The 200,823-nt window shown below is 67.6% G+C and carries 181 protein-coding genes, 1 tRNA gene and 2 pseudogenes; 83 read left to right on the forward strand and 101 right to left on the reverse strand.

Annotated elements, in window-relative coordinates; all coding sequences use genetic code 11:
- Nucleotides 1-96: 96 nt before the first annotated feature.
- A complete protein-coding gene (locus EP28_RS12665; protein ID WP_049984362.1) occupies nt 97-360 on the reverse strand; it encodes a MarR family transcriptional regulator in 264 nt (87 codons plus the stop codon).
- Between the two features lie 138 nt (nt 361-498).
- Here EP28_RS12665 and EP28_RS12670 point away from each other — a divergent pair, with 138 nt between their 5' ends.
- The gene (locus tag EP28_RS12670) at nt 499-1,713 is read left to right on the forward strand and encodes a proteasome-activating nucleotidase Pan1 (protein ID WP_049984363.1); all 1,215 of its coding nucleotides are present in this window, start codon (nt 499-501) and stop codon (nt 1,711-1,713) included.
- Nucleotides 1,714-1,760: 47 nt separating this feature from the next.
- Here EP28_RS12670 and EP28_RS14480 read toward each other — a convergent pair whose 3' ends face one another.
- From EP28_RS14480 to EP28_RS12725, 12 genes are all read right to left on the reverse strand, one after another.
- A complete protein-coding gene (locus tag EP28_RS14480) occupies nt 1,761-1,898 on the reverse strand; it encodes a hypothetical protein (protein ID WP_196219648.1) in 138 nt (45 codons plus the stop codon).
- Nucleotides 1,895-3,070, reverse strand: a complete 1,176-nt coding sequence (locus EP28_RS12675) for a DHH family phosphoesterase (RefSeq protein ID WP_049984364.1) — start codon at nt 3,068-3,070, stop codon at nt 1,895-1,897. The genes EP28_RS14480 and EP28_RS12675 overlap by 4 nt, the downstream gene beginning before the upstream one ends.
- Before the next feature lie 87 nt (nt 3,071-3,157).
- A complete protein-coding gene (locus EP28_RS12680; protein ID WP_049984365.1) occupies nt 3,158-4,081 on the reverse strand; it encodes an SDR family oxidoreductase in 924 nt (307 codons plus the stop codon).
- Complete coding sequence (locus EP28_RS12685) at nt 4,078-4,545, reverse strand: DUF5791 family protein (RefSeq protein ID WP_049984366.1); 468 nt, start codon at nt 4,543-4,545, stop codon at nt 4,078-4,080. Before EP28_RS12685 ends, EP28_RS12680 begins: the two co-directional genes overlap by 4 nt.
- A 93-nt stretch (nt 4,546-4,638) precedes the next feature.
- Nucleotides 4,639-7,875: a DUF7286 family protein gene (locus EP28_RS12690; RefSeq protein ID WP_394297607.1), complete on the reverse strand. Its 3,237-nt coding sequence runs from the start codon at nt 7,873-7,875 to the stop codon at nt 4,639-4,641.
- Nucleotides 7,876-7,877: 2 nt separating this feature from the next.
- Entirely contained in the window at nt 7,878-8,510 is a 633-nt protein-coding gene (locus EP28_RS12695) for a DUF7284 family protein (protein WP_049984367.1), read from the reverse strand.
- Nucleotides 8,507-8,992, reverse strand: a complete 486-nt coding sequence (locus EP28_RS12700; protein WP_230455364.1) for a DUF7285 family protein — start codon at nt 8,990-8,992, stop codon at nt 8,507-8,509. Before EP28_RS12700 ends, EP28_RS12695 begins: the two co-directional genes overlap by 4 nt.
- Nucleotides 8,973-9,470, reverse strand: a complete 498-nt coding sequence (locus EP28_RS12705) for a DUF7283 family protein (RefSeq protein WP_049984368.1) — start codon at nt 9,468-9,470, stop codon at nt 8,973-8,975. Before EP28_RS12705 ends, EP28_RS12700 begins: the two co-directional genes overlap by 20 nt.
- Nucleotides 9,471-9,571: 101 nt before the next feature.
- The gene (locus tag EP28_RS12710; RefSeq protein WP_049984369.1) at nt 9,572-11,374 is read right to left on the reverse strand and encodes a hypothetical protein; all 1,803 of its coding nucleotides are present in this window, start codon (nt 11,372-11,374) and stop codon (nt 9,572-9,574) included.
- Nucleotides 11,371-13,338 carry an ATPase, T2SS/T4P/T4SS family gene (locus EP28_RS12715; protein WP_049984370.1) on the reverse strand — a complete coding sequence of 656 codons (1,968 nt, stop codon included), beginning with the start codon at nt 13,336-13,338 and terminating at the stop codon, nt 11,371-11,373. The genes EP28_RS12710 and EP28_RS12715 overlap by 4 nt, the downstream gene beginning before the upstream one ends.
- A gap of 33 nt (nt 13,339-13,371) precedes the next feature.
- Nucleotides 13,372-13,842: a DUF7311 family protein gene (locus EP28_RS12720; RefSeq protein WP_049984537.1), complete on the reverse strand. Its 471-nt coding sequence runs from the start codon at nt 13,840-13,842 to the stop codon at nt 13,372-13,374.
- Nucleotides 13,843-13,941: 99 nt separating this feature from the next.
- The gene (locus EP28_RS12725) at nt 13,942-14,511 is read right to left on the reverse strand and encodes a DUF7310 family coiled-coil domain-containing protein (RefSeq protein ID WP_155118491.1); all 570 of its coding nucleotides are present in this window, start codon (nt 14,509-14,511) and stop codon (nt 13,942-13,944) included.
- Between the two features lie 121 nt (nt 14,512-14,632).
- On the opposite strand from EP28_RS12725, the gene EP28_RS12730 reads away from it, so the two are divergent.
- Nucleotides 14,633-15,331, forward strand: a complete 699-nt coding sequence (locus EP28_RS12730; RefSeq protein ID WP_049984371.1) for a phosphoglycerol geranylgeranyltransferase — start codon at nt 14,633-14,635, stop codon at nt 15,329-15,331.
- 67 nt (nt 15,332-15,398) lie between these two features.
- On the opposite strand, the gene EP28_RS12735 is transcribed toward EP28_RS12730, so the two are convergent.
- A complete protein-coding gene (locus tag EP28_RS12735) occupies nt 15,399-16,016 on the reverse strand; it encodes a riboflavin synthase (protein ID WP_049984372.1) in 618 nt (205 codons plus the stop codon).
- A 132-nt stretch (nt 16,017-16,148) separates the two neighbouring features.
- Here EP28_RS12735 and EP28_RS12740 point away from each other — a divergent pair, with 132 nt between their 5' ends.
- A complete protein-coding gene (locus tag EP28_RS12740; RefSeq protein WP_049984373.1) occupies nt 16,149-16,454 on the forward strand; it encodes a DUF7533 family protein in 306 nt (101 codons plus the stop codon).
- A gap of 23 nt (nt 16,455-16,477) precedes the next feature.
- On the opposite strand, the gene EP28_RS12745 is transcribed toward EP28_RS12740, so the two are convergent.
- From EP28_RS12745 to EP28_RS12775, 8 genes and pseudogenes are all read right to left on the reverse strand, one after another.
- The gene (locus EP28_RS12745) at nt 16,478-17,749 is read right to left on the reverse strand and encodes a M24 family metallopeptidase (protein WP_049984374.1); all 1,272 of its coding nucleotides are present in this window, start codon (nt 17,747-17,749) and stop codon (nt 16,478-16,480) included.
- Nucleotides 17,746-19,590: a UvrD-helicase domain-containing protein gene (locus EP28_RS12750; RefSeq protein ID WP_049984375.1), complete on the reverse strand. Its 1,845-nt coding sequence runs from the start codon at nt 19,588-19,590 to the stop codon at nt 17,746-17,748. Before EP28_RS12750 ends, EP28_RS12745 begins: the two co-directional genes overlap by 4 nt.
- A gap of 105 nt (nt 19,591-19,695) precedes the next feature.
- Entirely contained in the window at nt 19,696-19,854 is a 159-nt protein-coding gene (locus EP28_RS14485) for a DUF7563 family protein (protein ID WP_196219649.1), read from the reverse strand.
- A gap of 88 nt (nt 19,855-19,942) precedes the next feature.
- Nucleotides 19,943-20,125 (reverse strand): HVO_0416 family zinc finger protein, encoded by a 183-nt coding sequence (locus EP28_RS12755; protein ID WP_049984376.1) that lies wholly within the window; start codon nt 20,123-20,125, stop codon nt 19,943-19,945.
- 169 nt (nt 20,126-20,294) lie between these two features.
- Nucleotides 20,295-20,954: an imidazole glycerol phosphate synthase subunit HisH gene (hisH, locus tag EP28_RS12760; RefSeq protein ID WP_049984377.1), complete on the reverse strand. Its 660-nt coding sequence runs from the start codon at nt 20,952-20,954 to the stop codon at nt 20,295-20,297.
- Nucleotides 20,955-21,079: 125 nt separating this feature from the next.
- A complete protein-coding gene (locus EP28_RS12765; protein ID WP_049984378.1) occupies nt 21,080-21,691 on the reverse strand; it encodes a uracil-DNA glycosylase in 612 nt (203 codons plus the stop codon).
- A gap of 173 nt (nt 21,692-21,864) precedes the next feature.
- Nucleotides 21,865-22,443 (reverse strand): annotated as a pseudogene (locus tag EP28_RS12770) (DUF99 family protein); the annotation flags it as partial.
- Between the two features lie 5 nt (nt 22,444-22,448).
- Complete coding sequence (locus EP28_RS12775) at nt 22,449-22,631, reverse strand: DUF5786 family protein (RefSeq protein WP_049984379.1); 183 nt, start codon at nt 22,629-22,631, stop codon at nt 22,449-22,451.
- Nucleotides 22,632-22,771: 140 nt separating this feature from the next.
- Between EP28_RS12775 and EP28_RS12780 the strand changes: the two genes are divergently transcribed.
- The gene (locus EP28_RS12780; RefSeq protein ID WP_049984380.1) at nt 22,772-23,413 is read left to right on the forward strand and encodes an MBL fold metallo-hydrolase; all 642 of its coding nucleotides are present in this window, start codon (nt 22,772-22,774) and stop codon (nt 23,411-23,413) included.
- A 76-nt stretch (nt 23,414-23,489) separates the two neighbouring features.
- On the opposite strand, the gene EP28_RS12785 is transcribed toward EP28_RS12780, so the two are convergent.
- The 3 genes from EP28_RS12785 to EP28_RS14490 all read right to left on the reverse strand — a co-directional run bounded on the left by EP28_RS12785 (nt 23,490) and on the right by EP28_RS14490 (nt 24,656).
- A complete protein-coding gene (locus EP28_RS12785) occupies nt 23,490-23,915 on the reverse strand; it encodes a DUF7346 family protein (RefSeq protein WP_049984381.1) in 426 nt (141 codons plus the stop codon).
- Nucleotides 23,916-23,942: 27 nt separating this feature from the next.
- Nucleotides 23,943-24,407 (reverse strand): DUF7322 domain-containing protein, encoded by a 465-nt coding sequence (locus EP28_RS12790; protein WP_049984382.1) that lies wholly within the window; start codon nt 24,405-24,407, stop codon nt 23,943-23,945.
- Nucleotides 24,408-24,482: 75 nt separating this feature from the next.
- On the reverse strand, nt 24,483-24,656 hold the full coding sequence (locus EP28_RS14490; RefSeq protein WP_196219650.1) for a DUF7331 family protein: 174 nt from the start codon (nt 24,654-24,656) through the stop codon (nt 24,483-24,485).
- A gap of 101 nt (nt 24,657-24,757) precedes the next feature.
- On the opposite strand from EP28_RS14490, the gene EP28_RS12795 reads away from it, so the two are divergent.
- The 6 genes from EP28_RS12795 (at nt 24,758) to EP28_RS12820 (ending at nt 33,795) form a co-directional block, all read left to right on the forward strand.
- Nucleotides 24,758-28,867 carry a DNA polymerase domain-containing protein gene (locus EP28_RS12795; RefSeq protein WP_049984383.1) on the forward strand — a complete coding sequence of 1,370 codons (4,110 nt, stop codon included), beginning with the start codon at nt 24,758-24,760 and terminating at the stop codon, nt 28,865-28,867.
- Between the two features lie 137 nt (nt 28,868-29,004).
- Nucleotides 29,005-29,925, forward strand: a complete 921-nt coding sequence (locus EP28_RS12800) for an ABC transporter ATP-binding protein (RefSeq protein WP_049984384.1) — start codon at nt 29,005-29,007, stop codon at nt 29,923-29,925.
- Nucleotides 29,926-29,977: 52 nt separating this feature from the next.
- A complete protein-coding gene (gene sufB / locus EP28_RS12805) occupies nt 29,978-31,405 on the forward strand; it encodes a Fe-S cluster assembly protein SufB (RefSeq protein WP_049984385.1) in 1,428 nt (475 codons plus the stop codon).
- Between the two features lies 1 nt (nt 31,406).
- On the forward strand, nt 31,407-32,633 hold the full coding sequence (gene sufD / locus EP28_RS12810; protein ID WP_049984386.1) for a Fe-S cluster assembly protein SufD: 1,227 nt from the start codon (nt 31,407-31,409) through the stop codon (nt 32,631-32,633).
- A gap of 162 nt (nt 32,634-32,795) precedes the next feature.
- Nucleotides 32,796-33,281, forward strand: a complete 486-nt coding sequence (locus EP28_RS12815; RefSeq protein ID WP_049984539.1) for a rubrerythrin — start codon at nt 32,796-32,798, stop codon at nt 33,279-33,281.
- A 73-nt stretch (nt 33,282-33,354) separates the two neighbouring features.
- Nucleotides 33,355-33,795 (forward strand): metal-dependent transcriptional regulator, encoded by a 441-nt coding sequence (locus EP28_RS12820; protein ID WP_049984387.1) that lies wholly within the window; start codon nt 33,355-33,357, stop codon nt 33,793-33,795.
- 15 nt (nt 33,796-33,810) lie between these two features.
- Here EP28_RS12820 and prf1 read toward each other — a convergent pair whose 3' ends face one another.
- The gene (gene prf1 / locus EP28_RS12825) at nt 33,811-35,061 is read right to left on the reverse strand and encodes a peptide chain release factor aRF-1 (protein WP_049984388.1); all 1,251 of its coding nucleotides are present in this window, start codon (nt 35,059-35,061) and stop codon (nt 33,811-33,813) included.
- A gap of 99 nt (nt 35,062-35,160) precedes the next feature.
- Nucleotides 35,161-36,942 (reverse strand): arginine--tRNA ligase, encoded by a 1,782-nt coding sequence (gene argS, locus EP28_RS12830; RefSeq protein WP_049984389.1) that lies wholly within the window; start codon nt 36,940-36,942, stop codon nt 35,161-35,163.
- 152 nt (nt 36,943-37,094) lie between these two features.
- Here argS and EP28_RS12835 point away from each other — a divergent pair, with 152 nt between their 5' ends.
- From EP28_RS12835 to EP28_RS12855, 5 genes are all read left to right on the forward strand, one after another.
- Nucleotides 37,095-37,937: a polyprenyl synthetase family protein gene (locus EP28_RS12835; protein WP_049984390.1), complete on the forward strand. Its 843-nt coding sequence runs from the start codon at nt 37,095-37,097 to the stop codon at nt 37,935-37,937.
- Nucleotides 37,938-38,059: 122 nt separating this feature from the next.
- Entirely contained in the window at nt 38,060-38,773 is a 714-nt protein-coding gene (locus EP28_RS12840; protein WP_049984391.1) for a phosphoribosyltransferase family protein, read from the forward strand.
- A 134-nt stretch (nt 38,774-38,907) separates the two neighbouring features.
- On the forward strand, nt 38,908-40,308 hold the full coding sequence (locus EP28_RS12845) for an NCS2 family permease (RefSeq protein ID WP_049984392.1): 1,401 nt from the start codon (nt 38,908-38,910) through the stop codon (nt 40,306-40,308).
- Nucleotides 40,309-40,437: 129 nt separating this feature from the next.
- Nucleotides 40,438-40,692: a glutathione S-transferase N-terminal domain-containing protein gene (locus EP28_RS12850; RefSeq protein ID WP_049984393.1), complete on the forward strand. Its 255-nt coding sequence runs from the start codon at nt 40,438-40,440 to the stop codon at nt 40,690-40,692.
- Between the two features lie 83 nt (nt 40,693-40,775).
- Nucleotides 40,776-41,174, forward strand: a complete 399-nt coding sequence (locus EP28_RS12855) for a DUF192 domain-containing protein (RefSeq protein ID WP_049984394.1) — start codon at nt 40,776-40,778, stop codon at nt 41,172-41,174.
- Nucleotides 41,175-41,247: 73 nt separating this feature from the next.
- Here EP28_RS12855 and EP28_RS12860 read toward each other — a convergent pair whose 3' ends face one another.
- The 4 genes from EP28_RS12860 to EP28_RS12875 all read right to left on the reverse strand — a co-directional run bounded on the left by EP28_RS12860 (nt 41,248) and on the right by EP28_RS12875 (nt 47,613).
- A complete protein-coding gene (locus EP28_RS12860; RefSeq protein ID WP_049984395.1) occupies nt 41,248-42,741 on the reverse strand; it encodes a sensor histidine kinase in 1,494 nt (497 codons plus the stop codon).
- Between the two features lie 84 nt (nt 42,742-42,825).
- The gene (locus tag EP28_RS12865; protein WP_049984396.1) at nt 42,826-45,420 is read right to left on the reverse strand and encodes a DNA topoisomerase I; all 2,595 of its coding nucleotides are present in this window, start codon (nt 45,418-45,420) and stop codon (nt 42,826-42,828) included.
- A 70-nt stretch (nt 45,421-45,490) separates the two neighbouring features.
- Nucleotides 45,491-46,741 (reverse strand): DR2241 family protein, encoded by a 1,251-nt coding sequence (locus EP28_RS12870; protein WP_049984397.1) that lies wholly within the window; start codon nt 46,739-46,741, stop codon nt 45,491-45,493.
- Nucleotides 46,742-46,743: 2 nt separating this feature from the next.
- Nucleotides 46,744-47,613: a CbiX/SirB N-terminal domain-containing protein gene (locus EP28_RS12875; protein ID WP_049984398.1), complete on the reverse strand. Its 870-nt coding sequence runs from the start codon at nt 47,611-47,613 to the stop codon at nt 46,744-46,746.
- A gap of 139 nt (nt 47,614-47,752) precedes the next feature.
- Here EP28_RS12875 and EP28_RS12880 point away from each other — a divergent pair, with 139 nt between their 5' ends.
- From EP28_RS12880 to EP28_RS12900, 5 genes are all read left to right on the forward strand, one after another.
- Nucleotides 47,753-48,271, forward strand: coding sequence for a DUF7523 family protein (locus tag EP28_RS12880; RefSeq protein WP_049984399.1), 519 nt, complete (start codon nt 47,753-47,755; stop codon nt 48,269-48,271).
- Nucleotides 48,272-48,433: 162 nt separating this feature from the next.
- A complete protein-coding gene (locus tag EP28_RS12885; protein WP_049984400.1) occupies nt 48,434-49,252 on the forward strand; it encodes a hypothetical protein in 819 nt (272 codons plus the stop codon).
- 110 nt (nt 49,253-49,362) lie between these two features.
- Nucleotides 49,363-50,169 (forward strand): prephenate dehydratase, encoded by an 807-nt coding sequence (gene pheA, locus EP28_RS12890; protein WP_049984401.1) that lies wholly within the window; start codon nt 49,363-49,365, stop codon nt 50,167-50,169.
- A 97-nt stretch (nt 50,170-50,266) separates the two neighbouring features.
- Entirely contained in the window at nt 50,267-50,647 is a 381-nt protein-coding gene (locus EP28_RS12895; RefSeq protein ID WP_049984402.1) for a DUF7562 family protein, read from the forward strand.
- 81 nt (nt 50,648-50,728) lie between these two features.
- Nucleotides 50,729-52,030: a ribonuclease catalytic domain-containing protein gene (locus EP28_RS12900; protein ID WP_049984403.1), complete on the forward strand. Its 1,302-nt coding sequence runs from the start codon at nt 50,729-50,731 to the stop codon at nt 52,028-52,030.
- A 27-nt stretch (nt 52,031-52,057) separates the two neighbouring features.
- On the opposite strand, the gene EP28_RS12905 is transcribed toward EP28_RS12900, so the two are convergent.
- From EP28_RS12905 to EP28_RS12920, 5 genes are all read right to left on the reverse strand, one after another.
- Nucleotides 52,058-52,687, reverse strand: a complete 630-nt coding sequence (locus EP28_RS12905) for a MaoC family dehydratase (RefSeq protein WP_049984404.1) — start codon at nt 52,685-52,687, stop codon at nt 52,058-52,060.
- Nucleotides 52,688-52,852: 165 nt separating this feature from the next.
- Complete coding sequence (locus EP28_RS12910; protein ID WP_049984405.1) at nt 52,853-54,100, reverse strand: MFS transporter; 1,248 nt, start codon at nt 54,098-54,100, stop codon at nt 52,853-52,855.
- Nucleotides 54,101-54,190: 90 nt separating this feature from the next.
- Nucleotides 54,191-54,325, reverse strand: a complete 135-nt coding sequence (locus EP28_RS14685) for a hypothetical protein (RefSeq protein WP_255358279.1) — start codon at nt 54,323-54,325, stop codon at nt 54,191-54,193.
- A gap of 108 nt (nt 54,326-54,433) precedes the next feature.
- Nucleotides 54,434-55,237 carry a thermonuclease family protein gene (locus EP28_RS12915; RefSeq protein ID WP_230455365.1) on the reverse strand — a complete coding sequence of 268 codons (804 nt, stop codon included), beginning with the start codon at nt 55,235-55,237 and terminating at the stop codon, nt 54,434-54,436.
- Between the two features lie 538 nt (nt 55,238-55,775).
- A tRNA-Ala gene (locus tag EP28_RS12920) sits at nt 55,776-55,847 on the reverse strand.
- A 287-nt stretch (nt 55,848-56,134) separates the two neighbouring features.
- On the opposite strand from EP28_RS12920, the gene EP28_RS12925 reads away from it, so the two are divergent.
- From EP28_RS12925 to EP28_RS12935, 3 genes are all read left to right on the forward strand, one after another.
- Nucleotides 56,135-56,884, forward strand: a complete 750-nt coding sequence (locus tag EP28_RS12925; protein WP_049984406.1) for a DUF120 domain-containing protein — start codon at nt 56,135-56,137, stop codon at nt 56,882-56,884.
- Nucleotides 56,884-57,603, forward strand: a complete 720-nt coding sequence (gene ribB / locus EP28_RS12930; protein ID WP_049984407.1) for a 3,4-dihydroxy-2-butanone-4-phosphate synthase — start codon at nt 56,884-56,886, stop codon at nt 57,601-57,603. The genes EP28_RS12925 and ribB overlap by 1 nt, the downstream gene beginning before the upstream one ends.
- Before the next feature lie 140 nt (nt 57,604-57,743).
- Nucleotides 57,744-58,673, forward strand: a complete 930-nt coding sequence (locus EP28_RS12935; RefSeq protein ID WP_049984408.1) for a branched-chain amino acid transaminase — start codon at nt 57,744-57,746, stop codon at nt 58,671-58,673.
- A 78-nt stretch (nt 58,674-58,751) separates the two neighbouring features.
- Here EP28_RS12935 and EP28_RS12940 read toward each other — a convergent pair whose 3' ends face one another.
- Both EP28_RS12940 and EP28_RS14715 read right to left on the reverse strand, forming a co-directional pair.
- Nucleotides 58,752-59,546 (reverse strand): DUF502 domain-containing protein, encoded by a 795-nt coding sequence (locus EP28_RS12940; RefSeq protein ID WP_049984409.1) that lies wholly within the window; start codon nt 59,544-59,546, stop codon nt 58,752-58,754.
- A gap of 121 nt (nt 59,547-59,667) precedes the next feature.
- Nucleotides 59,668-59,856 (reverse strand): annotated as a pseudogene (locus EP28_RS14715) (proline dehydrogenase); the annotation flags it as partial.
- A gap of 208 nt (nt 59,857-60,064) precedes the next feature.
- Between EP28_RS14715 and EP28_RS12950 the strand changes: the two are divergent.
- Nucleotides 60,065-60,607, forward strand: coding sequence for a CDP-2,3-bis-(O-geranylgeranyl)-sn-glycerol synthase (locus EP28_RS12950; protein ID WP_049984411.1), 543 nt, complete (start codon nt 60,065-60,067; stop codon nt 60,605-60,607).
- Nucleotides 60,608-60,696: 89 nt separating this feature from the next.
- Here EP28_RS12950 and EP28_RS14305 read toward each other — a convergent pair whose 3' ends face one another.
- From EP28_RS14305 to EP28_RS12960, 3 genes are all read right to left on the reverse strand, one after another.
- Nucleotides 60,697-60,834 carry a DUF7560 family zinc ribbon protein gene (locus EP28_RS14305; RefSeq protein ID WP_155118497.1) on the reverse strand — a complete coding sequence of 46 codons (138 nt, stop codon included), beginning with the start codon at nt 60,832-60,834 and terminating at the stop codon, nt 60,697-60,699.
- A 75-nt stretch (nt 60,835-60,909) separates the two neighbouring features.
- Nucleotides 60,910-61,665: an ABC transporter permease gene (locus EP28_RS12955; RefSeq protein ID WP_049984412.1), complete on the reverse strand. Its 756-nt coding sequence runs from the start codon at nt 61,663-61,665 to the stop codon at nt 60,910-60,912.
- The gene (locus tag EP28_RS12960; RefSeq protein WP_049984413.1) at nt 61,662-62,753 is read right to left on the reverse strand and encodes an ABC transporter ATP-binding protein; all 1,092 of its coding nucleotides are present in this window, start codon (nt 62,751-62,753) and stop codon (nt 61,662-61,664) included. Before EP28_RS12960 ends, EP28_RS12955 begins: the two co-directional genes overlap by 4 nt.
- Nucleotides 62,754-62,864: 111 nt before the next feature.
- Here EP28_RS12960 and folP point away from each other — a divergent pair, with 111 nt between their 5' ends.
- The 3 genes from folP (at nt 62,865) to EP28_RS12975 (ending at nt 68,295) form a co-directional block, all read left to right on the forward strand.
- Nucleotides 62,865-65,573 carry a dihydropteroate synthase gene (gene folP / locus EP28_RS12965; RefSeq protein WP_049984414.1) on the forward strand — a complete coding sequence of 903 codons (2,709 nt, stop codon included), beginning with the start codon at nt 62,865-62,867 and terminating at the stop codon, nt 65,571-65,573.
- Nucleotides 65,574-65,609: 36 nt separating this feature from the next.
- On the forward strand, nt 65,610-67,046 hold the full coding sequence (locus EP28_RS12970) for a DHH family phosphoesterase (RefSeq protein WP_049984415.1): 1,437 nt from the start codon (nt 65,610-65,612) through the stop codon (nt 67,044-67,046).
- 178 nt (nt 67,047-67,224) lie between these two features.
- Nucleotides 67,225-68,295 (forward strand): NAD(P)/FAD-dependent oxidoreductase, encoded by a 1,071-nt coding sequence (locus tag EP28_RS12975; protein WP_049984416.1) that lies wholly within the window; start codon nt 67,225-67,227, stop codon nt 68,293-68,295.
- An 82-nt stretch (nt 68,296-68,377) separates the two neighbouring features.
- Here the strand turns inward: EP28_RS12975 and EP28_RS12980 are convergent, their stop codons facing one another.
- The 3 genes from EP28_RS12980 to EP28_RS12990 form a co-directional block, all read right to left on the reverse strand.
- Nucleotides 68,378-68,830, reverse strand: a complete 453-nt coding sequence (locus EP28_RS12980) for a DUF302 domain-containing protein (RefSeq protein WP_049984417.1) — start codon at nt 68,828-68,830, stop codon at nt 68,378-68,380.
- A 107-nt stretch (nt 68,831-68,937) separates the two neighbouring features.
- Entirely contained in the window at nt 68,938-69,234 is a 297-nt protein-coding gene (locus EP28_RS12985) for a DUF5789 family protein (RefSeq protein ID WP_049984418.1), read from the reverse strand.
- A gap of 71 nt (nt 69,235-69,305) precedes the next feature.
- The gene (locus EP28_RS12990) at nt 69,306-70,505 is read right to left on the reverse strand and encodes an aminopeptidase P family protein (protein WP_080506155.1); all 1,200 of its coding nucleotides are present in this window, start codon (nt 70,503-70,505) and stop codon (nt 69,306-69,308) included.
- A 207-nt stretch (nt 70,506-70,712) separates the two neighbouring features.
- Between EP28_RS12990 and EP28_RS12995 the strand changes: the two genes are divergently transcribed.
- Both EP28_RS12995 and EP28_RS13000 read left to right on the forward strand, forming a co-directional pair.
- Nucleotides 70,713-70,901, forward strand: coding sequence for a hypothetical protein (locus EP28_RS12995; RefSeq protein ID WP_049984419.1), 189 nt, complete (start codon nt 70,713-70,715; stop codon nt 70,899-70,901).
- Nucleotides 70,902-70,924: 23 nt separating this feature from the next.
- Nucleotides 70,925-71,152 carry a DUF7543 family protein gene (locus EP28_RS13000; protein ID WP_049984420.1) on the forward strand — a complete coding sequence of 76 codons (228 nt, stop codon included), beginning with the start codon at nt 70,925-70,927 and terminating at the stop codon, nt 71,150-71,152.
- 31 nt (nt 71,153-71,183) lie between these two features.
- Here the strand turns inward: EP28_RS13000 and EP28_RS13005 are convergent, their stop codons facing one another.
- Complete coding sequence (locus tag EP28_RS13005; RefSeq protein WP_049984421.1) at nt 71,184-72,578, reverse strand: tRNA(Ile)(2)-agmatinylcytidine synthase; 1,395 nt, start codon at nt 72,576-72,578, stop codon at nt 71,184-71,186.
- A gap of 201 nt (nt 72,579-72,779) precedes the next feature.
- On the opposite strand from EP28_RS13005, the gene EP28_RS13010 reads away from it, so the two are divergent.
- Nucleotides 72,780-73,751: a transcriptional regulator gene (locus tag EP28_RS13010; RefSeq protein ID WP_049984422.1), complete on the forward strand. Its 972-nt coding sequence runs from the start codon at nt 72,780-72,782 to the stop codon at nt 73,749-73,751.
- A gap of 52 nt (nt 73,752-73,803) precedes the next feature.
- Here EP28_RS13010 and EP28_RS13015 read toward each other — a convergent pair whose 3' ends face one another.
- On the reverse strand, nt 73,804-75,240 hold the full coding sequence (locus EP28_RS13015) for a nucleotide-binding protein (RefSeq protein ID WP_049984423.1): 1,437 nt from the start codon (nt 75,238-75,240) through the stop codon (nt 73,804-73,806).
- 224 nt (nt 75,241-75,464) lie between these two features.
- Here EP28_RS13015 and ahaH point away from each other — a divergent pair, with 224 nt between their 5' ends.
- From ahaH to EP28_RS13075, 12 genes are all read left to right on the forward strand, one after another.
- Nucleotides 75,465-75,821 carry an ATP synthase archaeal subunit H gene (gene ahaH / locus EP28_RS13020; protein ID WP_049984424.1) on the forward strand — a complete coding sequence of 119 codons (357 nt, stop codon included), beginning with the start codon at nt 75,465-75,467 and terminating at the stop codon, nt 75,819-75,821.
- A 4-nt stretch (nt 75,822-75,825) separates the two neighbouring features.
- On the forward strand, nt 75,826-78,027 hold the full coding sequence (locus tag EP28_RS13025; protein ID WP_049984425.1) for a V-type ATP synthase subunit I: 2,202 nt from the start codon (nt 75,826-75,828) through the stop codon (nt 78,025-78,027).
- A 171-nt stretch (nt 78,028-78,198) separates the two neighbouring features.
- Nucleotides 78,199-78,450: a hypothetical protein gene (locus EP28_RS13030; RefSeq protein ID WP_012659523.1), complete on the forward strand. Its 252-nt coding sequence runs from the start codon at nt 78,199-78,201 to the stop codon at nt 78,448-78,450.
- A gap of 22 nt (nt 78,451-78,472) precedes the next feature.
- Nucleotides 78,473-79,051: a V-type ATP synthase subunit E gene (locus tag EP28_RS13035; protein WP_049984426.1), complete on the forward strand. Its 579-nt coding sequence runs from the start codon at nt 78,473-78,475 to the stop codon at nt 79,049-79,051.
- On the forward strand, nt 79,048-80,094 hold the full coding sequence (locus EP28_RS13040) for a V-type ATP synthase subunit C (protein WP_049984427.1): 1,047 nt from the start codon (nt 79,048-79,050) through the stop codon (nt 80,092-80,094). The genes EP28_RS13035 and EP28_RS13040 overlap by 4 nt, the downstream gene beginning before the upstream one ends.
- Nucleotides 80,091-80,420: a V-type ATP synthase subunit F gene (locus tag EP28_RS13045; protein WP_049984428.1), complete on the forward strand. Its 330-nt coding sequence runs from the start codon at nt 80,091-80,093 to the stop codon at nt 80,418-80,420. Before EP28_RS13040 ends, EP28_RS13045 begins: the two co-directional genes overlap by 4 nt.
- Before the next feature lies 1 nt (nt 80,421).
- Nucleotides 80,422-82,200 carry an ATP synthase subunit A gene (locus EP28_RS13050; RefSeq protein ID WP_049984429.1) on the forward strand — a complete coding sequence of 593 codons (1,779 nt, stop codon included), beginning with the start codon at nt 80,422-80,424 and terminating at the stop codon, nt 82,198-82,200.
- A 2-nt stretch (nt 82,201-82,202) separates the two neighbouring features.
- On the forward strand, nt 82,203-83,624 hold the full coding sequence (locus EP28_RS13055; RefSeq protein WP_049984430.1) for a V-type ATP synthase subunit B: 1,422 nt from the start codon (nt 82,203-82,205) through the stop codon (nt 83,622-83,624).
- Nucleotides 83,625-83,734: 110 nt separating this feature from the next.
- Complete coding sequence (locus EP28_RS13060) at nt 83,735-85,402, forward strand: PAS domain-containing protein (RefSeq protein WP_049984431.1); 1,668 nt, start codon at nt 83,735-83,737, stop codon at nt 85,400-85,402.
- Between the two features lie 121 nt (nt 85,403-85,523).
- The gene (locus EP28_RS13065) at nt 85,524-86,273 is read left to right on the forward strand and encodes a bacteriorhodopsin (RefSeq protein ID WP_196219651.1); all 750 of its coding nucleotides are present in this window, start codon (nt 85,524-85,526) and stop codon (nt 86,271-86,273) included.
- A 54-nt stretch (nt 86,274-86,327) separates the two neighbouring features.
- Nucleotides 86,328-87,221, forward strand: coding sequence for a lycopene cyclase domain-containing protein (locus EP28_RS13070; protein ID WP_230455366.1), 894 nt, complete (start codon nt 86,328-86,330; stop codon nt 87,219-87,221).
- Between the two features lie 142 nt (nt 87,222-87,363).
- Nucleotides 87,364-88,059, forward strand: coding sequence for a V-type ATP synthase subunit D (locus tag EP28_RS13075; RefSeq protein ID WP_049984433.1), 696 nt, complete (start codon nt 87,364-87,366; stop codon nt 88,057-88,059).
- 138 nt (nt 88,060-88,197) lie between these two features.
- Here the strand turns inward: EP28_RS13075 and EP28_RS13080 are convergent, their stop codons facing one another.
- Together EP28_RS13080 and EP28_RS13085 are read right to left on the reverse strand one after the other, a co-directional pair.
- Complete coding sequence (locus tag EP28_RS13080; protein ID WP_049984434.1) at nt 88,198-88,926, reverse strand: LysE family translocator; 729 nt, start codon at nt 88,924-88,926, stop codon at nt 88,198-88,200.
- Nucleotides 88,927-89,113: 187 nt separating this feature from the next.
- Entirely contained in the window at nt 89,114-89,893 is a 780-nt protein-coding gene (locus EP28_RS13085) for a DUF2103 domain-containing protein (protein ID WP_049984435.1), read from the reverse strand.
- 168 nt (nt 89,894-90,061) lie between these two features.
- Here EP28_RS13085 and EP28_RS13090 point away from each other — a divergent pair, with 168 nt between their 5' ends.
- Both EP28_RS13090 and EP28_RS13095 read left to right on the forward strand, forming a co-directional pair.
- Nucleotides 90,062-90,730, forward strand: a complete 669-nt coding sequence (locus EP28_RS13090) for a hypothetical protein (protein ID WP_049984436.1) — start codon at nt 90,062-90,064, stop codon at nt 90,728-90,730.
- Nucleotides 90,727-91,362, forward strand: a complete 636-nt coding sequence (locus tag EP28_RS13095; protein ID WP_049984437.1) for a DUF2238 domain-containing protein — start codon at nt 90,727-90,729, stop codon at nt 91,360-91,362. Before EP28_RS13090 ends, EP28_RS13095 begins: the two co-directional genes overlap by 4 nt.
- A 37-nt stretch (nt 91,363-91,399) precedes the next feature.
- Here EP28_RS13095 and EP28_RS13100 read toward each other — a convergent pair whose 3' ends face one another.
- The 3 genes from EP28_RS13100 to aroA all read right to left on the reverse strand — a co-directional run bounded on the left by EP28_RS13100 (nt 91,400) and on the right by aroA (nt 94,551).
- Entirely contained in the window at nt 91,400-92,614 is a 1,215-nt protein-coding gene (locus EP28_RS13100) for an ArsA family ATPase (RefSeq protein WP_049984438.1), read from the reverse strand.
- An 84-nt stretch (nt 92,615-92,698) separates the two neighbouring features.
- Nucleotides 92,699-92,956: a hypothetical protein gene (locus EP28_RS13105; RefSeq protein WP_049984439.1), complete on the reverse strand. Its 258-nt coding sequence runs from the start codon at nt 92,954-92,956 to the stop codon at nt 92,699-92,701.
- A 155-nt stretch (nt 92,957-93,111) separates the two neighbouring features.
- Complete coding sequence (gene aroA / locus EP28_RS13110) at nt 93,112-94,551, reverse strand: 3-phosphoshikimate 1-carboxyvinyltransferase (RefSeq protein WP_049984440.1); 1,440 nt, start codon at nt 94,549-94,551, stop codon at nt 93,112-93,114.
- Between the two features lie 129 nt (nt 94,552-94,680).
- Between aroA and EP28_RS13115 the strand changes: the two genes are divergently transcribed.
- From EP28_RS13115 to EP28_RS13125, 3 genes are all read left to right on the forward strand, one after another.
- Nucleotides 94,681-95,070, forward strand: coding sequence for a cupin domain-containing protein (locus tag EP28_RS13115; protein WP_049984441.1), 390 nt, complete (start codon nt 94,681-94,683; stop codon nt 95,068-95,070).
- A 63-nt stretch (nt 95,071-95,133) separates the two neighbouring features.
- The gene (locus EP28_RS13120) at nt 95,134-97,770 is read left to right on the forward strand and encodes a PAS domain-containing protein (RefSeq protein WP_080506157.1); all 2,637 of its coding nucleotides are present in this window, start codon (nt 95,134-95,136) and stop codon (nt 97,768-97,770) included.
- Nucleotides 97,771-97,843: 73 nt separating this feature from the next.
- Nucleotides 97,844-100,879, forward strand: coding sequence for a DEAD/DEAH box helicase (locus EP28_RS13125; RefSeq protein ID WP_196219652.1), 3,036 nt, complete (start codon nt 97,844-97,846; stop codon nt 100,877-100,879).
- 39 nt (nt 100,880-100,918) lie between these two features.
- Here the strand turns inward: EP28_RS13125 and EP28_RS13130 are convergent, their stop codons facing one another.
- From EP28_RS13130 to EP28_RS13140, 3 genes are read right to left on the reverse strand one after another with little or no spacing between them, the layout of a single operon-like run.
- The gene (locus tag EP28_RS13130) at nt 100,919-101,536 is read right to left on the reverse strand and encodes a hypothetical protein (RefSeq protein ID WP_049984442.1); all 618 of its coding nucleotides are present in this window, start codon (nt 101,534-101,536) and stop codon (nt 100,919-100,921) included.
- Nucleotides 101,537-101,540: 4 nt separating this feature from the next.
- The gene (glyS, locus tag EP28_RS13135; RefSeq protein WP_049984443.1) at nt 101,541-103,343 is read right to left on the reverse strand and encodes a glycine--tRNA ligase; all 1,803 of its coding nucleotides are present in this window, start codon (nt 103,341-103,343) and stop codon (nt 101,541-101,543) included.
- Nucleotides 103,344-104,192, reverse strand: coding sequence for a CBS domain-containing protein (locus EP28_RS13140; protein WP_049984444.1), 849 nt, complete (start codon nt 104,190-104,192; stop codon nt 103,344-103,346).
- 239 nt (nt 104,193-104,431) lie between these two features.
- Between EP28_RS13140 and EP28_RS13145 the strand changes: the two genes are divergently transcribed.
- A complete protein-coding gene (locus EP28_RS13145) occupies nt 104,432-104,656 on the forward strand; it encodes a DUF7556 family protein (RefSeq protein ID WP_049984445.1) in 225 nt (74 codons plus the stop codon).
- A 45-nt stretch (nt 104,657-104,701) separates the two neighbouring features.
- Here EP28_RS13145 and EP28_RS13150 read toward each other — a convergent pair whose 3' ends face one another.
- From EP28_RS13150 to EP28_RS13160, 3 genes are all read right to left on the reverse strand, one after another.
- Nucleotides 104,702-105,607 carry a ketopantoate reductase family protein gene (locus EP28_RS13150; RefSeq protein ID WP_049984446.1) on the reverse strand — a complete coding sequence of 302 codons (906 nt, stop codon included), beginning with the start codon at nt 105,605-105,607 and terminating at the stop codon, nt 104,702-104,704.
- A 74-nt stretch (nt 105,608-105,681) separates the two neighbouring features.
- Nucleotides 105,682-106,905, reverse strand: a complete 1,224-nt coding sequence (locus EP28_RS13155; RefSeq protein ID WP_049984447.1) for a pyridoxal-phosphate dependent enzyme — start codon at nt 106,903-106,905, stop codon at nt 105,682-105,684.
- Nucleotides 106,905-107,861 carry a succinylglutamate desuccinylase/aspartoacylase family protein gene (locus tag EP28_RS13160; protein ID WP_049984448.1) on the reverse strand — a complete coding sequence of 319 codons (957 nt, stop codon included), beginning with the start codon at nt 107,859-107,861 and terminating at the stop codon, nt 106,905-106,907. The genes EP28_RS13155 and EP28_RS13160 overlap by 1 nt, the downstream gene beginning before the upstream one ends.
- A 191-nt stretch (nt 107,862-108,052) precedes the next feature.
- Here EP28_RS13160 and EP28_RS13165 point away from each other — a divergent pair, with 191 nt between their 5' ends.
- Together EP28_RS13165 and EP28_RS13170 are read left to right on the forward strand one after the other, a co-directional pair.
- Complete coding sequence (locus EP28_RS13165) at nt 108,053-108,301, forward strand: hypothetical protein (RefSeq protein WP_049984449.1); 249 nt, start codon at nt 108,053-108,055, stop codon at nt 108,299-108,301.
- A gap of 82 nt (nt 108,302-108,383) precedes the next feature.
- Nucleotides 108,384-109,181 carry a helix-turn-helix transcriptional regulator gene (locus tag EP28_RS13170; RefSeq protein ID WP_049984450.1) on the forward strand — a complete coding sequence of 266 codons (798 nt, stop codon included), beginning with the start codon at nt 108,384-108,386 and terminating at the stop codon, nt 109,179-109,181.
- A gap of 289 nt (nt 109,182-109,470) precedes the next feature.
- Here EP28_RS13170 and EP28_RS13175 read toward each other — a convergent pair whose 3' ends face one another.
- Nucleotides 109,471-110,004 (reverse strand): inorganic diphosphatase, encoded by a 534-nt coding sequence (locus EP28_RS13175; protein ID WP_049984451.1) that lies wholly within the window; start codon nt 110,002-110,004, stop codon nt 109,471-109,473.
- Nucleotides 110,005-110,333: 329 nt separating this feature from the next.
- Between EP28_RS13175 and EP28_RS13180 the strand changes: the two genes are divergently transcribed.
- Nucleotides 110,334-110,693, forward strand: coding sequence for a PadR family transcriptional regulator (locus EP28_RS13180; RefSeq protein ID WP_049984452.1), 360 nt, complete (start codon nt 110,334-110,336; stop codon nt 110,691-110,693).
- Nucleotides 110,694-110,853: 160 nt separating this feature from the next.
- Here EP28_RS13180 and EP28_RS13185 read toward each other — a convergent pair whose 3' ends face one another.
- The 8 genes from EP28_RS13185 to EP28_RS13220 form a co-directional block, all read right to left on the reverse strand.
- Entirely contained in the window at nt 110,854-111,570 is a 717-nt protein-coding gene (locus EP28_RS13185; protein WP_049984453.1) for a DUF7108 domain-containing protein, read from the reverse strand.
- Nucleotides 111,557-112,153, reverse strand: a complete 597-nt coding sequence (gene rnhA, locus EP28_RS13190) for a ribonuclease HI (protein ID WP_049984454.1) — start codon at nt 112,151-112,153, stop codon at nt 111,557-111,559. The genes EP28_RS13185 and rnhA overlap by 14 nt, the downstream gene beginning before the upstream one ends.
- Nucleotides 112,154-112,214: 61 nt before the next feature.
- Complete coding sequence (locus tag EP28_RS13195; RefSeq protein WP_049984455.1) at nt 112,215-116,303, reverse strand: DNA-directed DNA polymerase II large subunit; 4,089 nt, start codon at nt 116,301-116,303, stop codon at nt 112,215-112,217.
- A gap of 16 nt (nt 116,304-116,319) precedes the next feature.
- Nucleotides 116,320-116,739 (reverse strand): PPC domain-containing DNA-binding protein, encoded by a 420-nt coding sequence (locus EP28_RS13200; RefSeq protein ID WP_049984456.1) that lies wholly within the window; start codon nt 116,737-116,739, stop codon nt 116,320-116,322.
- Between the two features lie 190 nt (nt 116,740-116,929).
- Nucleotides 116,930-117,304, reverse strand: coding sequence for a NifU family protein (locus EP28_RS13205; protein ID WP_049984457.1), 375 nt, complete (start codon nt 117,302-117,304; stop codon nt 116,930-116,932).
- 97 nt (nt 117,305-117,401) lie between these two features.
- Nucleotides 117,402-117,731: a DUF5783 family protein gene (locus tag EP28_RS13210; RefSeq protein ID WP_049984458.1), complete on the reverse strand. Its 330-nt coding sequence runs from the start codon at nt 117,729-117,731 to the stop codon at nt 117,402-117,404.
- Nucleotides 117,732-117,870: 139 nt separating this feature from the next.
- Nucleotides 117,871-120,627 (reverse strand): heavy metal translocating P-type ATPase, encoded by a 2,757-nt coding sequence (locus EP28_RS13215; RefSeq protein WP_049984459.1) that lies wholly within the window; start codon nt 120,625-120,627, stop codon nt 117,871-117,873.
- 138 nt (nt 120,628-120,765) lie between these two features.
- Nucleotides 120,766-122,094: an amidohydrolase gene (locus EP28_RS13220; protein ID WP_049984460.1), complete on the reverse strand. Its 1,329-nt coding sequence runs from the start codon at nt 122,092-122,094 to the stop codon at nt 120,766-120,768.
- Between the two features lie 164 nt (nt 122,095-122,258).
- Here EP28_RS13220 and EP28_RS13225 point away from each other — a divergent pair, with 164 nt between their 5' ends.
- A complete protein-coding gene (locus tag EP28_RS13225; RefSeq protein ID WP_049984461.1) occupies nt 122,259-122,606 on the forward strand; it encodes a dihydroneopterin aldolase family protein in 348 nt (115 codons plus the stop codon).
- Nucleotides 122,607-122,618: 12 nt separating this feature from the next.
- Here the strand turns inward: EP28_RS13225 and EP28_RS13230 are convergent, their stop codons facing one another.
- From EP28_RS13230 to EP28_RS13245, 4 genes are all read right to left on the reverse strand, one after another.
- The gene (locus EP28_RS13230; protein ID WP_049984462.1) at nt 122,619-124,241 is read right to left on the reverse strand and encodes a GTPBP1 family GTP-binding protein; all 1,623 of its coding nucleotides are present in this window, start codon (nt 124,239-124,241) and stop codon (nt 122,619-122,621) included.
- 131 nt (nt 124,242-124,372) lie between these two features.
- Nucleotides 124,373-125,365 carry an acetamidase/formamidase family protein gene (locus EP28_RS13235; protein WP_230455367.1) on the reverse strand — a complete coding sequence of 331 codons (993 nt, stop codon included), beginning with the start codon at nt 125,363-125,365 and terminating at the stop codon, nt 124,373-124,375.
- Nucleotides 125,366-125,445: 80 nt separating this feature from the next.
- Complete coding sequence (locus tag EP28_RS13240; protein WP_049984465.1) at nt 125,446-125,637, reverse strand: hypothetical protein; 192 nt, start codon at nt 125,635-125,637, stop codon at nt 125,446-125,448.
- A 209-nt stretch (nt 125,638-125,846) separates the two neighbouring features.
- A complete protein-coding gene (locus EP28_RS13245) occupies nt 125,847-126,776 on the reverse strand; it encodes a transcription initiation factor IIB (RefSeq protein ID WP_049984466.1) in 930 nt (309 codons plus the stop codon).
- 163 nt (nt 126,777-126,939) lie between these two features.
- Between EP28_RS13245 and EP28_RS13250 the strand changes: the two genes are divergently transcribed.
- Complete coding sequence (locus EP28_RS13250; protein ID WP_049984467.1) at nt 126,940-127,431, forward strand: DUF7858 family protein; 492 nt, start codon at nt 126,940-126,942, stop codon at nt 127,429-127,431.
- Nucleotides 127,432-127,467: 36 nt separating this feature from the next.
- On the opposite strand, the gene EP28_RS13255 is transcribed toward EP28_RS13250, so the two are convergent.
- Nucleotides 127,468-128,268 carry a P-loop NTPase family protein gene (locus tag EP28_RS13255; protein WP_049984468.1) on the reverse strand — a complete coding sequence of 267 codons (801 nt, stop codon included), beginning with the start codon at nt 128,266-128,268 and terminating at the stop codon, nt 127,468-127,470.
- 121 nt (nt 128,269-128,389) lie between these two features.
- On the opposite strand from EP28_RS13255, the gene EP28_RS13260 reads away from it, so the two are divergent.
- Nucleotides 128,390-129,607 (forward strand): MFS transporter, encoded by a 1,218-nt coding sequence (locus tag EP28_RS13260; protein ID WP_049984469.1) that lies wholly within the window; start codon nt 128,390-128,392, stop codon nt 129,605-129,607.
- Between the two features lie 79 nt (nt 129,608-129,686).
- Here EP28_RS13260 and EP28_RS13265 read toward each other — a convergent pair whose 3' ends face one another.
- Both EP28_RS13265 and rnz read right to left on the reverse strand, forming a co-directional pair.
- The gene (locus EP28_RS13265) at nt 129,687-130,118 is read right to left on the reverse strand and encodes an HIT family protein (protein WP_049984470.1); all 432 of its coding nucleotides are present in this window, start codon (nt 130,116-130,118) and stop codon (nt 129,687-129,689) included.
- Nucleotides 130,119-130,213: 95 nt separating this feature from the next.
- Nucleotides 130,214-131,146, reverse strand: a complete 933-nt coding sequence (gene rnz / locus EP28_RS13270) for a ribonuclease Z (protein WP_049984471.1) — start codon at nt 131,144-131,146, stop codon at nt 130,214-130,216.
- A gap of 119 nt (nt 131,147-131,265) precedes the next feature.
- On the opposite strand from rnz, the gene EP28_RS13275 reads away from it, so the two are divergent.
- From EP28_RS13275 to EP28_RS13285, 3 genes are all read left to right on the forward strand, one after another.
- Nucleotides 131,266-131,541, forward strand: coding sequence for a DUF7538 family protein (locus tag EP28_RS13275; RefSeq protein ID WP_049984472.1), 276 nt, complete (start codon nt 131,266-131,268; stop codon nt 131,539-131,541).
- 66 nt (nt 131,542-131,607) lie between these two features.
- On the forward strand, nt 131,608-133,554 hold the full coding sequence (locus EP28_RS13280) for an ABC transporter ATP-binding protein (RefSeq protein ID WP_049984473.1): 1,947 nt from the start codon (nt 131,608-131,610) through the stop codon (nt 133,552-133,554).
- Between the two features lie 181 nt (nt 133,555-133,735).
- Nucleotides 133,736-134,485 carry a creatininase family protein gene (locus EP28_RS13285; RefSeq protein WP_049984474.1) on the forward strand — a complete coding sequence of 250 codons (750 nt, stop codon included), beginning with the start codon at nt 133,736-133,738 and terminating at the stop codon, nt 134,483-134,485.
- Nucleotides 134,486-134,487: 2 nt separating this feature from the next.
- Here EP28_RS13285 and EP28_RS13290 read toward each other — a convergent pair whose 3' ends face one another.
- Complete coding sequence (locus EP28_RS13290; protein WP_049984475.1) at nt 134,488-134,898, reverse strand: DUF5790 family protein; 411 nt, start codon at nt 134,896-134,898, stop codon at nt 134,488-134,490.
- 334 nt (nt 134,899-135,232) lie between these two features.
- Between EP28_RS13290 and EP28_RS13295 the strand changes: the two genes are divergently transcribed.
- Entirely contained in the window at nt 135,233-136,936 is a 1,704-nt protein-coding gene (locus EP28_RS13295) for a methyl-accepting chemotaxis protein (protein ID WP_049984476.1), read from the forward strand.
- On the forward strand, nt 136,933-137,700 hold the full coding sequence (locus EP28_RS13300) for a bacteriorhodopsin (protein WP_049984477.1): 768 nt from the start codon (nt 136,933-136,935) through the stop codon (nt 137,698-137,700). Before EP28_RS13295 ends, EP28_RS13300 begins: the two co-directional genes overlap by 4 nt.
- Before the next feature lie 36 nt (nt 137,701-137,736).
- On the opposite strand, the gene EP28_RS13305 is transcribed toward EP28_RS13300, so the two are convergent.
- Both EP28_RS13305 and EP28_RS14495 read right to left on the reverse strand, forming a co-directional pair.
- Nucleotides 137,737-138,828: a siroheme decarboxylase subunit beta gene (locus tag EP28_RS13305; protein ID WP_049984478.1), complete on the reverse strand. Its 1,092-nt coding sequence runs from the start codon at nt 138,826-138,828 to the stop codon at nt 137,737-137,739.
- A gap of 86 nt (nt 138,829-138,914) precedes the next feature.
- Complete coding sequence (locus EP28_RS14495) at nt 138,915-139,073, reverse strand: DUF7317 family protein (protein ID WP_196219653.1); 159 nt, start codon at nt 139,071-139,073, stop codon at nt 138,915-138,917.
- 268 nt (nt 139,074-139,341) lie between these two features.
- Here EP28_RS14495 and EP28_RS13310 point away from each other — a divergent pair, with 268 nt between their 5' ends.
- Nucleotides 139,342-140,457, forward strand: coding sequence for an anthranilate phosphoribosyltransferase (locus tag EP28_RS13310; protein WP_049984479.1), 1,116 nt, complete (start codon nt 139,342-139,344; stop codon nt 140,455-140,457).
- Nucleotides 140,458-140,660: 203 nt separating this feature from the next.
- The gene (locus EP28_RS14500) at nt 140,661-140,810 is read left to right on the forward strand and encodes a DUF7563 family protein (protein ID WP_196219654.1); all 150 of its coding nucleotides are present in this window, start codon (nt 140,661-140,663) and stop codon (nt 140,808-140,810) included.
- Nucleotides 140,811-140,836: 26 nt separating this feature from the next.
- Here EP28_RS14500 and EP28_RS13315 read toward each other — a convergent pair whose 3' ends face one another.
- Entirely contained in the window at nt 140,837-141,670 is an 834-nt protein-coding gene (locus EP28_RS13315) for an NAD+ synthase (RefSeq protein ID WP_049984480.1), read from the reverse strand.
- Nucleotides 141,671-141,837: 167 nt separating this feature from the next.
- On the opposite strand from EP28_RS13315, the gene EP28_RS13320 reads away from it, so the two are divergent.
- The 4 genes from EP28_RS13320 (at nt 141,838) to EP28_RS13335 (ending at nt 146,176) form a co-directional block, all read left to right on the forward strand.
- Nucleotides 141,838-142,140, forward strand: a complete 303-nt coding sequence (locus EP28_RS13320; protein ID WP_049984481.1) for a DUF7091 family protein — start codon at nt 141,838-141,840, stop codon at nt 142,138-142,140.
- A 78-nt stretch (nt 142,141-142,218) separates the two neighbouring features.
- Nucleotides 142,219-143,418, forward strand: coding sequence for a hypothetical protein (locus tag EP28_RS13325; protein ID WP_049984482.1), 1,200 nt, complete (start codon nt 142,219-142,221; stop codon nt 143,416-143,418).
- A gap of 122 nt (nt 143,419-143,540) precedes the next feature.
- Complete coding sequence (locus tag EP28_RS13330) at nt 143,541-145,379, forward strand: ABC transporter substrate-binding protein (protein WP_049984483.1); 1,839 nt, start codon at nt 143,541-143,543, stop codon at nt 145,377-145,379.
- Nucleotides 145,376-146,176, forward strand: a complete 801-nt coding sequence (locus EP28_RS13335; RefSeq protein WP_049984484.1) for a phosphatase PAP2 family protein — start codon at nt 145,376-145,378, stop codon at nt 146,174-146,176. Before EP28_RS13330 ends, EP28_RS13335 begins: the two co-directional genes overlap by 4 nt.
- A gap of 71 nt (nt 146,177-146,247) precedes the next feature.
- On the opposite strand, the gene EP28_RS13340 is transcribed toward EP28_RS13335, so the two are convergent.
- Complete coding sequence (locus EP28_RS13340) at nt 146,248-146,952, reverse strand: DsbA family oxidoreductase (protein ID WP_080506158.1); 705 nt, start codon at nt 146,950-146,952, stop codon at nt 146,248-146,250.
- Nucleotides 146,953-147,037: 85 nt separating this feature from the next.
- Here EP28_RS13340 and thiD point away from each other — a divergent pair, with 85 nt between their 5' ends.
- Nucleotides 147,038-147,949: a bifunctional hydroxymethylpyrimidine kinase/phosphomethylpyrimidine kinase gene (gene thiD, locus EP28_RS13345; RefSeq protein WP_049984485.1), complete on the forward strand. Its 912-nt coding sequence runs from the start codon at nt 147,038-147,040 to the stop codon at nt 147,947-147,949.
- Nucleotides 147,950-147,964: 15 nt separating this feature from the next.
- Here the strand turns inward: thiD and EP28_RS13350 are convergent, their stop codons facing one another.
- From EP28_RS13350 to EP28_RS13385, 8 genes are all read right to left on the reverse strand, one after another.
- Nucleotides 147,965-148,762: a ZIP family metal transporter gene (locus EP28_RS13350; protein ID WP_049984486.1), complete on the reverse strand. Its 798-nt coding sequence runs from the start codon at nt 148,760-148,762 to the stop codon at nt 147,965-147,967.
- A 133-nt stretch (nt 148,763-148,895) separates the two neighbouring features.
- A complete protein-coding gene (locus EP28_RS13355; protein ID WP_049984487.1) occupies nt 148,896-149,615 on the reverse strand; it encodes a hypothetical protein in 720 nt (239 codons plus the stop codon).
- On the reverse strand, nt 149,615-150,613 hold the full coding sequence (locus EP28_RS13360) for a signal peptidase I (RefSeq protein WP_049984488.1): 999 nt from the start codon (nt 150,611-150,613) through the stop codon (nt 149,615-149,617). Before EP28_RS13360 ends, EP28_RS13355 begins: the two co-directional genes overlap by 1 nt.
- Nucleotides 150,613-151,740 (reverse strand): DUF7467 domain-containing protein, encoded by a 1,128-nt coding sequence (locus EP28_RS13365; RefSeq protein WP_049984489.1) that lies wholly within the window; start codon nt 151,738-151,740, stop codon nt 150,613-150,615. The genes EP28_RS13360 and EP28_RS13365 overlap by 1 nt, the downstream gene beginning before the upstream one ends.
- Nucleotides 151,737-152,513, reverse strand: coding sequence for a hypothetical protein (locus EP28_RS13370; protein WP_049984490.1), 777 nt, complete (start codon nt 152,511-152,513; stop codon nt 151,737-151,739). The genes EP28_RS13365 and EP28_RS13370 overlap by 4 nt, the downstream gene beginning before the upstream one ends.
- A 234-nt stretch (nt 152,514-152,747) precedes the next feature.
- Entirely contained in the window at nt 152,748-154,457 is a 1,710-nt protein-coding gene (locus EP28_RS13375) for a vWA domain-containing protein (RefSeq protein ID WP_049984491.1), read from the reverse strand.
- Nucleotides 154,458-154,589: 132 nt separating this feature from the next.
- Nucleotides 154,590-155,921, reverse strand: a complete 1,332-nt coding sequence (locus EP28_RS13380; RefSeq protein ID WP_049984492.1) for a SipW-dependent-type signal peptide-containing protein — start codon at nt 155,919-155,921, stop codon at nt 154,590-154,592.
- A 125-nt stretch (nt 155,922-156,046) separates the two neighbouring features.
- Nucleotides 156,047-157,555, reverse strand: a complete 1,509-nt coding sequence (locus tag EP28_RS13385; RefSeq protein ID WP_049984493.1) for a vWA domain-containing protein — start codon at nt 157,553-157,555, stop codon at nt 156,047-156,049.
- Nucleotides 157,556-158,121: 566 nt separating this feature from the next.
- On the opposite strand from EP28_RS13385, the gene EP28_RS13390 reads away from it, so the two are divergent.
- A complete protein-coding gene (locus tag EP28_RS13390) occupies nt 158,122-158,649 on the forward strand; it encodes a DUF7344 domain-containing protein (RefSeq protein WP_049984494.1) in 528 nt (175 codons plus the stop codon).
- Nucleotides 158,650-158,724: 75 nt separating this feature from the next.
- Here EP28_RS13390 and EP28_RS13395 read toward each other — a convergent pair whose 3' ends face one another.
- Nucleotides 158,725-159,582, reverse strand: coding sequence for a DUF8054 domain-containing protein (locus EP28_RS13395; RefSeq protein ID WP_049984495.1), 858 nt, complete (start codon nt 159,580-159,582; stop codon nt 158,725-158,727).
- A gap of 256 nt (nt 159,583-159,838) precedes the next feature.
- Here EP28_RS13395 and EP28_RS13400 point away from each other — a divergent pair, with 256 nt between their 5' ends.
- The 4 genes from EP28_RS13400 to azf all read left to right on the forward strand — a co-directional run bounded on the left by EP28_RS13400 (nt 159,839) and on the right by azf (nt 164,696).
- On the forward strand, nt 159,839-160,393 hold the full coding sequence (locus EP28_RS13400; protein WP_049984496.1) for a DUF7344 domain-containing protein: 555 nt from the start codon (nt 159,839-159,841) through the stop codon (nt 160,391-160,393).
- Nucleotides 160,394-160,566: 173 nt separating this feature from the next.
- The gene (gene mutS, locus EP28_RS13405; protein WP_049984497.1) at nt 160,567-163,350 is read left to right on the forward strand and encodes a DNA mismatch repair protein MutS; all 2,784 of its coding nucleotides are present in this window, start codon (nt 160,567-160,569) and stop codon (nt 163,348-163,350) included.
- A 49-nt stretch (nt 163,351-163,399) separates the two neighbouring features.
- Nucleotides 163,400-163,750 (forward strand): cell division protein SepF, encoded by a 351-nt coding sequence (sepF, locus tag EP28_RS13410; RefSeq protein ID WP_049984498.1) that lies wholly within the window; start codon nt 163,400-163,402, stop codon nt 163,748-163,750.
- A 76-nt stretch (nt 163,751-163,826) separates the two neighbouring features.
- Nucleotides 163,827-164,696 carry an NAD-dependent glucose-6-phosphate dehydrogenase Azf gene (gene azf / locus EP28_RS13415; protein ID WP_049984499.1) on the forward strand — a complete coding sequence of 290 codons (870 nt, stop codon included), beginning with the start codon at nt 163,827-163,829 and terminating at the stop codon, nt 164,694-164,696.
- A 16-nt stretch (nt 164,697-164,712) separates the two neighbouring features.
- Here azf and EP28_RS13420 read toward each other — a convergent pair whose 3' ends face one another.
- The 4 genes from EP28_RS13420 to EP28_RS14690 form a co-directional block, all read right to left on the reverse strand.
- Nucleotides 164,713-165,465, reverse strand: a complete 753-nt coding sequence (locus tag EP28_RS13420; protein WP_049984500.1) for a DUF309 domain-containing protein — start codon at nt 165,463-165,465, stop codon at nt 164,713-164,715.
- A gap of 387 nt (nt 165,466-165,852) precedes the next feature.
- Entirely contained in the window at nt 165,853-167,883 is a 2,031-nt protein-coding gene (locus EP28_RS13425) for a type II secretion system F family protein (RefSeq protein ID WP_080506159.1), read from the reverse strand.
- Complete coding sequence (locus EP28_RS13430) at nt 167,880-170,225, reverse strand: type II/IV secretion system ATPase subunit (protein ID WP_049984502.1); 2,346 nt, start codon at nt 170,223-170,225, stop codon at nt 167,880-167,882. Before EP28_RS13430 ends, EP28_RS13425 begins: the two co-directional genes overlap by 4 nt.
- On the reverse strand, nt 170,222-170,347 hold the full coding sequence (locus tag EP28_RS14690; RefSeq protein WP_255358280.1) for a hypothetical protein: 126 nt from the start codon (nt 170,345-170,347) through the stop codon (nt 170,222-170,224). The genes EP28_RS13430 and EP28_RS14690 overlap by 4 nt, the downstream gene beginning before the upstream one ends.
- A 160-nt stretch (nt 170,348-170,507) precedes the next feature.
- On the opposite strand from EP28_RS14690, the gene EP28_RS13435 reads away from it, so the two are divergent.
- From EP28_RS13435 to EP28_RS13460, 6 genes are all read left to right on the forward strand, one after another.
- Complete coding sequence (locus EP28_RS13435) at nt 170,508-171,512, forward strand: alcohol dehydrogenase (protein WP_049984544.1); 1,005 nt, start codon at nt 170,508-170,510, stop codon at nt 171,510-171,512.
- Nucleotides 171,513-171,683: 171 nt separating this feature from the next.
- Nucleotides 171,684-172,595, forward strand: a complete 912-nt coding sequence (locus tag EP28_RS13440; RefSeq protein ID WP_049984503.1) for an HpcH/HpaI aldolase/citrate lyase family protein — start codon at nt 171,684-171,686, stop codon at nt 172,593-172,595.
- Nucleotides 172,596-172,774: 179 nt separating this feature from the next.
- Nucleotides 172,775-176,536, forward strand: a complete 3,762-nt coding sequence (locus EP28_RS13445; RefSeq protein WP_049984504.1) for a PAS domain S-box protein — start codon at nt 172,775-172,777, stop codon at nt 176,534-176,536.
- A gap of 92 nt (nt 176,537-176,628) precedes the next feature.
- Nucleotides 176,629-178,119, forward strand: a complete 1,491-nt coding sequence (locus EP28_RS13450; RefSeq protein WP_049984505.1) for a globin-coupled sensor protein — start codon at nt 176,629-176,631, stop codon at nt 178,117-178,119.
- 120 nt (nt 178,120-178,239) lie between these two features.
- Nucleotides 178,240-180,387 (forward strand): hybrid sensor histidine kinase/response regulator, encoded by a 2,148-nt coding sequence (locus EP28_RS13455; protein ID WP_049984506.1) that lies wholly within the window; start codon nt 178,240-178,242, stop codon nt 180,385-180,387.
- Between the two features lie 178 nt (nt 180,388-180,565).
- Complete coding sequence (locus tag EP28_RS13460; RefSeq protein ID WP_080506161.1) at nt 180,566-183,871, forward strand: PAS domain S-box protein; 3,306 nt, start codon at nt 180,566-180,568, stop codon at nt 183,869-183,871.
- A gap of 121 nt (nt 183,872-183,992) precedes the next feature.
- Here the strand turns inward: EP28_RS13460 and EP28_RS13465 are convergent, their stop codons facing one another.
- From EP28_RS13465 to EP28_RS13485, 5 genes are all read right to left on the reverse strand, one after another.
- Nucleotides 183,993-185,738 carry an L-lactate permease gene (locus EP28_RS13465; RefSeq protein ID WP_049984508.1) on the reverse strand — a complete coding sequence of 582 codons (1,746 nt, stop codon included), beginning with the start codon at nt 185,736-185,738 and terminating at the stop codon, nt 183,993-183,995.
- 178 nt (nt 185,739-185,916) lie between these two features.
- Nucleotides 185,917-186,366, reverse strand: coding sequence for an acyl-CoA thioesterase (locus EP28_RS13470; RefSeq protein ID WP_049984509.1), 450 nt, complete (start codon nt 186,364-186,366; stop codon nt 185,917-185,919).
- A gap of 107 nt (nt 186,367-186,473) precedes the next feature.
- Nucleotides 186,474-186,929: a pyridoxamine 5'-phosphate oxidase family protein gene (locus tag EP28_RS13475; RefSeq protein WP_049984510.1), complete on the reverse strand. Its 456-nt coding sequence runs from the start codon at nt 186,927-186,929 to the stop codon at nt 186,474-186,476.
- Nucleotides 186,930-187,044: 115 nt separating this feature from the next.
- Complete coding sequence (locus EP28_RS13480) at nt 187,045-187,227, reverse strand: DUF7560 family zinc ribbon protein (protein ID WP_049984511.1); 183 nt, start codon at nt 187,225-187,227, stop codon at nt 187,045-187,047.
- A 117-nt stretch (nt 187,228-187,344) separates the two neighbouring features.
- Nucleotides 187,345-187,986 (reverse strand): helix-turn-helix domain-containing protein, encoded by a 642-nt coding sequence (locus EP28_RS13485; protein ID WP_049984512.1) that lies wholly within the window; start codon nt 187,984-187,986, stop codon nt 187,345-187,347.
- 169 nt (nt 187,987-188,155) lie between these two features.
- On the opposite strand from EP28_RS13485, the gene EP28_RS13490 reads away from it, so the two are divergent.
- From EP28_RS13490 to EP28_RS13510, 5 genes are all read left to right on the forward strand, one after another.
- On the forward strand, nt 188,156-188,545 hold the full coding sequence (locus EP28_RS13490) for a winged helix-turn-helix domain-containing protein (RefSeq protein WP_049984513.1): 390 nt from the start codon (nt 188,156-188,158) through the stop codon (nt 188,543-188,545).
- 117 nt (nt 188,546-188,662) lie between these two features.
- Complete coding sequence (locus tag EP28_RS13495; RefSeq protein ID WP_049984514.1) at nt 188,663-190,390, forward strand: PAS domain-containing protein; 1,728 nt, start codon at nt 188,663-188,665, stop codon at nt 190,388-190,390.
- Nucleotides 190,391-190,628: 238 nt separating this feature from the next.
- Nucleotides 190,629-192,758, forward strand: coding sequence for an acetate--CoA ligase family protein (locus EP28_RS13500; protein ID WP_049984515.1), 2,130 nt, complete (start codon nt 190,629-190,631; stop codon nt 192,756-192,758).
- The gene (locus EP28_RS13505) at nt 192,755-193,816 is read left to right on the forward strand and encodes a phosphotransacetylase family protein (protein ID WP_049984516.1); all 1,062 of its coding nucleotides are present in this window, start codon (nt 192,755-192,757) and stop codon (nt 193,814-193,816) included. The genes EP28_RS13500 and EP28_RS13505 overlap by 4 nt, the downstream gene beginning before the upstream one ends.
- 129 nt (nt 193,817-193,945) lie before the next feature.
- Nucleotides 193,946-194,995, forward strand: coding sequence for a cell division protein CdpA domain-containing protein (locus EP28_RS13510; protein WP_049984517.1), 1,050 nt, complete (start codon nt 193,946-193,948; stop codon nt 194,993-194,995).
- 42 nt (nt 194,996-195,037) lie between these two features.
- On the opposite strand, the gene EP28_RS13515 is transcribed toward EP28_RS13510, so the two are convergent.
- Nucleotides 195,038-196,147, reverse strand: a complete 1,110-nt coding sequence (locus EP28_RS13515) for a DUF373 family protein (protein WP_049984518.1) — start codon at nt 196,145-196,147, stop codon at nt 195,038-195,040.
- Between the two features lie 111 nt (nt 196,148-196,258).
- Nucleotides 196,259-197,002, reverse strand: a complete 744-nt coding sequence (locus EP28_RS13520; protein WP_080506162.1) for a DUF6517 family protein — start codon at nt 197,000-197,002, stop codon at nt 196,259-196,261.
- Between the two features lie 126 nt (nt 197,003-197,128).
- On the opposite strand from EP28_RS13520, the gene EP28_RS13525 reads away from it, so the two are divergent.
- Nucleotides 197,129-198,127: a radical SAM protein gene (locus EP28_RS13525; RefSeq protein WP_049984519.1), complete on the forward strand. Its 999-nt coding sequence runs from the start codon at nt 197,129-197,131 to the stop codon at nt 198,125-198,127.
- Between the two features lie 215 nt (nt 198,128-198,342).
- On the opposite strand, the gene EP28_RS13530 is transcribed toward EP28_RS13525, so the two are convergent.
- From EP28_RS13530 to EP28_RS13540, 3 genes are all read right to left on the reverse strand, one after another.
- Nucleotides 198,343-198,588, reverse strand: a complete 246-nt coding sequence (locus tag EP28_RS13530; protein WP_049984520.1) for a preprotein translocase subunit TatA — start codon at nt 198,586-198,588, stop codon at nt 198,343-198,345.
- Nucleotides 198,589-198,656: 68 nt separating this feature from the next.
- Nucleotides 198,657-199,985 carry an Nre family DNA repair protein gene (locus tag EP28_RS13535; RefSeq protein ID WP_049984521.1) on the reverse strand — a complete coding sequence of 443 codons (1,329 nt, stop codon included), beginning with the start codon at nt 199,983-199,985 and terminating at the stop codon, nt 198,657-198,659.
- A gap of 120 nt (nt 199,986-200,105) precedes the next feature.
- Nucleotides 200,106-200,823, reverse strand: a 718-nt coding sequence (locus tag EP28_RS13540; protein WP_049984546.1) for a transcription initiation factor IIB, incomplete at its 5' end; no start/stop codon positions are given.

Below are 200,823 nucleotides of genomic sequence, written 5' to 3' on the forward strand. Positions count from 1 at the left end.
GTATGTCTCACGCAGGTATGTCTCACGCAGGTATGTCTCACGCAGGTATGTCTCACGCAGGTATGTCTCACAAGAGTGTGGCACCGAGAGTGCGGCTCATACCGCGAGCGTGTACAGGCGCTTTCGCGCGTCGGTGAACGAGAACCGCGCGTCCACAACGCCCTCGTCCTCCAGCCGCGAGAGGGCGTACCTGACCGTCCGCGCCGGAAGCAGCGTTTCCTCGGCGAGTTCGCTCTGCGTCAGGGTGTCGTTGTAGTCGAGCACCTTCGCGACGAGCTTCGCGCTCGGCGGAAGGTCTCGCACGTCGCTCCAGCGGTCCGTACTGCTCTCTTCGGCGACGGCGGCATCGGTGGTGCTCATGTATACCGCTCCGTTGTGAATGCTGTATAATAATATTTACTATCCACTTTAATTACTGTAGAGAATATTTCAGAGAGTCTCTCGACAGATCGTCTCCCACCCGAAACCTCTTACGCGCGAGACGCTTTATTACGCCCAATGACAGACACCGTCGACGACGTCGAGATGCCCTACGAGGGGTCGGCGTCGAGACAGGAGAAGATCGAGTCGCTCCAAGAGGAGCTCGACGTCTTAGAGTCGCAAAACGAGGAGATGCGCGACAAGCTCCTCGACGCGAACGCCGAGAACAACAAGTACCAGCAGAAGCTCGAACGGCTCACCCACGAGAACAAGAAGCTGAAACAGTCCCCGCTGTTCGTGGCGACGGTCCAGGAGATCACGCCGGACGGAGCGGTGATCAAACAGCACGGCAACAACCAGGAGGCGCTCACCGAGATCACCGAGGAGATGCGAGAGAAGCTCGATCCCGACGACCGCGTCGCCGTCAACAACTCGCTGTCGGTCGTGAAGAAACTGGAGAAAGAGACCGACGTCCGAGCGCGCGTGATGCAGGTCGAACACTCTCCGGACGTCACCTACGCCGACATCGGCGGGCTCGACGACCAGATGCAGGAGGTCCGCGAGACCGTCGAGATGCCCCTCGAACATCCCGACATGTTCGAGGACGTGGGAATCACACCGCCGAGCGGCGTGCTGCTGTACGGCCCGCCCGGTACGGGAAAGACGATGCTCGCGAAGGCCGTCGCCAACGAGACGGACGCGACGTTCATCAAGATGGCCGGCTCCGAACTCGTCCACAAGTTCATCGGCGAGGGCGCGAAGCTCGTCCGTGACCTGTTCGAGGTCGCCCGCGAGAACCAGCCCGCGGTCCTCTTCATCGACGAGATCGACGCGATCGCCTCGAAGCGAACCGACTCGAAGACGAGCGGCGACGCCGAGGTCCAGCGGACGATGATGCAGTTGCTCTCCGAGATGGACGGCTTCGACGAGCGCGGGGAGGTCCGGATCATCGCCGCGACCAACCGCTTCGACATGCTCGATCCCGCCATCCTCCGGCCAGGCCGATTCGACCGGCTCATCGAGGTCCCCAAGCCGGAGACCGAGGGCCGCGAGATCATCTTCCAGATCCACACCAGAAAGATGAACCTCGCGAGCGATATCGACTTCACGGAGCTCGCCGAGTTGACGCCCGACGCGTCGGGAGCCGACATCAAGGCGATCTGTACCGAAGCCGGGATGTTCGCGATCCGCGACGACCGCACGGAAGTCACCCTCAACGACTTCCTCGACGCACACGAGAAGCTCCGGCAAGACGACGAGAGCGGGGCGGACGACTCGCTGGCGTTCGCCTGACTGCCGCGTTTCGACGGCCTTTTTCCTTTTTGCTTTTTTTCGGTCGTTCACGCTCCGACGACGACCAGAAACGGACCGAGGAACACGAGCGCGAACACCAGCCCGACCGCGGCCGCGTACCCGAGTCCGACCGCCGCGAGCGCGCCCCACTGTTCGTCGGTCGGCCGATCGGGATCCGCGCTCACACGTCTCCCGCCATCGCACGGAACAGCGCGTCGGTCAGCTCGTCGCGATCCACCGTCGTCTCTCCGTCGTCGCCGGTCGGATCGACCGTCGGAGTGATCGTTCCGCCGCCCATCCGCGAGTGTCCTCCGCCGTCACCGTTGTCGACGTCCGAGAGCACCGAGTCGATGGCGTTACCCATGTGGACGCGGTCGTCCCGCGATCGTCCCGAGAGATGAACCGTTCCGTCGCGCTCGCCGATTATGACGACGGCGCTCACGCCCTCCAGCTGGATCAGTTCGTCTGCGGCCTGCGGGATCGCGTCGACGTTGTTCACGCCGCCGACGTCCGCGACGGCGAACGAGCCCTCGATCCGGCGGCCCGCGATCGCCCGCGCTTTCACTTCCAGCACCTCGGCGTCGACGGCCGGGTTGGCGATCCGGTCGAGCCGATCTTGGTCGACGCCCGGGTACAGGTAGGCGGCGGCCGCGAAGTCGGGTTCGCTCGCACCGACCGTGAGGTGTTTCGTGTCGGCTAAGATCCCGTACAGCAGTCCGGTCGCCGTGTCGGTGGGGAGCGTGAGGTCGCTTTTCGTCTCGCTCGCGTGCTTGTCCGGGGGAACGGGTGTCGCGCCGTTCTCTTCGAAGTACTCCGCGATGACGGACGCGGTCGCGCCGTAGTCGGTTCGCACGTCCGTGAACCGCTCCCCGGATCCGTCACCCGGGTGGTGATCGACGACGGCCGTCGGAAGCACGCCGTCCGCTCCGCCGAACCCCCGTGGCTCGTTGTGGTCGACCAACACAACCGACTCGGCGGCGAGGTCGCTCACATGTTCGATGGGGTCTAAATCGAGGTCGAGTACCGTCCGAAACGCCCGGTTCTCTTGGTGTCGGATCTGTCCGGGGTACTGAACCGTCGCGTCGACGCCGACCTGATTCGCGAGAGAGGCGACGCCGAGCGCGGCGGACATCGCGTCTGGATCGGGGTTCGGGTGCATCAACACCGCGATTTCGTCCTGTTCGGCCAGCAGCCGACGGAACGTGACGCCGGCAGGGCGGCGGGCACGGAACAGCGCGTATGCGACGACGGCCCCGACACCGACCGCGAGGAGCGCTGCTGCGACCAGTTCCGGATTTTCACGCGCGAGCGTGACGGCCCGTGAGACCTGCCCGTCGGTCACGCTCTGTTCCCACATGTCTGTCCGCGACTCGCTCCCCGTACATGAAGGTTGGTTACGGTTCTAGTTCGACGCGATCGGACCGACCGAAGCCACACGCGAACCTCACCCGCGCCGGGTCCGAACGGCCCGTATCGCGTCACGGTACCCCTCGCGGAAGGTCGGGTACGTAAACGCGTAGCCGAGTTCGCGAAGCCGCGCGTTCGAGCAGCGCTTGCTCGTGCGGATCCGCCGTTCGGCGGCTTCCGAGAGGTCGCCGTCGGCGATCCGCGCTGCCTTCGATCGCTTGGCCGGCCGGGAGACGCCGCACGCGTCCGCGAGCCAGTCGGCGAACGCGTGTTTGTCCACCGGCTCGTCGTCGACGACCAGCACGGGCTCGCCGCGGGCCACCCCAGCGTCGAGGACGAACCGGACCGCGCCGGCGGCATCGTCGCGATGAACCATGTTCAGATAGCCCGCGGTGACCGGCCCGTCGAGGTAGCGGTCGATCCGATATCGGTTCGGGCCGTACAACCCCGCGAACCGCGCGACCGTCCCGTCGATCCCGACCTCGTCGGCCGCCTCAAGCGCGACTCGCTCCGCCTCCGCGAGGACGCGAGTCTTCTCAGTCGTGGGATCGATCGGCGTCTCCTCGTCGACCCACGCGCCGCCGTGGTCGCCGTACACGCCGGTCGAGGATGTGTAGACGAGCCGGTCCGGCGTCGTTACCCGCGATCCGTACTCGTTGACGACGTTCCGGAGCCCGTCGACGTACACGGACCTGGCGGCCTCGGCCCCACGGCCGCCGGAACTCGCCGCGAAGACGACCGCGTCGGCGTCGGGGAGCGCTTCGAGCGACGCGGGGTCGGTCGCGTCCGCGCGGACGGCCGAAACGCCCCCGTCTGCGTCGTCGACACGCTCGTCGAGTTCCCGGATCGCGTCGAGCCCGTCAGCGGACCGCCGCACGCCCGAGACGTCGTGTCCGCGCTCGGCGAGCTGACGCGCAAGCTCCGTGCCGACGTACCCACAGCCGACGATCGTAACTCTCATCGTTTCCGGCGCTCGATGAGTGCCGCTATCTCCGCGAGTTCTCCGACCGTCATCGCGGCGCGTCCCTCAAGCGCCTGCTGGACCTCCTGTCCGGTCAGGTCCGCGTCGATCCCGGCGGCGATCGTGTCGACGTCGAGCACGGCCGTCGTCATGCCCATCAACAGGTGGTCTCTGAGTTCGGCCAGGATGACGTCGGCGTCGCGGTCGTCGGACAGCGAGAGCACCGCAGCACCGTCGGCGACGGTCATGTCGTCGACGTCGCCGTCGAGCGCCGCGTCGGCGCTCGCGGCGTCCAATCCGAGACCTTCTGTAAGCTTCGTCCGGCCGGCGTCGGCGGCCGCCTCGCGCAGCGCCGCGGCGAAGGCCGATCGAAGCTCAGACGCAGTCACGTCTGTCGAACCCCCGCTCGCCGCCGTCGATTCCTCTCGTTCGTCCGTCGCGTCGCCGACGACCTCGTGAAACATGGGCTCTCTCGGCGGGCGGATCGCAAAACGTCTGCGGTCGCACGGATCGACGCCGGGAGCGGCGGGCTCCCAGACGAGATAGCTGACTCGTGCTCACGACACCGCACAGCCATCGTCTGCGGCTGGTGTGGCGTCTATCGCGCCCGGACACGGCCACCCGCTCGACGTCTCGTCGCGGACCCCGTCGACGTCGCCGACGCCCGGTGGACCGGCCGGTACGGCGACCACGACGACGGTTCCCGTCTCGAAGCGCACCGGCTCCGTCTCGCCGAGCGGAATCGCGGTCCCGCCGACGTCGACCGTGACGGTTCCCGCCTCGCGAACGTACTCGAAGCGGCTGTCCGGGGTTCCGACGTCGGCCCGCACCGCGAACCGCGGGTACTCGCCGCGCACCTGCACCCGCCACGCGTTCACCGTCGCCACCCAGTATCCGGGGACGGGAGCGACCGGTAGTCCCGCGCCGACCCGCCTGACCGGCTTCGGCTCCCACTTCTCGACCGCCTCCTCGCCGTACTCCTCGACGGCCTTCTCTCTCACCGCCTCCGCGGCGCGGTCGCCGGCCGCCGCCATCTCGGCCTCGATTGACTTCTCCATCCGGTCACGAAGCAGCAGCCGCGCGCCGTTCGTCGGTCCCTCGACGAACCGCGCGGGGATCCGGACCGCGTCGCGGCCGGCGGCGGTTCGCGTCTGGACTCGAAGTCGCGCGGTGAGGCCCGTTTCAGCCGCATCAGACAGCGATCCGGTCGCCGCGGCCTCGGCTGCGACCCGCTCCGGGTACGTCCCGTCCCCGACCGCGACGGCCCGATCGCCGACCGATCCGTACCGGGTCGCCACGCGATCTATCACGTCGCGGCGCTGGGTCGCCGAAAGCGACGTCTGCGTGCGAAGCGCGCCCGCGAGTTCCCGATCGACGGCCCGAAGCGATCGGGAGAGCCGTCCGGCGAGAGCGTCTCTGTCCGCACTGAGATCCGGATCGTCTCCGTCGGCGAGCACGTCGTCGGCCAGACGCAGCGCGCGCCCGGCAGTCCCCACCCGAACCGTGTCGCCGGTTCCGAGCAGTCGGTCGACGATGCCGCTCGACACGTCGCCGTACGGAACGGTAACGTAGTTGACGTTTCGAACGGCGAGCGGCCGCGTCGTCGTGCCGTTCAGCCCCGCGACGTTTGCCCCGTCGACCGCGGTTCGGGGGAGGTACCCCGGACCGCCAGCCGGGGCGAACGTTACCGCCCCGCCCGGCCCGCTCTCGGCGACGGTGTACGTCCCCGGATCCCGTGTAGCCTCGCGGCTCGCGATCACGTCGCCGACCGCCGGCCCGTCGAACGCGCCGTTCACGCGGTCGAGAAACGCCGTCGTCGCCGCCTCCCGATCGCTCGCCGCCGACTCAAGTTCCTCGACGACGGCGTCGACGAACGCGACGCGCGCGGCAGTCCGGGCGCGGTCGGCGGCACCGTCGTACGCTCTTGGCGCGTCGATCAGGTCGGCGCGGCGGTCGCGGACCGCCTCGGCGAGGTCGGTGTACGGCTCGGCCTCGCCGACCGCAGCGGCCTCCATCGAGGCCGACGTCTCGACGTCTCGTACCTCCGCTGACAGCGCGGAGACGTCGTCTGCGATCAGCGCGCGATCGGCGTCTGACCGCCCGCCGTAGACGGTCACCGATCGCCTGACTGGCCCACGTTCGATCGCGTCGCGCGCGATACGGTCGACGCCGGCATCCGTGTCGACGCCGAGTTCGGCCCGGGCTGCTCCCGGCGTGTCGCGCAGGTCGGGACCGTCAGTCCGACCGCCCGCTCCGAACGTAGCCGCGGACCGGTCGGGTGCATCGCCGGTCGGCGCGTGCCGTCCCGTGACGTCGACGCGGACCCGGTACTGGTCTATCGCACGGTCGTACGTCGTCGTTTTTCGGGTGCTGACACCCGTGATCGTCCCGTCTGCCCCCTCGTGGATGACCGTTCGCTCCCACCGGGCCCTCGCGGTCCGTTCGACCGACACGGACCGCGCCGCGTCCCCGAACGAGCGCCGCTCTCCCGGCTCTGTGGTCCCGCTCGGCGTCCCGCGCGGGACGCCGCTCCCGTAGACGACCGGCGTCCGCTCGTCTCGCTCGACGTCGTCGAGGACCCAGTCTTCGTCGAGGTCCGGGCGGGGCGGATCGAGACGTCCGCCGTCGACCGTCTGCGTCGTCGAGGTGCGAAGCGCCGCGGTCACGCGGTACGCGCGGTCGGCGATCGCCGCGGCGTCGTCGTGGACTGCGACCGCTGCGACGTCGGCGGCGTGGCCGACCGACACTGACGTCCGTTCGGCCTCGCGGTCGCGGGCCGGGTCGTACACCGCTCGCTCGCCGTCGGACGCGCCCTCGGTCGCCGGCGTGGGTGCCGAGAGCACGGCGTTCGTCCACGCCGACTCGCGGACGCCGGTCGGTTCGAGCAGATCAACGAGTCCCGTTCGAGCGGTCGCGCGAGCGACGCCGCCGCGTGCCGCCGGATCGCTCGCGCCGAAGACGTCTCGCTGTATCCGAACGATCCCCGCGTTCGTCGACAGCTCGACGTGTCTGTTCGCGAGGACGTTCTCTATCGGCGCGCCGGCGTACTGTCCGTATCCGCGGGCCCACGTGGTCGCGTAGAGGCTCGCCGTGATCTGCCGTCCGAGGCCTGGCCCCTCGACCGGCCCCCGATCGAGTCGCGCTTCGAACGCCTCCGTCCGCTCGTGCGCCGAGAGGGTCGGCACCGCCACGACGACGGTCCGGTCCGCGGTTTCCTCCGCGACGGTTCGGCCGTTCCGCGTCGCGGTCGTGGTCACCGCTTCGAACGTCACGCGCACCGCAGTTCCGTTCGCGGCCGGAGCGATTCGCACGCGCTCGCGTGCGTCAACGAGGTCGCTTACCCCGTCGACTGGCGGGAGCGACGCGTCCGCGGTGACTGGACCGACGTCGGCAGCGACCGCTGAGAGCGCGGTGCTCCCAGCGATCGCGAGTCGAATTCGGAACGCGTCCTCGAACGCCGACCCCTCGCGTACCGCCGTTTCAGTGCCACCGGCGGCGTCAGCCGGGGCGGTCACGGGCGCTGCGGCCACGGCGTGTGCGGTCTCGCGCGCGGCCGCCCGGAGCGCCGCCGTCGCGTCGGCGTCCACCCGCTCGACTGCCCGTTCCACGCTTCGGTCCTCGGCGATCAGTCCCTGATCTGCGACGCCCGCGGCGTACGCAGAACTCGACACCAGAAGCAGGACGCCGATCAGCGCGAACGGCACGCGAGCCCGCTCGTCGGCGACGAACACCCGACGCCGCCGGTCGATCGGAGGTCGTCGCCCGGAGCCGTCCCGGTTGTCTCGGTTTCGCACGGTCACCACCGCCTGACCACGATTCGGACGTGATCGTCCGACGCAGCGGCGACGTCCGGAGAGGCGATGTCCGGAACGGGATGGGTGATCACGGCGACCGTGGTGTCGGCGCTCCGCGGCGGTGTCCTGCCGACGGTGACGGCGGTGGAGAATCCGTCCGCCTCCGCCGGTAGAGAGCCGGCGGTTCCACCCGGCTCGACGGACCGATCGACCGATTCCACCGCTCGCACTCGGGCGTCGATCCGCGTTCGGTCGTCGAGTCCCGACTCGACCGCGGCCAGCGCCCGTTTCTCGAACGAGTCTACGGGGCGCCTCTGGTCGGTGAGCGCGTCGGCGTCTGTGGACACGTCGTCCGTGGACGCACCGTCAGTCGCGGACGCGCCGTCCGTGGACGCCGCGTGGCCGGCGGCGAGAAGCGCCAGAAACTCCGCGCGTGTCGCGTGAGCGGTTCGGGTCCCACCCGGAGCGTCCGGGGCCGCGTAGGTCACCGTCACCGTCTCCGTTGCGAGGCGGTCCGCACTCTCGCTCGCGGTCGGCATTCCCGCTCCGTTCGGGAGCCCGCCGGACGAGAGCGCGACGACGCTCGCCGAGACGCAAAGGAGCATCACGGTCACGTCGAGCACGGTGCTCGTCATCGCCGCACCGCCGCGCGCAGCGTGCCGCGGACGTTCCGTCCCGGCGCAGTCCGCACGGTCACGGTCCGCCGAGCGGTGTCGATCCGATCGGACGCGGACGGATCGTCCAACGCCGGTGCGCCCGGTCCGGAACCGATGCGCCACGTCTCTCCGCCGGCGCGAATCTCGACCGTGGCCGCGTACCGAAGGCGCGGCACCCCGCCCAGTCGGGTCGGGACCACGACGCCGCCGGCGGTGACCGCCGGCTCGATCCGATCGAGCGTCGTCTCGGCGACCGCTCGCTCGTGTTCCGGCGTCGCGTCGTCGATGGCGGTGACGTACAGTCCGAGCGCCGCAGCGACGGCCACCACCGCGACGAGCGCGGCTACCGGCTCGACCGCGGCGCGGGCCGTGGACCCGCCGCCCGTACCGGCGGGGTCCGTCTCCGTTCGTCCCGTCGAACCGCCGCGGCCGAACAGCCGGTCACCCGACGAGCGTGACATGGACACCGCCGTAGTGGACCTGCCGCACGGTGAGCCGCCCCGGTGCCGGTCGCCACGCTCCGTCGACATCGCGCGCGTGCGACGCCGCGGCCGCGAAGGCGTCCGGATCGTCGAACGCGGACGACGGCGGGACGCCGTCGAGCACCCGTCGGAGTTCGCCGATCCCGTCGGTCCGGTTCCGCTTCCCGTGTCCCGCCGGGACGGGCGTTATCTTCGGCCCGCGTAGCGACGCGAATCCGACACCGCCGTCGCCCCGCAGTCCGATCGACCGCTCCGTGAGCCGGATCTGGCTCGCCGCGAGGCCGTGTTCGGCTCGTGCCGGGTACGGGCCGTCGGCGACCGAATCGATCGTGTGCGCCACACCGCTCGCGTCCGGCGGCGGAGACGCCGGAAGCGTCGCCGCGACCCCCGCCGTCGCGACGCTCACCAGGGCGAGTCCGAGCCACGCGTACGTGGCGTCGACGTTCGTCTCGAACATGGGTCGGCTGGCCGCGGCTCGGTATATAAGACATCGGGCAATGTCGGAGACCGACGGGGCGCACCGTGACGGTCGAACAGTCACGGTGTCCGGCCACCGCGTTACAACAGGAGTCCAGCTCCGAGGAAGGAGACGAGGTACGTCGCCGTCGCGGTCGGCAGCGCGATCCCGACCCGATACGCGACGAGCGTCCGGTCGAATCCCCGTTCGAGCCCCGTCGCCAGCGCGGTGAGGAGTCCCGCGAGTATCAAGACGTACGCACCGACGATCCGTCCGAGCACCGGTACCGCGAGAGTCGCCGTCGCGCCCGGTGTCTCCCCGCCTCCCGGGTCCGCGCCGCCAGCGTCGATCCCGCCCGCCCCGAACGCGTCCGCTCCAGCAGCGGCCCCGGCTCCGACCGTCGTGACGTCGACCGTGTCGATCCCGGTCGCGAGCGCGATCGTCGCCCCGCCGACGAGCGGAGCGAACACTGCCGCGGTGTTCGTCAGCGTCCCCGTTACTGTCGCAAGCTGTCGGCGCGCGTCGCCTTCGAGCGCGCGGAGCTCTTCTAACTGGTCTGCCAATTCGAGCAGAACGTCGCCGGCGGGACGGCCCTCCCTCGCGGCGACGGCGAGCAGCGCGATCGCCCCGTTGACTCGCGGGGACGGGACCGCAACGGCGGGCCCGCCGCGGCCGAGAAACGCCTCTCGTACGCCGACGCGGAGCGCGTCGCTACGGCGGCCGGCGCGCTCGAACAGCTCGCCGGTTGCGTCGTCGATCCGCTTGCCCGCGTTCGCGACAGCAGCCTCGACAGAGACGCCCTCGGCGACGTCGCCGCCGATGACGGTCATCGCGTCCGGGAGGCTCCGCTCGACCGCCCGCACGTCCGCGAGTACCGAGCGGCGGGCGCGGACGGCGACAAGCAGTGCGACGCCGACACCGACGCCGATACCCGCCACGGGTGCCGCCCACCGAGCGACCCCCCACGCGGCCGTCGCGGCCGCTGTGACGCCGGACCCGAGGCCGAGAGCGATCGCGTGTGGGCCGCGCCTCGGAACGTCCCGGTGAGCGCTCCCTATCGCCGGCGGGGCGAACGCGACCGGACGGCGCGAGAGGAGCCATCCGGACGCGGCGAGCAAGCCGGCAGGGAGCGCGACGAGATACAGTCCCGTGACGACGCCCGGGCCGATCGGCACGCCGGACGCCGCGGCCGCGGGCAACAGCGCTATCATCGCCAGCGGGAGGAGGACGCCGAACGCGTACAGCGCGGAGACCGGGCCGCGGACCTCGCCCACGAAGGCCGCGAGTCGGTCCGTGGTTCCCGCGATCGTCGTGTCGAGGGCGCGGTCGAGACACCGTCCTCGTCGCTCCGCGGGTGCCGACGCCGCGGTCCGGACGAGCGCTGCGGCGCGATCAATGGCCGGAAACCACGGCTGCCACTCGCGGGCGAACGCCCGGAGGCCGCTCGTCGGGACGTCGGCGCTCCCACGCTCGTGGCGGGCCAACGCGTCCGCCAACGGTCCGTTCCCCGTTCGGGCGGCGAACTGGACCGCACGCTCCGTCGAGGGGTCGAGCCGCATCCGCAACACGAGTCGCCCGACGAGTCCGGGCGCGGCACCGAGCGCGCGAGTCCGGCGGAGCGAGGCGATCCACACCGGTCCCCGATGGACGGCGTGAGTCGCACCGAGCCCGGCGACGAGGCCGGCGAGTCCGCTCGCGGCCGGCCCGAAGGCGAGCACAGCGATGAGACCGACGGCGAGGCCGACGACGACGCCGGATCGGTTTCCGGTCGCGATCACGGCTTCCGGGGAGCGGTTCCACCCGAGAAACGAGAGCGACCGACGGAGCTCCGGCGATCCCGTCTCATCGTCGCGTTCCGCGGACACCCGTGTCGAAGTGCCCGCCGATCCGTTGGGATCGGTCATCGAGGTGTACCGCCGTTCGGAGCGTCGGTGTCTCGGCTGGATGCGCCGATACCGCGGTTGGCGGCGTCGACGCCGACGTATCGACTCGGTGCCAGCCGTCGCCGCCGAACCGCCGTTGCGACGCGCTCCGCTCGCCGGGCGATCGCCGCTCTGACCTCGGCGTACGACTCGTCCGGCCCGGCGAGCGAACCGACCAGTCGGCTCTCGCCGCGGTCGATCCGGCCGGTCGCCGCGAGTCCCGCCCCGGTCCGCTCGTACAGCGGCTCGAACTGGGCGTCGCCGTTGCGGTCGACGACTTCGGCTATCACGTCGACCTCGTGGTCGTCGAGAAGCACGACGAGGTCGGTCGCGGCGAACGACGACGCCGGAACCTTGAGGTCGGTGACGACGCGCTCCTTGACGGCGGCCGGGTCCTCTCCGTGGATCGTTCCGAGCACCGTCTCTCCGGTCGCGCCGACGCGCATCGCCTCGTACAGCGCTCGCGCCTCCTCGCCGCGAACCTCGCCGACCACTATCGAACCGCCGCCGAGTCGCAGCGCGGTCCGGACCGCCTCCCTCGGTGAGGGTTCGGCACCGTCGCCGACGCGGAGCCGCTGGGCGTCGCGGCCGGCGTCGGCCAGCGCGGCCGCCGGTAGCTCCGGCGTGTCCTCGATGAGGACCGACCGCGTCGCGGGCGGAAGCTCCCAGAGGAGCGAGCCGAGCGCGGTCGTCTTCCCGGCACCGCGACCGCCCGCGACGAGGCCGGTCACGCCCCGCTCGACGGCGACAGAGACGAGCCCCGCGGCGTCGGCCGTGATCGTCTCGACGTCGACGAGGCGTGCGAGCGTCCACGCGTCTGGGTCACCCCGGCGGAACGCGAACGAGAGTCCGTCGCTCGCCGGGGGCGTCGTCGCGGCGACTCGGACCCGTCCCGCGTCCGTTTCAAGCGTCGCGTCGAGCGTCGGGCTGGCGCGGGAGAACCCCCGGCCGCTCGTCCGCCGGAGCCGAGAGGCCAGCGTGGCGGCACCCTCCGGGGGGAGCCGAACGTTCGTTCTGCAGCGCTCTCCGTCGACGACCACGCGGAGCGGGTTCTCGGTGACCGGAGCGGTCAGCGTGGCGTCGCTCACGCGGTCGTCTGCGAAAACGTGCTCGAACACCCCGTATCCTCGGGTGTGCCGCCGAAGCACGTCGACGAGCGTGGGAATCGGGTCCCCCTCGACCGCGATCGCCCGGACGGCCCGTCCCGGTGCCCTGTCGCCGCCGACCGGATCGTCGAGGAGCCGGTCTTTGGCCGCCGCGAGCCGCGCGATCGCCTCGTCATCGAGGTCGGCCGAAGGTGGCGTGAGGTGATACGTCCGCAGGGTCCGGTCGCCTTCGTACAGTCGTACCGTCGCGCCGGTAGTGAGATCCCACCGATCGACGAGAGCGGCCCGTGGCGGCGGCTCGGACGCCACGCGCGCGGCTGCGAGCCGGGGGGCGGCGTGCGCGCGGAGGACGTCGGCGGTCTCGTCAGCGCCCGCAACCACCTCGGACAGACCAGATTCGGCGGCGATCCGCCTCGGCGCGCCAGCGCGACCGTCGGCCTCGCTGGCGGCCCCGACCGGATCTCGGCATACCCGGTCCGCGAGCCGCGTCTCGTGGAACGCGACCTGTTCGCGGAACCGACCGGCGGCGAGCAGACACGCGGCGGCACGGCCAGCGTAGGTCCGTTCTCGCCCGCCGTGATGGGTCCGGATCACGTCCGCGTCGCGGTCCGTCAGCGCCGTGACCACGGTCGAGAGGCAGTCGGGACTGGCAGCGAGGTCGCCGCGACCCGGACACTCGTCCGCGTCGACCGCGAGCACGACGCGGTCGTCGACGCCCGTTCCGACGGGCTCTCTGAACGTCGGGTCACACCGACAGTCGGGCGCGTCCCCGTCGGTCCACGGAAGCGAGCGAAGCGACTCCTCGCCGAGACGCGAGAACGCGGTACGGTCGAGTGTCATGGCGGCCGTGGCCGCGGCATCGCGTATAAGGACTCACCCGACGCGAGTGATTCGAACCGTCGGTCCGCCGTCGTCGACGTATCGGAGTTCGAGCCGGCTCTCGCCGCCCGGGCGGAGGTCGATTACCCCGGTGGCGAGGTCGATCCTCGCGGGGACGGCGTCGGTACGGAGGGGAAGGTACCGATCGCGTCCGCCGGTGGGTCGGTAGCGCAACGCGACGGGGGTGTCGGGTCTCGGGCCGGCGACCTCGACGAGGGCGATCCGGTCGATCGAAGCCGCCGTGACGCCACTCGGTGCGCGGACGGTCACGCTCGCGCGGGCGGCGAGCGACGGCTCCGTGACCGCGACCGATCCGGAGACGACGCGCGCCGTGGCCCGCTCGATCCGGTCTACCTCGGAGTCGAGTCGCTCGGTCGTCGTGGTTACGCGGGCCGTTTCCAAGGCGGGCATCGAGGCGGCGAGGAGCGCGACGGCGACGGCAACGGTCAACACGACCCGGATCACGACGGTCCCACCGGTCGGAGCAGGCGTCCCGACCGCCCCGACCGATTCGTCCGCATCGGCCACGCAGATCGCGACGCGTCGCGGCGGACCGTCGAGTCGCTACAGCGTCTCACGGAGGCGGTCCAGCGCGTCGCGGCTCCACGGCTTCTCGTCGCTCTCGTCATCGTCGCCGGCCGGACCGGATCCGTCCACCGCATCCGACCCGTCCGCGCGACCGTGAGACCGAGGCCCGTCGAACCGGGCGGCGCTCCCCTCGCTTCCGGGGTCGGCAGGCACGGCGGCGTCGAGCGCCGACGGTGTCGGTACCTCCGCTCTCGGCTCCGAGCCCGCCGCCGGCGCTCCCTGCGCGTCGTCGGAGCGCTGACCGCGGCTCGATCGGGCGAGCGCGAGATCCGCCCGTCGCTCGACTTCGGCGTTCACCGCACGAACCGCGCCGGCGTACCCCCGGAGCGCCTGCGTCGCCGCCTCCAGCTCCTCGACGCGCGCTTCGAGGTCGGACAGACGCGAGCCGATCGCCCGCCGCTCGGCGGCCGCCTCCGCGCCGTCGGTCACGTCCGACACTGCGGCGTCGGACCCGGTGAGCGCCCGTTCGACGGCGCTGAGCCGCTCGTCCATCGCGAGCGTCTCGCTGCCGATCGCTCGATCGTCGGATCGGGTTGTCTCTGTCACATGGGAGCTGGCCGCGGCTCGGTACATAAACGGTCGCAGGGGGTCGCTGGCGATCCCGGAACGCTCCCGCCGCGAGGACGGTTCCGCACCTTTTTGGTTCCGCCCGGAGGATTCGTGTCCGATGAGCAATCCGTGGGACGACTGGGATCATGTGCTGAAAGTCGATCCCGATAAAGAGCTTCGGGACGGGGAGACCTTCGAGGACGTCTGCCGGACCGGAACCGACGCGATCGAGATCGGCGGGACCCTCGACGTCACCGCGGAGAAGATGACGCGGGTCGTCGACGCCGCGGCCGAGTACGACGTGCCGCTGTACCAAGAGCCGTCGAACCCGGGCGTCGTCATCGACTCGCCGGCCCTCGACGGGTATCTGATCCCGACGGTGTTCAACGCCGGCGGGCCGTTCTGGATCACCGGTGCGCACAAAGAGTGGGTCCGCATCGACGACCTCGACTGGAGCCGCACGCACACCGAGGCGTACATCGTGTTGAATCCGGAGGCCTCGGTCGCACAGTTGACGGAGGCGAACTGCGACCTCGCGGCCGACGACGTCGCCGCCTACGCGAAGATCGCAGAGCGAATGTTCGGCCAAGAGATCGTCTACGTGGAGTACTCTGGAACCTTCGGAGACACCGAAAAGGTCGCTGCCGCCCACGACGCGCTCGACGACGCCACCCTGTTTTACGGCGGTGGTATTCACGACTACGAGTCGGCGAACGAGATGGCCGCACACAGCGACGTGATCGTCGTCGGTGACCTGCTCCACGACGACGGCGTCGACGCGGTCCGCGAAACGGTTCGAGGCGCGAAGGACGCGTAGACAGCGAGGCGTGAGAGACGCGTAGACGGCGAGGCGTGAGAGACGCGTAGACGGCGAGGCGGGGCGATCAGTACCCGTCGAGCATGTTCTCGACGTACTTCGCGATCACGTCGACCTCCAGGTGGACCGGGTCGCCGACCGACTTCTCCGAGAGCGTTGTGAGGTCGTAGGTCGTCGGAATGATCGCGACGTCGAACTCGCCGTCTCGCTTCTCCGCGACGGTCAGCGAGATACCGTCGAGTGTCACGGACCCCTTGTCGACGAGGTGTCTATCGTAGCCCTCCGGGATCGCGAAGGTGAACCGCCAGTCCTCGCCGACGCGCTCTGTCCCCGTCACCTCGGTCACCGTGTCGACGTGCCCCTGTACCACATGGCCGTCGAACCGGCCGTCGGCGGGCATCGCGCGCTCGACGTTGACCGCGTCGCCCTCGCGGAGTTCGCCGAGGTACGTCTTCGCGACCGTCTCGCTCGCGAGGAACACCTCGAACCAGTCGGTTCCATCGGCGGTCGAGCCCTCCCCGTCAGTGCCGTACTCCTCGACCGTGAGACAGACCCCGCTGACGCTTATCGACTGGCCGTGATGGAGGTCGTCGAACCCGTCGACGCCGATCCGCAGCCGAAGCCCGTCTGCGGTTTCGATCCGCTCGCGGACGGTCCCGCTGTCCTCGACGATGCCGGTGAACATATCGGACGTGGACGCGCGCGACACATATCGGTTCGGCCTTCGTCCGGCGGCGACGCTCGGTTCGGTCTTCGACCGACGATGTTCGGCCCCGCGACGAGCCCCTTTTGTCCGTCGGGAGGCAATCGAGCCGCGATGAGACTCGGCGTGATGGATATGATTGGACTGGCGGCGTCGCTCGTCTTCGCCCTCCCGCTCGCGAACTACGCCGTCGTCCGGCTGCTCGCCGGCGAGTTCGTACTCGGCGTCGGCCTCCTCGCCGTCGCCGCTGCGATGGTCGTCCTTCCGCAGTACTTCCTCGATCCGGGCCGGCTCGTCCGCGGACTCCTTTCTGGCCTCCTTCCCCGCCAGCTCCGACGCGCGTCGTCCGACGACGGCCCCGAGCCGCCCGGAGACGAGGCGACGGCCGAGGATCAGACGAGACGCGCGCGCGACGAGTAACGCCCGCCGGCGTGCTCGGCAGTCTACCGCGGCTCGGGCGCGATCCCGAGCGGATGCTCGGCGAGCAGTTCGTATCCGTCGTCGGTGACGACGACGAGGTCGCCAAGGCGCACGCGGCCGGCCGTCGGGTCGCGGACGCCCGCCTCGACGGCGACCACATGGTCCGGCCGCAGATTCGTCCCGTTCGACGGGGCCTCGTGCCGGCGTAGCCCGACGCCGCGGACCGTCTCGCGGGTCGCCCCGGACTCGTCGGGTCCGGGATTCGGATCGAACCCGTACGCCGCGAGTTCCGCGGCCGCTTCGCCGTCGACGGTCGCGACCGGCACGCCCGCCTCGATCGCTGCCAGCGCGGCCTCGCGCGCGGCCTCGACTGCGACGGACGCCCGCCGCTCCCAGCCGCCGTCGCCGTCGACGACGAACGTGCGGGTCACGTCGCCGCGGTACCCGTCCGGTCCGCGCGGTGAGAGGCTGACGACGACGGTTTCGCCCGGTCGGATCTGATCGGTCCGAGAGTGACTGCGGCCGTTCGCCGATCCACCGACGGCGACCGCCGTGTCGCCGGCGTCACCGACGCCCTCGGCCGCGAGCGTGACGTTCACCGCCCGCCGCAGGCGCTCCGCGGTCAGAGGGGATCCGTCCCAGCGGAGGGCCGGGCGTCGGTTCGGGCGTTCGCGGGCGGCGGCGTCCGCGTCGTCGGCCGTGCTTTCGGCCAGCACCGTCTCGGCGCGTGCGACGCCCGCGACGGCCGCGCGCTGGACCCGGCGAAGGCGGTCGATCTCGGCGTCCGTCTTGAGCGATCTGGCCGTCGCGACCGCGTCGGTCGACGCGAGTTCGTTGCCGGCGCGTTCGAGGTACACGGCCGCGTCGTGCGGGATCGACGCGGGAACGAGGAGGCTCCGCTCCTCGTCCGCGTCGCCGAGCAGGTCGCGGACCGCCGCGGCCGCACGCTCCCCCATGTGGCTGCCGTCGCGCTCGGCTCGTACCTCGCGGGAGACGGAGTCGTGGAATCCGGTGTCATCTCCGGCGCGCGCGGCCGCAATGAACTGCCGATCGGCCTGCTCGCGGAGCGCGGACGGAACACAGTAGACCGCGCGTCCCCCAGCGTTCTCCGACGGCGCGACGACCACAGCAGACGCCCGGTCCGAGCCGGGGACGCGCGTGAGATATCGGCGGTCGGCGTCGAACCCGTCGCCGACCGCGACGAAGGCGTCTGCGTCCGCGGCCGCGACTGCCTCAGTGATCCGTGTGAGATCGGTTCGGAGCGGTCGACACAGCGAGTCGCTCCCGTCGCTCACGGCTCGGGTTCGGGGACCGCGAGCTCCGCCTGTACCTCTTCAACGAGTTCCTGTGCCGGCTCCTCGCGAAGCTCGTTGAACAGCAGAACGCTGATCGGCAGGGTCGGCGCACCGCTTATCAGACTCTCCATGATGACGAGCCGCTCGCGGGCGCGGGACATCCCGACGTAGAAGACGCGCCGCTCGTTGTCGGTGAGAAGCGGAACGGGGCTCGTCGTCTTGGTGAACTCCTCGACGCCGTCGACGTCGGTCGGGTCGTCGATGGAAGCGGCCATCTGCTCGACCACCTTCTCCGTGAGGTCGGTCGCGACGAACACGTGATCCGCCTCGCGCCCCTTCGCCGAGTGGATGGTGCCGACCCGGACGCGCGTCGGGTCCATTCCCTCGTAGTCGCCGCCGAAGTACGCGCCCATCGACTTCCGCTGGAAGCTCGTCACCTTCCGAACCATGTCGTCGGCGCTCTCCGCGTCCGGCATGAAGGGGATGAAGTCGTCGAGTTCATCCGTCGTCACCTCGATCTGCGCGACATCGTCCGCGTCGGCCGCCTCCTCGCGGTCGTCGAGGAAGTCGTAGAACTCATCGCGGTCGTGCGTGCCGAACGCCGAGTCCTGTAACATGTCGGCGAGCCGGCGGGCCTCTAACCCGTTCACGGGATCGCCCGCGTCCGTCTTCTCGATGGCGCTCACGTAGTCCTGGATGCGGTCTGTCCACATTCGTCCGTCCGTCAGCATCGTGAAGGGGATCCCGTGGTCGATGAACTCGTCGATGAAATCGAACATCTGGTAGCGCGCGCGGAACAGACACATCACACTCCCCTCGTCGTCGTCGATCGTGTACCGGACGTTCCGGACGAGTTCGAGCATCGACGGCGATTCGATCGCCTCGACGGCCCCGCCCTCCTTGCGCGGGTGCAGATCCTTCTCCTGTCGCTTGTCGATGTGGCGGATCTCCGCGTTGACGACGTTGAGAATCTCGGAGGGAAGCCGGTAGGAGTTCGGGAGGACGACATCCTCGTCCACGTCGGTGTCCAAGAGGAGGTCGGGGTCCGCACCCTGCCACGCGTAGACGACCTGGTCGTCGTCGCCGGCGATGAGCACTTTCCGCATGTGCGGTCGCCACTCCTCAAAGACGTTGTACTGTAGCGTCGTGATGTCCTGAAACTCGTCGATGATCAGGTAATCGACGTTCGGCACGAGCGACCGCTGCGCGACGCGTTCGAGCATGTCGGCGAAGCCGACGAGGTCGTTATCGCCCTTGTACGCACGCCACGCGCGGATCGTCTCCGGGATGTCGATCCGGTCGTCGTCGGAGGGCCACGTCGGCGTGTACTTGTTCCCCTGCTGGGCGTTCGGGTCCTCTTCTGGCGGTAGTCGGACCTCTTCGACGTTCCACTGGAAGGGGACGTCGTACCAGTCCGCAACGTCGCGCTCGGTGCGCTGGAGCCACTGCGAGGTGGCGATGATCTTGTTCCCGATGGTCGTCGACCGTGCGGTCCGGCGGCCGGCTCCACCGTGTTGGTCCTCGAACTCGATGCCGTACTCCTCGCAGAACGCCTCCTTGTCGTCTTCGCCGACCACGTCACCGCGAGAGAGGTCGAGCAGCTCGTACGCCTTCGCGTGCATCGTGCTCACGTTCCCCTGGAGGCTCCGCGGCGAGATGTCGAGTCGCTCCGCGAGCCGCTCGCGGATCTCGGCCGCGGCCGCGCGCGTGTACGAGACGACGAGCACGTCGCGAACGTCCGCGCCCTCGTCGTCGAGGATCCCCTCGACGCGGTCCAGAAGCGCCGTGGTCTTCCCGCTGCCCGGACCGCCGAAGAGTCGCGTCACCGTGGGATCGGTCATTATCTACCCCAGATTCCGGTTCTTCTTAAACGCCGTGGCTCGGGGAGACGGCGGGAATGTCGCTCGGCCGGGGTGTGCTCGGTGACGCATCGTCGGAGGCGCGTTTCAGTTGCCCCGGGTCGCGCGGGCCTCGCGGACGTCTCCCCCGTCGCGCACGAGATTTTCGCAGGCCGGACAGACGCGCGGCCGGTCGACCTCGTTCGGGGTGAACACCCGAACGTAGTCGGCCGTGACGAACGATCCACAGTTCTGGCAGGTCGGCATGGTCGTGACTCACGATTGATACTATATAACGCTACCGCCGATCGCGTTCGAAAGAAAGCCGCTCACCGGTCGACTGGCGGGTAAACGCTCAGGTCGGCCGCCAGTCGCAGACGCCACACCGGGCCGTCCCCTCGGGGTGTAGTGCACCACACTCCGGGCACTGAAGCTTGTTATAGGATCGCTCCCAGCGTACGATCTCTGTCTCGTGGCCGCGATCGGACAGGAACTCGTCGAACACGTCGTCGTCCGAGCTGGGTGCACTACTAGACATGCATGCTAGTTAATGCCATGCGCGTATATATATCTTGTCGTGGTTCTCACGGAACCGCATTGCCGAGGAGTCGCACACGCATCGCAAATACACGGAATACTCCGAGAATTGTGGGGTTGAAGCGCCGCGGCCGCGGCAATCGTAGTCGCGACGATCGATGTCTCCGGGCCTAGCGGTCCGCGCAGTACTCGACGAAGTTTCGCAGGATCTGCAGCCCCGTCTCACCACTCTTTTCGGGGTGGAACTGGGTCCCGAACACGTTGCCCGCGTCGTTGGCCACGACGGCCGGGAAGTCGACCCCGTAGTCGGCGGTGGCGACCACGGCATCGGGGTCGTCCGGTTCGGCGTAATAGGAGTGGACGAAGTAGGCGTACCGGCCGTCGACCCCGTCGACGATGGGATGGTCGCGCTCCACCGACAGCTCGTTCCACCCCATGTGCGGCACCTTTCGGTCCACGTCGAACCGGACGTTGGTGCCGGGGACGAGATCGAGCCCGGTCACCTCGCCTTCCCCCTCGTGGTCGGCCTCCTCGCTCGACGTGAGAAGCATCTGCATGCCGAGACAGATCCCGAAGAGCGGGCGACCGGCGTCGGCGTGGTCCGTCAGCGCCTCGCGCAGCGGGCCGGCGTTCTCCATTCCCTCGCGGAACGCGCCGACGCCGGGGAGGACGACGCCGTCGGCCTCGGCGAACGCCTCGGGGTCGTCGGAGATCGCAACCGACGCGCCCGCGCGTTCGAGGCCGCGGGTGGCGGACCGGAGGTTCCCGAGGCCGTAGTCGACCAACACGACGTCCGCAAGCGTCTCCGCCGGCGGCTCGAAGGTGCTCATACGCCCACTCAGAGGGGCACGGAAAAGTCGGTTTCCCTTGCGACAGTCGCCCGAGTGACGCGACGACCCCGGGTGCGTCTCAGGAGACGGGGCGACGAGGCCCTTGCGTTCGGCCGACCGCGACCTCAAAACTCGCCGAGGCGCGACTGGCCGTCGCCGCCCGAGTCGGTCGCGCCGCCGACACCGGCGACCTCCGCGGCCAGCGCGATCCCCTCGAAGAACCCCTCGCGCTGACTCCGGTCGTACAGCGTCGCCGCCGGATGAACGGAGAGGAGCACCCGACGCGATGCGCCCGCGATCCGAGCGTCGACGACCTCGCCCGCTTCCGACGTGATCGCGACCGACCGGTCGAGCAGGTGCTCGCTCGGGACCTTCCCGAGGGTCACGATCAGGTCGGGCGCGAGCCGGTCGATCTCGGCGTCGAGGTAGCCGCGGCAGTTGGCCAGTTCCTCGCCCGTCGGGTCGCGGTTGTCCGGCGGCCGACACCGGACGCAGTTCGTTATCCGCACGTCCGCCCGCGCGAGCCCAGCGTCCCGGAGCGCCTCGTCGAGCACGTCGCCAGACCGCCCGACGAAGGGCTCGCCCAGCTCGTCTTCGTTCGCTCCCGGACCCTCGCCCACGAACAGCAGATCGGCGTCCGTCGGGCCGACGCCGTCGACGATCCGAGTCCGGGACTCGGCGAGCACCGGACAGCGCTCGCAGGCGGACACGCGGAGGTCGTCGTCGAGTTCGGTCATGCGGCCGTATCGGCACGGCCGCGACATAAGTGGCTCCCGTTCACCGCGTCGCCTCACTCCGGGTCGCCGGCGTCGGTCGACTCGTCGGCGTCGGTCGATCCATCGACGTCGGTCGATCCATCGACGTCGGCCGCCTCGGTGGCTTCAGCTGGCTCGTCGGCGTCAGCCGGCTCGTCCGCCGCGATCGCCTCGCGGTGGGCGCTCGCTGCGATACCGGCCACCCGGAGCGGTTCCGGCCGCCGAAATCCCTCGCAGACGAGCCCGCGGGCCGCGGCCGCCGCGGCGTCGCTGTCGAGCCCGACCGCGCGGACGAACAGCGGGTTCGACCCGTCTGCCCCGCCCGAGTCCGGCGTCTCGACCCGAACCCGGGGCGGAAGCGATCGATACGTCGCGAGGCGGCTCGCGAGCGCGTCCCCGTCGAACGCCTCGCGAAGCGTCGGTTCGAGCCCGGGGCTCGGCTCGTAGCTCACCGAGTACACCGGCACGTCGAGGGCCTCGTGGAGCCGGTGGAGATCGAGGACGTTGAACCACGCGGGGGCGATCCCGTCGCAGGCGACGTGGCGAACGTCCTCGCGACCGAGCGCGCGGACGAGGTCGGCCACGGCATCGGTCGCGTCGGTACCGCCGACCGTACACCGGCCGAAACCGAGACCGTCGAGGGTGGCGTCGGCCCTGACGACGGCACCGGCTACGCGACTGGTTCGGTCGCCGTCGGAAAATGCGATCCCGAGCGTCCGGCTCGGCGGTCTCACCCGATTCAGGTCTCCTCGGATTTGATGTCCTGGAGACGGTCGAGGAGCTCGTCGTTCGACGCGCCGGGCTCGTAGTCGACCGACCCCTCGTGGGCCGATTCGGCCGCGCGGACTCCGTTATCGTCGTCGAAATCCGCGTCCAGGTCTTGGTTCTCCTGTTCGGATTCGTCGTAGCTTCCGAAGCCCATGTGTGTCAAGGAATAGCGGCCGACGACAGATAAAACCCCTGTCGGTAGCGGGGGTCAGTGCCGGAATCCGCCGTCTGCCGAGCTGCGAGTTTCGTCCGCCGAACTGCACGTTTTTATTCGCCGCGCGACGTCGCGTGTGTATGGAACCGATCACGGTCACCGCAGACGCGGAAGAGTTCACCTGCAACGCGTACCTGGTCCCCGGCGAGGCGACGACACTCGTCGACGCCGGCACGATGCCCGGCGTCGGGGACGTGATCGCAGACGCACTCGCCGACGCCGGCGTCGACGGTCTCGATCGCGTCATCGTGACTCACCAACACCACGACCACGTTGGAGAGTTGGACGCGGTACTCGACCGCTTCGACGCGACGCTGTACGCGAACGGCTCTCACCCGCGGCGGGACGTGGCGATCGGCGACGGCGACGAGATTCTCGTCGGCGACGAGGCGTGCGAGGTCGTGTTCACGCCCGGGCACGCTGACGACCACGTCTCTCTCGTCGGCGACACGCGGCTCTACTCCGGCGACGTGTTCGTGTACAACGACGGGGCGTTCGACGACGGCTCGTTCGGTCGAACCGACATGGCTGGGCAGTCTCGCGAGCGCCTGATCGAGAGCCTCCACACGCTCCTCGACCGGCTTCCGGACACGGTCGACGCGATGTACCCCGGCCACGGCGACGTCTACCGCGCGAGCGACGGCCCCGACACCGTCCGCGAAGTCCTCGAACGCGCGACCGAACGCGCCGAGCGCCGCGAGCCGAAGTACCCCGACAACTGACGCCCACAGACCGCCGCCGTGGGACGGCGGACGGCACGACGCGTCGACGAACCGCCTTCGTGCCCGTCGAACGCAGTCACTCGTCCCGGAGCAGCGCCAGTCCCTCGACGGCGACGGCGGTCGCCTCGTAGCCGCGCCGACCGGCGACCTCGGTTTCGTCGATCAGTCCGGCCGCGCGGAGTTCGGCGACCGTCCCGTGAAGGTCGGACTCGCACATGTCGGCGGTATCGAGCAGGTCGAGCACGGCGATCGGCCCGTCGTCGACGACGACGGCGAGCAGGCCGAGCGAGCGGTCGTCGTGTACCGCTCGCAGGACCCGCCGAACCGCCGCCGGAACGCCGCTTGCCGCGGTCGCGAGGGGAGATTCGCCCGCCACGACCGACAGTTCCTCGTTGTCGACGTACCGCTCCTCGCCGGTGGCCGGGTCGCGGACTCGGCTCGACTCCGCGGAGCGTTTCACGAGGAGGTACGTCTCGCCGTCGGCGTCACGGACCGTTTGCATCGACATGACAGAGCGGCTTCCCGGCTATTACGCTTCCGGGGATCCGTCGTCCCCGTCGGCGTCGTCGGGGTGGTTCGCGTCAGCGGCGGAACCGGGGTCGGGATCGATCGAATCGGGGCCGGCCGAGTCGGCCGCGTCCGCAGACCCCGCCGCGTCGCGGTCTCGCTGCCACGCGCGGTACGTCTGGTACGTTCGGATCCCGGAGAGGAGCCCGGCGACGGACAGCCCCGCGCCGATCCGCGTCCATCCCTCGAAGTACCACACCATCGGCCCGAGCGCGACGAAAAGCACCGCCGCGTTGGCGTAGATCACCGCGGCGACGAACGCCCGGAGCGTTCCCGGGTCCACGTCGCTCGCGCCCTCGAAGTCCCCGTCGTCGTCGAACGATCGCACCGAGGGGGCTGTCGGAATATCCGGCGTCATCTCGCGCTCGGCGTCGGACTGCTCGCCGAAGGAGACCTCACCCTCGTCGTCCTCGTCGAAGGGGAACACGGCCACCGGTAGGTCAGGGTGGGCCAAAGGGGTTCCGTCCGCACTGCTCGGCTCGCACCGAACTGTTCGCGTCGCTCAGAGCGCGTCCGCGAGCCTGACCGTTCGGTTCGCTTCGACCCACGCGAGGGGGTTGGCGGCGTCGAAAAGCACCACGTTTCCGTCGTCCTCGTACACCTCCACCTCGGCGTCGTCCGCGTCGCGCTCGACCGCACGAGACCGCCCGAAGTCCGAACGTGGGTCCGAAGACATGGACATTGGTATGATGTGGCATGATATATGCCTTTCCGTGGCGGGAGTCCTCGCCGCACCCGAAAGACGGGCTTTTTAGCCGGGTGCGACGAAAGGCGCGTATGACTCAGTCGGGGCTGTCGGACTTCTCGTCGTCCGATGTGACGGACGACGGCTCGGGAGGGGGCGCGGCCGACCGCGACGACCTCGCCGCCGAGGAGGCGGCGGTCGTCGCCGGCGGCGGACGCGGCCGCGTCAGCGACGTGGTCGACGTCGACGAGGCGAAGTTCCCGGACTCGACCGGGACCGTCGAGCTGATGATCACCCAGATCGACTACGCGGTCGAGGGGTACGGGAGCGACGAGTACCCCGTCGTCCACGTCTTCGGGCGGCGTCCGGCGGAGCACGTCGACGCCGAGAACGACGTCGTCGAACACGTTCGCGTGCTTGGCGTCGAGCCGTATTTTTACGTTCCCACGGCCGACCTCGACCGCGACCCGGTCGAGGAGTACGACGTGGTGATCGGAACGCGCGAGGAGAACGCCGACGGTGAGCCGTACGAGAGTATCCGCGGCGAGCCGCTCACCCGGATCGTCACCCGTACCCCCCGCGACGTGGGGAACATCCGCGACGACTTCGCGACGACGTTCGAGGCGGACATCCTCTTCCCGAACCGCTTTCTGATAGACAACGGTCTCAACGGCGGCATCCGGGTCGAGGAGCGGCGGCTCGACGACGAGGAGGGAACGATTCAGGTCCACGAGGGCATGCTCGAACCCGCGGCGGTCGACGCCGACCTCCGGGTGAACACCTTCGACATCGAGGTCGACGACCGCCGCGGGTTCCCCGAAGACGGCGAGGAGCCGATCATCTGTCTCACGAGCCACGACTCCTACGACGACGAGTACGTCGTCTGGCTGTACGACGCGCCCGAAGCCGAGATCCCGCCCCCGGAGAACCTCCCCGACTACGAGGGGATCGTCGGCGACGACGGAGAGATCGACTTCGAGGTCCGCACCTTCGAGGAGGAGGCCGCGATGCTGGACGCGTTCGTCGCGTACATCGACGACACCGACCCGGACCTGTTGACTGGGTGGAACTTCGAGGACTTCGACGCGCCGTACGTCCTCGACCGGTTGGAGATGCTCGACGACGGGAGCCAGTACGACCTCTCCGTCGACCGGCTCTCCCGGATCGGCGAGGTGTGGCGCTCGGGCTGGGGCGGCCCGGACATCAAGGGGCGAGTCGTCTTCGATCTCCTGTACGCCTACAAGCGCACCATGTTCACGGAGCTTGAGTCGTACCGGCTCGACGCCGTCGGCGAGCGCGAGCTGGGGGTGGGAAAGGAGCGGTACACCGGCGACATCGGCGACCTCTGGGAGCAGGACCCCGAGCGACTGCTGGAGTACAGCATCCGCGACGTGGAACTGTGCGTCGAGATCGATCGCACGCAGGACGTGATCGCCTTCTGGGACGACGCCCGCAAGATCGTCGGGTGTAAACTGGAAGACGCGACGACGCCGGGCGACGCGGTCGACATGTACGTGCTCCACATGGCGTACGGAAACTTCGCGCTCCCCTCCAAGGGCCAACAGGAGGCCGAGGAGTTCGAGGGCGGCGCGGTGTTCGACCCGATCTCGGGGGTCCGCGAGATGGTGAGCGTCCTCGACCTGAAGTCGTTGTATCCCATGTCGATGGTGACGATCAACGCGTCTCCAGAGACGAAAGTTGACCCCGACGAGTACGACGGCGACACCTATCAGACCCCGACGGGCGTCCACTTCCGGAAGGAGCCGGACGGCATCATCCGGGAGATGGTGACCGAACTGCTCGACGAGCGCGAGGAGAAGAAAGCGCTCCGAAACGAACACGATCCCGGTACCGAGGCGTACGAACAGTACGATCGCCAGCAGGGAGCCGTCAAGGTTTTGATGAACAGTCTGTACGGCGTCTTCGGGTGGGATCGGTTCCGCCTGTACGACCGCGAGATGAGCGCTGGCGTCACCTCCACCAACCGTGAGGTGATCGACTTCACCGCCGACGTGACCGAAGAACTCGACAGGGAAGTAACGTACGGGGACAGCGTTACCGGTGACCGACCAGTCGTCGTCCGGGATCCAGAGGGGATCGTTCGAATCCTTCCCATCGAGGATCTCTTCGATCGAGCCGACCGAGACGCGACCGCAGAGGTCCTTGTCACGGCCGATGGAGGGCCGGTCGCGTCGAGCGTCTTCGGAAAAGACAGGAGACGGCTTCCAGGCTGGGAAGCCCTATCCCTCTCCTCCGATGGAAAGCCGGAGTGGAAACCGATCGAACAGGCGATCCGGCACGAGACGGACAGACCCGTAGTCAGCCTTCAGCACAAGTTCGGCGAATCGGCGACGACGCGAGATCACTCCTACATTGTTGATGATGGTGACGAGTTCGTCGAGACGGCTCCCGAAGACGTCAAGGAGCCGGTTCGGATTCCAGGGTTTCCCAACGTGGACACCATCGACACAATTGACGTGTACGAGGTGTTAAACGGCTACGCTCGGGAGTATGAGGACGGACGTAGCGTCGGCAGCGAAAACGCCAGGTCGAAAACCAAACGGATCCACGCAGACGACCAGTGGGTCTGGTTCGGGCATGAGCACCACGACGCTATTGAGAAGGCAATCAAGGTGCGTCGATACATCGACCTTCGTTCCGAAGAGGGCCGATCGCTCGTCCGACTGCTCGCGGCGTACGTGACCGAGGGAAGCGCCTCTACCATCGAGACTACTGATTCAAAATTCGGTGCGAGTATCGCCGAGTCGCGTGAAGAGTGGCTAGAGGGCCTTCGCGAGGACTACCATCGGCTATTCGAGGGAGCGACAGCTAGTGTCATTGCATCCGACACAGCGGCGGAGCGCAGGGTGGCGTACGAAACCGGCGACGGCGAGCAGTCCGTCACGTACGACGACACCACCTGCAAGCTCCAGATGATGAACGAGCTGTCGGCGGTCTTCTTCCGCGAGTTCGCCGGACAGACGTCACGCGGGAAGCGAGTTCCCGGGTTCGTATTCAGTCTCCCAGACGAATTACAGCAGCTCTTCGTCGACGTGCTCGTCGAGGGCGACGGGTCGCGTGAATTCCCGCGGTATTCTAAGGAGTACGCGGAGCGGAATTTCGACTTCGAGACGACGAGCCGGGAACTCGCTGCTGGGCTGTCCATGCTACTCACCCAGCGCGAGAGGAAACACTCGCTCAAGTACCGAGACGCGAAGGACAGCTACACGATTCGAACGTGCGACTTCTATCGCCGAGGTCGTGATCCGGTCGTGAAAGAGGTGGATCACGACGGATACGTGTACGACCTCAGCGTCGCCGACAACGAGAATTTCGTCGATGGCGTCGGTGGCGTGGTGCTTCACAACACCGACTCCGTTATGCTTTCACTTGGTGATTTATCGAAAGAAAAGGCGATCGAGACTTCCTTCGAGATTGAGGACCACATCAACGAGCGCTACGACGACTTCGCGCGCGAGGAGTTAAACGCCGACTCTCACCGCTTCGAGATCGAGTTCGAGAAGCTCTACCGGCGGTTCTTCCAGGCGGGCAAAAAGAAGCGGTACGCCGGTCACATCATCTGGAAGGAAGGCAAAGACGTCGACGACATCGACATCACCGGCTTCGAGTACAAGCGCTCGGACATCGCCGGCATCACGAAGGAGGTCCAACAGAATGTCATCGAGACGATCGTGACGGGCGACGACATCGACGAGGACATGGAAGCGGTGAAAGCATATCTCGTGGACGTCATCGCGCGCGTGCTCGACGGCGACGTCGATTTAGAGGAGATCGGCATTCCCGGGGGGATCGGCAAGAAGCTCGACGCCTACGAGACGCCGACCGCGCAGGTCCGGGGAGCGAAGTACGCCAACCTGATGCTCGGGACCAACTTCGGGAGCGGGTCGAAGCCGAAGCGGCTGTACGTCGAGAAGGTCCATCCGGACTTCTGGGCGCGGATGGAAGACGAGAGGGGACTCGACCCGCAGCGCGACCCGCTGTACGGGGAGTTCAAACGCGACCCGGACGTGATCTGTTTCGAGTACGCCGATCAGGTCCCTGAAGAGTTCGATGTCGACTGGGAGAAGATGCTCGATAAGACGCTGAAAGGGCCGATAGAGCGCGTCATCGAGGCCCTCGGGATGTCGTGGGAGGAAGTCAAAACGGGCCAAGAGCAAACCGGACTGGGCTCGTTCATGTGAACGCGATCGCGAATATCTGAAAGCAGTTTTTGATCAGTAGAAAATTTCTTACTTAATTCGAGAGTTTTGACGGGGAGATGCGTAACCATTAACCTCCTAAGTCACCAGTGTCCACGTACGAGGTACCGAGACGACATATGGCAACTCTCGAAATCAACAATCTACACGCACGAGTGGCTGAAGAGGGCGGCGAACGGATTCTCCGCGGTGTCGATCTCACGGTTAACTCCGGCGAGATCCACGCGCTGATGGGGCCGAACGGCTCCGGGAAATCGACGACTGCGAAGGTCATCGCCGGACACCCCGCCTACGAGGTAACAGAGGGCGAGATCCTCCTCCACCTCGACGACGAGGATGTCGCCGACGTCGACGCCGATCTCGACGACGAGGATTATCACTGGGAGCTTCTGGAACTCGAACCCAACGAGCGCGCCGCACTCGGCATCTTCCTCGGCTTCCAGTACCCCGCGGAGATCGAGGGCGTCACCATGACGAACTTCCTCCGACAGGCGCTCAACGCCAAGGCGGACGAGCGCGAGGAGCTGTTCGAAGACGAAGCGGACGAAGAAAACGAGACCGACGCTGACGACGAGGGCTACGACACCTCTCCGATGGAGGGTCCCGCGGACGACGGCGAGATCGGCGTCGCCGAGTTCCAGGAGATCCTCTCCGAGAAGATGGAGCTTCTCGACATGGACGAGAAGTTCATGCAGCGATACCTCAACGCCGGCTTCTCCGGCGGTGAGAAGAAACAGAACGAGGTGTTACAGGCCGCGATGTTAGAGCCCGCCGTCGCCGTGCTCGACGAGATCGACTCCGGACTCGACATCGACCGTCTCCAGGACGTCTCGAAGGGAATCAACGCGCTGCGCGACGAGCAGGGAACGGGTATCCTCCAGATCACCCACTACCAGCGCATCCTCGACTACGTTGAGCCGGACCACGTCCACGTAATGTTGGACGGCGAGGTCGCCAAGAGCGGGGGCGCGGAGCTCGCGGAGCAGCTCGAAGACGAGGGCTACGACTGGGTCCGCGAGGAAGCACTCGCCGACGCGTAATTACTCGTGATTACGCAACAACACTATACAACCAGAACTGTAACCAATTGATATGAGTTCACAAGATCACCTAAAAGAGACGAACACGGAGGAGCGCTTCGAGTTCAAGAAGGAGGAAAAATCCGCCTTCAAGAGCGACAAGGGGCTCACAGAGGAGACGGTCCGCATCATCTCGGAGGACAAAGACGAGCCGGAGTGGATGTTAGAGCGTCGCCTTCGCGCGCTCAAGCAGTTCCAGGAGATGCCGATGCCGACCGACTGGCCCGGACAGCCGGACCTCTCTGAGGTCGACATCGACGAGATCGTTCCCTACATCCGTCCGGACATCGAGGCTCGCGGCGGTGCCGACAGCTGGGAGGACCTCCCCGAGGAGATCCAAGACACGTTCGACAAGCTGGGCATCCCGGAGGCCGAGAAGAACGCGCTCTCGGGCGTCGGCGCGCAGTACGAGTCCGAGATCGTCTACCAGAACATGCAGGAGCGGTGGGAGGACAAGGGCGTCATCTTCTGTGACATGGACAAGGCGGTCCAAGAGCACGAAGAGATCGTCAAAGAGCACTTCATGACGAAGTGTGTCCCCCCGAGCGACAACAAGTTCGCCGCGCTCCACGGCGCGATCTGGTCCGGCGGCTCGTTCGTGTACGTCCCGGAGAACACCACCGTCGACATGCCGGTGCAGGCGTACTTCCGGATGAACTCCGAGGGGATGGGCCAGTTCGAACACACGCTCATCATCGCCGAGGAGGGCTCCGAGGTCCACTACATCGAGGGCTGTTCCGCGCCGAAGTACTCGGCGTTCAACCTCCACTCCGGCGGCGTCGAGGTGTTCGTCGGCGAGGACGCGCACGTCCAGTACTCGACGGTGCAGAACTGGTCGAAGAACACGTACAACCTGAACACGAAACGCGCCATCGCCGAAAAGGGCGGACGCATGGAGTGGATCTCCGGGTCGATGGGGTCGAAGGCGACGATGCTGTACCCCTCGACGATCCTGAAGGGCCGCGGCGCGTCCGACAACCACATCACCATCGCCATGGCCGGCGAGGGACAGGACATCGACACCGGTGCGAAGGTGTATCACAACGCACCGGACACGAAATCCACCGTGGAGTCGAAGTCGATAGCGAAGGACGGCGGCCGCACGAACTACCGCGGGCTCGTCCACATCGCCGACGGCGCGGAGAACTCCTCGACCGCCGTGGAGTGTGACGCGCTGATGTTCGACAACGAGTCGACCTCCGACACGATGCCGTACATGGAGATCAACGAGTCGAAGGTCGACGTCGCCCACGAGGCCACCGTCGGAAAGATCGGCGACGAGGACATCTTCTACCTGCAGTCGCGCGGCCTCGACGACGACGACGCGAAACAGATGATCGTCTCGGGCTTCATCGAGCCGATCACGGAAGAGCTGCCCATCGAGTACGCCGTCGAGCTGAACCGGCTCGTCGAGCTGGAGATGGAAGGTTCGCTCGGATAACATGAGCACGAAAGCAATCGAGAGCCTCTCAGAGGACACGGTACGACGCATCGCCGACGAACGCGACGAGCCCGAGTGGCTCTTGGAAACCCGACTCGACGCCCTGGCGGCGTTGGAGACCGCGGAGCTTCCAGACGTGATCCAGACGCCGGGCCGCCTGTGGACCGATCTGGAGTCGCTCGACTTCGAGGCGCTCGTCGATCCGCTGAACCAGTCGGACGCGACGGAGCGCGGCGGCGGCGACGACGATGTCGTCGTCCTCCCGTTCACGGAGGCGTTCGACGAGTACGGCGACGTCATCGAGGCGAACTTCGGTTCCGTGCTCGATCCCGAGCACAACTACCTCACGGCGCTGTCTGTCGCGCTCTTCACGACGGGGACGTTCGTGTACGTCCCCGAGGGCGTCGACGTCGAGGACGTCACCGCCCGCGCGGAGATGAACTCCCGCTCGCTTTTCAGCCAGACGCTCGTCGTCGCCGAGGAGTCGTCGTCGGTGACGATCCTCGAAGCGATCGAGTCGGGTGACGGCGAGGCCACCTCGGACGCCGAGGGTGACCGGTACTTCTCGAACCTCGTCGAGATCGTCGCCGGCGAGAACTCGAACGTCCAGTTCGGCTCGCTCCAGAACCTCGATACGGACACGTACACCTACTCGCTGAAGCGTGCCGTGACGGACACGTACGCGACGGTCGACTGGATCGAGAGCAACTTCGGCTCGAAGCTCACCCGGTCTGACGTCGAAACCGAGCTGAACGGCGACGGCTCCGAGAGCCAGATCGTCGGGACGTTCTTCGGGACCGACGACCAGCACTTCGACATCAACGCCCGCGTGTGGCACCAGGCCGAGCAGACGACGGCCGACCTCGTCACGCGCGGCGTGCTCGACGACGTCGCCCGCTCCGTCTACGAGGGCGTACAGGACGTCGGCGAGGACGCGTGGAACACCTCCAGCTACCAGCGCGAGAACACGCTGATGCTCTCGGACGACGCCGAGGCCGACGCGTCGCCGAAGCTGATCATCCACAACCACGACACCGAGGCGTCCCACTCCGCCACGGTCGGGCAGGTCGACGCCGAGGACCTGTTCTACTTGGAGAGTCGTTCGATCGACTCGCGCACGGCGCGGAACATGCTCGTCGAGGGCTTCTTCGTGCCCGTGTTAGAGGAGATCGCGGTCGACGAGTTCCGCGACGACGTCCAGGAACTCGTCTTGCGGCGGCTGCAGTAGCCGCGCTCCGTTCGTCTCGTTTTTTCTCCCCCACGCACACGATCAGCGTCGCGAGCAGGCCGTCGATACCGAGCCGTCCCACGAGGGGAACCGCTTAAGTCGGACTACGGCCGAGGTGACGTGTATGCGAACGGGCGTATCGACCGGGACCGGGTGGTCGCCGTGAGCGTGAGCCAGCGGATCGCGTCCGACGACCAGCTCGCCCGGCTGTTACAGATCGGGATCGTGTTAGAAGAGGTCGTGGAGGCGCGGGCGCACCACCACTACCAGAGCCTCGACGCCGAGCTCGACGAAGAGGTCGAAACGCTGCTCGCGGACGCCGCCGAGGAGTCCGCCGACCACCGCGAGCGCCTAGAGACGCTCATCGAGGGGCTCGGAGTCGACAGCGTCCCGTTCGACGAGATCGAATCGCTCGTCGACGCCCGATACGGTCGGACGCAGCCCGACGACTTCGACGGCGTGTTGTACGACCAGCTGTGTAACGAAGAAACCGCCTACAAGTTCTACGACGACCTCATCGAGGCGATCGAGGCCTCGGACGCCGAGTTTTCGATCGACCGCGCGGAACTCATGGGGACGCTTCGGACTATCCGCGCGGACGAGGCGGAGGGCGTGAGCGAGGTGACGGAGGTCATGGAGCGACGATGATCCGAGCGACGAGCGTGAGGATGAGCCGAGAGACCGGACCAGCGCGAACGACGACCGCCGACGGAGGGATGCCGTGAACACCGCAGACCAGTACCTCAAGACGATATACGTCGTACAGAAGCAGGAAGACGGTCCCGCCTCGACCGGCTCGATCGCCGACGCGCTCGGCGTGAGTCCGGCGAGCGCAAACGAGATGATCGGCAAGCTCGAATCGCGCGGGTTCGCCGAACACGAGAAGTACAAGGGCGTCCGGCTGACCGACGACGGTATCGTGCAGGCCCGAGACGCCCTGCAGACGTACTGTATCATCGAGCGGTTTCTCGCGAACGTGCTCGCCGTCGACGAGTTCCGCGCGGAGGCGCGCGAGCTGGAAGCCGTGATCGACGACACCGTCGCCGACCGGCTGGACACGATAATCGACCGCGAGCCGGAGTGTCCGGACTGTTTCGACCCTGAGACGGACGCCTGTGCGTGTCTGGAGGTCGCGGCGGTGCCGGCGGAGCCGGAACAGTAGCTCTCGTCGGCGGTTTTAGACCCCGGTCGAGTACCGGAGAATACCCGCGATTCCGCCGAACGCGTCGAGCAGCTGTTCACCCTTCTCGAAGTCGGTGGAGATGAACTTCGTCTCCGTCCCGCGCTGCTCGGCGATGGTCATCAGGTGTTCGATGACGTCCTCGCGCTCCTCGACGTCGGCGTCCTCGCCGCACTCCGAACACTCGTGTGTCGGCGTCGAGTGTCGCGCGTCGACGACTTCGTACTCCTCGTGGCCGTTCGGACACTCGTAGACGACGACGTCGGAGCGGAGGTCCTCGGAGATGAGAAGGCGGTCGACCGAGCCCATGATCAGGTTCCGGCGGGTCTGCTCGAAGCCGTAGGTTGCCTCCTCGCCGGTGTGGAGCTTCTCGAAGAACTCCTCCATGTTGCGTTTGTCCTCGACTATCTCCTGGTCGGCGAGTGCCTCGCTGGCGTTGTCGACGAGGTCTTTGAGCCCGGACTCGTCGGTGTAGGCCACGTCGAACTTGCCGAGAACCTTGTCCTGTAGCTCGTGGTGGAGGTAGTCGCCGTCGAGGAACTCGTCTTTCGTCGGCGAGGGACCGCCGACTAATATCCCGTCGAGCTCGTGTCGCTTGTCGACGAAGAGATCGTTGGCCATTCCCGCGACCTCCTGATAGAAGTTGTCGATGGCCTCCAAGCGGAGCCGGGCGAACCGCTGGGCGGACTGTCCACCCTTCCGCTGTTTGCCGGGCACGAGCGAGGAGGCGGACTTGACGGGTTCGATCCGCTTGCCCTTCAGCCACCCGACGTTGGCCTCGCGGCGGTCCAAGACGATGAGCCCGAACAGCCCGGAGTCCTCCAGCATGTGTTCGAGCGGCTCGGTGAGGAACTCGGAGTCGCAGTGATACCGGAACGACTCGACGGGTTGGGGCGGCGATTCGAGCGTTCGGGTGACCATGTCAGTTTGGCCGCCGCCGGCGTCGATCGCGCCGGAGAAGATCACGATGCCGTTGTCGGGCGGAAAGGTGTCGTAATAGCGGAGCCGGTCTTTGATCGACGTCAGCGCGTCCTGAACGTTCGTCCGCGTCTGCTTCGACTTGATGTTCGACGCTTCGCTGTGCTCTTGGGTGACGTGTGCCACCACGTCGGATATCTGCTTGTCTTCGGGGATGTAGATGGTGACGAGTTGCGTGCCGGAGCCCTCGTACTCTTTGAGCTCCTCTATGACCTTCCGGAACTCGTACTTCCGGCGGTCCTCGTTCGCCTCCTGTGCGTCGCTACTCATTGTCTCAGATACGGTCGCGTGCGTGTAAGTAAGCTTTGACCTGTCGATTCGACCGCGATCGGATGACTCGGGGCCGGAGAGAACGGATCCGCGAGCGACCTACATGGACTCCGGCGCTTCGACCCCGAGCACGTCGAGCGCGTTCGCCATCGTGTGTCTCGCGGCGGCGACGAGCGCGACGCGGGCGGCCCGGAGGTCGTCGCTCTCGGCGGTGACGACCGGACACTCGCGGTAGAAGGCGTTGTACGCGTCGGCGAACTCGCGGGTGAACGTCGCGATCGTGTGGGGCTCTAAGTCCTCGGCTGCGGACTCGATCGCGGCCGGGAACCGCGCGACCTCGCGCAGCAGATCCCGCGCCTCCTCGGTTTCGAGGACGCTCGCGTCGACGTCGAGCGGTTCGCCCGGTTCGGGGACGGCCACGCCCTCGGATTCGGCCTCGTCCAAGATTCCGCAACAGCGCGCGTGGACGTACTGGACGAACGGGGCGGACTGCCCCTCGAAGTCGAGCGCGTCGTCCCACTCGAAGGTGATCGCCTTCGCGGGCTGTTTCGAGACGATGTCGTACCGGACCGCGCCGATCCCGACCTGGTGGGCGATCCGGTCGACGTCGGCGTCGGTCAGGTCGTCGTCGCGGATGCGGTCGTCCATCCGGGACTCGACCGCCTCGCGGGCGCGGTCGATGGCCTCGTCGAGCAGGTCGTCGAGCATCACGCCGGTGCCCCGCCGGGTCGACATCTTCCCCTCCGGGAGGTTAACGTACGAGTAGATGACGTGTCCGAGCCGGTCGACGTCGTTGCCGAGGAGTTCGAGCGTCGCATCGAGCTGGTCGGCCTGCAGCTTGTGGTCCTCGCCGAGCACGGTCACGGCGCGGTCGTAGTTCGCGAACTTCCACTCGTGGTGGGCCAGATCGCGGGTGGTGTAGAGACTCGTGTCGTCAGAGCGCAAGAAGACGAGATTCTTGTCTATCCCCCAGTCGTCGAGTTCGAGCTGCCACGCGTCCTCCTCGTAGACGGCGTGGTCTGTCTCCTTGAGTCGCGTCGCGATCTCGTCTGTCGACCCGTCGCGCATGAATCGGGTCTCCTTGACGAACTCGTCGAACTCTGCCGGCAGGCGCGCGAGGCAGTCTTTCATCCCACCGAGCACGGTGTCGACGACCTCCCCGACGCGCTCGTACGTCTCCTCGTCGCCGGCTTCGAGTCCCTGAAGGATCGCCGATATCTCCGCTTCCGCGGCCTCGACGTCGGCGGAGTCCGCGTTTTCGAGGTAGGCGTTCCCCTTCCGGTAGTAGCGAACGAGGTCGTACTCGGCCCGGTCGCGAGCGGGCTCGGCGTCGAGGTCGGATTCGTCGAACCGCTCGTACGCCCATGTGAACACCGCCATCTGTCGGCCGGCGTCGTTGACGTAGTAGTGGCGGTCGACGTCGTAGCCGGCGTACGCTAACAGGTTCGCCACCGCGTCGCCGACGATGGGGTTTCGCGCGCGTCCAACGTGGACCGGTCCCGTGGGGTTCGCGCTCGTGTGCTCGACGACGACGGAGGTGTCTCGGTCGGAGAGCGCGCCGTAGTCGGCGTCGGTCGCGGCCGCGTCGAGGGTGTCCGCGAGGTACTGGTCGTTCGCGTGGAAGTTCACGTACGGCCCCGCGGTGTCGACGCTCGCGAGGTAGGTGGCGTCGTCGACGGCGACCGCCTCGGCGACCCGCGTCGCGACGTTCGGCGGAGCGTCGCCGACCTCGCCCGCGAGCCGGAAGGCGACGCTTGAGGCGAGCGTCGCGTCCATGTCGTCGGGCGGCCGTTCGATGCCGAGGTCGTCGGTCGGGAGGTCCAAGGCGGCGAGCGCGTCCGCGAGCGCGGCCTCGACCTCCGACCGGAACTGCCTGAACATACCGTCCGTTCGACCGGCGGGTTAAAAGGGCCTTCCGAAGCGGCTCGGCCGCGAACGCGGCACTCCGCGGAGACGTACGGCGCACGGTGGGAGAGGCGGGCTCCGTCGTCCTTCCGTTAGGCCTTTGCGCGGCGGTCCCGTTCGTATACTAGATGGAGTACCTGCAGCGCCGGGTCGCGCTCGTCGAAGAGCGGCTCGAAGCCGTGATCGGCGAGGTGGAGCCGGACGAGCTGTCCGCTGAGGTCGGTCACGTCGTCCTCGCCGGCGGCAAGCGAGTCAGGCCCGCGGTGACGATCCTCGCGTGTGAGGCGTTCGACGGCGACCCCGACGACGCCGTCGACTTCGCCGCCGGGATCGAGTTCGTCCACAACGCGTCGCTCGTGATCGACGACATCATCGACCGCTCCGAGGTCAGGCGGGGCACCCCCTCCGCGTGGGCGGAGTTCGGCTACGGTCCGGCGATCGTCGCCAGCGACGGGCTGTTAGGCGAGGCGTTCGCGCTTTTTTCCGGCGAGCCGCGCGCGATGCGGACCGTCGCCGAAGCGATGGTCGAACTCGGCGAGGGCGAGGCGACGGAACTCGCCGCCCGTCCGACCAACGAGGAGGAGTACATGGAGCTGGCCCGCCGGAAGACCGGCGCGCTGTTCCGGGCCGCCGCCGAGCTCGGTGCGGTCGCGGGCGACGCCGACCCCGACGCGATCGATTCGTTCGGCGAGTACGCAGAGCGCGTCGGCGTCGCCTTCCAGATGCGCGACGACGTGTTAGACGCCACCGCCGACGCCGACGCGCTCGGCAAGCCGACCGGACAGGACGCGGAGATGGACCGCCCCTCGGTGGTGCAAGTCACGTCGCTCACACCGGACGAAATCGACGAGCGCGCTCGCGAGCAGTCCGAACTCGCGCTGGCCGCGCTCGACCGCGCCGACCCACCCGAGACGGAAGCGATCGAGTACCTCCGCGATCTGGCCGAGTTCGTCGTCGTCAGAGAGCGGTAAGGGATCACCGAGCCGATCGGCCGGCGACTTGTCCGAGATGTCCACACCCGTGGATTTGATCGGGCGTTCTCACGCGAACGACACTTCGACGTATTCATACTTGTGCGATCACGATCATCGACATGAATCGAGCAGAGAAGGCGGCCCTCCAGCTGCAGGCGGTCGCCGTGCTACGCATGCTCAAGGAGACGCGAACGTACGAGGAGCTGTCGGCGGTGACGGGGCTCCCAGCCGGCGACCTGAATCGCTACGTGAACGGCCACGTGCTGCCCGGTGCAGATCGGGCGAGCGAGGTCGTCGAAGCGGTGGGTCGCGACGCGCTCGCGGACGAGCTGATCGCCCGCGTTTCGTTCGACGACGAGGGGTACGTCGACAACAGCGGTGTCGTCTTCGACCAGTCGTTTCTAGATCTGGTCGCGCCGGTCGCCGCCGAGACGTTCTCCTTCGAGTCGCCGGACGTGATCCTCACCGCGGCGACCGACGGCATCACGCTCGGTGCGGCCATGGCCTCCTTTTTCGACGCGCGGCTCGCGTACGCCAAGAAGTCGAAAGAGACCGCGGTCGAGGAGTTCATCGAGTCGCGCCAGCGGCTCGCCTCCGGGATCGAACTCACCTACTACCTGCCCGCGCGCGCCATCGACGCCGGCGACACGGTGCTCGTCGTCGACGACCTGATACGATCGGGTGAGACACAGGAGCTGCTCCTCGATATCGCCCTGCAGGCCGACGCCGACGTCACCGGCGTGTTCACGCTCATCGCCGTCGGCGACGAGGGGATGGAGCGCGCGCGAGCGATCACGGACGCCCCCGTCGGCGCGCTGACGACGTTCGAGTAGGCGAGTAGGCACGTTCACGCATTTTTGGTGACTGATCGGCCGCTCGCTCGACGAATTTGACCACATTCTTGGGTATCGGTGCACTCCGTTCAGCAACACTTATCACCCGATCCGGCGGTATCCACATCCGTTCAATGGGGCTTTCAGACACGCTGTCAGCGCGCTTCGACGTAGAGGAGCGCGGTTCCGACGTCGGGACCGAACTTCTCGCCGGACTGACGACGTTCCTCACGATGTCGTACATCATCGTAGTCAATCCGGTGATCCTCTCGAACGCTATCGACGCCGGAGAGAACACGTTCCAGCTGTTGGCTGTGGTGACGATTATCGCGTCGGTCGCGGCAATGCTGGTGATGGGACTGTACGCTGATCTTCCCTTCGGGCTCGCGCCCGGAATGGGGCTCAACGCCTTCTTCGTTGTCGTCGTCATGGAACTCAACGTGCCGTGGGAGACGGCACTCGCGGCCGTGTTCTTGGAGGGAGTCCTGTTCATCATGCTGACCGCGGCCGGCGCGCGTGAGTACGTCATCAGGCTGTTTCCGGAACCGGTCAAGCTGTCCGTCGGTGCCGGGATCGGTCTCTTTCTCGCGTTGCTCGGACTCGAACAGATGCGGATCATCACCGGCTCCGTGAGTCTCAACCCCGTCATCGCCCTCGACCCGATCGCGATCCTCGCGGCGGCCGGAATTCTGCTCACGTTCGCGCTGTGGGCCCGAGGCATCCGCGGCGCTATCGTCGTCGGCATCCTACTCACGAGCGTCTTCGCGTATCTCGTCTCCGCACTTGGGGTCGAGCCTCGTCCGGGCGGTGCAGACCAGGGACTCGTCGATACGGCGACGCTCGCGCCGGGCATCTCCGGTATCACGTACGACCTCGCCGCCTACGACATCTCTCCGCTCGCGTTCGCGTTCGTCGAGGGGTTCCAGAACGTCGAGGCGCTCACATTCGCGCTCGTCGTGTTCACGTTCTTCTTCGTCGACTTCTTCGACACCGCCGGGACGCTCACCGGCCTCGGACAGGCGGCCGGAATGACAGACGAATCCGGTGACCTGCCGGACATCGACAAACCGCTGATGGCCGACGCGGTCGGTACCACGGTGGGCGGACTGCTGGGGACGTCGACGGTGACGACGTACATCGAATCGTCCGCCGGAATCGGCGAGGGCGGTCGGACGGGACTGACCGCGCTCGTCGTCGCAGCCCTGTTCCTTCTCTCGCTGCCGTTCGTACCGCTTCTGTCTGCGATTCCGTCGTTCGCGCCGTACGTCGCACTCGTCGTCGTCGCGGTTATGATGCTTCAGAACGTCACGGAGATCGACTGGAACGACCTCGTGCACGCTATCCCCGCAGGACTGACGATCATCATCATGCCGCTGACGTCGAGTATCGCGTACGGGATCGCCGCCGGCCTGCTGAGCTTTCCCGTGGTCGCGGTGGCCGCCGGCCGCAGCGAGGAGACCCGTCTCGGACACTGGCTGATGGCGCTCGCGTGCATCGGGTACTTCGCGATCCGATTCGGCGCGTTGGCGAGCTAACTCGGCACGCGCCGACAGATCGCGCGCACTACCCTCTCGGCTCAACCGCCTTCTCTGATGCACCGCCCGTGCGCGCGACGCGCACCGACCGCAGTACTTCTTTACGCGTCTGTCCCGTACGTGACGGCGATGGCTGACCTGACGCTGTACGAACTGGATGGGTGCCCGTACTGTGCGAAAGTGAAGACCAAACTCGCCGACCTCGGCGTGGAGTACGACTCCGTCACGGTCCCGCGCTCGCACGGCGAGCGAACCGAAGTCGAGGAGATAAGCGGCCAGACCGGCGTCCCCGTGCTCGTCGACGAGGCCAACGGCATCGAAGGGATGGCGGAGAGCGACGACATCGTCGAGTACCTCGACGAGACGTACGGCGACGCGAGCTGACGGCGAGAACGGACGCCGCACCGATCCCGCCGGACTGTGACGCCCGCAGTCGACCACGAGGCTATTTATTCGACCGCATCAACGTGGTGAGCGTGCGCCTCGTCCACCGCCGTGACACGTCCGACGAGCAGACGGCGGCCGGAGCCGAGAGCGAGGGCGAGATCGAGACCGTCCTCGCCGGCGACGTCGACGTCGCCCGATCGACGCTCGAACAGGCTCGCGGCCTGATGTTTCGGCGCTCCGTCTCCGACGGCTACGCGCTCGTGTTCCCGTTCGGGGACGCGGACACCCAGTGGCTCCACATGCTCTTTGTCCCCTTCGCTATCGACGCGCTGTGGCTCGTCGACGGCGCGGTGACAAAACGGAAACGGCTCGCCCCGTTCGTCGGACTCGGCCGGGGACGCGCCGACACGGTCGTCGAGCTGCCGGCCGGCGCGGCCGACGAGGTCGCGGTCGGCGACGAGGTTCAGCTCGTCGAGTGAGCGCGGCGGCGCGATCGCGACAGCGAGCGACCCCGGTCGCATCGCACCGCTCAGCCGGTCCGGGTCGCACCGCTCAGCCGGTCTCGGCCGTCTTGAGTTCGATCTCGATCCGGCTCCCACCGTCCCTGCTCTCGGTGATGTCTAAGGCTCCGCCGCTCGCCCCGACGATCCAGTTGACGTACCAGAGCCCGAGGCCGCTCGCGTGATCGAGCGGCGTCTCCTCGCCGGTGAGCACCGCCTGTTCGGTTGGAGGAATACCGGGGCCGTCGTCGTCGACGACCAGCGACGTCCACGACTCGCTCGGCAGCTCCACGGCCGAGATCTCGACGCGCGGATTCGCAGTGTCGTTGTGTCGGATCGCGTTGTCGACGAGCTCCGCGAGCGCCTCGGCCAGGTAGCCGATCGCGGTGACGGTGACTCCCTCGGGCACGTCGACGTCGATCGCGGCGCGCTCGCGGAGGTCTCTCGGCAGCGACGCGACCGCCTCGGCGACTGTCTCACGGAGGTCGAGCGGCTGCGGGTCCGGCCGGTCGGCGAGCAGTCGCTCGACCTTCCGTGCCGTCTCGCCGAGCCGTAGCAGCCGCTCCGCGGTGTCGACGACGCGGTCGAGCTCCGCGGCGCGTTGCGGATCGTCGGTGGCCTCGATCGCCCGTTCGGTGAACCCCGTCACCACGTTGAGGTCGTTGCGGAAGTTGTGTCGTAACACCCGCGTCAACACGGCGAGTCGCTCCTCTCGGAGCGAGGTCGCAGTCACGTCCTCGCCGATCCCGACCGCGCCGACCACCTCGTCGCCGTCGGTGATCGGTCCGAGCGTGAGCCGGTAGGCGACGCGCTCGCCGGAGCGGGTGAGAAGCGTCACCTCCCGGTCGACGCGCTCGCCGTCGCGGTACACCCGGCGGAGCATCTCGGTGACGCTCGCTCCGCCCGCGCCGCCTCCGCGGTCGGGACCAGAGTCAACGAACAGCGAGGTGAGTTCGGTCGACGACAGCTCGCGTCCCTCGTAGCCGGTGTCCGCGGCGAACCGGTCGTTCCACCGGTGGAGGGTGCCGTTCGCGGTGCACTCGAACAACGCGCCCGGAAGCGTCGACGCGATCGCCTCCGTGACGCGCAGCTGCGACCGCAGTTGGCTCTCGGCTCGAAGGCGGTCCGTGACGTCGGTGACCCCGACGATCAGCCACTCGTCTCCGTCGACCGTCGACAGCCGCGGCGTGAGTTCGAGCCGTTGTCGACTCTCATCTCCGTCGACCGGTTCCGTCTCCACCGCGACCGTGCCGGCGTCACCGTCGGCGGTTCGGGCGCGGTCGATCGCCGTGTCGACCGAATCGCCGTCGACTGTGGTCCCGGCGGCAGTGAGGGTGGACAGATCGAGCACCCGCAGCGCCGCGGGCTCCCGATCGAGGAGGGAGACGGCGGGTGAGTTCGCCGCCCGGATCGCGTGCGTCTCCGGATCGCACGCGAGCGCCGGCGTCGGCATCGCGGACAGCACCGACCGGAGGGCGGGCGACACGGGATCGTCTCCGGACGGGAGATCTCCGCTCGACCCGCCGTCGCCCTCGCGGCGTTCCATCGCTACCTCTGTCGACGCGGTCGCGACTTATTGGTTTGGGGGTGGGATCGACGGAATCGCCGACGGAGCCGTTCGATCGCCGCGTCAGTCGGCGTTCGCCTGCCAGTCGCGGACCGTGTCGGGGCCGACGCCGTCGACGTCGGCCGCGAGTTCGTCCGGATCAACCGACTTGAGGTCGTCGACGCCGGCGACCCCAGCCGCCTGCAGCTTCGCGGCCGTCTTCTCGCCTATCCCCTCGACGGCCTGTAGCTCGGACCCCTCCTGTCGGGCCGTGAACTCCCGGTAGTTGCAGATCGGACAGCCCAGCTCCCACGGCTCGTCGCCCGAGTGGACGCGGAGGTGCGGGAGGTCGTGTTCCTCGCAGGTCTCGTCCGTGACTTCGATCTCGCCGCGGCGGGGAAGCGGCAGCGAGTAGTCACAGTCGGGGTAACGCGTACAGCCCACAAGCCGGGAGCCGGAGCGAAGCCGCTTGATCGCCAGCTTCCCCCCGTGCTCGTCGCCGCAGTCGGGACACGTGCCAATCACCTCGTCCTCCTGTTCGTCCGCCTCGTCGGCCTTGCACTGCGGACAGCCGTGGACGAACGTCTTCCGCCCGGCGAGCATCTTCACGTGCCTGAGGTCGTGCTCCTCGCAGGTCTCGTCGAGGATGAGCGGTTTGCCCGTCGAGGGGAGCGGCAGGGTGTACTCGCAGTCGGGATAGCCGTCACAGCCCACGAAGTACGACCCCTGCCTGGACTTCCGAACGAGCAGGTCCGAGCCACACTCGGGGCAGGGGCCGAGCGTCTTGTCAGCCTTCAGCGACTTCTGGAGGTGCTCGCCGACCGCCTCCCGCGACTCGGTGAGATCGTCGAACACGCGTTCGAGCAGCTCTCGCGACTCCGCAGTCACTTCCTCGTACTCCTTCTCGCCGGCCGCGATCGCCTGCATGTCCTGTTCCAGTTGGGCGGTCATCTCCTCGCTCACGACGTGTTCGGCGAACTCCTCAGCGGCCTCGACGACCGCCTCCGCGAGCCGGGTCGGGCGCGGCGGGTCGCTCTCGATGTAGTTGCGGTCGTAGAGCTTCTCTAAGGTGCGGTGCCGGGTCGCCTTGGTGCCGACGCCGCGCTTTTCCATCTCCTCGATGAGCCGCGACTGGCCGTAGCGGCGCGGCGGCTGGGTCTCTTTGGCCTCGGTGTGCCGCTCGTCGAGCGCGAGCGTCTCGCCGACCGCCACGTCGGGGACGATCCGCTCGTCGCTGGAGCGGTACGGGTAGACCTCGTGGTAGCCGGCAGAGAGCAGGCGCTTCCCGTTCGCCTTCAGCCGGAGGCCACCGTCGGCGACGAGGTCGGCCGGCCCGTCTGCGTCCGCGGGATTCCGGAGCGCGGCGATCCCGTCCGCGCGCTCGGCGATCGGCGTCGCCTCCCCGTTCGCAAGCGCGACGACGCGCAGCCGCTCCCACGTCGCGGGCTCGGCGCAGGTCGCGAGGAACCGCCGCACGACGAGCTCGTACACCTCCCACTCGTCCTCTGAGAGGTCCGACGCTGAAGGGATCTCGCCGGTGGGGTGGATAGGGGGGTGGTCCGTCGTCTCCTCGTCGCCCTCAGTTGGTTCTATCTCATCTAGTTCCAGCAGGCTCGCCGCATCCTCGCCGAACGTCGAGGCGGCAGCGAGGTCGTCGAGGAGTTCTCGGGGCTCCAAGTCCTCGGGGTACACCGTGTTGTCCGTCCGCGGGTACGTGAGGTAGCCGTCGGTGTACAGGTCCTCCGCGAGCGACATCGCGCGCTGGGCGGAGTAGCCGAGCGAGCCCGCAGCGCGGATGAACGCCGTGGTGTTGAACGGTGTCGGCGGATCGTCAGTCTGGGTCCGGCGGGTCACGTCGTCGACGACGGCCGCCTGGGCCGCGTCAAGCGCCTCCGTCAGGATCTCGGCCGCGTCCCCGTCCCAGACCCGCTCGGCCTCGTTGCCCTCGTCGTTCAGGTAGAAGTAGCGCGCCTCGAAGGGGTCGCCGCCGGACTTGGTCAGGTTCCCGTACAGCTCCCAGTAGGACTCGGGGTCGAACGCCTGTATCTCGCGTTCGCGGTCGACGATCAGCTTGAGCGTCGGTCCCTGCACCCGGCCGACGGAGATGAAGTCGTCGCCGAGCTGGCGGGCGGAAAGCGAGAGGAATCGGGTGAGCGCCGCGCCCCACGTGAGGTCGATCACCTGTCGGGCCTCCCCGGCGGCGGCGAGATCGAAGTCCAGGTCGTCGGGGTTCGCGAACGCCTCCCGCACCTCGTTTTCCGTGATCGACGAGAACCGGACGCGGTCGATCGGCGCGTCCTCGTTGACCTCGCGGACCAGCTCGTACGCCTCCTTGCCGATGAGTTCGCCCTCGCGGTCGTAGTCGGTCGCGATCGTCACCCGAGAGGCGTTGCGCGCGAGCGTGCGGAGAGCCGCGACGATCCCCTCTTGGGTGGGTTGCTTCGTCGTCGGGGCGTCGATCAGCTCGACCGGCTCCACGTCGCGCCAGTCGTTGTACTCCGGCGGGAAGTCGACGCCGACGACGTGCCCGGAGAGGCCGATACAGCGCTTGCCGCCCCACTTATAGACGTTCACGTCGTTCTGCCGCTCCGTCGTCGCGGACTCGCCGCTCAGAATGTCGGCGATGCGCCGGGCGGCGTTGTCTTTCTCCGTGATTATCAGTTCGGGGCCGCGACTCATTGCGCCGAGATACGCCGGTCCTGCGTCTAAAGGTTTCGTGACACAGCGTAAGATCGCGCGTGCGAGGATTCTACTCCTCTGCGTCCTCGTCGGTCGGCACGCCGCCGAGGTTCCCCTCGTCGTCGAACCGCTTGGCGCGGAGGAACCGCGCCCGGTACCGGTTCGCGCCCTCCTTCGTGTCGGCCTCGCGGATCTCGTCTATCCGGCCGTCGGCGACCGCGTCGATGATCGCTTCGACCTGCTCTTTCTCGCTCGGCGTCAGATCGAACTCGTAGGTCCGGGGCTGCTCGCTCTCCAGTCTGGTCCACTTGCGCGCGGCGCTCACGACGACCGAGCAGGGCTCGCGGCAGGGGAAGACGCCGTCGCCGCCGTCCACGTCGAGGTCGGCGTCGTCGTCGTACTCCCACTCGCGCCGCTTGAGACACTGCGAGTCGTCACAGCACGCCTCCGCGACCCAGTTGACGTGCTCGTGGCCCTCGCCGCGGTCCCACGTCTTGACCACGCCGTAGATGCCCGACTGCCGCTCCATCGTCTCGCGCCAGTGAGTCACGTCGAGGTCGCCCTCGCGCTCGCGATGCCAGTTGGCGACCGTCGCGGGATAGACCGTCTCGACGACCTCGTAGGCGTCTCTCGGCCCCAGATCGGCGAACACCCACCCGCCCCGCAGCGTGGGAGCGGTCTTGAGCGGGCGGTAGCGTCCCCTCTCGTCCAGTTTCACGATCTCGCGGGCGTCGAGCGGGTCGTCGTGGGCGTCCAGCTCCTCGACCGGAACGCCGACGTCGTCGGCGTGCCGCACGTCGTACCGGCGCTCGCCGCGATCGGTGACCCGAGCCGTGATCACCAGTTCCCCCCACGCGCGCTCGACTCCCTCCGCGAGCGCGGCGTACCGAGCCGCGACGGTCGCGCCGTCGGCGTCCTCGATCCAGCGGAGAAACGCGCGCCGGGGACCGAACTCGCCGACGACGTGCTCGAAGACGTACCAGTCCGTGACCGCGGGGGCGCGCTCGGCGAGCGCCGCGTGAAGCTCGCGCTCGGAGAGGCCCGTTCGGGCGTCGTCGCCCGCGGGGTCGACGACGTAGCGGGCGTCGGCGTCGCCGGGGGCGACGACGCCCGAGACCGCGACGGCGAATCCCTCGAACCGGACCGGTTCGGGCGCTCCCTCGTCGGAGTCGGTGCGCTCTTCGAGCGCGTCGAGGACGGCGTCGAAGGCGTCGCTCGGGAGGTCGATATCGGGGACGGCGGTCTCAGAGCCGACCAGTGACGCCTCGGCCGCCGCCGGGTCGTCCGTCTCGCGGGCCGCGTCGGGAGAGTGGTCCGCCACGGTCAGTCACCCGTGGCGACGCGGGTCGTCTCGCGCACGTCGTCGAGCGCGGTGCCGAGGTCGGCCCCGGCGTCGGCGGCGCGCTCCAGTATCACGTCGGCCATGAGCGGCTCCGTGCCCACCGCGCCAGCGTACCAGATCCGCGTGTCCTCGACCGCGGTCGGCACGTCGTACCCCTCCGTGTGGTCCTCACAGAGTCCGACGTCCTCGGGGATGTCCTCTTGGGTGTGGTAGCCGTCGGCGATGAAAAGCGGGACCAAGACGACGTCGTCGCTCTCGAAGAAGTCAGGGAGGTCGTCGACCTCAGGGTCCTCGTCCATGTACAGCGCCTTCACCTCGTCGAAGCGGTCGCGCTCGCGGATTCGGTCGGCGTGGTACTCGATCGCCTTCGCCGAGTTCTCGTTTCGCTCGGTGCCGTGGCCGACCACCGCCAGTCCGAATCCGTCGCTCACGTCGGGGTCGTCGGTGACCGACTCCGCGCGCCGGACGATCACGTCCGTCATCGCGCGGTGTGTCCCCACCGGACCGCAGTAGTGGACCGCGCGGTCGATGTCCTCGGCGACGAGCGTGGCCTGATCGGCGGAGAGGCCGTCGGAGCCCCACGCCGAGACGTCCCACCCGTCGAGCCGAAGCTCGCGAGGGATCACCTGCTCCGTGAAGTACCCCTCGGAGACGAAAAGCGGGACGACGTACACCTCGTCGCCCTCGACGGTCCGGAGCACCTCCCGGAAGTGCGGCTCCTCCTTCCAGAACCCGGTCTTCACCTCGTCGAACGCGCCGGTCGCGCGGATCGTGTCCGCGTGGTCGTACGTCGGCGCGCTCGACTCCGGATTCAAGTGCGAGCCGTGTGCGACGATGACGAGCGACTGCATACCCGTGCTGGGGGCGCGCCGCTCTTAGGGACTTCGGAGCGTGCGAAGGCGCGGGAATCCGCTTCGCCGCGCATTCGGCGGGTCCGCCACCCCCCTCCGTGACCGAAACGGCCATGTCCGTCGGCGCGGAGCGACCACCATGTCGCTCGCAGCAGACGCGCGCGAGGCGGTTCGAGAACGGCCGTTCCTCCGCGACGCGCTCCGTGCCGGCGTGGTGAACCACAGCGCCGCCGCCGCGTGGCTCGCGGCCGACGCCGACCTCGACGGCGACGCCGACGCCGTCGCAACCGCGATCCGCCGGTTCCGAACGGAGCTTCCCGCCTACGAGACCGCGGCGCGCGACGTCACCGTCTCGATGCAGAGCGGAGTGACGGTAGTCCACGATTACGACGGCGAGGAGCGGCCGACGGACGCACTCCTCCGCCTCGGCGACGTTGCTCTCGCGGACGGCGGCTCGCAGACCGCGATCCTCGCGACGGGCGATGTCGACGCGGCGGCGCTCGCGACGGCTCTCCGCCGCCTCGCCGCCGCGGACGTTCGGCCCGCTGCCGCCGCCGTCGTCGGTGACTCACTCGTTGTCGCCGTGGAGCGTCGCGACGGCCCGACGGCGGTGCGGATCGTCGAGAGCGCCCTGGCGGCCGTCCCGAGCGAGGGGTGAATCGAACTCCCGACGACGGGCGAGGCGGCCGACTCGACCCCGGACGTCTGATCGACCCGTCGGCGGGCAAGCGCGGACCCGAACGCGGCCCGCGATCGCGACACATCATGGCACGACGCACGACTACTCAATTTATTAATGTGTATCATATAACGGGTACTGATGGACACACGTCGGCGTCGTTGGGAAGATGGCGCAACTATCCTCTACGACCGGGCGGTCCGGATCCCACTCCCAAACGTCGACGCCGAACGAACGCTTCGCGACCACATCATGAGTTTTGCAGACGCCAGCGTTCGCCGGAGCGAACTGCTCGCCGACCCGGACCTCCCGCTCACCGAGGCCTATGGCGTCGAACTCGACGAGATGCACCGCGCGTTCGAGCACCGCCTTCGACAGCTCACCGGCGAGGACTACCGCGAGGTCGCGGACGCGTACCTCCGCGGCGAGCGCGACGACTGGGTCGGTGCCCTCGCGGTGTACTACCTGGAGTGTTACTATCGGCTACAAGAGCGGCTGACGCTCGACGACGAGATGTTTCTCTTGGGAATTCTCCGGTATCCGGACTGTTTCACCGTGACGCTTAGCTTCGCCGTCGGGGAAGTCGGCGGCGACGTCGTGCACTACGAGTCGCCCCGGCACGCCGACACGAACCTCACTACGGACCACCACGAGCGGTACTTCGCGGAGTGCCAGTACTCGCAACGGCAGGCGGCCGAGTACATCCGCGATCGGATTCATCACGTCCGCGACACCGTCCCGGACCCGGACACGACGCCCTTCGAGGAGCGAAAACACGGCGGATTCATGTACGTCACCGGTCGACGGGGATCGGTGTTCTCCGAGTACCTCGGCCCGCTTGTCCCCGACCCGAACCGCTTCGACGACGACGACACCACGGTGCCGGGACTGGTTCCGGAAGGACCGGAGATCAAACGCGCGAAACGAGAGCTTCTCGACGACGCGGAGTTCGTCGCCTGATGCGGAAGTTCGTCGCCTGATGCGGAGGTTCGTCGCCTGACGCGACACTCACGGCCTGTCGTTTTCGCGCACCCGCACGCTTTTCAGCGGTGACCGTCTTGGTGCGGTCGATGAACGCCGTCACGCTCGGTCCCGCCGGGACGTACTCACACCGCGCGGCGCGAGCCGTCGCCACCGAGGTGTCGTTCCGCGAATCCGTCACCGCCATCGTCGACGCGGTCGCGTCCGGCGAGTTCGAACGCGGTGTCGTCCCGATCGAGAACAGCATCGAAGGGTCCGTCACCGAGAGCCTCGACGCCTTAGCCGACCACGACGTCGCGGTCACCCGCGAGGTCGTCACGCCGATCCGCCACGCCCTTCTCGCGCAGGGACCGGAGTTCGATGTCGTCGCCAGCCACTCGCAGGCGCTCGCGCAGTGCCGCAACTGGCTGGAAGCGGAACACCCGGACGCCGGCCTCGAAGCGGTCGCCTCGACCGCCCGCGGCGTCGAGCGAGCGCGTGAGGACGCCCGCGTCGCCGGGATCGGTCACCCCGACAACGCCGGCGACGACCTCGAGATCCTCGCCGAGGACATCCAGGACCGCACCTCGAACGCGACGCGGTTCCTCGTGGTCGCGCCTGCGTCCGCCCGGTCCGACGCCGGCGGCAAGACCACCCTGATCGTCTACCCGAACGCGAACTACCCCGGGCTCCTCTTAGAACTCTTGGAGGCGTTCGCCGACCGCAACCTCAACCTCTCGCGGATCGAGTCGCGGCCGAGCGGCGAGCGCCTCGGCGACTACCTGTTCCACTTCGACGTCGACGCCGGGCTCTACGAGGAACACATGCGTCAGGCCGTCGACGACGTCGAGGCGATCGCCGACAACGGGTGGGTTCGCGTGCTCGGGTCGTACGATACCGAACACGTCTTGGAGTAGCCTGAGCGCAAGCCGGCCGCGGGGTCGCCCGCCGGACCGTCGGACGGACGTCAGCCGCGCACCAAATGCTAAGTACGGCGGGACCGAGGCTATCCGTATGTGGCGAGCCCGGAGAAACCGGGACCGGCGGACGGTGATCTGCATCGCGTGTGGGGACTCGGTGCTACGCGAGGACGCGCGCGAGTACGACAAGGAGGGCGACCGCTGGAGCCGGCGCGACAAGGAGTTCGAGTACCTCTGTACCGACTGCGACGACGACATCTGTCACCAGCCGCGCGACGGGCTCGAATCGCTGATCCTCTCCATCGAGTCCGACGGCCTCTCGCGCGAGGAGTTCCTCGGCCGGTACGCCGACGCCGTCGAGGCGGACGCGCCGGACGCGGGCGGCTCGACGACCGACACGCTCGGCGAGCCGGACGCGTACGGCGACGCCGACTCATCGGACGATACCTCAGAGCGTACCGACCGAGACCGCTAGGCCGGAGCTGGTGACCGTGATCGACGACGCCGTCGTCGGTCCCCCGACAGGCCTTTCTAACGCACGCGCGTTAGTCGCCGTATGACTGCAGACGAGCCGAAACCCGGGTCCGCCGAGGACCAAGGCCCCGTGACGATCACGCCGGCGCTCGCCGATCAACTCGCCGAGAAACGCGAGGAGCTGTTCGAGGAGTTCGAGATCCGTGACGCGTTCCCGAACGAGGTGCTCCGCGAGGCGGAGGCTCGGACCGAAGACGTGTACGAGGAGATCGAAGCTGAGATCGACGAACGGGAGGACCTCCGTGACCTCACAACGTGGACGACGGACCCGGTCGACGCCCAGGACTTCGACGACGCCATCTCCATCGAGCGGGAGGACGACGCCTACCGGCTGTGGGTCCACATCGCCGACGTCACCCACTACGTCACGCCCGACACCGCGATGTGGGAGGAGGCGGTCGAGCGCGCGAACACGGTGTACCTCCCCGATTACACGATCCACATGCTTCCGCCCGTGCTCGCGGAGACCGTGTGTTCTCTCGTCCCGAACGAGGACCGGCTCGCGCACACGGTGGAGATGGAGATCGACGAGGAGACGCTGTCGTTCGAGGACATCGAGATCTACAAGTCGGTGATCAACTCCGACGAGCGACTCACCTACAACGAGTGCGAGGAGCGGCTCGAAGACCCCTCGCTCCCGCTCGGCGAGGAGAACGCACTCGCGTACGAACTGGCGGACCAGATGCACGAACAGCGCAAGGCTGACGGCTCGCTCGTGTTGAACCCGAGCCGCGACCGCGCGCACACCATCATCGAAGAGTCGATGCTGAAGGCGAACAAGGCGGTGACACACACCCTGATGTGGGACCGCGGCGTCGAGGCGATGTACCGCGTCCACCCGCAGCCGACGCCCGACCAGTGGAACGAGGCGCTAAAAGAGATCCAAGAACTCGACGGCGTCTCGATCCCCGGCGACGCGTGGGGCGACGACCCGCGGAAGGCGGTCAACGCCGCGTTGGAAACCTCTCCCGGCCGCCAACTCAACAAGATCCAGCGAGCGGTGCTGAAGGTGATGCCCCGCGCGAAGTACATGAACGACCCGTTCGGCGGCCACCACGCGCTCAACTTCGACATCTACGGCCACTTCACCTCGCCCATCCGTCGCCTGTCGGACACGATCAACCACTGGATCGTCCACGAGAACGACGTGCCGGAGAACCTCCTCGAACTCTGTGACCACGCCAGCGACAAACAGAAAGACGGCGAGACCGCAGAGCGGCTCTACAAGCAGTTCCTCCAAGAGGAGGGGCTCGACCCGCATGCGGTGAACAACCGCGGCGTTGAGGTCGTCGAGGACCCCGAAGAGGCGAAACACACGGCCTGAGTCGGCTCGCGCTACGGCCCGACCCGTTCAGCTCAGGTCCTCCGGCTGCGTGCCGATGCCCTCCGGCCATCCGGTCGGCTGCGCCGCGCTCGGCTCCGCGTGCGACCGTTTCAGAACCATCACCGTGCGCTCTACGGAGAGCACGAGGTCGCCGTCCTGGTTGTACGCGCGCAGCCCGGTGGTGACGATGCCGACGTGGTCGCGCGAGGACGACTCCCGCTTTTCGAGCACCTCCGACTCCGCGAAGATTGTGTCGCCGTGGAAGACGGGCTCATGGTGGCGGATGTCGTCGTAACCGAGGTTCGCCGTCGCGTTCGCACTCACGTCGATGACGCTCATGCCGACCGCGAGCGCGATGACGAAGGTGCCGTCGACGAGGCGCTCGCCGAACTCCGTCTCCGCGGCGTACGCCTCGTTGAAGTGCATCGGATTGAGGTTCATCGACAGGTTCGTGAACCAGACGTTGTCCGTCTCGGTCACGGTCCGCCCGTAGGGGTGTTTGTAGACGTCGCCGACCGTGAAATCCTCGTAGTACCGGCCCTCCCATCCGGCGACGAGCCGGCGCTCCGTGCCGCCGTCCGTCACTGGTGTCCCCGCGTCCGGTGTCGCTGTCCCGTTCGACCCGCTCCGATCGTGCGTCTCGGTCTCTCGTCCCATACGCTCGCGACGGCGAAGCGTCAAAAGAGGGTTGCGTTCGCACGCCCGAGCCGTCGGTTCGTCCGCGATCACAGACTCGTCGACGCGGCCGGGCTGTCAGTTCCGGAGGCGCAGTCCAGTTCCGGAGGCGCAGTCCAGTTCCGGAGGCGCAGTCCAGTGTCGGGATCAGTCCCGTCGTGTCGCGAACCGCACGATCGCGGTCGCACAGAGCGCGCCGACAGTCGCGATCCCGGCCAGCACGACGAACAACTCGTCCGAGCCGGCTCTGGTCAGGACCGTCCCGGCGAGCGCCGCGCCGAGCGACCCGACCCCGAAGATGGCGAGGTAGGTGAAGCCGAAGGAGAGCCCGCGGGCGTCGGGCGGCGAGTAGGCGGCGACGGTCGCCTGCGAGAGCGGTTGGACGGTGAACAGCGCGACGCCGAGGAGCAGCGAGACCGCGAGGAACATCGCAGTGGTCTCACTCGCGGGAGCGAAAAGCAGCGCGAGCACGGCCAGCACGGACATGAGACCGATCAGCCCGCGTTCGGGGCGGACCCGGTCGGCGATGCGCCCGCCGAGGTACTGGCCGAACACCCCGACGGTGAGGACGGCGACGTACAGGTACCGCGCGAGGTCGAACTCCTCGGCGTAGGGGCTCTCGGGGTCGATAAGCTGTACGTCGACGAGCCCCGAGAGCACGTCTCCGAGCAGATCCGGGAGGAAGGTGAGGAACGTCCGATAGTAGAGGCCGCTCGACACGGCGAACGCCAGCACGAGCACGAACCCACCGGCCATGAGCGCCCGCGTGTCGCCGACGACGCTGCCGAGCGTCATCGCCGTCGTGTCGGCGTGCGCGTCGTCGCCGCGACCGCTCGCCGCCGACTCCCCGCCGACGTCGAGGGTCGCGCCGTAGCCCGCGACGAGGAGCGCCGGGACGGCGAGCAGTGCGGCGACGACCTCCCAGTCGAAGGCCAAGAGGAGGAGCGCGGTCGCGAGCGGACCGAGGGCGATCCCGAGGTTCCCGCCGATACCGTGATACCCGAGCGCGGTGCCGCGCTGGTCGACCGACGTCGATATCAGCGCGAGTCCCGCCGGGTGGTAGACGCTCGCGGTGACGCCCCACAAGGCGATCGCGAGCGTGAGGACCGCGAGGGTCGGAGCGAGGCTCACGAGGAGAAACGATCCCGCCATCCCGCTCAGACACGCGAGGATGAGCGGCTTCGAGCCGATCCGGTCGACGAGGATCCCGCCGGGGAGCGCCCCGATCCCGAACAGTCCGTAGCCGACCGTGACGACTCCGCCGAGCGCCGCCGCCGTGGTGGAGAACTCCGCTATCCACACCGTAAGCAAGATTGGTATCGAGAGTTCGTAGGTGTGAACCAGCGCGTGTGCACCCGCGGTGAAGCCGACGATCCGGCGCTCGGCTGTGTCCATCGAATCGACGTTTACCGTCGGCGCTGATAGGTGCCGGGGTTCCCGTCGGGGTTGCCGCGAGGCGGACGAGGCCACCGTGGGACGGCCGAGCTACACGTAGTTGATGTACGTGTACACCAGCAGGCCGACGGAGACCACGCTTACGAGTGCCAGCCACCCGATCATTATCGCGCCCATCTGGCGATGCGTAAGGTTCTGTCCCTCGAGTATCTCTGAGACGCCCATAGCGGCACCAATTCACTGAGAGTATATAATGGGTCTGTCTCGCGCAGTGTTCGTCGGCGCGTCGAGTCCCCCAGCCAGGGCGAGGGGACCCGTCCCGAGCCGATCTGCTCACACATCAGATGAGTCGGGCCACGCGAAAACCGCGCGATTGCCTCGGAGGTAGCACAACCCCAAACCCCCCAGTGAGGTGGGCGAGCCGTGGGGATCAACGTGGAGGTGACGCGGAAGTGACGCAGAGGTGACGCGAAGGTGACGCGAAGGTGACACGAAGGCGACACCGCTAAGACCGGCTATAGATGCCGGCGCGGAACCGCTCGACGCCTCGAATCCCCACAGTCCGACGGCTCCGTCGCGTGCGTCCCGTTCCGCGTCACGGAACGTGTCGCGCATGGTGAACTGGCTGTCATACAGCCGCGCGTAGCCGTTCGCGAGAAGCCGCTCGTTGACGTTCTCGCCGTCGAGGTACACGTACGCGAGTAGCCGGCCGAACCCGCCGCGGCGGTCGGCGCGCTCGTCCGTCTCGATCCGGACCGTCTCGCCCGCGAGCGTCTCAGTCGCGTACTGAGCCGCGTTTTGTCCCCACGTATAGAGGTGATCGCGTCCGGCGGCCGTGTCCGGAATCCCCTCGAACTCATCCGGAGTGACGGATCCGTGAGACGTCTCTGGGGTGTCGACGCCCAGCAGCCGGACGGTGTCCGTCTCGCCGTTCGGAAAGACGACCTCGATCGTGTCGCCGTCAATCACCCGCGTGACGGTCACGATCCACGCGGTGCCTGTCTCCGGTCCGCCGGAATCCGTCGGCTCGGCCACATCGGTCGACGGCGACGGCTGATCGCCGGGTCCTGCGAACCCGCCACAGCCGGCGAGGACGACGAGCAACGTCATCCCGAGCACCGCAAGCGTCTCGGTCACGCGTCTCCGGTTCAGTTGCACCCACAAGAATCGTTTGACCCGTGTTCACCCGCCGTTCGTCCTGCGACGAAAAGACACCCGTCGGGTCTACCACACAGGCGATGTGTCGGCAGATCACAGACTCGTTCGACGCGCTCCGACCGCCTGTCGTGGGCGGTGCGGATGTGTTCCGCTGACTGAATCAGGTGCGCGAGCGCAGCGTCGATCACGAACTCATCAGTGGGTCGTCGTCGGGACCGTTCGCCACGATCTCGGTCGCTCTTTCGAGTTGCCGCTCGCGGTCGTCCGTGAGCTTGGATCACCGAATCACCCCCGTTTTACTACGGATCGATCCCGACGGCGTCGGGGTGCGCCGGGATTCTCGGTGAATTCTCTCAGCGCCGACGGTAGTAGCCATATACATGTCGAAGCTAAACGTCCGTGAGAGAACGCGATACTCGACTGTGTGGTCCTGCGGAGTCGAGTATCATCAGATTGACTCGCGGGGGTCCCGTGAGCGTCAGCGAACGGGACCACGCGAGGGAACGAACGAAGTGAGTGGACTCGCGGGGATTTGAACCCCGGGCCTCTTCCTTGCGAAGGAAGCGATCTGCCGCTGATCTACGAGCCCTCATCGTCGAACAATCGCCGTTCGTATTTGTACCTTACCTTTCTTCGACCGGCACGCGAGTCGTTCGCAGTCGCCAGCGCCACGTCGCCGAGACCGACGGGATTAGGTGGCTGCCGTACCGAACACTATGTGTCCAGCGTCGGCGGTGTGTCCGCGTCATCCCGCACCGTCGCGCACCCGCGCCGTCTCCGGGGTGGCTCCGGCGGCGCGGTCGACTACATCGTCACGATTTTGAGATGTTCCCCATATTCGTTACACTTTTGCGTTCGCGGGCCCCAGATCGGGATATGGCAGAAGCGACGGCGGCGGCGGACCTCGACCCGGCCGCGATAGCGGCCCTGAAACACGTCGGGCTCGTCGGCGGCTTAACTGAGACGAAGGTGTCGTGTGCGGCGCTCGGCGACCGCCTCGACGCCTCGACGCAGACCGCCTCCCGGCGGCTTCAGAGCCTCGAATCCGCGGGGTACATCGAGCGCGACGTGGTCGGCGACGGCCAGTGGGTCAGAGTCACCGAGGCGGGCGAGGCGGCGCTGCGCGCGGAGTACGCCGACTACCGCCGGCTTTTCGAGACCGACGTCGACCTCGTCCTCCGCGGCGTGGTCACGAGCGGGATGGGGGAGGGTCGACACTACATCACCCTCTCAGGCTACGCCGAGCAGTTCCGATCGCGGCTCGGCTACGAGCCGTTCCCCGGCACGCTCAACGTCGACCTGAGCGAGGAGAGCGTCCGCCGCCGCGGCGAACTGACCGGGATCGACGCGGTGCCGATAGACGCGTGGGAGGACGACGACCGGACCTACGGCGCGGCGTCGTGTTACGGTGTCACGCTCGTCGCGGGCGACGAGCGCTACGAGGAGGTTCACGCGATAGTTCCCGACCGCACGCACCACGACGACGACCAACTGGAGCTTATCGCGCCGGAACGCCTCCGCGACGCCCTCGCGCTCGACGACGGGACCGAAATCGAGATCCGCGTGGCTGCGGCCGAGCGGGCGGACGACACGGCGACAACTGCCGTCGAGACGGAGGTGGCCTGATGCGCGTCGACGCCGACGCCGACGGTCCGAGCACTGGTCGTCCGGCCGCCGACGGCTCGGCGGTCGGCCGCGCGCTCGACGCCTTCCGCGTCGGCGAGCCGGTCTGCGTCCACGACTTCGCGGACCGCGAAGGGGAGACAGACATCGTCTACCCCGCGGGTGCGGTCGACGAGGCCGCGGTGGCGCACATGCGAAACGACGCCGGCGGGCTGATCTGCGTCGCCGTCGACGATCCCGTCGCCGACGCGTTCGGTCTGCCGTTCCTCGCCGACGCCCTCGATCACCCCGCCGTCGACGACGATCCCGCCTACGACGACCGGTCCTCGTTCTCGCTGCCGGTCAACCACCGCGAGACGTTCACGGGGATCACGGACGAGGACCGCGCTCGGACAATAATCGAGATCGCGAACGCCGCGGCGGCGGCGGGCGACGACCCCGCTGAGTACGGCCCCGACGACTTCGCGGCCGAGTTCCGCGCCCCGGGCCACGTCCACGTCCTCCGCGGGGCTCGCGACGGGCTCGCCGGGCGGACCGGCCACACCGAACTCGGGCTCGCAATGGCCGAGGCAGTCGACGCCGCGCCGGCCGCCGTGGTCTGTGAAATGCTCGACGACGAGACAGGCGCAGCGCTGTCGCCCGCTGACGCCGCCGCCTACGCCGAGCGGCGCGGGATTCCCTACGTCGAGGGCGCGGACCTCGTCGACGCGCTCGGGAACTGATTCGTGATCACGACCGTCGAGCAGCCTGCGCCGGCCCGTGAGAGGGGTGCGGACGCGCCGCAGGCGGCCCAATCTGTCGACCCGGAAACCGAGCGCCCGTTTCTCATAGATTTAAGCCCGGAGGTCACGACCGCTCGTACATGGGATTTGACGAGATGGATGTCGACACGATCTGGAAGAACGGCGAGTTCCTCGACTGGGAGGACGCGACCACGCACGTTCTTACGCACGCGCTGCACTACGGAACGGGCGTGTTCGAGGGTGTCCGCTGTTATGACACCGAAGAGGGGACGGCGATCTTCCGGTGGGACGAGCACCTCGACCGCCTGTTCGACTCCGCGAAGCTGTACGATCTGGACATCGATCACTCCCGCGAGGAACTCACCGAGGCGACGCTCGAACTCCTCGACCGACAGGAGTTAGAGTCCGGCTACATCCGACCGATCGCCTACTACGGGTACGACTCGCTCGGCGTCTCGCCCGCCGACTGTCCGACCGATGTCGTGCTCGCGGCGTGGCCGTGGGGGACGTACCTCGGCGAGGAGGCGCTCAACGACGGTGTCGACGTGATGGTCTCCTCGTGGCGGAAACACGCCTCCTCGCAGGTCCCCACGAACGTGAAGACCACCGGCCTCTACGTTAACTCCATGCTCGCGGGCGAGGAGGCCCGCCGGAACGGCTACGTCGAGGCGGTCGTGTTGAACAAGGAGGGGAATGTCGCCGAGGGGCCGGGCGAGAACATCTTCATGATCAACGACGGCGAGATCTACACGACCGGGCCCGCCCAGTCGATCTTGGAGGGGATCACCCGCGACACCATCATCACGCTCGCCGAGGAGCTGGGCTACGCGGTCCACGACGAGGCCGTCATCTCCCGCGGACAGCTGTACACAGCAGACGAGTTGTTCTTCACCGGCTCCGCGGCCGAGGTGACGCCGATCCGCTCCGTCGACGACACCGAGATCGGCTCGGGAACCCGTGGACCGATCACAGAGGAGCTACAGGACGCCTTCTTCGATCTGGTCGAACGGCGCACCGACGACCACGACGACTGGTTCACGTACCTGTAGGCGGTCGACCACGACAGCGGCGATTCCCACCGCTCGCGGCACCGTCGTACTGTCTTGCTGTCGTACTGTCTTGCTGTCTCACTCTGCTCCCGTGCCGGTCCCCCTCGCTCCGTCCCCCTCACTGCCCTCTCCGGACGCTCTGCTCCCGCCGACCGCGTCGCTCTCGCCGGATGTCCCCTGATCACGTCCGTCGGGGCGGTTGCGGTCTCCCGGAGTTCCGGCGGTGGAGACGTCGCCGAGGCCGCCCGGACGACCGACGGTTCCGTCGGGTGCCGCCGCCTCCTCGACCGGAACCTGGTGGGCCGACTCCGCGAAGCCGGCGGAGAGGACGCGAGTCATCCCCTCTTCTACGGTCTCGCCAGTCTCTTCTATCTTCTCGGGTTCGACTTCGATGACGAATCCCGTCGTGATGTTCGGCGCGGTCGGCATGAACAAGACGATCTTACCGTCTCGCGTCTTCTTGCCGGTTCGGAACGCCGTCATCCGAATGCCGGGCCACGTCTCCAGGTACACCGGACTCTGGAGTTCGTCCGTGCCGGAGACGGCCGTCTCGATCGCGAGCTTCGAGGCGTTGTACACCACCCGCAGCGCGGGGATGCGGTTTATCGCGCCGTCGACCGCCGACTCAGCGAGTCGGCCGAGCGTCGTCCGCATGAAATACCCGACCGCGAGCACGACCGTCGCGAACACGGCGAGCGCGATGATGACCCGGGAGACGGGTTCGAGCGGCCCGGGGATGATCGCCGGCTGGAGGTCGTCGATGAGCGGGATCGAAGCGATGTAGCGGTAGATCCACTGGAGGACGACGAGAAGCACCAACAGGGGTGCCAGCACGATGAGACCGCTGGCGAAGTCGCGTTTCCACGTGGACATCTATCGAATCGGTATGCGGCGGCGAGGGTTAAGAGGGCTTCTACGACGAGTCGCGTCGCCGGCCGACTGCAGACCGGATCGGGCGCGGACCGAACTGCAACGTCACCGGCCGAGGACCCTCCGCGGCGAACGCCAGATTCGCACGCCGCTCGCGGACGCGGCGGGCGAAGTACGAGAGGCACGTCGCCGTACGGCACGTACTGGGCCACGTCGATCCCCTCGCAGCGCGGTCGCGTTGAGCCCCCTCGCGCACGCCCATCAGCATCAGTACCTCGTAGTCGGTCCCGAACTCCCGGGAGAGCCGGTCGGCGTAGTGCTCGCCGAGCAGGTTCAGGATGACCCCCATGCCGTTCTTCGTTACACGCCCGCGCGTGATCGGGGAGCCTCCGGGACGGTCTCGCCGGCGGCGGAGCGACGGGCGACGGGCGGGATCATACTCGCACGTTCGCTCGGTGGCGATCTAACCGTTCCGCGCGTCGATCCGGGGTATATATACTCCCGCCGAGTGACGCACGGATATGATCGGTTCGCTCGTCGCGACGGCCTTCTGGGCGATGGTCCCCGCGTACGTCCCGAACAACGCCGCGGTGCTCGCGGGTGGCGGTCATCCCATCGACGGCGGCCGCGAGTGGCGCGGGGCGCGGCTGCTCGGCGACGGGAAAACGTGGCGCGGCACTGCCGTCGGCACGGTCGTCGGCGTCGTTATCGCGCTCGTACTCAACGCCGTCAACGACCCCGCGAGCACCGCGGTCGGCGTTGCTCTCCCGCGCTTCGAGTTCCCCGCCGCGGTCGCGCTGGCGTTCGGCGCGATGTGCGGCGACATCGGTGCCTCCTTTCTCAAGCGACGGTCCGGGCGCGAACGCGGCGCGGCGTTCCCCGGTCTCGACCAGCTCGACTTCGTCGTCGGCGCGCTCGCGCTTGTCTTCCTCGTCGATCCCGCGTGGGCGACGAACGTGTTCACGCTCCCCGTGATCGCGGCCGTCGTCGTGATGACGCCCGTGCTCCACGTCGCGACGAACGTCGGCGCGTACGCGCTCGGAGTGAAAAACGAGCCGTGGTGACAGAAAACGAGCCGTGGTGACAGAAAACGAGCCGTGGTGACCGGGTCGGAATGATTCGACGACGCAGACGCGCCTATCGGGGGAGGCGGCTACTCCGCGACGAAGTCGTCCCCGCTGGCGGGCGACGTACACACCGGACAGCCGGTCTCAAGGATCGTCTCCCGCATCTCCGTGTTCACCTCGATGGACTGGCCGCAGTCAGCGCAGGTGAATTCGACAGTGGTCAGCACGGGGTCTCTCGTCTCTCCGAGACGACGGCAGACGATATAAATGGCCGGCTTTCGGGCGACCGGAGGCGAGTCTCAGTCGGTCCGCGGGACCGCGTACGCGCCGACCGCGAGGAACCCGACCGCAAGCGCTGCGAGCACCGCCAGATCTCCCGCCCACGCGCCGCCGTCGAAGGTGATCGCCCGCGTGCCGCGGGCGAAGTACGTCAGCGGCGAGGCGGCGACGGCGGGGAGGAACCAGTCCGGCAACAGCGCGGGCGGGACGAACGTCTCGGAGAGGAAAAGCAGGGGGAGCGCGACGGTGTTGCTCGCGGCTATCACGCCGTCCTGTGAGTCCGAGAGCGCGCCGAGGATCGCACCGAGTCCGCAGAACAGCGCGACCGCGACGGCGACGAACGCGGGGAGCGCAGCCAGCGCCGGCGTGACCGCGAGCGTCGCGTCGGTGACCGCGAGCACGAGTCCCAAGATCAGGAGGCTCGCCGCGCCGATGATCCCGATGTTGACGATCGTGTGCGCGAGCAGCCACTCGCCCCGCGAGAGCGGCGTCGTCGCCAGCTTCTCGAACCGGCCGCCGTCGCGGTGGCGAGCGATCTCGGAGCCGACCCGCGAGAGCGGCGTGAAGAGAACGACCACGGCGAGATACCCCGGGATGTAGTACCCGGCGGGTTCCGCGAACAGGCCGCCGCCGGTCGGCTGCGTCCGAACCAACGCCCCGAAGATGACCACTAATATCACGGGGAAAAAGAACGTGAAGAACACGGCCGTCCGTCGTCGGAGGAACGACCGCGCCGCCGCGGTCGCCTCGGTGCCGATCCGCGCTATCCGGCTCATCCGTCGACCCCCGCGGCAGATCCGTCGACTCCAGCGTCCTCGCTCCCGTCCGGCGTCACCGCCTCCGCACGCGGCGAGTACTCCTCGCCGGTGAGCCGCAGGTACACGTCTTCGAGCGAGGGTTCGGACCACGCGAGCGACGCGAAGGCGACCCCCGCCGCGTCGAGGGCGTCCACCGCGTCACCGATCGCTTCGGGCCGGATCCCGACGATTCGGAGACCGTCGTCGGTCGGTTCCACCGCCGCGTCTCCCGGAACCGAAGCGGCGACCGATCCGTCGAGCGCGGCGGTGACAGCCTCGGCAGCCGCGTCACCCGAGTCTCCGTCTATCGTCACGTCCAGCCGCGGCTCGCCGCCGTGTGCCGCGATCAGCTCGTCCGGCGGTCCGACGGCGACCACCTCCCCGTCGCGGAGGAGCGCGACGCGGTCCGCGAGCCGCTCGATCTCGTCCATCGCGTGGCTCGTGAGGAAGACGGTCGTCCCGTCGTCGGCCAGCCGCTCTATCAGCCGGTGGATCGACCGCCGCCCGGCCGGGTCGATCCCGGTCGTGGGCTCGTCTAAAAAGAGGAGGTCGGGGTCGTTGACGATGGCGGTCGCGACGCAGGTTCGACGCTTCTGGCCGCCCGAGAGCGTCTCGTACCACGCGTCCGCGTCGTCCGCCATGCCCACGTCACGGAGCACGGCGTCGGACTCGCGCGCGGCGTCGTAGAGCCCGCCGTAGTAGTTGACGAGCTCGCTCGCCGTCAGCCGCTCCGGAGGGTCGAACGACTGCGGGAGCAGCCCGATCCGCTGGGGGTCCACCTCGCGCGGCGGCACGCCGAACGTCTCCAGCGTGCCCGCCGCCGCCGTCGTCCCCGTCAGCGCGCGGACGAGCGTCGTCTTCCCCGCGCCGTTGGGGCCGATGAGGCCGAACACCTCACCCGCCTCGACGCGGAGGTCCACGCCGTCGAGCGCGACGACGTCGCCGTACGACTTCCGGACACCCTCGGCGACGACGACCGGATCGGCGCTCGTCGACGCCCGCTCGCCGTCCGCGGCGTCGGTCGGGGTTCCCGCCGCGACCTCCGTCGCGGCCACCGTCTCGTTCATGCGAGAGATGTCAATCGCCCGCGCGCGTAAGGATTGCTCTTCGGGCGCGGGACCGGTCTCCAACCGCCCCGGTCCGTTACGCCTAAGCGACGCCGAGTCGACCCACGGTGTATGCACTACCACGAGGCGGCGGCGTTCCTCTTCGACCTCCGCCGCTTCTCGGTCAAGCCGGGGACGGAGCGCGTCTCGGCGCTGCTCGATCGGCTCGGAAACCCCGAGGACGCGGTGTCGTTCGTGCAGGTCGCGGGCTCGAACGGGAAGGGAAGCACGGCCCGGATGACCGAGTCGATCCTACGCGAGGCCGGGTTCTCGGTCGGACTCTACACCTCACCGCACCTCTCCGCGCTCACGGAACGGGTCCGCGTCGACGGGCTGGAGATGACGGAAGACGCCGTCACGGAGTTCGTCGCGGAGGCGAAACCGTGGCTCGTCGAGCGCGCGGCCGCCGGCGAACCGCTCACCTTCTTCGAGGTTGTCACCGTGATGGCGGTCCGGGAGTTCGCGCGCCGCGACGTCGACGTCGCGGTGCTCGAAGTCGGGCTCGGCGGCGAGTACGACGCGACAAGCGCGGTCGACCCGGTCGCGACCACGGTCACCAACGTCTCGCTCGAACACACCGACGTGCTCGGCGACACGGTCGCGGAGATCGCCCGCACGAAAGCCCGTATCGCCGGCGAGGGGACACCGCTCGTGACCGCCTGCGAGGGCGAGGCGCTCGACGTGGTCCGCGAGGTCGCCGCCGAGGCCGGCGCGCCGGTCGCGACGGTCGCGGGCGCTGGCGGCGGCGCGGCCGCCCCCGACGGCCCCGACCTCTCCGTCGCCTACGGCGGCCGCGTGAGCCCGAGCGACGCCGCGGTGACGCTCGACGGCGAGCGCACCGGCACGTATCGGATCCCGCTCGTGGGCGCGCATCAGGCGACGAACGCCGGGATAGCCGCGGCGCTCGCCGAGCGGACGGCGCGCGCGGTCGGCGACGGCGACGGTATCCCCGACGCCGCTCTCCGCGACGGGCTGGCGCGGGCGACGTGGCCGGGGCGGTTCGAGGTCGTCGACACCGCGCCGCTGACGGTGCTCGACGGGGCGCACAACCCCGCCGCCTGCGACACGCTCGCGGGGACGCTCGCGGAGTACGACTACGACGACCTCCACCTCGTGTACGGCGCGATGTGCGACAAAGACCACGTCGCCGCCGTCGGCGCGCTCCCTCCCGCCGCCTCCGCGGTCACCTGCCGGCCCGACCTCGACCGCGCCGAGGACCCGGACGTGCTCGCGGCCGCCCTCCGGACCGCGGGCGTCGACCGGGTGACGAGCGGCGACGACGTGGCGGCCGCGCTTGACGCCGCCGTCGCCCGCGCCGACTCCGACGACTGCGTGCTTCTCGTCGGGTCGCTGTTCGCGGTCGCGGAGGCCCGCGCCGCCCGCTTCCGTACCGTGACGCCCCGGCGAGCCGCCGGCGAGCGCGACGCCGCCCGCGCGCTCGACGCGACGGGCGTCCCTCCGGCCGTCACCGAGGAGCGCGTCGCGGGTATCGACCACCGCGTCCTCGCGCTCCGGCTGCGCGGCGACCGGGCAGCCCGGATCGCGGCCGCGATCCGGGCCGTGGGGGGCGACGCAGTCATCGGCGGCCTCGGTGCCGGCGAGGGGCGCGTCCCGAGCGGCGAGCGCGTGCCCGTCACGCTGGCCGGGACGGTCGCGGAGTTCCGAGACCTACTCGACCGAATCGGGGGTGACGGCGGCTCCGCTACCCGCGACGGCGGCTCCGCCGCTCTAGGTCACGACGGCGAGTTCGACGGCATCGCGGCCGACATCGCCGACCGGCTCGAGATTCGATACGAAACGACCCGACCGACGGACTACACAGCCGACACCGCGACCGACGACGCCGACACCGCGACCGCCACCGCGGCAGACTACCCGTGGATCGACGGCACCGCAGTGATGGGCGTTCTCAACGTCACGCCGGACTCGTTCCACGACGGCGGTCGGCACGCGAGTCGCGAGGACGCGGTCGCCGGCGTGGAGCGCATGGTCGCCGCGGGCGTCGACATCGTCGACGTCGGCGGCGAGTCGACGCGTCCCGGCGCGGAGCCGGTGCCGGTCGAAGAGGAGATAGACCGGGTGGTCCCGATCGTCGAGGCGATACAGTCGGTGCCGGCCGTCGCCGACGGCGACGTGCTCGTCTCTATCGACACGCGGAAACCGGCCGTGGCGGCGGCCGCGCTCGACGCCGGCGCGGACCTGATAAACGACGTGACCGGACTTTCGGACCCCGAGATGCGCGAGGTCGTCGCCGACGCCGGCTGTCCGGTCGTGGTGATGCACAGCCTCGACGCGCCGGTCGATCCGACGAACGATCCCGAGTACGACGACGCGGTCGACGACGTGATCGCCGCGCTCAGAGAGCGGCTCGCGCTGGCGGAGACGGCCGGAATCGACCGCGACAAGGTGATCGTCGACCCCGGACTGGGCTTCGATACGTCGTCCGCCGAGGCGTTCGAACTGATCGACCGCGTCGGCGAGTTCGCCGCGCTCGACTGCCCCGTCCTGATCGGCCACTCGCACAAGTCGATGTACGGCGCGATAGGCCGCGGTCCGGACGACCGCGAGCACGCGACCGTCGCCGCGACCGCGCTCGCGGCGGACCGCGGGGCCGACATCGTTCGGGTTCACGACGTGGGCGAGAACCGCGCCGCCGTCGACGTCGCCGCGGCGGTCGGCGGAGCGCTGCGGGACGGTCCGGTCGACGCGCCCAGTTCGGACGGGCGTACCGACGCCGACGGTTCGGTCGACGACCCAACCGGCAGCGACCCCGACGAATGACGGCAGCGTTTTTATTCCCGACTCCCTCGCGAGTGTATGACCCGGCGTCTGCTGCTCGGCTGTAGCGCGGTCGGGAACAAGTTCGTCGAACGGACGCGCGACGACCGCGACGAACTCGTCGCGGTCACCGACGACAGCGGATGGGCGTCGACGCTCCGCGACCGGAACGTCGCCGTCGTCGAGGCGGATCCGACGGACCGGTCCGCGTATCCCGCCGACGCCGCGGTCGTCTTCGTCGCCGGAGACGATCCCGCGCGCAACGTCGCTGCCGCGCGCGCCGCGAGCAGCCGGTACCCCGACGCGACGATCGTCGCGTACGTCGGAGACGACCCCACGTCCGACCAGCGGGCAACCCTCGACGCGGTCGCCGACCGCGTCGTCGACCCCGTGGAGGCCATCGCCGCACGCGTCGTGGAGGCGACGGGCGCTGACGCCACGGAGGAGCCGGTCCGGTTGCTGTCCACGCTCCGCGGCCTCTCCGGCCCGCTGCTCGTGGTCGCACACGACAACCCCGACCCCGACGCCATCGCGAGCGCGCTCGGGCTGGCGCGGATAGCCGAGTCGGCCGGCGTCTCGGCCGACTCCTGTTACGGCGGCGAGATCGCCCATCAGGAGAACCGCGCGATGGTGAACTTACTCGATCTGTCGTTACGGACCGTCGACGAGATCGACCTCGACGACTACGGCGGCGTGGCCCTCGTCGACCACTCGCGCGCCGGCATCAACGACAGCCTCCCCGACGGTCACCCCGTCGACATCGTCGTCGACCACCACCCCCCGCGCGGCCCCGTCGCCGGGGAGTTCGTCGATATCCGACCCGACGTCGGCGCGACGAGCACGCTGATCGAGTCGTACCTCTCGCGGATCGGGATCACGCCCGACCGGGCGCTCGCGACCGCGCTGTTGTACGGGATCCGGATCGACACGAAAGATTTCACGCGGTCGACGTCGATCCCCGACTTCGAGGCCGCGGCGTCGCTGTCGTCGCAGGCGGATGAGGCGACGCTCGAACGCGTCGAGAGTCCGAGCGTGAGCCCGGAGACGCTCCGCGTGATCGCGCGCGCCATCGAGCGACGCGACGTTCGGGGATCGACGGTCGCCTCCTGTGTCGGCGAGATAGCCGACCGCGACACGCTCGCGCAGGCCGCGGAACGCCTCCTCGATCTCGACGGGATCGCGGTGACGTTCGTGTTCGGCTACATGGACGGCGTGATCTACGGCTCGGCGCGGGCCCGCGGCGCGGACCTCGACGTCGGCGAACTGCTCCGCGACGCGCTTGACCCCGTCGGGTCCGCCGGCGGCCACGCGAGCATGGCCGGCGCGCAGGTCCCGCTCGGCATCTTAGAGGAGGTGTCGGACACGGAGTCGTTGACCGACGTCGTCGAGGCGTTCGTCGCCGGGCGGTTCTTCGAGGCGCTCGACGATGCGCCGTCGCCACCCAGCGGACCGGTGCCGGGATTCCCGACCGACTGACTGCGCGGCGACCGGGCGATTACGACGCGGTAACCGTGCGATTACGACGCGGTAACCGTGCGATTACGACGCGGTAACCGTGCGATTACGACGCGGCGACGCCCGCAGAAACCCGGCTATCCCGGGTGGCGCGCCCGAGGGCGCAACCTACATACTTCGTGACGGCGAATGTCGACGTATGACCGACGACCCCGTCGAACACCGCCGACTGATCATCGCCGGCACAGGCATCTCCGGGCTCACCGCCGGGATCTACGCCGCGCGGTCGAACAACGACCCCTTGCTCGTAGAGGGCGACGAGCCGGGCGGCCAGCTCACGCTCACCACCGACGTGGAGAACTATCCCGGCTTCCCCGAAGGGATCTCCGGCCCAGACCTCATCAACAACATGAAAGAGCAGGCGAAGAAGTTCGGCGCGGACACCCGAAACGGGATCATCGAGGACGTCTCGAAGGCACCCGCGGGTCACTTCCGAGTCGAACTCTCCGACGGCGACGTCTACACCGCGGACGCCGTGATCGCCGCCTCCGGTGCCAGCGCGCGAACGCTCGGCGTGCCGGGCGAAGACGAGCTGATGGGGTACGGCCTCTCGACGTGTGCGACGTGTGACGGCGCGTTCTTCCGCGGCGAGGACATGCTCGTCGTCGGCGGCGGCGACGCGGCCATGGAGGAGGCGAACTTCCTCACGAAGTTCGCGGACACGGTCTACATCGCGCACCGTCGCGAGGAGTTCCGCGCCGAGGACGTCTGGATCGACCGGACGATGGAGAAGGTCGACGACGGCGAAATCGAGCTTCTGTTGAACACCGAACTCACCGAGATCCACGGTACGCCGGAAGAGGGCGTCGACCACGTCACCTTGGTCGAGCACCCGGGCGGCCACCCCAAAGAGAAACTGGAGGACGACGCGACCGCAGACGAGGTCGATGAGTACGACTTTGACGTGGGCGCGGTGTTCTTCGCGATCGGCCACACACCGAACACCGACTTCTTGGAGGGAATCGGGGTCGAGACCGACGACGACGGCTACCTGATCACCGAGGGCGGCCGCGGCGGTGACCAGACCGACACGGGCGTCGACGGCCTGTTCGGCGCGGGCGACGTGGTCGACTTCCACTACCAGCAGGCGGTTACCGCCGCCGGGATGGGGTGTCAAGCCGCGCTCGACGCCGACGAGTACCTCACCGAGCGGGAGCGCGCCGGCGAGTTATACGAGCCCGAGGTCGACGCGGCGACCGCGGACGACTAGGTCGTCTTCGTCGTCAGTCCATCGCGTATACGCACACGCACGACTGGACGCATCGCCACACCGCTTTGCGAAAATCTCGTTCTCACTCGTCGGCGTCCAGTTCCGCAAACACGGCCGCGACCATCTCGCCGGTGTCATCGATGATCCCGTCCATCGCCTCGTCGTCGACGGGCAGTCCGAGCAGACGAGCGACCTTCATGATGGAGACGTGGTACACCTCCTGTTCGCCCGGTTCGACCTCACGGATCACCATGTTACAGGGAAAGAGTCCGCCGATCCGGCCGTCGGTCGCGTCGAGCGCGCGGTCCGCAACCGCCGGGTTGCACGCGCCGAGCACGTAGTACGGGTCGCGGTCGGCATCGACCTTCTCGTTCAGCAGTTCGGACGGAGAGAACTCGACGGGGACGCCGAACCCGGCGTCGACGCACACCTCGCGCACGCGCTCGATCGCCGACTCGTGGTCGGTCGACAGCGTCGCCGTCGTCTCGCCGTACGCTTCGGGGTCGATTTCGTGCGGATCGAAGGGGATCGCCATGAGTAGAGTCGGCATCGGCCGAATAAAAAGCCCGCGGCGGGGCGGCCGAGACCCGGGCTCGGCGGTCATCGGTCGGCGATCGGCGACGACCGCGGCTCGCAGTCCAACTACTCCGTCGCGACCGGGCCGCGACCCACCAGCTCTTCGACCGTCGCGACGAACTCGCTCCGGCTCTCGAACAGCGGGACCTCGGCGTCCGCGAGCACGTCGTCGAGGTCGCGCGGACCGTCCGGAGTCCGGATCGCGGCGTCGCCCTCCTGGTTCGCCACGTCGCTTCGCGTGGCGGGCCACGTGAGCCGGGACGCGACGCGCGCGATCGGCTCGCCGGCCACGTCCACTCGATCGCCGAGTTCGACGGCCGGTTCGACATCTTCGGCCTCCTCGGCCTCGTCGGTGTCGCTCATACCCGCCGGTTCCGTTCCGGCAACACTAATGGTTTCGATGCTGTTCCGGGCGGGTTCGCCCGTCTCGTCGGTCAGCGCCAGCCGCGGTCGGTGTCGTTCAGTCGCTCGCAACCCCCCTCTGTGACGACGACGAGGTCCTCGATCCGGCAGCCGAACCGCCCGTCGAGGTAGATCCCGGGCTCGACGGAGAACACCATCCCCGGCTCCAGCCGCCGGTCGTTGCCCGCGACGAGGTACGGCTCCTCGTGGACGTCGAGCCCCACGCCGTGACCGGTCCGGTGGACGAACGCGTCGCCGTAGCCCGCGTCCTCGATGACCGTTCTGGCCGCCCGGTCGACGGCCTCGGCGGGGACGCCCGGCTCGACGGCGTCGACCGCGGCGGCCTGCGCCTCGCGGACGACCTCGTGGACCTCCGCGTACGCCGCGGGCGGGTCGCCGCCGAAGACGAGCGTCCGCGTCTGGTCGGACGGGTAGCCGTCGACTCGCGTGCCGAAGTCGCACACGACGGGCTCGCCAGCCTTAATCTCGCGATCGCCGTGGCCGTGATGCGGGTTCGCGCCGTTCGGCCCGGATCCGACGATGGGACCGAAGGCGGTCCCGCGACCGCCGTGTGCCTCCATGCGGTCGACGATCCAGTCGGCGAGTTCGGCCTCCGTCATCCCCACCGCGTCCGCGCCGAGGTCGCGGAGGTCGCCGACGGTCGCGTCCGCGGCCGCGGCCGCCGCCCGTATCGCCGCCAGTTCGGTCTCGTCTTTGCGCACGCGGAGGGGCGCGAGCGCCTCGCTCGCGAGCCCCCACGCCGCGTCCGGCGCGACCGCGCGGAGGTCCTGCGTGAACGTCGCCCACATGGTGTCGTCGACGAGGAGCCGACCCTCGCGGAGGCCGCACTCGGCGAGCAGGTCGCGGACGGCGGTCGCCGGGTCGTCGCCGTCCGCCCACGTCCGCACGTCCGCGACCGTCGTCTCCGATCGGACGTCGCTCTCGTACAGGGCCGGAACGAAAAACACCGGTCCGTCACAGGAGTGATCGGCCGCCGGTACGACGAGAAAGAAGTGTCTCTCGTCGGGTTCCGCCGTGAACCCGGTGAGGTACCGGAGGTTGCGGCTCGGGAAACAGATCAGACCCTCGGCGTCGGCCTCGCGGAGCCGGTCGGCCGCGCGATCACGTCGCGTCGCATGGATGTCTGCCGCCGTTTTCGTCTCGGCTCCGCCATCCGCTCCCGCCTCGCCGCCCGTACCCGTCTCGCCGCCCGCACCCTTCTCCCCGGTCATACTGGCCCTCCGCTCGGCGTTCGGATATACGCCCCGGTCGCCGGTCTGTCGGCTTCCCCGCCGTCTCGGTCGCCGGGAGAGGGCGGCAACGAGTGACCCCAAGACACGAATGCGCACTCGCCTCCCGGCCTGAGAGTGGCGATTCCCACACACAGAGATAGTTTCAAAGAACACATACTTATGTCGGTGTTCGTGGTACACTGGGGCATGGGAGCGACAGACGAATCAGAGGCGACCGACGCGGGGCTGTTCGACTGCCCCGAGTGCGACGTGACGGCTCCGTCGGCGTCGGTGCCGTACGACGCGCTCGGATACGCCGTCTGTCCGAGGTGTGCGTACTCGGCCGCGCCGGGGTCGGCCACGCTGGGACCCGACCGCCGAACCGCGCCGCTTTAGCCGCCGGAACCACCGGTTCCGGTATGGGCTGGACGCTCGGCCGAGAAGACGACGTGGTCACCGAATGGGAGCGGTCGGACGGGTACGCGACGGTGCGGGTCCGCGAGCGCGGCGACGGCGAGTTCGTCGTCCGGCTGGACGTCATGGAGCAGGCGGCGGACGAGTCGACCTACGAGCGGGAGCGGATCGGCTCGCGCGAGGCGGCCCTCGACCGGGCCGCCGAGTGGCGGGCGGCGTTCGACCTCGACTGACGGCAGCGACCCGCGTCGGCAACCCGTTCCGCTACCGCTCGGGGTGCGTCGGCGCGTCGAACCCCCCGCGGACGAGCGGTTTCGCGACGTGCCGCCGAGCGCTCGGCGGAACCTCGTACCAACCGACTTCGAGCGCGCGGTCGACTTCGCGGTCGACTTTCCCGGACGCGGTGGTCCCGCAGTCGCGGCAGCGGTAGCCCTGGTTCCGTCCCGCGGACGACATCGACCGCCCGCAGTCGGGACACACTGGAACCGCTTTCTCGGTGCGGACGAGGTCGCGGACCGCGAACTTCTCCAGTTTCAGCGTCCCCGCTTCGTCCGCTCGATCGGGCAGCGCCCGGCGTTCGTGTTCGCCGCAGAGCGTCACGCGGTCGCCCGGTCGGAGCGCGCGGACCCGATCGCGGAACCGACCGGTCGGCTTGAAGGCGACACAGCGGAGGTGATCGTCGCCGTCGGCATCGCCGCGGTCCGCGAGGTCGGTGCCGTCGATACCGCCGCCAGCGCCGCCACCGCCGTCTGTGATGTCGACGTGGACGTGTCCGCCGCGTTTCGTCTCCGGGTCGGTGACGACGACGCCGTCGACGCGGTAGCCCGCGCCGTCTCGGAGGGTCCCGAGCGTCCCCGACGCGAGGTGTGCGTCGGTGCCCTGATTCGTCAGGAACGTCTCGGTGCGTGCGACCGGTTCGCTCTCGATCGACGCGGCAACCTCCCGACAGGCCGCGGCGTCGTCCCCGCGGATCCCGTAGAGGATCGGTCCCGGCGCGTTGGGGACGCACACGACCTCGCCCGTGCCGCGATCGACGGTGTCCCAGACGGTCGGGTACGCGGCGTCCGCGGCGGCGAAGACGCTCTCTGCGTCGACCGTGCGGGGCGTTCCACAGCGGTCCAGTTCCCGGTACGCGATGTGCTCGACCGTCCGGTCGTCGAACGCCGCCTGCGCGCCGACCGCGGCGAGCGCGCCGATGCGACCGCGCCCGGCCACCTCGTCGCCGTCACCCGCGCCGCCCGTCCCGAAGGCGGCGTGACGGTAGCCGTGGGAGTCCGCGAGCGACAGGGCCTCGGCAAGGCCGATCCGGTGTCGCAGCGCCCGCCGCGAGAACGCCGCGACGTCGGACGGGATCGCCGCGGGATCGACGTCGGCGACGACGAGGCCGGGCGAGGTCCGGGGATCCGCCGGCACCGCGAACTCGCGGACGATCGCCGCGGCGACCTCGAACACCTCGTCGGCGTCGATCTCGGTGACGTGCAGTGCGACGGCGGCGTTCCCGCGGGTCTTGTGTTTCACGGCCGGGTTGAGCCGAACGAGGAGCCGCCGCTCGACCCGACCGCCCGCGGCCGCGAGGCGCTCGGCGAGGCGCGCGCCGACGTACGTCGTACACATGCCGCGCTCGCGGGAATCGGTGTCGTCGACGGCGACGATGGCCATACCCGTGATTTTTCCCTCGCAGACAAACCGGTTTCGGGGCGGGCCGTCGGCGACGCGAGTCGCTGGCGCGCCGGCGCGTGCGGCGCGGGTCGAATATATAATGCTACCGGGGGCGACCGAAGCAAAATCGCAAGCGAGCGGCGCGTTCGAGCGGGCGCGACTGACACAACGCATATATACGCCGAACCGCTTGTCTCGACTATGTCCCGGACTGCGCTGATCGGGAACGTCACCGCGATGCTGGAGGACGCGGGGTTCCGCGTGAGCGACCGGTGTGCGGTCCGGCCGAAGAGCTTCGACGTGGCGGCGCGCCGCGACGAGGACCTGCTGTTACTGAAGATTCTCGGCAACGTCGACGCCCTCGACGCGGCGACCGGCGCGGAGATGCGGCGGCTCGGCGAGTATCTGCAGGCGACGCCGATGGTGATCGGCATCCGAACGCGCGACGAGGACCTGAAGCCGGGCGTCGTCTACTTCCGACACGGCGTCCCAGTGATCAACCCGGACACCGCCTACGAGCTGTTCGTGGAGGGCATGCCACCGCTCATCTACGCGGCCCCCGGCGGGCTGTACGTCAGCCTCGACGGCGACTTGCTGGCCGACGAGCGCGAGGAGCGCGGGTGGTCGCTCGGTCGGCTCGCGACCGAACTCGGCGTCTCCCGTCGAACCGTCTCGAAGTACGAGGACGGGATGAACGCCTCCATCGAAGTGGCGATCCAGCTCGAAGAGCTGTTCGACGAGCCGTTCTCAAGCCCCGTCGACGTCCTCGACGGGGCCGAGGAGGTCCGCGACTCGGACCCGACGCCCGCGGCACCCGACACCGATCCCGACGACGAACACATCGTCCATGTGCTCACCAAGGCGGGATTCACGGTCCACCCGACGGCGCGGGCCCCGTTCAAGGCCGTCTCCGAGGACGAGGGCAGCGCCGTGACGCGCGTTCTCACCGGCCACTCGACGTTCACGCCGGCCGCGGAGAAGCGCGCCCGGATCATGTCGTCGATCGGCGAGGTAGCGCGCACGCGGTCCGTCTATTTCACGGAGGGAGACGAGCGGCGGGAATCGGTCGACGGCACCGCGCTCGTCTCCTGTGAGGAACTCGCCGGCATCTCCGACCCGGAGGAGATCCGCGAACTCATCCGCGACCGCGCGGCGGCCCCCTCAGAGGCCTGAAAACAGTCGGCTGCGAGACCGAATCGCCGTCTCCCCGTACGCAGACGTAGCCTTATCGCCCGAACAGACGACTGAAGAACCCGTCACCGTCCGTATCGTCGTCGCTCTCGTCCCGCTCGGTGTCGCCGGGCTCGTCGTCGCCGTTCGTCGAGTCTCTGTCGTCGTCGGCCCCGCTCCGCTCCGAGAGGACGGTGTTCATCGTGCCGGTGTCGTCGTCCCGGAACGGGACGCTTCCCGCGAGTTCGTCGTCGATGTCGCGGCTCGGCTCCTCCTCTTCGGACGCCTCCCCCGGCGCGTCGCGGGCCTCCGGTTCGTCGAGGAGCGCGCCCTCGTCGGCAGACGCCGAGCCCTCCGACTCGAACGCCGCCTCCCCGGCCTCGTCCTCGATCATCGCTTCGAGGTCGTCGCCGTCGACGTGGTCATCGCCGACGGTTCGCGTGTCGCCGTCGAAGTCGTCGGCCGTGTCGCCGTCCTCGGGACCGGCGTGCGCCGGTTCGCCGGAGTCCGAGTCGGTGCCGCTCTCGTCGCTCGGCACGGGCGATTCGTCCGCGACGATGATGTCGCGCTCGTCGGCTGGCTCGCCGAGCCCGCCCGAGTCGGCGTCGGCGACGATGATGTCCTCGCCGTCGGCGTCGGCCGCCCCAGCGTCGTCGGTTTCGCCGCTCTCACCGGCCGCGTCCGGTGGCTCTGGGTCGGCCGCGTCCGGTGGCTCTGGGTCGGCCGCGTCCGGTGGCTCTGGGTCGGCCGCGTCCGCAGGCGTCTGACCCGATGCGGGCGGAGCCGGGTCGGGGATCTCCGCGCCGGTCAGCGTTCGAGCGAGTTCGCGGTACGCGCGGGTCGCGGGTGCGTCAGGCGCGAACGTCACGAGCGGCTCGTTCGCCGTCGCCGCCCGAAAGACGGCGGGGTCCTCCGGGATCCGACCGAGGACCGGCGCGTCGAGGCGGGTGAGGTCGTCGCCCGTCGCGCCGTCGCCGCCGACGCGCGTGATCGCCGCGCCGGCGACCGTGCCGCCGAGGCGCTCTGTCAGCTGGCGGGTCTTTTCGGTGTCGCCGAGGGCGTTGCGCTCGGCCGTCGAGACGAGAAGGGTCTCGTCCGCGAGTCCGAGCGGCAGGGTCGAGTCGTGCGAGAGTCCCGCGCCCGCGTCGAGAAACACGTAGTCCGCGTCGTCGAAGGCCGCGACGACCTCGCGAAGCCCGGACGGGTCGGCCGTCGCGTACGCGTCGAGGTCGGCCGCCCCCGGGAGGACGCGCAGGCCCGCCGGCCCGGACAGAACCGCGTCGAGCGGGTTGCCCCGGCCGGAGAGCACGTCGTGGAGGGTCGTCTCTCCCGGCTCGACGCCGACCGCCTCCGCGAGGTTCGCCATGCCGATGTCGGCGTCGATCGCGACGACATCGGCACCGGCGTCGGCCAGGATCGTCGCTATCGCCGCGGTCGTGGTGGTCTTTCCGACCCCACCCTTCGCTGAGGCGACCGCATACACCGTTGCCATACGGAGACGGTCCGGCGACTGGTACTTAAATGTAGGCGGCCGCGCGGGTACACACGGACGACGAGCGCGTCGGCTCGCCCAGCTCGACGGTCGGCCCGTGCAGCTCGACGCGCCGGCTCATCCAGGTCGGCGCGTCGGCTCGTTCCGTTCGGAGCCGCGCGATCCACCGCTCACTTTCGCAAACACCTTATACATCGCTTCTAGACTTTCAGGCGATTAGTAGTATGGCGAGACCAGAGGTGCTCGACCGGATCAAGCAGGCTGAAACAGAGGCGGACGAGATCATCGCGGAGGCGGAATCGGACGCCGACGAGCGCCTCGCCGAGGCTCGACGGCGCGCGGAGGAGATCCGCGACGACGCCGAGGAGGAGGCGGCCTCCGAGGCCGAAGAGCGGATCGAAGCGGCCCGCGAGGAGATCGAGGAGCGGCGCGAGGAGATCCTCGAATCGGGTCGTGCCGACCGCGACGAGCTCGAACGCGAGGCCCGCGACCGAGTGGACACAGCCGTCGACTACGCGGTCGAACGGTTCGAAGAAGCGGTCACCAGTCAGGCCGAGGAGGCGGTGGATGCTCAGGCCTGAGCGGATGAGCAAGGTGTCGGTGACGGGCTCGAAGCGCGTCATCGACGACGTGATCGAGGCGGCGTACGACCACCACTCGCTGCACGTCACCGACTACGACGAGCGCTACGAGGGCTTCGAGCCCGGCGTGTCGCTCGACGGAGCCGAAGACGTCAGCGAGCGGCTCGTCACCGTTCGCTCGCTCGAAAGCATCCTCGACATCGACGACGCGGACGTCGACGCGGCCCGCGCGCTCGACGACGAGGAACTCGAGGCGGAGCTGTCCGACGTGCGCGAGCGCGTCAACGAACTCAACGACCAGCGCGACGAGCTGCAGGCGCAGATCCGAGACAGGCAAGAAGAGATAGACCGGATGGAGCCGTTCGCGGACCTCGGTATCGCCCTCGACTTACTCGGCGGCTACGACTCGCTCGAAGTGGTCGTCGGCGAGGCGAAACCCGACGCCGTCGAAGACGCGCTCACAGACGCGGACGGGGTCGACGCGCACGAGGTGTTCGCGGGCGGCGACGTCGTCGCCGCCTTCGCGAAGCCCGCCTCGGGAGTCGAGGAGGGCGTCCTTCAGGACTCGCTCGTGGGCGTCGACATCGCCCTGCTCGACGTGCCGGACGCCGACGCGAGCCCCGCGGAGTACGTCGCCGAGCTCGAATCCGAGCAGGCCGACCTCCGAGAGGAGCTCGCGGCGGTCGAATCCCGGATCGCTGACGTGAAAGAAGAGGCTGCAGGCTTCCTGTTGCGCGCAGAAGAGCAGCTCACAATCGAGGCCGAAAAGAAGCAGGCCCCGCTCTCCTTCGCGACGACCGAGAACGCGTTCGTCGCCGAGGGATGGGTGCCGACCGAGACGTTCGGCGAGTTCGAGGCGGCGATCACCGAGGCCGTCGGCGACCACGCCGACGTCGAAGAACTTGAACGCGCGTCGTTCACTCCCGACGGCGACCACCACACCGAAGCCGTCGCAGACGGCGGCTCCGCGGGCGGTGCGACCGCGACAGCCGACGACGAACGCGAGGCGGCCACGGACGGCGGCCACGCGACCCACGGGAGCGACGACCCGCCGGTCGTTCAAGACAACGGGAGCGCGGCCGGTCCCTTCGAACTGCTCGTGCAGGGGTTCGGTCGTCCGAAGTACTCCGAATTCGACCCGACTCTTCTGGTCTTCCTCACCTTCCCGCTCATGTTCGGCTTCATGATCGGCGACGTGGGGTACGGCGTGTTGTACGCCGCCATCGGCGCGTTCCTGTACAGCCGGTACGACGGGACGTTCCGCGAACTCGGCGCCGTCGCGCTGTGGGCCGGGGGATTCACGATCCTGTTCGGGATCTACTTCGGGATCGACGTGTTCGGCTACCACGCGTACCAGCTCTTGCCGGGGGAGATCCACTGGCCGGTCGACGGCAAGGGACTCTCGCCGGCCGACATCGACTGGGCGCTGTCGTTCCTCGTCGCCAGCGTGCTGTTCGGACTCGCTCACCTGAACGTGGGACACGTCCTCTCGTTCGTGAGCAACTACCAGCAACACGACCTGAAGCACGCGCTCTATGAGGGCGGCTCGTGGCTCCTGATCCTCAACGGCGCGTGGATCTGGATCTTCAGCCAGCACCTTCCCGGCCCGAAGCCGGACTTCCTCTTCGAGTCGTTCTCGACTCTCACCTTCGGGGCGGTCTCGTTCAGCGGCTTCCCCGTCGCGGTCGGGTACGCCGCCATCGGGGCCATCGCGCTCGGGGTCGTCCTGCTCGCGATCGGTGAGCCGCCGGAACTCGCCGAGGTGCTCTCGCCGATCGTCAACGTCATCTCGTACGCCCGTATCATGGCGGTGCTGCTCGCGAAGGGCGGGATGGCGCTCGCCGTGAACCTGCTCGCGTTCGGCGCGTACATCGACGAAAGCGGCGAGGGGAGCTTCCACTTCATCTTCAGCGCCGACTACCTTGAGTACGTGCAGAGCCATCCCGGCGACTACGAACTCGTCTTCGCGGGGATGACGACCGCGTTCGATCCGGCGTCTGCCGGGGCTGTCGGCGTCCTCGCCCTGGTAGGCGGCATCCTCGTGGCGGTCGTCGGTCACATCGTCGTGCTCGCGCTCGGGGTTACGTCCGCCGGCATTCAGGCGGTGCGTCTCGAGTACGTGGAGTTCTTCGGGAACTTCTACGAGGGCGGCGGGAACGCGTACCTGCCGTTCGGCTACGACCGCGAGTACACCACAGACGAGTAGCCGTCACGCTCCCTCTCAGCCGATCCGGCGAATTTTTCGCGGTCGATACCCCCGCGAGCCCTGCCTCTGCCCGGCGTCACGGCGGTTCCGTTCGGTCGTTTTGGGAAGCTTTATGACTCCAGTAGGGGCAACTAGCAACTGTTCGGAGACGAGCAACCGCAACTACTACCAATGCTTGAAGCTACCAACGAACTCGGGAATGTCGCACTGCAGGCCGGAGGAACGCTCACTGACCCCAGCGCCGCGGCGGCGCTCGCCGTCGGACTGGCGGCGCTCGGTGCGGGCTACGCGGAGCGTGGAATCGGTTCGGCCGCCGTCGGCGCGATGGCCGAGGACGACGATCTGTTCGTCAACGGGCTCATTCTGACGGTCCTCCCCGAGACGATTGTCATTCTCGCACTCGTCGTCGTCTTCATCGTCTAAGCGGTTCCCCCTTTCCACACCAATGAGTTTGGATACTGTCGTTGAGGACGTTCGAGACGAAGCCCGCGCGCGTGCAGAGGAAATCCGTGAGGCGGCGGAGTCCGAGGCGGACGAGATCGTCGCCGAGGCGGAGACCGACGCCGAGCGCATCCGCGAAGAGCGGCTCGCCGAGGCCGATCGCCAGATCGAACAGGAGCGCGAGCAGACGCTCTCGTCGGCCAAACTCGAGGCCAAACAGGAGCGGCTCGGCGCCCGTCGTGACGTCCTCGAAGACGTCTACGACGACGTCGAGGCCACCATCGAGTCGCTCGACGGCGACCGTCGCCGCGAGCTGACCGAGACGCTTCTCGACGCGACGCTCGCGGAGTTCGACGACGACGATGACGTCGCCGTCTACACCCGCGCCGAGGACGTCGATCTCCTCGAAGACCTCGTCGCGGACCGCAACGCGGCGGTCGACGGCGAGGTCGACTGTCTCGGCGGTGTCGTCGCGGAGAGCGACACCTCGCGCGTCCGGGTGAACAACACGTTCGACTCGGTCCTGGACTCCGTCTGGGACGACGAGTTGAAACACATCTCGGAGCGACTGTTCGACCAATGAGCGCCGTCGGCAGCTCGAACCCAGAGTACGTCGTCGCGCGGGTTCGTGCCCGCCGCGGCAGCCTCTACGGGGACGAGGAGTACCGTAAGCTCACCCGCATGGGTCCGGCGGAGATCGCCCGGTTCATGGAGGAGTCGAGCTACGCGGACGAGATCAACGCCCTGGGGAGCAGACACGGCGGCGTCGACCTGATCGAGTACGCGCTGAACCGGAACCTCGCGTCGCAGTTCGACGCGATCTTGGACTGGAGCGAGGGGTCGCTGTACGGCCTCATCGCCCGGTACCTCCGGAAATTCGACGCGTGGAACGTGAAGACGGTCATCCGCGGCGTCTACACCGACGCGGACCAGTCGGCGGTCGAGTCGGACCTGATCCGCGCCGGCGAGTTCGACGACCGACGGATCCGCCGGCTCCTCGAGGCAGACGCGATCGACGCGGTCGTCGAGGTGCTCGAAGATACCATCTACGGCGATCCGCTCCAGGCGGCGTACGCCGAGTACGAGGAGACGGACGTGCTTGTGCCCCTCGAGAACGCCGTCGACCGCGCGTTCTACGAACGGCTCCTGTCCGGACTCGGCGGCGGCGAACCGACCCGTCAGTACGAGGCGTTCCTCAAAGCCGAGGTCGACTTCCGGAACGCGACGAACGCCCTCCGGCTCGCCCGGTCGGGCGCGGACATCGACCCCGCGGCGTACTTCATCGAGGGCGGCGAGCTGTTCACCCGGGGGTCGCTCGCGCGGCTCGCCCGGAACCTCGACGAGCTCGTGGAGTACATCGCGGACAGCCAGTACGGCGACGAGCTGGGTCCGGCGCTGCGCGAGTTAGAGGAGGCGGACAGCCTCATCGCGTTCGAGCACGCGACGGACGCCGCGCTGTTGGCGTACGGCGACCGCCTCGGCACGATCCACCCGGTGTCTATCACCCCGATAATCTCCTACATCCTCGCGAAGGAGCGCGAGGTGGAGAACATTCGGGCCATCGCCCGCGGGAAGGAGGCCGGCCTGTCGGCCGACGAGATCGAATCGGAGCTGGTGATAACATGAGCCAGGAGATAGCCGTCGTCGGCAGCCCGGAGTTCACGACCGGATTCCGGCTCGCGGGCGTGCGGAAGTTCGAGAACGTACCGGACGACGAGAAGGACGAGCGGCTCGACGACGCCGTCGAACGGACCCTCGACGACGAGGGAACCGGCATCATCGTGATGCACGACGACGACCTCGACCACCTCTCGCGGGGGACCCGCGAGTCGGTCGAGGGAAGCATCGAGCCGGTGCTCGTGACGCTCGGCGGGTCCGGCGCAGGCAGCGGCGGGCTGCGCGACCAGATCAAACGAGCCATCGGGATCGACCTGATGGAGGAGGACGACTAACATGAGTAAAGCAGAATCCACGGAGACCACCACAACCGAAACCGGTGTTATCCAGAGCGTGAGCGGTCCGGTCGTGAGCGCCCGCGATCTCGACGCCCGCATGAACGACGTCGTCTACGTCGGCGACGAAGGCCTCATGGGGGAAGTGATCGAGATCGAAGGCGACATCACGACCGTTCAGGTGTACGAGGAGACCTCCGGGGTCGCCCCCGGCGAGCCCGTCGAGAACACGGGCGAGCCGCTGTCGGTCGACCTTGGTCCGGGAATGCTAGACGCCATCTACGACGGCGTCCAGCGTCCCTTGGACGTGCTGGAGGGCAAGATGGGCAGTCCGTACCTCGACCGCGGGGTCGACGCGCCCGGCATCGACCTCGAAGAGCAGTGGGAGTTCGAGCCCACCGTCGAGGTCGGCGACGAGGTCGGCCGCGGCGACGTCGTCGGCGTCGTCGAGGAGACGGTCACCATCGACCACAAGGTGATGGTGCCGCCGGACGCCCTCGACGAGGGCGAGACGGCGGAGGTCACCGCCGTCGAGTCGGGCTCGTTCGACGTCACTGAGACGGTCGCGGAACTGTCCAACGGGACTGACGTCTCGATGCATCAGGAGTGGCCCGTCCGCGAGGCGCGCCCCTCCGCGAACAAGAAGACGCCCCGGACGCCGCTCGTGTCCGGTCAGCGCATTCTCGACGGCCTCTTCCCCATCGCGAAGGGCGGGACGGCCGCGATTCCGGGGCCGTTCGGTTCCGGGAAGACGGTCACCCAGCACCAGCTCGCGAAGTACGCAGACGCCGACATCATCGTGTACGTCGGCTGCGGCGAGCGCGGCAACGAGATGACCGAGGTCATCGAGGACTTCCCCGAGCTTGAGGACCCGGCCAACGGCAACCCGCTCATGGCCCGGACCTCGCTCATCGCGAACACGTCGAACATGCCCGTCGCGGCGCGTGAGTCCTGTATTTACACCGGGATCACGATCGCCGAGTACTACCGCGACATGGGGTACGACGTGGCGCTCATGGCCGACTCCACCTCGCGGTGGGCGGAGGCGATGCGCGAGATCTCCTCCCGGCTGGAGGAGATGCCCGGCGAGGAGGGGTACCCCGCGTACCTCGCTGCCCGGCTCGCGCAGTTCTACGAGCGCGCCGGCTACTTCGAGAACGTCAACGGGACGGAAGGGTCCGTCTCCGCGATCGGCGCGGTGAGCCCGCCCGGTGGCGACTTCTCCGAGCCGGTCACCCAGAACACGCTGCGTATCGTGAAGACGTTCTGGGCGCTCGACGCGGACTTAGCGGAGCGCCGCCACTTCCCGTCGATCAACTGGAACGAGTCGTACTCGCTGTACAAGGATCAGCTCGACCCGTGGTTCGAAGACGAGGTCGCCGACGACTGGGCGGAGAAGCGCCAGTGGGCGGTCGACGTGCTCGACGAGGAGACGGAACTCCAAGAGATCGTCCAGCTCGTCGGGAAGGACGCTCTGCCGGACGACCAGCAGCTCACGCTTGAGGTCGCCCGCTACCTGCGCGAGGCGTACCTCCAGCAGAACGCGTTCCACCCGGTCGACACCTACTGTCCGCCGGAGAAGACGTACCTCATGTTGACGACGATCGAGACGTTCAACGACGAGGCGTTCGACGCCCTCGAAGCGGGCGTGCCGGTCGAAGAGATCATCGACACCGACTCCGCACCCCGGATCAACCGGATCGGCGTCCAAGAGGATTACGAGGAGTACGTCGAAGACCTCAAAGCGGAGATCAAAGAGGAGCTCCGGAGCCTCTACTGACAATGAAAGAGTACCAAACAATCACCGAGATCAGCGGCCCGCTGGTGTACGCCGAGGTCGACGAGGCCATCGGCTACGACGAGATCGTCGAGATCGAGACGGCACAGGGGGAGACGCTGCGCGGACAGGTGCTCGAATCCTCGGATGGCGTCGTCGCCATTCAGGTGTTCGAGGGCACCTCCGGTATCGACCAGAACGCGTCCGTCCGCTTCCTGGGCGAGACGATGAAGATGCCCGTCACCGAGGACCTACTCGGACGGGTCCTCGACGGGTCGGGCCGTCCGATCGACGACGGTCCGGAGATCGTTCCCGAGGAGCGTCAGGACATCGTCGGCGCGGCGATCAACCCGTACTCCCGAGAGTACCCCGAGGAGTTCATCGAGACGGGCGTCTCCGCCATCGACGGGATGAACACGCTCGTTCGCGGCCAGAAGCTCCCGATCTTCTCCAGCTCCGGCCAGCCACACAGCGAACTGGCGATGCAGATCGCCCGACAGGCCAGCGTGCCCGAAGAAGAGGAGGGCGACGACGAGGAGAGCTCCGAGTTCGCCGTCATCTTCGGTGCGATGGGGATCACCCAGGAGGAGGCCAACGAGTTCATGGAGGACTTCGAGCGCACCGGCGCGCTGGAACGCTCCGTCGTCTTCATGAACCTCGCGGACGACCCCGCAGTCGAGCGGACGGTCACGCCGCGGATGGTCCTGACGACGGCCGAGTACCTCGCCTTCGAGAAGGACTACCACGTCCTCGTCATCCTGACGGACATGACCAACTACTGCGAGGCGCTCCGCGAGATCGGGGCGGCCCGCGAGGAGGTTCCCGGTCGCCGTGGCTACCCCGGGTACATGTACACCGACCTGGCGCAGCTGTACGAGCGCGCCGGACGGATTCAGGGACGTGATGGCTCCGTGACCCAGATCCCGATCCTCACGATGCCGGGCGACGACGACACCCACCCGATCCCGGACCTGACCGGGTACATCACGGAGGGACAGATCTACGTCGACCCAGACCTGAACAGTCAGGGCCTGCAGCCGCCGATCAACGTCCTTCCCAGCCTGTCGCGGCTGATGGACGACGGGATCGGCGAGGGGCTCACCCGCGAGGACCACGCCGACGTGAAAGACCAGATGTTCGCGGCGTACGCGGAGGGCGAAGACCTCCGTGACCTCGTGAACATCGTCGGCCGCGAGGCGCTCTCCGAGCTCGACAACAAGTATCTCGACTTCGCGGACGCCTTCGAATCGGAGTTCGTCGACCAGGGCTTCGAGACGAACCGCACTATCGAGGAGACGCTCTCTATCGGCTGGGACCTGCTCTCGATGCTCCCGAAGGACGCCCTCAACCGAATCGACGAGGAGTTCATCGAGGAGCACTACCGGGAGGACGACTCCGAGCGTAAAATCGTCGAAGTAGCGGACTGACGCGGCTTTCCTTTCCTTTCGTTTTCGACCGCTCGCGAGCGGCGGCACCGCGCGTGAGTCCGAGTGAGTCCGACCCCGTACGTTTTGGTCGTCCGACGCCATGTTCGTACATGACGCGGCCGGGAAACCCGAACGCCGACTCGGGACCAACACGGTCAGCACACGCGTCCGAGTCGACGCGGTCGGCGAGCACCGACGCCGTCGATGAGGCGTTGAAGACCCGGACGATGGACGAGGCACCGGTCGGGATCACGATCGCGGACGCGACCCAGTCGGACATGCCGCTCATCTACGTGAACGCGGCGTTCGAGCGGATGACCGGCTACTCGCCGTCGTACGCGGTCGGCCGGAACTGCCGGTTTCTTCAGGGGGAGGGGACCCGGGAGAAGCCGGTGCGGCAGATGCGTGCCGCGATCGAGAACGAAGAGCCCGTAACGGTCGAACTCCGCAACTATCGTCGGAGCGGTGAGCTGTTCTGGAACGAGGTGACGATCGCACCACTTCGGGACGAGTCGGGAGCAGTCGCGTACTACGTCGGTTTCCAACAGGACGTCACCCGGCGCAAACGGGCCGAACAGGCGGCGTCGGACCGGGCGACGCGGATAGAACACGAGCGGACCGCACAGGCGCGTCTCTTGGAACGGCTGGACGGCATCGTCGCCGAGGTCACGGAAGCGGTGGCGCTGGCGTCGTCACGGGAAGAGTTGCGTCAGGCGGTCGTCCGGAGCATCGCGGCCACGTACTCCAGCGCGTGGATCGGGACGTACGACCCGGCGACCGAAACGGTCGAACCGCACGCGTCGGAGGGCGACGTTGGAGCGGCGATCGAGTCGGTCTCGGTCGCGGCCGGCGACGACGGGGAGAGGTCGGTTGAAACCGCCGTCGCGGCGGCGATGACCGATCGTCGCGTGCGACTCGAACCGATCGGCCCGGAGGAGCCGGCCGAGGCGGCCGCGGTCGCGGCCGTGCCGCTCCACTTCGGCGAGGCGGTCTACGGCGTCCTCGTCGTCTACGCGCAGACCGAGGAGTTCCGCCGCCACGAGCGGGACGTGCTGACTGCGCTCGGACGGACCGTCGCGATCGGCATCAACGCACTGGAGAGCCAGCGGACGCTCCGCGGGGACAGCGTCGTCCGGTTCCAACTGGCGCTCGCTTCTCATCCGCTCGGTTCGTTCAGCGAGGCGTTGTCGTGTTCGCTCCGCCACACCGGCACCGTCGGTGATCGCGGCGAGCGGTCGTTACTGTTCAAACTGGACGGCGCGGCGGAGGTGGACGCCGAGACGATTCACGATGCAGCCGAGGCGGCGGACGTCTCCGTGCATTCGATCCTCGCCGCGGAGACGGACACACCGGTGGTCGAACTGTCGTTCGATGAGACTCCGCTGGCGGAGTTAATACGAGAGTACAGCGGCGAGCTGTGCGGTTGGGAGGTGTCCGAGGGCGTCGCGGTCGCGACGATCGAGGTCGGCCGAGAGGCGTTGGCGCGCTCGCTCGCGGCCGATGCCCTCGACTGCCTTTCCGGCGCGGATCTTCGCAGCTACCGACGGCGGGAACAGGCACACGAGACCCGCCGGGAATTCGTCGCCGAGGTCGAGTCGCGACTGACGCCACGACAACGGGCCGCGCTGGTGCGTGCGCACACGAGCGGGTACTTCGCGTGGCCACACGAGACGAACGGCGACGAGATCGCTGACTCGATGGGCGTTACCCGATCGACGTTCCACCAACACCTGCGCGCGGCACAGCGCAAGATAGCGGCGGCGATCTTCGAACGATAATCTCAATCTTACGCGGAGCGCGTGGAACGAACGCGCACGCCGAGTCTGCCGACGTTCGGGGCGTACCACACTAGTTGTGTACGCCGCTTAGTAGAACTCGCGACGTACTGATATATGCGCCATGATGGCACAACCCGGTAGCGAAGGGATCTGGCTTTGGATCGGGACACTAGGCATGTTCCTAGGGATGCTGTACTTCATCGCTAGGGGCTGGGGAGAGACCGATAGACGGCGACAGGAGTTCTACATCGTCACGATATTCATCACCGCCATCGCGTTCGTCAACTACCTCGCGATGGCGCTTGGATTCGGACTGACGACGGTGACGCTCGGCGGCGAGGAGCTGCCCATCTACTGGGCGCGGTACACCGACTGGCTGTTCACGACGCCGCTGCTCCTCATCGACCTCGGACTTCTCGCCGGGGCGACGCGGAACCAGCTCGCCTCGCTCGTCGGTCTCGACGTGCTGATGATCGGTACCGGTGCGATCGCGACGCTGTCGACGAGCGCGGCCGTGCTCTCGGCGGGCGGGACGCGGCTCGTCTGGTGGGGCGTCTCCACCGGCTTCCTGCTCGTACTCCTGTACATGCTGTACGGCTCGCTCGATGAGAAGGCCTCCCGGTTGTCCGGACAGGCCGCATCGACGTTCAGCACGCTCCGAACGCTGATCGTCGTCGTCTGGCTCGTGTACCCGGTGTGGTGGCTCCTCGGAACCGAAGGGCTCCAGATCGTCTCGCTCACCATCGAGACGGCCGGATTCATGGTGCTCGATCTGGTCGCGAAGGTCGGCTTCGGCTTCATCCTGCTGTCGAGCCGCGAGGTGCTCGACGCCGCCGGGTCGGCGACTTCCGAGCCGAGCGCGGCCGACTGATCGGAACGGGCGTGCGCGGCTCGGTCCGCGCTCACGCTCGGCGGAGCATCGCTGATGCGGCGCGTCGCCTCCGCCCGACGTGCCCCGCGAACCGGTCCGGGCGGCCACCCGAACCTACCGATGATCGTCCCGTTCACCTACATCCAGTTTCACCTCGCGTTCCTCGTGCCAGCCGTGCTGTTCCTCATCGCGACCGGCTTCGTGAGCCGGTCTGTGGATGCGAGGAGCGACGCCCGCCGGCTCCGCGGCTGGCGACACTACTGGGCCGGCGTGGTTATCATCACCGCCGTCGCACTGGCGTACACGACGCCGTGGGACAACTATCTCATCGCCAGAGGCGTGTGGTGGTACGGTGATGGCCGGACCCTATTTCGGCTCTGGCACGCGCCGCTCGAAGAGTACCTGTTCATCGTCGTGCAGCCGTGGATGACGGCGCTGTGGCTCGCGCATTTCGAGACGGACGCGACGTGGGACCGGAGCGGCAGTCCCGTCGCGTGGCGGGTCGGCGGGCTCGCGGCTGCGATCGGACTCGGCGTCGTCGGGTGGCGGCTCCTCGGTACCGACGGGGCGTTCTACCTCGGTGCGGTCCTCGCGTGGGCGGCACCGGTGGTAGCACTGCAGTGGCTCGTCGGTGCCCCACAGCTCTGGGCGCGGCGTCGGACCGTCGCGATCGGGACGCTCGTTCCGACGCTGTACCTCTGTCTCGCAGACCGGATCGCCATCGAGTTCGGCATCTGGGTGCTCTCAGCGCAGTACACCACAGGGCTCACGATCGGGGGGCTCCCGATCGAAGAGGCGACGTTCTTCCTCGTGACCAACCTGTTCGTCGTACAGGGGCTGATCCTCTACCGGCTGGTGACGGTTCGATGGGCAACGGAGACGGCGGCCGGCGACCGACGACCGGCCGGCGATCCGGATCGGACGCCCGCCGAACTCGGGGGCGACTGACGCGGCGGTCGGGTCTGGACCCGTACGGCGGGAGCGGTCGGGTCTGGACCCGTACGGCGGGAGCGGTCGGGTCCGGTCCTCCGTGGTCCGTCGGCAAACAATAAAAGGTTAACAGGCTCGGTTCGTTATCTCTCCTCAATAGATGGCCAAGGACGTCAAACCGACACGCAAGAATCTGATGGCGATCGAGGACCGCATCGAACTCTCCGAGCGCGGTCACGACACCCTCGAACAGAAGCGTGACGGCCTCATCATGGAGTTCATGGACATTCTCGACCAGGCACAGGATGTCCGATCGGACGTCTCCGAGAACTACGAGACGGCCCAGCGGAAAATCGACATGGCCCGAGCGATGGAGGGCGACGTCGCCGTTCGGGGCGCGGCCGCGGCGCTGAAAGAGCACCCGGAGATCACGACGCAGTCGAAGAACATCATGGGGGTCGTCGTTCCCCAGATCGAGTCCTCGAAGGTGAAAAAGAGCCTCGACGAGCGGGGCTACGGGCTGCTCGGCTCCTCCGCCCGCATCGACGAGGCGGCAGACGCCTACGAGGAACTGCTCGAATCCATCATTCTCGCCGCCGAGGTCGAGACGGCGATGAAAAAGATGCTCACGGAGATCGAGACCACGAAGCGCCGCGTGAACGCGTTGGAGTTCACGCTCTTGCCCCGCCTATACGAGAATCAAGAATACATAGAACAGAAGCTCGAAGAGCAGGAGCGCGAAGAGATCTTCCGGCTGAAGAAGATCAAAGCGAAAAAAGAAGAAGAGGAGAAGGCCGAGGCCGCCGAGGCGGCCGCCGAGAGTCAGGCGGTCGAAGAGCCCGAAGCGGCCGACTGACACCCGTACGCGCGGTGGCGACCGATTCGTCGACTGCCCCCCTCAACTGCCTCGATCCGAGCGTTTCTAGCCGCCGTCCGCAGTCACGTCACTCGTCGAATCCGCCGTTTCTCGCCGCCTTTCGTTCTGTGCTGACGGCTACCCAGTCACAAGCGTGCCGACGGTGTCGACTATCGATGTGGCCCCGAGCGTCGTCGCGGCGTCGTACAGAAAGTAGACGCCGAATCCGGCGAGCACGAGCGCGGAGCCGACGGCGACGACGGGGGCGAACGTCTCGATCCGCCGTTCGGCCGCGACGAGACCGGTCGGGAATCCCACGATCCACGTCAACACGCCGAGGAAGAACCCGCCGATTAGCGCCGGCGACCCGGTGGCGACGACGAGGGTTCCGGCCAAGTCCGAACCGACCACGGGGAGTCGCGCCAGCACGTCGAGTTCGCCGGGACGGAGCAGTCCGACGCCGACCGTCAGCCAGAACAGCACCTGATAGGGGTTCGTCAGCGCGAGCACCAGCGCCTTGCGGAACCCCTTCCCGGCCGCGATCGACGGCTCGTCGCCCGACGTGGGTCGGAACGACGCCCGTGCGCCGCGCGCCGCGTCGACGGCGAAGTACAGCATCAAGACGCCGCCGACCGCGATCATGACGGCCCGCAACAGGGGGAGCGACTCGACGACCGCGACGACGCCGACGTACGCGAGCAGGAAGAACACGGCGTCGGCGGTGGCGGCACCGAGACCGGCACGAACTCCCGCTACGCGACCGCGGAGGACAGATTCCTCGGCGATCACGGCGTTCATCGGGCCGGGCGGCGCGGCGAGCGCCAGACCGAAGACGACGCCGGCACCGAGCGTGACGAGGAGGTTCACGCCCCGGAACACGTCGGGTTTCGTGAAAAATCCCGCGAAGCGGAACGGAGCTGTACACCCGCATCACTGCCGTTACAGGACACGTACGGGCATTCACAACAAGGGTTGGTCATCGATGGCCGGATCCGTACACGGTCGTGAGTCGCCGACCGCTTCGCTGTCGGCTCCTCGCGACCGCCGTGTGGCGTCACTCGTCTTGTAGCCCCGCGTCTCGCAGGGCCTCGTTGAGGTCGGCTCGCACGCGCTCGCCGGTCTCGCGGTCCATCGCGGTGGTGACGATCCGGTTCTCCTGCACGCTGGAGCCGTCGCGAAGGAGGAGTCGGACGTTTCCGTTGGTGCCGGCGCGGGTCGCCTTCGCGCGGAGGCCCGTCCGCGATCCCGTGCCGCCGGCGTCGATCGGTCCCGGGACGATCTTCTTGACGTGGGGGTGGTCGGCGACCGTGCCGACGGCCTTTCGCCCCTTGCGGTCGCCGATGAGCGTCGAGTGCGAGCCGCCGATCTTCTCGCGCGGCGGCGTCTCGACCACGTCCAACGCGCGGTCGCCGCGGCGGTCGAGCACCCACTCGACGATGGGGGTCACGTCGCGGTCGTCGGGGGCGCTCGCGCCGCTGCCCTCGCTGTCCCGCCTCGCGTCCGGCACGCGGTAGAACTCGTGGTGAAGTTGCGCGCGAGTCTCACGCAGGGGCTCGCGCGCGCCGGCGGCGTAGACGGTGTCGGGGCGCTTCCGTCGGATCTCGTCGGCGACGCGGCCGGCGAAGTTTCGGAGCTGGACCTCGCTCAGCCGTTCCGCGCTCTCGGGGCGGGTCGTCACCGTCGTCTCGCCGACGACCGCGTCTTCGTCTAACACCGTGAGCCGCGCGCGGTCCGGTTCGAACTCCGCGACGACGGCGTCGGCGTTGGCGGTGTTGCAGGTGAGACAGAAGTCCCCGGGCTTTCGGAGCGGGGTCCCACACCGCCGACAGTTCATACCGACGAAAGGCGCGTGGCGAATAAAAGCGCGTCCGTTCGTGTGGGCGTCAATTCTTTCGAGCGCGCCGTTCGTTCGGCGCGTCCGTTCGTTCGATGCGTCCGCCGGCGCGGTCGACCCGTCCGGCGGAGCAACCCCTATATCCCTCGCCGGCCTCCGATACTCCGTATGAGCGAACGCCGCGGCGTCGACGAGGATGTCGAGGAGGAGCCCGCGAGCGACCCACCCCCCGAGCCGGAGACGGTCGAGGACCGACTCGCCCGGCTCGTCCGCGACGGACGATACAACGCGCTCGTCGCGTGGGCGATGGTCGCCGTCCTCCTCGGCGTCCTCGTCGAGAGCGCGCTCGACGTCGACCTGTTGGCGGCGTCGATCGTCGTCGGGCTCGGCGCAGTCGTGCTCGCGCCCACCGTCGCGGCGCGCGACTGGCGGGTTACGCTGCCGGCGGAGCTCGTCGGACTCGCGCTGTTGCCGGTCCTCGTGCGTGCGCTGCTCGGCGGCGAGTTAGGGACGTTCGCGACGTACGTCGCGATCGCGGCGCTGGCGCTCGTGATCACCGTCGACCTCCACATGTTCACCTCGCTGCGGGTCACCCACTGGTTCGCCGTCGTCTTCGTGGTGATGGCGACGCTGGCGACGGCCGCGGTGTGGACCGTGCTCCGCTGGAACCTCGATCGAACCGTCGGGACGACGTACCTGACCACGAACGACGCGCTGATGATCGAGTGGGTCTACGTCACGCTGGCCGGGGTCGCGGCCGGACTCCTCTTCGACGGCTACTTCAGACGCCGCGGCCGGCGCCTCCGTCGCGCCATCCGCCGGGTGGTGCGGCGATGAGCCTGCTTCCCCGTCCCTCGCTCCGGTCGCAGCGTCGTCTCACGGGCGCGATGCAGGTCTTCCTCGTCGCCATCGTGGCGTACGGCTTCGTCGCCGGCGAACAGAAGGCGATAAGCAACGGGAGCATCTCGCTTCTCGTCACGCTGATCCCGGCGGCGCTCGAACGGCGCTATGACCTCCCGCTCGACCCGTGGCTCGCGCTGTGGATCACGATGGCCGTCTTCCTTCACACGGTCGGGTCGGCCGGGTTCTATGCTCGGGTCGAGTGGTGGGACCACGTCACACACTCGCTCTCGGCCTCGCTCGTCGCGGCCGCCGGGTACACCACGCTTCGAGCGATCGACCTCCACAGCGACGCGATCCGTATCCCGCCGCGATTCTCGTTCGCCTTCATCGTCGTCGTCGTGCTGTCGTTCGGCGTGCTCTGGGAGCTGTTCGAGTTCGGGCTCGATATCATCGCGGCGGAGACCGGCATCGACATGCCGCTCGCCCAACACGGGCTCGAAGACACCGTCTCCGATCTCACCTACAACACCATCGGCGCGGTGCTCGTGGGACTGTTCGGGCAGGCGCACCTGTCGGGGGTCGCGGAGACGGTTCGCGACCGGCTGCTGGCGCGCGCACAGGGCTGAACGGACACCCCTGCCCGTCGCTCCCTCCGCCGGCCGGTCACCCCAGACACGCCGCGACGACCCGGAGCGCGGCCTCGCCGCGGACCTCGCGGGCGAGCAGCGGGACGCGTTTCACGTCACGGCCGCGGAACAGGTCCGTGGCCTTTCGCAGCGCGCCCTGCTGGACGTCCCACCGACGGGCACAGAACTCGCAGGTGTCGGGGTTCGGCTCCACGACCCACTCCGGATCGATCGCGGTCGCGTCCGCACCTCCCGCACCGTCGCCGGCCACGTCGCCGATCCCCTCCATCACGCGGTTGACGACGAGGGTGTTCACCGGAATCTCGAACTCGTCGAGACGGGCGACGAGCCGCTCGGACTCGACGACGCTCATCTCCTCGGGGATCATCACGACGCGGAAGTCGGTCTGTGCCGGGTCCCGGAGGACGGCTCGCAGGCGCTCGATCCGGTCGCGAAGCTCGTCGAGGTCGGCCGACGGGTCGGGGTCGTCGTCACCGCCGCCGAACATCCCCTTGATCCCGTCCATCATGCCCGAGAAGCGCTGACGGAGCGTCATCACGCGCCCGAGCATCGAGTCCATGATCTCGGGGAGCTGGAGGAGGCGGAGCGTGTGACCCGTCGGCGCGGTGTCGACTATCACCCGATCGAACCGCGGGTCGTCGAGGTATTCGAGGAGCTGGCGCATCGCGGCCGCCTCGTCGGCACCGGGCATCGTTCCGCCGAGTAGACCGCCGAGCCCCTCGTCGCCCTCACCGCCTGCGCCGTCGGGACCCTCAGCACCGCCCATTCCGCCCATCGGACCGTCGCCGCCCATCCCACCCATCATCTCGCCCATCTCGCCGAGCCCGCCGAGCGGGTCGGCATCCGCGCCGAACATCCCCTCCTCCATCGCGGCGTCGGGATCGATCTCGGCCGCGAAAAGCGGAATGTCCTCGCGGATGCGCGCGGGTTCCGCCGGAATATCGACCTCGAAGGTGTCCGACAGCGAGTGGGCGGGGTCGGTCGAGACGACGAGCGTCCGGACGCCGCCCGCGGCCGAGGCGAGTCCCGTGGCAGCCGCCATCGTAGTCTTTCCGACGCCGCCTTTCCCGCCGTAGAGGACGTACTCCGGGGCGTCGACGCCCGCGGGGAGATCCGTCCTCTCGTCCTCGTCGACCGCGAGACCGGATCCGGCGTCTTCGGCGTCGGGTCCGGTCTCGACGCCTCGATCGTCTTCGACGCGATCCACGGGTTCGACGTCGATGTCGTCCATGCACGAGGGTGGGCGGGGTGGCTTGTGTACCCGTCGGTCTCGACGGATCGACAGCGCGCGGGTTCCTCTCGCCGGGAGCGCCGTTCAGCTCAGCCGCTTCATCGAGATCAGTGCGGTTGGAATCATAATTGGTATTGTGAGTATTGCACCAGTAATGACGATAAACGGCGCGACCCCCGAGACGGGATACGCGAGCACCTCGACGGCCAGCAGGTTCACCGCACTCACCGTCACCGTGTACGCGACCACGGTAAGCGACACGATCGTGGCAAACACTATCCCGACGACCGTGACGGGGTTGGGGCCACGGGCCGCGTCGTCCGACGCCGGCTCACCGCTCATCCGCTATCTCTCCCCATGTACTATTGTATATAATATACACAAGCATAATGGTTGTCTTCCCCGGTGATTCACGCGGCTCCGAACGCAGAGGCCGGTCGCGCTGCGAGTACCCGACCGGATGTGTCGAACCGGCCGAGGGCACGAGACGCGCGAATCTACTCGCCCGCGCTCCCGCGTTCCACGTCCATGCCCAACTCTGCCATCGTCTCGAAGAAGGCCGGGAACGAGACGTCGACGTGTTCTGCGCCGCGGATCGTCGTGGTCCCGTCGGCGGCCAGCGCAGCGACCGCGAGCGCCATCACGATCCGGTGGTCCGCTCGGCCGTCGACGGTCGCGCCGCGGAGGTCGCTCTCGTCGCCGTGGACGGTGAGCACGTCCGGCTCCTCCGTGGTCGCTGCACCCATCTTCTCCAGCTCCTCGGCCATCGCTGACACCCGGTCGGTCTCCTTGTAGCGGACGTGCTCGCAGTTTTCGATCCGCGTGTCGCCGTCGGCGGCGGCCCCGAGCGCGGCGATCGTGGGGAGCAGATCGGGCGTGTCGCCCACGTCAACGGTGACCCCGGAGAGCGGCGCGCGCTCGACCGCGATCTCGCCGGCGTCGCGGTCCCAGTCGACCGCGGCTCCCATGCGTTCCGCGATGTCGACTATCGCGGCGTCGCCCTGCGCGCTCGGTCGCGCTCCCTCGATCCGGACGGTCTCTCCGTCGTCGCCGGCGACCGCGCCCGCGGCGAGGAGGTACGAGATAGACGAGAAGTCGCCGGGCACCGCGTAGCTCCCGCCGACAGGGTCGTACGACTGACCGCCGGGGACGGAGAACCCCGCTGCGCCCGCCGCGCCGTCTATCGGGTCGCCGCCGTCGTCGACGGGCGTCGCCTCGACCCCGAACTCGGCAAGCAGTTCGAGCGTGATGTCGACGTAGGGTGCCGACTTGAGCGGCGTCGTGAGGTCGACCTCGACCCCCTCGTCCGTGACCGCGCCGGCCATCAGTAGCGCCGTGACGTACTGCGAGGAGACGTCGCCGGGGATGGCCACCTCGCCGCCCGCGAGCGGACCGGTGACGACGAGCGGAGCCAGCCCGTTGTTTCGCGTCGACTCCGCGCGCACGCCGAGGTCGGCGAGCGCGTCGAGGAGCGGCCCCTGCGGACGCGACCGGAGCGATCCGTCGCCCGTGAGTACCGTCGTCCCGTCCGCGAGCGCGGCCGCGGCGGTGACGAGCCGCATCGTCGTCCCGGAGTTCGCACAGTCGATCACGTCGTCCGGGACGGCGGGACGGCCTCCGAATCCGTCGACCGCGACCGCCTCTGCTCCGTCGGGGACGATCGGCGCGGCGGAGTCGCCGTGGGTGTCGCCGTCGGCGCTGTCGGCGGAGCCATCGGTGTTAGCGGCGGCAGAATCATTGGTGTCGGCGACGCTCACCCGGCCGCCGAACGCCCGCACGGCGCGCGCGGTCGCTCTCGTGTCCGCAGAAACCAGCGGCGAGCGGACGACCGCGCGGTCGCTGTACCCCGCTGCGAGCAGCGCGCGGTGCGTGTAGCTCTTCGATGGCGGCGCGCGAGTCGTCCCCCGCACTGTCGAGGTGGTGACGTGAACGTCCATACGTCACGTGCCGGCCCCGGCGACAAGTCGGTACCGGACGCGGCACGATTCTGATCGGGAGTGCGGCCGTCTCTCGTCACCGTCGACCGCATCCCCCACGTTTACCACGCCGTCGGTACTCGACAGCGTATGGTTCGTTCCTACGATCCGTCCGAGATTCCGTCCGTGTACAACCTCAAAGACGCGCCGCTCGCGAAGGAGGGCACGGGGTTCGAGCAGGTCGTCTTCCGCGGCGTCGACCAGATGATCGGCATGACGACGATCGGGCCGGACCGGGAGGACAAGCCGCCGCACTCGCACCCGTGGGAGCAGATGAACCTCGTGGTCGAGGGTGAAGTGGACTTCATCGTCGACGGCGAGCGCGTCTCGCTGTCGACGTACGACGCCGTCGAGATCCCGCCTGACGTGCCGCACGCCTCCCGCGCCGTCTCCGACGAGCCGGCCACGCTGCTCGCCTTCTGGCCGCTCCGAGAGGACCGCGTCGACGCGACGGACTACCAGACCGAGTTCGAAGTGTGACTCGAACGAACACCATCCGCAGTATTATCTGTCGGTGCGTCGTATTGATGTGTAAGATCGATTATGGACGAGAGTGAATCGCGTTCAGACGCAGAGCCTTCCATTGATTTCGGTGGTGAAGGAGCTACTGTGTACGAAGCGATATTTCGAGAGATCGAAGACGCCGTCTTTCTGATCGACGTTGAGCGAGCGGGCGGAGACTACACGTTTACTTTTCTTCGAAACAACGACACACATCAGCGGCAGACGGGACTCTCAGAGGATTCGATGCGCGGACAGACGCCAAGGGAATTCCTCGGGGAAGAGCAAGGCGCGACCGTCGCGTCCAACTACCGTCGCTGCGTCGAGCAACAGACCACCGTCGAATACGAAGAGAAGCTCGATCTCCCCGGTGGAACGGGCTACTGGAAGACCAAACTGACGCCGATTACGGAAGGCGGGGACGTAGCGTACATCGTCGGCGTCGCTCGCGATATCACAGAAGAGAAACAGCAAGAGCGGACCCACGACCAGACGTATCGTCGGTTCGAGACCGTCTTAGAAACGATGTCGGCGGCAGTGTTTCTGAAAGACACCGACGGGAGATACCTCCTGATGAACCAAGCGTGTCGCGATCTACTGGATATTCACGGCGACCCCGAAGGGATGACCGACGAGGATCTCTTCCCACCGGCGGCTGTAGAACGGGCCCGGTCGGACGACAGACGGGTTCTCCAGGACGGAGAACCGATCGAAATCGAGGAGACGGTCCCGACGCCGACGGGCGAGAGCGTCCGTCTGACTCGAAAATCACCCGTATACGACGAAGAAGGGACGATCGTGGCTATCTGTGGCGTCTCGACGGACATCAGCGAACAGAAAGAGCGGGAACGCACGCTCCAGAGGCTCAAAGACCGTCTCGAACTCGCCGTCGAAGGCGGACAGATCGGCGTCTGGGACTGGGATATGATCTCCGACGAGGTCGAGTTCAACGACCAGTGGGCGGAGATGCTCGGACATACGCCGGACGAGATCGAGCCGCACCTCGACGCATGGGAGCGGCGCGTCCATCCCGACGATCTCGAAGCGGTCGAAGACGCGCTGTCAGACCACATTACGGGCGAGACTGGGTACTACGAGGCGGAGCACCGAATGCGAACCGCGGCGGGCGAGTGGAAGTGGATCCGCGACATCGGGAAAATCGTCGAGCGAGACGAAGACGGAGATCCGGTTCGGGCAGTCGGTATCCACCTCGACATCGACGACCGAAAGCGTCGAGAGGCGGAGCTGGAACGCACGCGATCGCTCATCGAACGCACTCAAGAGAGCGCGTCGATCGGCTGGTGGGAAGTCGATTTAGTCGACGAGTCGCTCATGTGGAGCGACGAGGTGTACCGCATCCACGGAGTGCCGGCAAACGAGTCAGTCGAGTTAGCGGACGGCTTCGAGTTCTACCACCCGGACGACCGCGACGCCATCGAGACCGCGTTTGACCGCCTGACGGAGGAGGCAGAGCCGTACGACCTCGAGTTACGGATCGTCACGGAGTCCGGACAAACCCGGTGGGTCAGATCGATCGGCGACCCGCAGTTCGACGACGGCGGAGAAGTCGTGGGCGCGCTCGGACTGTTCCAAGACATCACCGAGCGGAAGGAGTACGAGTTCGCGCTCGAATCTACTCGCGAGGAACTTCGGCAGATCATTGACCTCGTGCCGGACCTCGTGTTCGTGAAGAATCGAGAGGGGGAGTACCTCTTGGCCAACGAGGCGACCGCGACCGCGTACGGGAAGACGCCCGAGGAGGTCGAAGGCAAGTCCGAAGCAGACATCATCCCCAGCGTCGAGGATTCAGAGGCGTTCCGACAAGACGACCTCGACGTGATCGAGTCTGGCAAGCCGAGGAGGGTCGGCGAGGAGACACTGACCACGGCAGACGGGGAAACGCGAATCCTACAGACGACGAAGATTCCCTATCAAGTGGCAGAAACGGGTGAAGACGCCGTCTTGGGATATGCTCGCGACGTGACTGAACTCAAAGAATACGAGCGAACCCTCGAAGAGCAGCGGGACAACCTGAAGCTCTTGAACCAAGTGGTTCGCCACGACATCCGGAACCAACTGATGGTCGTCGAATCGTACACCGAGTTACTCGAAGACTCGTTGGCGGACGATCAGAGTCGGACGTACGCGCAAACGGTTATCGCGGCGGCAAGGCAGGCGGCCGACATCACGGAAACAGCCAGAGACGTCACCGACGTGTTACTACAGGCCGGTTCCGACCGAACGCCGATAAGCCTGCGCACCGAACTCGGCGAGCAGATCGAACGGACCCGGTCGGATAGAGACCGTGCGACGGTCTCCGTCGACGGATCGATCCCTGACGTGACGGTGTTGGCGGACGACCTGCTGGAGGCGGTGTTCCGAAACCTCCTAACGAACGCGGTCGTCCACAACGACAAGGAGGTGGCCGAGGTCACGGTGTCGACTCGTGTGTTTGACGAGTCCGTGCGCGTGTCGATCGCGGACAACGGCCCCGGGATCGCGGACGACCACAAAGAACAGATCTTCCAAGAGGGTCAGAAGGGGCTTGAGAGCGGTGGCACAGGGGTCGGGCTGTATCTCGTCAAAACGCTCGTCGATACGTACGACGGCGACGTGTGGGTCGAAGACAACGAGCCGACCGGCAGCGTGTTCGCCGTCGAACTGTCGCTCGCCGACTGACCTGACACAGACTCACGGGATTCGGAGGCCACTCGGCGACGGGCTTAATCGGTCGAGCGCCCAACTCGGAGTGATGTCCGAACAGGCGGGGATGGACGCGTTCGCACACCTCGGAAGCGAACTGCGCGACGCGCTTTCAGAGCAGGGCTTCTCGACGCCGACGGAGCCGCAACGCGAAGCGATCCCGCCGCTCGCGGCCGGAAAGAACGCGCTCGTTCTCGCCCCGACGGGGACGGGGAAGACCGAGACCGCGATGTTGCCCGTCTTCGACGCGATCGTCGCGGCCCGCGACGCGCCGGGCGACCAGCCGCGAGAGGGGATCTCGGCGCTCTACATCACTCCGCTGCGCGCGCTCAACCGCGACATGATGGACAGACTGGAGTGGTGGGGCGACCGGCTCGGCGTGGAGGTCGCGGTCCGCCACGGCGACACGACCCGGTACGAGCGCAGCAAGCAGGCCGACGACCCGCCGGACGTGTTGATCACGACGCCAGAGAGCCTCCAAGCGATCCTGACCGGCTCGAAGATGCGGGCGGCGCTCGAATCCGTCGCCCACGTCGTGGTCGACGAGGTCCACGAGCTGGCGGCCGCGAAACGCGGTGCACAGCTCACGGTGGGGCTCGAACGGCTCCGTCGGGTGTCGGGGCCGTTCCAGCGGATCGGGCTGTCGGCGACGGTCGGCGAGCCCGCAGAAGTCGGGCGCTTTCTCGTCGGGGCGGGCAGACGCGACCCCGACCGGGAGGGCGATCGCGCGTTCGAGACCGTCGAGGTCGCGACCGGGAGCCGGACCGACGTGCAGGTGCTCGATCCGGCGATCACGGATCGGGACGCGACGCTTGCCGGCGAGTTGGCGACCGACGAGACGACCGCGAGCCACGTCCGGACGATCCGCGAGATCGTCGCGGCGCACGACTCGACGCTGATCTTCGTCAACACGCGACAGACCGCAGAGGCGCTCGGCTCGCGGTTCAAGGCGCTCGCGGAGCGAGAACGGGAGAATGCCGATAACACTGGAGGCGAGTTGGGCGACACCGGAGGTGGGTCGGGCGACACCGGAGGCGAGTTGGGCGACACCGGAGGCGGCTCGGGTGACGGAGAGACGACCGGCGACGCGACAGACGATGCCGACGGAGTCACCGAGATCGAGGTTCACCACGGCTCGCTCTCCAAGGACGTGCGGATCGACGTGGAAGATCGGTTCAAGGCAGGTGAGATCGACGGATTGGTCTGCACCTCCTCGATGGAACTGGGGATCGACGTGGGGCGCGTCGACCATGTGGTCCAGTACGGGAGTCCGCGCGAGGTCGCCCGCCTGCTCCAGCGCGTCGGGCGGGCGGGTCACCGCCGCGATCTGGTCTCTGCGGGGACCGTTGTGACGCAGGGCGGCGACGACACGCTCGAAGCACTGGCTATCGCCCGGCGAGCCGACGCCGAACTCGTCGAGCCGGCCGGGATCCACCACGGAAGCTTAGACACGGTCGCAAACCAGATCGTCGGGCTGGTGATGGACGACGGCGAGATCCACGCCCGCGAGGCATACGAGACCGTCACCAACGCCTACCCCTTCCGTGACCTCTCGGAGCCGCAGTTCCAGGAGATAGTCCGCGAACTCGACGGCAACCGGCTGCTGTGGCTCGACGAGGAGTCGGACACCTTAGAGAAGTCCGGCGGCACGTGGCAGTACTTCTACGCGAACCTCTCTATGATCCCGGACGAGTCGACCTACGAGGTGTACGATATGTCCTCGCGGCGGCAGATCGGCACCCTAGACGAGCGGTTCGTCGTCAACTTCGCCGGGCCGGGCGAGACGTTCGTCCAGCGCGGCGAGATGTGGCGGATCACCGAGGTCGACGAGGAGGAAGAGCGCGTGAACGTGACGCCGATTCCCGACCCCGCGGGCGAAGTGCCGTCGTGGGTCGGCCAAGAGATTCCGGTCCCGAAGCCCGTCGCGGCGGAGGTGGGGGAGATTCGGGGAGAAGTCGCGAGTGCGCTCGCGGCGGGATCCACGCCGGCGGCCGTCGCGGGTGACCTGACAAAGCGGTATCCGGCGGACCAAGAGACGATCACGGCCGCTCTCGACCCGATCGTAGACCACGTCGAGGCGGGGCACCCCGTCCCGACGGACGAGCGGATCGTGATCGAGGGGTACGGCCGGACGGTCGCGGTCAACGCCGCGTTCGGTCACGAGGTGAACGAGACGCTCGCGCGGCTGCTCGCGGCGCTCGTGGGCCAGCGCGCGGGGTCGTCGGTCGGGATGGACGTGGACCCGTACCGGATCGAGTTCGAAGTTCCGGGCGGCGTCGACGCCTCCGACTTCCGCGAGGTGTTGGAGACGACGAACCCCGAGAAGCTTCGGGCGTACCTCGAACTCGCCTTGAAGAACTCCGACGCGCTCAAATTCACGCTCGCGCAGGTCGCGGCGAAGTTCGGTTCGGTGAAACGCTACAAGGAGGGGCGGGGGAAGTTCGGCGGCGACCGGCTGCTCGCAGCCTTGGAGGGGACGCCCGTCTACGAGGAGGCGCTGCGGGAGGTGTTCCACGTCGACCTCGCGGTCGACGAGACCGCCGAGTTGCTCGCGGCGGTGCAGTCGGGGGACCTCGAAGTCGAGACCGCCCGCGAGCGGACGCCGCTCGGTACCGCCGGCCGATCCTCGGGAACGGAATTCCTCGTGCCCGAGAACGCCGACGCCGACGTGATAGAGACGGTACGCGAGCGCATTCGCAACGACCGCGTAATCGTATTTTGCCTCCACTGTGCCGACTGGAAACAGACGACGAAGGTGCGGCGCGTCCGTGATCAGCCCGAGTGTCCGGAGTGCGGGTCGACCCGGATCGCGGCGCTGAACCCGTGGGACGAGGAGACGATCACCGCGGTGCGGGCGGCGGAGAAAGACGACGATCAGGAGCGCCGGACCGAGCGCGCCCACCGCGCCGCGAGTCTCGTGCAGACCCACGGGAAGCGCGCGGTGATCGCGCTCGCGGCGCGAGGCGTCGGCCCGCACAACGCCGCGCGGATCATCAACAAACTGCGCGAGGACGAAGACGAGTTCTACCGCGACGTGCTCCGGCAGGAGCGCGAGTACGCGCGGACGCAGTCGTTCTGGGACTGAGCCGCGGTCGGTGTGTACAAACCACCGATCGCCTCCGCGCTACCCGACAACCGCGACCGCGAGGAGCATTCCGCCGGCCGCGGCTGGCGGGATGGTGAGGTTGTCGTCGACCGGAACCCCTCGGATGACCGGCGGAATACCGTCTGCGACCGCTGCGGGGGCCGCGCCCGCCATCGCGACCGTGACGCCGGCGTTCGACCCGAACGCGGGGACAGTGAACGGGACCGCGAGCCCGAAACAGACGAGGAACATCGCGATCCACGCGGCGGGGCGCTTGGCCTCTGTCGCGTCGTTGTCCGCGAGCGCGCCGCTGACGGGGTCACCCACCGAGAGCATCCACATCGCGGGGATCGCGAGCGTTGGTGATAAAAGGAGAACCGCGCCGGTCATGCTCACCTGATACAGCGCGTAGCCAGCCAGCGCGTCCGCCTCGTACTCGCGGGTCAGCGTCCGGTAGACGGCGTGGTCGAGTCCGACGACGAGTCGGAGGAACTCCAGCGCGAAGACGACCGCGAGCGCGACGCCGAGGAAGACGCGCGTCTCGCCCCACGAGAGCCAGCCGAGCAGGTACGGGACCGGGTACAGCGTCCCGCCGGCGTGGACCAGCCGCCGCTCGAACTCCACGCGCTCGCGCCACGCCGCCGCGGGGAGAGACACGGGCTTACTGGTCTGCTGTCGTCTCGACGTCGGTCTCGACGACGTCGTACCGGTCCACCAGCGAGTCGAACTCGCCGCCCGCCCGAAGTGCGGCCAGTTCCGCGGCCAGCTCGTCTGCGGGAACGCGGACCTGCGCGGCGGAGTCGCGCTCGCGGACGGTGACGGTGTCGGGACCGTCGCCTTCGACGCCGTCGCGGTCGACGGTGACGCAGAAGGGGGTCCCGACCTCGTCCTGTCGGCGGTAGCGCCGGCCGATCGAGCCGGAGTCGTCGTACGCCACCGCGAGCCCGGCCGCGCGGAGGTCGGCCGCGATCTCGTCGGCGAGCGCCGTCAGCCGCTCGTCGTTGGTGACGAGCGGGAACACGGCGGCGTCCTGCGGCGCGATCTCGGGTTCCAACGAGAGGAACGTCCGCTGCTCGCCGTCGACTGCGTCCGTCTCGTAGGCGTGTGCGAGAAGCGTCTGGACCGTCCGTCCGACGCCGAACGACGGTTCGACGACGTGCGGCGTGATGTGCTCGCCGCTCTCCGTCACCTCCTCGACAGAGAAGTTCGCCACGTCGGCGTCGACCTCGTGCGTCTCCGCGTCGTCGCCCTCGCCGACTGTCACCTCGACCGTCTCGCCGTCGAACGCGTCGGGGTCGCGTTCGGCGAGCGTTTCGAGCGCATCCGCGACCGCGGCGGCGTCACCGCCGAACTCGGGACCGAGGACGGACATGTCGGGGTCGACGGTCGCGCGCTCGACCGTCTTCGGCTCGTCGTAGCGCTTGAAGACCGTAAAGGAGTCGTCGCCGTGTGCGTCGTGTTTCGAGAGGTCGTAGTCGCCGCGATACGCGAAGCCGGCGATCTCGATCCAGTCGCCGTCGACCTCGCTCTCCGCGTCCCAGCAGTCGGCCGCGTAGTGGGCGCGCTCGCCCGCGAGGTGCTGGCGGAAGCGGAATCTGTCCGCGTCGACGCCGACCCGGTCGTACCACTCCTGAGCGACGCCGAGGTAGTAGCCGACCCACGGGGAGCCGATCACGCCGTCGTCGACCGCCTCGCCGATCGTGGTGTCGAGGTAGTCGCCGTCGTCGGCCTCCTGTTCGGTCGCGGGATACAGCCGAACCGCGACGTCGCGCACGCGCTCTAGGGGGGGTTCGTCTTCCTCGGGGTCGATGAACTGCTCCAGTTCGGCCTGCGTGAACTCCCGGAGGCGAAGGAGCCCGCCGCGCGGCGATATCTCATTGCGGTAGGCGGGGCCGATCTGGGTGATTCCAAAGGGGAGGTTGCCGCGGGCGTACTCTTTCAGCCGCGGGAACTCGACGAAGATCCCCTGTGCGGTCTCGGGCCGAAGGTAGCCGGGCTGGGCGTCGCCCGGCCCGATGTCGGTCGCGAACATGAGGTTGAACGCCTCGACGGGCTCGCCGGCCAGCGGGGTTCCACAGGAGGGACACGCGATCTCGTTGTCGGCGATGAGCGCTTCGACCTCCTCGCCCGGGAGCGCCTCGGCGTCCTCGATGTCGGTGACGGCCTCGACGAGGTGGTCAGCCCGGTGGGACTCGCCGCACTCGGGACACTCGACGAGCATGTCGTCGAACCCCTCCAAGTGGCCGGACGCCTCGAAGACGGCTTCGGGCATGATCGTCGGCGCTTCGATCTCGCGGTTCCCCTCGCGGATGGTGAAGCGGTCGCGCCACGCGTCCTCGACGTTTCTCTTGAGGGCCGCACCCTGCGGACCGAAGGTGTAGAAGCCGGCCGTCCCGCCGTACGCACCGTTGGAGCCGAAGAAGAACCCGCGCCGCTTCGCCAGTTCGGTGAGCCCGTCGGCCATCTACAGCCCCTCCAGCAGGTCGACGTCTCGGACGATCCCGTCGAGGTCGGTCCCGTTGACGAGAGGCACCTGCTCGATGTCGTTGCTGATGAGCTCCTGTGCGACCTCCTTCGCCGTCCGCGTTCCCGAGACGGTGACGAGGTCCGCGGTCATGAAGTGACGCGTCGCGCCGACGGGCAGTTCCACGTTCCGAGTCGGCAGGTAGCGCGCGCCGGTCGCTTTGATCCCCTCCCAGGACCACTCGGAGTCCTGCTCGGCAATGGAGTCGCCCGTGCTCGCCTCGCCCTCGACGACGCGGGCGACCTCCAGGACGTCGACTTCGGTGAGCATCCCCGCGATCGCGGCGTCGTCGTCGAGGACGACCGCGTACGGGACGTTCGCGAGGCCGATCTCGCGTTCCGCGACCGGCAGCGGCGTCTCCGTGTGGGTGGCGTTGACCGCGCGCGTCGCGAGGTCCCCGACCGGGGTGTCGCCGTCGATTTCCCCGCGAGCGATGGCCCGCACCACGTCGGTGACGGTGCAGATGCCGACGAGCGCGTCGCCATCGACGACCGGGAGCCGCCGGGAGGACTCTGTCACCATCGTCTCTGCGGCGTCGACGATGTCGGCGTCGGCCCCGATCGTCGGCACGTCGCGCATCAACAGCGCGAGCTGGTCTTCGTCCGGCTGGTCGATGAGATCGTCACGGGAGACGAGCCCGCGGTACACCTCGTCGCCGTCGACGTCTTTCACGACGGGGACCGACGAGAAGCCGTGCTCCTGGATGTACTCCAACACGTCGTTCCGGCTTCCGGGAATCTCGACGACGACGAGATCCGCTCGCGGCGTCATGGCGTCAGATACGTTCATGCACCGTTGTTCAGCGTCACACCTCTTGTATACTGCGAAGGTGGCCCGCCCGGACCGCGAGCCGGTCGGCGGACCCGACACGCGCGATCCGTGAGATCGACGGCCAAACCCGGTGACTGACGGCTCATCGTCGTCGGTCGGGGGTTACGACCGAGGATCCGCAGCGAACCGAGCGGATCCGCCGACGACGACGGGTCTCGGTTCGGAACGCTTATACGTACTGTGAACTATTCACAACCATGTCACGGAGTTCCACTCCATGGGACGACCCGGACCCCGATCACCGGCGGACGGCGCTGCCGACGGATCCCGTCCTCGACGCCGGAGACTCGACGGACATCATGGCCTCCGTCGATGACTCGTCGGCGTCGCAGCCGGAGTTCGTGATCGCGGACGTTTCACGAGAGAACGCGTGGGTCTCGGTCGACGAGACGGACGCAACGATCCTCGAAGAGTGGTGTTAAGACGCAGCGCCTGAGACGGCGCAAGCGCTTTCGCCGCCGAACCCGCTATGTCTCGCCGCGGAGTCCCCGCCCGCGTTCCCACGCCCGGAGCAGCGCCGAGAGCGTCCGGCAGGTCGGCGCGGCCACCCCGTGTCGCGCGGCCCGCTCGGTCACCGCACCGTAGATGGCGTCGACCTCGGTCCGCCGGTCGGCGACGACGTCTTGATGCATCGACGAGCGGTTCGCGGCGGTGTCCGTCGCGACCCGTTCGAGGGCGTCGACCGCCGCCTCGTCAGCGAGGTCGACGCCGTCGGCGCGAGCCACGCGCGCCGTCTCGCGGGCGGTCGCGCGGGCGACCGCGGCCGCCGGGCCGTCGAGCGTCGCCCCGTTTGCGAGCCGAGCGAGCGCGGACGGCCCATTGATGCCCGCGTTGACCGCGAGCTTCTCGTACCGGCGGCGCGGCATGTCCGCGGCGATGGTCGCCTCGATTCCCGTCGCGTCGAACGCTGTCCCGACCCGGTCCGCGAACGGGTCTGGACCGCCGGAGAGCGCGCCGACGACGATCTCGCCGACACCGGTGCAGGTCACACGCCCGGGCTCGGCGATGCGCGCGCCGTAGCTCGCGGTGCCCGCGAGAACCGTCGCGTCGAGCGCGGCGACGAGCCGCTCCTCCGTGAGCCCGTTCTGGAGCGAGCACACCGCGTCGTACTCGCCCGTCGCGAGCGCCCGCGCGGCCGCGTCCGTATCATACGCCTTCGTCGTGACGAAGGCGAGGTCCGCGGCGCGGTGGGTCCCGTCGGTGAGCGCACGCGGACGGACGCGGGCGTCGACCGCGCCGTCGATCCGGAGGCCGTCCTCGCGGATCCGGCGCATGTGGGGGTCCCGTCCGACGAGCGTCACGTCGTGTGTTCGCGCCAGAAGCCCTCCCACGAGGCTGCCAAGCGCGCCCGCGCCGTAGACGAGGATCTCCATGCGCGACCCCACGATCCGCGATGAGAAATGGGTGGCGGTGGTCTCCGACCGCCGGGCTCCGGGGCGACCGAGATCTACCCCTTCAAGCCGCTGCCCGTGAGCGGGACGACCACGTCTTCGTCCGCCGCGATCTCGCCGCGTGCGCGGAGCGTGCGGAGCGCCGCGGGCGCGACCGCGCAGGTCGGCTCCGTGTAGAAGCCGGCGGCGTGGAGCCGGTCGAGCTCGCGTGCCGTGTCGGCCTCGGTGACGGCGACCGCGTCGCCGCCCGTCTCGTCGAGTGCGGCGTGGATCTCCGCCGCCCGCACCGGCTCCGCGATCTGGATCCCGTCGGCCGCCGCGTTGACGCGCCCCTCGGGGTCGGCGGCGTCCGGCCCGTGGCGCTCGCGGACGATCGGCGCGACGCCGGCCGCCTGCGCCCCGTAGAGCCGCGGGGCCTCGTCGATCCACCCCGCGCGTTCGAGTCGGCGGAACCCCCGATACGCGCCGAGGAACAGGGTGCCGTGGCCGAGTGGCGTCACGACCGCGTCCGGCGCGTCCCAGCCGCGCTGGGCGGCGATCTCGTAGGCGACCGTGGCAGTTCCCTCGAAGAAGGCCGGGTTCCAAGCGTGGCTGGCGTACCAGGCGTCCCCGCCGGCGTCGTCGCTCCCGAGCGCGGCGAGACACGCCTCGGTCACGTCCGCGCGGCTCCCCTCGACGCGGACCGGCTCGGCCCCCGCCCGCCGGATCGCGCGGAGCTTCGCGTCCTTGACGTCCGCGGGGACGTATATTTCGGCCGCGACCCCGGCCCGCGCGGCGTACGTCGCGATCGCCGCCCCGGCGTTCCCGGAGGAGTCCTCGACGACGCGGTCGACGCCGAGTTCCCGCGCGCGGGTGAGCGTCGCGGTCGCGCCCCGGTCTTTGAACGACCCCGTCGGGAAGACGTACTCCAACTTGAACGCGGCGTTCCAGGGTCGCGGGTCGGTGGCGGACGGCGCTGTGCCGTCACGGTCGGAGGCGGCAGCGACGGTCGCGTCGCCGCCCTCGCCGGTGACTGCCGGCCCGTCGGCGTCGACGAGCGGCGTCATCCCCTCGCCGAGCGTCACGCGGTCGGCGGGGTCGTCGCCGACCGCCATGAGGTCGGCGAACGCCCACAGCCCGCCGCGGGCGTCGAGCCCCGAGGTCGCGAGTTCGACCGGTTCCGGGGCGGTCCCGGTCGGGGCGGGTGGGTCGGCGAACGACAGCGGCGCGCCGCACCGACAGCGCCATCTGTCGCGGTACGTCGCCCCGCACTCGGGGCAGGCGAGTCGTCGCGCCGCCATCAGTATCGGTCGACGTTGGTGCCGACGGAACAGACGTACTCGCCCGCGGCGACCTGCGGAAGCCGCCGCGTGCGCCAGAAGACTCCGTCGTCGTCGGCGGTCACGCGGGCTTCCAGTTCGCCGAACACGTCGGTTACCTCGAAGAGGACGTCACCGGACGAGACGCGCTCGCCGAGGTCGCGCTCGAACTGAACGAGTCCGCCCGAAGGCGAGCCGTACTGGTCGAATCCGCGCGCGCGAACCTGCCGGTCGAGGTCGACGTCGCCGTCGAGGAAGCCGTAGTGGCGGAGCACGTTGAACACGCCCTCGACGCCGTACTGGATCGACTCCTCGTCCCAGCCGACACAGCCGCCGAGTTCGGGGTCGATCGTCGGGATCCCGTGTTCGGGGCCGGCCCGAGCGAGCTGACCGTCCGGACCCTTGATATCGAGGACGTGTCCGCAACCGAACACCTTCGCGAGTTCCAAACAGTCGCCGTGGAGGTGGTGACGGACGCCGCAGCGGACCCGCGTCTCGTTTATCATCCGGCTCGTCGACCCCTGATGGAGGTCCAAGATGAGGTCGGCGCGCGTCGCGGCCTGAAACGTCGCGTGGGCGATCCGCTCGCTCGTCGTCCCGCTCTCGTCGCCCGGATACCCGCGATTCATCTTCCGGTCGTCTATCGGGTTCCGGTGTTCGGCCACCTGGAACGCGAAGTAGTTGACGACGCCGACGACGAGGACGCAGCCCGACAGCTCCGTCGGATCGATCCGGGGAACGACGCGGTTGACGACGCCGAGTCCGTTGAGCTCGTCGCCGTCGCTGACCGCCTGGAGGTACAGCGTCTGTCCGTCGTCGGCACCGTTTATCACCGCGACCGGCAGACGGACCGGGCTCCCGTCGCGCGTCTCGCCCACCTCGAGACGGCCCGTGTCCGTCTCGCCCGGCGGAGCGCGGGCCGTTCCGAGTGAGATCATTACCAGACCGTGGGTCGGCGGCCCCTTTATCCGTTCGGTCCGCGGCGATCCGCCGTCGCCGACGCCCCGTCTGCGGCCTCGCTCGGCCGCCGGTCGAGCCGGGAACCGGCGGCGTGCCCCGACCTCGAAACCGTCCCGGAGCCGTGCCGGTGTCCCGCTGTTTTTTCACCTCACACGGCCAACGTGATCGCATGGCTGACCCTCGCGATGCGATCCGCGACGCGTTCGAGCACACCGAGTACGACCTCGGCGACGTCGCCGTCAACCGGAGGCAGGTGCGAGTACCAGTAGTACAGAAGGGGGCGGACCCCGACGCGCTCCGGGCCGTGATCGAGGAGGCGCTCGGTGCTGACGCGGTGGCCGCCGTAACGGTGACCACGGAGGCGATCGACGGCGAGGACACCATCGGGACCGTCGTGTCGTTCCGTCACCGCCCGTGACCGGGGGCGGGTGTGTCGAGTCGGGCGGTCAGTGCGACGCGATAGCATTAACCCCCGGGTGGGCGTACCTCCGGATCCCACGATGACGGGCGACGACGGACATGACGGCGCGGCGTATCTCTCCGGATCGCCGGTTCGAGTCGAGATCCTCCGGGCGCTCCGCCGCGAACCGCGGCGGCCCGCGGACCTGACCGCGGCGGTCGACGCGACGCGCACGACGGTCCAGCGGATCCTCGCCGGCTTCCGCGAGCGAGACTGGGTCGTCAAACGCGGAGCCGCGTACCATGTGACACCGACCGGAACAAGAGTTCACGAGGCGTACGAGGGGCTGCTCGACGAGGTCGAGCGCGCCGATCGGTTCGGCCAGTTCGCGGCCGAACTCGAACGAGTCGGTGCGGACATTCCACCGGCGGCACTCAATGCCGGCGACCTGACGGTCGCACCGGATCGGAATCCGCTGGCGGCGGTCGACCGAATCACCGAACTGCTTCGGAAGGGAAGCGGGACGGAGATCCGGGCGGTCTCGCCGGTCGTCATCCAGCAGTTCAACGACGCGGCGACGGAGGCCCTCGACGCCGGTGCCGAGATAACGCTCGTGATCGACCGGGACGTGGCCGAGACGTCGGTCGACTCGTTCGAATCGGCGACGGACCGCGCGCTCAACAACGAGGACGCCACGGTGTACGTCTCCTCGGAGCAGATCGAGTACGGGCTGTTTCGATACGAGGATCTCGCCTGCGTGACCGCGTACGACCAGCGGAACAACCCCCGATGCGTGCTCGAATCACGAGACCGGGCAGTCACAGAGTGGGCAGACGAGCGGTTCGCGTCGTTCCTGAACGACGCACGGCCGCTGTCCGACGTTCTCGAAGACGCCTAGCGTCGCCCGGTACACGGGCGTCTCTGGCCGATCGCAGTCAACGTTGGGCGCGACCGCAATCAGTCGCGGTGGGCCGCGTCGCCGTCGCCGTCGTCCGACCGGTCTTCGGGATCGAAGTTCGCGGGGACGACCGTGGGATGGTCGATGCCGACGGATTTGGGGTTCGCGCTCATGGCTCTACGTGCGTCTACGCCCTCGCCCGTCTAAAAATTACCCATAGGCATAACGCATCGGAGCGGTGCGGCCGATGCGCTGTAGTTATCGATTCGGCACCCGAACGGCTAGGCCGTTACTGGAACTCCTCGGCGTACAGGTCCTGTGCGTGTTCGATCGCGTCTTTGGCGGCCGCCTTGTCCTCCCAGCCGAGCGTCTCGACTTCCTTTCCGGCTTCGAGGTTCTTGTACGTCGAGAAGAACTCGTCAATCTCGTCGCGGATCTGTTGGGGAATGTCTTCGAGGTCCTCGATGTGGTCGAAGCGGGGGTCCTCGGTGGGGACCGCGATGACCTTGTCGTCCTGTTCGCCGTCGTCGTCCATCTTCATCAGCGCGACCGGACGGGCCTCGACGACGCAGCCGGGGAACGTCTGATCTTCCACGAGCACCATCACGTCGAAGGGGTCCTCGTCGTCGTAGTATGACTGCGGGATGAACCCGTAGTCGTAGGGGTAGTGGACGTTCGAGTGGAGCACGCGGTCGAGCACGACGCCGGGAATGTCCTTGTCGTACTCGTACTTGTTCCGCTCGCCTTTGAGACACTCAACGACGGCGTAGATCTCGTCCGGCGCGTTCGGTCCCGTCTCGAGATCTTCCCAGAGGTTGACCATGTGGACGGTACTGCGTCCAAAGCCCGCAAAGTCCTTTCGGGTTTCGACGACGCCCGACGATACTGCCGCTGGAGCGTCCTCGATACCGGTGATTTCGTCCGGAAGTTTCGGTGAGACATTCGATCCGAACAGCCCGGTATGTTCGACGGATTTTCGCGATTTGACCCGATAGATGGTCGATCGGTCACCTGAGTTCTGTCGGCTAAACCATCACATGCCAGCCACCAGACCGGCGTTTACCGACGATACGCGCACCCGCGACGGGTGATGTATTCAAAGATTCGTGAACCTTGAGAAAGATTATAAGTTCGGCTTCCCTTCAGATATCTATGTCAGAGGCACAATCAGTCACTGATGAAGATGCACCGCCCTCGGCGTCGGACCTCACCGCGTTCCAACAGAACATCCTCACGATTCTCGCCGAAGAACCCATGTACGGACTTGCGATCAAACGCGAGCTCGAATCGTACTACGGCTCGGAGGTCAATCACGGGCGGCTCTACCCGAACCTGGACGATCTCGTCGACGACGGGCTCGTAGAGAAGAGCGAACTCGACAAGCGGACGAACCAGTACGAGCTGACCGAGGCCGGACACGACGTCGTCCTCGGACAGATCGAGTGGGTGCTCGACCGCTTCGTCACCGACGAGACGCGCGGAAACGAAGTCCGCACGCTCCTCGGAGAGTGATCACCGGCGGCGACGCGTGAGGTGCTGTCGGCGGTCGACAGAGTGGAACCGGAGACGACTGCTCTCGATTCCTCGTTTTGGCACACGAGCGCGGTGAAAACCGCGTCATCACACCGGAAGCGACGGCGTTCTCAACGCACCGACCGAACGCGACAACCGACTATCGGTCGTCGGGACCGTCGGGGCCGTCAGAGTCATCGACGTCGGCCGCGACCGTCTCGATCACCGACAGGGACTCGTCGACCGCGGCCAGTTGCTCCTCGCTCGGCCAGCCGTTGCGGACGAGGTACTCCTCTCTGAACTCCGCGCGCATGTCCGGCGTGGCGTCGTCGACCGGGCGAACGTAGTGGTTGCTCATGAACGCCGCGAACGTCCGCGCGGTGGCGGCGTGCACGTCGGCCTCGCGCTCCGCGACCGCGGCCGCGACGGCGTCGTTGTACGCCGCGATCTCCTGAAAACGGTCGGCGTCACCCGGCCCCGACAGCGACACCTCGACCGCGCGGTCCGTGGTCTCGATCCGGTCGAGCTGGACGGTCCCGTCGGCCATCCACTCGTCGGGGTACAACACGAGCGTGTCGTCGTCCTCTCGGAGCCGCGGGACGTAGTCGTACGCATCGACGAGTTCGTCTCGCCGATCGCGGTAGAAGCCGGCCGCCGCGTCGTCGTCCGTCTCCCGTGCGAGCCGAGTGAGCCGCTCCGCCTCGTCGACGACGTCGACCGGGACGTCGGGAACGCGGTCGCTGCCTGCGTCGCCCGCGTCGTCGCTATCGGGAGACGCCGCGCCGCCCTCGGCGTCGGAGTCGGGATCGTCGCCGCCCCCCATCAGTTCTCGCGCCCGTTCTCGCGCCCACTCCGGGGGCTCGTCAGTTCCGGTCATCGAGTGCCTCGTTAGCCAGATCGTCGGCGCGCGCGTTTATTTCTCGCGGAACGTGCGCGATCGACCACCGGTCGAACCGGTCTAACAGCTCTCTGACCCGAACCCGCTTTTCGCGCAGTTGGGGGTCGTTGGCGTTCCACTCCCCGCGAACCTGCTTGATTATCAGTTCGGAGTCGCCCCGCACGTCGATCTCGTCGAATCCATACTCGTCTGCGGCCTCTAACGCGCGGATCAGCGCGGCGTACTCGGCTTGGTTGTTAGTGACGCGACCGATCCGCTCGCCGCCCTCGGCGGCGATCCCGTCCGACGTGACGAGACACCACCCGACCGCTCCCGGCCCGGGGTTCCCGCGCGAGGCGCCGTCGAAGTAGACGTGCGCGCGGCCGCCGCCGTCCGAAAGCAGGCCCGTGAGCCGCGTCGGGTCGCCGCCCTGAACTACGACCTTGTCGTCGTACGCGACGGCGACCGCCCCATCGCGCTCGGCGCGCCACCGCTCGTGAGCGGTGTTCCCCTCCTCGATCCGGACGCCCGCGTCGGTCAGGCGGTCCCGAGCGACCGCCGGGTCGCAGTCGAGTGTCGGCATACGCGGAGGTGCGTGTCTGTGAGACAAATGACTGTCCGTCCAGCCCGCGCGTCGATCCGCGCTACATGAAGTCCGCGATGCCTGACTGCTTGTTCGTGTCGTCCTCGAAGATCGACTCCAGCGACTCGTCTAACACCTTCAACCGCTGTTTGGTGTAGGGCCGACAGCCGAACCGGTCTGCGACCTCTATCGCCGTGTCCACGTACTTGCTCACGGAGCCCTCGTGGACGGTGAGGTTCACCCGGCCGCCACACTCGCGGCACTCGCCCGAAAGCGGCATGCGGCGGTACTTCTCCCCGCAGTCGAGACACCGTGTCTCCTGTCGCGAAAAGGCCCGAAGGTTCCCGATGATGTCCGGCAGGAAGTGATACTCGATGACGCGCTCTGCCACGTCCGTCTCGTCGACCGCGCGCAGCTTCCGGGCCAACTCCAACTGCGCGTCCATCTTCTCCATCATGTCGCCGAGCGTCTTGTACGCCGAGAGATCCGGCCCCATCGCGATGTCCGTGGTGTCGTGGGTGTGGTCGAATCCGTGGTACTCGTCGTCTGTCCCGAGCGTGTCCTCGCCGATCTGTATCAGCTCCTCGACCGACTCCGGGTCGGCCATCTCCAGCGACGCCTCGTACAGCTCCAGCGGGTACTCGCGCACGATATCGACGTTGTGCGCCTCGTCGTCGATCTCGGCGGGATCGATCCGCGAGGACATCACGAGCGGCGCGTCCATGCGACCGCCTCGCTGGTCCGGCAAGAACGTCTTCGAGAAGTTGAGGAGGCCGTCCATGAGAAGCATCACGCAATCTTCGTCGCCGTCACACTGAGCGACCAGCAGATCGTTCGCCGCGAGCGTGTGCGTCTCGGCGACGGTGAGATTGTACGTGTACTCGACATCGCTTTCGAGGAACGAAACTGACCTTACCTCGTCAGTTTCAATTCCTCCGTCCCTCGCTGTGCTGGTGGCGGCGTTCATCGATACGTTCTGTTGTGAAGGACTCGACGGAACGGTATCACCGACCTCCAGTTCGTTTGCGTCGACCTTTTGAACACCCCCATCGGCGACTCGTAGCATCGTGTGGTCAGGCGTCACGCGGATCGAACGCCCGCGCCGAGTCTCGACCAGAACGAGATGATCTTGGCTCGGGTGTTTCGAAACGGCGGTTACCGGTTGCGTGGACCTGTTTCCGCGTTCGTCGATGGAGGGCACCTCAATTGCGCCGTCAAGTTCCTCAACAAGCGTTCCGAAGTCGTCGGTATCGGGATCGTCCAGCCGGTCCTCGACGAACGTCTCGATCGTTTCGCGGTGCCATCCCGCGTCGTCTCGGTATTCAATCTCCGTCTCTGGATGGAAGCAGTTCCGCCGCTTCGCGGCGTGAAAGTACGGATGTGCGTAACCGACCGCGGCCGAGGTGAATCCCACCACTCGCCCGACGGTCGCGGCACTCGTGTGGGGGGCCATCCCGAAGACGAGTTCGCCGACGAGGTCGTCGCGCTCGTTCACCTCGTAGAAGCGGTCGAGCCCGTAGAACTGCTCTAAGAGGTCGTCGACGAAGTCCGCGGTCTTCAGCATGTGCTCGGCTGCGCCGTCCGAGAGGACGATGTCCTGCACTCGGAGTTCGATCAGTTGGTCGTCGTGGCGGAGCGGCTCGCCGTCGATGTCCGTCTCGTAGCCCAGTTCTCGGAAGTGGTCTGCGGTGACGTCGAGTTCCTCCGGGCGGACCGCCGTGACCGGGAGGTCGGTCATGTCGTACCTGACCGTCCCGTCCTTGAACGAGGTGACACCGTTTTTCGCGCGGAGGATTCCCTTCTCTATCGGCTCCGGAGTCTTGTTCCGCGAGGTGAGCCCTTGAACGCCCTTCAGGATCTCGAAGGCCGACTCGCGTTCGCCGACCGCCTCCATCGCCGAGCGGTAGGCGTCGTTCACGTCTATCTCCCGGCGATCCGCTGCAGTCACCTCCCACTCGCAGCGCGGGCAGACGACGCGACCGGCCTCGTCCGGCTCGCAGACGGTCCCACACCCGCCGCACTCGTAGTGGAGATCGGTGTGCGTCTCGCAGTCGGGACACAGCGCGCGGTAGGTGTGATCGCCGCAGTCGGGACAGACGCGATCTGCGATCTCCACCTCCAGCCGCCCGCGACGGCCCTGATCGTCCATCACGCTCGCGGCCTCCGCGACATCCCGCTGGGGGCCGCCGGCTTCGGTGATCGGAAACAGCGTGTGGACCGCGGGAGAGAGATCGCGGCTCTCGGACTTTTCCGGGCGGCCCATCCGGTTGCCGATCCGAGTCGGTGCGCGTTCGCGAATCTCGAACGGGGCCACTTCGTTGACCGCGCGCACCGCGTTATCGCCGCCCGCCCACTCGCGGGCGTCCGCCGAGAGGTCCGCCGCGGACCACGTCTTTCGAAGCCCGTCGTCGACGCCGAGCGAGCGCGCCAGCGGCCGCCACGTCGGGATGCGGAGCGCGTCCGGCGTGGCGGCGTGTTCGACCAGGAGCGCCTCCAGCGTCTCCCGCGTCGTCTCCGTGCGCTCGATGGCGAGCACGCCCCCGACCACGTCGCCGGCGGCGACCGCGTCTGCGAGCGCCTCGAACGCCTCGACGCTCACGTCGTGCCAGAGGTAGGTGTACTCGGGGTGGAGCGGACAGTCGTACGCCGTGGCCCAGTCGAGCGCCGCCTCGACGGTCGGATGTTCGAGGTCGACGTTCGGGTCGTCGGAGAACGCTTGCACGTCCGCGCCCGCGGCCTCGAACTCCTTCACCCACCACTCGGACACGTACGACGCGGGTGCGAGCGCGTGGTTGTTCTCGATGAACTCCCCGTAGTTAACGAGGTACTCGCCCAGATCGAGCACCTTCTCGATGCCGTTTCGGACCGCCTTCGCCTCCTCGGGGTCGTCTATCTGTCGGACCTCGCCGTTGGCGAGCCGCACGGTCGGGCCGTCGATTGAGTCGACGGGAACGACGCCGTGGGCCTTCCCCGGACGCTCCGTCTTAATTTGGGTGCCGGCCGCGAGGAAGTCGTCGACGATGTGCATCGTCGCGGGATGGACGCCGCCGGTCGCGAACCCGTGGTTTCGCGCGCGGCCGTACCGGAGTCGAAACCCGCCCGCTTCGCTCGGATGGGTGAACACCGGTCGGCCGGCGATGAGGTCCCGCAGGAACTTCTGGGTTGGCTCCGCCCGCGGTGGACCCGTTGGCTCGTCTTCGCCCGTCTCTTCGAGTCCATCCGCGTCCGAATCGGCAGGCTCGTCCGCGGGCACATCGCCGTCGCTGTCGGCGTCGTCCTCGGTCGCGTCCCCGTCGCCGGACCCGTCTTTTCCGATCGTTCCGTCGATCAGGTCCTGGAGCCACGGCCAGTCGACCTCGTCGAGGTCGCGTGTGTATCGCTGGATCTTCGGGGCCTTGAGCGCGATCCCCTCGGCCGCGACGAGACACATCCCGCCGCGGGCGGAGTTGGTGTCGACGCGCTCTAGGTCGCGGAATCCAGAGACCTCCTCGTCGCTCGTCGCCTCCCCGTCCAGCATGATGGGGATGTGTTTGGCGATGAACTTCGACTCCTTGTCTTTCGGCGTGTACTGGAGCCCCGTCTCCGTGTCGTACAGCGCGATCTCCTCGGCGTACCGCTCCACCTCCTCGTCTCGCGGCTTGTACTCGTCGATGCCCAGAAGCGACCGGGCGTAGTCGGCCACGAGCACCGACAGCGCCTGCGCGGTGCCGCCCGCGGAGCGGATCGGTCCGGCGTAGTAGACGTTGACGAACTCGGTACCATCGTCGTTCTCCAGTAGCTCAACGCGGTCGATCCCCTCTATCGGCGCGGCGACGACACCCTCCGTGAGCAGCGCGACCGCGGTCCGCACCGCCCCCTCGACTTTGCCCTCGCGGGAGTCGTAGTCGCCCACGTTGCCGTCGACGAAGTCCTTCACCAGCTCTAAGGCCGCCTCCTCGCGGGACATCTCTCCCTCTAGATCGCGGACGCGCTCCGCGACGCCGTCGATACCTAGTATGTTCTCGACGCGGTCGGCCATGTCGCGCGCGACCGGGATCTCGATTTCGGGCTCCGGATCGTGGCCCTGCCGTTTGGCGGCCTCCGCGACGTCCCACGCCTCGTCGAGCCGGTCTTCGATCCGAGCGAAGTAGCGCTCGTCGTCGGGCCTCATCGCCGCCGGCGCGAGATTAGAGCCATAAATCGAGGTCGGTCGTCGGGTCGTGTTCGCGCTCCAGCGGCTCGTCAAACGCCCGCAGGTGACACTCGCCCGCCCAGACGGTCGCGGAGTCGAGGTGGCCGGCGAGCGCCTGCCCGCTCGGCCGCGACAGCACCGCGTGGGTGTGCGCGAACACGTCGCCCTCCAAGAGCGAGACGTTGCCGACGCAGGCGGCGACCTCCAGCGGCTCGTCGAACGTCACCGACTGGTACTCGGTGTCCTCCTGGTCGTAGAACCACACGTCGGCGTCCTGAACCGCACCGAGCGCCGTGAACCAGCCCGCCTCGACGTCTTCCGCGCGGGCGAGGTCTTCGATCTCCTCGCGCCAGTCGGCTCCGGTCTCGAACCGCGCGACGTACTCCGCAGTCGTCTCCACTTCTCGGTGGTGCATGAACCCGCCAACGACCGCCCGAGCAAAAAGTCTTCACTCAGCGGCGGGCGGCGACGGGTCTGCCGGGCTCGCGGTGTGAAATTGATATAGCAACACACCATTTATCAGTGGAGTGCGGGAAAGACGGTACCGACAAAATCCAGAGCGGGTGCTACGGAGCCGGCAACCCGAAAAAAAGTAGACCGCGCGTTCAGAACGGGGCCTGCGGCCCTTCGTCTTCGCCGCCGTCGTCGGTCGTCTCGCCGGGGAACGACGGGGACATGCCGCCGCCGGTACCGCCGAGGTCGCCGTCTGCACCCGCGTCCATTCCGGTGTCGGCGTGGACCGTCTCGATCTCGGGGATCTCCTTGACCATTCGCGACTTGATCGCCTGAATCGTCATGGGCGAGATGCCGCAGCCGGAGCACGCGCCGCCGAGTTGCACCGTCACCTCGCCGTTTTCGCGGTCGAGGTGGCTGATCGCGGCGCTCCCGCCGTGCATCTGAATCTGCGGGAAGTTGCGTCGCAGGAAGTTCGTGATCCGCTCGCGGAGGTCGTTGTCCGCGTCGCTCGTATCCGTGCTCATGCCCGCGAGTTGGCGGTCGGCGGGCTTATGCCTTTGGTTCGACCGAACGCGACCCGCGAAAATCGACGCTTCGAGCGGTGAGCCGAACGAATGCGTCTCACTCCGGCCGGTCGACGCCGAGCGTCCGATACAGCTCCGTCTCGATCCGGTCGACGTACTCATCGAGCGTCTCTTCGAACGTCTCGTCGTCGACGGGGACGGCACCGCGGATGCGCTCGCGAGGATTCTCCGGGAGTTCGACGGAAAACTCACCGTCCTCGTAGAACGGCTCGGACTCGTTGAGCACCGTCTGGTCGATCCCGTGGATCAGCTCCGAGTCGTACCGGTCGTTCATCTGGTTGAACGCGTTCTTGTACGCCCGCTGCAGTTCGTTGAAGTAGTGAGCGTACTTGTCCTCGAACTTCTCGGGGTCGAACTCGTCGGCCATATCGGCGTGGACGGGTCGGGCGAAAAAAAGCCGGTCGATCGCCGTTGAGCGAAGACACGGGCGCACGAGACGGTAGAAGCGCCCGGTGAAAAGACACCATATAGTCTATAGTGCTATACAAAATTCGAATGCGCCGCGCTCACCGCAGCCGACCGAGCAGCCGGTAGTCGCGGTCGGGCTCGTACCGGCGGAAGAGGAGGCTGTTGGTGAGCACGCTCACGCTGGAGAACGCCATCGCGGCGGCGGCGAGCGCCGGCTGGAGCAGTCCGAGCGACGCCAGCGGGATCATCGCCGTGTTGTAGCCGAGCGCCCACACCAAGTTCTGTTTGATCTTCTGAAGGGTGGCATCGGAGACCCGGATCGCCCGAACCACATCCAGCGGGTCGTCGCGCATCAGCGTCACGTCCGCGGCCTCGATTGCGACGTCGGTGCCGCTCCCGATCGCGGTCCCCACATGTGCGACCGCGAGCGCCGGCGCGTCGTTGACGCCGTCGCCGACCATCATCGCCTTGCGGCCGTCCTCCTGAATCGCTTCCACCGCGTCGGATTTGTCCTCCGGGAGGACCTCGGCGCGGACGTTTCCGGGATCGATCCCGACGCGCTCTGCGACCGCGCGGGCGGTGCGCTCGTTGTCGCCCGTGATCAGCATCACGTCGAGACCGCGCTCGCGGAGGGCGGAAACGGCGTCCTCCGCGCTCGATTTCACCGAGTCGGCGTCGGCGACGACGCCGACGAGTCTCCCCCCCTCCGTGCCGGCGGGCACGCGGGCGACGAGCATCGCTGTCTTCCCCTCGCGTTCGAGCCGTTCCATCGTCTCCGCGGCGGGATCGGGGTCGACGCCGTTGTCGCGGAGGAGCTTTCGGTTGCCGACGAGCACGTCCTCGCCCGCTATCCGAGCGCGGACGCCGTGGCCGGGGACGTTCTCGAACTCGTCGGGGGCGGCGAGGTCGAGCCCCCGGCTCTCGGCCCCCTCGACGATGGCGCGCGCGAGCGGGTGTTCGCTGCCGCGCTCGGCGCTCGCGGCGAGCCGGAGCACCTCGTCGTCGGTGAGGGTTGTAGCATCGTCCGGGTCGGGATCGATCCCCTCGCCGGGAGCGACTGCCTCGGCCGTCCCGCCGTCAGTATGAGGCTCGCCGTCGGGACTGAACGCGATCACGTCCGTTAGTTCCATCTCGCCTTCGGTGAGCGTCCCCGTCTTGTCGAACACGACGGTGTCGACGTCGCGCGCGCGTTCGAGCACGTCGCCGCCCTTGAACAGGACGCCGTTTCGCGCGCCGATGGACGTGCCGACCATCGTGGCCGCGGGCGTCGCCAGCCCGAGCGCGCAGGGACACGCGATGAGCACCGCGGAGGCGAACACGACGACCGCGAACTCGAAGACCGAGACGCCACCGCCCGCGACCGCCGGCCCGCCGGCGACGAGCCCCCACAGCGGAAGCGCGTTCACGATCCCGGCGAGCGTCTCGGGGAACAGGAACCAGACGACGCCCCACAGCAGGGCGTTGACTATGACCGTAGGGACGAAATACGCCGAGATGCGGTCGGCGAGGTTCTGGATGTCGGGCTGGCGTGACTGCGCCTGCTTCACCGTCTGGACGATCTGCTGGAGCGCGGTGTCCGCGCCGACCTTCGTCGCCTCCACGACGAGCACGCCGTTCTCGTTTATCGTGGACCCGACCACCTCGTCTCCCTCGCTCTTTTCGACCGGAACCGACTCGCCGGTCACCATCGACTCGTCGACCGCGCTCTGGCCGTCGACGACGACGCCGTCGGTCGGGACCTTCTCGCCGGGGCGGACCATCATGCGGTCGCCGGGTTCGACCTCGTCGAGCGGGACCTCGACCTCTTCTTCGGTCCCACCGGCGTCGACGGGTTCGCCGTCGGCATGCGGCGTCTCCGACGTCGCTCTGTCGACGAGCGTCGCCGTCTCCGCTTCCATCTCCAGTAATTTCCGGAGCGCCTCGCCGGCCTGTCCCTTCGAGCGCGCTTCGAGGAAGTTTCCGAGCGTGATGAACACGAGAATGAGCGCGGCCGTGTCGAAGTAGAGGCTCCCGGCGATCAGTCCGGAGAGGACCGCGACCGAGTAGACGTACGCGGTGCTGGAGCCGAGCGCGATCAACACGTCCATGTTGGCCCGGCCGTTCCTGACGAGCGCTTTGTAGGAGTTCTCGTAGAAGGGGCGACCGAGCGCGACCTGCACCGGCGTCGCGAGCAGGAACTGTACCCAGCCGACGCCGACGCCGAACACCCTGTCGGGCAAGAGCGCGCCGTCGAACGCGAGGTGATCGAGCATAAACGCGAGCAGCGGGGCGGCGAGCGCCGCGCCGAACAGCGTCAGTCGGAGCTGCCTGCGGATCTCCTCCTCGCGTGCGGCGTCGCGTGCGCTCTGGACGCCACCCCCAGACCCGGCTCCCCCGTCTCCGGGCGGGTCGCTCGCGCCGGGGGCGGCGTCACTGCGTCCGGCCTCGCCTCCGCCTTCGCGAACCGGGGAGTAGCCGGCCGACTCGATCGCGTCGTACAGGTCGGAACGAGAGGCGTCCGCCGGGTTGTACGTCACCTGCGCCTCGTCCGTGGCGTAGTTCACGTCCGCGTCGATCACGCCCGGCGTGTCGTCGAGGGCGTCCGCGTTCGCCTCGGCGCAGTTTGCACACGACATGTCCGTGATCGGGACCGTGACCGTCTCTGAGACTGCACCGTAGCCGGCCGACTCGATCGCGTCGTAGATCTCGCGCAGCGTTACGACCTCCGGATCGTACTCGATCGTCGCCTCGTCCGTGGCGTAGTTCGCCGTCGCGGACGCCACGCCGTCGAGGGCCTCCAAGGTGTCCTGTATCGTCGCCGAGCAGTTGGCACAGGACATCCCCGTGATGTCGAGGTGGGCTGTTCTGTCTGGCATACCTGTTACTAGGGGCTCCCCTCTTAGCTGGTTTACTGCTTCGAGAATGGGGGTGATCGGCGGCCGGAACTTTCGATTCGAAAGCGATTCGAGGAGATCGCCGTCACCTCCCCAAACAACGGACAGGCGTACGCGTCGTCAGTCTCGCTCGACGCGGTCGATCAGGTCGCGTGCGGCGTCGGCCGCGCGCGCTCGCACCTCGTCGGCGTCGAGCGTCAGCACGTCGCGGTCGCGCATGAGGATCGTGCCGTCGCAGACGGTGTGGCGCACGTCGCTCCCGCGCGCCGCGTACGCGAGGTGCGAAACGGGGTCGTGGACGGGGGTCAGGTGCGGCGCGTCGAGGTCGACGACGGCGAGGTCGGCGGCCGCACCGGGCTCGATCCGTCCGCCGGGGAGCCCGAGGGCGTCCGCGCCGGCCGCGGTCGCCATCTCCACTGCGGCCTCCGCGGGGACCGCGCTCGCGTCGTCCGCGGCGAGTTTCCCGAGCATCGCGGCGTCGCGCATCTCGTCGAAGACGTCGAGGTCGTTGTTCGAGGCCGCGCCGTCGGTGCCGAGCGCGACGGTCACGCCCGCCTCGCGGAGCCGCTGGACGGGAGCCATCCCGCTCGCGAGTTTCATGTTCGAGGCCGGACAGTGAACGATCGCGGTCCCCGCCTCGGCGAGCCGGTCGATCTCTCCCACGTCGAGGTGGACGCCGTGCGCGAAGAAGTCGTTCGCGCCGAGCGCGCCGATATCGTCGGCGTACGCGATCGGTCGCTCGCCGCGCTCCTCGACGATCGGGTCGACCTCGTCCGCTGTCTCGTTCGCGTGGAGGTGCACCGGAATCCCCGCCTCGCGGGCCGCGGCCACGCCCTCGCGGAGGTGCTCCTCGCCGACCGTCGTCAGCGAGTGCGGCATGAAGGCGGTCCGTATCCGCCCGTTCGCGGTCCCGTCGAGGTCGCGGGCGACGACGACGCTCTCCTCGACGTCCGCCCGCGCGTCCGCGTCGTCTTTACCGACCGTGACCGCGCCGTGGCCGAGTCGCGCGCGCAGTCCCGCGCGGTCGACCACGTCCGCGACTCGGTCCATCGCGAAGTACATATCGGCGAACGCGGTCGTCCCCGACATGATCATTTCGAGGACGCCGAGTTCGGCACCGGCCTCGATGTCGTTCGGCGTGAGCGCCGCCTCGGCCGGCCAGATGTCCTCCCGTAGCCACGGGTCGAGCGGCTTGTCGTCGGCGTACCCGCGGAGCAGCGTCATCGCGACGTGGGTGTGCGCGTTGACGAGACCCGGAATCACGAGCGACCCGGACGCGTCGAGGGTCTCGGCGTCGGCGAGGTCGGAGCCCTCGCCGCCCGCCCCGTCGGCCGCCTCTTCGCCCACGGCGACGATCGTCCCGGCGTCGCGGTCGATCGTCACGTCCGACTCGGTCACGCGGCCGTCCGGGCGGAGCACTCGGCCGCCGGTCACGCGAAGCGCGTTCATGCCCACGGGTTCCGGCCGCCGGACCTAACGCCTTCCGTTCGTCGGCGACGCGGTGCGGCCCGGTGCGGCGAGCGACCCGGTACGGCAGGCGACCCGACTACCCCGCCGAACGACGCCGCCCGCTGGCTCCGAACTTCTTTCCCCGCCGCCGCCGGAGGGCCGGTATGGCAACCGACGCGGAGCAGGCGTGTTTCGAGGCGGGGATCAAGTTCGGCTCGCTGTACCACCAGTTCGCGGGGACGCCCGTCAGCCCGTCGAGCGCCCGGAGCCTGGAGGCCGCGATGGCGGAGGCGATAGAGAATCAGCCGTTCTGTGAGTCCGTGACCGTCGAGATCCGCGACGACCGCGTCGCCGACGCGATCGACCACGAGAACGGATACACGGAGCTTACGGGCTCGCTGATGGACGTCGAGATGCGGATCGACTACGAGGGCGTCCGCGTCCGCACCCGGATGGCGATGGTCGACGGCTACCCGTTGATGGAACTCGTCGACGTGGTCGAGGAGGCCTGACGGTTCCTCGAATCAGTCCGGATTCACCGCCCGGATCGTCCCGACGCCCTTACTCGACCCCTCGCGGAAGACGAACCGCTGTCCCTCCTCGACGAGGTACGGGCGGAACTTGAACCGGACGCGCGTCCGCCCGGTGTCGCCGGGGAGGAGCTGGCCGCCCTCGGGCGAGAAGACCGCGGCCTCCGAGACGGTCTCGACGTGGACCACGGGCTCGTAACCCGCCTGAATCCGCGTCGGATGGTTGAGCACCATCGCCTCGGCCTCGAACTCGCGGACCGGTTCCGGGTCGCTGTCGCGGGGGACCAAGGCCATCCCGCGTTCGATCTCCGCCTCGTCGACGCCCTTGAGGGCAATGCCCACAATCCGGCCGGCGGTCGCCTTGTCGACGCGGTGATAGTGCATCTCGATGGAACGCACCTCCACCTCGCGGAAGGATCCGTCGGCCATCGGTCCCAAGAGGAGTTCGTCGCCCGCCTCGACGGTGCCGGAGTTGACGGTGCCGGATGCGACCGCGCCGACGCCGGTCACCTTGTAGCTGCGGTCGACGTACAGCCGGAACTCAGCGCGCTCGGGGGTCGCGCGCTTTGGGAGCGTCTCGAAGAGCCGGTCGAGCGTTCCGATGCCCGCCTTCGTCACGGCGCTCGTCGACAGCAGGGGGACGACGCCGTCGCCGACCTCCGCGACCGCCGCGTCGATCCCGTGCCGGTCGACGAGGAGCGGCGTCTGGCCGGCGTCCCGCAGCATCGACTCCACCTCGCGTTCCACCGCGGCGAGCCGCTCGTCGCTCACGGCGTCCGCCTTCGTGACCGCGACGATCGTCGGGAGTTCGGTCGCGAGCAGGATGCCGAGGTGCTCGCGGGTCGTCTTCGTCGGGCCGTCGTCTGCGGCGACGACTAAGAGTCCGTAATCGAGCTTCTGGCCCACGAGCCCGCGGATCGTCGTCCGGAGCCACGGCTCGTGGCCCACGGTGTCGACGAACGAGACCAGCCGGTCGGCCTCCTCGACGATCCGCGCGCGGTCGGACTTGCGGTGGGGGTTGTCCATACGCACGGCGTCGCCGTCGGCGAAGCCGTAGACGGCGTACGAGAGGTCGGCCGACAGCCCGCGTTCGACCTCGTGCGGCTGCACGTCGAGGAAGCCGCGCGTGCCGCCCTGTCCGTCGTCCGCCCGACCCGTGACGAGAGTGCCGACGAGCGTCGACTTCCCGTGGTCGACGTGGCCCGCGGTCCCGACTACGAGGTGGTCGTCGTCGGTCTCGAACATCCCGCCGTCGCGGAGCGTCGCGAGCCCGACGAGCCCGTCGGTGCTCCCGCTCCCCGACGAGCCGGCGCTCCACGTCTCGACGTCGGCGATGTGCGCGTCCGCCTCGCTGGCGAGAAGCGAGAGCACGTCCATCGTCTCGGAGAAGGTCTCGGGGTCGACGCCCGCGAGCCCCCCGTCGTCGGTGACGCCGAGGACGTAGGTGGCCTCGCCGTCGCCGGAGAGCACGCGGTGGCGGAGCTGGGCCACGAGCGACTCCATCCGGCCGTCGGCCAGATGGACCTCGCGGGTGAGCCGCTCTTTGAACTCGATCGCGCCGCCGTCCCGTTCGCCGCGCTCGATGGCCCGCAACAGGGCGGACCGGTCAGCGCTCATGCACGCTCGTACGCGACAGCCGGGCTTAACGGTTTTCGTGCTACCCGTCCCCATGTGTCGTGATCGGTTTCGAGGGCTCGGGAGCGCTCCGGAGCGGTGGCACGTTCAACGGTGTTTTGTCCCAATTATTATCAATCTGAGGAGGGCGGAAACAGGTCTTTTCGGAGTTTACAGTGCATCCCTTTTTCACCGTTTACGACCTGTGTCGACTGGAAATCGGCCGCAACGCTCAACAGTGAATACGACTCCGGTTCTGACAGACCTTTCGTCTCTTCGAGGAACGAGATCATTTCCAAGGCGGCTTTTCGCGTTGCGATGTCGAGATCGGCATCGAACGCGTGCGTCATCCAGTACTCCTCGGTTTCCAGAAGCGGAGCCGAAATGTCGATGTCGTCTCTGACGAAGAACTGAACGACTGCGTCGACATGTGCTTCGATGGCCGTCCCCGAAATTTCGCCGTCTCCCTCCGCGATATGCGAATCCCCGGCAGTGAACAGTCCACCCTCAACCTGAACGGGGTAGTACATCGACGTTCCAACGTTGAAATTGCGATTATCGACGTTCCCACCGTATATTCCGGGAGGGACTGTGTCTATTTTGCCGTCCGCAGCGGGAGCGACGCCGGCCGTTCCGAAGTGGTACCGAACGGGGACTCGGATGTCCGCTAACACCGGTTCTCGGTCGACTGATTTCGGATCGATTATTCGTCCGGGCGTGTCGTACAGATCCGGGTACTCGTATTGGAAGCGGGCGTGTGCTGTCTGTGTCTCCTGATCGACCTCGTATATCGTCACGTATTCAGTGTCATCAAAATCGTCGTACAACAGTCCCCAGTTCGCACAGACGTTGCTTCCGTACGGTAGCCGAGGTTCGAGGTTGAGAATCCGACATTCGAGTACGTCGCCCGGCTCCGCGCCCTCGACGTGTATCGGTCCGGTCACGATGTGTACGCCCGGTCCCCGGTTCTCCACGTCGATCTCGTCGTAGATTTTTCTGACGCCCTCATCCATCATGTAGTCCGGGGCGTCCCCGGCATGATGTGACACCGTCTCGATGCGTACGATATCGCCGGATTCGACGCGGCAGACCGGCTCCTGTGAGTTGTCGAAATACCCCCAGCTCACGGTCTCGGGTGTCGCTTTGATTTCGTGTATCTCCGGATCGACCGATCGGCGAGAGGTTCGAGTGGGTCCGTGTATTGTCATTAGAAGCTGTTGTTCTGTATGTGCGTGCGGAACTCATCCGCGTCTTCTAAGCCGCACTGAGTCGTGTCCGATGCTGCCGTGAGATCACAGCCGAGCGCTTCTTCGAGGAAGGACGGTTCCACGGTCGCCTCCTCGATGAACGAAGCCGAGTGGTCCTCTTCTACCCGTGCAAGCCACATGATGTGGCTCATATGGTGTGTCGGCCCCTTAAGCCTAAGATCACCGGAAGTGTTTCGCAGCGTGTCATGACGTTCGGTAACAACCAATGTGGCTCTTGCTGTATTGTCGGTTTTAGCGACGACTCACAGACCGGTTGCTGTGGCTGAACGAACGGCGACAGTGGTTTCGCGACCATCGAACTCGGTCGTCGAGCTATTCGGCGATCCGAGCTTCGCCGCTCTCAGGCGGTCAGCTCGACGAACGTCCGCCGGACGGTCACTGGCGTGACGCCCGCGGCGTCGGCGGCGTCCCGTTGCGTGCAGTCGGCGTCGCGCTCGCGGGCCGCGGTGTAGAGGCAGGCGGCGGCGACGCCGACCGGGTTGCGGCCGTTCGCGATCCCCTCCGCGACGGCGCGCTCGACGAGTTCGCCGGCCCGGCGCTCGACGCCGGATTCGACGCCGAGGTCGCTCGCGAACCGCGGCAGGTACTCCGCGGGACCCGTCGGGCCGATCGGGAGGCCGAGGTCGCGGTTCATCGCGTCGAAGGCGGCGCGGTGTTCGGCCTCGGTCGCCTTCGCGGCCTCACACACCTCGCCGACGGTGCGGGCGACGTTCGCGGTGCGACAGGCGACGTAGACGCACGCGGCCGCGAAGCCCTCCAGCGAGCGCCCGCGCAGCAGGCTCTCGGCCTGCGCGGAGTCGAACAGGGCACAGGCGGCGTCACGGACGTTCGTCGGTAGCTCCAGCGCGCCGGTCAGTCGCCGAATCTCGGTGTATGCGTACACCTTGTTGCGGTCGCGTTTCGTCGAGATCCGCGCGCGGTTGTGCTGGGTGCGCATCCGGGCGAGCCGCCGACGCTTGCGGCCCTTCACCCGGGTCGACCGCCCGATCTCCGTCGAGAGCCCGCGGTCGTGTCGCGAGCGCGTCAGCGGCGCGCCAGTGCGCTTCGGGTTCGTCTCGTCGTCGGCGAAGGATCGCCACTCGGGGCCGTGGTCGATCCGGTCGGCCTCCACCACGAGCCCGCAGTCGCGACAGACGCGCTCGGCCGCGTCGACCTGCGTTCGACCGCCGCACTCTGGACACTCGTCGACTGCAGTTCGCTCAGTCCCCTCGATACCGTCGGTGGTTTCGGTGCGGTGCGAGCGGACGCGGGTCGGACGTGCGTGGCTCATCGTACTTCCAACTCCGTCCCGATCCCTTACTTAAACCCGGGTGGATCGGGGGGAAGACGGTGCGATCCGCGTGCTCGAACCGACCGGTAACCGGTCGGTGGTTCGCCGTCGGTCCCCCTCGCAGTACGGGGGGTTTAACACCCCGTCCGGCGCACGGAGTGCCATGACGCTCTCGGAGATCGCGGCGGGCCTCGAAGTGACCGCGCGCCAGCGCGACCGCGGGGTCGCCGTCGCGGACGACACCGAGACGCCGCTCGTCGATCGCCTCTCGGCCCACGCCGCCGATCTCCCGTGTACGCCGGCCGCAACCGCGACACTCGTCGACGCCTACTCGACCGGACGGAGCGTGGGAGACGCCGCGAGCGAGGCTGGAATCACGCCGATGATCGCCGCGAAGACGCTCCATCGTTGTGGCGTCGCGGGGGTCTGCCCGCTCGCGCCGACCCGGCGCGGCGTCGTCCGCGACTGGCTCGACGGCCGGATCGGCCGCAGCGACGCCGTCGCGCTCACCGGCGGCGACGAGGCGGATTTCGCGCTGGCGACCTACGTCGAGACTCACGACGCGGTGTCCGCCGTCGCCGACGCCGTCGACGCCCACCTCGCCGGCTCCGCCCCGCTCGACGGGGCGCTCGGCGACCCCGACGGCCTCCGCTGAGCCGACCGCCGCGGTCCGCGGGTCGGCCCCTTCCGGTCAGTTCGACGGCCGCAGCCGATCGATCAGCCCGGAGTCGGCGACGTCGATCTCGAGTGACACGCCGAACGCCCGCTCGTACGTGTCACGGAGGGCGCGCGTGTACGCACCGTCGCCACGCGCCGTGGTCGGCGCGGCCGCGACCTCCGGGTCGACGGCCGAGAGAACGGTGTCGGCCGACGACTCGGCGGGATCGACGTGGCGGTCGCGCGCCGCCACCGCGATCGATCCGTCGACGGTCGCTCCGACGTCCGCCATCCGCCCGCGGAGGCGCTGGAGCGCGTCGCGCCCGTGGTCCGACGCCGGACGGACCGTCTCGACCCGGTCGGCGGCGGTGACCGCGGCGACCGCCTCGTTCGACCCGACGGGTGCGACGTCGAGGACGACGGCGTCGTGCGTCGAGGTCGCCTCCTCGATGCGGCGCTCTAACTTCCGTGCGGCCGCCGCCGTCTTCGCCCGCGCGAGGCGCTCGAAGGGCGCTCGCGCGGGGACGATATCGACGCGACCGTCGGAGGTCACGCCTCTCGCGTTCGGTTCGGACGCGACACCGGACGCACCGGCGCCCCCGAGCGGGTACGCGGCCGCCGACAGCGACGATTCCGTCTCGTCCGTGAGGAGCGCGGTGAGATCGGTGTCGATCCGGCCCGCGACGTACTCCGAGAGACCCTGCGTGGTGAAGGCGGCGTCGACGACCGCGACTTCGTGGCCGCCTCGTGCGCCGACGGCCGCTAGCTCGACGGCGGTCCGCGTCGTTCCCGCGCCGCCGGTCGCTCCGACCAGCGCGAGCGTCGTGGCATGCATGAGACCGCTCTCTGTAGTCGGGTGTTAAGCGTCGCGGATCGCCCCCGCGACGCGGTTGAGCGTCGGTCGCGTTCGCGCCGTCCCAACACTTATGTCACGAATGATCCATCGGTACGGGCACATGGTTGCCATCGCAGACGGGAAGTGGCGCGCGCTCGTGCTGGTCGGCGTCGCGGAGCTGTTCGCGATGACGCTCTGGTTCAGCGGGACCGCCGTCGGACCGGAGCTGGCCGCGGCGTGGGGGCTTTCGCCCGCCGAGACGGCGTGGCTGACGAACGCGGTCCAGTTGGGGTTCGTCGTCGGAGCCCTCCTGTCGGCGTCGCTGACGATCGCCGATGTCGTCCCGCCGCGATATCTGTTCGCCGGCTCCGCGCTGGTCGGTGCCGCGGGAACGGCGGTCATCGCGGCGGTCGTCGAGAGCGGTCCGCCCGCGATCCTCCTGCGGTTCCTGACCGGCGTCGCGCTCGCGGGCGTGTACCCGACCGGCATGAAGATGATGGCGTCGTGGTTCGACGAGGGACGCGGGCTGGCGATCGGCGTTCTCGTCGGCGCGCTCACGGTCGGATCGGCCTCGCCGCACTTCCTCCGAGCCGTGGGCGGGATCGGGCGACCCGACGCGGTGTTGTACGGCACCGCCGCGCTCGCGGCGGTCGGTGGGCTGCTCGTGCTCGCGTACGAGGACGGGCCACACCAGCCGGAGACGGCCCCGTTCGACCCGAGCGCGATCCGCCGGATCGTCACCGACCGGGGCGTCGTCCTCGCGAACACCGGCTACTTCGGTCACATGTGGGAGCTGTACGCGGTCTGGACGTGGATCCCCGTCTACCTCGCCGCGAGCTTCGAGGCCGGCGGCGTCGCCGACGCCGACCGCAGCGCCGCGCTGTTAGCGTTCGCGACGATCGCCGTCGGCGGCGTCGGCGCGTGGCTCGCCGGCTCCGCGGCCGACCGGTGGGGCCGGTCCGTCGTCACCAGTGTGTCGATGATCGTCTCGGGGGCGGCCTGCCTGCTCGCGGGCGTCGTGTTCGGCGCGTCGCCGCTCGTGGTCGCCCCGTTCGTCCTCGTCTGGGGCTTTTTCATCGTGGCCGACTCCGCGCAGTTCTCGGCGGCGGTTTCAGAGCTCGCCGACGAGAGCTACGTCGGCTCCGCGCTGACGCTTCAGACCGCGGTCGGCTTTCTCATCACCATCGCGTCGATCCAGCTCGTCCCCGTCGTGCGGGACGCCGCCGGCTGGCAGTGGGCGTTCGCCCCGCTCGTCATCGGGCCGCTGGCGGGCACCGCGGCGATGCTGTGGCTCCGCACGCTACCGGCCGCGGACCGGCTGGCGGGCGGACGCGGGTGAGCGGTCGACGGACGAGCGACGATGAGCGGTCGGCGGACGAGCGACGATGAGCGGCGCGCAATCGCCGGTCGAAGTGGAGTCACCCGTCGATCGCGGCCGATACGTCCGTCGCGATCGCGTCCAGCTCCTCGTCTGCGAGGTCGGGGCGCTCGCCGGCGACCGCGTGGATCGGCGCGCCGCCGTCGCCGTCGAACCGCGGGACGACGTGGACGTGGACGTGAGGCACCTCCTGACCGGCCGCCTCACCGTCGTTGATCCCGACGTTCGCGCCGTCTGCGTCCACGGCGGCTTCGACCGCCGGCGTGATCTCGCTCACGACGTCAAAGACGGCGCTCGCGAGGTCGGCGTCGAGATCGCCGACGCGTTCGGCGTGTGTTTTCGGGATCACGAGCGTATGCCCCGGAGCGAGGGGATTCGCGTCGAGGAAGGCTACTGCGTCGTCAGTCTCGTGGACGGTCCGCGCCGGGATCTCGCCGTCGGCGATCGCACAGAAGATGCAGTCGTCGGACATACGCGAGGAGTCGGCTGCGCGGCCCATCAAGCTTTCCCGGGTCGGTGTGGCCAGGGTGTGATCGCGACCGGATCGTCTCGCGGACGCAGAGCGGTCTACTCCTCTCGCTCCGGGAACGGCACTTCGATCAGCGTCCCGTCGTCGGGCAGAATGCAGTCCCCGTCGAACTCCTCGCGGGCGTCTCGGCGGATCGCGGAGGCGTCCGCCGCGTACCGCGAGGAGATGTGGACGAGCGCCAGCCGCGTTGCGTTCGCGCGCGCCGCTATCGATCCGGCTTCGCGACCGGTCGAGTGCGCGGTGTCGCGGGCGCGGTCGGCCATGTCGTCGGCGAAGGTGGCGTCGTGGACCAACAGGTCGGCGTCGCGGGCGGCCTCGACGGTCCGCTCTCGCGGGCGCGTGTCTGCCGTGTACACCAGTTTCCGCCCGGGACGCGGCGGGCCGACGACCTGATCGGGCTCGACGACCGTCCCGTCGTCGGCCTCGACCGGTTCGCCGGCGTGGAGCCGACCGAACTTCGGGCCGACGGGAACGCCGAGTTCCTCCGCCTTCGGCCGGTCGAACCGGCCGGGGCGGTCCGCCTCTTCTAAGACGTACCCCTGCGATTTAGTGCGGTGTTCCGTCTCGAAGGCGCGGACCGCGTAGCCGTCGGCGTCGAGGGCGACCTCGCCGGGTGCGACCGGCTCGATCCGGATCGGAAACGCGGGGTCGTGACCGACCGCGTGGACCAGATCGCGGAGGTCGCCGTCGGTGTTCGGCGGGCAGTAGATCGAGAGCGGCTCCGTCCGGTCGTTGAACCCGAGCGTCTGGATCAGTCCCGGGATCCCGAGGACGTGGTCGCCGTGGAGGTGCGAGACGAACAGGTGGTCGATCCCGAACCCGGTGCCGTATCGCATCATGCCGCGCTGGGTTCCCTCGCCGCAGTCGAACAGCAGGCGGTCGCCCTCGCGGTTGACGAACAGGGCGCTCGGCGCGCGCTCGGTGGTCGGGACGGCACCGCCCGTCCCGAGGAAGGTGACGCGAAGGGACATACCCGCCCTGCGGCCGGCGGGGGTAAACTCCTTTCGAGGCGTGCTCGTCGCGGGCGGCGACCGCGGGACCCGGCGACCGAGGCCGAAGCCGACATGAGCCCCCCGCCCCGACTCTCCCCATGCACGAGGAGATCGCCGCGCTCGTCGGTCAGGAGGGGTGGCGTGCCGAGGGAGACGCCGCGCGCGTCCACTACGACGGCGGGGGCGACCGCGTCGCGATCGAGTTCTACGCTCCCGCCGAGCGCGTCCTCTACTGGACGGTTCCGACCGACGAGGACCGCGAGACGGCCGCGCCGATCCCCCGCGACGAGGTTCCGGATCCGCTCCGCCGTCGGATCCGCGATGACCTCGACGCCGCCGGCGTCGATCCGGCGACCGAGCGCCGGAACGTCTGACGCACGGTCACCGTCCAGATCGATCCGAAGGAAACCCACTTGTCTCGCGGCCCGGTAGTCTCGGTGATGAGTAGCGCAGAGTGGGAAGACGACGACCCGTTCGAAGAGCAGCGCGAGGAGGTCGAGAATCCGATGCGGCGGCTGTTCGCCGTCTACGGCCGCGCGTATCTCCCGCAGGTCTCCGTCGGCGTGCTCGCCAGCGTCTTCGCGCGGCTTCTCGATCTGCTCCCGCCGCTCATGCTCGGGATCGCCATCGACGCCGTGTTCCGTCGAGACGTCGACTTCCGCGAGCAGATCCCGCTCGTCGTACTGCCGGACGCGTGGCTGCCCACGGCGCAGGCCGACCAGTTCTGGTTCACGGTCGGCGTCATCGCGGGGGCGTTCATGCTCGGTGCCGGGTTCCACTGGATCCGCAACTGGGGGTTCAACGCGTTCGCCCAGCACATCCAGCACGACGTCCGCACGGACACGTACGACAAGATGCAGCGGCTGAACATGGAGTTCTTCTCGGACAAGCAGACCGGCGAGATGATGTCGATCCTCTCGAACGACGTGAACCGGCTCGAACGGTTCTTGAACGACGGGATGAACTCGCTGTTCCGGCTCTCCGTGATGGTCCTCGGGATCGGTGTCATCCTCTTTTGGATCAACTGGCAGCTGGCGCTCGTGGCGCTGTTGCCGGTGCCGATCATCGCCGGGTTCACCTACCTGTTCATCAGGACGATCCAGCCGAAGTACGCCGCGGTGCGCTCGTCGGTCGGGACGATGAACTCCCGACTGGAGAACAACCTCGGCGGGATTCAGGTGATCAAGTCCTCGAACACGGAGCCGTACGAGTCCGACCGCGTCGACGACGTGTCGATGGACTACTTCGACGCCAACTGGGACGCGATCCGCACCCGGATCACCTTCTTCCCGGCGCTGCGCGTGTTCGCCGGCATCGGCTTCGTGATCACCTTCGTGATCGGCGGACTGTGGGTGTTCCAGGAGACGCCGCCCGGCCCGTTCACCGGGACGCTCACCGTCGGGAACTTCGTCGTCTTCATCCTCTACACCCAGCGGTTCATCTGGCCCATGGCGCAGTTCGGGCAGATAATCAATATGTACCAGCGCGCCCGCGCCTCCTCCGCGCGGATCTTCGGGCTGATGGACGAGCCCTCGCGGCTCGCCGAGGACCCGGACGCCGAGGACCTCGTCGTGGACGACGGCGCGGTTGAATACGACGGCGTCTCGTTCGGCTACGACGACGAGACGATCGTCTCGGACGTCGACTTCGCGGTTTCCGGCGGCGAGACGCTCGCGTTGGTCGGGCCGACCGGAGCCGGCAAATCGACCGTCCTCAAGCTACTGCTCCGGATGTACGACGTCGACGACGGGGCCATCCGGATCGACGGCCAGGACGTCCGCGACGTGACCCTCAAATCGCTTCGCCGTTCGATCGGCTACGTCGGTCAGTCGTCGTACCTCTTCTACGGGACCGTCCGCGAGAACATCACGTACGGGACCTTCGACGCGACGGACGCGGAGGTCCGCGAGGCCGCGAAGGCCGCCGAGGCCCACGAGTTCATCGAGAATCTCCCCGACGGCTACGACACGATGGTCGGCGAGCGGGGAGTGAAACTCTCCGGCGGCCAGCGCCAGCGCGTCACCATCGCCCGGGCGGTGCTCAAGGACCCGGACGTCCTCGTCTTGGACGAGGCGACCTCCGACGTCGACACCGAGACGGAGATGCTGATCCAGCGCTCGCTCGACCGGCTCACCGCCGAGCGGACAACGTTCGCGATCGCACACCGCCTCTCCACGATCAAAGACGCCGACACCATCCTCGTGTTGGAGGGCGGCGAGGTCGTCGAGCGCGGGACCCACGAGGAGTTGCTCGACGACGCCGGGTTGTACGCGCACCTCTGGGGCGTGCAGGCCGGCGAGATAGACGAGTTGCCACAGGAGTTCATCGACCGCGCACAAGAGCGGACCGCACAACTGATCGAAGACGCCGAGGGTGACGACGACTGACCGCGACCGCGCCGGCGACGACGACTGACCGCGACCGCGCCGGCGACGATGACTGATCTGCGCCGGCGACGCCCGAGGGCCTCACGCCCGCCATCGGCCACCATATCTCTCGTGTAAGTCACTCGAGTACGTCTCCTGTTCGGACCGCTGGCTATAGGGTCCGGCGCGGCGACGAGTCGGTATGCGACTCGCGGACGCCACATGGACCGACGTGCGCGACGCCGACATCGACGTCGCGTTCGTCCCCGTCGGCAGCACCGAACAGCACGGCCCCCACGCGCCGCTCGGCACCGACACGCTCGATGCGGTCGCGGTCGCAGAGGCGGGCGCGGCGGCCTACGAGGCGTCAGACACCTCCGGCGCGGTCGCCCTTGCTCCACCGATACCCGTCGGCGTCGCCGAGGAGCACCGCGGGTTCGACGGGACCATGTGGGTCTCGCCGGACGCGTTCCGGACGTACGTCCGCGAGACCGCCGCGTCGCTGCCGAGCCACGGGATCGACCGAGTCGTGTTCGTCAACGGTCACGGCGGCAACGTGGAGGCGCTCGGGGAGATCGCGCGGCGGTTCTCCAGAGACGACGCCCACGACGGCTACGCGGTCGCGTTCACATGGTTCGAGGCGGTCGGAGAGCACGCGAGCGACATGGGCCACGCCGGCCCGCTGGAGACGGCGCTGTTGCGCGCGACACATCCAGAACTCGTCCGAGAGGAGCGGGTCGCGGCTGCGAGCGAGGAGGCCGCCGACCGTTGGGGCGAGTGGGTCGCGGGCGTGAACCTCGCGCACGATTCCGACGAGTTCACCGACAACGGCGTCGTCGGCGACCCGAGCGCGGGCGACGCCGCGCTCGGCGAGGAGTTGCTCGACCGCGCGAGCGACGCGCTCGCGGAGCTGGCGGGAGCGGTCGTCGATCGGGAGCCGGCGTCGCGGTAAGCTTACTCCTCGCCTTCTTCTTCGGCCGTCGCGTCCTGCAGCGCGCCGCGAATCGCGGGGACGGTTCCGGTGAGCGAGGCGACCTCCTCGGCGGCGGCCTCGATGTCACCCACCAGCGCCTCCAGTTCCTCGATCTCCGCCTTCAGGTCGTCCGCGTCGTCGAAGGCGTCGGCTCGCTCGCCGAGCACGTACGCCTTCTTCGCCGAGCGCACGCTGTCGACCGCGTCGCCGACGTCGAGCGCCGACTTCAGTCCGTTGAGTACGCCGAGCACGTTGTCCGCGTCCGTCTCCCAGACCGCGTCCGGATCGGGAAGCTGCTCGCGGGCGGCCGTCAGGTGTTCTTCGACCTCCGCGCGGGTCTCCGCCGCCGCCTCGCCGAACAGGTCGTCGTCGTCGAACGTGGACTGGCTCATGGTGTCACAGTCGGCCCGACGGGTTTTAAAAACGACCCCGAAAGCGAAAGTGAAACCGACGGGGACGACGGTTCACCCGGACGATGCGAGACGGATCGGCGTCCAGTTTCGACTCGGTCGGCCGGTCGACCAGTCGGCCGGTCGACCAGTCGGCCGGTCGACCAGTCGGCCTCGGCCGGCTCGCAGTTCCGGCCGATCACCGGCCTCGGGGCGCTGCCTCGACATCGCGCAGAGAGCCGGCCGCTCAGTGGTCGCACGCGGCCCGCAGACGTTATCAGCCCTAATATTTGGGTGCCAGTTATTATACGAACTCAGCCGCTGGTACTGGATACATATGCAATGGGGACCGTTCTCCCGTGTCCGGTCGAGTTACGGCGCGAAGCTCGCGCTGTCGCTCGTCGGCGTCATGGGGATTTCAGTTTCGTACGGGGTACTCGTCTACCTCAGGGCAGACGGGCTCGGCGCGGCGGGTGCGGAGATCCGGTCCGGCCTCATCGGTATGACGCTTCTCACCGTCATCGGGCTCGCACTCATCGGGGTGACCGTCGGGTCGAACACCGTCATCTCGCTGCGACAGCTCACGGCGAAGGCCGAGCGTATGGCCGACGGCGACCTCGATGTGCCACTCCAGACCGGACGGAACGACGAGATCGGACGGCTGTTCCGGGCGTTCGACGCCATGCGATCGTCGCTCCGATCGGAGATCGACGACGCGGAGACCGCACGCGAGGAGGCCGAGAGCGCCCGCCGCGAGGCGACGGAGCGCGCGGAGACGGTCGAACAGAAGGCGACCGAGTACGAGTCCGCGATGCGCGCGCTCGCCGACGGCGACCTCACACAACGGGTCGACCCCGACAGCGACAACGAGTCGATGGCGCGCGTCGGCACGGCGTTCAACGAGATGGCCGCCGAACTGGAGGACACCGTGACCTCCGTCGCGACGGTCGCCGAGGACACCGCCGACGTCGCCGGCACCGTCGACGACCGCACCGAGAGCCTGCGGGCGACGACGGGGACCGTGAGCGAGGCCGTAGAGGAGATCGCCGAGGGGGCGCGCACCCAGCGCGACGACCTCCGGGCGGCGACCGACGAGGCCGAGAACCTCGCGTCCTCGGCGGAGGAGGTCGCATCGACCGTCACCGACGTGGCCGAGACGGCGGAACACGCCGCCTCGGTCGGCGAGGAGGGACGCGAGGCCGCAGAGGAGGCGCTCGCGGAGATGGACGCCGTCGAGGAGACGACCGCGGAGACGACCGCGGAGGTCGAGGCGCTCGCCGCGGAGGTCGAAGAGATCGGCGAGGTGGTCGACACGATATCCGATATCGCAGAACAGACCAACCTGCTCGCCCTGAACGCGTCCATCGAGGCGGCGCGGTCGGGAGCCGAGGGGGCCGGCTTCGCGGTCGTCGCGGAGGAGGTGAAGTCGCTCGCCGAGGAGACGCAGGAGTCCGCGAGCGAGATCGAAGCGCGCATCCACGCGGTCCAAGAGCGCGCGGAGACCGGCGCAGACGCGATGGAGCGGACCGAACAGCGGATCTCGGCCGGCGTCGAGACCGTCGAGACGTCGATCGACGCCTTGGAGCGCCTCGCGGAGGCCTCCGAGCGGACCGACACGAGCATGACGGAGATCACCCGCGCGACGGAGACGCAGGCGGACTCCGTCGACGCCGTCGTCGGCCACGTCGAGGACGTCTCCGCGATCAGCGCACAGACCGCGAGCGCCGCCGGCGACGTGACCGGTGCAGTCGACGAACAGGAGCGGACGCTCGGCGCGGTCGAGACGGCCGCCGAGTCGCTCTCGGACCGCGCCCGCGACCTGCGCGACGCCGTCGGCGACTTCGAGTTCGCGGCCGACGCCGAACTCGACACCACGCCGAGCGCGGGCGACGCGACCGCACAGGCCGTCTCGGACGGCGGGACGGCCGCGTCCGACGGCGACGACGCGGCCAGTGCGGGCGACGCCTTCGACTTCTCGCACGCAGACGGGGCCGACGCCGCCGATGCTGACACCTTCTCCGAGGGAGGTGATCGGCGATGATCGCAGACGCCGCCGTCTGGGCGTGGGTGGGGTTCGTCGCGATGGCCGCCGGAACGGTCGCGCCGCTCTGGGCGTGGCTCTCGCGTGACGACTCCGGTGAATCGCACGCGAAGTACTACCTCACGCTCGCGGGCGTCACCGGCATCGCGGCGCTCGCGTACCTCGCGATGGGGCTCGGCGTCGGCGTGGTATCCACGCCCGGCGGCGATCTGGAGATCGTTCGCTACGTCGACTGGCTCCTGACGACGCCGCTCCTGCTGTTGTACCTCGGCCTGCTCGCGCGGCCATCGCGCGGCGTCCTCACCGGACTGATCGGCGTGGACGTGGTGATCATCGCTGCCGGTATCGCCGCCAGCGCCACCACGGGGACGCTCTCGTGGGCGCTGTTCGGCGTCGGCGGCGTCGCGTACGTCGCGTTGGTGTACGGGCTGCTCGTCGCGCTCCCGCGGTCGGCGTCGGCCGCAGGCGACCGGGTCCGAGCCGTCTTCGGGACGCTCCGGAACATCACCGTCGTCCTCTGGACGCTTTACCCAGTCGTGTGGGCGCTCGCACCGACCGGTCTCGGGCTGGTGACGCCCGCGACCGAGATGCTCGTGTTCGTCTACCTCGACATCGTCTCGAAGGTCGGCTTCGTCGTCGTCGCGGTCGGCGGAGCCGACGCGCTCACCTACCTCACCGCGGGGAGCGCCCCCGACAGCACCGGACCGGTCGCGGTCGGCGACGCCGACGACACGGAGCAGACGACCGTACTGGCCGACGACTGACCGGACCGCCGGACGGCCGACGGGATTCCCGTTTTTTCACTCCTCGCTGGCGACGAGGTCCTCGTAGCGCGCGCCGGTCTGTTTCAGCGTCTCCGTCGAGTAGAGCCGTTCGTGGTCGTACGAGAGGTGTTCGGCCGCCAGCTCGTCGATCTTCCGGTCGACGGCGTCGGCCTCACGGCCGTGGATCATCGTGAACAGGTTGTACTCCCAGTCCTGCTCCGGGCGGCGCGGCCGGTGGTAACAGAGGGTGACGTACGGAAGGCTCCCCACCGCCTCGCCGCGCTCGTCGAGGTCGTCGTCGGGAACGTCCCAGACGACCATGCAGTTGCTCGTGAATCCGGTGACGACGTGGTTGACGACGCAGCCGATCCGCTTGATACAGCCGTCCGCCAGCAGGCGGTCGACCCCGGCGAGCACGTCGTCAACCGTTGGGTCGACGCCGCCCGCCGCGCCGGCATCGCTCGCCGCGATCTCGCTCGCCACGTCCGCGTAGGGGGTCGCAGACAGCGGGAAGCCGTCTTGGATCGACAGGAGGAGCGCGGCGTCGAGGGGGGTGAGATCCCCGCGGGCGTCCTCGGAGATACGGGTGGCGGAGACCGCCGTTTCCTCCAGTGATTCTCTGGCGAACCGGTCGCCGTTCACCACGGGGAACTCCAAGTCGATGTAGTAGTCCGTGAGCATCGGGAGGGTCAACACCGCACAGCCGGTCCGCGCCTCGATCTCCGCGAGGATCTCGTCGCGCGTCTCGCGGGAGCCGGCGGTGACGACGAACCACTGGTTCCACGCGTGGTCACGGCGGTAGTTGTGGTTCACCTGCGGGTAGCCGTTGATTATCTCGGCGACCTCGTCGAATCGATCTTCGGGGGCCTGCACGGCCGCGAGCGTCGAAGAACCGATCACCGGAGGGTTGAGCACCGCGCCGAACCGCCGGAACACGCCGCGCTCGCGCAGATCGCGGACGCGGTCGAGAACCTCGCTCGCGTCGAGGGTCACACCCGTCTCGGCGGCGATCTCGCGGGCGACGCGCTCGAACGGGTGCGATTCGACGGGAAAGCCGCTCTGGTACTCGTCGATGAGGGCCGCGTCGACGGCGTCGACGTCGGTCCGCCAGTCGGCGTCCAGACTCATTGGTCGGATCAGGTGCCGCGCGTACCTACCGGTTTCGGAGGCGGTCGGGCGGTGACAACGCTCGGTGGTAGTCGGGTCGGGAGGGATCAGTCGTCAGCGGGAGTGGTGCCGGCCGACGGCGCGAACGCGCGGGCGCTCTCTTCGAGTTGTGTCGTCGAGCAGCCGCCGGCAGTGGCGGCCTGTTCGAGGGTGAGGGTCCGAGAGCGATACAGCGTGAGCGCGGTTGACACGGATTTGGACGTCATCGGTTACAACCCAACACAAGATGGACATACATATAACTCTAACGCTTTTTGCACCTTGGTACAGAATCTTCTAGCGTGTATGATACCGCATTGTGTCGTAAATTCGCCTAGAAGTGAACAAAGGCACATCTTTGTATGAGGGTCTGTGACATGGATCTGCGGCGGCGATCGGCCGCGGCGGCGATCGACCGCGCCGTTCGGCGCGGTCCGTTCCCGCCCCGCGGGAGGCGAACGAGGGACTTTTCGTGCGGAGCCCCGAACGAAGCGTATGGCTCAGGCGACTCAGGAGTTCGGCGAATGGCCCCTCAAGCGGCTGATGACCGAGGTCTGCGGCTCCGGGCACAAGTCGGCAGACGACCTGACGCGCGCGCAGGCGACGGAGGCGTTCGAGCGCATCCTCGCGGACGAGCCGGACCCGACGACGCTCGGGGCGTTCTGGCTCGCGAACCGCTGGAAGCGGAACACGCCCGAGGAGCTGGGCGCGTACGTCGACGTGATGTGCGACCGCGTGGAGTACGCGGAGCCCGAGGTCGACCCCGTCGACTGCGGCGCGAACTACGACGGGAAGGGTCGGACCGCGATCTTGGGCGTGGCCGCGGGCGCGGTCGCGGCCGCCGCCGGAACTCCCGTCGTCGTCCACTCGGGCGACCGCGTCCCCACGCAAAAGCAGGACGCGTACAAACAGGTCTTAGACGAACTCGGCGTCGCGACGGAACTCACGCCGCGTGACTCCGCCGACATGGTCGACGAGACCGGCTTCGGCTTCTACTACCAGCCCGCGTTCAATCCCGCGATCGACGACCTGTTCGAGCGCCGCGACATGATGGGCGTTCGGACGTTCGTCAACACGATCGAGACGCTGGCGAACCCCGCCGGCGCGGCGGTCCACCTCGGCTCCTTCTACCACCTCGCGTTCGCGAAGAAGGTCGTCGACACGTTCGTCGAAAGCGAGTTCCACGACCTCGACCGCGTCCTGATGTTCCAGGGGATGGAGGGGTACGACGACGTCCGCCCCGGCTACACCAAGGTCGCGGAGTGGACCGCGGCCGGCAGCGAGAAAGGTGGATCCGACAGCGAGGTCGAGACCGGCAGCGAGAGCGCATCGTTCGACGACTTCGAGATCGAGACGGCCGAGTACGGGATGGATCTGGAAGAAGACGACCTCGCCGTCGACGATGTCGCCGCCGAGTCCGCGACGATTACCGAGGAGGTGCTGGCGGGCGAGCGTGAGGACGCCTTCGCCGACGCGGTCGCGGTCAACGCCGCCCTGCGGATCTACGCCCGCGAGGACGCCGACTCGATCGAGGCGGGACTACAGCAGGCCCGCGACGCGATCGACGACGGCTCCGCGATGGACGTGCTCGACGCGCTCCGCGACTTCTGAGGCGGAGGTCCGTTTTTTATCGATCCGTCGTCGCGCCGGCGACGGCGACCCACGCGGCACAGCCGATCGGGCCGCAGGCTCGAGGTTTTCGGACGAATTTTGGACGGAGTTCGGAAAGGCCACTTAGGCGTTCGTGACCAACCCTCATGTGCGGAGAACTGCCATGATACGAAACGCCTTCAGACACCCGGAGCCCCCCCGTCATGCCCACATGTGAGCACTGCGACGCGCACGTCTCGGACCGGTTCGCTCGGGTGTTCTCCGACGAGCGCGGACAGATCCACGCGTGCCCGAACTGCTCGGCCAACGCCGGTATCGCGGAGGTCACGAAACAACGGGCGCACGACGCCTGAGCGGACTCGGAGCGGTCGCTACTGGTCTACGGTTCCGGAGCCGGCGGCATCGACCGCTTGTGCGCGCTGCCCTCGTGTAACTCGACGACCCGGTCGACGGCCTCGGCCGGCACGCCGAGTTCCCGGACCGTCGCCGACCGCGAGAGGCCGCCGTCGACGTGGACGGCCACGATCGCGTCGACGGTGTCGTAGTCAAGGCCCATCTCGGCCGCGTCCGTCTGTCCCTCCCACATGCCGGCCGTGGGCTCTTGCATCACGAGGTCGCGGGGGACGCCGACGTGGGCGGCGAGCTGGCGCACCTGTTGTTTGTAGAGGTTTCCGATCGGGTTGCAGTCGACGGCCTGATCACCGTACTTGGTGAAATAGCCCGTCATCGCCTCCGCGCGGTTGCCGGTCCCGAGCACCACCCGGTTCTCCGCGTTGGCGACGAAGTAGTTCAGCACCGCGCGGGTCCGGACGTACACGTTCCCCGTCGCCGTCCGGTCGGCAGCCGCCTCCGGGAACGCCTCGAAGAACCGCTCTGCGATCGGCTGGATCTCGACCACGTCGTATGCGATTCCGAGGTCGTGAGCGACGCGCTCGGCGTCGCTCATCACGTCGGGGTCGTTCACCTCGGCCGGCATCGTGATCCCGTGTAACCGGTCCTCGCCGAGCGCCTCGGCCGCGAGGTACGCGGAAAGCGTCGAGTCGATTCCGCCGGAGAGCCCGAGGACCGCCCCGTCAGCGCCCGCGTCGTCGACGACGTCGGCGATGAACGACGTGATGCGCTCGCGGGCGGCGTCGAGTTCGACCGGAGAGAGGCGGAGGTCGAGCGGGGGGTCGTCAGACAGCAACACCGACTCCGCTGGGGTCTGGCTCATGCGCGATCCGTGGAACCGAGGCGACTAATACCTCCCCGTTTCCTCCGCGAACTGAACGTTCGTCGTGTTTTTCGCTTCCGCGCGTCGGATCCAAGATCCTAGTGCGTCCCAGGCGGGTCGCCCCCGACGGCCAACGGACCTATAGTTCGCGGGACGAACGAAGCCGTATGGACGACCGACTCGAACGCGTCATCCGCCGGCAGCTCCGCGAGGCGGGCCGTCAGTTCGAGGCGGCCAAACGCGCCTACGCGGAGGGGCGCGACGGTTCGGAAGAGGACGCGATGGGCGCAGCGCGGTACGACCTCCCGACCGACGAGGAGGGGCGCGCGCGGATCGTCTGCCGGCGGCACGCGGAGCGGCGGGTCGTTCCAGTCGACGAGGCGGGGCGGCCGGCGTGTTTCGAGTCCGGACACGCCGACTGTGAGGGATGTGCGGAGGACGTTCGCGACGGCGTCGTCGAGACGTGGTGACCGCGACCGAGAGGGGAGAGACGAGTCCGGTGAGGAGACACCCGAACCGGTTTGGCCCCTCGTCTCCTCGTGAAAGCCATGAGACGGACGACGACCGTCGCCGTGCTGCTCGTCGCCGTCGCAGTCGGGCTGGCGCTCTCCGGTGTCTTCGCCGGGCCGCCGACCGAGCCGGCGGACGCGGCGGTCGACGCGGACTCGCTCGTGGACGTCGAGGGAGAGTACCGACTGTGGCCGTACACGAGCCGTGGCACGTCGGCCGCGGGGCGGACGCTCGCGATCAACGTCGTGGTCCACGCCGACGCCGAGGCGACCCGGCGTGCGATCGAACGCCGGTCCGACGCGGACTGGGAGGAGACGGACGAGACGGAGGCCGCGACCACGGCCGACGCGGATCAGGTCCGGGCGATAGTCGAGCGCGACTGGGCCGACGCGCGGAGTTCGACCCGATACAGCTACGTCCGGGGGGCGACGGGCGGTATCTGGCTCCGAGAGACGTTCGAGCTTCACGACGGTTCGTATCTCGGCGTCCGCGACCACCTCCGCGCCTACGAGTCGCCGGACGGAGCGTACACGGCGATCCAGGCCCACGAGGAGTACTACGACTGGTTCCGGCTGCGACACACGGTGCCGGGGATCACCGAGCCGCGGAACCGGTTGGAAGGCGAACTCATCCGCGGGGCGGTCGACGCCGAGGTCAGCCGCGAGTACCGCGGCATCGACGGCGGGTGGAGCGACGGATGGCTCACGGTGGTCGAACTTGTGTCGGCGGTGACGCTCGCGGCGGTCGGCGGGACGCTCCGCCAGAGCCGGACCCGACGGGCCGCCGTCGACCTCGCCCGGCGGAGTCGCCGGGAGGCGCGCCGACACGCGCGGGCCGCGGCGCTCGGTGTCCTGCTCGCGCTCGTCGTCCTCGCGGTTCGCGTCGGCGGCGTGGCCGTCGAGACGCTGTTCCCGACGCTCCCGCCCAAGGCGATCGCCGCCCCGCTGTACCTCGTCCTCGCCGTCGGGCTGCCCGGACTCGTGGCCGCGCTCGCGCGTGAGTGTGACCCGGCGGCTGCGGGCCTCGCGGTCGGCGCGGGGCTCGGCGCGGGGTTCGTCGCCGACTTCGCCGCGCTCGGCGTCGCGGTCCCGCCCGCCCTCATCGTCCATCGGACCGCGCTCGTCGCCGCGCTCGCCGTGGTCGCGCTGGGTCGCGCGGCCGCCGACAGGACCATCCTCGCCGCGGGGACGGTCGCGTGGGCGGTCGGGCTGGCGCTCCCGCTCGCCGACGTGATCTGAGAATCCTTGCGGATCGACCGTGTGGATCGGCCGAGAGTCGGCCGAAACGGCGGGATATCAATCGATTCGTGGACGGCCGACCACAGAAGAAATATACCCCGGCGACGAAAGGGCACCGACACATGACCCGACCGATCAGCCGACGGCGGGCACTCGCGGGATTCGGCGCGGTCGCCGCGAGCGGCGGCTGTCTCGGTCGTTCGCGGAACCTCGCGGGACGCGGGATGGCCTCGCAGTTGACCCTCCAGATAGACGCGGTGCCCGCAGACCGGGACCCGAACGCGATCCGGATCGCGAGACACCTCGCGGAGAACCTCAAGGCGGTGGGAGTCGACGCTCGGATCAACACCCTGGATCAGACCACGCTCTGGCGGAAGGTGCTCATCAACCAGAATTTCGACGCGTACGTGGGCCAGTTTCTCGAACCGAAGCCGTTCGACCCGGACGCGATGTACGCGCTCACGCACTCGCGGTTCGCCCCGGAGGTGGGACGGCAGAACCCCTTCGGCTTCGCCGATCTCAACGGCGTCGACACGGAACTCGAACGTCAGCGACGGGCGGAACCGGATCGACGCGAGGCGGTTGCGGACCTCCAGCGCTCGCTCACCGAACTCCAGCCGTTCACCGTCGTGGCGTTTCCCGACCCACTCACCGCGATCCGCGAGGAGCGGTTCGACGGGTGGAACCAGCGACAGCCGCTGACGGTCACCGGCCTGTTGTCGCTCGATCACACCGGGACGACTAGTGACGCGATCGACGGCAACGGGACCGAGGCGTCGACCACGCTCCGGTTGGTGACGACGGACAGCGGCATCACGGAGAACTGGAACCCGATCGCGGCGGAGTATCGTCGCCAGGGGACGTTCACGTCGCTCCTGTACGACCGACTCGTGTTGATCGACTCCGGCGACGTCGTCCCGTGGCTCGCGACCGACTGGGAGCGCGTCGGGCCCGAGACCGTCGAGGTCTCGCTGCGGGACGCGACCTGGCACGACGGCGAACCGCTCACCGCGGACGACGTGGCGTTCACCTATGAGTTCCTCCGCGACACGTCGATGGGGAGCATGGAGACGCCGGTGCCGACGCCGCGATTCCGCGGCAGAAGCTCGGTCGTTGAATCCGCGCTGGCGGTCGACGACCGGACCGTTCGGCTCGGCGTCGAGAACGTCAGCCGAGCGGTGATCGTCCGCGCGCTGCGCGTCCCGATCCTGCCTACACATGTGTGGAGCGACCGCACCGACGCCGCGACTATCGCCGGCTTCGAGTTCGACTCGGAGACGACGGAGGCGCTCGTCTCGCCCAACGAGGACCCGGTGGGAAGCGGGCCGATCCGGTTTATCCAGGCGACGGCAGAGGAGTCTGCGGTCTTCGAGCGGAATCCGGATCACTTCCTCGTGCGGTCCGAGACGGGAGACGACGAGGCGTCGGCGGACGCGGCGGTCGGGATCCCCGAACGATTCCGCGGAAAGCCGGCGTTCGACCGGCTCGAAGTCGGCGTGGTTCCCTCGGACATCGCGGCGGTCCAGATGGTCGGTGACGGATTCGCCGACGCCACCGTCTCGACTCTCGGACCCGACGCGATCCCGCGTATCGGGCGTGAGGCCGACACCCGGCTCGTGACCGGGCGTTCGGGCGCATTCTATCACGTCGGCTACAACGTGCGGCGGGCACCGCTGTCGAACCCGCGGTTTCGCGGCGTCCTCGCGTCGCTGCTCGATAAGGAAGCCCTGGTCGAGGAGGCGTTCGACGGGTACGCGGAGCCGGCGTCGTCGCCGCTCGCGGCCTCGCCTCAGTGGGTCCCCGACGACCTGCTGTGGGACGAGCGGTCTTCGGACCCGGTTCACCCGTTCGCCGGCGACGCCGGAACCGGCTCGCTCGACGTCGAGCGAGCGCGGGATCTGCTCCGAGACGCCGGCTATCGGTTCGACGAGGAGGGGCGGCTGCTCGCGAGACAGCAATGAGTCCGCTTTTGTCTGTCCTCCGGTCGGTCGTGTTGTGGCTCGGCGTGTCGCTTTTTGTCGCCGGGATCGCGATCGTCGGACCGAACCGGCTGTACGAGTTGTGGGGGAACGTCGTGCCGCGGCTGCGGGACGCACGACGGGAACTCCTCGCGCTCGGCGTGGTGTTGCTCGTCAGCGCCGTCGGCCGGGGGTCCCTACAGACGGTCTCAGAGCTGTTCGGACTGCGGCTGACCGGGTTCATCTGGGCGCTCGAAGGCAACTTCGTCGCGTGGCTCCAGCAGGCGTTCGCCACTCCCGAACTGACGATGTACTTCTCGTCGGTGTACGTGTACGGGTACGCGTTCCTGCTCGCGTTCCCGTTTCTCGCGTACCTCGCGCTGCCGAAGACGGCGACGCTGCGGCGGCTGCTCGTCGCGTACGGGTGTAACTACGCGATCGGGCTCGCACTCTACACGGTCGTGTTCGCGCACGGGCCGCGGAACCTGAACGTCGGGACGTCGCTTCTGTACACCCACAACCCGGAGTTCAGCGCGCTGACGAGCGCGGTGAACGAGACGACGAACGTCTTCCCGTCGCTTCACACGTCGCTTTCGGTGACGGTCGCCGCCTTCGCCGTGCTGACGCGCGAGGAGTACCCGCTGTGGACGCCGCTCGCCGTGTGGCTCGCCGGATCCGTGGTGATAGCGACCATGTATCTCGGCATTCACTGGCTCACCGACGTGGTCGGCGGAACCATCCTTGCCTTCGGATGCGTCTACTTCTCCCATCGGATCGTCGACCCGGATGAGACGGCGTGACCGTCGCTGCCGACTGCCGCTGTCGCAGGACCGTCGATTCCGCTCGTCGCTACCGCGCGAGTGCTCCCGCCTCAGGCACCCTCGACGAGCCGTTCGAGCTGTTCCGGCGGAACCGCACCGCGAGCGGCGTGGCCGTCAAACGCGAACGTTGGGACGCCGGTGATTCCCCGCTCTCTCGCGGCATCGAAAAGCCCCGTCACGCGCTCGCGGAGGTCGTCGTCCCCGAGCGCGGTCTCGACCGCGTCGGCGTCGAGGCCCTCAACGTCGGCCGCGAGGTCGGCGAGAACCTCGCGGTCGCCGATGTCACGCCCGTCCTGCCAGAGCGCCTCGAAGACCGCTTCGTCGAACGAAGGCCACGCCTCCGGCGCGGTCTCTTTCACATGGACGGAGACGACCTGCGCCGGGAGCGAGTCGACGTCGGTGGCGATCTCTTGGGCCATCTCGACGCCGTACTGCTCTTTGAGCCGCCGGACGTTCTCGCGGGCCTGCGCGTAGTAGTCCTCGTCTTTCCCGTCGTCGGCCTCGTGGTCGATCGACCCGTCGGGGTTGCGCTTGCCGGCGCGGAGGTCGAACGGGTGCCAGTCGACCGCGAGGGGTTCGGACCGCGCCTCTCGGTACTGCGCGAGAGACTGCCGACCCAGGTAACAGAACGGGCAGACGTAATCGGAGTAGACGGTGACGGAGTCGGTCGCGTCATCGACGGGATCGGCGGCGATGTCGGCCGTCCCGGAACCGTCAGCATCGGGCGCGTCGGTGGCGGAATCGGAGTTCGACATACGTCCGATTCGGCCCCGAACGCCAAAGGGCGTTCGACGGCGGCGATCGCTACGATTTAGGACAACCGGGTAATATACACCGGGTATGACAGACGAGACAGCCAGCGCGTACGACCCGGTCTCGCCGCCCGTCGCGCTCACGATCGCCGGCAGTGACTCCGGCGGCGGGGCGGGAGTACAGGCCGATCTGAAGACGATGACGGCTCACGGCGTCTTCGGGACCGCCGTCGTGACGGCGACGACGGCACAGAACACGCGCGGCGTGTCAGATGTCCACACGCTTCCGATCGAGCACGTCGACGCCCAGTACAGTGCCGTCGTCGACGACTTCGACGTCCGGGCGGTGAAGACGGGGATGCTCGCCACGGCGGAGACGGTGGAAACGGTAACCGATCGGCTCGCCGGGTTCGCGGGGCCGATCGTCGTCGATCCGGTGATGGTCGCCGCGACCGGCGACCGGCTGCTCTCTCCCGCGGCCGAGGAGGCGTACGACGACCTGATCGCCGCCGCGACGCTCGTCACGCCGAACACCGACGAGGCGGAAGTGCTCGTCGGCGGCGGGGTCGAAACACCGGCCGACGCAGCGCGGGCCGGCCGAGAGATCGTCTCGCGCGGCGCGGACGCGGCCCTGATCAAGGGCGGACACCTCGCCGGCGACGACACCGTGACCGACACGCTCGTTCTCGGCGAGCGCGCGGCAGCGGCGACGGAGACGAGCGAACCCGTGTCGGCCACCGAAGAGGACGGGACGACCGTCGTTCGGTTCGAGACGCCGCGGATCGCGACCGAGGCGACACACGGATCGGGCTGCACGCTGTCGAGTGCGATCGCGGCGCGGCTCGCACGCGGTGAACCGCTGTCCTCGGCGGTCGAAGCCGCAGTCGGCGAGATGGGAGAGGCGATCCGGTGCGGCTACGACGTGGGCAAGGGACCGGGCGCGGTGAATCCGACGGTGCTCGACAGCGGGAAGTCACGCCTTCGCGACAGAGAAGAGTGAGAGGGTACGGCGGACTCACACGAAGTTGAGTGGCACCATAAGCGCGACGCCGAGCACGATCCCGACCGCGAGGGTGGGCTTCCCGCCTCGTGGGAGGGCCGCGCCGGTGTCGAGCGCCTCCGGGATGAACTCGGAGAGGACGAGATACACCATCGCGCCGGCGGCGAACCCGAATCCGTAGGGAAGGAACTCGCGGGCGTACCGGACGAACGCGAACGCGAGGACCGCCCCGATAGGCTGCGGGAGGCTGGAGAACACCGCCCACCAGACCATCTTCCACTTCGAGACGCCCATCGCCCGCAGCGGGATCGAGATGGCGGTCCCCTCGGGGACGTTGTGGATCGAGATCGCGACGGTCATGAACACCGCGAGAAGCGGCACCGTGAACCCGAGCACCTGCGTCCCGCCCGCCAGTCCGAGGTCGGCGAAGGAGACGCCGACGGCGATTCCCTCGGGGAAGCTGTGGACCGTGAGTACGCCCAAGATTAACACGAGCTTCTTGAAGTCGGCCTCCTCGTACTCGCGGGGGTCGATCTCGGCGTCGAGAAGCACCTCGTGTGCGAGCACGACGAGCGCGACACCGGCGAGCACGCCGACCCCGATCTCCATCGGCGTCCCCTCGGCGAGCCCCTCCTGAACGAGTCCGAAGAGCGACGCGGCGACCATGATTCCGGAGGCGAACCCCCACAGCGCGACGTTCCCCCGGTCGCTTATCGAGTCGAAAAAGAAGAACGGCAGCGCGCCGATCCCCGTCGCAAGCGCCGTGATCAGCCCCGCGACGAAGACGAACGCGAACGCGGAGACGTCAACCATTGTCGACCGGCAGTTCGGTACACCGACGGATAAATACGCCGAGTGCGTTCACGCGCTGGGACTGGTGTCGCTGGGGCGTCGCCCGGGGGCAGCCGAGCGCGCGGACGATCCCCGCGAGGACGCCGAAAATCGATCACCCGCTCGTCTCACCGGTGGACGCGTCGCCGCTATCGGTATCGTCGCCGTCGCTAGCACCTCCGGCACCGGCGGTGCTAGTATCTCCGCCATCGTCACCGGCGTCGCCAGCGTCGGCGATGTCGCCATCGCCGCTGCTGGTGTCACCGCCGTCGTGAGCGTTAGCGTCGGCGTCGTCAGCGTCGGCGTCGCCAGTATTAGCGTCGTCAGCACCGTTTCCGTCGGCGTCCTCGTCAGCGACGCCATCGGCGTCGACAGAGCCGTCACCCGCCGGCTCGCCAGCGGCAGGGGTGTCGGGCGTCTCAGCCGTCGTCTCCGGATCGTCCGCGCCGTCCGCCGCAGGGTCGCTCTCGGGATCCGCTACCGTTTCCCCGCCGTTCCCGTCGTCGGTGGCCGGCGGCGTCGGGACTGCCGGCGGCGGAGCGACCCCGCCGCCGGGTGGCGATCTCGTGCGCTCGGTCGGGAGCGAGTCGTTCGCCGGCGGACCGGAGTCGGTCGCGACGGACGGGTCAGCGGCGTTGTCGCCGTCCGCGGTCCGGGTGGCGTTGGGGATGTCCGCGGCCGGTTCCGCGACGGTGAGGTTCTCTGCGGCCTCGAACGAGACGGTGACGGTGGCGGTCGAGGAGAGCGCCGCGAGAGTGTACCCGCCGCCGAACGCGACGCACCACACGAGCAGGACGGCGACTGCGGCGGCGGTGACGCCGCGCGAAGCGGGCATCACTCCACCTCCCCCGAGCCGTCCGTCTGTGCCGTGGAGGCGGGCGTCTCGTCTGTGACCGGCGCAGAGGACTGATCGACCGTGACCGGCTCCGCAGACCGCTTGAACAGGGACTTCGAGTCGTCCGGTCGGAGACGGTCGAGGACGCCGCTCGCCGGTACCCAGACTGCGAGCGCGCCGAGCAGGACCGTCGCCGACGCGACCGCGGCGGCGATCGACGCCGCGCTCCGGAGTTCGACCGCCGCGTAGACGGCGTAAGGCGCGAACACGGCGAGCACCGCGGCCGCGCCACCGACCGCGTCGACCGAGATCGCGCCTGTCTCGTCTGCGGTCATCGTCGAATCGTCGGTCACCATCGAATCAGCGGCCGTCTCGGCGACGTCAGCAGTCGCCGAGTCGACCGAAATCGCCGAGGCGACCGAAATCGCCGAGGCGACCGAAGTCTCCGGATCGACCGAGGCGGGTGCATCATCGGCGTCGCCGGACCGCGAGCGGACGATGCTCCACAGCTCCGACGCCACGAGCAGTCCGAACGGGAGCACGACCAGCGCGATGAACCCCGCCCGCGTGCCGGCGAACTGGATCACGTATCCGATGTACGGGATCGTCAGGACCACGACGCCGACGAGGTTCGCGCCGGGAACGAGTCCGGGATCGGGACCCTCGTTCGCGTCGCCTTTCGTCTCGAACGCGACGCCGCCGGGCGTGGAGACGACGCCGATCACCCGATGTGTCACCGGGACGTCGCTCGACCCGCGGACGAATGTTATCACGTCGTTCTCGACGACCGTGGTCGGGTCGCGTTCGGCCACGACGACGACGTCACCGGGGGCGATCGCGGGAGTCATACTTGGCGTGAGCACGACGAAGCTCTCGTCGGCACCGACGACCTCCGGAGCCGCGTACACCGCGAAGGGTGCCACGAGGGCGATCAACACGACGATGCCGAGTACGTTCGCCGCTCGGTTCAGCCGTAGTGAGGTGGGTATGGGTGTCATCAGTTCTCCTCCGAGCCGCAGAGCAGTTCACCGGCCGTCGTCGTTCCGCCGGCAATCTCGAACTCGCCGTTCTCGCCGAACCGCATCCCGACCGCGAGCGGCACCGAACAGCTCGTGTGAATCGTGACGCCGGCCGGGCGCTTCGGCCCGCCGTTGTCCGTTCCCGGACCGCTGTCGTCGACGTCGCTGTCGGCGTCGTTCCCGTCAGCGGCGTCGCTGTCACTGTCGTTGCCGTCAGCGGTCTCGCCGTCGGCGTCGACGTAGATGTTCGGCCCGATCCAGCCCGGGTCGCCGTTCGTGTGCGCGTCGGAGCCGTCGACGACGAACGTCTCGTTCGGAGCCACGTCGCCGGCGAAGACGACGGTCCCGCCCGTGCCGACGCCGCCCGCACCGCCGCCGGTGGCGGCGACGGTCACGCGCGCGGCCTCGTCGCCGCGGTAGCGGAGCGTGAGCGATCCGATCGCGACGCCGTTCTCGTCCTCACAGGAGACGCACGCCGGACCCTCACAGCCCCGTCCGGCGAAGGGGTTCGCGCCCGTTGCGTCCGCCTCGCTGACGTGTCGGCACTGTTCGGCGTACAGGCGGAGCCGAAGCGAGGTCGCCGTCCCGGCCAGCGCGTCGGGCGCGTCGGCTGGGAGTTCCGCTGTGACCTCGACCGCGAGCGCGTCGTCGGGGTCGAGACAGCCGTCGTCGATGCGCTCGCCGGAGACGAGGTCGGCCGCGACGGCGGCGAACTGGCGGAGTCCGCCCGTGATCGAGCGCCCGTCGACGCGGAGGCCGATCCGAAGGGCGGACGCGAGCGCGTCGTCGTCGGGGCACTCCGCCGCGAGCCAGACCCGCGCGGGATTGGTCCGGACGCCGACGCGGAACGTCTCGCTGACGCGTCCCTCGGGACCGCGGTCGATCCCCGACACGTCGACGGCGACGCCGTCTGCGACGACGCCGCCGACCGTCAGCTCGACCGTCCCGGCCCCGAATCCGTTGTTCGCGAACGTCACGCGGTCCGAGAGGTACGCGCCGGTGCCGAGCCCGCTCGCCAGACCGACCGCACCGACGCCGCCGATCCCGGCGAGCAGGCGGCGGCGGCTCAGGCCGCTCGGCCGTCGTTTGCCGTCGTCAGGGGTCACGACGTCCCTCCCGCGGCGTCGGGGTCCGCGTCGACCGCGAAGGGGTTACTCTCGCCCCCACAGTCGTCCGCGGCGAACTCGACCGTGAAGTCCACGGTCCCGCCCTGTCCGGCGTTGCCGCCGTCGGTGTCGAACGCCCACGCGAAGACGAGACACCGCCGCTCGTCAGCGGTGAGACACCCGCTGTCGAAGAGCCCGGGATTCAGTTCGATCCCTTCCGCAAGGTCGGTGCCATCGAACGAGGCCAGCGTACCGTCGGTGATGGACTCGCCGTACGCGGCGAAGTCTCCCTCGGCACCTCCGCAGCCGCCGATCCCGAGGATCCCGGTGTCGTACCGGACGTCGAGCGAGATGCGCTCCGCGAGCGCGGCGCTCGCGGCGTCGGCGGTGTCGACCTGCGGTGAGACGCGGAGCCACACGCGGACGCCGTCGGGCGCGGTGTTCGCCGGGTCGTCGAGCCAGAGGCCGACGCTCGCGGTCCCGCGGTCCCCAGGGAGCGCGTTGCTGACGTCGACGAGCCGAATACCGGCGTTCTCGACGTCGGTCACGGCGTCGGTCGGACTCGACCCCACCACGACCCCGTTCTCGGTGCGTCGCCACCCGACCACGAGGTCCCACGGCGTGTCCGACTGCGCGTACGTGTAGCTGGGATACGCCTCCCGGCTGGCCGTTTCCGCCGACCGGCCGGTCGCGGCACCGAGGGCGGCGAAGCCGACGGCTCCGAGGCCCGCGAGCGTCTGTCGCCGCGTGAGTTGTGTGTCTTTGTGTGTCATGTGCTGTCGTGTGTGTTTCGTGTGCGGTTCTGTCCGAGACGACATCCATCGGTCTCCGTCGCCGCCGATGGTCGTCTCACGCCCCCTGCGTCCGTATGTATGCACGACCTACCCGATCGGTCCGCGTCACCTACTCGGCCGCGCGGCCCTCTCAGAGGCGGGGATCCGCCCGCCGCGGCTGTCCCGAGTTCGTCGTGGCTGTTCCGCCCGCCGCGGCTGTCCCGCGTTCCGCGGTCAGGCGGCCTGTTCCGGTCCGGATCCGTCGTTGTGACGCGCCTGCTCGGTGTAGAAGCCGAGGTCGAAGCCGAGCGTGTCGCCCTGAACCTCGTTGCCGACGTCGAACGGCAGCTCCCACGAGAGCGCGACGCAGTGCATCACGCCGTCGCCGCGGAACGGATCGCGGGTCGCGTCGTCGGGCGCGTCGCCGAGTTCGTCGTGCGGCGTCGCGCGGTTCCCGTCGAGGGGAACGCCGGTGCCGTCGGCGAGCGCGTCGAGGACGTTGCCGAGCGTGTCCGCCATGATGACCTTCTCCTGTGCGGTCTGTGCCGCGAGGTTGCCGAACACGGTCGGAATGTTGAGGGGGTCGTCGACGTCGTTGAAGAACGCGGGATCGCCGCCGGCCCCGCCCGCGGGGCCGGCCATCGCCTGTAGCGTGCCGGCGCTGCCGTCGACGTTGATCGCGTAGACGTCGGTCGCCGGGGTCGGCGAGGCCGCCCGCGCGTCGTCCGCCGCGCCGGTCGGCGAGGAGAACTGGGTGCTCCCGGTGCCGTTGAACGACTCGCCGTCCGAGAGGACGATGTTGCGCTTGTCGGCCGCCGGACGGCCGTTCGCGGCGAGTTCATCTTGCGCGTCGTCGACGCCTTCACCGATGTAGGTGCCCGTCGCGATGCCGTTCGCGTTCGAGAACGGGTCCGGGTCGCCGTCGCCGTCGAACGGGGTGGAACCCGCGCCGCCGCTCACGACGTTCGCGAGCTTCTGTCGGAGCCCGGAGAGCGCCGAGTCGACCGCAGAGAGGTCGCTCGTCAGCGGCTGAACGATGCCGGTTCGCGGCTCGGTGTCGTCGCTTCCCTCGCCGTCGAAGTACGCCACGCCGACCTGCACGTCGGCGTTCTGCGACTGCAGGTAGTCGACGAACTGGCGAGTACCGAGCTCGACGAGGTCTATCTTCGTCGTCTCCGGGTACGTCGTTCCGTTGACCTGAATCGGGTCGGCGGTGACGAGGCCGCCGTACTGGTCGTACAGCATCGAGCCGGAGAAGTCGAGGGTGAGCATGATGTCGACCGGATCCGCGCCGTCGTAGACGTTGTCACAATCCTCGTCGTACCACAGCGTCGTCTCGATGGCGTCCGCGAGGTCCGCGGCGTTGTCCGCGTCGACGAGCGACTCGGGCTCCGTGAACGCGCCGCCGTCCTCGGTGACGTTGCCCGCCTGCATCCAGATGTAGCCGGGGTTGTCACAGAGGTGAAGCGAGAAAGTGATCTCGCCGGAGTCGCCGGGCTTCACGTCGGAGAACTGGACCAGCGTCTCCATCTCCTCGCCCGTGACCGGGTCGGTTCCGAAGTCGGCCGCAGAGAGCGGCGGGATGGTCTCGCAGTCGAGCACCGGGATGTTCGCGCCGTTGCTGTCCTCGTCGTCCACGTCCGGGAAGTCGCTGTACGTGAACACCTCGCCGTCTATCTCGACCGACTGCTCGCCGTCGCCGTCGTGGTCGGGATGCGCGCTGACGAACCGGTGACCCTCACCGAAGTCGTACGTCTGCTGCCAGTCGACGAGCAAGTCGAGCTGACCGGCAGTGAGCGTGTTGTCCTCGAACGTCTCCGTGTCGTTGAAGTACGCCGTGGTTCCCAGTCCCGCCCCCGCGGACGCGACGCCGACCGCGCCGAGGCCCGCTAGGAGCGTCCGCCGCGAGAGACCGACCGTGTCGATTGTTTCTTTGTCTGTCATGATTGGGAGTCCCCGAGGGGAGTCCCACCGGCGGGGTCGAACCGCCGTCCCGGCCGCCCGCGCGGGTCCGGTATGGGAGGTGGTCGTCTGCGTGTCAGCCGCGTGGCCGGTCAGCGCGTCACGCCGTCGGCGTCACTCGCTGAACTCGATCGCGTCGCTGCTGTCGTAGAAGTCCGGGCCAACCGCGGGGTCGGCGTTGACCTTCGCGATCGGCCCCTCGCCGCCCGTGCTCCCGTACGCGAGCACGCGGAACGTCGAGGATATCTCGCTGCGCGGGACAGAGACCACGATCGTGTTCCCGAACTTCGCCGCACCGAATCCGGCCGGGAGCGACTGCGCCGGGCCGTAGCTCCCACCGGTGTTCGGCTGGTATCCGAACGGGTCGTCGGGGAACGCGGCGTTCGGCTGCCAGATGACCTGCCAGTCGTGCGTGCCGTCCGCGTCCGCGTCGACCGCGACGGGGAGGTTCGTGCTGGGGTAGTCTCCGGTGTCGAGGAAGTCCACGCCGTCGCCGTCGTCGTCGAACGCGAAGCTCAGGACGGTCTGATTCTGGCCGAACGAGACGCTGGTGTAGACGTTACCCTCGGTGGGGTTCCCCAGAGTCTGGCCCTTCCAGTCGTTGTCGTACGCGGTGACGACGGTCTCGTCCACGCAGGGGTTGTGGGTCCCGTCGTTGTGGCGGGCCTGGACCGCGTAGAACTCGAAGTCGAACGCCACGGAGTCCGTCTGGATCTCGTTGCCGACCTCGACCGGTATCTCCCACTCGACGCAGACGCACTGCGCTGCGGTGTTCGGCGCATCGTCCACGAACGGTTCGGTGACGCCCTCGAACGCGGGGCGGTCCGCGAGCGGCGCGTCGGCGTCGCCGTCACCAGACAGCGGGACGCCGGCCTGCAACGCGAGCATGACCTCCGCTAGCGAGCCGGAGACGATCTCGTCGCCGACCACGTTTCCGCCCTCGCCGTCGTCGGTACAGTACGAGACGGTCACCTGCATCGCCTCGGCGATCTCGCCCGCGCCCTCGCCGGGGTCGCCGCCGGTCTCGTCGGCGTCCGTCTCGGGCTCCGTCTGACCGTTCTCGTCGTTCGCGGTCAGCTCGCCGCACATCCACATGTACGCGGGGTTGTCGACGACCGAGAAGCAGAACTCGCCCTCGCCGGAGTCGCCGGGCTTCAGGTCGGAGACCTGGATGCTGAGGGGTTCGCCGTCGCCGCCGCCCACGACGTTGCCGTCGATGAACGTCCCGGAGGGCGTGGAGTACTGCGCGTAGCTGCCCTGGTCTTCCGAGTAGTCGACGTGGACGAACAGGTCCAATTCGCCGGCGGTCAGCGTGTTGTCCTCGAACGTCTCCGTGTCGTTGAAGTACGCCGTGGTTCCCAGTCCCGCCCCCGCAGAGGCCACACCGACAGCCCCGAGTCCGACCAGCATCTTGCGCCGCGAGAGTCCGATTGTGTCGTCGTTCATTGTGTATCACCCCCAAGGGGGAGTCCCGCCGGCGGTCGCGAACCGCCGCGTCGGCCGCCCACGTCGGGTGCCGAACGGGGAGGAGAGCGAGTGATCGCTCGGGGTGGTTGGACAGCTCCAAAGAGCTAGTTCGAGCCGCTCACGTTGCCGGTGCCGTTGGGGGCGGGGCCGGGGCTGGTGCTGTTCGCCTCCGTCCCGTTGAACGCCACCTGCGGGTTGTCGTTGTGCCGCGACTGCTCGGCGTAGACGGCGAGGTCGAAGGCCACGGAGTCGGTCTGAATCTCGTTGCCGACCTCCGCCGGGAGCGTCCACTCGAAGCCGATGCACTGAGTGGTCGCGCCGGGGTACGGCTGGCGACCCTCGTCCTGGCGGTTGCCGTCGAGCGCGACGCCCTCGGACAGCTGTCCGAAGACCTCGCTCATCGTGCCCGAGGCGATCTTCTGTTCGCCCTCCAAGACGATCTGCGCGATCTCGGCGTAGACGGTGTCGAGGTCGGCCGGGTCGGGCGCGAAGAACGCGTCGTCAGGCGACGAGGAGATGTCCTCCACGAGGTCGGTGTCAACGCTGTTTCCGAGCCCGATTCCGAAGATGCGGATGCCGGCGTTCTTGGCGTCGTCAGCGGCGTCGCGCGCGTCTCCGACGTTCTCGAACCCGTCGGTCAAGACGATCATGACCTTCGACGCGCCGGGCGTCGCGTTCGTCCCGGTGAGGAGTTCGTCCTCCGCGACCGAGATCCCGCCCGCGACGTTGGTCTGGCCGCCCGCCGTGTAGTTGTTGATCGCGTTCTGGACGGACTGGTAGTTCGTCGTCAGTTCCTGGTCCAGCGCCGTCCCGGAGCTGAACGAGATCGCGGCGGCCTCGTCCGGCGAGGAGAGGTTACCGACGAAGCTTGTCGCGGCCGTCTTCAGCGCCGAGAGGTTCGAGCCGCTCATCGAGCCGGAGGTGTCGCTGACGAGGGCGACCTCCAGTTCCTGTTGTTGACCCGTGCCGGTGGGCTCGTACACGTTGTCGCAGTCCTCGTCGTACCAGACGCAGACCTCGATGAAGTCTGCGAGTTCGCCCATGCCATCACCGGGGTCGCCGCCGGTCTCGTCGACCGCCGCCTCTGGCTCGGACTGTCCGTTCTCCGCGTTCTCCGTGATCTCGCCCGCGAGGTAGAGGTACGCGGGGTTATCACAGATGTGAAGGCTGATCGTCACCTCGCCGGAGTCGCCGGGCTTCACGTCGTCGAGCGTGAACACTGGGATCCCGTCGCCGTTGACGAGGTACTCGTCCGCCTCGGGCGAACAGAAGTCGAAGTCGTCCTCCATGACGAGGTCTTCCCACGCCTGCATGTCCGCGGGGCTCGGGGTCTGGTCGAGCAGGTACCGCCCGTCGCCGAGGTCTTCGGCGTCCGGGTAGCCCATGTCGACGACGTCGTCCAGACGGCCGGGGCCGCCGAGGTACGTCGACTTGTAGTCGAGCTTCAAATCGAGTTCGCCCGCGGTGAGCGTGTTGCCCTCGAACGTCTCCGTGTCGTTGAAGTACGCCGTGGTTCCCAGTCCCGCGCCCGCGGAGGCCACGCCGACCGCGCCGAGGCCGGCGAGCAGCTTGCGCCGCGAGAGTCCGATCGTGTCGTTGGTGTCCGGTTTCATGGTATCACCCGACTCACGCCCGTTCCGCGCTCGGCCAGCGGAAGTCGGTTACTACCCCCTCTAGGGGATAGCTACCTAGTTACGCGCAGCCATGTCACAGTCAAACGAGGAATTCGACGAGTAGAACGCCTCAAGCGACGAATCGAATCGTCCGTTCGATCGCGTCAAACGAACCCTTCGAGGCGGTCACATGAACTCTTCGAGGCGGTTACACGACACCTTCAACCGACGGTCGGACGTGCCTACTCGCGGGGATCGGAGCCGCAGGGAGGTCATACTCGCGGGGGCGAAGTGGAACGGACGCCATACTCGCACTCGCCGAGGCGGTACGGACCGACTGCCGGGCGAGCGGCGCGTCGGATCGTCTCGCCGCGTTACTCGAACCGGGACCGCGCCGTCCCCGCCGGAGTCCACCGGTATCGCCGTCGAACGGCGGTCGAGACGGGAACTGGGAGACGCCGCGCCGCGCTCGGTGCGGGGGTAGCGAGCCCATACATATGCTCTCACCTCGCGCACGGGAAGGTGTACCAGTCGGGCACCGCGTCGCGGGCCCGACCCACCTCACCATGAAGTTCAGACACGACGTCCTCCCGGCCGAACAGGTGTACGCCATCCTCGCGAACGAGCGCCGCCGTCGCGCGCTCGAACAACTCACCGACGTCGGCGGCGTGGTGACGGTCCACGAGCTGTCGACGCTCGTCGCCGGCCGCGAGACCGGGGAGACGCCCCCGCCGACGCGGTGTCGTGAGAGCGTCTACACCTCCCTCGTCCAGACGCACCTCCCGAAGCTGGAGGCGCTCGGCGTGATCGAGTACGACCGCGAGACGCAGACAATAGAACTTTCGCGGCACGCGCGAGACGTGGGGCTCTACACCGAGATCGTCGCGCGCGGCGGCGTGACGTGGTCGGAGCTGTACCGCGCGCTCGGCACCGGCTCCCTGCTCGTTGTGCTCGCTGCACACCTCGACGCCCCCGGCGTGTCGGCGGTCGATCCGATGCTCTGGACGAGCCTCGCGCTCGGGCTGTTCGCCGCCGCCAGCGCGTATCAACTGTGGATCAACCGGTTCTCCGTGGTTCGTCACCTCCGGCGGTGAGAACCCTCGCCGAGAAGTGAGACGTGACGCCGGCGGTGAGAACGCTCGCCGGGAGTGAGACGTGACGCCGGCCGGTCAGTCGCGTTCGGCCGCGATCGACTCGGGGAGGTCCATCTCGAACAGCCGCGCGTCACAGCCGTGACAGCGAGCGGCGACGACATCACGGGAGGAACAGCAGGACTCGACGACGCGCTCTTCGAGCGCCACGTCTCCCGCGCAGGCGGGACACTCGTCGACGAACAGTCGGAGCGCGCCGAGGGCCGCGCTGCGAGCCCCGAGCGGGAGGGCGATCCAGTCGTCTCGGCTCGTCGCCAGCACGCGGTCGGCGGCGACGTCCGCACGGAACGCGGGTCGGGACTCCCAGCGGCCGATCACGGAGTCGTCGGCGAGGGCGACGCCGGATGCGCCGCGCCAGTCGAGCGACAGCGTCGCCTCGTCGAGCCCGGTGAGCGTCGACAGCGCCGCGAGGTCGTCGTCCGCGCGCGCCGCGGCGACCGCGCCCTCCCGGTCGAGGGCGTCCCGCCACGCGTCGGCGAACTCCGGCGCGAACGCGAGGTCGCTCCCGTCCGCCGTCTCCGCGAGGACGCCCGCGGACAGGAGATACGCTTCGGGATCGAAGCCGTCGGGGACGGCGGCCGATTCGGCGTGCCGGTCGGAGTCTTTCCCGAACAACGCGAGCGCCCACGACGGGAGGTAGCGCTTCGTGAGTTCCGGCGTCCCCGGGACGAGGTAGCCGCGGAGCCAGATCGCGACGAGCGATCCGGCGAGGACGACCGCGGCGAGCGCCGGCCCGAGCGAGGGCCCGACCGCGACGGCGATCACGGCGGCGAGCGCGGCGGCGATGCCGAGATTGACGATCGTACACGGGACACAGCGGTTCTCACCGGTGTACTCGGGGCGTCGAAGACGGCCAATCGTGTGTGAGGCAGTCATACAGAGAGGGAGGCGACACGCGGTCGTATGTATGGGCAGCCTACCGCGGACCGGACGTCGCGACAGCCGTCGGACGCGACTCCGAGGAGCCTGAGTCGGCGCTGTCGAATGGTCTGGAAAGATGACACACAGTTCCAGTACAGCCACAGAATAGACACGAGATAGCACTACACACGGGTTTCTGAGATGTATCTCTATGAGGGAAACTGATATGTTATATGGGGTAAACATCTCTGTGAGATACTGTGCCTGAGCTATGACATCACAACTCACGACCATCGAAAAGCCTCCCGTGACCGAGAGCGGAGAACCCTCCCGCGATGAGGTGTTCTCGGCGCTGAGCAATCGGCGGCGTCGGCACACGATCCGGTATCTGAAGCAGGTCGACGCCGAAGCGCGAGTCAGAGATATCGCCGAACAGATCGCCGCATGGGAAAACGAGGTCGAGATCCCGGCGGTGACGTACAAACAGCGCAAGCGCGTGTACACCGCGCTCCACCAGTCTCACCTCCCGAAGCTTGCGAAAAGCGGGTTCATCGAGTACGAGCCGGACAGGGGGCTCGCCTCGCTCACCGACGAGGGACGCGACCTGGACGTGTACCTCGAGATCGTCGGGCAAAACGAGATCCTCTGGGGCGAGTACTACCTCGGGCTCGGAGTCGTCTGCGGACTGTTGGCCGGCGCGGCGTGGATCGGGACCGTCCCGTTCGCGTGGCTGTCCGGCTACGCGTACGCGGGGCTGTTCGCGGCGCTGTTCGGTATCTCCGGGGCCGTCCACCGGACGGTGACGAGACGGAACCGGATCGGGTGATCGCGTGACGAAACGCCGAGTGACGCCGCGGCGGGGAGAGGGGCCAGCGAGGCGGAACGAGGAGTCGGCGAGGCGGGGCGAGGGGTCGGCGAGGCGGCGGGACAGCGCGCAGCCGACCGCCGAGTCGGCCGCCACCCGCAGGGTTTTACCCGCCCACGGCGGGAGTACGCTGTATGGCTACGGGGATCGTCGGGGAGTTCCTCGATCTCAAGGCGGAGACGGACGCAGACGTCCTCGCAATGCAGTGTGGCGACTTCTACGAGTTCTTCGCGGACGACGCGGAACTGGTCGCAGACGAGCTCGACTTGACCGTCTCACAGAAGTCTTCGCACGGCTCGTCGTACCCGATGGCGGGCGTGCCGCTCTCGGAGCTGACGCCGTACGTGAGCGCGCTCGTCGAGCGGGGCTACCGCGTCGCCGTCGCCGACCAGTACGAGACCGACGACGGGCACGCTCGCGAGATCACGCGGATCGTCACGCCCGGCACCATCTTGGAGACGACGGGCGACGACGCGCGATACCTCGCGGCGGTCGTGGGGGGCGACGACGACGGCGGCGGTGACGCGGTCGGGAGCACCGAGGGCCCCTACGGGCTCGCGCTGGCCGACGTCACCACCGGTCGGTTCCTCGTCACCGAGGTCGCCGACGCGGGCGACCTGCGGGCGGAGCTGTACCGGTTCGACCCCGCAGAGGTGTTACCCGGACCGGAGCTTCGGAACGACGACGACCTGCTCGCCGCGGTCCGCGAGGATCTGTCCGGGTCCGTCTCGCTTTTCGACGCCGAGGCGTTCGCGCCCGGTCGAGCGACCCACGCGGTCCGCGAGCAGTTCGGCCGCGAGACCGCAGACAGCGTGGGGATAGACTCCGAGTTGGCCCTGCGGGCGGCGGGCGCGGTGCTCGGCTACGTCGAGGAGACCGGCGCGGGCGTGCTGGCGTCGATGACGCGGCTCACCGCCTACGGCGACGACGACCACGTCGAGCTCGACGCAACCACCCAGCGCAACCTGGAGATCACGGAGACCATGCGCGGCGACGACGAGGGGACGCTGTTCGAGACCATAGACCAGACGGTCACCGCGGCCGGCGGCCGGCTGCTCCGTGAGTGGCTCACGCGACCGCGGCGCGACCGCGATACGCTAGAGCGGCGGCTCGACGCGGTCGAGTCGCTTGCGGCCGCGGCGCTGGCGCGCGACCGACTCCGCGAGACGCTCGGCGAGGCGGCCGATCTCGAACGGCTGGCCGCGCGGGCGACGAGCGGGAGCGCGGGGGCGCGCGAACTGCTCTCGGTCAGAGACACCCTCGCGTTGGTCCCCGCGCTCGCAGACGCGGTCTCCGGAGGCGACCTCGCCGACTCGCCGGTCGCGGCGGTCCTCGACGGGATCGACCGCGACCGCGCGGCCGAGTGGCGCGAGGAGCTTTCCGACGCGCTCGCCGACGACCCGCCGAAGACGACGACGCAGGGCGGGCTGATACGTGAAGGATACGATGCCGACCTCGATGAGCTGATCGCGAGCCACGAGGAGGCGAAAGGGTGGCTCGACACGCTCGCGGACCGCGAGAAGAAACAGTACGGGCTCACGCACGTCACCGTCGACCGCAACAAGACGGACGGCTACTACATTCAGGTCGGCAAGTCGGTCGCCGATCAGGTCCCCGAACACTACCGCGAGATCAAGACGCTGAAGAACTCGAAGCGGTTCGTCACCGACGAACTGGCCGAACGCGAGCGCGAGGTGCTCCGCGTGGAGGAGGCCCGCGGCGAGTTGGAGTACGAACTGTTCGAGGCCCTCCGCGAGCGGATCGCCGACGACAGCGAACTGCTGCAGGACGTTGGGCGAGCGATCGCCGAACTCGACGCGCTCGCCTCGCTCGCGACCCACGCGGCCGGCAACGACTGGACGCGCCCCGACCTGACAGACGATCGCCGCCTCGCGGTCGAGGCTGGCCGGCACCCGGTGGTCGAGCGGACGACGGACTTCGTGCCGAACGACCTCACGCTCGACGCCGACAGCGGGTTCCTCATCGTCACCGGGCCGAACATGAGCGGGAAGTCAACGTACATGCGGCAGGCCGCGCTGATCCAACTGCTCGCGCAGGCGGGGTCGTTCGTGCCCGCCCGCGCGGCTGAGGTCGGGCTCGTCGACGGGATCTACACCCGAGTCGGCGCGCTCGACGAACTAGCACAGGGACGGTCGACGTTCATGGTGGAGATGCAGGAGCTGTCGAACATCCTCCACTCGGCGACCGAGGATTCACTCGTGATATTGGACGAAGTCGGCCGCGGCACCGCCACCTACGACGGGATCTCGATCGCGTGGGCGGCGACCGAGTACCTGCACAACGAGGTCCGCGCCCGCACGCTCTTTGCCACGCACTACCACGAGCTGACCACGCTGGCCGATCACCTCCCGCGCGTCGCGAACGTGCACGTCGCCGTCGACGAGCGCGACGGCGACGTGACGTTCCTCCGCACCGTCCGCGACGGTCCGACGAACCGGTCGTACGGGGTCCACGTCGCGGACCTGGCCGGAGTTCCGGACCCGGTCGTCGAGCGGGCCGACGCGGTGCTCGACCGCCTCCGCGAGGAGAAGGCGATAGAGGCGAGAGGCGGGGGCGGCGACGGCGGGAGCCGGGATCCAGCAGAGACCGAACAGGTCGTCTTCGACCTCTCGTCCGGGTCGTTCGTCGGAGACGCGGAGAGCGATGCGCCGTCGGCGGACGGCACAGAGAACGGAACGGCAGCGGACGGCGAAGCGATGGGCGGCGAGACGGCGGCGGGTGGCGCGGTCGCCGCCGCGGCCGAGTCGGGGGATGATGGAGACGACACCGGGGGAATCGATCCGGAGACCGAGGCCGTGATCGAGGAGCTGAGCGACGTCGACGTCGCGGCAACCGCGCCGGTGGAGTTGCTCTCGCGGGTCCAAGAGTGGCAGGCGCGGCTCGACGACTCCGCGTGAGGGGGCGTCTGACGTAAGAACTAATGTCCGACCTCGTCGTGTGGTGTGTATGGGTATTATGAGCAAGATCCTCGGCGGCGGCGGGAACCGCTCCGTCGACGACTACGTCGAACTCGACCTCGACGACTTCGCCGAGGCGCACGCGGAAACGGGCATGCAGGTACACATCGCCGAGATCGGCGACCAGAGCGACATCATCCCGATCAAAGACGCCGTCTACGACGGGGACTTCGTCATCGCCGACATCACTCGCCACTCCACGTCGGACCGGACTATCGAACACATCATCGACGAGCTGCGACAGGTCGCCCAAGAGGTCGACGGCGACATCGTCCAGAAGGGCGACGACCAGATCGTCGTCACGCCGACCGGCGTCAATATCTCCCGCGAGAAGCTCTAGCGGCCGTCTGCACGGGTCGGTCCGTGCACGGTCGAACCGTGCATTATATGCCCGTCTCGCGCCCATTGACGAGCGAATGGACGAGCCGGTCCTGCTGACCGGTGCCGGGGGACGGGTGGGACAAGCCATCCTCGACGGCATCGGCGGCGAGTACGACTGGCGGCTCCTCGACCGGGAGCCGCTCCCGCGAGCGAAAGTGCCGGACGGCGTTACCGACGCCGACCTGTACGTCGCGGACATCACCGACGAGCGCGCGGTCGGGGAGGCGATGGCGGACGTCAACGCCGTGGTCCACCTCGCCGGCGACCCGCGGAAGACCGCCCCGTGGGACTCGGTGCTCCGGAACAACATCGACGGGACGCAGGTCGTGATGCGCGCCGCCGTCGACGCCGGCGTCGACCGCTTCGTGTTCGCCTCCTCGAACCACGCGGTCGGCGGCTACGAGACCGACGACCGGACCCCCGAGTTGTACCGCACGGACGACAACTACCGGCTCGACGGCACCGAACTGCCGCGGCCGGGGAACCTCTACGGCGTCTCGAAGGCGACCGGTGAGGCGCTCGGGCGGCTCTACCACGACGAACACGGGATGCGCGTCGTCTGCGTCCGCATCGGCAACCTCACCAAGGACCACCCGCCGCGGGAGTACGAGCGCGGACAGGCGATGTGGCTCTCACACCGCGACTGCGCGCACCTGTTCGATCGCTGCCTGCAGGCGGAGTACGGCTACGAGATCGTCTACGGAATCTCGGACAACGACCGCCGGTACTACTCCATCGAGCGCGCCCGCGAGGCGCTCGGCTACGACCCCGCCGATAACTCCGCGAACTACACCTTCGAGGGCGAGCCGAAAGACGGCAACGACGGCCGGAGCCGACCGATCGACGACACCGCCGCGGAACCCAACTTCCCCTCCGATCCGGACACGCCGACCGACGGGGCCTGATCGGGCGGCTGGAGGCTCAAAACAATCCCTCGACGTCTCGCCGTTTTCGCCGCTCGCGCTCGACGTGGTCCGCGAGCCGTGCGGCCACCTGCGGGCGCGACGACGGAGCACGGCAGAACGCGAAGAGCAGCTCCGCGATGGTCGTTCGTCCGGTCCCGCGTTCCTCGCGTGCGAGCCGCGCCGCCGCCTCGACGGTCGCCTCGCTGGCGGCGTCGACCGAGCCGGCAAGCGCGGGGGCGGCGAGCAGCGTCGCCGGAAGGTCGAGGTCGTCGAACGCCGGGACCGCACCGTCGACCCGAATTGCCGGAGGGCTCGCGCGTTCGATCACCTCCGGGTCGGCGGCGAGTCGCCGACACCAGTCGTGGACGGGGCCTGTGTCGATCTCGGCGGTCGCGTCGGCCGCACGCGCCGTGTCGAGGGTGTCGGGTGCGTCGACGTCGGCGTTGCCGTCAGGCCTACCGTCGAGCGCGCCGAGATACCGGACCGCGTTCGCCGCACAGCCGACCGCGCCGGACCAGTTTCGCGCCGTCGCGTGGTGCGTCGCCGCGGCGGCCGCGATCAGCCCGTGGAACAGCCGCTCGTCGGAACCGGAGTCGAGCGGGAGCCACGCCGCCTCCCACGGGTCGTGCGCCGCGAGGGTGTGACCCTCGTTGAACAGCGCAGCGCCCGCGGCGAGCGCGGCGTCGCGGTCGACGTCGGTGCAGGGGTCGACGCCACTGTGGCGGTCAGCCTCGGTGCGGCGGTCGACGTCACTGTGGCGATCGGTCACGGCGGGTCGTCCGCACTGCCGACGGATAAGCGCTGAGTCGGCGGCGAGCTCGCCGCATCAGGAGACCCGAACGAACGCCGACTTTTCGAGGCGATAGCCACCGGAACCGACGGTGCGACAGAAAACAGTTCCACCAGAATAGTGAATACACAACGACACCAGAGACAGATCGTGGATAAACACGCTAAGAACATGTATTTTACACGTATTGCCTCAACATCTGTCCAAAAAAGTGAACGAACATGGATTCGGCGAGATGCGTGACCGACAGGGTGCTCGCGGCCGACGAGCGACTCGGCGCGGCGCTCTCCTCGCGCTCATCCGAGCCGGGGGACGCGGTGAATCACACGTTGGCCGCCGGCTCGTCATGAGTTGACAGCGGGCAGTTCACAACAGCCCGCCGAGCGTGAACGCCGCATAACAGAGCGCGACCAGGACCCCCGAGTGTAAGAGCGCCGCGTATCGACCGCGCGAGGCGGTGCCGGCGAACCAGCCGGACGCGAGCACCGTCGCCTGTGTGACGACGTACAGTCGGAATCGTTCGAGGTCCGGGTGGACCGTCTCGGGTTCGGTCACGAAGTCGGTGGCGGCGGCCACCTCCGCGAGCCGCGCCGCGTCGATCACCTGGGTGTTGACGACGGCGACGACGCCCGCGACCAGCGCGGCCGCCGCCCAGCCGACCGCGACGTAGGGGTGCATCGACGACCGGAGCGCACGCTGTTCGCTGTACAGCTGCCCGACCTCGATCCGGAGCGTCTCGAAGACGGCGTCCGCGTCGCTGCCGGCGTTCAACGCGCCCGTGACGAGTCCGAGCGTCCCCTCGGCGAGCGGCGTCCCGACGCGGTCGACGAACCGGCCGACCGCGGCCGCACGAACGTCCGTCGTCTCCTCGGCGTCTGTCGCCCTCGGTCTCCCCGGCCCCGTCTCTCCCGCTCTCCCCGGCCCCGCCTCCCCTGCCAACCGCCCGACCGCACCCGTCGCGGTCGTCGATCGGAGGGCGAACGCGAGGGCGGCGACGTCGCCGTCTAACACCCCGAGGTCGGCGTCGCCCGCGACGGCCTCGACCGCGTCCGGGAACGGTCGGCCGTGTGCCACATGCCCGGAGACGGCGTGGACGAAGTCGGCGAGTTCGCGGTCCTTCGCGTCGTCGATCCGGGTGCGCCGTCCCGCGACGACGCCGACAGGGACCGCGAACCCCGCGTACGCGAGAAGGCCCACGTTGACGAGGGTGTACCCCGAGACCGCGAGCCACGCGGCGAGACAGACCGCGAACGGCGCGGCCACGACCGCGGTGCTCGCCGGGTTGCGCCCGGCGGAGGCGAGGGCCGCCCGCAGCGATCCGGGCCGGTCGTAGCTCGCGCGCTGGTTCGGCGGGCGGAGCGTCCCGACGGCGACCGCGCCCGCGAGCCCGAGCCCGACGAGGAAGACGACCGCCCCGTAGAGCACGACCGCGCGCGTCGGAACCACGCCGACAGGCGTGTCCACGGGCGGGAGGAACTCCGGGATCACCACGGTGAGCGCCGTCGCCGCGATCACGAGCAGCGCCGGGAGGACGAGTACCGCGACGAAAAGCTCCGTGAGCAGTTCCAAGAATCGTCTGGCCCGCTTTCGGGCGCGGTCCTGCCGGTGTGCCAGCATTCGGCTCTCGGTTCGGAGGTACGACGCGAGCGCCGCGTCGCCCGTGGCGGCGTGCTTGCGGAACTTGAGAAGGAATGGCGCGAGCAGCTCTCGCGAGGGCGTATCGCGCGCGACTCGGCGGAGCCCCTCGTCGAGGCTGCCGGCGAGTCGAGCCGCGGTGAGCGCCTTCCGCAGAGAGGTCGCAGTTCCGCCGTAGGCGTCGCTCGCCGCGACGTTCGCGACCATCGCGCGCGGCCCGTCGCTCCCGGAGGAGAGCAGTTCGAGGTACCTGACTGCTCCGGGGAGCGTCCGCTCGATGTCGGTCCGCCGGGTTACCGTCAGCCACCGGAGGTGAACGCCGCCAAGTCGCACCGTCGCGCGCTTCGCGAGGAGGCCGGCGGCCGCGGCGATCCCGAGCGCGATCCACGGTCGCGAACGGGCCGCCGGAATCGGTGTGTCGCCCCGAATCAGTGCGTCGACCGCGGCGAGAAGCGACGGCGTCACGCCCGACGCGACGACGAGCGTCGGGACGGCGACGACGACGCAGATCAGCCACGAGAGCCCGTACACCCGCGACAGGTAGGTCTCGAATCCCGTCCCGAGCGCGGTCCCGCGGTAGCGCTTGCGGTCCGCGGCGTGGCCGCGGTCGCTCGCGTGACGGGCGAACAGCGCGTACAGCACGCGGTCTGCGACCGACGCGCGCCGGCTCCGCGGGAGGTCGTCGTCCGCGGCGGCGAGCGTGCCCCCCGCATCCGGCGGGTCGGCGGGGTCGCCAACTCCGGATCGCGGACCCGCGCTCACGGCGATCCCCGTCCCGGCCGATCGCGCATCGTGCGCGCGGCTCGCTCGACGGTCGCGGCCTCGTCGGTGCGGAGGTCGGCGAGGAACTCGAACAGGTCGTCCGCGTCGTCGACGCCCTCCCGGACGAGGTACTCGACGTAGCGGCGCTTGGCGGCGAACTCGGCGGCCACGTCGTCGACGTCGCGGTCGGTTCGGGCGGCCAAGCGGGCGAACGCGTGGAGCGCTCGCTCCGCCCGCGGCTGCGACGATCCCGAACCGACGCCGCCGGAAGCGGACGGGTCAGACCCCGGCGCGCCCGGAAATCGGAACTCGCCGTCGGGAGTGCGCCACACGACCGTGTTGTAGTACACCGTGGTATCGCCTTTGTCGACGACGCCGGCCCCGCCGTGTTTCGGATCCCCGGTCGGGCTGTGTTTCGCGTCCGGATCGAGCGCCTCGTACTCGTCGGCCGAGAGCAGTTCGACAACCCGCGAGACGTAGCGCTCGCCGCCGACCTGTCGGGGGAAAACGACCACGTCGATCTCGCGCAACAGCGAGGGTCGGAGCCCGCGCTCTATCACGCGATTGACGAGCGACTCCACGTCCTCGGCGTGCGTCGTTCCGATCACGCCGTGGCCAGTGTTCAGCGTCTCGGCGAACGTCTCGAAGCTCGCCGGCGTGTTGATCTCGGCTATCACCTCGATATCAGGGTTGAGGTAGTTCGCCTCGGTCATCAGGTCCGACATGCTCACCGCCTTGTAGGCGTCCTCGTGGTCGCGTGTCGTGAGCGACACCCCGGTCTCGTGCGGGAGTCGGACCTCCCTCGATCCCTCGTCGATCGAGACGGGGCGATCGTCGAACGGAATGAATGGCGTGTGCGCGTTGAGAAGCGTCGTCTTTCCCACGCCGGTCGGCCCCGCGAAGAGGACGACGCCGCGGTGTTCGTACAGCAGCCACAACAGCGTGACGAGGTCGACCGACAGGGTCCCGCGGTCGATCAGGTCGACCGGCGTCAGCGCGTCCGGCGACTGCTTGCGGATCGAGACGTGCGGGCCGCCCTCGGAGATGACCGGCAGCGCCACCGCACACCGAACCGTCTCCTCGACGCCGTCGACGTCGAGGTTCACCTTCGCGGACGGCGTCGAGGCGTTGAGTTCGGTTCCGTCGCGGGCCGCGAGCCCGGTGACGACGTTGACGAACGCGGTCTCGTCGGCGAACGCGAGATTTGTCGGAACCCGCCGCCCCGCGGTGCGGGCGGACTCGGTCGGCGTGCCCTCGTCGCCGCGCCGGAGGACCGACGAGCGCGGGACGACCTTCACGCGCTCGCCGACCCGGTTCGCCTCCACGTCTTCGAGGTTCGGGTCGCGGATCGGAACGGTCAGTATCCCCTCGCCGACGAAGTCGCGGAGCACGTAGTACGCGAGGTCGTCGAGGCGGTCGCGGGCGTATCGGGAGTCAACCGGGGGGACCGCGAAGCCGCGCGCCGCGAGCGCCGAACGCACCCGGTGAGCCGCCGCGTCGAGCCACGCGCGGGTGTCGCGGGCGGTGAGCCGCTGCGTGAGAAACCGCCGGGCGTGCGCGGCGACGAACGCCTCGCGATCGTCGACGACGCCGTTCACCGACGTCTCCCAGATCCGCGCTTTACACTCCTCGATGAGCGCCGCGTCCCCCGGAAGGAGATCGGGTTCGAGCGCGGCGTACTTCGTCTCGAAGGCGTCGGAGCCGAGCAGCCGCTCGCGGTAGATCACCACGTCGACGGAGAGGCCGGCGAACTCGACGGCGTACTGCGCGAGCCGCTCGGCCGCGACCCGTTCGACGTACGGGGCGTCCGCGTCGATCCCCGTTTCGAGGGGCGCGAACGTCTCCGTGTGGATGACCAGCTCGCGCTCGTCGCCGACGTCGGCGATCTCAATGCGGTCGTCGAGCGCGACGGGGGTCAACTCGCCGAGCAGCCGGAGGTCGCGGAGGGCGTGGTAGCCGATCCGGCGGCGCGAGTCGGCGCTCGCGTCGAGCAGCCGGTCGAGCGCGCGCTCGTACTTGGGCTCGAAGCCGGCGGCGGCGCGCTCCACCACCCCGACCCGCGTGAGCGGTCGACGGTGACGGACCGCGGAGAAGTGGTCGCGGACGCGGTCGAGCGCGCGCTCGTCGGCCGGCGAGAGCGGCGGTTCGCGCACGTCGTATCCGAACCGCCCGCCGTCGCGCTCGCGCACCGTCGCGACGACCCCGGGCGCTGGTTCGTACTGCGCGCGGACATCGGGCGCGTACCACGCCTCCGGGTCGTCCGGCGGGACGGGCGCGGGCACCGCGCCGGGCGGGTCGTCGTCCGCCTCGCTGCCGATACGAAGCGTCGGCCCCTCGCTCACGTCTCGGCCTCGGAGCGCTCGGCTCCGCTCGTCTCGGTCCCTCGGGTCTCGCAGCTCGACCGCGTCTCGATCCCACCCGTCGCCCGGTTCCTCGCGGCGTCGCCGTTCCCGCTCGTCGTCATCGTCGGTCGCGGGTGACCGCCGCCCCGAGTTAAGCGTTTGTATTATATTTGATATGTCGTTTCAACCGCGAGAAACGTCCGGCGCGTTTCGGCATCCGGATCGCCGCCGCCGCCAGCTTTTCCCGCGCGTCGCCCGGACAGACGAGCGATGACGGACACCATGCGAGCCGCGGTCGTACCGGAGGCGGGCGGCGAGTTCGAGATGGTCGAGCGGGAGGTTCCAGAGCCCGGCCCGAACGAGGTCCGTGTCGCGGTCGAGGCCTGCGGGATCTGTCACAGCGACGCCTTCGTCAAGGAGGGGACGTTCCCCGGCGTGAGCTACCCGCGGATCCCGGGGCATGAGATCGCGGGCCGGATCGACGCCGTCGGCGACGACGTGGGCGCGTGGGAGTCGGGCGAGCGCGTCGGCGCGGGCTGGCACGGCGGCCACTGTTTCACCTGCGACCCGTGCCGACGCGGGCAGTTCCTTCAGTGCGAGAACGCGGAGGTCACCGGCCTCACGTTCGACGGGGGGTACGCCGAGTACGCGACGGTCCCGGCCGAAGCGCTGGCGGCGATCCCCGACGACCTCGACGCCGTCGACGCCGCGCCGCTGCTTTGTGCCGGGGTCACCACGTACAACGCCCTGCGAAACAGCGACGCGCGGCCCGGCGACCTCGTCGCCGTCGTCGGCGTCGGCGGACTCGGACACCTCGGCGTGCAGTACGCGCACGCGGCCGGGTACGAGACCGTCGCGATCTCGCGAAGCCCCGACAAGGAGCCGCTCGCCCGCGAGTTGGGCGCTGACCACTTCGTGAACGCCGCAGAGGCCGATCCGGCGGCGCGACTGCAGGAACTCGGCGGCGCGAGCGTCGTCCTCTCGACCGCGCCGGCGAGCGACGCGATCGAGTCAGTCGTCGGCGGGCTCGGGATCGACGGCTCGGTCGTCGCCGTCGGAGTGCCGGGCGAACCGGTGTCGGTGAACGTCCAGGAACTGGTCGGATCGCTCGGCGCGGTCGAGGGGTGGGGGTCGGGCCACGCCCGCGACTCGCAAGACACCTTGGAGTTCAGCGCGCTCCGCGAGATCACGCCCGAGATAGAGACGTACGGACTGGAGGAAGTCGACGCGGCGTACAACCGCATGATCGACAACGAGGCGCGGTTCCGGGTCGTCCTCGAACCCTGACCGCGCGCCGGGAGTCGCGACCGCTTCGCCTCCGTTCCGCTGCCCGCTTTGCCTCCGCTGCCTCCGCACCGCGACCGGGATCGACCGGACGAGAAGTACTCGTTTTCGTCTCAGAGAAAACCAAGTGAGGTAGATTTATTTTCGTGCGTGTTCGACCTCCATTTGTCACACATGACGGACGTTACTCTTCGTCGGACGCAGCTAGCAACGCCCGCGAGCGACGAGAAAATGATGCATTCGGCGGCCGACAGCGACGCTGACGAGGTCTTCCTCGATCTGGAAGACTCCGTCGCGCCGAACGCCAAGCCCGACGCGCGCGCGCCGCTCATCGAGGCCGCCCGCGAGGAGGACTGGAGCGACAAGGTTCTCAGCTTCCGGATGAACGGTATCGACACCCAGTGGTGGTACGACGACCTGATCACCGTCGTCGGCGAGGCGGGCGAGTACATCGACGACATCATCGTGCCCAAGGTGAAGTCCGCGAGCGACATTCACACCGTCGAGAACCTCCTCGAACAGATCGAAGTGAACAACGACCTCGAGGTCGGCGGCATCGGCCTCGAACCCCAGATCGAGGACGGCGAGGGGATCCACAACGTCCACGACATCGCACACGCCTCTGACCGCCTCTCCTCTATCATCTTCGGCCCCGGCGACTACTCCGCGGCGATGGGCACGCCCGGACTCGACATCGGGCAGTTCCCGGAGTACCCCGGACACTACTGGCACCACGCGCTCTCCGAGTGTAACTCTGCGGCCAAGTCCGCTGGTCTGCCGTGCCTCGACGGCCCGTACGCCGACATCGAAGACCCCGAAGGGTTCCGCGAGTCCGCCAACAACGCCAACATGATCGGCTGTGACGGCAAGTGGGCGATCCACCCGTCGCAGATCGAGATCGGCAACGAAGTGTTCGCGCCGGACCCGGAGGTCGCCGAGCGCGCAAAGCGGATCGTCGACGCCTACGCCGAGGCGATGGAAGAAGGCAAGGGCGCAGTGAGCGTCGACGGCCAGATGGTCGACGAGGCGACGAACAAGATGGCACAGGACATCGTCGAGACCGCAGAAGCCGCCGGCATCCTGTAATCGGGCCACCGCGCGCTCGATACCGGCCGATTCCTGGTTTTTTCGACGATCGCGACGAGAAGTCACGGGTGTATCGACGGCAGCTTGCTGAGATTTTATACGGATTCCGGTTCCAGAGCAACGAACTCCGTGTATTCTGTTGACGGAACTATTATTTTTGTTCTCATGTAACAAGGGATATGAGTTCGGTTCCCACACTTTCGGAGGTCAGCGACGTGTTCAACGCGCTCGGACCGCCCGGCACGCCGCTCACCACACCGGAAGTCGCCGAATCGTTCGACTGTACCGACCGAACGATCTATAATAAACTTGAGACGCTCGTCGAAGATGGCACACTTGAGACCAAAAAAGTCGGTGCCCGCGGCCGTGTTTGGTGGCGACCAGTCGAGCGAGACAGAGGCGCGGAGCAGCAAACGGACGAGACGTATCGGGCGCTGTTCCAGTCACTGGACAAAGCTATCTGTGTTATTACGTTCGACTTCGACGAGGACGGCCAGCCGGTAGACTACCGGTTCGTTGAATCGAATTCAGCATTCGAAGCGCTCACCGGCTTGCAAGATACAGAAGGCAAATCGGTACGCGAGTTGGTGCCAGACAGCGACGCCCACATATTCGATGCGTACACCACCGTCGCACAGACGGGCGAATCCACCCGGTTCATAACGCGTTTCGAGACGCTCGATGATCAGTGGATAGATGCTCACATGTATCGTGTCGGGGAGCCTGACGATCATACGGTCGCTGTTTTGTTCGACGATGTGACGGGAGAAAAACGCGCCGTACAGGAAGTATACGAGAGTAAAAACCGGCTCGATGCGCTGATGAGAGCCACGACAGATGGCATCTATCGGATGAGTCCAGACTGGTCGGAGATCTACCAACTTGCCGAGGATAATTTCGTCTCGACCGATCGGCCAAGCACATGGCAAGCGTATGTCCCAGAAACGGACCACGCTCGGGTGAAGCAGGCGATCGACGAGGCGATCGAGACACAGAGCCCGTTCGAATTGGAACACCGGATACGATGCGCTGATGGCACCACAGGGTGGACGCATTCAAGAGCGGTGCCAATACTGGAGGACGGTGAAATCGTCGAATGGTTTGGCACTACAACAGACATCACCGAACGCAAGGAACAGGAACGCGAGAAGGACCTCCTCTGGCGGGCAATCGAGAAGGCAAATTCGCCCCTTATAATGGCGGAGCCGGGAGCAGACGATACTCCCATCTCGTATGCAAACGAAGCATTCGAACAGATAACTGGATATTCAGAATCGGAGGTTATCGGCCAAGATTGTCGTTTTCTCCAAGGCGAAAGCACCCGAGAGGAACCAGTTAGAAAGCTTCGAGAAGCCATCGACAACCAAGAGCAGGTGACAGCGGAACTCCGCAACTATCGAAAAGATGGAACCGAGTTCTGGAATAGCGTTACGATCACTCCGGTGTACGACACCGACGAGGAACTCGTCCGATTTTTGGGGACACAAGAGGACATCACCGAGCGCAAACGACAAGAACGCAAGCGAAAGCAGGTTATCGACCGGGTTACCGACGGAATATTCGAACTGGACGCCGACTGGCAGTTCACGTTCGTCAGTGATCAGGCCGAGACACTGCTGGACACGTCCGAAGCAGAGATACTCGGCCGGAGTATCTGGGACGTGTTCGAAACCGTCCGAGACACGCCATTCGAAGCCCGGTATCGAGCGGTGATGAACACCCGTGAACCGACCTCGTTTACCGAGTACTATCCGGCGCTCGATGGATGGTTCGACGTGCAGGCGTATCCGAACAGCGACGGAGGAATAGCCGTCTATTTCCGAGATGTCACCGAACGCAAGGAGCAGGAACAGGCCCGACAGCGGGCAGAAAAACGCTATCAGAAGCTACTGGAGATGGCACCAGTTCCGGTAGTTGCTGTCGATCCCACGACTGGAGATATTCTCGAAGCGAACGAGGCTGCCGGGACACTTCTCGACCGTCCGGCAGCCGATCTCATCGGGGAAAACCGAGCGTCTGTGCATCCCGCCGAGAACCGCGACGGATACGATTCGATATTCACGGACACAACCGAGCGAAAAGAGACGTGGCGACACCTACCCGACGGTTCGCCAACGACTATCGTCACAGCAGGCGGCGACGAGGTCCCCGTCGAGATCACTACGAAGAGGATAGAGCTAGAGGGTGACGACGTCGTTTTTAAGATGATACAGGACGTCAGTGACCAATTTGAGTACCAGCGCCGGATAGCGACGCTCAACGATGCCATCCAGGAGTTGTTCAACGCCGAGGAGGGACCGGAGACAACGCGAAAGGCGGTGGAGACGCTGGCCGATATCCTCGATGTCTCTACTGTCGCATTTTATGCGTTCGGCGAAGATGAGTGGAAACTCAGGCCGACTGTCCATGCAAGCGCAAGCGACGCTCCTGAGCAGCTCGCCCACCTGCCTCCCTTCGAACCCGGAGATGGCGTCGAATGGGATGCGTTCACATCGGGACAGACCGCCGTCGTCGATGACTTCCGAACACGGCAGACGGAGTACGAGTTCGAGCGAGCACTCCGGAGTGAACTCGCCGTTCCGATCGGCGATTGGGGCGTTCTCATCGCGGGCGACGCCCGACCGGAGCGGTTCGACGACTGGACGGTCAGACTCGTAGAGACGTTGGGTGCTGTGACGGAAGGGGCGCTCGACCGCAACGAACGGGAGCAAGACCTCGAAGACCACAAACGGGAGTTGGAGAAAGTCGAGTCGTTGAATCAACGGATCCGGGATATCGGCCACGAGATCGTCCATGCGGACACGCGAGGCGAACTCGAGCAGGCGGTCTGTGAGTGTCTCGTCACGTCGGATTCGATCGAGTTCGCTTGGGTCGGTCACACGGATCTCGAAACAAAAACGGTGGCCCCACACGCGCAGGCTGGCGCGGGAAAAGACTATCTCGACAGTGTCTCTCTCACGTTAGATGAGGGGACAGACACTGAGCCGGCGGTACAGGCCACGCAGTCTCGGGAAGTGCGTCACCAGTCAAATACCGCGACCAGCGTTCGACACAGCGACTGGCAAAAAGAGGCGATAAAACGGGGGTTCCGATCCGTCATGAGTATCCCTCTGATTTACAAGGACGCATTCTACGGTGTTCTCACCGTGTACGCGGGAACGACGTCTGGATTCCCGGATTCGCTGAGGTCCGTCTTACGGGAACTCTGCGATTTGGTTGCTCACACGGCTGCGACGATCGAGCAAAAAGCGGCCCTGCATACGACACAGACGATGGAGTTGGAGTTCGAGATCAGAGACGACTCCACCCTGTTCTGTCGGCTCGCTACCGCTCTCGGGTGTGAGATTACAATTACCTCGATCGTCGCACGGACGGAGGCGTCGGCGCTCGCCTTCGCCAGCGTCGATCACGGAACGCCGGAAGAGGTCGTTCACGCGGCAGAGCAGTTGGACGAGATCGAGAGCGCCACTCTGATGCAGCGGACGAATGACACGTTGGTTCGGTTTCGGTTGACGGAACTGTGTATCGGCGCGGCGCTGTCCGACAGAGGATTTGTCGTACGCCGACTGGTCGCTGACGGGACTCGGTGCCAGTTGGCACTGGAAGTTCCGAAGACAGGGGGGTCCCGGCAGGCGATCGATCTGATCATGTCGGAGTTTACTGACGCCCAACTGCTCGCTAAGCGGGAGTCCGATACCGCACTCGATACAAAAAACGGAGCACCAACGGGCGTGCTCGAATCTCTCACCCCTCGGCAGCGCGAAGTCGTAGAAACGGCCTACCGGTGTGGATACTTCGAGTCACCTCGGCGTATGAGTGGGACGGAACTCGCAGAGATGCTCGAGTTTTCAAACTCGACATTCCACGAACATATCCAGCGGGCAGAACAGACGCTGTTTGGCGAGCTGTTACATGGTGTCGAGAGTTCGCTCGATACGTAGATACAACCCCCACATGTTCGGGTTTTAGAGAAGAAAACCCTCGTATACAAGCCCAGACGATGATGTGTGTGTGGTGTGTTCCTAGACTGGGAATGGCTGACAGGATAACAGCGGAGGATCGAAAACAGGTAGACGGGACACGGTTGATAGATGAACTTGGGATCGACCAACAGCAAATCGCGTGGCGGAAGGACTTCACAAACTTTGAGCAAGCAGACGAGAAGCGACTTTCGGAGCTGAACAGCGTTGTCGAGCCGGTCATTGACGATGCGGTTGAGGATTTTTACGAGCATTTGGAATCGTACGATGAAACCCTCGAGATATTCGGCCGTTCGAGCAAAGGCATCGAAGCGCTCAAACAGAACCAGCGAGAGTATCTGAAAGGCTTATTCGACGGAGAGTACGGCCAGAGTCACTTCGAGACCCGCGCCCGAATCGGGAAAATACATGATATGCTGGATCTCGGACCGAAGATCTATCTCGGTGCCTACAGTATCTTTTACCGGCAGCTGATCGACGCCGTCGTCGATGACCTGAAAACAAATCTCGCACAGACGGACGGCGGCACTGCGGCACAGCAGAGCGGATCTCTCACACCGGAAGGGGCGCTCGATGAACTCGCCGAGCGCATGCAGTCGATGTTGAAAGTAATGAACCTCGACCAGCAGGTGGCTATGGATACCTACATCCAGTCGTACAGCGAACAGCTTGAGTCCGAACTGGAACAACAACACCGGGTCATCGACGATGTCGATACGCAAGTAACGCAGGCCATGCGGACCGCTGAAAACATCACAGAAAGTACAGATAAAATCAGTCAGAAAACCAAAGAGCAAGCGGAGTCGATGAACCAGGTCGCAAGCGAAGTCTCGGGCATGTCCGCCACTGTCGAAGAAATCGCATCGACGGCAGACGAAGTGGCCGCAGTGAGCGAGCAGGCCGAAGAGCTTGCAGAAGAGGGTCGGGGGGCTGCAACGGAAGCGATCGAAATGATGGAACGGGTCGACGACTCCGCGCAGACCGTCGCCACCGACGTCGAACAGCTCCAAGGGCGCGTCAACGAGATCGACGAAATTGTCGAAGTCATAAACGACATATCAGCACAGACGAATCTGCTCGCGTTGAACGCCTCGATCGAGGCCGCTCGTGCCGGCGAAGCGGGAGACGGGTTCGCAGTCGTTGCAAACGAAGTGAAGAGTCTCGCCGAGGACTCACAGGAGCACGCGGGCACGATCGAACGGATGGTTTCGGACATCAAAGAAGACACGGCAGAAACAGTCACCAGCCTCAAAGAAACGACGGAGGAAGTCAATCGGGGAATCGAGCAGGTCACCACAGCGATGGACACGCTACAAGACATCGCTGAATCCGTCCAAGAGGCGTCACAGGGTATCCGCGAGGTCTCCGATGCAACCGGAGACCAAGCCGCAAGCACCGAGGAAGTGGCGAGTATGGTCGACGAATTGGTCGAGCAGGCAGATTCGGTCGCCAACGAGGTCGAAACCATTGCCGCGGCAAACGAGGAACAAGCAGAGAACGTCGACCAGATCAGCGAGACGGTTCAGCAACTCACGACAGAGTAACACATCTACATGCCTAGCGGAGATCCAACGTCACGGGCGGAGGGACACCCCCAGTCACGGCAGGGCGAGTTCGGATGCGTGTTGAACACGGGTCCAACTACGAGGAGCGAACAAATCAACGTGCTTCACGTCGATGACAACGAAGGGATCTTAGATCTCAGCGCGTCGTTTCTCGAAAAAAAGCACGATTCGATATCGGTTCACAGCGAACACCGTGTCGAAGGGGCACTCGAGTATCTCGACGCGAATGACGTCCATTGTATCGTCTCCGACTACGATATGCCGGGATGCAACGGCATCGAGTTTCTCGAACAGATCCGCGAGACGTATCCGGATCTTCCATTTATTCTCTTTACCGGGGAGGGATCCGAAGAGATTGCGAGCAAGGCGATCTCGAAGGGAGTAACGGACTATCTACGAAAGCGAACGGGCGCAGAGCGCTACGAGCTTCTGGCCAATCGAATCGACAACGTCGTTTCTCAGCGCCGGTCAGAGCAACGCGCAAACCAGACCGAACGATGGCTCGTGGAACTCGCTGAAGAGACGCAAAACGTACTCTGGATCGTCACTGCGGACATGGATGACGTGATCTTCATCAATTCCGCGTTTGCGGAGCTGTACGACCTTCCGATACACCGCTTCCGCGACGATCCGCTGTCGTTTTTGGAGGCGACGCACCCCGACGATCGGGCAGAGGTAGCACAAGCCGTCGAACGGCTTCAAGACGGGGAGACCGTTGAAGTCGAACATCGGGTCAACGCAGGCGAGGACTACCAACGGTGGGTGTACGTTCAAGGAAAGCCCATCTACGACGGCGACGGCAACATCGCTCGGATCGTCGGGTTCATCACGGAGATCACTGAACGAAAGGAGCGCGAACGGAAACTTCGACAGTTTCAGCGGGCTGTCGAGGCCTCGGGTCACTCGATTTACTGTACTGATCGAGACGGCGTCATCGAGTTCGTTAATCCGGCTTTCGAGGAGTTGACCGGATACACCGCTGAGGAAGCGATCGGGGAGACACCGCAGCTCCTCAAGTCTGGCGAGCACGATCAGGCGTTCTACAGCGACCTGTGGGAGACGATCCTCAGCGGCGACGTCTGGCGGAGCGACGTGGTTAACCAGCGGAAAGACGGCGAACGGTTCATCATCGATCAGACGATCGCGCCGGTGAGAGACGAGTCGGGAGAGATCACGCACTTCGTCGCGGTCAACACTGACATCACGGAGCAACGAGCCACCGAGCGTAAACTGGCGATCCTCCGGACGGCGATCGACAACGCCCACTCACCACTCATCCTGACTGATCCACAGCAGGAAGACAACCCGATAGTGTACGTCAATGAGGCGTTTGAAGACATCACGGGATATCCGCAAACGGAAGTCCTCGGTCGGAACTGCCGGTTCCTCCAGGGTGAAAGAACCGACCAGGAGACGGTCGCCAAGCTTCGAGAGGCAATCGAGAACGAAGAGCCGATCACCGTCGAACTCCAGAATTATCGGAAGGACGGAACGCCGTTCTGGAACGAGTTGACGGTCGCGCCGGTGTACGATGGGGATGGCGCTCTCGTCCGGTATCTCGGTACACAGCGTGACGTCACCGGCCAGAGAAAGCAAACTCGGGAATTGAAGCGGCAGAATGACCGCCTCAACAAGTTCGCCAGCGTCGTCTCTCACGACCTTCGAAATCCGTTAAACGTGGCGAAAGGCCGGCTCCAACTCGCCAGAGAAGAGTGTGAAAACGAGCACATGTCACACGTTGAGGACGCTCTCGATCGGATGGAGGCGCTGATCACCGACATGCTGACGCTGGCTCGTCAAGGACAAAGCGTCACCGAGGTCGAATCGGTCCGGCTGGCACCGTTGTTCGAGGAATGCTGGGACACTGTCGAGACGGAAGCAGCCTCGTTCGTGGTCGAGATCGACACGGAGACCTCGATTCGAGCAGACCCCAGTCGCATGAAACAAGCGTTTGAGAATCTGCTCCGAAATGCAGTCGAACACGGCGGCTCCGGTGTCACGGTGACGGTTGGCACGCTGGACGACGGCGTATATATCGAGGACGACGGTCCGGGGATATCAGAGCAGAGCTACGGTCAGGTATTCGAATCCGGGTATTCGACGAGGGCATCCGGAACCGGATTCGGATTGAGTATCGTCAACCAGATCGTGGATGCTCACGGGTGGAGCATACGAGCGACCGAGAGCGAGTCAGGTGGCGCTCGCTTCGAAATTACGGGCATCGGACGTACCGTGCCACAGACATGAGCACAAACCCAGACATATTCGGACAGATCGTCTGCGATATATGTCGTTATTTCGCTCTCGTTGAAAAGACCCCGACGCAAAATCCGCCACTGCCCGCACCGACCGAAACGGATCAAGATAGTGCCACGAGCAACGGCCACGACACGACATCTCGAACAGAGAATACAAAAGAATCCCAATGAGCGAACCAGGATCACCAGCAACTAATCCAGAAGAGAACCACCAGGTGCGACGTGAGATTTTCGAACGCATGTCTGACGGTGTCGTGGCACTAGACGATACACTCCGGATCACATTCGTCAACAGTTCCGCGACGACACTGCTTGATGCCGACGCCGAGTCTCTCCTTGGCGAAGACATTTGTGACGTATTCCAGAATCAGAGGGACAGGACGGTTCGAGACACAATCAAGCAGGCAATCGAAACCGGAGAACTAGCCTCGTTCGATTGTTCTCCCCAGAGAGCAGGGCAGTGGTGTAAGGTCAGAATCCACCCGGGTGACGAGGGCGTGACTATTGTCCTCAGCGACATAACAGAAGATCGACACAAGGCAGAACAGGCAGATACGTTATTCAACAACGCACAAGACGGGCTGTTTGTCATCGCAGTCGAAAACGCTGGAGAGACGTTCCGTGTCAAGCGAGTTAACCCCGCATACGAGACAGTTACGGGCACTTCAGCCGTCGAACTACAAGGGAAAACAGTCCGTGAAATCACCGGGAAAGCGGACAGCGCACATGTCCGTGAAAAATACAAAGAGTGTGTCAGCGGACAACAGCCTGTCCAATACAAAGAATACCTGTCAACGTTCGACGGCGGATCGTGGTGGGAAACGCGAATCGCACCGGTACTGGTCAATGGAACGGTTTCGCACATTGTCGGATCGACACGGAATATCACCGAACAGAAGCAACGCGAGCAACGTCTACAGAAGTTCGAACAGATGGTCGAACACACCGGACACGCCGTCTTCTTTACCGACGCAGATGGGCAGATCGAATACGTAAATCCAGAATTCGAGGACCTAACTGGATACACAGCTGTTGAAGTGCTCGGAAAGAAACCTGGTTTTCTCAATTCCGGTGAGCACGACGATGCGTTTTTCGCCGACCTATGGGACACTGTTCTGGACGGCGAAGTCTGGAGTGGCGAAATCGTGAATAAACGCAAGGACGGAGCACACTTCGTCGCCAACCACACGATTGCGCCGGTGACAGATGACTCGGGAGACGTAACTCACTTTGTCGCAATCTATAATGATATTACTGGGCGAAAACGGCGTGAAACCGAACTCCGACAAAAGACGCGTGCGCTCGAAAACGCGCCGGTCGGAATCACGCTTACCGATCCGTCACAGGAAGATAACCCCATGACCTACGTAAACAAGCGGTTCTCCGAGGTTACGGGCTATGAAAAGGAGGACTCCATCGGTCGGAACTGCCGGTTCCTTCAGGGCGAGAGGACCGACCCCGATCAAATCGAAACGATCCGCGACGCCGTTAACGAGGTTGAGTCGACTGAGACGACCCTACTGAACTATCGTAAGGACGGGACCAAATTCTGGAACCAGTTATCCATTTCTCCCGTGAAAGACGAAAACGGCGAATTGGAAACCTTCGTCGGATTCCAAAAAGACATCACCGACAAAAAAGAGCGCGAACAGCGCTTAGAAACCTACGAACTCGTCGTGCAGGCGATGAATGAAGTTGCATACCTCGTTGACGATAACAAGCGCATCCAGTTTGCTAACGATGCGGCACTTGAGTTTGCAGGTGTCTCACATGAAGCGATGAAGGGGCGGCAGATCGGACCGGTGACCAAGTCGATGGCTGCACCGGACGAAGATCCCACACGGTTCATCAACGTGATCGATTCGCTCCTCGAAGATGACAAACCCGATGTCGGTGAATGGATCCAAGAGCCGGATGGGACAGAAACGTTGTCTTTAGGATTTGGTCTCGAATTAGACTCGGTTGGCAAGATATACACTGAGCAGCGGTTTGTCCCCGTAGAACTCTACGACGGTGAGCGAGGTGTTGCAGTTATTTCGCGGGATATCACACATCAACAAGAAAGAGAACAAGAGATCCAGACCCACCTCGTACAGGCGCAAGAAGTCGGACACGTCGGGAGTTGGTTCTTGGAAATCGAAACCAGCGACCTCCAGTGGTCGGATGAATGTTATCGGATCTTCGGCCTAGAACCAGGGACAGCGATGACGTATGAACGGTTTCTAACAATCGTTCACCCTGACGACCGTGACAAAGTAACAGAAGCATGGGATGACGCATTGGAGAACGGCGGGTACGACATAGAACACCGAATCGTGGTAGAGGGTGAGACACGATGGGTTCGAGAGATAGCAGAAGTTGAATTCGACGCGGACGGAGATCCGGAGAGCGGTATCGGTGTCGTCCGGGACATTACAGAACAGGTGCAGCGGACCCACGAAGTGCGCGCACAGAAGAGGCGATACGAGTCACTATTCAAAAACGTCAGCGGCGCAGTCGTAGTGACGGATACTGCGGGCAATATTACGACGTGCAACCCGGGATTCACCGATCTGTTTGGATATGATATTGACGAAATCGAAGGAGACCATCTGCGCACAATCACAGACAATGGAGCCGATATCGAACGCGTGCTTGAAGCGACAGCTGTCCCGAACAAACCGAAGATCATCAACTACCAGAAAAACACCGGACACGTCTTCTCGGGCGAATCACGAGGATCACCGCTACGGACCCATGATGGCGATATTGATGGCTACGTTGTTCATATTATAGATATTTCTGAAGAGCAGGAAAACCGCGAACATCTGCAAGTGCTCGGGCGCATCTTCCGCCATAACGTGAGGAACAATATGAATGTGATCATGGGGGCGGCACAACGCATCCGAGAGCATGGATCGGACACGGTGACGCCGTGGGCTGAGAAGATACTCGAGAAAAGCCAGACCTTCGTCGAAATGGGAGAAAATCAACAGAGAATCACCAAGCTTCTGACCCGAAAGCGTGAAACGGAGGATATCGACGTCGTTCCGATACTCAAAGAGGTCGTCTCGGGCGTACAGAAACACTATCCTGATGCGACGCTGAATGTTGATCTGGCTACCGGCGGTCAAGCGAATACTGTACGTGAGATCGACGCGGCGATCCGAGAACTGGTACAGAATGCAATTATTCACTCGGAGCAGACGCGCCCACGCGTCGATATTCGCCATCGATACACAGATGCGATTACTGAGATTACGATACGGGACAATGGGCCGGGAATTCCGGAACAAGAATGGAGCGTATTGACCGCAGACGGAGAAATCAATTCACTGAACCACGGAACGGGGCTCGGACTTTGGTTCGTCAATCATGTTGTTCGCCGGTCGAATGGGACCCTGTCATTTGACACGAACGAGTTAGGAGGGACAACGGTGAGGATCCGGCTTCCGACGAGTATGTCTCACGCGAAACAGGCGGGGGATTGCTAGGGACGCAACACCCCACACGAAAATAGCGGCACTTCACCGAGTCGCAGGAAACCTGGCTGTGGTCTGCTTCGACGGCGACACCATATCAAAAAAAGAAACTGCGACAGCGTTCTAGCGGAATTTAGAACACGGTCGGGAACAGCACGTAGCTGAACAGCAGACACAAGATTCCGACGCCTGACGCGTAGTAGAGGAGCGGAATGAGGTTCAGCCGCATCACCCGTCCCTCCTGTCCGAGGAGACCGACCGTCGCCAGCGCGGCGACGAGGTTGTGGATCGCGACGAGGTTCCCGATGGCACCGCCGACGGCCTGTGCGCCGACGATGATCGTTCGCGGGAGCCCGAGCTGCGTCGCGGCCTCGAACTGGAACGCGCCGAAGGTGATGTTCGAGACGGTGTTCGACCCGGCCATCGCCGCGCCGAGCGCGCCGATGAGCGAGGCGAACGCCGGGTACGCGGCACCGAGCAGGCCGGCGGTCGTCTGCGCGAGCAAGACGATCATGCTCCCGACTTCCGGTGCGCCCGGATGCGTGCCGGACTGGAGCATCACCTGCACCATCGCGATGACGAACACTAAGGCGATGAACGGCGAGACGATCTTCCGACCGGCTTCCTTCCACGCTTCGCTGACCTCGTTACCCGACATGCCGAATATCGGAATCGCGAGCACGGCGCTCACGAGCAGCCAGAAGCCCGGCACGTTCATCCACGCGACCGAGCCGCCAAGTGAGGTGCCGAGGATCTCGCCCCAGCTGACGACGAAGAGGTCTCGGTTGATGAAATTCGAGATCGGGTCGACCGCGCGGGTCACGACCAGGAGGATCACGAGCAGGACGTACGGCGACCACGCCTTGAACAGCGTCATATCCTCGCCGCCTTCGAGGTCGGCCGCCTCCGCCTCGATCGAGTCAGCGCCGTTCGAGCCGTTCGACTGACCGGGCTCGATCGTGCCCACCCAGTGGTCCGCCCACTGCTCGCGCTCGGGGAACTCCCACTCGTCGTCCGGCAGGAGGTACCCCGCGCGAAGGATACTCAGGATGATCGTGCCGCCGACCATCGATCCGATGAGCGACGGGAACTCGGCCGTGAGGAACCACGCCGAGATCCAGTACGGCACGGCGAACGCGATCCCCGAGAGGAGACAGAGCGGCGCGACCTCCCAGGCCGGTGCCAGCGAGCGCTCTTCTGGGTCACCAAAGAAGTAGACGACCATTCCGACGGCGAAAAGCGGCATCACAAACCCGACCAAGGCGTGATACGTCGCCGCCCACGCCGCCACGTTGACGGAGAACTCTTGGACGGTCATCCCACCCTCTTGGATCGCGGTGCGAGTGAACTCGACGCTCTCCATCGGACTCTGAATACCGACCACGATCGGGGTCCCCACCGCCCCGTATGTGACCGCGATGATGTGTCCGATGATGGCAGCGACCACGGCGGCGAGCGCCGGGAATCCAAGGCCCAAGAGCAGCGGCGCGACAACCGCGGCCGGCGTCCCGAATCCGGCGGCACCCTCGATGAACGTCGCCATGAAGAACGCGATCAACACGATCTGGACGCGCCGGTCGTCACTGACCGTCGCGAACCCGCGGTTGATCCGGTCGAACGCTCCCGCCTCCATCAGCGTGTACAAGAGGACGAGCGCGCCGAAGACGATCCAGAGGATCTCTATCGCGGTCATAAAGCCCGCCGCGGACGCCGCAGCGAGCCAGTTCACTGGCATGTTCCACGCGAAGTAGCCCACCCCGATGGCTGTCACCCACGCAATCGGCATCGCACGGGTCGCCGGCCAGAGGAGGCCGACAAGAAGCACGCCCGCGAGCAGCAGCGGGAGCGCCGCGATCGCGACATCAACGCCGGACGTCACGCGTCTCCCCCCCGTTGGCTCTCCGATACCCTTCGCCGTCGACGACTCGTATCATGAATTGACATCAACATGCGACGCGAGTTGCATCACATTCATTAATTATAAATCCCCGACTTCCCGCAGGATTAATCGTGTACCCTATCGGGGAGCGCACGACTGCCCCAGTGTCAGTGTAGTGTTACGTTGCGTCGGCCGGTTCGGCATCGAGCGCTGCGTCACGGAGGGTTCGACACCGCTTTCCGCCGGTTTCGAGGTCGGGAACGGGCGTCGGGTCGCCGTCCTCGTCGACCGCGACGAACACGAAGTACGACTCCGTCGTCACCTCGCGGTCGCCGGTTCGGGGTGATTCGCGGAACGCGCGCAGGCGGACGCGGACGCTCGTCCGACCGGCCGCGTACGCGTACGACTCGATGACGCAGGTGTCGCCCTGCGGAATGGGTCGTTTGAAGTCGAGCTCGCTGATCTTGGCGGTGACGCAGGTCTCGCCGGCGTGACGCATCGCGGACATCGCGCCGACCTCGTCCATCCACTTGACGACGTTCCCCCCGTGTGCCGACTCGTAGTTGTTCGTGTGCGTCGGCTGGACGCGCTGGCGGTTCTCGATGTAGGTGTCGCTGACGGTCGGCATGCTCCGACATCACCCGGCGGGGGGAAAGACCCGTCGGCGGCGCTCCCGAGAGCGGATCCCGCAAGTCACAGTCACAGAGCGCAGGAAGCGGCCACGTCGCAGACGGCTTACGCGTCCTCTCGATCAACGGTGACGATCCGCCCCGTGAGCCGGTCGGGGGTGAACCGGTAGAGGTCGATGTCGAGGTCGGATTTTCCGTCCGCCCAGATCTCGAAGAGCGGGCGACGCGTCTCACCGTACTGTGCGATCGTCTCGGGCGTCAACTTATCGAGGTCGACCCGGTGAAGCGTGCCGACGCCGACGACGCTGCCGTAGCGGTCGCCGTCCTCCTCGTACACAACGATTCGGGCCTTCGGGCTCGATCGGAGGAACTCGCGCTTTTCGCTGTTCGGGGTCGACACCAGCCGGAGGAACGCGTCCCGCGACTCCGTGTCGAAGCCGTACGAGATGGGGATAGCGTAAGGGGTCTCGTCGCGCGCGAGAGAGAGCACGCCGGTCTCGTGTCGGGACAGAAACGCGTCGACCTCCGCGGGGGACATCTCGGCCTCGCTGTTCGTCGCCATACGCACACCTCTGTGTACGTCGGGATAAAGGATACGAGATGCAAAAGACCGGACGACAGCGCAACCGCGCGACGGCGGGGCGGCGGTGCGACTGTACGGCTCGCCGACCCCTCGATCACGAGAGACGGTCGGCCGTCGGCGTGCTCGCGGCAGAAGGGTTGTCGATGTCGGCCTCGGTGACGGCCGCGCCGCAGACGACACAGCCCGCGTCGAGCAGCGTCGCCCGCATCGCGTCGTCCACCTCGATCGACCGGCGACACTCCGGGCAGACGAAAGTGTGTGTCTGTGCGTCCGTCATACATACACATTCGATCCGAACGGTCATCAAGGATGGATCGGATTCCTGTCGGTTCGGAATTCGGTCACGCGACGACGCGGCCGCGCCACTGCGGTTCGATGGGGGGAGCAACCGCGGTCACTCGAGCACGGTCGAGAGCAGCTTCCGCTGTGCGGCGGCGACGTGCTCCGAGAACGTCGAGCGGTCGATACCGAGGGAGTCGGCGACCTCGCCGGCGTTGGCTCCCTTAGGGTGGTCGAAGTATCCCGCCTCGTACGCGGCGGTGAGCACCTCTCGCTGCCGTTCGGTCAGATCGCTCCGGTCGACGGTGACGAGGTCCGACTCCTCGGGCGTCGACGACGACTGGAGCAGCTGTAACACCTTCATGTCGGGACACGACTCCTGAAAGCCGTCGAGCACAGAGCGGAGGGACGGGAGGTCGGCAGCGTGAAACGTGACGATCAGCCGTCCGTCGCGGATCGTCGTTTCTGCGGCGGGGATCCCGTGGCGGTCGAGCACGGTGAACGGCGAGTCGCCGCGACACGGCGTCTCGAAGCGATAGGCGGCCTTGGCACCGTAATCGAACACCACGTCCGCGTCACCGTCGCCGGCACCCTGGAAGTCGCGGTCCGTGATGAACTCGTAGACCACGGTGTCGGCGTCGCCGTTGGGACCGCTGCGGGCGACGCTGTAGATCGGCGTCGAGCCGTCGACGAACTCCGCGAACGGCGACGGAGACGACACGGGAAGCGAGACTTCCGCTCTAATTCCGGGGCCCATCCACGTCCATCCGTGTTCGCCGGCGGTCAAAACGTTGACGACGCGGGGGCTGCGTCCGGAACCGAGACTCGAACGCCGACGGGGTCGTCCGCCGCCTCCGCGCGATCTTATAAAATACCCCCTATATACAGGGGCGGTGTTGGGGTGTGTGGAACCGCTATCTACGTTCATGAAGCGAAACGCTCCGCACGCGACCGGATCGATCACGGCGACCGAAGGCGACGAGACGCTAGACGAGTCGTTCGACCTCCTCGCAGACCCCGACTGTCGTGCGATCCTCCGCGCCGCCGACACGGCCATGACGACGAGCGAACTCGCGGAAACGTGCGACATCGCGCTCTCGACCGCCTACCGCAAGGTCGAGCGGCTGAGCGACACGCCCCTGTTGGTCGAGGGAGTCCGGTTCGATCCGGACGGCGACCACGCGGCGGAGTACACGCGGGGACCGAGCGACGCCACGATCGAGTTCACCGGCGACGGCGTCACGCTGACGCTTGATATCCCCGATACGTCGGAGCCGGCGGCCGGCTTCGAGACGACGGGCGTGTCGGCCGACTGAGCGCCGGACGATAGGGGAGTGCGGATTTCGGGGCGTCCGTCTCGTGTGTCCCGGCTCCGTTTCGTTTCTGATAATTCCAGAAGCAGGCTTATACTTGCGCACAGACGCGGTTCCGATATGTGTCAGCGGCCGGACCCCGGAACACTCATCGACCTCGCCCAAGACAAGGTCGTGGTGCTCGACGCCGACGGGGTCTACCGATACTGCAACGCGGCCGTCGTCGACCTGCTCGGCTTCGAGCCCGACGAGCTGATCGGCGCGGACGCGTTCGACCTCGTTCATCCCGAAGACAGGGAGCGAGTCCGAGCCGCCTTCGACGCGATCGTTGCCGGCGAGCGCGAGACGGATGAGGCGATCGAATACCGGTACAGCACTGCCGACGGCGAGTGGATCTGGCTCCGAACGACGGTATACGCTCCCCCTGAGACGGACGTCGACGGCTACGTGTTGACCTCACGCGACGTCACGAAGGAGGTGGAGTCGCGGCGGCGGCTGGAGACTATCGCCTCGGCGTCGGCGGACGTGTTCTGGATGTTCTCGGCCGACTGGAGCGAGCTGCTGTTCGTCAACGACGCGGTCGAGGAGGTGTACGGAGTGTCCGTGGAGACGCTCGAACGAGAGCCGCAGAGCTTCCTCCGTGCGGTTCACCCCGACGACCGGCCCTACGTCGAACGCGCGATGAACCGCCTCTCGAACGGCGATTCGACCCACGTCGACTACCGGCTCGGAACCGACGAGGGAGCGACCACATGGGTCCGCGTGCCGGGAGAACCGGTGGTCGAACACGGAGAGGTGGTCGCAGTGACCGGGTTCGCGCGCGACGTGACAGAGGAGTATCGACGGGAGCGACAGCTCGCGGTGCTGGACAACCTGTTGCGTCACACGATTCGGAACGACATGAACATCGTCGACGGCACCGCGGAGCAGATCGCCGATCGGGTGGCCGATGCGAGCGGGTCGAGCGACGACGCCGACAGCGACCACGACCGCGCCCGCGACACCGCGGGACCGTTACCCGTCGACGCCGCCGACGCCGTCACGGAACACGTCGAGACGATCCGACGAGTCGCGGACGACCTGCTGACGACAGCCGAAAAGCAGCGCGGGGTGATCGAGATGCTCCACCAACGCAGGTCACCGCACCCGGTCTCGCTCCGACCGGCCGTCGAGACCGCCGTCGAGATGGTCGCTGACGGCGTTTCGGGTCCGATCGTCGTCGACTGCAAGGAGTCGACCGGCGCGAGCGCGGACGGGACGGGTGCGCGAGGGTCGCCCGACGGCGGAACCGTCGGCCCGTCCGGATCGCGTCACGACGGGGTGGACGACCTCGGAACGGGCGCGACTGGGTCCGAGTCGAGCGCAGGCGGTTCCGAAGCGCACGCCGCCGACGGGGCGGTTCCGCGGCTCGTCGCCTCGTGTCCGTCCGACGTGTCCGCGTTCACGCACCCGGAGATCGACTACGCGATCGCCGAGCTGGTCGACAACGCGGTCGAACACGCGGCGTCGACGCCCGCGGTCCAGATCGACGTGACTGTCTCGGCCGACACCGTCGATATCGCCGTGTGGGACAACTGCGAGCCGATTCCGCCGGAGGAGCGGTCCGCAGTCACCGACCGATGGGAGATGGACGCCCTCAATCACACCGACGGGATGGGACTGTGGCTCGTCTACTGGATCGCAGACAGGTCCGGCGGCGACATCACGTTCGACACCCACGAGGGCGGCAACGTCGTGACGCTCTCGCTCCCGAACGCCGACTGTGACGACGCCGAAGACGCCGTCGACCCGACCGCAGGCGACGGGCGGGGACCGCCCCGGAGACTGAACGCGATCTCGAACGACTGAAGCGACCACGGGATCGGAGAGACAGCGACGGGGACGTCCACCCGACGAGAGTGGACAGTGTCTCTGACGGTGGGTTGAACGGTGTCTCTGACGGTGGGTTGAACGGTGTCTCTGACGGTGGTGGAACAGTGTCTCGGGCGGCTTGCGGGGGAGACAGAGACGTCAGTCGAGTGATTAACTCGGCTCGTGAAACCGCTCCCACCGATCTTAAGCCACCGGTTTGCGTAGGTGATCGTTGATGGGTACGCTCAACGAGCTGTTCGACCCGGACCGGGTCGCCGTCGTCGGCGCAACCGCCCGCGAGGGAGCTGTCGGGCGGGCCGTCACGTCGAACCTGCTCGACGACTTCGACGGCGACACCGTCCCGGTCAACCCGAACTACGACGAGGTGCTCGGGACGCCCTGCGTGGACGGGGTCAGCGAGGCCGACGCCGACGTCGCGGTGATCGTCGTGCCGCCCGCGATCGTGTTGGACGCGATCGAGGCATGTGGCGAGGCCGGCGTCGGCAACGTCGTCGTGATCACCGCCGGGTTCGGCGAGACCGGGGAGGATGGGGCTGCGAGGGAGCGTCGCCTCGCAGAGCTAGCCGACGAGTACGATCTCAACCTCGTCGGCCCAAACAGCTTGGGGATCATGTCGACTCCCTCCGGGATGAACGCGACGTTCGGCCCGGAGAACGCCTTACCCGGCGGGCTCTCCTTTATGAGCCAGTCGGGGGCGTTCGTCACCGCCGTGCTCGACTGGGCCAACGACAACGGGATCGGCTTCAAAGACGTCGTGTCGCTCGGGAACAAGGCGGTCTTAGACGAGACGGACTTCGTCTCTCACTGGGGGGACGACGACGAGACCGACGTCATCATCGGCTACCTAGAGGGGATCGAGGACGGCCGCGAGTTCATCGACGCCGCCCGCGAGACCACACAGGAGACGCCGATCGTCGCCGTGAAATCGGGGCGGACGAGCGCCGGCGCGCAGGCCGCCTCCTCACACACCGGGACGCTCGCCGGCTCCGAGAAGGCGTACGAGGCCGGGCTCGATCAGGCGGGCGTCATCCGCGCGGAGTCGGTCGACGAACTGTTCGACGCCGCCGGCATCTTAGGCAGCCAGCCGCTTCCCGACACCGACAGCGTCGCCGTCGTCACGAACGCCGGCGGCCCCGGCGTGATGGCGACCGACGCGGTCGGCGACGCCGACCTCGACATGGCCTCGTTCACCCGCGAGACGAGCGACCGGCTCGCCGACGCGATGCCCGCGGAAGCGAACATCCACAACCCGGTCGACGTGATCGGCGACGCCGACGTGGAGCGGTTCCGCGAGGCGCTCGAAATCACCGTGCGCGACGACAACGTCGGAGCCGCGCTCGTGTTGGCCGCGCCGACGGCGACGATCGACTTCGCCGACCTCGCGGACGCGATAGAGGCCGTAAGCGGGGAGATGGACGCACCCGTGGCCGCCTGCCTGATGGGCGGCGACCGGACCCGCGAGCCGAAACAGCAGCTGCAGTCGAAGGGGATCCCCTGCTACTTCGACCCCGCCCGCGCCATCGACAGTCTCGCGACGCTCGCGGAGTACCGCGATATCAAGACGCGCGAGTACGCGGACCCGATGACGTTCGACGTGGACCGCGAGCGCGCTCGCGGGATCCTAGAGACGGTGCGCGAGCGCGACGATAATCGCTTAGGCGTCGAGGCGATGGAGCTTCTCGACGCGTACGGGATCGCCACGCCCGCGGGCGAGATCGTCGACTCGCCGGAGCGCGCCCGGGAGGTCGCTGCCGAGATCGACGGGGACGTGGTGATGAAGATCGTCTCGCCCGACATCCTCCACAAGTCCGACATCGGCGGCGTCGCCGTCGGCGTCGAAGACGGCGACGTCGCGGACACCTACGAGACCCTGATCACTCGCGCGCGAAACTACCAGCCCGACGCGGCCATCCTCGGCGTACAGGTGCAGGAGATGGTCGAATTAGACGACGGCGTCGAGACGATCGTCGGTATGAACCGCGACCCGCAGTTCGGTCCGCTGTTGATGTTCGGACTCGGCGGAATCTTCGTGGAGGTGATGGAAGACACCACCTTCCGCGTCGCGCCCGTCTCGAAGCCGGAAGCCAGAGAGATGACAGAGGAGATCCAGTCTGCCCCTCTCCTTCGCGGGGCGCGCGGGCGCGACTCCGTCGACGTCGACGCCGTGATCGAGACGATCGGTCGGCTCTCACAGCTGGTCACCGACTTTCCCGCGATCCTCGAACTCGATATCAACCCCCTCGTCGCACTGCCCGACGACGACGGCGGCACGAACGCCGCCGCCGTCGACGTGAGACTCACCGTCGACCCGGAAGAACTCGACTCGGAGGAACCCGACCAATGACAGACACACCCACGACACTCGTCACCGCGACCGGAGAACACGTCGGAAAGACCGCGATCACCGTCGCCCTCGCGCGGCTCGCCGCCGACCGCGACCGCAGCGTCGGCTACATGAAGCCGAAGGGGACCCGGCTCCAGTCGAACGTCGGCAAAACGCTCGATCAGGACCCCATGCTGGCCCGCGAGGTGCTCGGATTAGACGCCGAGATGCACCAGATGGAGCCGGTCGTCTACTCGCCAACGTTCGTCGAGGGCGCGATCCGCGGCACTGAGGACCCGGACGCGCTGCGCGACCGGATCCGGGAGGAGTACGAGGCGCTCGCGGCCGACCGCGACCACATGTTCGTCGAGGGCGGCGGGAGCTGGACCACGGGCGGCGTGGTCGACCTGACCGACGTCGACGTCGCGGACCTGTTCGACGCGCGCGTCGTCTTGGCCGCCGAGTACGCGTCGCCGAACGATCTCGACGAAGTGCTCGCGGCCGCCGACGCCTTCGGTGACCGGCTCGCCGGCGTCGTGTTCAACAAGGTCTCGGACGACGCGTTCGACTCGCTCGACCAAGACGGGATCCCGTTCCTCGAATCGAAGGGCATCACCGTCTTCGGCGCGATTCCGCACGAGAAGGAGCTCGCCGGCGTCACCGTCGGCGAACTCGCCGACGAGCTGGGCGCGGAGCTACTGACCGACGCGCCGACCGACGCGTTCGTGGAGCGGTTCCTCGTGGGCGCGATGGGCGGCGACGAAGCGCTCCGCTACTTCCGGCGCGCGCGCGACGCCGCCGTGATAACCGGCGGCGACCGCGCGGACGTCCAGACCGCGGCGCTCGATGCCTCGGGTGTCGCGTGTCTCGTTCTCACGGGCGGCCATCGACCGTCCGGAGCGGTGCTCGGCAAGGCCGCGGACGCCGGCACGCCCGTTCTCGCGGTGAACACCGACACCGTCACCACCATCGACCGGGCGGAGGGCATCGTCCGCGGCGGTCGCACCCGCGACGCGCGCACCGTTGAACGGATGGCAGCGCTGCTCGACGCGCACGTCGACGTCGACGGGCTCCTCTGAGGCGGGAGAGGCCGGCTGGATCGCAACGGGGACCCGACTCCGGACGTTCACCGGGCGATCCCGTCGCCGTCGACCGACACGGGCGAACGTCTGACATACTGTTTTCAGGGAGGACGACGTAGGCCGCCTATGACCAGTCTCTCGGAGGCGTACGGTGGACGGGGACGCTCCGAGGTAGATCCGCGTCGGCTGTACCTCGGCGTGGGCTCGTTCGTCGTCGGTGCGCTCCTGCTCGTCGCCGGAATTCTCGTGGCCGCAGAGGTAGTGCTCCCGAGCGGCTATGGCTCCGGTGCGGCGCGGCGGGTCGGCGGCGTGCTCGGCGGCGTGGGCGTCCCCCTGTTGTTGCTCGGCGTGATGACCGTGCTGCCGGCGAATCGGACCACCCGGGCGACGGCCGTGATCGGAGCCGCAGTCATGTGTCTCGGCGTCGCGCTGTTCGCGTACGCGTACCCGTACCACTGGGTCGGCGGCCCGCGCCCCGAGTTAACCGACCTCACGCTCCCGACCGCGGGACTGTACTTCCTCGGCGCGGCGACGACGATGTGGAGCGTGTTCGTCGGCGTCGCCAACTTCAAGACGCGGAACGACCCCGGCGGGACCGTGACGATGGAAGTCACGCACAAGGGCGAAACGAAGGTGATCGAGGTCGGCCGCGACCAGCTCGACGGGATGGGCGGCGTGGGCCTCCTCGGCGGGACGCCGGACGGTAACGTCGAGACGCAGACCAACCGACCGGACGAGACGGACCGGTCCGGCGGCGGGTCGGTCACCGGGGAGACGGTCGGAAACGGGACGGCGAGCGAGAGAAGCCGCGACGACGCCGCCGAGTCGACCGGCGGGGGCGGGAGCGCGGGCGGCCGGTCGCCGACCCCCACCGGCGGCGTTCCCGGCACCGGACCCGGGTCCGCCGGCGTCAGCGACGGCGGGAGCAACCCGACCGCGATCAGATCGCCGCTCGACGACGCGCAAGCGGCTGGACCCGACGGCCCCGACGCCGCGCCGTCACAGCCCGGATCGGCGGGCGGGGCGTCGCCGCGCGACGGCCCCGGTGACACCTACTGCGGGAACTGCGCGCAGTTCGACTACGTCCGCACGGACCACGGCATGCAGCCGTACTGCGGACACTACGACGAACTGATGGACGACATGGACGCGTGCGACGAGTGGACTCCTCGGTAGGGGGCATCGCCCGGAGCGGCCCGGCAAGATCGGGGTCACCGTTCAGGTGGGTTCCGCCGAGGGCAACTGCGACTCGGCGACCGCGAACGCGAGCGTGCTCAACACGGCCGTGAGCGTGCCCGCAGCGAGCGCCATGGCGAGGTCCGACAGCGTGAGCGCGGTCACGCCCGGGGCGGCGGGGAGGAAGAACCCCGAGACGGCGTACAACACGACTGCGATAGACAGGACGTAAAAGGGCGCGTTGAGGTAGCGCCACCGGAAGCGGCCGGCGAGGTACTCGTCCGTGATCTGACCGAGGCTGGAGGTGACGCCGGCGACCGCGAGCCACTGTACGAACCCGTGGACGAACGCGGCCACGTCGACGCCGACGGACGTCTGACCGCCGCGAGCCGCCGTGACGGCGTCGATGGTGTCGAATCCCTGAACGCCGCCGATGACGATCAGCGCGAGGGCGACGACGTAGGTCACGAGCGTCACTCGCCCGGTGTAGAGGACGTTTCGGACGGTCGAGGCGGTCCGATCCACCGAGTCTTCGAGGCCGAGCCCGCGGAACAGCGAGTAGAGGCCGACGACGCCGGATAAGATTCCGAGCACCGCCGCGCCGGCGACGTCGAATAAGTTCGCGACGACGACGAGCGGATAGATCAACAGGAGGACGCCGAGCGGGACCAGTATCGTGCCGCGGGTCTCGGGGTCGGCGAGGACTTGTTTGATAGTGTAGTAGAGCGATTCGAGGTCTTGGGCCTGCCGAACGACGACGCGACGCATCCCGTCTATCGGCATCCGGGACCGGATCACGGGGAGCACCGACTCGTCTTGTGCGCCGTCGGTGATGACGACCGCGGACACCTCCTCGCCGGTCGACAGCTCCGCGAGCACCCGGTCGACCTCCTGACCGACCGCGCGGTTGGCCTTCACGTCCGAGCCGTCGACGCCGGTGACCGCGGCGACCTCGACGGTCTCGCCCGCGCCCGCGAGTTCGTCGTAGACGTTCACGCCCTGAAACAGGACGTTCACGTCGGAGTCCTCCGGGTCGGCGGTCGCGAGCGCGACTGCGCCCTCCGTGACCTCGTCGACGCCGACGACCGGCGTCGGGATTCCGGTCTTGCGGCCGAGGTCGTCGTCGAGGTCGACACAGAGGACGAGCAGCATCGGGCGAGGCTACGAGAGGCCCCGGCATATGCTTTCGGCTCGCCGACGTCCCGATGTCCGGACGGGTCCCGTGACCCCGGCGTCGACCCGGCCGTCCCGGTCACCGCGGCCTCACTCGCTCGGGTGCTCGACGCCGTTCAACAGCCGCCGCACGTTGTCGCCGTCGCTGATCGCTCGGGGATACCCGCCGAGACAGATCACGAAGTCGCTCCCGTCAGCGATGGGCTCCGTGACGTGGAGCGTGATATCGATGGTCGCGCCGTCGTCGGCGAGTTCGGCTTCGGCGTCGTAGGTGACCACCGTCGGCTCGCCACCGAGCACGTCCGTGGCGTACTCAGACGCTCGCTGGAGGTTTCTGACGCCGTCGTACCGGTTCTGGACGAGCGTCGCCAGCTCCTCGGAGTCCATGTCCGCGACCGGGTTAAACGTCTGTTCGAGCACCTCGACTTGCGGGGTCGAGAGGACCGCGAACACCGCGGCGCGGAACCGCTGTCCGAGTACGTCGATCCCGCGGTCGTACTCGGCTATCCGGTTCGTCACTTCCACCTCGCGAGTTTGTCCGGCGGCCTCGAACTCTCGGGTGACGACGTCGTCGGTGACGCCTTGCGACTCGTAGCCCGTCTCCTCCAGCGCGGCATCGGAAACCGTCGCGGCCTCGGCGGCGAACTCGACGGGTTCGCCGCCGGTAACGAAATCGAGCGCGGTACAGCCGGCGAGACCGGCGAGGCCGAGCGATCCGGTGGCGGCGAGGGTCCGACGCCGCGTGAGACCACCGACCGTTCCGCCGCCGCGGTCGGACGAGGTTTCGACGCCGTCGCAGTCGATCGGCTCTGGGGCGTTCGGGTCGCGTTTCATACTCCGTTCCCGAGCGGGCGACGGTACATACTTTGTGTTATCGGGAGATCACCTCCGTGCGGACGGCTCACGCACGGAACGGCGCTTCGGACGCTTTTTCACGCCAGAGCGAGTATCGAGGAGTAGATGATCTCCAAGGGCTGTGAACAGTGCGCCAAAGGCGGCAAGATGGTGCTTTTCGTCTACGGCTACTGCGACCAGCGGGACTGTTTCTACTGCCCCCTCGGAGAAAACCGGAAGAACGTCACCGACGTGTACGCCAACGAGCGGAAAGTCGAGTCCGACGAGGACGTGATCGAGGAGGCCAAGCGCATGAGCGCGCTCGGCACCTCGATCACGGGCGGCGAGCCCCAAGAGGCGATGGCGAAGACGACGCGGTATCTCGAACTGCTCAAAGACGAGTTCGGGGAGGACCACCACACGCACCTGTACACCGGGATCACGGGCGGTCGCGAGAACATGCGCCGGCTGAGCGAGGCCGGCCTCGACGAGATCCGCTTTCACCCACCCGTGGAGCTGTGGGGAGACATGCACGGCACCGAGTGGGAGGAGATACTCTACATCGCCCGCGAGGAAGGGCTCACACCCGCCTTCGAGATCCCCGGAATTCGGGCGGAGCCGGAGTTCCTAGAGTTCTTAGACGAGGGCGCGGCGGAGTTTTGTAACATCAACGAGTTCGAGATGAGCGACGGGAACTACCGGCGGATGCAAGAGGAGGGCTTCGAACTGCAGGAGGGCCACATGTCCGCCGTCGAGGGGTCGAAAGACGACGCCATCTTAGAAGAGATGGCGAGCCACGAGAAGGTGTACTTCTGTACGTCGGTGTTCAAAGACGCCGCCCAACACCGGAACCGCCTGAAGCGGATGGCACGGAACATTCGTCGGGAGTTCGATGAGGTGACCGACGACGGCACGCTCGTCTACGGAAAGGCGTTCGCCGACCCCGACCGCTTCGAGGCGCTCGGCGTCCCCGAGGAGTTCTACACCGCGAAATCGAACCACGTCGAGATCGCGTGGTGGCTCTTAGAGGAGATGGTGGAAGACGGCGATCTCGACCGCGGCGAGATCGTCGAGCAGTACCCGACAGCGGACGGCACCGTCGTCGAGCGGACGCCGGTCGCGTAGATCGGGTGGCTTCGGGCCGCTGCGTCGCATTTCTGGTTTGTCGCGGAAACCGCCATCCAGTGTGATCCACGCGGTTTGCCGGCGGCGAGATGGGCGAGATCGACGATCAGCTCCCCGCGAACGGCCCGAACTGCGACGCGCCGCGCGAGGATCTGTACTGCCGGGCAGAGGATTGACCGGGAAACGGCGACGTGGATCGGGCAGGCGGACGGTTATCAGCGATTTCCGTCGTGTTCGTCCGGGTCGTCGTCAATCTTCTCGCGAAGCCGTTCGACCTCCGCCTCCAGTTTAGCGATACGGTCGGCATCCGGCTCCTCACCGTCGGAACGCAGTTTGAGTATTAGTGCCACGCCCGCGATGACGGCGAGGGGAACGCCGAAGAGAAGCGCGAAGACCAAAAGGAGGATCAACAGCTCGGGACCGCCGGGGACGCCGCCGAACGCGGGGACCGTGGGAACCATGGGGCCATCCACTCGGCAGCGCGACTAAAACGCTCGGGCGCGAGCGGCGAGTCTCGCTGCGACCGCCGTCACCCCGCGTCGACGAAGTCGCCGAGATTCGCCTGGAGCCCGGCCGCCATCGTCGACTTTCGCCGGAGGCGACCGAGCGAGACCGGGAGGTGTTCCGTGACACCGCGGACCGCCTCGCCGAACGTCTCCGCGGTTCCGGACTCGCCGTCGAAGGCGTTGCGGACGGCCTCGCGCACCTGCCAGACGCCGACGGGACCCCAGTAGTCGTCGGAGACGTGCCGCAACACGAGCGCTTTCGCCTGTCGACCGCGATCATCGAGCTGCTCTAAGACGCCCAGGCGGGCCGCGTAGTAGGCACCGGCCGTCTCCTCGACGTAGCCCGTGCGACCCTCGCGGCCCTCGCTCGCGGCCGCGAGGTAGACTCCCCCCGCGGGGTCGGGGTTCCAGATCGAGCCGGGCGATTTCATCTCGACGAGCTCGTACTCCCACCGACCGGGAACGAGGATCACCCAGAACGCGTTGCCGAGGTACTCGTTGCGATGGACCTCGATCCGGTCGACAGTCGGGTTGTCGCGAACGGACCCGCGGAGGTACCGCCCGACGGTGTCGTCGACGGCGGTGATAGACCAGCGCGTGGGGACGAGCCGGCGGTCCGCGCCACGGCCGAGCGCGCCCGCGGAGAGGATCGTGTTGATATCGTAGACGTCGAATCCGCGACGGTAGAGGTACGTCATCGCGCCCTCGGCGCGCCAGTCGTCGTCTTCGAGCGTCTTTTTCACCGCTCGGGGGACGTGCGGGTTCTCGCCGAGTTCGGCAGAACGAGCGGCCGCGCGGGGGCCGGTCGGCGTTTTGATGTCTTCGGGACCGATTTCGAAGTCGAGTTCCGGCCGGCCGTCTAACCCGATCTCCACGTCGACGGGGCGATCGGCGATAGCGACCTCACGTTGGACGCCGAGCCATCCGTCCCACGCATCGTGGACGGAGTTCGCGGGCGCGTCGCCCGCGCTCGAACCGACTGCGCCGCCGCTCGCGCCGGCGCTCGCGACGTCGACGCCGCGGGCCGAGTTGAGGAGGCTCGTCCGCCGGTCGAACACGTCTGTGATGGAGACGCCCTCGTCGTACCACGCCGCGGAGGTGCGGAACCGCTCCGCGGCATCTTCGCGGCCGACTGGCGAGAGCAGCCCGGTGGAGACGGTCGGGTAGTCCGCGCGGCCGACGAAGATAGAGGGAGAGACGCTGCCGACCACCGCGTCGTCGGAGACGTGCTCCTCGAATCGTCGCTCGAAGGAGTCGAGGTGGTCGAGGATCGCGTAGTCCTTCTCGCTCGCGAGGCGGCGGCGCTCGGCGCGCTCGTTCGCCTCGAACTCGATGAACTCGTCGAGCCGCATTCGGATCGGAGTTGGAGTCGCGGGCGCTTGAACGTTGCTGGCGGCCGGGCCGGCCGCACGGCGGGGACACCGTACGGCAAACCGCCAGCGTCCCGTGGCGGACGGGCCGACAGATCGACGCTAGCTGTGGATGCCCATCGCTTCGATCTGCTCTTGATACCGGTTTCGGATGGTGACTTCCGTCACTTGCGCGACGTCTGCGACCTCGCGCTGGGTCTTCTTCTCGTTGCACAGAAGCGACGCGGCGTAGATCGCCGCGGCCGCGTAGCCGGTGGGCGACTTTCCGGAGAGTAACCCCTGTTCTGCAGTGGTCTCGATGATCTCGTTGGCCTTCGATTGCACCTCCTCGGAGAGTTCCAGCTCAGAGGAGAACCGCGGGACGTACTTTTTCGGGTCGACCGGACGCATCTCCAAGCCGAGCTCCTGTGAGATGTACCGGTACGTCCGACCGATCTCTTTCCGGTCGACGCGAGACACGTCGGATATCTCTTCGAGCGAGCGGGGAATCCCCTCCTTGCGACAGGCGGCGTAGAGGGCGGCGGTCGAGACGCCTTCGATGGAGCGGCCGCGGATCAGGTCCTCGTTCAACGCGCGGCGGTAGATCACCGAGGCCACCTCGCGCACGGAACGCGGCACGCCGAGCGCGCTCGCCATCCGGTCGATCTCAGAGAGCGCAAACTGGAGGTTCCGCTCGCCCGCGTCCTTCGTTCGGATCCGCTCTTGCCACTTGCGCAGCCGGTGCATCTGCGACCGCTTCTTCGAGGAGATAGAGCGGCCGTACGCGTCCTTGTCCTTCCAGTCTATCGTCGTCGTCAGCCCCTTGTCGTGCATCGTCTTC

Origin of the sequence: Halorubrum sp. BV1, from assembly GCF_000746205.1 — an archaeon.
In the GTDB taxonomy this organism is placed as follows: domain Archaea; phylum Halobacteriota; class Halobacteria; order Halobacteriales; family Haloferacaceae; genus Halorubrum.

Coding starts and splice junctions, on each gene's coding strand:
- ahaH (WP_049984424.1), top strand. CDS start 75,465: ATGGCGAGACCAGAGGTGCTCGACCGGATCAAGCAGGCTGAAACAGAG.
- EP28_RS13035 (WP_049984426.1), top strand. CDS start 78,473: ATGAGTTTGGATACTGTCGTTGAGGACGTTCGAGACGAAGCCCGCGCG.
- EP28_RS12880 (WP_049984399.1), top strand. CDS start 47,753: ATGTCGCTCGCAGCAGACGCGCGCGAGGCGGTTCGAGAACGGCCGTTC.
- EP28_RS13355 (WP_049984487.1), bottom strand. CDS start 149,615: ATGCCCGCTTCGCGCGGCGTCACCGCCGCCGCAGTCGCCGTCCTGCTC.
- EP28_RS13370 (WP_049984490.1), bottom strand. CDS start 152,513: ATGACACACAAAGACACACAACTCACGCGGCGACAGACGCTCGCGGGC.
- EP28_RS13240 (WP_049984465.1), bottom strand. CDS start 125,637: ATGAGCCACATCATGTGGCTTGCACGGGTAGAAGAGGACCACTCGGCT.
- EP28_RS12705 (WP_049984368.1), bottom strand. CDS start 9,470: ATGTTCGAGACGAACGTCGACGCCACGTACGCGTGGCTCGGACTCGCC.
- EP28_RS13390 (WP_049984494.1), top strand. CDS start 158,122: ATGAAGTTCAGACACGACGTCCTCCCGGCCGAACAGGTGTACGCCATC.
- argS (WP_049984389.1), bottom strand. CDS start 36,942: ATGTTCAGGCAGTTCCGGTCGGAGGTCGAGGCCGCGCTCGCGGACGCG.
- EP28_RS12990 (WP_080506155.1), bottom strand. CDS start 70,505: ATGACCGGGGAGAAGGGTGCGGGCGGCGAGACGGGTACGGGCGGCGAG.
- EP28_RS12895 (WP_049984402.1), top strand. CDS start 50,267: ATGTGGCGAGCCCGGAGAAACCGGGACCGGCGGACGGTGATCTGCATC.
- EP28_RS12935 (WP_049984408.1), top strand. CDS start 57,744: ATGGGATTTGACGAGATGGATGTCGACACGATCTGGAAGAACGGCGAG.
- EP28_RS12780 (WP_049984380.1), top strand. CDS start 22,772: ATGGAACCGATCACGGTCACCGCAGACGCGGAAGAGTTCACCTGCAAC.
- EP28_RS13245 (WP_049984466.1), bottom strand. CDS start 126,776: ATGAGCCACGCACGTCCGACCCGCGTCCGCTCGCACCGCACCGAAACC.
- EP28_RS13170 (WP_049984450.1), top strand. CDS start 108,384: ATGACGGGCGACGACGGACATGACGGCGCGGCGTATCTCTCCGGATCG.
- EP28_RS13165 (WP_049984449.1), top strand. CDS start 108,053: ATGGCTGACCCTCGCGATGCGATCCGCGACGCGTTCGAGCACACCGAG.
- EP28_RS13380 (WP_049984492.1), bottom strand. CDS start 155,921: ATGAACGACGACACAATCGGACTCTCGCGGCGCAAGATGCTGGTCGGA.
- EP28_RS13320 (WP_049984481.1), top strand. CDS start 141,838: ATGGACGACCGACTCGAACGCGTCATCCGCCGGCAGCTCCGCGAGGCG.
- EP28_RS13060 (WP_049984431.1), top strand. CDS start 83,735: ATGACGCGGCCGGGAAACCCGAACGCCGACTCGGGACCAACACGGTCA.
- EP28_RS12910 (WP_049984405.1), bottom strand. CDS start 54,100: ATGGACACAGCCGAGCGCCGGATCGTCGGCTTCACCGCGGGTGCACAC.
- EP28_RS12785 (WP_049984381.1), bottom strand. CDS start 23,915: ATGCAAACGGTCCGTGACGCCGACGGCGAGACGTACCTCCTCGTGAAA.
- EP28_RS13495 (WP_049984514.1), top strand. CDS start 188,663: ATGTGTCAGCGGCCGGACCCCGGAACACTCATCGACCTCGCCCAAGAC.
- EP28_RS13150 (WP_049984446.1), bottom strand. CDS start 105,607: ATGGAGATCCTCGTCTACGGCGCGGGCGCGCTTGGCAGCCTCGTGGGA.
- EP28_RS12875 (WP_049984398.1), bottom strand. CDS start 47,613: ATGCAGTCGCTCGTCATCGTCGCACACGGCTCGCACTTGAATCCGGAG.
- EP28_RS13250 (WP_049984467.1), top strand. CDS start 126,940: ATGACGCTCTCGGAGATCGCGGCGGGCCTCGAAGTGACCGCGCGCCAG.
- EP28_RS13510 (WP_049984517.1), top strand. CDS start 193,946: ATGACCAGTCTCTCGGAGGCGTACGGTGGACGGGGACGCTCCGAGGTA.
- EP28_RS13500 (WP_049984515.1), top strand. CDS start 190,629: ATGGGTACGCTCAACGAGCTGTTCGACCCGGACCGGGTCGCCGTCGTC.
- EP28_RS12850 (WP_049984393.1), top strand. CDS start 40,438: ATGGCTGACCTGACGCTGTACGAACTGGATGGGTGCCCGTACTGTGCG.
- EP28_RS13055 (WP_049984430.1), top strand. CDS start 82,203: ATGAAAGAGTACCAAACAATCACCGAGATCAGCGGCCCGCTGGTGTAC.
- EP28_RS13075 (WP_049984433.1), top strand. CDS start 87,364: ATGGCCAAGGACGTCAAACCGACACGCAAGAATCTGATGGCGATCGAG.
- EP28_RS13275 (WP_049984472.1), top strand. CDS start 131,266: ATGCACGAGGAGATCGCCGCGCTCGTCGGTCAGGAGGGGTGGCGTGCC.
- EP28_RS13100 (WP_049984438.1), bottom strand. CDS start 92,614: ATGGACGACATCGACGTCGAACCCGTGGATCGCGTCGAAGACGATCGA.
- EP28_RS13220 (WP_049984460.1), bottom strand. CDS start 122,094: ATGAACGCGCTTCGCGTGACCGGCGGCCGAGTGCTCCGCCCGGACGGC.
- EP28_RS13120 (WP_080506157.1), top strand. CDS start 95,134: ATGGACGAGAGTGAATCGCGTTCAGACGCAGAGCCTTCCATTGATTTC.
- EP28_RS13010 (WP_049984422.1), top strand. CDS start 72,780: ATGTCCCGGACTGCGCTGATCGGGAACGTCACCGCGATGCTGGAGGAC.
- EP28_RS12885 (WP_049984400.1), top strand. CDS start 48,434: ATGGACACACGTCGGCGTCGTTGGGAAGATGGCGCAACTATCCTCTAC.
- EP28_RS12925 (WP_049984406.1), top strand. CDS start 56,135: ATGGCAGAAGCGACGGCGGCGGCGGACCTCGACCCGGCCGCGATAGCG.
- EP28_RS12860 (WP_049984395.1), bottom strand. CDS start 42,741: ATGGAACGCCGCGAGGGCGACGGCGGGTCGAGCGGAGATCTCCCGTCC.
- EP28_RS13400 (WP_049984496.1), top strand. CDS start 159,839: ATGACATCACAACTCACGACCATCGAAAAGCCTCCCGTGACCGAGAGC.
- EP28_RS13315 (WP_049984480.1), bottom strand. CDS start 141,670: ATGAGCCAGACCCCAGCGGAGTCGGTGTTGCTGTCTGACGACCCCCCG.
- azf (WP_049984499.1), top strand. CDS start 163,827: ATGGACGAGCCGGTCCTGCTGACCGGTGCCGGGGGACGGGTGGGACAA.
- EP28_RS13515 (WP_049984518.1), bottom strand. CDS start 196,147: ATGCTGCTCGTCCTCTGTGTCGACCTCGACGACGACCTCGGCCGCAAG.
- EP28_RS13015 (WP_049984423.1), bottom strand. CDS start 75,240: ATGGCAACGGTGTATGCGGTCGCCTCAGCGAAGGGTGGGGTCGGAAAG.
- EP28_RS13475 (WP_049984510.1), bottom strand. CDS start 186,929: ATGGCGACGAACAGCGAGGCCGAGATGTCCCCCGCGGAGGTCGACGCG.
- hisH (WP_049984377.1), bottom strand. CDS start 20,954: ATGAGCACCTTCGAGCCGCCGGCGGAGACGCTTGCGGACGTCGTGTTG.
- EP28_RS13350 (WP_049984486.1), bottom strand. CDS start 148,762: ATGGTTGACGTCTCCGCGTTCGCGTTCGTCTTCGTCGCGGGGCTGATC.
- EP28_RS13450 (WP_049984505.1), top strand. CDS start 176,629: ATGGCTGACAGGATAACAGCGGAGGATCGAAAACAGGTAGACGGGACA.
- EP28_RS13470 (WP_049984509.1), bottom strand. CDS start 186,366: ATGCCGACCGTCAGCGACACCTACATCGAGAACCGCCAGCGCGTCCAG.
- EP28_RS12740 (WP_049984373.1), top strand. CDS start 16,149: ATGAGACTCGGCGTGATGGATATGATTGGACTGGCGGCGTCGCTCGTC.
- EP28_RS13505 (WP_049984516.1), top strand. CDS start 192,755: ATGACAGACACACCCACGACACTCGTCACCGCGACCGGAGAACACGTC.
- EP28_RS13285 (WP_049984474.1), top strand. CDS start 133,736: ATGCGACTCGCGGACGCCACATGGACCGACGTGCGCGACGCCGACATC.
- EP28_RS12835 (WP_049984390.1), top strand. CDS start 37,095: ATGGAGTACCTGCAGCGCCGGGTCGCGCTCGTCGAAGAGCGGCTCGAA.
- EP28_RS13085 (WP_049984435.1), bottom strand. CDS start 89,893: ATGAACTGTCGGCGGTGTGGGACCCCGCTCCGAAAGCCCGGGGACTTC.
- EP28_RS12735 (WP_049984372.1), bottom strand. CDS start 16,016: ATGTTCACCGGCATCGTCGAGGACAGCGGGACCGTCCGCGAGCGGATC.
- EP28_RS12775 (WP_049984379.1), bottom strand. CDS start 22,631: ATGGGCTTCGGAAGCTACGACGAATCCGAACAGGAGAACCAAGACCTG.
- EP28_RS13310 (WP_049984479.1), top strand. CDS start 139,342: ATGGCTCAGGCGACTCAGGAGTTCGGCGAATGGCCCCTCAAGCGGCTG.
- EP28_RS13045 (WP_049984428.1), top strand. CDS start 80,091: ATGAGCCAGGAGATAGCCGTCGTCGGCAGCCCGGAGTTCACGACCGGA.
- EP28_RS13335 (WP_049984484.1), top strand. CDS start 145,376: ATGAGTCCGCTTTTGTCTGTCCTCCGGTCGGTCGTGTTGTGGCTCGGC.
- EP28_RS13260 (WP_049984469.1), top strand. CDS start 128,390: ATGGTTGCCATCGCAGACGGGAAGTGGCGCGCGCTCGTGCTGGTCGGC.
- EP28_RS13025 (WP_049984425.1), top strand. CDS start 75,826: ATGAGCAAGGTGTCGGTGACGGGCTCGAAGCGCGTCATCGACGACGTG.
- EP28_RS13185 (WP_049984453.1), bottom strand. CDS start 111,570: ATGACCGGAACTGACGAGCCCCCGGAGTGGGCGCGAGAACGGGCGCGA.
- EP28_RS13225 (WP_049984461.1), top strand. CDS start 122,259: ATGGCAACCGACGCGGAGCAGGCGTGTTTCGAGGCGGGGATCAAGTTC.
- folP (WP_049984414.1), top strand. CDS start 62,865: ATGCACTACCACGAGGCGGCGGCGTTCCTCTTCGACCTCCGCCGCTTC.
- EP28_RS13140 (WP_049984444.1), bottom strand. CDS start 104,192: ATGAACGTATCTGACGCCATGACGCCGCGAGCGGATCTCGTCGTCGTC.
- EP28_RS12980 (WP_049984417.1), bottom strand. CDS start 68,830: ATGGCGATCCCCTTCGATCCGCACGAAATCGACCCCGAAGCGTACGGC.
- glyS (WP_049984443.1), bottom strand. CDS start 103,343: ATGGCCGACGGGCTCACCGAACTGGCGAAGCGGCGCGGGTTCTTCTTC.
- EP28_RS13280 (WP_049984473.1), top strand. CDS start 131,608: ATGAGTAGCGCAGAGTGGGAAGACGACGACCCGTTCGAAGAGCAGCGC.
- EP28_RS12765 (WP_049984378.1), bottom strand. CDS start 21,691: ATGACCGAACTCGACGACGACCTCCGCGTGTCCGCCTGCGAGCGCTGT.
- EP28_RS13000 (WP_049984420.1), top strand. CDS start 70,925: ATGGGCTGGACGCTCGGCCGAGAAGACGACGTGGTCACCGAATGGGAG.
- EP28_RS14490 (WP_196219650.1), bottom strand. CDS start 24,656: ATGTCTTCGGACCCACGTTCGGACTTCGGGCGGTCTCGTGCGGTCGAG.
- EP28_RS13205 (WP_049984457.1), bottom strand. CDS start 117,304: ATGAGCACGGATACGAGCGACGCGGACAACGACCTCCGCGAGCGGATC.
- EP28_RS12695 (WP_049984367.1), bottom strand. CDS start 8,510: ATGACGAGCACCGTGCTCGACGTGACCGTGATGCTCCTTTGCGTCTCG.
- EP28_RS13070 (WP_230455366.1), top strand. CDS start 86,328: ATGCGGCGCGTCGCCTCCGCCCGACGTGCCCCGCGAACCGGTCCGGGC.
- EP28_RS12755 (WP_049984376.1), bottom strand. CDS start 20,125: ATGTCTAGTAGTGCACCCAGCTCGGACGACGACGTGTTCGACGAGTTC.
- EP28_RS12950 (WP_049984411.1), top strand. CDS start 60,065: ATGATCGGTTCGCTCGTCGCGACGGCCTTCTGGGCGATGGTCCCCGCG.
- EP28_RS12675 (WP_049984364.1), bottom strand. CDS start 3,070: ATGTGGGAACAGAGCGTGACCGACGGGCAGGTCTCACGGGCCGTCACG.
- EP28_RS12970 (WP_049984415.1), top strand. CDS start 65,610: ATGACCCGGCGTCTGCTGCTCGGCTGTAGCGCGGTCGGGAACAAGTTC.
- EP28_RS13195 (WP_049984455.1), bottom strand. CDS start 116,303: ATGAGGCCCGACGACGAGCGCTACTTCGCTCGGATCGAAGACCGGCTC.
- EP28_RS13340 (WP_080506158.1), bottom strand. CDS start 146,952: ATGTCGAACTCCGATTCCGCCACCGACGCGCCCGATGCTGACGGTTCC.
- EP28_RS13155 (WP_049984447.1), bottom strand. CDS start 106,905: ATGGCGGCGCGACGACTCGCCTGCCCCGAGTGCGGGGCGACGTACCGC.
- EP28_RS12680 (WP_049984365.1), bottom strand. CDS start 4,081: ATGAGAGTTACGATCGTCGGCTGTGGGTACGTCGGCACGGAGCTTGCG.
- EP28_RS13160 (WP_049984448.1), bottom strand. CDS start 107,861: ATGATCTCACTCGGAACGGCCCGCGCTCCGCCGGGCGAGACGGACACG.
- EP28_RS14495 (WP_196219653.1), bottom strand. CDS start 139,073: ATGACGTCCAAATCCGTGTCAACCGCGCTCACGCTGTATCGCTCTCGG.
- EP28_RS12700 (WP_230455364.1), bottom strand. CDS start 8,992: ATGTCACGCTCGTCGGGTGACCGGCTGTTCGGCCGCGGCGGTTCGACG.
- EP28_RS12795 (WP_049984383.1), top strand. CDS start 24,758: ATGACTCAGTCGGGGCTGTCGGACTTCTCGTCGTCCGATGTGACGGAC.
- EP28_RS12975 (WP_049984416.1), top strand. CDS start 67,225: ATGACCGACGACCCCGTCGAACACCGCCGACTGATCATCGCCGGCACA.
- EP28_RS13295 (WP_049984476.1), top strand. CDS start 135,233: ATGCAATGGGGACCGTTCTCCCGTGTCCGGTCGAGTTACGGCGCGAAG.
- EP28_RS14500 (WP_196219654.1), top strand. CDS start 140,661: ATGCCCACATGTGAGCACTGCGACGCGCACGTCTCGGACCGGTTCGCT.
- sufB (WP_049984385.1), top strand. CDS start 29,978: ATGAGTTCACAAGATCACCTAAAAGAGACGAACACGGAGGAGCGCTTC.
- prf1 (WP_049984388.1), bottom strand. CDS start 35,061: ATGAGTAGCGACGCACAGGAGGCGAACGAGGACCGCCGGAAGTACGAG.
- EP28_RS13460 (WP_080506161.1), top strand. CDS start 180,566: ATGAGCGAACCAGGATCACCAGCAACTAATCCAGAAGAGAACCACCAG.
- aroA (WP_049984440.1), bottom strand. CDS start 94,551: ATGGACGTTCACGTCACCACCTCGACAGTGCGGGGGACGACTCGCGCG.
- EP28_RS13200 (WP_049984456.1), bottom strand. CDS start 116,739: ATGCACCACCGAGAAGTGGAGACGACTGCGGAGTACGTCGCGCGGTTC.
- EP28_RS13305 (WP_049984478.1), bottom strand. CDS start 138,828: ATGAGTCTGGACGCCGACTGGCGGACCGACGTCGACGCCGTCGACGCG.
- EP28_RS13535 (WP_049984521.1), bottom strand. CDS start 199,985: ATGCGGCTCGACGAGTTCATCGAGTTCGAGGCGAACGAGCGCGCCGAG.
- EP28_RS13090 (WP_049984436.1), top strand. CDS start 90,062: ATGAGCGAACGCCGCGGCGTCGACGAGGATGTCGAGGAGGAGCCCGCG.
- EP28_RS12685 (WP_049984366.1), bottom strand. CDS start 4,545: ATGTTTCACGAGGTCGTCGGCGACGCGACGGACGAACGAGAGGAATCG.
- mutS (WP_049984497.1), top strand. CDS start 160,567: ATGGCTACGGGGATCGTCGGGGAGTTCCTCGATCTCAAGGCGGAGACG.
- EP28_RS13395 (WP_049984495.1), bottom strand. CDS start 159,582: ATGACTGCCTCACACACGATTGGCCGTCTTCGACGCCCCGAGTACACC.
- EP28_RS12750 (WP_049984375.1), bottom strand. CDS start 19,590: ATGACCGATCCCACGGTGACGCGACTCTTCGGCGGTCCGGGCAGCGGG.
- EP28_RS13485 (WP_049984512.1), bottom strand. CDS start 187,986: ATGGGCCCCGGAATTAGAGCGGAAGTCTCGCTTCCCGTGTCGTCTCCG.
- sepF (WP_049984498.1), top strand. CDS start 163,400: ATGGGTATTATGAGCAAGATCCTCGGCGGCGGCGGGAACCGCTCCGTC.
- EP28_RS13030 (WP_012659523.1), top strand. CDS start 78,199: ATGCTTGAAGCTACCAACGAACTCGGGAATGTCGCACTGCAGGCCGGA.
- EP28_RS13435 (WP_049984544.1), top strand. CDS start 170,508: ATGCGAGCCGCGGTCGTACCGGAGGCGGGCGGCGAGTTCGAGATGGTC.
- EP28_RS14690 (WP_255358280.1), bottom strand. CDS start 170,347: ATGACGACGAGCGGGAACGGCGACGCCGCGAGGAACCGGGCGACGGGT.
- EP28_RS14485 (WP_196219649.1), bottom strand. CDS start 19,854: ATGCCGACCTGCCAGAACTGTGGATCGTTCGTCACGGCCGACTACGTT.
- EP28_RS13255 (WP_049984468.1), bottom strand. CDS start 128,268: ATGCATGCCACGACGCTCGCGCTGGTCGGAGCGACCGGCGGCGCGGGA.
- EP28_RS12900 (WP_049984403.1), top strand. CDS start 50,729: ATGACTGCAGACGAGCCGAAACCCGGGTCCGCCGAGGACCAAGGCCCC.
- EP28_RS12960 (WP_049984413.1), bottom strand. CDS start 62,753: ATGAACGAGACGGTGGCCGCGACGGAGGTCGCGGCGGGAACCCCGACC.
- EP28_RS13525 (WP_049984519.1), top strand. CDS start 197,129: ATGATCTCCAAGGGCTGTGAACAGTGCGCCAAAGGCGGCAAGATGGTG.
- EP28_RS13125 (WP_196219652.1), top strand. CDS start 97,844: ATGTCCGAACAGGCGGGGATGGACGCGTTCGCACACCTCGGAAGCGAA.
- thiD (WP_049984485.1), top strand. CDS start 147,038: ATGACAGACGAGACAGCCAGCGCGTACGACCCGGTCTCGCCGCCCGTC.
- EP28_RS12840 (WP_049984391.1), top strand. CDS start 38,060: ATGAATCGAGCAGAGAAGGCGGCCCTCCAGCTGCAGGCGGTCGCCGTG.
- EP28_RS13375 (WP_049984491.1), bottom strand. CDS start 154,457: ATGACAGACAAAGAAACAATCGACACGGTCGGTCTCTCGCGGCGGACG.
- rnhA (WP_049984454.1), bottom strand. CDS start 112,153: ATGCCGACACTCGACTGCGACCCGGCGGTCGCTCGGGACCGCCTGACC.
- EP28_RS13210 (WP_049984458.1), bottom strand. CDS start 117,731: ATGGCCGACGAGTTCGACCCCGAGAAGTTCGAGGACAAGTACGCTCAC.
- EP28_RS13105 (WP_049984439.1), bottom strand. CDS start 92,956: ATGAGCGGTGAGCCGGCGTCGGACGACGCGGCCCGTGGCCCCAACCCC.
- EP28_RS12845 (WP_049984392.1), top strand. CDS start 38,908: ATGGGGCTTTCAGACACGCTGTCAGCGCGCTTCGACGTAGAGGAGCGC.
- EP28_RS13215 (WP_049984459.1), bottom strand. CDS start 120,627: ATGCCAGACAGAACAGCCCACCTCGACATCACGGGGATGTCCTGTGCC.
- EP28_RS13490 (WP_049984513.1), top strand. CDS start 188,156: ATGAAGCGAAACGCTCCGCACGCGACCGGATCGATCACGGCGACCGAA.
- EP28_RS13520 (WP_080506162.1), bottom strand. CDS start 197,002: ATGAAACGCGACCCGAACGCCCCAGAGCCGATCGACTGCGACGGCGTC.
- EP28_RS13265 (WP_049984470.1), bottom strand. CDS start 130,118: ATGTCCGACGACTGCATCTTCTGTGCGATCGCCGACGGCGAGATCCCG.
- EP28_RS12665 (WP_049984362.1), bottom strand. CDS start 360: ATGAGCACCACCGATGCCGCCGTCGCCGAAGAGAGCAGTACGGACCGC.
- EP28_RS12710 (WP_049984369.1), bottom strand. CDS start 11,374: ATGACCGATCCCAACGGATCGGCGGGCACTTCGACACGGGTGTCCGCG.
- EP28_RS13230 (WP_049984462.1), bottom strand. CDS start 124,241: ATGAGCGCTGACCGGTCCGCCCTGTTGCGGGCCATCGAGCGCGGCGAA.
- EP28_RS13065 (WP_196219651.1), top strand. CDS start 85,524: ATGATGGCACAACCCGGTAGCGAAGGGATCTGGCTTTGGATCGGGACA.
- EP28_RS12940 (WP_049984409.1), bottom strand. CDS start 59,546: ATGTCCACGTGGAAACGCGACTTCGCCAGCGGTCTCATCGTGCTGGCA.
- EP28_RS13005 (WP_049984421.1), bottom strand. CDS start 72,578: ATGGCCATCGTCGCCGTCGACGACACCGATTCCCGCGAGCGCGGCATG.
- ribB (WP_049984407.1), top strand. CDS start 56,884: ATGCGCGTCGACGCCGACGCCGACGGTCCGAGCACTGGTCGTCCGGCC.
- EP28_RS13360 (WP_049984488.1), bottom strand. CDS start 150,613: ATGACACCCATACCCACCTCACTACGGCTGAACCGAGCGGCGAACGTA.
- EP28_RS12955 (WP_049984412.1), bottom strand. CDS start 61,665: ATGAGCCGGATAGCGCGGATCGGCACCGAGGCGACCGCGGCGGCGCGG.
- pheA (WP_049984401.1), top strand. CDS start 49,363: ATGAACGCCGTCACGCTCGGTCCCGCCGGGACGTACTCACACCGCGCG.
- EP28_RS12865 (WP_049984396.1), bottom strand. CDS start 45,420: ATGAGTCGCGGCCCCGAACTGATAATCACGGAGAAAGACAACGCCGCC.
- EP28_RS12800 (WP_049984384.1), top strand. CDS start 29,005: ATGGCAACTCTCGAAATCAACAATCTACACGCACGAGTGGCTGAAGAG.
- EP28_RS13180 (WP_049984452.1), top strand. CDS start 110,334: ATGTCAGAGGCACAATCAGTCACTGATGAAGATGCACCGCCCTCGGCG.
- EP28_RS13290 (WP_049984475.1), bottom strand. CDS start 134,898: ATGAGCCAGTCCACGTTCGACGACGACGACCTGTTCGGCGAGGCGGCG.
- EP28_RS14685 (WP_255358279.1), bottom strand. CDS start 54,325: ATGGGCGTCTCAGAGATACTCGAGGGACAGAACCTTACGCATCGCCAG.
- EP28_RS13040 (WP_049984427.1), top strand. CDS start 79,048: ATGAGCGCCGTCGGCAGCTCGAACCCAGAGTACGTCGTCGCGCGGGTT.
- EP28_RS13115 (WP_049984441.1), top strand. CDS start 94,681: ATGGTTCGTTCCTACGATCCGTCCGAGATTCCGTCCGTGTACAACCTC.
- EP28_RS12905 (WP_049984404.1), bottom strand. CDS start 52,687: ATGGGACGAGAGACCGAGACGCACGATCGGAGCGGGTCGAACGGGACA.
- EP28_RS13095 (WP_049984437.1), top strand. CDS start 90,727: ATGAGCCTGCTTCCCCGTCCCTCGCTCCGGTCGCAGCGTCGTCTCACG.
- EP28_RS12670 (WP_049984363.1), top strand. CDS start 499: ATGACAGACACCGTCGACGACGTCGAGATGCCCTACGAGGGGTCGGCG.
- EP28_RS13385 (WP_049984493.1), bottom strand. CDS start 157,555: ATGAAACCGGACACCAACGACACGATCGGACTCTCGCGGCGCAAGCTG.
- sufD (WP_049984386.1), top strand. CDS start 31,407: ATGAGCACGAAAGCAATCGAGAGCCTCTCAGAGGACACGGTACGACGC.
- EP28_RS13325 (WP_049984482.1), top strand. CDS start 142,219: ATGAGACGGACGACGACCGTCGCCGTGCTGCTCGTCGCCGTCGCAGTC.
- EP28_RS13330 (WP_049984483.1), top strand. CDS start 143,541: ATGACCCGACCGATCAGCCGACGGCGGGCACTCGCGGGATTCGGCGCG.
- EP28_RS13145 (WP_049984445.1), top strand. CDS start 104,432: ATGTCACGGAGTTCCACTCCATGGGACGACCCGGACCCCGATCACCGG.
- EP28_RS13530 (WP_049984520.1), bottom strand. CDS start 198,588: ATGGTTCCCACGGTCCCCGCGTTCGGCGGCGTCCCCGGCGGTCCCGAG.
- EP28_RS13175 (WP_049984451.1), bottom strand. CDS start 110,004: ATGGTCAACCTCTGGGAAGATCTCGAGACGGGACCGAACGCGCCGGAC.
- EP28_RS13300 (WP_049984477.1), top strand. CDS start 136,933: ATGATCGCAGACGCCGCCGTCTGGGCGTGGGTGGGGTTCGTCGCGATG.
- EP28_RS13480 (WP_049984511.1), bottom strand. CDS start 187,227: ATGACGGACGCACAGACACACACTTTCGTCTGCCCGGAGTGTCGCCGG.
- EP28_RS12730 (WP_049984371.1), top strand. CDS start 14,633: ATGAGCAATCCGTGGGACGACTGGGATCATGTGCTGAAAGTCGATCCC.
- rnz (WP_049984471.1), bottom strand. CDS start 131,146: ATGTCCCTTCGCGTCACCTTCCTCGGGACGGGCGGTGCCGTCCCGACC.
- EP28_RS13440 (WP_049984503.1), top strand. CDS start 171,684: ATGACGGACGTTACTCTTCGTCGGACGCAGCTAGCAACGCCCGCGAGC.
- EP28_RS13445 (WP_049984504.1), top strand. CDS start 172,775: ATGAGTTCGGTTCCCACACTTTCGGAGGTCAGCGACGTGTTCAACGCG.
- EP28_RS12995 (WP_049984419.1), top strand. CDS start 70,713: ATGGGAGCGACAGACGAATCAGAGGCGACCGACGCGGGGCTGTTCGAC.
- EP28_RS12715 (WP_049984370.1), bottom strand. CDS start 13,338: ATGACACTCGACCGTACCGCGTTCTCGCGTCTCGGCGAGGAGTCGCTT.
- EP28_RS13050 (WP_049984429.1), top strand. CDS start 80,422: ATGAGTAAAGCAGAATCCACGGAGACCACCACAACCGAAACCGGTGTT.
- EP28_RS12985 (WP_049984418.1), bottom strand. CDS start 69,234: ATGAGCGACACCGACGAGGCCGAGGAGGCCGAAGATGTCGAACCGGCC.